The organism is Lentzea nigeriaca (genome assembly GCF_016907955.1).
In the GTDB taxonomy this organism is placed as follows: Bacteria; Actinomycetota; Actinomycetes; order Mycobacteriales; family Pseudonocardiaceae; genus Lentzea; species Lentzea nigeriaca.
In genome coordinates, this window is sequence record NZ_JAFBCX010000006.1 from 172100 (window position 1) to 400174 (window position 228075).

221 protein-coding genes, 2 tRNA genes and 2 pseudogenes (2 of these 225 only partly in view) are annotated in these 228075 nt (G+C 68.3%); 109 read left to right on the forward strand and 116 right to left on the reverse strand.

Features of this window, described 5'->3' with window-relative positions; genetic code table 11:
• Positions 1–1128, forward strand: the 3' portion of a protein-coding gene (locus JOD27_RS46695; protein WP_204764170.1) for a DUF4241 domain-containing protein. The gene continues 255 nt to the left of window position 1, outside the view; the window shows 1128 of its 1383 coding nt (coding positions 256–1383); its start codon lies off the left edge, out of view; the stop codon is at positions 1126–1128.
• Positions 1129–1151: 23 nt separating this feature from the next.
• On the opposite strand, the gene JOD27_RS22145 is transcribed toward JOD27_RS46695, so the two are convergent.
• Positions 1152–1493, reverse strand: coding sequence for an antibiotic biosynthesis monooxygenase family protein (locus JOD27_RS22145; protein ID WP_239568246.1), 342 nt, complete (start codon positions 1491–1493; stop codon positions 1152–1154).
• Positions 1494–1619: 126 nt separating this feature from the next.
• Here JOD27_RS22145 and JOD27_RS22150 point away from each other — a divergent pair, with 126 nt between their 5' ends.
• On the forward strand, positions 1620–2231 hold the full coding sequence (locus tag JOD27_RS22150) for a lysoplasmalogenase (protein WP_204764171.1): 612 nt from the start codon (positions 1620–1622) through the stop codon (positions 2229–2231).
• Between the two features lie 68 nt (positions 2232–2299).
• Positions 2300–2373 (forward strand) — tRNA-Lys (locus tag JOD27_RS22155).
• A 435-nt stretch (positions 2374–2808) separates the two neighbouring features.
• Here the strand turns inward: JOD27_RS22155 and JOD27_RS46700 are convergent.
• The 4 genes and pseudogenes from JOD27_RS46700 to JOD27_RS22170 form a co-directional block, all read right to left on the reverse strand.
• A complete protein-coding gene (locus tag JOD27_RS46700; protein WP_307830305.1) occupies positions 2809–3189 on the reverse strand; it encodes a hypothetical protein in 381 nt (126 codons plus the stop codon).
• A gap of 20 nt (positions 3190–3209) precedes the next feature.
• Positions 3210–3383, reverse strand: a pseudogene (locus tag JOD27_RS46705) (IS110 family transposase); the annotation flags it as partial.
• Positions 3384–3643: 260 nt separating this feature from the next.
• Positions 3644–4015, reverse strand: a complete 372-nt coding sequence (locus tag JOD27_RS22165; RefSeq protein WP_204764172.1) for a tyrosine-type recombinase/integrase — start codon at positions 4013–4015, stop codon at positions 3644–3646.
• A gap of 7 nt (positions 4016–4022) precedes the next feature.
• The gene (locus JOD27_RS22170) at positions 4023–5447 is read right to left on the reverse strand and encodes an MFS transporter (RefSeq protein WP_204764173.1); all 1425 of its coding nucleotides are present in this window, start codon (positions 5445–5447) and stop codon (positions 4023–4025) included.
• A gap of 105 nt (positions 5448–5552) precedes the next feature.
• Between JOD27_RS22170 and JOD27_RS22175 the strand changes: the two genes are divergently transcribed.
• Positions 5553–6143 carry a TetR/AcrR family transcriptional regulator gene (locus JOD27_RS22175; protein ID WP_204764174.1) on the forward strand — a complete coding sequence of 197 codons (591 nt, stop codon included), beginning with the start codon at positions 5553–5555 and terminating at the stop codon, positions 6141–6143.
• The gene (locus tag JOD27_RS22180; RefSeq protein ID WP_372441718.1) at positions 6140–7096 is read left to right on the forward strand and encodes an SDR family NAD(P)-dependent oxidoreductase; all 957 of its coding nucleotides are present in this window, start codon (positions 6140–6142) and stop codon (positions 7094–7096) included. Before JOD27_RS22175 ends, JOD27_RS22180 begins: the two co-directional genes overlap by 4 nt.
• A 286-nt stretch (positions 7097–7382) precedes the next feature.
• On the opposite strand, the gene JOD27_RS22185 is transcribed toward JOD27_RS22180, so the two are convergent.
• The 5 genes from JOD27_RS22185 to JOD27_RS22205 form a co-directional block, all read right to left on the reverse strand.
• Positions 7383–9065, reverse strand: coding sequence for a putative PEP-binding protein (locus JOD27_RS22185; protein WP_204764175.1), 1683 nt, complete (start codon positions 9063–9065; stop codon positions 7383–7385).
• Positions 9062–9688 carry a dihydroxyacetone kinase subunit DhaL gene (dhaL, locus tag JOD27_RS22190; RefSeq protein WP_307830265.1) on the reverse strand — a complete coding sequence of 209 codons (627 nt, stop codon included), beginning with the start codon at positions 9686–9688 and terminating at the stop codon, positions 9062–9064. The genes JOD27_RS22185 and dhaL overlap by 4 nt, the downstream gene beginning before the upstream one ends.
• 62 nt (positions 9689–9750) lie before the next feature.
• Positions 9751–10749 (reverse strand): dihydroxyacetone kinase subunit DhaK, encoded by a 999-nt coding sequence (gene dhaK / locus JOD27_RS22195; RefSeq protein ID WP_204764177.1) that lies wholly within the window; start codon positions 10747–10749, stop codon positions 9751–9753.
• Positions 10746–11501 (reverse strand): MIP/aquaporin family protein, encoded by a 756-nt coding sequence (locus tag JOD27_RS22200; protein WP_204764178.1) that lies wholly within the window; start codon positions 11499–11501, stop codon positions 10746–10748. Before JOD27_RS22200 ends, dhaK begins: the two co-directional genes overlap by 4 nt.
• Positions 11502–11634: 133 nt before the next feature.
• A complete protein-coding gene (locus tag JOD27_RS22205; protein ID WP_204764179.1) occupies positions 11635–12408 on the reverse strand; it encodes an IclR family transcriptional regulator in 774 nt (257 codons plus the stop codon).
• Positions 12409–12463: 55 nt separating this feature from the next.
• On the opposite strand from JOD27_RS22205, the gene dhaM reads away from it, so the two are divergent.
• Both dhaM and JOD27_RS22215 read left to right on the forward strand, forming a co-directional pair.
• The gene (gene dhaM, locus JOD27_RS22210) at positions 12464–12853 is read left to right on the forward strand and encodes a dihydroxyacetone kinase phosphoryl donor subunit DhaM (protein WP_204764180.1); all 390 of its coding nucleotides are present in this window, start codon (positions 12464–12466) and stop codon (positions 12851–12853) included.
• Complete coding sequence (locus JOD27_RS22215; RefSeq protein WP_204764181.1) at positions 12837–13127, forward strand: HPr family phosphocarrier protein; 291 nt, start codon at positions 12837–12839, stop codon at positions 13125–13127. Before dhaM ends, JOD27_RS22215 begins: the two co-directional genes overlap by 17 nt.
• A gap of 212 nt (positions 13128–13339) precedes the next feature.
• Here JOD27_RS22215 and JOD27_RS45105 read toward each other — a convergent pair whose 3' ends face one another.
• From JOD27_RS45105 to JOD27_RS22285, 15 genes are all read right to left on the reverse strand, one after another.
• Complete coding sequence (locus JOD27_RS45105; RefSeq protein ID WP_239568248.1) at positions 13340–14227, reverse strand: amino acid transporter; 888 nt, start codon at positions 14225–14227, stop codon at positions 13340–13342.
• A 60-nt stretch (positions 14228–14287) separates the two neighbouring features.
• Positions 14288–15262 (reverse strand): hypothetical protein, encoded by a 975-nt coding sequence (locus JOD27_RS45110; RefSeq protein WP_239568251.1) that lies wholly within the window; start codon positions 15260–15262, stop codon positions 14288–14290.
• A 10-nt stretch (positions 15263–15272) separates the two neighbouring features.
• A complete protein-coding gene (locus JOD27_RS22225; RefSeq protein ID WP_204764182.1) occupies positions 15273–17300 on the reverse strand; it encodes an APC family permease in 2028 nt (675 codons plus the stop codon).
• Positions 17301–17347: 47 nt separating this feature from the next.
• Complete coding sequence (locus JOD27_RS22230; RefSeq protein ID WP_204764183.1) at positions 17348–17746, reverse strand: hypothetical protein; 399 nt, start codon at positions 17744–17746, stop codon at positions 17348–17350.
• A 118-nt stretch (positions 17747–17864) separates the two neighbouring features.
• Positions 17865–18542, reverse strand: a complete 678-nt coding sequence (locus JOD27_RS22235) for a response regulator (RefSeq protein WP_204764184.1) — start codon at positions 18540–18542, stop codon at positions 17865–17867.
• Positions 18539–21115: a DUF4118 domain-containing protein gene (locus JOD27_RS22240; protein WP_204764185.1), complete on the reverse strand. Its 2577-nt coding sequence runs from the start codon at positions 21113–21115 to the stop codon at positions 18539–18541. Before JOD27_RS22240 ends, JOD27_RS22235 begins: the two co-directional genes overlap by 4 nt.
• Positions 21093–21620: a potassium-transporting ATPase subunit C gene (locus JOD27_RS22245; protein WP_204764186.1), complete on the reverse strand. Its 528-nt coding sequence runs from the start codon at positions 21618–21620 to the stop codon at positions 21093–21095. The genes JOD27_RS22240 and JOD27_RS22245 overlap by 23 nt, the downstream gene beginning before the upstream one ends.
• 1 nt (position 21621) lies before the next feature.
• Positions 21622–23694 (reverse strand): potassium-transporting ATPase subunit KdpB, encoded by a 2073-nt coding sequence (gene kdpB / locus JOD27_RS22250; protein WP_204764187.1) that lies wholly within the window; start codon positions 23692–23694, stop codon positions 21622–21624.
• Entirely contained in the window at positions 23691–25313 is a 1623-nt protein-coding gene (kdpA, locus tag JOD27_RS22255) for a potassium-transporting ATPase subunit KdpA (RefSeq protein WP_204764188.1), read from the reverse strand. Before kdpA ends, kdpB begins: the two co-directional genes overlap by 4 nt.
• The gene (gene kdpF / locus JOD27_RS22260; protein ID WP_146353588.1) at positions 25313–25414 is read right to left on the reverse strand and encodes a K(+)-transporting ATPase subunit F; all 102 of its coding nucleotides are present in this window, start codon (positions 25412–25414) and stop codon (positions 25313–25315) included. Before kdpF ends, kdpA begins: the two co-directional genes overlap by 1 nt.
• 316 nt (positions 25415–25730) lie before the next feature.
• On the reverse strand, positions 25731–26309 hold the full coding sequence (locus JOD27_RS22265; RefSeq protein ID WP_204764189.1) for a TetR/AcrR family transcriptional regulator: 579 nt from the start codon (positions 26307–26309) through the stop codon (positions 25731–25733).
• Between the two features lie 36 nt (positions 26310–26345).
• Positions 26346–27746 carry a DHA2 family efflux MFS transporter permease subunit gene (locus JOD27_RS22270; protein WP_204764190.1) on the reverse strand — a complete coding sequence of 467 codons (1401 nt, stop codon included), beginning with the start codon at positions 27744–27746 and terminating at the stop codon, positions 26346–26348.
• A gap of 102 nt (positions 27747–27848) precedes the next feature.
• Positions 27849–28349, reverse strand: coding sequence for a DUF4396 domain-containing protein (locus JOD27_RS22275; protein WP_204764191.1), 501 nt, complete (start codon positions 28347–28349; stop codon positions 27849–27851).
• 33 nt (positions 28350–28382) lie between these two features.
• Positions 28383–29117, reverse strand: coding sequence for a M23 family metallopeptidase (locus tag JOD27_RS22280; RefSeq protein ID WP_307830266.1), 735 nt, complete (start codon positions 29115–29117; stop codon positions 28383–28385).
• A gap of 3 nt (positions 29118–29120) precedes the next feature.
• Positions 29121–30089 carry an NlpC/P60 family protein gene (locus JOD27_RS22285; protein WP_307830267.1) on the reverse strand — a complete coding sequence of 323 codons (969 nt, stop codon included), beginning with the start codon at positions 30087–30089 and terminating at the stop codon, positions 29121–29123.
• Between the two features lie 169 nt (positions 30090–30258).
• Here JOD27_RS22285 and JOD27_RS22290 point away from each other — a divergent pair, with 169 nt between their 5' ends.
• The 5 genes from JOD27_RS22290 (at position 30259) to JOD27_RS22310 (ending at position 33664) form a co-directional block, all read left to right on the forward strand.
• A complete protein-coding gene (locus JOD27_RS22290) occupies positions 30259–30633 on the forward strand; it encodes a DUF6153 family protein (protein WP_204764192.1) in 375 nt (124 codons plus the stop codon).
• 56 nt (positions 30634–30689) lie between these two features.
• Positions 30690–31301 (forward strand): DUF305 domain-containing protein, encoded by a 612-nt coding sequence (locus JOD27_RS22295; protein WP_204764193.1) that lies wholly within the window; start codon positions 30690–30692, stop codon positions 31299–31301.
• 130 nt (positions 31302–31431) lie between these two features.
• Positions 31432–31794: a BlaI/MecI/CopY family transcriptional regulator gene (locus JOD27_RS22300; RefSeq protein ID WP_204764194.1), complete on the forward strand. Its 363-nt coding sequence runs from the start codon at positions 31432–31434 to the stop codon at positions 31792–31794.
• Positions 31791–32717 carry a M56 family metallopeptidase gene (locus tag JOD27_RS22305; RefSeq protein WP_204764195.1) on the forward strand — a complete coding sequence of 309 codons (927 nt, stop codon included), beginning with the start codon at positions 31791–31793 and terminating at the stop codon, positions 32715–32717. Before JOD27_RS22300 ends, JOD27_RS22305 begins: the two co-directional genes overlap by 4 nt.
• Positions 32714–33664, forward strand: coding sequence for a DUF3152 domain-containing protein (locus tag JOD27_RS22310; RefSeq protein ID WP_204764196.1), 951 nt, complete (start codon positions 32714–32716; stop codon positions 33662–33664). The genes JOD27_RS22305 and JOD27_RS22310 overlap by 4 nt, the downstream gene beginning before the upstream one ends.
• On the opposite strand, the gene JOD27_RS22315 is transcribed toward JOD27_RS22310, so the two are convergent.
• Positions 33661–34635: a hypothetical protein gene (locus JOD27_RS22315; RefSeq protein WP_204764197.1), complete on the reverse strand. Its 975-nt coding sequence runs from the start codon at positions 34633–34635 to the stop codon at positions 33661–33663. The genes JOD27_RS22310 and JOD27_RS22315 overlap by 4 nt on opposite strands.
• Before the next feature lie 160 nt (positions 34636–34795).
• Between JOD27_RS22315 and JOD27_RS22320 the strand changes: the two genes are divergently transcribed.
• Positions 34796–35158 carry a BlaI/MecI/CopY family transcriptional regulator gene (locus JOD27_RS22320; RefSeq protein ID WP_204764198.1) on the forward strand — a complete coding sequence of 121 codons (363 nt, stop codon included), beginning with the start codon at positions 34796–34798 and terminating at the stop codon, positions 35156–35158.
• Complete coding sequence (locus JOD27_RS46710) at positions 35155–36102, forward strand: M56 family metallopeptidase (protein WP_204764199.1); 948 nt, start codon at positions 35155–35157, stop codon at positions 36100–36102. Before JOD27_RS22320 ends, JOD27_RS46710 begins: the two co-directional genes overlap by 4 nt.
• 1 nt (position 36103) lies before the next feature.
• Here the strand turns inward: JOD27_RS46710 and JOD27_RS22330 are convergent, their stop codons facing one another.
• Entirely contained in the window at positions 36104–37600 is a 1497-nt protein-coding gene (locus JOD27_RS22330) for a multicopper oxidase family protein (RefSeq protein ID WP_204764200.1), read from the reverse strand.
• Between the two features lie 181 nt (positions 37601–37781).
• Here JOD27_RS22330 and JOD27_RS22335 point away from each other — a divergent pair, with 181 nt between their 5' ends.
• The 6 genes from JOD27_RS22335 (at position 37782) to JOD27_RS22360 (ending at position 44503) form a co-directional block, all read left to right on the forward strand.
• Positions 37782–38063 carry a metal-sensitive transcriptional regulator gene (locus tag JOD27_RS22335; protein ID WP_204764201.1) on the forward strand — a complete coding sequence of 94 codons (282 nt, stop codon included), beginning with the start codon at positions 37782–37784 and terminating at the stop codon, positions 38061–38063.
• Positions 38064–38098: 35 nt separating this feature from the next.
• The gene (locus tag JOD27_RS22340) at positions 38099–38305 is read left to right on the forward strand and encodes a heavy-metal-associated domain-containing protein (protein WP_204764202.1); all 207 of its coding nucleotides are present in this window, start codon (positions 38099–38101) and stop codon (positions 38303–38305) included.
• Positions 38306–38327: 22 nt separating this feature from the next.
• Positions 38328–39206: a DUF8832 domain-containing protein gene (locus JOD27_RS22345; RefSeq protein ID WP_204764203.1), complete on the forward strand. Its 879-nt coding sequence runs from the start codon at positions 38328–38330 to the stop codon at positions 39204–39206.
• Entirely contained in the window at positions 39196–41403 is a 2208-nt protein-coding gene (locus JOD27_RS22350) for a heavy metal translocating P-type ATPase (protein ID WP_204764204.1), read from the forward strand. The genes JOD27_RS22345 and JOD27_RS22350 overlap by 11 nt, the downstream gene beginning before the upstream one ends.
• Positions 41404–41559: 156 nt before the next feature.
• Complete coding sequence (locus JOD27_RS22355; protein ID WP_204764205.1) at positions 41560–42054, forward strand: hypothetical protein; 495 nt, start codon at positions 41560–41562, stop codon at positions 42052–42054.
• Positions 42055–42241: 187 nt separating this feature from the next.
• Positions 42242–44503: an alpha-L-fucosidase gene (locus JOD27_RS22360; RefSeq protein ID WP_239568253.1), complete on the forward strand. Its 2262-nt coding sequence runs from the start codon at positions 42242–42244 to the stop codon at positions 44501–44503.
• 45 nt (positions 44504–44548) lie between these two features.
• On the opposite strand, the gene JOD27_RS22365 is transcribed toward JOD27_RS22360, so the two are convergent.
• The gene (locus JOD27_RS22365; RefSeq protein ID WP_204764206.1) at positions 44549–47983 is read right to left on the reverse strand and encodes a S8 family serine peptidase; all 3435 of its coding nucleotides are present in this window, start codon (positions 47981–47983) and stop codon (positions 44549–44551) included.
• Positions 47984–48394: 411 nt separating this feature from the next.
• Between JOD27_RS22365 and JOD27_RS22370 the strand changes: the two genes are divergently transcribed.
• On the forward strand, positions 48395–49096 hold the full coding sequence (locus tag JOD27_RS22370) for an SDR family NAD(P)-dependent oxidoreductase (protein ID WP_204764207.1): 702 nt from the start codon (positions 48395–48397) through the stop codon (positions 49094–49096).
• Positions 49097–49153: 57 nt separating this feature from the next.
• Here JOD27_RS22370 and JOD27_RS22375 read toward each other — a convergent pair whose 3' ends face one another.
• The 5 genes from JOD27_RS22375 to JOD27_RS22395 all read right to left on the reverse strand — a co-directional run bounded on the left by JOD27_RS22375 (position 49154) and on the right by JOD27_RS22395 (position 53507).
• On the reverse strand, positions 49154–50350 hold the full coding sequence (locus tag JOD27_RS22375) for a cytochrome P450 (protein WP_204764208.1): 1197 nt from the start codon (positions 50348–50350) through the stop codon (positions 49154–49156).
• 13 nt (positions 50351–50363) lie between these two features.
• Positions 50364–51146 carry an ABC transporter permease gene (locus JOD27_RS22380; protein ID WP_204764209.1) on the reverse strand — a complete coding sequence of 261 codons (783 nt, stop codon included), beginning with the start codon at positions 51144–51146 and terminating at the stop codon, positions 50364–50366.
• On the reverse strand, positions 51143–52078 hold the full coding sequence (locus tag JOD27_RS22385) for an ATP-binding cassette domain-containing protein (RefSeq protein WP_204764210.1): 936 nt from the start codon (positions 52076–52078) through the stop codon (positions 51143–51145). Before JOD27_RS22385 ends, JOD27_RS22380 begins: the two co-directional genes overlap by 4 nt.
• A 10-nt stretch (positions 52079–52088) precedes the next feature.
• Positions 52089–52931 (reverse strand): DUF4097 family beta strand repeat-containing protein, encoded by an 843-nt coding sequence (locus tag JOD27_RS22390; RefSeq protein ID WP_204764211.1) that lies wholly within the window; start codon positions 52929–52931, stop codon positions 52089–52091.
• Positions 52932–53000: 69 nt separating this feature from the next.
• Positions 53001–53507, reverse strand: a complete 507-nt coding sequence (locus tag JOD27_RS22395) for a ribbon-helix-helix domain-containing protein (protein ID WP_204764212.1) — start codon at positions 53505–53507, stop codon at positions 53001–53003.
• 86 nt (positions 53508–53593) lie between these two features.
• On the opposite strand from JOD27_RS22395, the gene JOD27_RS22400 reads away from it, so the two are divergent.
• Together JOD27_RS22400 and JOD27_RS22405 are read left to right on the forward strand one after the other, a co-directional pair.
• Complete coding sequence (locus JOD27_RS22400; protein WP_307830268.1) at positions 53594–54157, forward strand: SigE family RNA polymerase sigma factor; 564 nt, start codon at positions 53594–53596, stop codon at positions 54155–54157.
• Positions 54147–54929, forward strand: a complete 783-nt coding sequence (locus JOD27_RS22405) for a hypothetical protein (protein WP_204764213.1) — start codon at positions 54147–54149, stop codon at positions 54927–54929. Before JOD27_RS22400 ends, JOD27_RS22405 begins: the two co-directional genes overlap by 11 nt.
• A 35-nt stretch (positions 54930–54964) precedes the next feature.
• On the opposite strand, the gene JOD27_RS22410 is transcribed toward JOD27_RS22405, so the two are convergent.
• From JOD27_RS22410 to JOD27_RS22420, 3 genes are all read right to left on the reverse strand, one after another.
• Positions 54965–55951, reverse strand: coding sequence for a glycoside hydrolase family 113 protein (locus JOD27_RS22410; protein WP_204764214.1), 987 nt, complete (start codon positions 55949–55951; stop codon positions 54965–54967).
• A 78-nt stretch (positions 55952–56029) separates the two neighbouring features.
• Entirely contained in the window at positions 56030–56461 is a 432-nt protein-coding gene (locus tag JOD27_RS22415; protein WP_204764215.1) for a universal stress protein, read from the reverse strand.
• 2 nt (positions 56462–56463) lie between these two features.
• Positions 56464–57705 (reverse strand): SLC13 family permease, encoded by a 1242-nt coding sequence (locus JOD27_RS22420; RefSeq protein ID WP_204764216.1) that lies wholly within the window; start codon positions 57703–57705, stop codon positions 56464–56466.
• Positions 57706–57772: 67 nt separating this feature from the next.
• Between JOD27_RS22420 and JOD27_RS22425 the strand changes: the two genes are divergently transcribed.
• Entirely contained in the window at positions 57773–58603 is an 831-nt protein-coding gene (locus JOD27_RS22425) for a DUF4082 domain-containing protein (protein ID WP_204764217.1), read from the forward strand.
• Between the two features lie 455 nt (positions 58604–59058).
• Here JOD27_RS22425 and JOD27_RS22430 read toward each other — a convergent pair whose 3' ends face one another.
• Positions 59059–59514, reverse strand: coding sequence for a MarR family winged helix-turn-helix transcriptional regulator (locus tag JOD27_RS22430; RefSeq protein WP_204764218.1), 456 nt, complete (start codon positions 59512–59514; stop codon positions 59059–59061).
• Positions 59515–59556: 42 nt separating this feature from the next.
• Here JOD27_RS22430 and JOD27_RS22435 point away from each other — a divergent pair, with 42 nt between their 5' ends.
• The 3 genes from JOD27_RS22435 to JOD27_RS22445 all read left to right on the forward strand — a co-directional run bounded on the left by JOD27_RS22435 (position 59557) and on the right by JOD27_RS22445 (position 61629).
• The gene (locus JOD27_RS22435) at positions 59557–59943 is read left to right on the forward strand and encodes a nuclear transport factor 2 family protein (protein ID WP_204764219.1); all 387 of its coding nucleotides are present in this window, start codon (positions 59557–59559) and stop codon (positions 59941–59943) included.
• Between the two features lie 33 nt (positions 59944–59976).
• A complete protein-coding gene (locus JOD27_RS22440; protein ID WP_204764220.1) occupies positions 59977–60681 on the forward strand; it encodes a class I SAM-dependent methyltransferase in 705 nt (234 codons plus the stop codon).
• A 126-nt stretch (positions 60682–60807) separates the two neighbouring features.
• Entirely contained in the window at positions 60808–61629 is an 822-nt protein-coding gene (locus JOD27_RS22445) for a sensor histidine kinase (RefSeq protein WP_204764221.1), read from the forward strand.
• A gap of 32 nt (positions 61630–61661) precedes the next feature.
• On the opposite strand, the gene JOD27_RS22450 is transcribed toward JOD27_RS22445, so the two are convergent.
• From JOD27_RS22450 to JOD27_RS22470, 5 genes are all read right to left on the reverse strand, one after another.
• Positions 61662–63197 carry a helix-turn-helix domain-containing protein gene (locus tag JOD27_RS22450; RefSeq protein WP_204764222.1) on the reverse strand — a complete coding sequence of 512 codons (1536 nt, stop codon included), beginning with the start codon at positions 63195–63197 and terminating at the stop codon, positions 61662–61664.
• Positions 63194–64255, reverse strand: coding sequence for an S-methyl thiohydantoin desulfurase family protein (locus JOD27_RS22455; RefSeq protein WP_204764223.1), 1062 nt, complete (start codon positions 64253–64255; stop codon positions 63194–63196). The genes JOD27_RS22450 and JOD27_RS22455 overlap by 4 nt, the downstream gene beginning before the upstream one ends.
• Before the next feature lie 48 nt (positions 64256–64303).
• Positions 64304–65866 (reverse strand): hydantoinase/oxoprolinase N-terminal domain-containing protein, encoded by a 1563-nt coding sequence (locus tag JOD27_RS22460; protein ID WP_204764224.1) that lies wholly within the window; start codon positions 65864–65866, stop codon positions 64304–64306.
• 16 nt (positions 65867–65882) lie between these two features.
• The gene (locus JOD27_RS22465) at positions 65883–67202 is read right to left on the reverse strand and encodes a purine-cytosine permease family protein (RefSeq protein WP_204764225.1); all 1320 of its coding nucleotides are present in this window, start codon (positions 67200–67202) and stop codon (positions 65883–65885) included.
• Positions 67203–67316: 114 nt separating this feature from the next.
• Positions 67317–67928 (reverse strand): hypothetical protein, encoded by a 612-nt coding sequence (locus JOD27_RS22470; protein ID WP_204764226.1) that lies wholly within the window; start codon positions 67926–67928, stop codon positions 67317–67319.
• A gap of 196 nt (positions 67929–68124) precedes the next feature.
• Between JOD27_RS22470 and JOD27_RS22475 the strand changes: the two genes are divergently transcribed.
• Complete coding sequence (locus tag JOD27_RS22475) at positions 68125–68823, forward strand: helix-turn-helix domain-containing protein (protein ID WP_239568256.1); 699 nt, start codon at positions 68125–68127, stop codon at positions 68821–68823.
• An 11-nt stretch (positions 68824–68834) separates the two neighbouring features.
• On the opposite strand, the gene JOD27_RS46715 is transcribed toward JOD27_RS22475, so the two are convergent.
• Positions 68835–70166: a DUF2786 domain-containing protein gene (locus JOD27_RS46715; protein WP_307830269.1), complete on the reverse strand. Its 1332-nt coding sequence runs from the start codon at positions 70164–70166 to the stop codon at positions 68835–68837.
• 230 nt (positions 70167–70396) lie between these two features.
• Positions 70397–71254 (reverse strand): hypothetical protein, encoded by an 858-nt coding sequence (locus JOD27_RS22485; RefSeq protein ID WP_204764227.1) that lies wholly within the window; start codon positions 71252–71254, stop codon positions 70397–70399.
• A 442-nt stretch (positions 71255–71696) separates the two neighbouring features.
• Here JOD27_RS22485 and JOD27_RS22490 point away from each other — a divergent pair, with 442 nt between their 5' ends.
• The 4 genes from JOD27_RS22490 to JOD27_RS22505 are packed head-to-tail and all read left to right on the forward strand — an operon-like array spanning position 71697 to position 74658.
• Positions 71697–72068, forward strand: coding sequence for a PE domain-containing protein (locus tag JOD27_RS22490; protein ID WP_204764228.1), 372 nt, complete (start codon positions 71697–71699; stop codon positions 72066–72068).
• 44 nt (positions 72069–72112) lie between these two features.
• Entirely contained in the window at positions 72113–72649 is a 537-nt protein-coding gene (locus JOD27_RS22495) for a DUF3558 domain-containing protein (protein WP_275591756.1), read from the forward strand.
• Between the two features lie 21 nt (positions 72650–72670).
• Positions 72671–73879: a PPE domain-containing protein gene (locus JOD27_RS22500; RefSeq protein WP_204764230.1), complete on the forward strand. Its 1209-nt coding sequence runs from the start codon at positions 72671–72673 to the stop codon at positions 73877–73879.
• Positions 73876–74658, forward strand: coding sequence for an ESX secretion-associated protein EspG (locus JOD27_RS22505; protein ID WP_204764231.1), 783 nt, complete (start codon positions 73876–73878; stop codon positions 74656–74658). Before JOD27_RS22500 ends, JOD27_RS22505 begins: the two co-directional genes overlap by 4 nt.
• 322 nt (positions 74659–74980) lie before the next feature.
• Here the strand turns inward: JOD27_RS22505 and JOD27_RS22510 are convergent, their stop codons facing one another.
• From JOD27_RS22510 to JOD27_RS22520, 3 genes are all read right to left on the reverse strand, one after another.
• Positions 74981–75274 carry a hypothetical protein gene (locus JOD27_RS22510; RefSeq protein WP_204764232.1) on the reverse strand — a complete coding sequence of 98 codons (294 nt, stop codon included), beginning with the start codon at positions 75272–75274 and terminating at the stop codon, positions 74981–74983.
• A gap of 93 nt (positions 75275–75367) precedes the next feature.
• The gene (locus JOD27_RS22515; protein ID WP_204764233.1) at positions 75368–75577 is read right to left on the reverse strand and encodes a hypothetical protein; all 210 of its coding nucleotides are present in this window, start codon (positions 75575–75577) and stop codon (positions 75368–75370) included.
• Complete coding sequence (locus JOD27_RS22520) at positions 75567–75722, reverse strand: hypothetical protein (RefSeq protein ID WP_204764234.1); 156 nt, start codon at positions 75720–75722, stop codon at positions 75567–75569. The genes JOD27_RS22515 and JOD27_RS22520 overlap by 11 nt, the downstream gene beginning before the upstream one ends.
• Before the next feature lie 2 nt (positions 75723–75724).
• Here JOD27_RS22520 and JOD27_RS22525 point away from each other — a divergent pair, with 2 nt between their 5' ends.
• The gene (locus JOD27_RS22525) at positions 75725–76576 is read left to right on the forward strand and encodes a helix-turn-helix domain-containing protein (protein WP_204764235.1); all 852 of its coding nucleotides are present in this window, start codon (positions 75725–75727) and stop codon (positions 76574–76576) included.
• Positions 76577–76591: 15 nt separating this feature from the next.
• Positions 76592–76777: a DUF397 domain-containing protein gene (locus tag JOD27_RS22530; RefSeq protein WP_204764236.1), complete on the forward strand. Its 186-nt coding sequence runs from the start codon at positions 76592–76594 to the stop codon at positions 76775–76777.
• Here the strand turns inward: JOD27_RS22530 and JOD27_RS22535 are convergent.
• The 7 genes from JOD27_RS22535 to JOD27_RS22565 form a co-directional block, all read right to left on the reverse strand.
• Complete coding sequence (locus tag JOD27_RS22535) at positions 76767–78275, reverse strand: serine/threonine-protein kinase (RefSeq protein WP_204764237.1); 1509 nt, start codon at positions 78273–78275, stop codon at positions 76767–76769. The genes JOD27_RS22530 and JOD27_RS22535 overlap by 11 nt on opposite strands.
• Positions 78276–78283: 8 nt before the next feature.
• Positions 78284–80053 carry a hypothetical protein gene (locus tag JOD27_RS22540; protein WP_204764238.1) on the reverse strand — a complete coding sequence of 590 codons (1770 nt, stop codon included), beginning with the start codon at positions 80051–80053 and terminating at the stop codon, positions 78284–78286.
• Positions 80054–80093: 40 nt separating this feature from the next.
• Positions 80094–83126 carry a type I restriction endonuclease subunit R gene (locus tag JOD27_RS22545; protein WP_204764239.1) on the reverse strand — a complete coding sequence of 1011 codons (3033 nt, stop codon included), beginning with the start codon at positions 83124–83126 and terminating at the stop codon, positions 80094–80096.
• Positions 83127–83212: 86 nt separating this feature from the next.
• The gene (locus JOD27_RS22550) at positions 83213–84124 is read right to left on the reverse strand and encodes a restriction endonuclease (RefSeq protein WP_204764240.1); all 912 of its coding nucleotides are present in this window, start codon (positions 84122–84124) and stop codon (positions 83213–83215) included.
• On the reverse strand, positions 84125–85339 hold the full coding sequence (locus JOD27_RS22555; protein ID WP_204764241.1) for a restriction endonuclease subunit S: 1215 nt from the start codon (positions 85337–85339) through the stop codon (positions 84125–84127).
• Positions 85336–87318: a type I restriction-modification system subunit M gene (locus JOD27_RS22560; RefSeq protein WP_204764242.1), complete on the reverse strand. Its 1983-nt coding sequence runs from the start codon at positions 87316–87318 to the stop codon at positions 85336–85338. The genes JOD27_RS22555 and JOD27_RS22560 overlap by 4 nt, the downstream gene beginning before the upstream one ends.
• Before the next feature lie 72 nt (positions 87319–87390).
• Positions 87391–89364, reverse strand: a complete 1974-nt coding sequence (locus JOD27_RS22565; RefSeq protein WP_204764243.1) for an N-6 DNA methylase — start codon at positions 89362–89364, stop codon at positions 87391–87393.
• A gap of 124 nt (positions 89365–89488) precedes the next feature.
• On the opposite strand from JOD27_RS22565, the gene JOD27_RS22570 reads away from it, so the two are divergent.
• Entirely contained in the window at positions 89489–91105 is a 1617-nt protein-coding gene (locus JOD27_RS22570; protein ID WP_204764244.1) for a TIGR04141 family sporadically distributed protein, read from the forward strand.
• 170 nt (positions 91106–91275) lie between these two features.
• Here the strand turns inward: JOD27_RS22570 and JOD27_RS45120 are convergent, their stop codons facing one another.
• The 4 genes and pseudogenes from JOD27_RS45120 to JOD27_RS22585 all read right to left on the reverse strand — a co-directional run bounded on the left by JOD27_RS45120 (position 91276) and on the right by JOD27_RS22585 (position 94119).
• The gene (locus JOD27_RS45120) at positions 91276–92202 is read right to left on the reverse strand and encodes a DUF6346 domain-containing protein (RefSeq protein WP_239568259.1); all 927 of its coding nucleotides are present in this window, start codon (positions 92200–92202) and stop codon (positions 91276–91278) included.
• A 445-nt stretch (positions 92203–92647) separates the two neighbouring features.
• A pseudogene (locus tag JOD27_RS47385) lies at positions 92648–93121 on the reverse strand (WXG100-like domain-containing protein); the annotation flags it as partial.
• 156 nt (positions 93122–93277) lie between these two features.
• Positions 93278–93511, reverse strand: coding sequence for a hypothetical protein (locus tag JOD27_RS22580; RefSeq protein WP_204764246.1), 234 nt, complete (start codon positions 93509–93511; stop codon positions 93278–93280).
• Between the two features lie 65 nt (positions 93512–93576).
• On the reverse strand, positions 93577–94119 hold the full coding sequence (locus tag JOD27_RS22585) for a YbaB/EbfC family nucleoid-associated protein (RefSeq protein ID WP_204764247.1): 543 nt from the start codon (positions 94117–94119) through the stop codon (positions 93577–93579).
• A 418-nt stretch (positions 94120–94537) separates the two neighbouring features.
• On the opposite strand from JOD27_RS22585, the gene JOD27_RS22590 reads away from it, so the two are divergent.
• Positions 94538–97870, forward strand: coding sequence for a type ISP restriction/modification enzyme (locus JOD27_RS22590; protein ID WP_204764248.1), 3333 nt, complete (start codon positions 94538–94540; stop codon positions 97868–97870).
• Here the strand turns inward: JOD27_RS22590 and JOD27_RS22595 are convergent.
• A complete protein-coding gene (locus JOD27_RS22595; protein WP_204764249.1) occupies positions 97867–98436 on the reverse strand; it encodes a type VII secretion system-associated protein in 570 nt (189 codons plus the stop codon). The two genes, JOD27_RS22590 and JOD27_RS22595, sit on opposite strands and share 4 nt — an antisense overlap.
• A 56-nt stretch (positions 98437–98492) precedes the next feature.
• Here JOD27_RS22595 and JOD27_RS22600 point away from each other — a divergent pair, with 56 nt between their 5' ends.
• The 5 genes from JOD27_RS22600 to JOD27_RS22620 all read left to right on the forward strand — a co-directional run bounded on the left by JOD27_RS22600 (position 98493) and on the right by JOD27_RS22620 (position 101711).
• Complete coding sequence (locus JOD27_RS22600; RefSeq protein WP_204764250.1) at positions 98493–98945, forward strand: YbaB/EbfC family nucleoid-associated protein; 453 nt, start codon at positions 98493–98495, stop codon at positions 98943–98945.
• On the forward strand, positions 98942–99250 hold the full coding sequence (locus tag JOD27_RS22605) for a hypothetical protein (protein WP_204764251.1): 309 nt from the start codon (positions 98942–98944) through the stop codon (positions 99248–99250). The genes JOD27_RS22600 and JOD27_RS22605 overlap by 4 nt, the downstream gene beginning before the upstream one ends.
• The gene (locus tag JOD27_RS22610) at positions 99247–100545 is read left to right on the forward strand and encodes a WXG100 family type VII secretion target (RefSeq protein ID WP_204764252.1); all 1299 of its coding nucleotides are present in this window, start codon (positions 99247–99249) and stop codon (positions 100543–100545) included. Before JOD27_RS22605 ends, JOD27_RS22610 begins: the two co-directional genes overlap by 4 nt.
• Positions 100542–100988: a DUF6346 domain-containing protein gene (locus JOD27_RS22615; RefSeq protein ID WP_204764253.1), complete on the forward strand. Its 447-nt coding sequence runs from the start codon at positions 100542–100544 to the stop codon at positions 100986–100988. Before JOD27_RS22610 ends, JOD27_RS22615 begins: the two co-directional genes overlap by 4 nt.
• Positions 100989–101360: 372 nt before the next feature.
• The gene (locus JOD27_RS22620; RefSeq protein WP_204764254.1) at positions 101361–101711 is read left to right on the forward strand and encodes a hypothetical protein; all 351 of its coding nucleotides are present in this window, start codon (positions 101361–101363) and stop codon (positions 101709–101711) included.
• A 265-nt stretch (positions 101712–101976) separates the two neighbouring features.
• On the opposite strand, the gene JOD27_RS22625 is transcribed toward JOD27_RS22620, so the two are convergent.
• Together JOD27_RS22625 and JOD27_RS22630 are read right to left on the reverse strand one after the other, a co-directional pair.
• Positions 101977–102120, reverse strand: a complete 144-nt coding sequence (locus JOD27_RS22625) for a hypothetical protein (protein WP_204764255.1) — start codon at positions 102118–102120, stop codon at positions 101977–101979.
• Entirely contained in the window at positions 102120–102371 is a 252-nt protein-coding gene (locus tag JOD27_RS22630; RefSeq protein WP_204764256.1) for a hypothetical protein, read from the reverse strand. The genes JOD27_RS22625 and JOD27_RS22630 overlap by 1 nt, the downstream gene beginning before the upstream one ends.
• Before the next feature lie 92 nt (positions 102372–102463).
• Here JOD27_RS22630 and JOD27_RS22635 point away from each other — a divergent pair, with 92 nt between their 5' ends.
• From JOD27_RS22635 to JOD27_RS22665, 7 genes are read left to right on the forward strand one after another with little or no spacing between them, the layout of a single operon-like run.
• On the forward strand, positions 102464–103984 hold the full coding sequence (locus tag JOD27_RS22635) for a TIGR02677 family protein (protein WP_204764257.1): 1521 nt from the start codon (positions 102464–102466) through the stop codon (positions 103982–103984).
• Entirely contained in the window at positions 103981–105147 is a 1167-nt protein-coding gene (locus JOD27_RS22640; RefSeq protein WP_204764258.1) for a TIGR02678 family protein, read from the forward strand. The genes JOD27_RS22635 and JOD27_RS22640 overlap by 4 nt, the downstream gene beginning before the upstream one ends.
• Positions 105144–109088, forward strand: coding sequence for a TIGR02680 family protein (locus tag JOD27_RS22645; RefSeq protein WP_204764259.1), 3945 nt, complete (start codon positions 105144–105146; stop codon positions 109086–109088). The genes JOD27_RS22640 and JOD27_RS22645 overlap by 4 nt, the downstream gene beginning before the upstream one ends.
• A complete protein-coding gene (locus JOD27_RS22650; protein ID WP_204764260.1) occupies positions 109085–110251 on the forward strand; it encodes a TIGR02679 family protein in 1167 nt (388 codons plus the stop codon). The genes JOD27_RS22645 and JOD27_RS22650 overlap by 4 nt, the downstream gene beginning before the upstream one ends.
• Before the next feature lie 42 nt (positions 110252–110293).
• Positions 110294–111694 (forward strand): TIGR02677 family protein, encoded by a 1401-nt coding sequence (locus JOD27_RS22655; RefSeq protein WP_307830270.1) that lies wholly within the window; start codon positions 110294–110296, stop codon positions 111692–111694.
• Positions 111691–112776, forward strand: a complete 1086-nt coding sequence (locus JOD27_RS22660; protein WP_204764261.1) for a TIGR02678 family protein — start codon at positions 111691–111693, stop codon at positions 112774–112776. Before JOD27_RS22655 ends, JOD27_RS22660 begins: the two co-directional genes overlap by 4 nt.
• A complete protein-coding gene (locus JOD27_RS22665; protein ID WP_204764262.1) occupies positions 112769–116551 on the forward strand; it encodes a TIGR02680 family protein in 3783 nt (1260 codons plus the stop codon). Before JOD27_RS22660 ends, JOD27_RS22665 begins: the two co-directional genes overlap by 8 nt.
• Here JOD27_RS22665 and JOD27_RS22670 read toward each other — a convergent pair.
• Both JOD27_RS22670 and JOD27_RS22675 read right to left on the reverse strand, forming a co-directional pair.
• The gene (locus tag JOD27_RS22670) at positions 116535–117053 is read right to left on the reverse strand and encodes a hypothetical protein (protein WP_204764263.1); all 519 of its coding nucleotides are present in this window, start codon (positions 117051–117053) and stop codon (positions 116535–116537) included. The genes JOD27_RS22665 and JOD27_RS22670 overlap by 17 nt on opposite strands.
• Positions 117050–118198: an exonuclease domain-containing protein gene (locus JOD27_RS22675; protein WP_204764264.1), complete on the reverse strand. Its 1149-nt coding sequence runs from the start codon at positions 118196–118198 to the stop codon at positions 117050–117052. The genes JOD27_RS22670 and JOD27_RS22675 overlap by 4 nt, the downstream gene beginning before the upstream one ends.
• 165 nt (positions 118199–118363) lie before the next feature.
• On the opposite strand from JOD27_RS22675, the gene JOD27_RS22680 reads away from it, so the two are divergent.
• Entirely contained in the window at positions 118364–118507 is a 144-nt protein-coding gene (locus JOD27_RS22680; protein WP_372441725.1) for a cytochrome P450, read from the forward strand.
• A gap of 10 nt (positions 118508–118517) precedes the next feature.
• Here the strand turns inward: JOD27_RS22680 and JOD27_RS22685 are convergent, their stop codons facing one another.
• Genes JOD27_RS22685 through folP form a run of 3 tightly spaced genes read right to left on the reverse strand, consistent with a single transcriptional unit; the run spans position 118518 to position 120627 of the window.
• Positions 118518–118802: a hypothetical protein gene (locus tag JOD27_RS22685; protein WP_204764265.1), complete on the reverse strand. Its 285-nt coding sequence runs from the start codon at positions 118800–118802 to the stop codon at positions 118518–118520.
• A gap of 48 nt (positions 118803–118850) precedes the next feature.
• Positions 118851–119789 carry a hypothetical protein gene (locus tag JOD27_RS22690; RefSeq protein WP_204764266.1) on the reverse strand — a complete coding sequence of 313 codons (939 nt, stop codon included), beginning with the start codon at positions 119787–119789 and terminating at the stop codon, positions 118851–118853.
• A gap of 1 nt (position 119790) precedes the next feature.
• Positions 119791–120627: a dihydropteroate synthase gene (gene folP, locus JOD27_RS22695; RefSeq protein ID WP_204764267.1), complete on the reverse strand. Its 837-nt coding sequence runs from the start codon at positions 120625–120627 to the stop codon at positions 119791–119793.
• Positions 120628–120689: 62 nt separating this feature from the next.
• Here folP and JOD27_RS22700 point away from each other — a divergent pair, with 62 nt between their 5' ends.
• From JOD27_RS22700 to JOD27_RS22715, 4 genes are all read left to right on the forward strand, one after another.
• Positions 120690–121727, forward strand: a complete 1038-nt coding sequence (locus JOD27_RS22700) for a DUF2786 domain-containing protein (RefSeq protein ID WP_204764268.1) — start codon at positions 120690–120692, stop codon at positions 121725–121727.
• 40 nt (positions 121728–121767) lie between these two features.
• Entirely contained in the window at positions 121768–123003 is a 1236-nt protein-coding gene (locus tag JOD27_RS22705) for a TolB family protein (protein ID WP_204764269.1), read from the forward strand.
• Between the two features lie 50 nt (positions 123004–123053).
• Positions 123054–123536 (forward strand): hypothetical protein, encoded by a 483-nt coding sequence (locus JOD27_RS22710; RefSeq protein ID WP_204764270.1) that lies wholly within the window; start codon positions 123054–123056, stop codon positions 123534–123536.
• Positions 123537–123599: 63 nt separating this feature from the next.
• Positions 123600–123872, forward strand: coding sequence for a GlsB/YeaQ/YmgE family stress response membrane protein (locus JOD27_RS22715; protein ID WP_204764271.1), 273 nt, complete (start codon positions 123600–123602; stop codon positions 123870–123872).
• Between the two features lie 472 nt (positions 123873–124344).
• Here JOD27_RS22715 and JOD27_RS46720 read toward each other — a convergent pair whose 3' ends face one another.
• Positions 124345–125166 carry an SWIM zinc finger family protein gene (locus JOD27_RS46720; protein WP_204764272.1) on the reverse strand — a complete coding sequence of 274 codons (822 nt, stop codon included), beginning with the start codon at positions 125164–125166 and terminating at the stop codon, positions 124345–124347.
• On the reverse strand, positions 125159–128134 hold the full coding sequence (locus JOD27_RS22725) for a DEAD/DEAH box helicase (protein ID WP_204764273.1): 2976 nt from the start codon (positions 128132–128134) through the stop codon (positions 125159–125161). The genes JOD27_RS46720 and JOD27_RS22725 overlap by 8 nt, the downstream gene beginning before the upstream one ends.
• Positions 128135–128163: 29 nt before the next feature.
• Between JOD27_RS22725 and JOD27_RS22730 the strand changes: the two genes are divergently transcribed.
• From JOD27_RS22730 to JOD27_RS22740, 3 genes are all read left to right on the forward strand, one after another.
• On the forward strand, positions 128164–129630 hold the full coding sequence (locus JOD27_RS22730; RefSeq protein ID WP_204764274.1) for an aromatic amino acid ammonia-lyase: 1467 nt from the start codon (positions 128164–128166) through the stop codon (positions 129628–129630).
• A 78-nt stretch (positions 129631–129708) separates the two neighbouring features.
• The gene (locus JOD27_RS22735; protein WP_204764275.1) at positions 129709–130665 is read left to right on the forward strand and encodes a zinc-binding dehydrogenase; all 957 of its coding nucleotides are present in this window, start codon (positions 129709–129711) and stop codon (positions 130663–130665) included.
• A 53-nt stretch (positions 130666–130718) separates the two neighbouring features.
• A complete protein-coding gene (locus JOD27_RS22740) occupies positions 130719–131519 on the forward strand; it encodes an alpha/beta fold hydrolase (RefSeq protein WP_204764276.1) in 801 nt (266 codons plus the stop codon).
• Positions 131520–131851: 332 nt separating this feature from the next.
• On the opposite strand, the gene JOD27_RS22745 is transcribed toward JOD27_RS22740, so the two are convergent.
• Together JOD27_RS22745 and JOD27_RS22750 are read right to left on the reverse strand one after the other, a co-directional pair.
• Positions 131852–132136: a MoaD/ThiS family protein gene (locus JOD27_RS22745; RefSeq protein ID WP_204764277.1), complete on the reverse strand. Its 285-nt coding sequence runs from the start codon at positions 132134–132136 to the stop codon at positions 131852–131854.
• A complete protein-coding gene (locus tag JOD27_RS22750) occupies positions 132133–133212 on the reverse strand; it encodes a WD40/YVTN/BNR-like repeat-containing protein (RefSeq protein ID WP_204764278.1) in 1080 nt (359 codons plus the stop codon). Before JOD27_RS22750 ends, JOD27_RS22745 begins: the two co-directional genes overlap by 4 nt.
• Positions 133213–133356: 144 nt before the next feature.
• On the opposite strand from JOD27_RS22750, the gene JOD27_RS22755 reads away from it, so the two are divergent.
• Together JOD27_RS22755 and JOD27_RS45135 are read left to right on the forward strand one after the other, a co-directional pair.
• On the forward strand, positions 133357–135054 hold the full coding sequence (locus tag JOD27_RS22755) for an acyl-CoA dehydrogenase family protein (RefSeq protein ID WP_204764279.1): 1698 nt from the start codon (positions 133357–133359) through the stop codon (positions 135052–135054).
• Between the two features lie 42 nt (positions 135055–135096).
• Positions 135097–135585, forward strand: coding sequence for an NPCBM/NEW2 domain-containing protein (locus JOD27_RS45135; protein WP_204764280.1), 489 nt, complete (start codon positions 135097–135099; stop codon positions 135583–135585).
• Here the strand turns inward: JOD27_RS45135 and JOD27_RS22765 are convergent.
• A complete protein-coding gene (locus tag JOD27_RS22765) occupies positions 135579–136214 on the reverse strand; it encodes a TetR/AcrR family transcriptional regulator C-terminal domain-containing protein (protein WP_204764281.1) in 636 nt (211 codons plus the stop codon). The genes JOD27_RS45135 and JOD27_RS22765 overlap by 7 nt on opposite strands.
• 68 nt (positions 136215–136282) lie before the next feature.
• On the opposite strand from JOD27_RS22765, the gene JOD27_RS22770 reads away from it, so the two are divergent.
• Positions 136283–136723 (forward strand): ester cyclase, encoded by a 441-nt coding sequence (locus JOD27_RS22770; RefSeq protein WP_204764282.1) that lies wholly within the window; start codon positions 136283–136285, stop codon positions 136721–136723.
• Here the strand turns inward: JOD27_RS22770 and JOD27_RS22775 are convergent.
• The 5 genes from JOD27_RS22775 to JOD27_RS22790 form a co-directional block, all read right to left on the reverse strand.
• A complete protein-coding gene (locus JOD27_RS22775; protein WP_307830271.1) occupies positions 136720–137634 on the reverse strand; it encodes an asparaginase in 915 nt (304 codons plus the stop codon). The genes JOD27_RS22770 and JOD27_RS22775 overlap by 4 nt on opposite strands.
• Positions 137615–138382, reverse strand: coding sequence for an amino acid ABC transporter permease (locus tag JOD27_RS45140; protein WP_239568265.1), 768 nt, complete (start codon positions 138380–138382; stop codon positions 137615–137617). Before JOD27_RS45140 ends, JOD27_RS22775 begins: the two co-directional genes overlap by 20 nt.
• Entirely contained in the window at positions 138382–138996 is a 615-nt protein-coding gene (locus tag JOD27_RS22780) for an amino acid ABC transporter permease (protein WP_204764284.1), read from the reverse strand. Before JOD27_RS22780 ends, JOD27_RS45140 begins: the two co-directional genes overlap by 1 nt.
• The gene (locus tag JOD27_RS22785; RefSeq protein ID WP_307830272.1) at positions 138993–139835 is read right to left on the reverse strand and encodes a glutamate ABC transporter substrate-binding protein; all 843 of its coding nucleotides are present in this window, start codon (positions 139833–139835) and stop codon (positions 138993–138995) included. The genes JOD27_RS22780 and JOD27_RS22785 overlap by 4 nt, the downstream gene beginning before the upstream one ends.
• A 148-nt stretch (positions 139836–139983) precedes the next feature.
• The gene (locus tag JOD27_RS22790) at positions 139984–140190 is read right to left on the reverse strand and encodes a cold-shock protein (protein ID WP_030468404.1); all 207 of its coding nucleotides are present in this window, start codon (positions 140188–140190) and stop codon (positions 139984–139986) included.
• Between the two features lie 249 nt (positions 140191–140439).
• Here JOD27_RS22790 and JOD27_RS22795 point away from each other — a divergent pair, with 249 nt between their 5' ends.
• Both JOD27_RS22795 and JOD27_RS22800 read left to right on the forward strand, forming a co-directional pair.
• A complete protein-coding gene (locus tag JOD27_RS22795) occupies positions 140440–140646 on the forward strand; it encodes a hypothetical protein (protein ID WP_204764286.1) in 207 nt (68 codons plus the stop codon).
• Between the two features lie 31 nt (positions 140647–140677).
• Positions 140678–141424 carry a hypothetical protein gene (locus JOD27_RS22800; protein ID WP_204764287.1) on the forward strand — a complete coding sequence of 249 codons (747 nt, stop codon included), beginning with the start codon at positions 140678–140680 and terminating at the stop codon, positions 141422–141424.
• 20 nt (positions 141425–141444) lie between these two features.
• On the opposite strand, the gene JOD27_RS22805 is transcribed toward JOD27_RS22800, so the two are convergent.
• On the reverse strand, positions 141445–142548 hold the full coding sequence (locus tag JOD27_RS22805) for a sugar ABC transporter substrate-binding protein (protein WP_204764288.1): 1104 nt from the start codon (positions 142546–142548) through the stop codon (positions 141445–141447).
• A gap of 229 nt (positions 142549–142777) precedes the next feature.
• On the opposite strand from JOD27_RS22805, the gene JOD27_RS22810 reads away from it, so the two are divergent.
• The 3 genes from JOD27_RS22810 (at position 142778) to JOD27_RS22820 (ending at position 146311) form a co-directional block, all read left to right on the forward strand.
• Entirely contained in the window at positions 142778–144484 is a 1707-nt protein-coding gene (locus JOD27_RS22810; protein ID WP_204764581.1) for a S8 family peptidase, read from the forward strand.
• 130 nt (positions 144485–144614) lie between these two features.
• Positions 144615–145400 carry a chitosanase gene (locus JOD27_RS22815; RefSeq protein ID WP_204764289.1) on the forward strand — a complete coding sequence of 262 codons (786 nt, stop codon included), beginning with the start codon at positions 144615–144617 and terminating at the stop codon, positions 145398–145400.
• A gap of 122 nt (positions 145401–145522) precedes the next feature.
• Positions 145523–146311 carry a chitosanase gene (locus tag JOD27_RS22820; protein WP_307830274.1) on the forward strand — a complete coding sequence of 263 codons (789 nt, stop codon included), beginning with the start codon at positions 145523–145525 and terminating at the stop codon, positions 146309–146311.
• Between the two features lie 82 nt (positions 146312–146393).
• Here JOD27_RS22820 and JOD27_RS22825 read toward each other — a convergent pair whose 3' ends face one another.
• Both JOD27_RS22825 and JOD27_RS22830 read right to left on the reverse strand, forming a co-directional pair.
• Positions 146394–149324 carry a glycine--tRNA ligase gene (locus tag JOD27_RS22825; RefSeq protein WP_239568509.1) on the reverse strand — a complete coding sequence of 977 codons (2931 nt, stop codon included), beginning with the start codon at positions 149322–149324 and terminating at the stop codon, positions 146394–146396.
• A 232-nt stretch (positions 149325–149556) separates the two neighbouring features.
• Positions 149557–149976 (reverse strand): hypothetical protein, encoded by a 420-nt coding sequence (locus JOD27_RS22830; protein WP_204764291.1) that lies wholly within the window; start codon positions 149974–149976, stop codon positions 149557–149559.
• Here JOD27_RS22830 and JOD27_RS22835 point away from each other — a divergent pair.
• The 4 genes from JOD27_RS22835 to JOD27_RS22850 all read left to right on the forward strand — a co-directional run bounded on the left by JOD27_RS22835 (position 149948) and on the right by JOD27_RS22850 (position 153999).
• Complete coding sequence (locus tag JOD27_RS22835; protein ID WP_204764292.1) at positions 149948–151372, forward strand: LCP family protein; 1425 nt, start codon at positions 149948–149950, stop codon at positions 151370–151372. The genes JOD27_RS22830 and JOD27_RS22835 overlap by 29 nt on opposite strands.
• Positions 151373–151488: 116 nt before the next feature.
• Positions 151489–151974, forward strand: a complete 486-nt coding sequence (locus JOD27_RS22840) for a helix-turn-helix domain-containing protein (protein ID WP_307830275.1) — start codon at positions 151489–151491, stop codon at positions 151972–151974.
• A gap of 77 nt (positions 151975–152051) precedes the next feature.
• Entirely contained in the window at positions 152052–153299 is a 1248-nt protein-coding gene (locus tag JOD27_RS22845; protein ID WP_307830276.1) for a MurT ligase domain-containing protein, read from the forward strand.
• Positions 153292–153999: a type 1 glutamine amidotransferase gene (locus JOD27_RS22850; RefSeq protein ID WP_204764293.1), complete on the forward strand. Its 708-nt coding sequence runs from the start codon at positions 153292–153294 to the stop codon at positions 153997–153999. Before JOD27_RS22845 ends, JOD27_RS22850 begins: the two co-directional genes overlap by 8 nt.
• On the opposite strand, the gene JOD27_RS22855 is transcribed toward JOD27_RS22850, so the two are convergent.
• Entirely contained in the window at positions 153965–154549 is a 585-nt protein-coding gene (locus JOD27_RS22855; protein ID WP_204764585.1) for a TetR/AcrR family transcriptional regulator, read from the reverse strand. The two genes, JOD27_RS22850 and JOD27_RS22855, sit on opposite strands and share 35 nt — an antisense overlap.
• Before the next feature lie 121 nt (positions 154550–154670).
• On the opposite strand from JOD27_RS22855, the gene JOD27_RS22860 reads away from it, so the two are divergent.
• Positions 154671–156158, forward strand: a complete 1488-nt coding sequence (locus JOD27_RS22860; protein WP_204764294.1) for a flavin-containing monooxygenase — start codon at positions 154671–154673, stop codon at positions 156156–156158.
• Here the strand turns inward: JOD27_RS22860 and JOD27_RS22865 are convergent.
• Positions 156142–157176 (reverse strand): zinc-dependent alcohol dehydrogenase family protein, encoded by a 1035-nt coding sequence (locus tag JOD27_RS22865; protein ID WP_204764295.1) that lies wholly within the window; start codon positions 157174–157176, stop codon positions 156142–156144. The two genes, JOD27_RS22860 and JOD27_RS22865, sit on opposite strands and share 17 nt — an antisense overlap.
• 177 nt (positions 157177–157353) lie before the next feature.
• Here JOD27_RS22865 and JOD27_RS22870 point away from each other — a divergent pair, with 177 nt between their 5' ends.
• From JOD27_RS22870 to JOD27_RS22880, 3 genes are read left to right on the forward strand one after another with little or no spacing between them, the layout of a single operon-like run.
• Complete coding sequence (locus JOD27_RS22870) at positions 157354–158319, forward strand: hypothetical protein (protein ID WP_204764296.1); 966 nt, start codon at positions 157354–157356, stop codon at positions 158317–158319.
• 22 nt (positions 158320–158341) lie between these two features.
• Positions 158342–159514 carry a carboxylesterase family protein gene (locus tag JOD27_RS22875; protein ID WP_204764297.1) on the forward strand — a complete coding sequence of 391 codons (1173 nt, stop codon included), beginning with the start codon at positions 158342–158344 and terminating at the stop codon, positions 159512–159514.
• Complete coding sequence (locus JOD27_RS22880) at positions 159511–160272, forward strand: class I SAM-dependent methyltransferase (RefSeq protein WP_204764298.1); 762 nt, start codon at positions 159511–159513, stop codon at positions 160270–160272. Before JOD27_RS22875 ends, JOD27_RS22880 begins: the two co-directional genes overlap by 4 nt.
• Here the strand turns inward: JOD27_RS22880 and JOD27_RS22885 are convergent.
• From JOD27_RS22885 to JOD27_RS22895, 3 genes are all read right to left on the reverse strand, one after another.
• Entirely contained in the window at positions 160244–160900 is a 657-nt protein-coding gene (locus tag JOD27_RS22885) for a hypothetical protein (RefSeq protein WP_204764299.1), read from the reverse strand. The genes JOD27_RS22880 and JOD27_RS22885 overlap by 29 nt on opposite strands.
• Before the next feature lie 67 nt (positions 160901–160967).
• Positions 160968–162605 carry an NPCBM/NEW2 domain-containing protein gene (locus JOD27_RS22890; protein WP_204764300.1) on the reverse strand — a complete coding sequence of 546 codons (1638 nt, stop codon included), beginning with the start codon at positions 162603–162605 and terminating at the stop codon, positions 160968–160970.
• 20 nt (positions 162606–162625) lie between these two features.
• Entirely contained in the window at positions 162626–164914 is a 2289-nt protein-coding gene (locus JOD27_RS22895; RefSeq protein WP_204764301.1) for a glycosyl hydrolase family 95 catalytic domain-containing protein, read from the reverse strand.
• A 238-nt stretch (positions 164915–165152) separates the two neighbouring features.
• Here JOD27_RS22895 and JOD27_RS22900 point away from each other — a divergent pair, with 238 nt between their 5' ends.
• A complete protein-coding gene (locus tag JOD27_RS22900) occupies positions 165153–165764 on the forward strand; it encodes a TetR/AcrR family transcriptional regulator (protein ID WP_239568270.1) in 612 nt (203 codons plus the stop codon).
• Here the strand turns inward: JOD27_RS22900 and JOD27_RS22905 are convergent.
• Positions 165761–165982: a DUF3618 domain-containing protein gene (locus tag JOD27_RS22905; protein WP_030469566.1), complete on the reverse strand. Its 222-nt coding sequence runs from the start codon at positions 165980–165982 to the stop codon at positions 165761–165763. The two genes, JOD27_RS22900 and JOD27_RS22905, sit on opposite strands and share 4 nt — an antisense overlap.
• 109 nt (positions 165983–166091) lie before the next feature.
• Between JOD27_RS22905 and JOD27_RS22910 the strand changes: the two genes are divergently transcribed.
• Positions 166092–166165, forward strand: a tRNA-Leu gene (locus tag JOD27_RS22910).
• Between the two features lie 199 nt (positions 166166–166364).
• Here the strand turns inward: JOD27_RS22910 and JOD27_RS22915 are convergent.
• Entirely contained in the window at positions 166365–168623 is a 2259-nt protein-coding gene (locus JOD27_RS22915; RefSeq protein WP_204764302.1) for an ATP-binding protein, read from the reverse strand.
• A gap of 202 nt (positions 168624–168825) precedes the next feature.
• On the opposite strand from JOD27_RS22915, the gene JOD27_RS22920 reads away from it, so the two are divergent.
• On the forward strand, positions 168826–171363 hold the full coding sequence (locus tag JOD27_RS22920; protein WP_204764303.1) for an NPCBM/NEW2 domain-containing protein: 2538 nt from the start codon (positions 168826–168828) through the stop codon (positions 171361–171363).
• 95 nt (positions 171364–171458) lie between these two features.
• A complete protein-coding gene (locus tag JOD27_RS22925; RefSeq protein ID WP_204764304.1) occupies positions 171459–172073 on the forward strand; it encodes a DedA family protein in 615 nt (204 codons plus the stop codon).
• Here the strand turns inward: JOD27_RS22925 and JOD27_RS22930 are convergent.
• Positions 172057–173106 (reverse strand): NAD(P)-binding domain-containing protein, encoded by a 1050-nt coding sequence (locus JOD27_RS22930; protein ID WP_307830277.1) that lies wholly within the window; start codon positions 173104–173106, stop codon positions 172057–172059. The two genes, JOD27_RS22925 and JOD27_RS22930, sit on opposite strands and share 17 nt — an antisense overlap.
• Positions 173107–173182: 76 nt before the next feature.
• Here JOD27_RS22930 and JOD27_RS22935 point away from each other — a divergent pair, with 76 nt between their 5' ends.
• From JOD27_RS22935 to JOD27_RS22960, 6 genes are all read left to right on the forward strand, one after another.
• Positions 173183–173917, forward strand: coding sequence for a hypothetical protein (locus tag JOD27_RS22935; RefSeq protein WP_307830278.1), 735 nt, complete (start codon positions 173183–173185; stop codon positions 173915–173917).
• A 7-nt stretch (positions 173918–173924) separates the two neighbouring features.
• The gene (locus JOD27_RS22940; RefSeq protein WP_204764307.1) at positions 173925–174953 is read left to right on the forward strand and encodes an LLM class flavin-dependent oxidoreductase; all 1029 of its coding nucleotides are present in this window, start codon (positions 173925–173927) and stop codon (positions 174951–174953) included.
• A 324-nt stretch (positions 174954–175277) separates the two neighbouring features.
• Positions 175278–175805, forward strand: coding sequence for a hypothetical protein (locus tag JOD27_RS22945; protein ID WP_204764308.1), 528 nt, complete (start codon positions 175278–175280; stop codon positions 175803–175805).
• Between the two features lie 9 nt (positions 175806–175814).
• Positions 175815–176282, forward strand: coding sequence for a thioredoxin-dependent thiol peroxidase (bcp, locus tag JOD27_RS22950; RefSeq protein WP_204764309.1), 468 nt, complete (start codon positions 175815–175817; stop codon positions 176280–176282).
• 273 nt (positions 176283–176555) lie between these two features.
• Positions 176556–176897 (forward strand): DMT family transporter, encoded by a 342-nt coding sequence (locus JOD27_RS22955; RefSeq protein ID WP_204764310.1) that lies wholly within the window; start codon positions 176556–176558, stop codon positions 176895–176897.
• A 10-nt stretch (positions 176898–176907) separates the two neighbouring features.
• On the forward strand, positions 176908–179847 hold the full coding sequence (locus tag JOD27_RS22960) for an NACHT domain-containing protein (RefSeq protein ID WP_307830279.1): 2940 nt from the start codon (positions 176908–176910) through the stop codon (positions 179845–179847).
• Here JOD27_RS22960 and rdgB read toward each other — a convergent pair.
• Together rdgB and rph are read right to left on the reverse strand one after the other, a co-directional pair.
• The gene (rdgB, locus tag JOD27_RS22965) at positions 179844–180443 is read right to left on the reverse strand and encodes an RdgB/HAM1 family non-canonical purine NTP pyrophosphatase (RefSeq protein ID WP_204764312.1); all 600 of its coding nucleotides are present in this window, start codon (positions 180441–180443) and stop codon (positions 179844–179846) included. The genes JOD27_RS22960 and rdgB overlap by 4 nt on opposite strands.
• Complete coding sequence (gene rph, locus JOD27_RS22970; protein WP_204764313.1) at positions 180440–181204, reverse strand: ribonuclease PH; 765 nt, start codon at positions 181202–181204, stop codon at positions 180440–180442. Before rph ends, rdgB begins: the two co-directional genes overlap by 4 nt.
• Positions 181205–181253: 49 nt before the next feature.
• Here rph and JOD27_RS22975 point away from each other — a divergent pair, with 49 nt between their 5' ends.
• Positions 181254–181748, forward strand: coding sequence for a DUF2231 domain-containing protein (locus tag JOD27_RS22975; protein WP_239568279.1), 495 nt, complete (start codon positions 181254–181256; stop codon positions 181746–181748).
• Here JOD27_RS22975 and JOD27_RS22980 read toward each other — a convergent pair.
• From JOD27_RS22980 to JOD27_RS22995, 4 genes are read right to left on the reverse strand one after another with little or no spacing between them, the layout of a single operon-like run.
• On the reverse strand, positions 181706–182122 hold the full coding sequence (locus JOD27_RS22980) for an OsmC family protein (protein ID WP_204764315.1): 417 nt from the start codon (positions 182120–182122) through the stop codon (positions 181706–181708). The genes JOD27_RS22975 and JOD27_RS22980 overlap by 43 nt on opposite strands.
• Positions 182119–182889 carry an MBL fold metallo-hydrolase gene (locus tag JOD27_RS22985; RefSeq protein WP_204764316.1) on the reverse strand — a complete coding sequence of 257 codons (771 nt, stop codon included), beginning with the start codon at positions 182887–182889 and terminating at the stop codon, positions 182119–182121. Before JOD27_RS22985 ends, JOD27_RS22980 begins: the two co-directional genes overlap by 4 nt.
• A gap of 1 nt (position 182890) precedes the next feature.
• Complete coding sequence (murI, locus tag JOD27_RS22990; RefSeq protein ID WP_204764587.1) at positions 182891–183640, reverse strand: glutamate racemase; 750 nt, start codon at positions 183638–183640, stop codon at positions 182891–182893.
• A gap of 11 nt (positions 183641–183651) precedes the next feature.
• The gene (locus JOD27_RS22995; protein WP_307830280.1) at positions 183652–184263 is read right to left on the reverse strand and encodes a rhomboid family intramembrane serine protease; all 612 of its coding nucleotides are present in this window, start codon (positions 184261–184263) and stop codon (positions 183652–183654) included.
• Positions 184264–184295: 32 nt separating this feature from the next.
• Here JOD27_RS22995 and JOD27_RS23000 point away from each other — a divergent pair, with 32 nt between their 5' ends.
• Positions 184296–185156: an SMP-30/gluconolactonase/LRE family protein gene (locus JOD27_RS23000; RefSeq protein WP_204764318.1), complete on the forward strand. Its 861-nt coding sequence runs from the start codon at positions 184296–184298 to the stop codon at positions 185154–185156.
• A gap of 340 nt (positions 185157–185496) precedes the next feature.
• On the opposite strand, the gene JOD27_RS23005 is transcribed toward JOD27_RS23000, so the two are convergent.
• Genes JOD27_RS23005 through JOD27_RS23015 form a run of 3 tightly spaced genes read right to left on the reverse strand, consistent with a single transcriptional unit; the run spans position 185497 to position 187166 of the window.
• Positions 185497–186447 (reverse strand): PLP-dependent cysteine synthase family protein, encoded by a 951-nt coding sequence (locus JOD27_RS23005; protein WP_204764319.1) that lies wholly within the window; start codon positions 186445–186447, stop codon positions 185497–185499.
• A gap of 7 nt (positions 186448–186454) precedes the next feature.
• A complete protein-coding gene (locus JOD27_RS23010; RefSeq protein ID WP_189253099.1) occupies positions 186455–186727 on the reverse strand; it encodes a MoaD/ThiS family protein in 273 nt (90 codons plus the stop codon).
• A gap of 28 nt (positions 186728–186755) precedes the next feature.
• The gene (locus JOD27_RS23015; RefSeq protein WP_307830281.1) at positions 186756–187166 is read right to left on the reverse strand and encodes a M67 family metallopeptidase; all 411 of its coding nucleotides are present in this window, start codon (positions 187164–187166) and stop codon (positions 186756–186758) included.
• Positions 187167–187276: 110 nt separating this feature from the next.
• On the opposite strand from JOD27_RS23015, the gene JOD27_RS23020 reads away from it, so the two are divergent.
• Complete coding sequence (locus JOD27_RS23020) at positions 187277–187570, forward strand: ArsR/SmtB family transcription factor (RefSeq protein ID WP_204764320.1); 294 nt, start codon at positions 187277–187279, stop codon at positions 187568–187570.
• Here JOD27_RS23020 and JOD27_RS23025 read toward each other — a convergent pair.
• The 4 genes from JOD27_RS23025 to clpS are packed head-to-tail and all read right to left on the reverse strand — an operon-like array spanning position 187567 to position 189624.
• Complete coding sequence (locus tag JOD27_RS23025; protein WP_204764321.1) at positions 187567–187818, reverse strand: hypothetical protein; 252 nt, start codon at positions 187816–187818, stop codon at positions 187567–187569. The genes JOD27_RS23020 and JOD27_RS23025 overlap by 4 nt on opposite strands.
• A gap of 17 nt (positions 187819–187835) precedes the next feature.
• Complete coding sequence (locus JOD27_RS23030) at positions 187836–188774, reverse strand: P1 family peptidase (protein WP_307830282.1); 939 nt, start codon at positions 188772–188774, stop codon at positions 187836–187838.
• Positions 188771–189328: a DUF2017 domain-containing protein gene (locus JOD27_RS23035; protein WP_204764322.1), complete on the reverse strand. Its 558-nt coding sequence runs from the start codon at positions 189326–189328 to the stop codon at positions 188771–188773. Before JOD27_RS23035 ends, JOD27_RS23030 begins: the two co-directional genes overlap by 4 nt.
• Positions 189325–189624 (reverse strand): ATP-dependent Clp protease adapter ClpS, encoded by a 300-nt coding sequence (gene clpS, locus JOD27_RS23040; protein WP_109640034.1) that lies wholly within the window; start codon positions 189622–189624, stop codon positions 189325–189327. Before clpS ends, JOD27_RS23035 begins: the two co-directional genes overlap by 4 nt.
• Positions 189625–189703: 79 nt before the next feature.
• Here clpS and JOD27_RS23045 point away from each other — a divergent pair, with 79 nt between their 5' ends.
• Both JOD27_RS23045 and JOD27_RS23050 read left to right on the forward strand, forming a co-directional pair.
• Entirely contained in the window at positions 189704–190993 is a 1290-nt protein-coding gene (locus tag JOD27_RS23045; protein WP_204764323.1) for a nicotinate phosphoribosyltransferase, read from the forward strand.
• A complete protein-coding gene (locus JOD27_RS23050; RefSeq protein ID WP_204764324.1) occupies positions 190990–191529 on the forward strand; it encodes an isochorismatase family protein in 540 nt (179 codons plus the stop codon). The genes JOD27_RS23045 and JOD27_RS23050 overlap by 4 nt, the downstream gene beginning before the upstream one ends.
• Here the strand turns inward: JOD27_RS23050 and JOD27_RS45145 are convergent.
• The 4 genes from JOD27_RS45145 to JOD27_RS23070 all read right to left on the reverse strand — a co-directional run bounded on the left by JOD27_RS45145 (position 191526) and on the right by JOD27_RS23070 (position 194567).
• Positions 191526–192182 (reverse strand): hypothetical protein, encoded by a 657-nt coding sequence (locus tag JOD27_RS45145; RefSeq protein WP_239568282.1) that lies wholly within the window; start codon positions 192180–192182, stop codon positions 191526–191528. The two genes, JOD27_RS23050 and JOD27_RS45145, sit on opposite strands and share 4 nt — an antisense overlap.
• A gap of 147 nt (positions 192183–192329) precedes the next feature.
• Positions 192330–193502, reverse strand: coding sequence for a non-hydrolyzing UDP-N-acetylglucosamine 2-epimerase (gene wecB, locus JOD27_RS23060; protein WP_204764325.1), 1173 nt, complete (start codon positions 193500–193502; stop codon positions 192330–192332).
• A gap of 67 nt (positions 193503–193569) precedes the next feature.
• Positions 193570–193761, reverse strand: a complete 192-nt coding sequence (locus JOD27_RS23065; RefSeq protein WP_204764326.1) for an LAXTG motif-containing small protein — start codon at positions 193759–193761, stop codon at positions 193570–193572.
• A gap of 11 nt (positions 193762–193772) precedes the next feature.
• Entirely contained in the window at positions 193773–194567 is a 795-nt protein-coding gene (locus JOD27_RS23070) for a choice-of-anchor protein CoaP (protein ID WP_204764327.1), read from the reverse strand.
• Between the two features lie 293 nt (positions 194568–194860).
• Between JOD27_RS23070 and xrtP the strand changes: the two genes are divergently transcribed.
• From xrtP to JOD27_RS23095, 5 genes are all read left to right on the forward strand, one after another.
• Positions 194861–195379, forward strand: a complete 519-nt coding sequence (gene xrtP, locus JOD27_RS23075) for an exosortase P (protein WP_307830283.1) — start codon at positions 194861–194863, stop codon at positions 195377–195379.
• Positions 195376–196740: an XrtP-associated glycosyltransferase gene (locus JOD27_RS23080; protein WP_504739943.1), complete on the forward strand. Its 1365-nt coding sequence runs from the start codon at positions 195376–195378 to the stop codon at positions 196738–196740. The genes xrtP and JOD27_RS23080 overlap by 4 nt, the downstream gene beginning before the upstream one ends.
• 88 nt (positions 196741–196828) lie before the next feature.
• The gene (locus JOD27_RS23085) at positions 196829–197404 is read left to right on the forward strand and encodes a biotin transporter BioY (protein ID WP_204764329.1); all 576 of its coding nucleotides are present in this window, start codon (positions 196829–196831) and stop codon (positions 197402–197404) included.
• Between the two features lie 72 nt (positions 197405–197476).
• Positions 197477–198262 carry a TIGR04222 domain-containing membrane protein gene (locus JOD27_RS23090; RefSeq protein WP_204764330.1) on the forward strand — a complete coding sequence of 262 codons (786 nt, stop codon included), beginning with the start codon at positions 197477–197479 and terminating at the stop codon, positions 198260–198262.
• 52 nt (positions 198263–198314) lie between these two features.
• Positions 198315–200318, forward strand: coding sequence for an ATP-dependent DNA helicase (locus JOD27_RS23095; RefSeq protein ID WP_504739944.1), 2004 nt, complete (start codon positions 198315–198317; stop codon positions 200316–200318).
• On the opposite strand, the gene JOD27_RS23100 is transcribed toward JOD27_RS23095, so the two are convergent.
• The 8 genes from JOD27_RS23100 to ctaD form a co-directional block, all read right to left on the reverse strand.
• Positions 200287–200883 carry a DUF8817 family protein gene (locus JOD27_RS23100; RefSeq protein WP_204764331.1) on the reverse strand — a complete coding sequence of 199 codons (597 nt, stop codon included), beginning with the start codon at positions 200881–200883 and terminating at the stop codon, positions 200287–200289. The genes JOD27_RS23095 and JOD27_RS23100 overlap by 32 nt on opposite strands.
• 48 nt (positions 200884–200931) lie before the next feature.
• Complete coding sequence (locus JOD27_RS23105) at positions 200932–201231, reverse strand: hypothetical protein (RefSeq protein WP_204764332.1); 300 nt, start codon at positions 201229–201231, stop codon at positions 200932–200934.
• Positions 201228–201533, reverse strand: coding sequence for a helix-turn-helix transcriptional regulator (locus JOD27_RS23110; RefSeq protein ID WP_204764333.1), 306 nt, complete (start codon positions 201531–201533; stop codon positions 201228–201230). Before JOD27_RS23110 ends, JOD27_RS23105 begins: the two co-directional genes overlap by 4 nt.
• Before the next feature lie 9 nt (positions 201534–201542).
• The gene (locus JOD27_RS23115; RefSeq protein WP_204764334.1) at positions 201543–202115 is read right to left on the reverse strand and encodes a bleomycin resistance protein; all 573 of its coding nucleotides are present in this window, start codon (positions 202113–202115) and stop codon (positions 201543–201545) included.
• Between the two features lie 22 nt (positions 202116–202137).
• Entirely contained in the window at positions 202138–203517 is a 1380-nt protein-coding gene (locus JOD27_RS23120; RefSeq protein WP_204764335.1) for a phospholipase D-like domain-containing protein, read from the reverse strand.
• 30 nt (positions 203518–203547) lie between these two features.
• On the reverse strand, positions 203548–204225 hold the full coding sequence (locus tag JOD27_RS23125; protein ID WP_204764592.1) for a peptidyl-tRNA hydrolase: 678 nt from the start codon (positions 204223–204225) through the stop codon (positions 203548–203550).
• Positions 204225–205439, reverse strand: a complete 1215-nt coding sequence (gene serB, locus JOD27_RS23130; RefSeq protein WP_204764336.1) for a phosphoserine phosphatase SerB — start codon at positions 205437–205439, stop codon at positions 204225–204227. The genes JOD27_RS23125 and serB overlap by 1 nt, the downstream gene beginning before the upstream one ends.
• Before the next feature lie 82 nt (positions 205440–205521).
• The gene (gene ctaD / locus JOD27_RS23135) at positions 205522–207309 is read right to left on the reverse strand and encodes an aa3-type cytochrome oxidase subunit I (RefSeq protein ID WP_204764337.1); all 1788 of its coding nucleotides are present in this window, start codon (positions 207307–207309) and stop codon (positions 205522–205524) included.
• Positions 207310–207451: 142 nt separating this feature from the next.
• Between ctaD and JOD27_RS23140 the strand changes: the two genes are divergently transcribed.
• Together JOD27_RS23140 and JOD27_RS23145 are read left to right on the forward strand one after the other, a co-directional pair.
• A complete protein-coding gene (locus JOD27_RS23140) occupies positions 207452–207958 on the forward strand; it encodes a DUF305 domain-containing protein (protein ID WP_204764593.1) in 507 nt (168 codons plus the stop codon).
• Positions 207959–207973: 15 nt separating this feature from the next.
• Positions 207974–208777, forward strand: a complete 804-nt coding sequence (locus tag JOD27_RS23145; RefSeq protein WP_204764338.1) for a phosphotransferase family protein — start codon at positions 207974–207976, stop codon at positions 208775–208777.
• Here the strand turns inward: JOD27_RS23145 and JOD27_RS23150 are convergent.
• The 3 genes from JOD27_RS23150 to JOD27_RS23160 form a co-directional block, all read right to left on the reverse strand.
• Positions 208774–209466, reverse strand: coding sequence for an LPXTG cell wall anchor domain-containing protein (locus tag JOD27_RS23150; protein ID WP_204764339.1), 693 nt, complete (start codon positions 209464–209466; stop codon positions 208774–208776). The two genes, JOD27_RS23145 and JOD27_RS23150, sit on opposite strands and share 4 nt — an antisense overlap.
• A 382-nt stretch (positions 209467–209848) precedes the next feature.
• Entirely contained in the window at positions 209849–211126 is a 1278-nt protein-coding gene (locus JOD27_RS23155) for an aKG-HExxH-type peptide beta-hydroxylase (protein ID WP_204764340.1), read from the reverse strand.
• A 189-nt stretch (positions 211127–211315) separates the two neighbouring features.
• Positions 211316–211468, reverse strand: coding sequence for a hypothetical protein (locus JOD27_RS23160; RefSeq protein ID WP_170166570.1), 153 nt, complete (start codon positions 211466–211468; stop codon positions 211316–211318).
• Positions 211469–211625: 157 nt separating this feature from the next.
• Here JOD27_RS23160 and JOD27_RS23165 point away from each other — a divergent pair, with 157 nt between their 5' ends.
• The gene (locus JOD27_RS23165; protein ID WP_204764341.1) at positions 211626–212423 is read left to right on the forward strand and encodes a FadR/GntR family transcriptional regulator; all 798 of its coding nucleotides are present in this window, start codon (positions 211626–211628) and stop codon (positions 212421–212423) included.
• 92 nt (positions 212424–212515) lie between these two features.
• The gene (locus JOD27_RS23170) at positions 212516–213649 is read left to right on the forward strand and encodes a hypothetical protein (RefSeq protein WP_307830284.1); all 1134 of its coding nucleotides are present in this window, start codon (positions 212516–212518) and stop codon (positions 213647–213649) included.
• Positions 213650–213827: 178 nt separating this feature from the next.
• Here JOD27_RS23170 and JOD27_RS23175 read toward each other — a convergent pair whose 3' ends face one another.
• Entirely contained in the window at positions 213828–214763 is a 936-nt protein-coding gene (locus JOD27_RS23175; RefSeq protein ID WP_204764342.1) for a hypothetical protein, read from the reverse strand.
• Positions 214764–214889: 126 nt separating this feature from the next.
• Between JOD27_RS23175 and JOD27_RS23180 the strand changes: the two genes are divergently transcribed.
• The 13 genes from JOD27_RS23180 to JOD27_RS23240 all read left to right on the forward strand — a co-directional run.
• Positions 214890–215876: a LacI family DNA-binding transcriptional regulator gene (locus JOD27_RS23180; RefSeq protein WP_204764343.1), complete on the forward strand. Its 987-nt coding sequence runs from the start codon at positions 214890–214892 to the stop codon at positions 215874–215876.
• Between the two features lie 103 nt (positions 215877–215979).
• On the forward strand, positions 215980–217308 hold the full coding sequence (locus tag JOD27_RS23185) for an ABC transporter substrate-binding protein (RefSeq protein WP_204764344.1): 1329 nt from the start codon (positions 215980–215982) through the stop codon (positions 217306–217308).
• Positions 217309–218166 (forward strand): carbohydrate ABC transporter permease, encoded by an 858-nt coding sequence (locus JOD27_RS23190; protein WP_204764345.1) that lies wholly within the window; start codon positions 217309–217311, stop codon positions 218164–218166.
• Positions 218163–218996: a carbohydrate ABC transporter permease gene (locus JOD27_RS23195; protein ID WP_204764346.1), complete on the forward strand. Its 834-nt coding sequence runs from the start codon at positions 218163–218165 to the stop codon at positions 218994–218996. The genes JOD27_RS23190 and JOD27_RS23195 overlap by 4 nt, the downstream gene beginning before the upstream one ends.
• A gap of 11 nt (positions 218997–219007) precedes the next feature.
• On the forward strand, positions 219008–220489 hold the full coding sequence (locus JOD27_RS23200; RefSeq protein WP_204764347.1) for a glycoside hydrolase family 13 protein: 1482 nt from the start codon (positions 219008–219010) through the stop codon (positions 220487–220489).
• Positions 220490–220682: 193 nt separating this feature from the next.
• A complete protein-coding gene (locus tag JOD27_RS23205; RefSeq protein ID WP_204764348.1) occupies positions 220683–221444 on the forward strand; it encodes a DeoR/GlpR family DNA-binding transcription regulator in 762 nt (253 codons plus the stop codon).
• Positions 221445–221566: 122 nt separating this feature from the next.
• Positions 221567–222916: an ABC transporter substrate-binding protein gene (locus JOD27_RS23210; protein ID WP_204764349.1), complete on the forward strand. Its 1350-nt coding sequence runs from the start codon at positions 221567–221569 to the stop codon at positions 222914–222916.
• A 1-nt stretch (position 222917) separates the two neighbouring features.
• Positions 222918–223847: a carbohydrate ABC transporter permease gene (locus JOD27_RS23215; protein ID WP_204764350.1), complete on the forward strand. Its 930-nt coding sequence runs from the start codon at positions 222918–222920 to the stop codon at positions 223845–223847.
• Positions 223844–224659, forward strand: a complete 816-nt coding sequence (locus tag JOD27_RS23220) for a carbohydrate ABC transporter permease (RefSeq protein ID WP_204764351.1) — start codon at positions 223844–223846, stop codon at positions 224657–224659. The genes JOD27_RS23215 and JOD27_RS23220 overlap by 4 nt, the downstream gene beginning before the upstream one ends.
• Positions 224656–225645 (forward strand): zinc-dependent alcohol dehydrogenase family protein, encoded by a 990-nt coding sequence (locus JOD27_RS46725; protein WP_204764352.1) that lies wholly within the window; start codon positions 224656–224658, stop codon positions 225643–225645. Before JOD27_RS23220 ends, JOD27_RS46725 begins: the two co-directional genes overlap by 4 nt.
• A 108-nt stretch (positions 225646–225753) precedes the next feature.
• Positions 225754–225978 carry a hypothetical protein gene (locus JOD27_RS23230; RefSeq protein WP_204764353.1) on the forward strand — a complete coding sequence of 75 codons (225 nt, stop codon included), beginning with the start codon at positions 225754–225756 and terminating at the stop codon, positions 225976–225978.
• 41 nt (positions 225979–226019) lie between these two features.
• Complete coding sequence (locus JOD27_RS46730) at positions 226020–227831, forward strand: sensor histidine kinase (protein ID WP_307830285.1); 1812 nt, start codon at positions 226020–226022, stop codon at positions 227829–227831.
• A gap of 12 nt (positions 227832–227843) precedes the next feature.
• Positions 227844–228075 carry the start of a response regulator transcription factor gene (locus JOD27_RS23240; RefSeq protein WP_204764354.1) on the forward strand. Its footprint extends 413 nt past the window's final position, so 232 of the gene's 645 nt are visible here — the first part of the coding sequence; the start codon lies at positions 227844–227846; its stop codon lies beyond the right edge, outside the window.

Sequence of the window (228075 nt, forward strand, 5' to 3'; positions counted from 1 at the left end):
TCGGAGTCGGTGGCGCGCGCCCAGGACGCCTCCGGTGGCCAGTACGCGATGGTCCTGCTGACCGGCGGAATCGCGCGGGCGGTCGTGGAGGTGTGCTGGTCCGCTCGCCACGCCGAGGTGTGGTTCGTCGACGACGCCGGTCGCCGGTACCGGGGTGTCGCCTACCGGCGCTGGCCGGACGGGCGGGTGCGGCTGTTCGAGGTCCGCGGCTGGCGCTACGCCGAGCACGACACACCGGAGTTCCACGGTGACAACCCGACGGTGCGGGCCCGCGTCCGCCGCGACGCCACCGCGGCGATCAAGACCGTCTCGCTCGACTACGAGCTGTCCAGCGGCGGCCATTTCGCGACCTCGCGCGACTGGAACAACTGGCCGGAGCCGGCGCGGCCGCCGGACGACCTCGCCCCACCTGCGGTGGACGGCTGGCCGGCGCTCGCCGGCATGACCGGGCCCGTGACCGTCCGTTCCGGACCTGACGAGGTCCCCGCAACCTTCCCGTGGCGGCCGCCGCATCCGTTGCGACCGCGCCACATCACCGAGATGACCACGGAAGGTGCGCGGTTCCGCACGCGGGATGGCCTCGTTCTCACCGTTTCCCGGACTCCCGCCGGCAGGATCCGGCTGCCCAGCGGCAAGCTGGTCGTCGCGGACCCCGGCTGGCTCGACGCGACGGCCGCACCACTGGCCGTGGCGGGCCCGCCCGGTGAGTACGCGGTGGACGTGTTCCAGGTGACGGAGGACAAGACGCCGCGAACGACCTGGACGGCGGCGTGCCGCGTGACCGTCACGGACGCGCCGGTCACGTCGTGGGAGCTGGCGTTGCGCGAAGGCGACGTCGAACTGGAACTGGGCGACGGCGAGTTCTTCGGCAACCCGGTCGACACCGCCACCGTCGCGCTGGTCGACCGGACCGGCGCGACGGCGTTCCCGCGTTCCGACATCGACGCCGCCATGACGGGACAACCCTTGTACCGCACCATTTCCTCCGGTGCGACCGATCTGGTCGTCGTTCCGGGCTGGAGCGACGGAGCGTGCCTCGTGTGGCTCGGCCGCAGCGAGGACGGCTCGCTCAGCCGCTTCGTGGTCGACTTCCAGGTGCCTGGCCTGGCCACCGCCGAACCCGGCTGAGCCGCACCTGCTCGGCGCGGTCGTCAGGCGCGAGTGAACCCGTGGCTCCGCTCCACCTTCGCCACGTGCAGCGTGTAGCTCTGGTACCACTCGGCCCGGCCGCGTTGTTGTGCGGCGCGGTGCTCGGCGTTGGACCGCCACTGGGTGAGTGCGTCGGCGTCGCGGAAGTACCCGACGGTGATGCCGAGCCCGCCGGGAGTCTGCGCGTGGTCCATCCCGAGGTAGCCCGGGATGTCCTTCACCAGTTCTTCCATCCGTGCGTTGGTTTCGCGGTAGCCGCCCTGCTCCTGGGTTCGCACCGTGGTGAAAACAGCCACGTAGTAGGGAGGTTCGAAGGCCTCTACAGGCGCCACAGAGTCGCTCACGGCGTCACCGTAAGACGCGATGTCCCCTGCGATCCAACGACTTTCTCCAGTCCGAGCCGGTCACGGCGCGCTCGCACCATGTGGACGGGGATTGTCTAGGCTGAGCCCCGAAACCGAGGAGTGCTCATGAAGCTGTACGCAGTCACCGCCGTCGTCGACTCGGCCATGGCAACCTTGCGCAGCACCAAAAACGTGCGCAAAGTCACCAAGACCGCCTTGATGCCGGCTCTGGCGGTGACCAGCCCGCCACGCGACCCCGGCATGGCCGTCGGCCTGGCCGGCTCCTGGGCGGGCGACGTGGCACTGCTCGGCGACTCGGACCGTGCCTTCCGCACCGGCCTCTTCAGCTTCCTGGTGGCCCATCTCGGCTACACGGCGGCGCTGGCCAGGCGATCGCGGCCGGGCACGCGCAAGGCTGTCCTGCCGATCGTCGCGGCGTCGGCGGCAGGAGCGGCGGTGTTCGCCCGCGCGGCCGGCCCGATGGGACGACCGGTAGGCCTGTACGCGCTGACGCTCGGCACGATGGTCGCCGCCGCGTCCACTGTGCGCGGACCGGGCGCGCGCCGGGTTTTCGGTGGTGCGGCGCTGTTCGCGGTGTCGGACGCACTGCTCGGCGCGAGCCGGTTCGTCCTCGCGGGACGGGCGGCACGGGTGGCCTCGGCCGGCGTGATGCCCACCTACGCTGCCGCCCAGTGGCTGATCCACACCGGGTTCGCGCGAGAGGGTGACCCCGCCTGAAAACGCGGTGGAGCGCCTGTGCTAACGTTCTTCGTGTCGGAAACAGCAAGGCTCCGGCACACAAACAAGCGCCGCTAGCTCAGTTGGTTAGAGCAGCTGACTCTTAATCAGCGGGTCCGGGGTTCGAGTCCCTGGCGGCGTACTCCAAAAAAGCAGGTAGAGATTCGTCTCTACCTGCTTTTTTGCATTCTGCGTGCGCATCCTGATTCTCAGTCTCCACCTTGTGGATCATGGTTTGTGAGCCCGAGACGAGCCCGAGACGCGGATGATCTTCGACCGCCGGACGGTCCGGCATCACGCGCACCGAGGCGACCTTGCGCGGCACTAGTAGGCCGTCGCGGCTTAGTTGTGTGGTCCGCGATCTTGAGTTGGTTGTAGTTGCGAGCCGAGGCAAACGTTTGCTGATCACGCCACCTACCGCCAACTCACGATCACATCGCCGACACGCCGCGCGACACGCGGACGACCCGCCCATACCAAAGGTTAGAGGCGACGGTCTACTAGTCCGAAAATCATGGTGACCGGGGCAGGTGGCAGCGCCCCGGTCCTGCCGGGGTGAGCTGGTGGGATGTGCTGGTCAGGCGGCTGGGGTGAGTGTGACGGTGTAGCCGAGGGCCTCGAGTTGGCGGATGTGGTTGCGTTTCTTGCGGTCGTCGGTGACGCGTCTGTCGTAGAAGTCGGGACCGAGGTCGTGGAAGCGGGTGTCCGGGTCGAACAGCAGGTGCCAGATGATGACCAGGATGGAGCGGCCGACGGCCACGATGGCTTTCTTTGCGCCGCGGCGTCGGGCGATGCGGCGGTAGCGTTCGCCGAGGAAGGTGTGGGTGCGGGCGGCGCCGGTGGCGGCCTCGCCGAGGATGCGGGCGAGGTAGCGGTTGCCGTGCCCGGTGGCGGCGTTGCCCTTCCGGTCTTCGGACGGCCGGGCAGGTGCTTGACATCCTTGGCGTTGACCAGCCACGTTTCGAAGCCCTGCGCTTCCAGCACGTAGAAGATCGGCTTCCAGTAGTCCGACGTCGCTTCCATCACCACCCGCGTCACCCCGAGAACGCGGAGGTGATCGGCCATCGCCAGCAGCGACCTCGTCATCGTCGGGTACGGCCGCACCTCCTGTAGCCGCTTGCCACGCTCACCAGGGACCCGGACACAACACATCAGCTCGGCCTTGCCGACATCCACCGCCGCGATCCGCTGGATGATCTCCTCGGAATCCTGCGCTTCCGCCAGCACCACGCACCTCCTTTCACCACAGGGCAAAGGCGGTCGCCCGCAGGAGCTGCACGGGAAGAGCGGAATCTAGTCCGCGTGCTCGCAGCAACAGTGAAGGGCCCACGACGCAGCTCCCAGCGCCCGGCTAGACGACGGCCTCAGATGACCATAGAGCGACAGCGTCAGCGGGCGACCACTCCCGATTTTCACCCCGGAATGGGCCTCCCACCAGGGAGAAACGTGGCTAGACGGGCGATTCCCTCAGCAGTCGCGCGGGCGACCTGGGGCAGCAATCCGGTGTAGGTGTCCGCGGCGATGGTGATCGAGGAGTGCCGCAGCATGCTGGACACGATCCTTATGTCCGCCCCGGATGCAAGCGCCAGAGTCGCCGCACTGTGCCCCAGGTCGCGCAGTCGGATCGGCGGCAGACCAGCCTCGGTGACGAACTGGCTGAACAGCTTGGAGACGTCGGCCGGGGGCAGCGGTCGGCCGTCCAGCTCGGTGAACTTGAGGCCGAGGTCGACCCAGGCGTCACCGACGGCCTCACGTTGCCGCTGTTGCCGTCGCTCTGGTGGCACTCGAGACTCAGTCTTCAGCGTTCGAGATCGATGCGGATTCGGGAAGCAGGCGCAACAGCGGCAGGCAGAGGGTTGTGACGGCCATGACCGTGATGATGGCCAGGGTCATGGCGTGGTCGGGTGCGCCGCCGTGGAGGTACACGGTGGTGATAGTGGCGGAGCCCAGTGCGGTGGCGAGCTGCTGGATGGCGGTGAGGGTGCCGCTGGCGCTGCCGGCTTCCGCGGGGTCTACGTCGCCGATCGTGATGTCGAAGAGTGTCCCGAAGCACGCGCCCATGCCGATGCCCGCGAGCACGCCGGCGGGCGCCAGCGCCAGCAGGGTGACGCTGGTGCCGCTGGTCATCACCAGAGTCAGGAGCCAGCCGCCTCCGGCCAGGGTGACGAGCATGCCGGCCAGGACGAGGTTCCGTCCCATCTGCGGGGCCAGGGCCATGCCCGCCCCGGCTCCGGCGATGATGCCCAGAGTGAGGGGGAGCATGCCCACGGCGGCGCTGCCGGGGCTCGCGCCGAGGGCCTGCTGGATGAACAGGGAGATGACGAAGGCCAGGCCGTTGGTGACGGCGAAGAACATCAGCCCGACGGTCAACCCAGAGACGAAGCCCCTGTTGCGGAACAGCGACGGCTTGATCAGCGGTTCGGCGGCGGTGCGCTGACGACGTGCGAACAGCAACAGGAACAGCGCGCCGACGGCCAGGGAGACGACGGCGGGCAGGCTCCAGTCGGTCTCGGACCCCTCGATGAGGCCGAACATCGTGCCGAACACGGCCACGGCCAGCAGGCCCGCGCCGGTGCCGTCCACCGTGACGGAGCGGTCGCCGTTGCCGTGAGGGAGCAGCCGGGCGGCCAGCGCGATGCCGGCAGTGCCCAGAACGAGGTTGACGAGGAAGATCGGGCGCCAGGACAGCCCGGCGATGTCGGCCTCGATGACGAACCCGGCGAGCACGGGACCCGCGATCGTGGCGATGCCCAGCAGAGGGCCGAACAGATTGAACGCCGTGCGCCGCATGTCGGGGGTGAAATGGCGGGCGATGACCGCCATGCCTTGGGGGATCATCAGCGCGCCGAACGCGCCCTGCAGAACCCTCGCGATGATCAGGACGACTGGCGTGGGGGCCAGACCGCAGAGCGCGGACGCGAGGGTGAAGCCGGTCATCCCGATCAGGAAGAGGCGGCGCTGGCCGTACCTGTCGCCGAGCCGACCGCCGACCACCAGCAGGATGCTCATGGCCAGGGCGTAGGCGGCACCGAGCCATTTGATCAGAGCCGGCCCGCCGCCGATCTCTCCGACGATGCTGGGCGCGGCGATCGTGGTGACCGTGGCGTCGATCATGTCGAGCGCGTCGGCGAGCAGGACCAGGCCGAGAAGCGCCCACATGACGGTTCGGCCCAGTGCGGTGCCGCGATCAGATGGGGTGGTGATGGACGCCTGCATGGCGTGCTCCCAGGGTCGAAGGAGGTGTCTTTGCAGACAAAATCAGAACGAGTCTAGTTTTGCAATCAGTATGAGTTTGTATGTGTTCTAGGTTATGCTGGGTGCATGGTGACGACCCGTGGACCTGCGCCCGGCCGACGTGATCGGAAGAAGGCCGCGACCCGGCAGGCTCTGGCCGACGCGGCGCTGAAGCTCTTCCTCGAACGCGGCTACGACAACGTGACGGTGAAGGAGATTGCCGAGGCTGCGGACACCGCGATCGCGACGCTGTTCGCGCATTTCCCCGCAGGCAAGGAAGCCTTGATCCTCGCGGACAGCGGTGAGCGCCTCGAGTCACTGACAGCCGCGGTCCGCGAACGTCCGGAAGGAACTTCCGTCCTGGACGCCCTGCACGCGTTCTTCGCCGCAAGGGGGCCGTTCAACGACAACCTTCCGGACGAGTACCGCGTCCGTGTGGATCTCGTGCTGCGCACGCCCGCGTTGTGGGCCTATGCCCGCAAGGTGTGGGTCGACTGCCAGCCTTCACTCGCCGAACTGCTCGCTGAGGCCGCGGGCGTCGACGAACCGGACGACTCACTGCACGTGCTTGCCCGCTATGTGCTCGAGACGCCTGATCTCGCCTCGTACCGACCTGATCGCCGGGCCGCTCTGGCCGAGGCGTTCGCCCACCTCAAGCAAGGATGGCCACATCTGTGAAGCCGCTGCGCGCCGCAGGAATGAACGCTCTGGTCACCGGCGGCAACGCCGGCATCGGTTACTTCGTGGCCGAACAGCTGGCGTCAGCAGGTGCCAACGTCGTGCTCGGCTGCCGCGACGCCGGCAAAGCGGCAGCCGCTGCCACCGCGATTCGCGAGCAGATACCCGGCGCCTCGGTCGACCACATGCCGCTGGACCTGGCTGACCTGCAGTCGCTGAAGTCCTCAGTGGACACGTTGGAACTCGATCGCCTCGACGTGGTGGTGCTCAACGCAGGTGTGGCGCTGGACTCGCCACCGCGACGTGAGAGCGTCGACGCGTACGAGCTGATGTTCGCCACCAATCACTTGGGGCATTTCGCACTCCTTCACTGGCTCGCTCCCCTGCTCACCGCGGCTCCCGCTGCCCGCATCGTCACGACGGGCAGCTTCGCGGCCCGCTCCGAACGGCTCGACCTGGACGATCTGCAGTCCACCGAGTCCTACGATCCGAAAAGGACGTATGGGCGCTCCAAACTGGCGCAGATGAGCTTTGGTTTCGAACTCGACCGCCGTCTGCGTACCGCGGGTAGCCCTCAGCTCAGCGTCGTGGTGCATCCCGGTGGTGCGCTCGACTCCCTGACGCCCGCGCGAGCCGGAGTCCACACCCGGTCCAGGACCCAGCAGTTGCTCGGGCTGCCTGCCGGACTTCTCCTGCACGGCAAGGATGCCGGCGCCCTGCCTGCCGTCCGGGCCGCTCTCGATCCCGATGTCAGCGGTGGACAGCTCTGGGGACCGCGTCAGTTCGGCCTGCGCGGCGCACCGCATGTCGAACAACCACATGGACACATGACCGACCCCGAAACCGCCGCCCTGCTGTGGACGAAGAGCGTCGAGCTGACCGGTGTCGACCCGATGGCCGCGTGGGACAACGTCCCCGACACACCCCCACCAGCCGGCGACCGGTGGTTCTGACCGATGCTCGTCGTCAACCTCTCAGGCCAGATGGCGAGCCCGAAACGGGCCCGAGAGTTCTGACCTACGGCGCCACAGACCGGCAGCGGACAGCAGACGGCGACTCCGGATTCTGCATCTGATGCGCGGAAACGGCACTCGCTGACATCAGCCGACACCACCGTTGAGGGCCACCCGAGGACTCTTAATCAGCGGGTCCGGGGTTCGAGTCCCTGGCGGCGTACTCCGGAGAAGCAGGTCGAGATTCGTCTCGACCTGCTTCTTTGCATTCTGCGTACACATCCGGTCAGGGAAGCCGCGGGCTGCAGTGTTCGCGGACGGCCTCCCACACCTGTTCCGCGGTGGTGAGGGTAAGGGCGTGGTGGGCGATGTCGGCACACACCGTGTGATCGAGGCGACGGATGGTGGCGCGCACCTGGTCGAGGTGGGCCGGCGCCGTCGACAGCACGTCGCAGTCGAGACCGACCAGCAGCGGCATGACGAGCGGGTGTGCGGCGGCGTCGCCACACACGGATACGCGTTGGCTTTGGCGGTGTGCTGCGGCGATGGTCTCGGCTATGGCCCGCAACACGGCGGGGTGTGCTGCCAGTTGCGGGGTCAGCGCTGGGTCTCGGCGGTCGAGGCCGAGGATCTGGCCGGTGAGGTCATTGCTGCCGATGGACAGGAAGTCCGCGCGGGCCGCGATGTCGTCGGCCGCGGCGACGGCTTCGGGGAGTTCGATCATCGCGCCCAGTGGTGGTGGCGCTACTCCGAGGTTGTGTGCGACGCGGTTGAGAATGTAGCGGCACGCGTCCAGTTCACCGGGGGTCGCGACCATCGGGATCATGATGCGGACGTCGCAGTCTCCCGCGGTGGCGAGGACGGCCCGGAACTGGCGGGCGAACGCGTCGGGCTCGGCGAGCATGAGCGGCAGGCCCCTGCCCAGTCGGCCTGTTCTGCCCCTGGACAGGAACGGCGGCAGTTTGTCGTCGGCGTAGTCGAGGGTGCGGACGGTGACCGGGTGTCCGGCCAGTGCGCGCAGCACGGGCCGCAGGACGCCGGTGTGCTGCGCCTCGCTGGGCCACTCGGTGGCGTCGAGGAACGGGAGTTCGGTGCGCAGCAGGCCCACGCCGTCGGCGTTGGCGGTGATCGCGGCGCGCGCCTCGACCGTGGTGGCTATGTTGGCGCGCAAGGTGACCGTGTGGCCGTCACGGGTCTGCGCGGGCAGATGCCGTTCCGTGGCAAGGGATTCCCGGCGTTGCCGGGCGGCGCGCATCGCCTCGCCCGCGGCGGCCTGCTCAGCCGGCGACGGGTTGATGACGATCTTGCCCTGCACACCGTCGACGGCGACCTGGGCGCCGTCGACGTGGTCGAGCACGGCGGGATGAACGCCGACGAGCAGCGGGATTCCCAGCGAGCGCGCCACGATCGCGGCGTGGGAGTTGAAGCCGCCGGTGACGGAGACCGCCCCGGCCACCGTGCCGGCCCGCTCGAGCAGGTCGGCCGCGCCGATCTCGCCGGCCATCAGCACCACCGGGCCCTCGGAGTCCAGGCCGTGGTCGTGGCCGTGCAGCCGGGCGATCACGCGTTTGCCGACTTGGCGGACATCGGCCGCGCGTTCGGCGAGCGTCGGATCGGGCAACGCCGCCAGCGCCGCAGCGTGATGATCCACCGCGCGCTGAACCGCCAGCGCGAGAGGCAGACTGTCCCTGGCGTGCTGGACGGCCAGTGCCCGGAGGTCGGTGTCCATCGCCAGGTAGCTGATGACTTCGAGGATGTCGGCGTCCTCGGCGCGGTCTTCCGCACGCAGTCGCTCCGATGTGGACAGCAGGTCGGCGGCAACGCCTTGGAAGGCCTCGGTGATCTGGGTGACGGGGTTGCCGATGCCGTTCCAGGGCAGTGCGGTGGGGAGTGGACGGTCGGTGCGGTGCAGCACGCCGACGGCGGTGCCGGGGCTGGCCGCGCGCCCGCTGAAGCGCGACTGGCTCACCGGGCAGCCACCACCGCGGCCAGCGTGGTGAAGATCAACGCGGTGGACGTCGCCCCCGGATCCTGGTGGCCGATGCTGCGCGGCCCGAGGTAGGAGGCGCGGCCCTTGCGGGCCTGCAACGGAGTGGTGGCATGCGCACCGTCCTCGGCCGCCTTCGCGGCGGCCGCGGTCGCCGCCGCCAGGTCGGCGCCGTGGAAGAGGGCTTCTTCCAGCGCGGTGACCGCGGGTGCCAGCGCGTCGAGCATCGTCTTGTCGCCGAGCGTGGCCGCACCGAGCTGCGTGACGGCGGCCGTTGCGGCGTGCAGGGCCTCGACGAGTTGCCGCGGGGAAGCCGACGGTTCGGTCAGGACCTTGCCCGCGGCACGGAAAGCCGCACCGTACAACGGACCGGAGGCACCGCCCACAGTGGACATGAGCGTGCTGCCGGTCTTGACAAGGACGTCGCCGACCGTGGCCGGTTCGAAGGTCTCGAGCGCGGCGGAGACAGCGGTGAAGCCGCGGGACATGTTGGCGCCGTGGTCGGCGTCGCCGATCGCCGCGTCGAGCTGCGTGAGCTGGTCGCGGTGCTCTTCCACGGCGGTGGCCACGGCTCGGATCCAGGTGCTGGCCAGGGCGATGTCCACGGGATCCTCCTCGATCGGAACAGCCGTGCCGCCATCGTGCCCCGTGAGGTGAAGGTGCGCCATCAGTGGCCCCACCGCAGCCCCGGCGTCGCCACCGGCGCCGCCCACAGGTCGAGCATCTCGTCGTCGGCGCGGCAGACGGTGATCGACACGCCCGCCATGTCCAGGCTCGTCACGTAGTTGCCGACCAGGCTCGCGCCGATGCGCACGCCCTGCGTCGCGAGCACCGCGGCGACCTCGGCCGCCACGACGTAGAGCTCGATGAGCGGTGTGCCGCCGAGACCGTTGATCATCACGATGGTCTGGTCGCCGGCGTTCAGCGGCTGGTCGGCCAGGATCGCGTTCATCGCGAGGCCGACGAGCTCCTTGGCGGGCCGGAGCTTTCCGCGGCTGCGACCGGGTTCGCCGTGGATGCCCACTCCGATCTCGATCTCGTCATCCGGGAGGTCGAAACCGGGGCGCCCGGCCGACGGCGTGGTGCAGGCGGTGAGCGCGATGGCGAACGAACGAGAGGCCGCGTTGACCTTCTCCGCCATCTCGGCGACCTTGTCCAGGTCCGCCCCGCGATCAGCGAGAGCGCCGGCGATCTTCTCGACGAACACGGTGGCACCTGTGCCGCGCCTGCCCGCCGTCCACGTGGAGTCCTGCACGGCCACGTCGTCGTCGATCAGCACGGTGCGTGCGGTGATGCCCTCGTCGGCGGCGAGTTCGGCGGCGAGCTGGAAGTTCATCACGTCACCGGTGTAGTTCTTGACCACGAACAGCACGCCGGCGCCACCGTCGACGGCCTTGGCCGCGGCCAGGATCTGGTCCGGCACCGGGGAGGTGAAGACCTCGCCGGGCACCGCGGCGTCGAGCATGCCCGGCCCGACGAACCCGCCGTGCAGCGGTTCGTGCCCGGAACCGCCGCCGGACAGCATCGCGACCTTTCCGGTTCTGGGTGCGTCGGCGCGGACGATGATCCGGTTGTCCCTGTCCACCTTGAGTTCGGGGTGGAGCGCCGCGATGCCTGCCAGCGCGTCGGTCAGCACCGACTCGGGGGTGTTGATGAACTTCTTCACGACAGGACTCCTTCGGCCTGAACCGGCACCGGATGCTCGGCGACGCGGCGGGTGGTGGCGACGAGGTGGTACACGGCGGCGGCGGCAAGCCCGCCCGCGACCTCAGCGGCCAGGTACACGGGCAACTGTTCCCAGTGGACGGTTGCGCCGAACAGCTGTCCGGTCAGCATCGGCCCGAACGTGCGGGCGGGGTTGATCGAGGCGCCGGTGGCCGGAGCGATCGGGATGATGATCGCGAAGACGGCGAGTCCGATGGCCACGCCCGCGAAGCCCTGTGGCGCCCGCTTGTCGATCGCGCCGAACACCACCAGCACGAGCAAGAACGTGCCGATCGCCTCGGCCGCGAACGCCTGGCCCGCACCGACTTCGGCGCTGTACGAGGCGATGCCGAGGCCGGTGTCGACGGCCTTGTGGCCGAGCACGGCAACGATGCCGAACGTGCCCAGCGTCGCGCCCGCGAGCTGTGCGGCGAGGTAGCCGGGGACCTGCCGCCACGGCATCCGCCCGCTCGCGGCCAGCGCGAGCGTGACGGCCGGGTTGATCTGGCAGCCCGAGACGTGCCCGATCGTGTGGACCATCGCGATGACGGCGGTCGCGAAGGCCAGGGAGATCATGCCCAGCTGGGCCATGGTGAACGGGGCGTCGCCGCCCACGATCAGCGTCGCGGGGACGGATCCGACGCCGATGAAGACCAGCGTCGCGGTGCCGAGCGCCTCGGCGATCAGTGCCTGGGGGAATGTGTTGTCAGCCATGCGGAACGCCCGCGACAGTGCGGGGCGCTCACCTCCTCGGCGGGAACCAGGGTTCAGTTGACTGAACGGCGGTCGGTATTACTGAACGAGAGGAAGGTAAGCGTGGCCCAGGTCACTGTCAAGGGGTCGTCGCTCAAGCGAGAGCGCGGGCGAGCGGAGACCGACCGGCCCCCAGCTCACGGGACAGTTGGCGAGCCACCTCCCGCACCTGAACAGCCAGATCCTGGCTGCGCCCGTCCGCGAGCAGCCGCTCGACCGGACCGACCACGCCGATCGCACCGACGAGTCCCGACCTGTCGAACACCGGCGCGGCGATCCCCGCGTCCCCCAGCGTGGACTCCTGGTCCTCCAGCGCGTAACCGGCGGAGCGCACCTGTGCAAGCTGCTCGTTCAGCGCAGCGGGATCAGTGAGGCTCTGGCCGGTCAGAGGAGGCAGCGGCAGGGCGAGCAACTCGGCCTGCCGTTCGTCCGGCGAGAACGCCACGATTGCCTTGCCCAGCGCGCAGGTGTGCCACGGGATGCTCGCCCCCACCTCGAGGATCTGGACCGCGCCCTCCGGCCGGAACGCGTGATGCACGACCAGCACGTGGTCACCGGTCAGGACCGCAACCCAGACAGCCTCGTTCGCGCGGGCCGCCAGCAGATCCGCCCAGGTCAGCGACCTCATCCGCAGCTCGTGGGTCTCCAGGAACGCGTTGCCCAGCATGAGCACCCCCGGCCCCAGCACGTACTTGCCGGTCTGACTGTCCTGCGCGACCAGCCCCTCGGCCTCCAGCGTGCGCAGCAACGCGTGCACCGTGGGCTTCGCGACCCCCACTCGCTCGGCCAGCTCTGCCAGACCCAGCCGCGGACCACCCGCGCTCAGCAGTCGCAGGATCTGCACCGCCCGCTGCACCGACTGGACCACAACCGACCTCGATTCAGTATTGCTGAACACCGTTCAGCATGACAACATCCCGTTCATGCAACCTGTTGGGATCGTACTCGTGTCGCACAGCGCGGAGCTGGCGTCCGGACTGCGCGCGTTGCTGGACCAGCTCGGCGTCGAGCCGGGCTCGGTGATCGCCGCCGGCGGCACCGCCGACGGCCGGATCGGCACCAGCTACGACGCAATCGCCGCGGCCGTGAAGGACGCCGACCAGGGCAACGGCGTCGTCGTCCTGCCCGACCTGGGCAGCTCGGTCCTCACCGCCCGCGCGGTGCTGGACGACCACCCCCAGCCCGACGTGGTGCTGGTGGACGCCCCGTTCGTCGAGGGTGCCGTCGCCGCCGCCGTCACGGCCGCCGCCGGCGCCGACCTCGCCGCCGTCACGACCGCAGCCCAGGAGGCTCGCAATGCCACCAAGTTCTGACACGACCACGCACACCGACGACACGGCCGAAGCCGACGTGGTGCTGCCCGCACACCTGCACGCACGCCCCGCGGGCAGGCTGGCCAAAGCCGCGGGACAACTGTCCTGCCGACTGGAGATCTCACACGAGGGCAAGACGGTCGATGCGGCAGGAATCCTCGCGGTGATGGGACTTGGCGCCACCGCCGGTACCACCATCACCGTCCGCGCTCACGGCGAGGGCGCCCACGCCGCGGTGACCGAGATCTGCGAGCTGTTGCGCACCATCGACTGATCAGGATGGCGTTTGCCGGACGGACGAGGCTGTTCTGGTAGGCGATCGCGACGAATTGGGCGCGATCGCGCCGGTGAGCCGGTGGACGGCGGCGGACAGCTCGGTAGCCGTCCGTCGGCCCCTCGACCACGACGTCCGGAAGTGCCTTGTGCAACCGGGAAACCCGGCGTTGCAGGGCGTTCACCACGCCGGCTGGCGGGTTCTCACCCGTGTCAGCCCACGTGGACGACCGGCCGGTTGCCCGGCTCCGGCTCCGCCTGACGCAGCACCTCGCGCGTCAACGGCGGCACGTCGCCCTCACCGGTGAGCGTGTACCCGAGCAGCTGGACGATCGGGTTGGTTTCCATCCAGGCGAAGTAGACGTGCGGCAGCTTCCCGGTGATGTCCTTGATGTGCAGGAGCACGCCGGCGATCGCGTTCGGGATCGCCGGAGCCTCCACCCGCAGGATGCGGTAGCCGAAGCGTTCCTCGCCCGCCACCCGCAGGACGTCCTCGAACTCCGACGAGTCCGGGACCGTCACCTCCAGGAACAGCACCGGGTCGCCGACCGGGATGTGGTGGTCGGTGCGTTCCTCGAGCTCCTTGTCGCGGTACTCGGCCTCGTCGCGGTCGTCGGGTTCGTTGGCGATGATCCGGATCTCGGCGCCCGGATACTCGTCGAGGAACCGTTTCGCCGCGTCGTCCATCTCGACGCCGGTGACCCGCAGCTCGGTCGAGCGCGTGGCGCGCGAGATCAGCGAGGTCACGATGATCGCGAGGATGAAGAACGACGCGATCTTCACGCCGTCCGGGCGCTCGATGATGTTCGCGAACGTCGTGTACACGAACACGAGGGTGATCAGTCCGTACACAATGGACGCTCGCCGTTCGCCACGACGACGGGCCGACAACGCGACCGCGAGCGACGCGGACGTGATCAGCACCAGGACACCGGTGGCGTACGCGCCGCCCTGCGCGTCCACGTTGGCGTTGAAGATGATCGTGATGGCGAAGGCGATCACGGTGAACACCAGCACCAGCGGGCGGGTGGCTCGGGTCCAGTCCGGTGCCATGCCGTACCGGGGCAGGTAGCGCGGCACGATGTTGAGCAGGCCCGCCATGGCGGAGGCGCCGGCGAACCACAGGATCGCGATGGTGCTCAGGTCGTAGACGGTGCCGAACTAGTCGCCGAGGTAGGAGTGCGCGAGGAAGGCGAGCGCGCGGCCGCTGGCCTCGCCGCCCGGCTGGAACTTCTCCTGCGGGATCAGCAACGTCGTGGCGAAGCTGGAGGCGATCAGGAAGACGCTCATGATCAACGCGGCGGCGGTGAGCAGCTTGCGGGTGTTGCGGATGCGGGCGGCGGGCTCGTCGGGGTCGTCATCGGGTGCGCCTTTCACCAGCGGCATCACCGACACACCGGTTTCGAAGCCCGACAGGCCAAGCGCCAGTTTCGGGAAGACGATCAGGGCGATGGCCACCGCCATCCACCAGTTGCCGCGTTCGGCCAGCAGGAGGTTCGACCAGTCGACGACCAGGTGCGGTGCCGAGAGGGCGTGCTCCACCGCGACCGCGACGACCACGACGTTGAGTCCCAGGTAGACGACCACGAGCCCGACCGCCAGGCCGATCGCCTCGGTGAAGCCCTTGAGGAACACCGCACCAAGCAGGGCGACCAGCAGGAGTGTGACGACAACCTGCTGGCCGTCCAGGAAGTCGCGGGCGAACGGGTTCTCCAGCACGTGCGCCGTGGCGTCGGCGGCGGACAGCGTGATGGTGATGATGAAGTCGGTGGCGACGAAGCCGAGCAGCACCAGGACGGCCAGCTTGCCCCGCCACTGGGAGAACAGCCGTTCCAGCATGGCGATCGAGCCCTGCCCGTGCGGGCTCTCCCCCGCCACCCGCCGGTACACCGGCAGCGCGCCGAGCAGGGTCAGCAGCACCAGCACCAGGGTGGCGAGCGGCGACACCAGGCCGGCGGCGAGCGCGGCGATGCCCGGCTGGTAGCCCAGGGTGGAGAAGTAGTCCACGCCGGTCAGGCACATGACCTTCCACCACGACTTGCCCTCGTGGTCGACCTTGTGCACGTGCGGTCCGGGGAACCTGCCCTGCCTGCGGGGCAGACCTGCGAGCAGCCAGCTCCGGAACCTGTTCGACATGGGAGGCACGCTAGTGCACCGTTTCCTTCTCGGCCGGGATCCTCGTGGTGGCACCGATTCCCCGCCGCACCTCGCCAGGGCTGTGCACCACCCGATCGGGGTCGCGCCGGGTGGTGGAGGCGAGCTGCCACGGCACGCTCGTCACCATCACGCCGGGCTCGAACAGCAGACGGCCCTTGAGCCGCAACGCGCTCTGGTTGTGCAGCAGGTTCTCCCACCACCGGCCGACGACGTACTCGGGGATGTAGATGCACACGACGTCACGCGGACTGCTGCGCTGGAGGTTCTTGACGTAGTCGATCACCGGCCTGGTGACCTCCCGATAGGGTGACTCGATCACCTTCAGCGGGATCTTCATGCCACGTGCTTCCCATTCCCGTTGCAGGGCGCGGGTTTCGGAGTCGTCGACGTTGACGGTGATCGCGGCCACCGTGTCGGGCCGGGTCGCGCGGGCGAACGAGATGGCGCGCAGCGTCGGTTTGTGCAAAGTGGACACGAGCACCAGTGCGTGCACCCGGCTGGGCAGGGTCTCGGCCTCGGTTCCGGCCCGCAGCTCCTCGCGCACCCGGTCGTAGTGGCGGTGGATCGCCCGCATCATCAGGTAGAGCAACGGGATCGCGATGACGACCAGGTACGCGCCGTGCGTGAACTTGGTGACCAGCACGACCACCAGCACCACACCGGTGAAACAGGCGCCGAGCGCGTTGATCCACCGCGCGCGATGGATCCGGTGCCGCTCCGCGCTGGTCGTGGCATGCGCCAGTTCGCGGTTCCAGTGCCGCACCATGCCCGCCTGGCAGAGGGTGAACGAGGTGAACACGCCGACGATGTAGAGCTGGATGAGCCGGGTGGCCGAGCCGTCGAACGCGTAGATCAGGCCTCCCGCGATCGCCGCGAGCACGACGATGCCGTTGGAGAACGCGAGCCGGTCGCCGCGGGTGTGCAGCTGGCGCGGCAGGTAGCGGTCCTGCGCGAGGATCGAGCCCAGCAGCGGGAACCCGTTGTAGGCCGTGTTGGCCGCGAGGACCAGGATCAGCGCGGTGGCGGCCTGGATGTAGTAGAAGAGGAACGTCTGGTCGCCGCCGAACACCGCCGCGGCGAGCTGCGCGATGACCGTTCGTTGTGGATCCGTCTCGCAGTTGCCCACGAACCCGATGAGGTCGCAGGTGTGTTCGGTGAACCGCACGTCGGCGATGAGCGCCAGCGCGGTGACGCCGACGAACATGACGATCGAGATGCCGCCCATCAGCAGCATCGTCACGGCGGCGTTGTGCGACTTGGGTTTGCGGAACGCGGGCACGCCGTTGGAGATCGCCTCCGCGCCGGTCAGCGCGGTGCAGCCGGAGGAGAACGCGCGCAGCACCAGGAAGGCGACCGCCAGCGTGCTCAGGCCGACCTGCTCGGGGCGGATGTCGTAGCCCGCGCTCTCCGCGACCGGGCGGTCACCGAACACGGTGCGGATCAGCCCGACGGTGATCATCAGCAGCACGCCGGCGATGAACGCGTAGGTGGGCACGGCGAACGTCCGTCCGGACTCGCGGACACCGCGCAAGTTCATGGCCGTCAGGAACGCGACGAAGCCGAGGTTGATCGCGACCCGGTACGGGTTGAGCTCCGGCAGCGCGGAGATGATGTTGTCCACGCCCGCGGCGACGGACACCGCCACGGTCATGATGTAGTCGACCATCAACGCGGCCGCGACCACCAGCCCCGCCGAGCGGCCGAGGTTGCGCGACGCCACCTCGTACGAGCCGCCACCACTGGGATAGGCGCGCACGACCTGCCGGTAGGAGATGACCACCACGGTCAGCAGCACCGCGACGGCGAGCCCCACCCACGGGGCGAGGTGCAGGAACGCCAGCCCGCCCAGGGTGAGGATCAGCAGGATCTCCTGCGTCGCGTAGGCGACCGACGACAGCGGGTCACTGGCGAAAATCGGCAGCGCGAGTCGTTTGGGCAGCAGGGTCTCGCCCAGCCGGTCGCTGCGGAACGGTCGTCCGAGCACCAACCGCTTGACCCACGAGGTGGAGGACGGCACGCCGCCAGCATGAATGCTCGAACCGGCTCACGCCTGCAAAGAACCCGTCAAGATCCAGTCATTCGGCGTTGGGATTGCGTAAAGACCGGCTGTCGCTGGACCGGGACGCGCGGCGCGGACGGGTCGCCCTCGCGCAGGTGCAGCATGGGGGCCAGCGCGGCGCGCAACGTCGACACGAGCACCACGACGCCGAGCGCGTCGAGCCCGATGACCAGGGCATCATGGCCCGCCTGACCGACCAGCGCGAGCTCTCCGTACCGGCCGAGCACGAAGCCGTCGTGCAGCAACCAGCAGACCACCGCGGTCGCGAGCGCGGCCCGCCAGGTGGAGATCAGCGCGATCACGTTGACGACGGCGACCATGGCGATCACGGACAGCACCGGATGGCCGGTCGCCCCGGTGGCCACGGCCAGCGCGGTGGCCGCGATCCCGAGCAACACACCCAAGGGAAAGCCGAACCCTCCCGATATCCGTCGCATCTCACCAGTTCACCGCCAGGTGAAGCGGAAGAGGAGGGTCCTTGGCGAACTCCCAACGCCCAGCTGAAGAATCCTGACGCGATCCTTACAGCTCGAGCCGGTAGCCCATCCCCGCTTCGGTGATCAGGTGCCGCGGCCGCGACGGATCGGCCTCCAGCTTGCGCCTCAGCTGCGCGAGGTACACCCGCAGGTACTGGGACTCCCCGACGTGCGTCGGCCCCCAGACGTCCTGCAGCAGCTGCTTCTGCGACACCAGCCGGCCGGGGTTGCGGGCGAGGATCTCCAGCAGTCCCCACTCCGTCGGAGTCAGGTGCACCTCCGCGCCGTCCCGGTGCACCTTCTTGACGGCGAGGTCGACGGTGAACGTCGCCGTGGTCACGATCGGGTCTTCGACGGTCTGCGTGGTGGCTCTGCGCACGGCGGCGCGCAGCCGGGCGAGCAGTTCGTCCATTCCGAACGGTTTGGTGACGTAGTCGTCCGCGCCCGCGTCGAGCGCCTCGACCTTGAGCACGGACTCGGTTCTCGCGGACAGCACGATGATCGGCATGGACGTCCAGCCGCGCAGGCCCGCGATGACCTCCACGCCGTCGATGTCGGGCAGGCCGAGGTCGAGCACCACGACGTCCGGTTTCTCGTCCACGGCTACCCGCAGCGCGGTCTTGCCGTCGTACGCGGTGAGCACGTCGTAGCCGCGTGCGGAGAGGTTGATGCGCAGCGCGCGGACGATCTGCGGTTCGTCGTCCACCACCAGCACAGTGGTCATTCCAGGTGCTCCTGTTTGTGGACTGGCAGAGAGATGACAACGGTGAGCCCGCCGCCGGGGGTGTCCTCGGCGTGGATCTCACCGCCCATGGCCTCGGTGAAGCCCCTGGCCACGCTGAGGCCGAGCCCGACACCCGGCGTGGCGTCGCGGTCTCCCAGGCGCTGGAACGGCGTGAACACGCGGTCCGCCGATTTCCTGGGCAGGCCGGGGCCGTGGTCCACGACCCGCAGCTCCACGTGGTCACCGTGCGCGCTGGCCCTGACCGCGATCTCGGGCTCGTCCTCGTCGACCCTGCCGTCACCGTCCACGTCGACCCGGCGGCGCGGCCGGAGCCTGCCGTGGCGCAGCGCGTTGTCGATGACGTTGGCCACCACGCGTTCCAGCAGTCCGGCGTCGGCGACGACCTGCGGCAGGCTCTCGTCGACGTCGACCGTCATCGTGTTCCGTTCGTCGATGCCGGTGAGCGACCTGGCGACGATCTCGTAGTAGCTCACCGGACGCAGCTGCGGCGACACCGATCCCGTGGCCAGCCGGGACGAGTCGAGCAGGTTGTCGACCAGGCCGTTGAGCCGGTCGGCCGACTCCTCCACGGTGGCCATGAGCTCGGAAGTGTCCTCTTCGGACAGTCGGAGCTCGCGGTCGCGGAGGCTGCCGATCGCGGCCTTGATGGACGTCAACGGCGTGCGCAGGTCGTGGCCCACCGCGGAGAGCAGCGCGGTGCGCAGCTCGGTCGTCTCGACCTTGCGTTGCGCGTCCAATGTTTCCGCGGCCATGCGCTGTTGCCGCAACGCCATCAACGCCTGCCCCGCAGCGGCCTCCAGCACCCGCTGGTCACTCGCCGGCAACGTCCTCCCCCGCAACGCCAGGTGGATGTCGGACGTCACCGCGATGTCGGCGTCGGCGTCGTCCGGCTCGTCGCACGGCCGCGGGCCCACGCACGCGACGCGTTCCCAGCCGCCGTTGCGCCGTTCCAGCAAGGCGACGGAGTCGAGGCCGAAGTTCTCCCGGATCTTCTCCAGCAGCCGCGACAACGGATACGGGCTCGTCAGCACCGTGCGGGAGTAGGAGGCGAGCAACGCGGCCTCCGTGCGGGCGCGGGCGCCCTGTTCGGCGAGCCGTGCGGCGCGGTCCACCACCAGCGCGACGATCGTCGCCACGATCACCATCGCGATCAGCGTGATCACGTTCTCCGGGCTGGCGACGCTGAGGCTGTAGTAGGGCGGAGTGAAGAAGAAGTTGAGCAGCCCCGCCCCGAGGAACGCGCTGACGAGCGCCGGTCCCAGGCCGCCGACCAGTGCCACCACGCAGGTGGCGAGCAGGAAGCCGACCAGGTCGGTGGAGTAGTCGATGTCGTCCTGCCAGAACAGGCCGAGCACGGTGACCAGTCCCGGCAGCAGCACGGACGCGAGCCAGCCCGCGAGCTGCCGTCCGTGGCTGAGCGCGTTGCGGCCGATCTTCCAGCGGAGGCCACGGCGTGCCGCGTCGTGCGTGACCATGTGCACGTCGATCGGGCCCGAGTCGTGGATCACGGCCGCGCCGATCCCCTCGTCGAGCGCCCGCGCGAGCCGTGACCTGCGCGAGGTGCCGAGCACGAGCTGGGTGGCGTTGACACCGCGGGCGAACTCCAGCAGCGCGGTCGGCACGTCGTCGCCCACGACCTGGTGGAACGTGGCGCCGAGGTCCTCGGCGATCTTGCGGCACTTCGCCACGACCTCGGGGGGCGCGCCGGTGAGCCCGTCGCCGCGCATCACGTGGACCACGAGGAGTTCCGCGCCCGCACGCAGAGCGATGCGCCGGGCGCGGCGGATGAGCGTCTCGCTCTCGGGTCCGCCGGTGATCGCGGCGACGACGCGTTCGCGGGTTTCCCAGGTGTCGGTGATCTGCCGGTCGCGGCGGTACCGCTGCAGGGCGACGTCGACCTGGTCGGCGACCCAGAGCAACGCCAGCTCGCGCAACGCCGTCAGGTTGCCGACGCGGAAGTAGTTGCCCAGCGCGGCATCGATCTTGTGGGCGGCGTAGACGTTGCCGTGCGCCAACCGCCGTCTGAGAGCCTCCGGCGTGATGTCGACCAGCTCGACCTGTTCGGCGCGGCGGACGACCTCGTCCGGCACGGTTTCCCGTTGCGTGACACCGGTGATCCGTTCGACGACGTCGTTGAGCGACTCCAGGTGCTGGACGTTCACCGTGGACAGCACGTCGATGCCGGCGTCGAGCAGCTCCTCGACGTCCTGCCACCGCTTCTCGTTGCGCGAGCCCGGCACGTTGGTGTGCGCGAGCTCGTCGACCACCGCGACCTCGGGCGCGCGGGCCAGCAGGGCGTCGACGTCCATCTCGGTGAAGTCGACGCCGCGGTGGTGGATCTCCTTGCGGGGCAGGATCTCGAGGCCGTCGAGCAGGCTCCGGGTCTTCTGCCGCCCGTGCGTCTCGACGAGGCCGACGACCACGTCGGTGCCGCGCTCCCGGCGCCGGTGAGCCTCGCCGAGCATGGCGAAGGTCTTGCCGACGCCGGGAGCGGCGCCGAGGTAGATCCTCAGCTCACCCCGGCGACCGTCAACGGGCAGTGTCGATGGCACGGTTCAACGCCGTCACGTTGACAGTGGTGGTGAAAGTGCCACCGGTGTTCGCGTGCACCAGCTCACGCACCTTCTCCAGGGACAGCCCGGACGCGCGCGCCACGCGGGGCACCTGCAACGCGGCGTACTCCGGGCTGATGTCCGGGTCGAGACCCGACGCCGAGGCGGTCACGGCGTCCTGCGGCACCTGGTCCTCGGCCACGCCTTCGCGTTGCGCGATCTCCGTGCGGCGCTGGGAGATCACCTTGTCGTAGTCGGAGTTCCGCTCGCCCTTGTTCGAAGCACCCGAGGCGGGCAGCGTCGCGGCCGACGGGCGCGGAACGAAGTACCCGTCGCCCTGGCGGACGACCGCGACCAGCGTGGTGTCCGTGGCTTCCGCATTGCCGTGCAGGCCGGGAATCCGGGAAACACCCCACACCGCCAACGGGTACAGCACCCCGCAGATGACCGTGAGTGCGAGCAGGATGCGCAGTCCTGCCCACGCCTGCTTGAAGAAGTTGTCCATGTCAGCCGATCCCGGGGATGAGTCGCACGAGCAGGTCGATCAGCCAGATCCCGGCGAACGGCGTCACGATGCCGCCGAGGCCGTAGATCAGCAGGTTGCGCCGAAGCAGCGCCGAAGCACTCGACGGCCGGTAGCGAACACCCTTGAGCGCCAACGGTATCAGCGCCACGATGATCAGCGCGTTGAAGATCACCGCGGACAGGATCGCGGACTGCGGCGTGGCCAGGCGCATGATGTTGAGCTTGTCCAGCGCCGGGTAGATCGCCGCGAACATCGCGGGCAGGATCGCGAAGTACTTCGCGAGGTCGTTCGCCACGGAGAACGTCGTCAGCGCACCACGGGTGATCAGCAGCTGCTTGCCGATCTCCACGATCTCGATGAGCTTGGTCGGGTCCGAGTCGAGGTCGACCATGTTCCCGGCCTCCTTCGCGGCCGACGTGCCGGTGTTCATCGCGACGCCGACGTCCGACTGCGCCAGCGCGGGCGCGTCGTTGGTGCCGTCACCGGTCATCGCGACGAGCCGGCCGCCCTCCTGCTCCTTGCGGATCAGGGCCATCTTGTCCTCGGGCTTGGCCTCGGCGAGGAAGTCGTCCACGCCCGCCTCGGCCGCGATCGCCTTGGCGGTCAACGGGTTGTCGCCGGTGACCATGACCGTGCGGATGCCCATCGCGCGCAGCTCGGCGAAGCGTTCCTTCATGCCGGGCTTCACGACGTCACTCAGCCGGATTACTCCGAGCACCTCGTCGTTCCCAGAATGATTCACTTCGGCGACGACGAGCGGCGTGCCACCGTCCTCGCTGATCCTGTCGACGATCGCCTGGACCTCGTCGGAGGTGGTGAACCCGCTGGCCGCGCCCTTGCGGATGCTGCGGCCGTTCAGGTCGATGCCGCTCATCCTGGTCTGCGCGGTGAACGGGACGAACTCGCCGGTCTTCTCCGCGTCCGTCGGTTCGGCGGACAGGCCGTGCTTCTCCACGCACAGCTCGACGATGCTGCGGCCTTCCGGCGTGCCGTCGGCGAGGCTGGACAGCCGGCACGCCTCGGCGAGCCGGCGCTCGTCCGTGCCGTTGGCGGCGATGAACTCCGTGGCGCGGCGGTTCCCCCACGTGATCGTGCCGGTCTTGTCCAGCAGCAACGTGTCGATGTCACCGGCGGCCTCGACGGCCTTGCCCGACGTGGCGAGCACGTTGCGCTGCACCAGCCGGTCCATGCCCGCGATGCCGATCGCGCTCAGCAACGCGCCGATGGTCGTGGGGATGAGGCAGACCAGCAGCGCGGTCAACACGATCACCGACTGCTCGCCACCGGAGTAGATCGCGAACGGCTGCAGCGCCACGACCGCGAGCAGGAAGATGATCGTCAGCGTGGACAGCAGGATCGTCAGCGCGATCTCGTTCGGCGTCTTCTGCCGTTCCGCGCCTTCGACGAGCGCGATCATCCGGTCGACGAACGTCTCGCCGGGCTTGGTCGTGATCTTGACGACGATCCGGTCGGACAGCACGGTCGTGCCGCCCGTGACTGCGCTGCGGTCACCGCCGGACTCGCGGATCACCGGCGCGGACTCACCGGTGATGGCGGACTCGTCCACGGTGGCGATGCCTTCGACGACGTCACCGTCGCCGGGGATGACCTCGCCCGCCTCGACGACGACCAGGTCGCCGATCCGCAGATCGGTGCCGGGCACGCGTTCCTCGACGCCGTCCTCGGTCAGCCTGCGCGCGACGGCGTCCTTCTTGGTCTTGCGCAACGAGTCGGCCTGGGCCTTGCCCCGGCCTTCCGCGACGGCCTCGGCGAGGTTCGCGAACAACACCGTGAACCACAACCAGACCGCCACCGCGATGGTGAACACGCTCGGGTCCGTCACGGCGAACACCGTGACCAGCAGCGAGCCGACCCAGACGACGAACATGACCGGGTTGCGCAGCTGGTAGCGCGGGTCGAACTTGCGCAGCGCGTCCGGGAACGACGTCAGCAGCTGCCGGGGGTTGAAGACGCCGGACGCGACCTGGTGGCCCAGGTTCTCCGCGTGCCGGGTGCGGATCTCCTCCGGAGTCCGCTGAAGTGTGCTGGTCACAGCAGTGCCTCCGCGATGGGACCGAGAGCAAGAGCGGGAACGAACGTCAGCGCGGCGACCAGGACGATCGCGCCGGTGAGCAGGCTCGCGAAGAGCGGCCCGGTGGTGGGCAGCGTGCCCGCCGTGACCGGCACCTTCTTCTGCGCCGCAAGGGATCCGGCCAGTGCCAGCACCGCGATGATCGGGACGAACCGGCCGAGCGCCATGCAGACGCCCAGTGAAGCCTGGAACCAGTCGTTGGTCACCGTGATGCCGGCGAACGCGGAGCCGTTGTTGTTCGAGGCCGACGCGTAGGCGTACAGGATCTCCGACAGACCGTGCGATCCCGGGTTGTTCAACGCGCCTTGAGTGCTCGGCAGAATCGCCGCGATCCCCGCGCCGATCAGCAGAACCGTTGGCATAGCCAGAATCGACACGGCCGCGGCCGTGACCTCCTTGCGGCCCAGCTTCTTGCCGAGGTACTCCGGCGTGCGGCCGACCATCAGGCCCGCCAGGAACATCGCGATGATCGCCATCACCAGGATGCTGTACAGACCGGTGCCGACACCGCCCGGCGTCATCTCGCCGAACAACATGTTCAGCATCGCACCGCCACCACCGAGACCGGTGAAGCTGTCGTGCATCGAGTTCACCGCACCGGTCGACGTGCCGGTGGTCGAGTTCGCGAACAGCGCGCTGGCAGGGATGCCGAACCGGAGTTCCTTGCCTTCCAGCGGACGCAGGCCGCTCGCCTCCGCCGCCCAGATGATGCCGAGCATCGCGGTCCAGATCACGCCCATCACACTGAGCAGGACGTAACCCTGCTTCTTGTTGCCCACCAGCTGACCGAACGTACGGGTCAGCGACACCGGGATCACCAGCAGCAGGAAGATCTCGATCAGGTTGGTCCACTCGCTCGGGTTCTCGAACGGGTGAGCCGAGTTGGCGTTGAGGACACCGCCACCGTTGGTGCCGAGCTCCTTGATGGCTTCCTGCGACGCGACCGGCGCGTTGGCGATCGTCTGGCCGTCAACGTCCACACCGGACTTGAGGCTCATCGTGACACCGAGCGCGATCAGCACGATCGCGAACACGAACGCGATCGGCAGCAGGATCCGGATCGTGCCGCGGGTGAGGTCGACCCAGAAGTTGCCCAGGCGATCCGTCTGGTGCCGGACGAACCCGCGCACCAACGCGACCGCGACGGCCAGTCCGACCGCGGCGGACACGAAGTTCTGCACGGTCAGGCCGACCATCTGGACCGTGTGGCCCATGACGGTTTCCGGCACGTACGACTGCCAGTTCGTGTTCGTCACGAAGCTGACCGCGGTGTTGAACGCCATACCCGGCGGGATGGTGCCGCGGTCGAAGCTGAACGGCAGCCAGGACTGGATGCGTTGCAGCACATACAGGAGCACGACGCTGACGAACGAGAAGCCGAGCACACCGTAGGCGTAGGTGCTCCACTTCTGCTCGCTGTCGGGGTTGATCCGCCCGATGCGGTAGACCGCCAGCTCCAGCCTGGAGTGCTTGGCGTCGCTGAACACGCGCGCCATGTAGTCGCCGAGCGGCCGGTAGGCCGCCGCCAAGGCCACGACGAGGATGCCGACCTGGAGCAGGCCGGCCACAGTGGGTGACATCAGAACTTCTCCGGCCTGATGAGAGCGATGAACAGGTAGACGATCAACAGCAACGCGAGCACGCCGCCGACGGCGTTCGCGAGCAGACCTGTGCCGCTCACAACTTCTCCAGTCCACGCACGGTGAGACCAAGCACGACGAAACTCCCGATCAGCAGCAACGCGTAGGCCAGATCGGCCATGACGCGCTCCCTTCCCGACAACGATGTGGCTTGACGGGCGCAAGCGTGCATGGCGAAAACCCGCACGTCAGGGGTGTCTGATGGCCTTTTGACACCCTGGACGGCTTCCTTTACGCGTTCTTGATGCCGTGCGAGCTGGGTCTCACCCCAAGGTGGCATTCAACGGTCACCGGATGTGATCTGCGACGGCGTGCGCAGGCTCCTCGAACGGAACAAAGCCGACCCTGACTGCGAGATCAGCGCGACCCGAGGGCCGGGAGCAGGGTCGCCTCCAGCACACCGGCGGCTTCCTCGGCGGCGAGCCTGCCCGCGTTGACGTCCTCCGCCGCCGCGTGCAACAGGCTGTAGACGGTCGTGACCAGCCACGTCATCGGCAGGTCGCGCCGGAACACGCCCTCCTGCTGTCCACGGACCAGCAGCGCTTCCACGTGGTCGACGACCTCGCGGTGGCGTTGCCTCAGCGCAGCGGCTCCGAGCTCGCGCTGGGCCAGGTCGAAGAGCTTGCGGTGCTGGTCCAGCTCGTGCCACGACGACCGCAACAGCCGTCGCAACGCCTCGGTGGCAGGGCCTTCACCCGGTGTCGCCTTCTCGATCACCGCACCGGCCGCGGCGATCGTGCGGTCCAGCACGGCTTCCAGCAGCACCTCGCGGGACGGGAAGTGGGCGTAGAGGGTGACCCGGCCGACGCCGGCGGCACGCGCGATCGCCGCCATGCTCGCCTGCGGATCCTCGGTGAAGGACACGAGGGCGGCGTCGAGGATGGCGGCGATGTTGCGTTCGGCGTCGGCGCGGCGCCGGGTCTCCGTGGTGGCCACGACCGAAAGCCTACGGTCAGCCAAGGATGATGCGAATCAGTGCGCGAACACCGGTCCGTCCGTCGCGGGCGGGCGACCGGCGGGCACGAGCAGGGTCGCGCCGATCGCCACCACGGCCGCCACCACCGCGGTCGCCGTGAACGCGGCACCGAACCCGGTCACGCCGTCGCCCTGCAGGCTCTGCGCGGCGATCGTGGACACGAAGGCGATACCGAGCGTGGCACCGAGCTCGTGGCCGGTGTTGACCAGTCCGGACGTGGTGCCCGCGTCGTGCGGGCCGGCGTGTGCCATCGCGGTGGTCGTGGCCGTGACGAACGCGGCACCGAGCCCCAGGCCGGAGATCAGGAAGCCTGGAAGCACCGCCAGCGCGGCATTTCCGGACTCGGGCACCTGGGCCAGCAGCAACGCACCGACGACGGCGAGACCGAACCCGGCCGCGACGGCGGGACGTCCACCGAACCGGCCGACCACGCGCACGCCCAGGTGCGTGCCGAGCCCGATCACGAGCGCCACCGGCAGGAAGATCAGCCCGGTCTGCAGCGCGTCGAGCCCCAGCACGTGCTGGAGGTACTGGGAGTTGAGGAAGAAGTCGCCCAGCAGCAACGCCGACGCCGCCAGCATCACCAGATTGCCCGCGACCACAGGCCGCCTGCCCAGCAACGGCGGCGGCACCAGCGGCCGGGCCGCCCTGCGCTCGACCAGGACGAACACCGCCAGCACCACCGCCGCACCGGCGAGGAACCACGGCGTGCTGCCACCGGTCCAGCCCGTGTCGCCGGCGCGCACCAATGCGTAGATCAGCGCTCCCACACCGAGAACCACGGTCAGCGCGCCCGGAACGTCCACACCGGACACGGACTGTCCACTTCGACCGGACGGCACCAGGCGCGGGAGCAGGACGGCGACGAGCACGCCGACCGGGACGTTGATGAAGAACACCCACTCCCAGCCGGGTCCCGCGGTGAACACACCGCCCAGCAGCACACCCACGGCCGCGCCGGCCCCCGCGATCGCCGCCCACACGCCGAGCGCGCGGTTCCGCTCAGGCCCGTGGAAGGCGGTGGTGAGGATCGACATCGCCGCCGGCGACAGGAACGCGGCACCGGCACCCTGCGCGGCCCGTGAGATCACCAGCGCCGTTGCGCTGCCCGCCAGCCCGGACGCCAGCGAGGCGGCCGTGAACACCATCAGCCCCGCCAGGAAGACCCGGCGTCTGCCGACGGTGTCGGCGAGCCTGCCGCCGAGCAGCATCAGGCCGCCGAAGCACAGCGTGTAGGCGGTGATCACCCAGGTCAGCGCCGCGCGGTCAAGGCTCAGATCGATCGCCATCCGCGGGAGCGCGACGTTCACGACCGTCACGTCCAGGATCACCATGAACTGCGCCAGGCTCAGCAGCACCAGCACCCACCAGTTCGTCCGCACGGCCACGCCGGTCATGCCCACTCCTTAACTCGAACACCACTGTTCGACTTAAGGTACGCCAGTCTCGGCAATAAGTCGAACAGTGGTGTTCGAGTTAGCAGGGGTCAGGTGACGGCATCAGTGGTGGTCGTGGTGGCCTTCGTGCGGGTGAGCCTCGTGCCCGCCGTGGTACTGATGCACCACCGCGTGCCCCTTGCCCCGCGAGATCAGCCAACGGTTGACCGGCACGGTCGCGACGAACGCGACGACCAGGGAGAACGCGAGGCTCGCCCAGAAGAGCCAGTTGGTGAGCCCCGCCTCCATCGCACCGGGCACGACGAGCATGACGCCGTTGTCGACGATCTCCATCACGGTGATGGACAACGTGTCGGCCGCGAAGGCGACGCCGATCGCGGCCTTCAGCGCGACGCCCGACCTGAGGACCGGCCGGATGGTCAGCGAGTACCCGAAGAAGAACGCGAGCACGATGGAGAGCACGACCATGGCGAGGTTCGACCAGCCCAGCGCGGTACCGATGATCATTCCGAGGACCTCGCCGATCGCACAGCCCGTGAGGCAGTGCAGCGTGGCGGAGATGGCCAGTCGGGTCAGGCTCGCGGGTGCGGCGCCGTGGTTCATGATTCCTCCTCCAGTTCGCATCGAACCATACCCCTAGGGGGTACCCGTATCAAGCCGTTCGACACTTCGTTCCATCCGCACCCCTTTACTCCGCAGCCACGCCAGCGGGTCGAGTTTGCGTCCTGCCTGGTCCCACAGCTCGAAGTGCAGGTGCGAGCCGGTCGAGATGCCGCGGTTGCCCATCTGCGCGATGACCTGGCCGGCCGTCACCTGCTGACCTTCCCGCACGGCGTAGCTGTTGATGTGACCGTAGATCGCGGTGGTCCCGTCGGTGTGCCGCACTCGAACCCAGAGCCCGAAACCGCCGGCAGGCCCGGCTTCGAGCACCACACCGTCCATCGTGGACACGACTGGCGTGCCGATCCGGTTGGCGATGTCGAGGCCGTAGTGCGTCGTTCCCCAGCGTGGACCGTAGTTGGACGTGATCGTGCCCACGGTGGGAGCGACCACCTTGGTCTTCCGCACCTGCTCGGCTTCGTACTCCGCCTTGCGCCGGGCCTGCGCTTCGACTTCTTTCCGGTCGGCCAGGAGCATGCTCTTCCTGAGCTGTTCCACCTCGTCGTGCGCCGGTGCACCGGTCAGCAACAGGGTCGGGGCGGTGTTGTCCCCACCCAGGCCGGACCGGGTGGCCGCCGGCTGCACACCGGCGTGCACGTCCGGGACCTGCGTGCCGAACTGGAAAGCCGAGATCGTCGCCCCTGCGGCGACACCGGCGATGACGAGGTGGGCGGACAGCCGCGGGCGGGCGGCCGCGGCGTGCTTCGGCACTGGTCAGCCGACGATCCGGCGTGCGCCGATGTAGTGCCCGTCGCCGCGGATCGGGCGGACGTCGACGAGCTGGCCCTCGGTCGGCGCGTCCACCATCTTGCCTTCGCCCACGTACATGGCCACGTGGTGGATCGCCGCGGGATTGCCGGTGCCGTCGTCGTAGAACACCAGGTCACCGGGCAGGAGTTCGTTCTGCCCCACCGGCCTGCCGACGCGGTACTGGTCGACCGCCACGCGCGGGATCGTGACACCGGCCGTCGAGTACGCCCACTTCGTGAGGCCGGAGCAGTCGAAGGCGTTCGGCCCGTTCCCACCCCACTGGTACTGGGAACCCCGCTTCGACAGCGCCGCCTGCAACGCCGTGTTGGCCGCGCCGGGCGGGCCGAGGTAGGTGCCGGTGTCCTTGACCTGCCCCATTCCCAGCGACGACTTCTGCGCCGAGGTGAGCTTGTTCACCGCCTTGCGCAGCTCGCCGACGCGCCCGTCGAGGTCGGATTTGCGCTGCTTGAGCTCGTCCGTGTGCTTGGCGGCCTCGTTCGTCGCCTGCTGTGCGCGCTGCCGTGCGTCGTCGGCCTTCGCCACCGCCGCGGCCAGCGTGCCGAGCGCCTCGGCGTTGTCCGCGGCCAGGAGCCGGAGTGCGGACATCCGGTTGAGGAAGTCCTGCTGGGAGTCGCTGACGAGCATCGCGGACAGCTGACTGAACCGCGCACCCTGGAAGGTCGACTCGGTCAGCACGTCGACCCGGCCGCGCAGCTGCTCCTCGGCCTGCCGGGCCTGGTTCAGGTCACCGGACGCCCGGTCGAGCTCGCCCTGTTTCGCGGCCAGGTTCTCCTGTGCCTGCAGAACCTCGTCGTTGAGCTTCTCCGCCTGCCCGCTCAGCTCCTCGTACTGCTTGACGGGATCGGCCGCCGGCTGCGCCGCGGCGGGACCCAGGGTCGCGCCTGCCAGCGTCAGAGCCGTGGCAGCCGCCACCGCACCTCGAAAACCGTGCCTGCTTCGCTGGGACATCACGTCAGCGCAAGTTACGGGAACATAACCATGATTGTCTACTATCGGGATTAGTAGAGCGCGCAGAATTGAACCGATCCGGGCCACCCACCCGTAGACCGCAGTGATGGGATCTACTAGGTACGGTAGTGGAATGACCGGGACGAGCCGCACAGTCGCGCAGTGGCTGCTGCTGTGCGTGCTGTTCCTGGGCGTCGTCGGCATGCATCACGTCGCCACCAGCGGCGACATGGCCTCGGGCCACGACATGGCGCCTGTGACCGCACAACACGAGCAAACACCGGAGGAGCCCACTCCCTCCTCGCCCGCGCACGACATGCTGCATCTGTGCGTCGCGGTGCTCTGCGCGATCGTGTCGCTGCTCCTGCTGGCCTGGTTGCTGGTGCGCTCGACGCCCGAGAACGCCGGTCACACCAGGGGATCGTCGGCGTGGCCACGCGCACCCGGCCACCCGCCGCCCCTCGGCGGCCGCGCGTTGCTCAGCTCCATCAACGTGCTGAGGTTGTGATCCACCGCGTTCCCCCTCGATCACAGTCCACAAAGCACAGAGAAGGAACACGGAGCATGAAGAAGTCCTTGATCGGGATCGCCGCCGCCGGAGCCGCCGTCGTGGCGCTCGTCGCCGGATGCGGCAGCGGGAACGACATGAAGGGCATGGACCACAGCTCGTCCTCCACCGCGCCCGCGGCGACGGGCAGCGGCAAGGCGGCGGGCAACAACGCCGACGACGTCACGTTCGCGCAGGGCATGGTGCCCCACCACCAGCAGGCACTGGACATGGCGAAGCTCGTGCCGTCGCGCAGCACCAACGCGAAGGTGCTCGACCTCGCGAAGCGGGTCGAGGGCGCGCAGGACCCCGAGATCCAGAAGATGAACGGGTGGCTGAAGGAGTGGGGCGCGTCCACCTCGATGCCCGGTATGGACCACGGCTCGATGCCCGGCATGTCCGGGATGATGAGCGCCGACGACATGAAGATGCTCGAGCAGTCCAAGGGCGCCGCGTTCGACAAGATGTGGCTCGAAATGATGATCAAGCACCACGAGGGTGCGGTCGCGATGGCGAAGACCGAGCTGCAGAAGGGCAGCAACGCCGACGCCAAGAAGATGGCCCAGGACATCATCGACGCCCAGCAGAAGGAGATCACCGAGATGCAGGGCCTGCTGAAGGCGGCCTGACCCGGTGAGCGGCGGGTGGGGGACTCTGCGGGACCCGAGTCCCCCACCCGCCTCAGCGTTCTACTATGGATCTTGGTAAGAGGTTCCGGAACGGTCATCGCGTACCCTGGGCCTGCGGAAAGGGTGGGCGATGCGCGGACTGGGTGAACTGGAAGCAGCGGTGATGGACGTGCTGTGGCACGCCGGTGAGCCGCTGCGGGTGCGTCAGGTGCTCGAACGCCTGGACACCGGCAAGGACCTCGCCTACACCACCGTGATGACGGTGATGGACAACCTCCACCGCAAGAACTGGCTCACCCGCGAGCGCGACGGCAAGGCCTACCTGTACGCCGCGACGGTGACCCGCGCCGAGGCCGCTGCCAACGCGGTGCGCGAGGTGCTGAGCGCCTCCGGCGACCCGAGGGCCGCGCTCCTGCACTTCGCTCAGACGGCCTCCGAGGAGGAGTCCGACCTGCTGCGCAAAGCGTTGCGGAGGAAGGCCTCGAAGAAATGACCGTGGCCCTCGCGCTGCTCGCAGGAGCCGCCCTCGTCGGCTGGCTGGCACCACGCCGGCTGGTGCGGCTCGCGGACCCGGTGGTGGCGCTGGTCGCCTGGCTGGTGTCCGTCGTCGCCGTGGTCGCCACGGCGGCCGGCGCGATGTTCCTGCTGGTCGTCCCCGACCACGGGCTCGGCGTCGTGGCGGCGTTCCACCACTGCTGGAACGCGCTGCAGCACGGCACCACCCCGGCGATCGAGGCGGTCAGCGGCGCGACGGGCGTGGCCCTGCTGACGGCCCTGCTCGTCCGGGTCGCCGTGGTGGGCCGCCGCACCGCGCGGCAACGGGCCCAGGAGGGTCGGCGGCACATGGACGTCCTGCGCGTCGCGGCGCGTCGCGAGGCGGGCCCGCACCCGACGCTCTGGCTGGAACACGACCGGCCGCTGGCGTTCAGCCTCGCGGGCAAGCCGGGCGTCGTCGTCGCCACGGACGGCCTGCACCGCCACCTGACCCCGGCGCAGGTCGAGGCCGTGCTCACGCACGAGCGGGCCCACCTCGACGGACGCCACCACCTGCTGGTGACCATCGGCGACGTCGTCGCCGCCACCCTGCCGTTCCTGCCGCTGTTCAAACGGGCGGCGATCGCGGTGCGCGAGTTCGTCGAGATGGCGGCCGACACCGCCGCGGTGCGCGCGCACGGCGCCGAGACCGTGCGAGTGGCGTTGCTGAGGGTGGCCGGCCACGGTGCGCCCGGCCCGGCCCTGGCGATGAGCAGGGACGCGGTGGAGACGAGGCTGGCGCGCCTGCAGCAGCGGCAGAGCACCCCGAGCACGATGCGGCGACTGCTCTCGTGCGGCCTCGCGGGTGCCACGGCCATGGTCCTGCCCGCCGCCGCGGCCGCCGGCGCGTTGACGGCCCTGATGCTGGTGGTCTGCCCGTGAAGCCGTCTCTTCGAGGCCGTCCGACGTCCGCGGAACGGCTTGCCGCCGACGAGCCGCTCGTGGCGCGCCTCGATCCGGCAGGTCACCACCGGCGCAAGTCCCGCCCGCGCACCCGGCGGACGCTGGCGACCTCCGTTGTCGTGACACTGATGCTGCTCGGTCTGACCGGGTTCGCCGTGCGCGAGGCGGCCAGGTCACAGCAGACCGCTCAGCCCGACGCCCCGCCGGCGAGCACGAGCGCGGGCCCGCACGACGCAGCCGGTCATGCCAGCCCGAACCAGCTGCCCAACCCCGATCCGCAGCTCTACAACGCGGCGATGGCCTCGGCCGAGCTGCCGCCGGGTGGCGACTTCACCGTCGAGGGCGCGAAGAGGTGGGCGGTCGTGCCGGGAAGCGGTGCGCCGACGACCGGCACGAACGTCGTGAAGTACACGGTCGAGGTCGAGGAGGGCGTCCAGGTCGTCGGAGGGGTTGCCGGCTTCGCGTCCGATGTGGACACCATCCTGCGCGATCCGCGCGGCTGGATCGGAAACGGCAAGCACGGCTTCCAGCGCGTCGACTCCGGCAAGCCCGACCTGCGGATCAGCCTGACGTCGCAGATGACCACGCGCAAGCTGTGCGGCTGGCAGATCCAGTTCGAGGGGTCGTGCTTCAGCTCCACGGAGAACCGGGTGACGATCAACGTCGCCCGGTGGGTGCGCGGCGCGGTGTCGTACCAGGGCGCGCTCGTCGAGTACAAGCAGTACGTCATCAACCACGAGGTCGGTCACGGCATCGGGTACGAACACCGGCCGTGCCAGGAGTCCGGGGCCCTGGCGCCGGTGATGATGCAACAGAGCTGGGGTGTGTCGAACGACTACCTCGCCGCGCTGGGCACCGATCGGGTCAAGGCCGACGGCAAGGTGTGCCGTCCCAACGCCTGGCCCTTCCCGACCGGCGCACGCTAGGACCGTTTCGCGAGGAACCCCAGCGCCGCGGCGGTGAATCCGCCGAGCACGACGACCCCGGACCACAGCGAGACCGGCCACCGCACGGCGTCGCTGATCGCGAGCCCGGTGAGCTGGCCCGCCCACACGAGCACCGCCACACCACCAGCGGCGACCGGCAGGAACCCGTCAGGTATCCGCGCGAGCACGAGGTCCGCGACGACGGCGCCCGCCGCGGCGCCTGCCGCACCGACAAGAGACGTGGTGGGGAACCCGACGACGGCGACGGACAGCAGAGCCACGGGAGCGACGAGCACCGTCGCCACCCCTGGGAGCCGCCGGCCGCCGCGCAGGATCAGCAGCAGCGGAACGGTGAACAGCACCGTCGTGAGCAGGTACCCGCCGAGCCCGGCGACCACCGGCAGCTCGGCCTCCAGGTGACCGGGCGAACCCTCCGGCGTGGGAACGAACGCCTCGACGACGGCCGGCATCGGGAACGGCGAGGTGTAGAGCAGGAAGAACGCGACCAGCGCTGTGGACAGCACCAGTGACAGCACCGCGGTGGGTGTCCACGGCCGGTCCTCCCGCAGCACGCCCTGCGCCCTCAGCGGGGTGCCGAGGATCAGCAACCCGCCGGCCCCGAGCAGCAGGTGACTGGGGCTGACCAGCGCGTCCACCGCGACCTCGATGCCGAAGAACTCGTGCCACAGCAGGTCGGCGACGCCACCGACGCCGAACACGATCACACCGAGCACCCCGCCCGCATAGCCACGCGGCAGGCCGCCGAACACAGGCCGACCGGGTTGGCGGGTGCGCCAGACCAGCAGACCCATCCAGGCGGCGGTCGTCGCCAACGCCGCGTAGAGCACGCCGTGCCACGGCGTGAAGAAGCTCTCCAGTTCGGGCACGTTGAAGTGCGCCCAGCCGTCGCCGAGCACGGCGGCCACCAGCCAAATCCCGAGGATCCCTGTGACCAGGTCGCGATGGCGCATGACTTCCTCAGCTCCCACCGAGGTACGGATACGGTGTAGGGGTATGTAGATATACCCACCAGGGGTACACGCGTCAAGACTGACCCAAGCCGAACATCTACGTAGCCGAGTAGTAGATAATGGGCGGTGACGGCGGCGACCGTCGCAAGGGAGGCGTGCGATGCAGGGACTCGGAGAGCTGGAGACAGCCGTGATGGAAGTGCTGTGGCTCGACCCGAGTCCGCAGCGGGTGCGCGACGTGCTGGACGCTCTCAGCACCAGGCGCAAGCTCGCCTACACCACCGTGATGACGGTTCTGGACAACCTCCACCGCAAAGGCTGGGTCTCCCGTGAACTGGACGGCAGGGCCTACCGCTACCTCGCCACGAGGAGCAGGGAGGACTCGGTGGCCCACGCGTTGCGGGAACTGCTGGACTCGGCGGAGGATCCGGAGTCGGTGCTGCTGAGGTTCGCGCGGTCGGTCTCGCCCCGCGAGTCCGAGGTGCTGCGACGGGCCCTCGGCGACACTGCGGGCGACCAGTGATCCTCGCCTTCGCGCTCCTGGTGGGCGCCGTGGTCGTCGGGTTCGCGGCACCGCGTTTCCTGCACCGCCTGACCACCAGCCAGGTCGCTCCGGCCGTGTTGATCACGTGGTGGTTCGCCACCGGTGTGAGCGTGCTGCTGACGGCACTGGGCGGAGTCGTGCTCCTCCTCGTTCCCGGCCACGGACCGGCCAGGTGGGTGGTCGACCGGATTCACGAGTGCTGGTCGGCGGTGACGCACGGCAGCGTTCCCGCACTGGACGACGTGCTCGGCACCGTCGGCACCCTGCTGATCGCCGCCGCGCTCGCGAGGCTCGGACTGGCCGTCTTCCGGCGCCGGTCGGACGCGCTGAAGGTCCACAGGAGACAGTTGAGCCTGCTCCGGATCGCGGCCAGGCGTGCCACCGGTCAGGAGCCGCTCATGTGGCTCGACCACGACCAGCCGCTCGCGTACAGCGTCGCCGGGCGGCCGTCGTTCGTCGTGGCCACCACAGGACTCACGGAGCACCTGTCGGACCAGCAGGTGGCTGCCGTACTCGCCCATGAACGCGCCCACCTGCGTGGTCGTCACCACGTCCTGACCGGACTCGCCGACGCGGCGGCGTGGGCGATGCCGTTCGTTCCGCTGATGCGGCAGGCACCCGCGGCGGTCCGGGTGCTCGTCGAGATGGCGGCGGACTCGGCCGCCGCCGCTGCCCACGGCGCGGAAGCCGTGCACTCCGCCCTGCTGCGGGTGACGAGCGGTGCCGCGCCGGCCGGGGCGCTCGGCATGGCGGACAACGGGGTCGAGCAGCGGCTCGACCGGCTGGCACGCGCGTCACGCCCGAAGCCGTGGCTGCGCGTGGGCGCACTGGTCGCCACGGCGGTCACGGCACCAGCGCTGCCGGCCGCGGTGGGACTCGGTTTGTTCGCTGTGACATCGACGGTGTTCTGCTCGATCGCCTGAGTCACTCCACATAGGACACAACGCTCATCATGCCCGCTTCGCCGTGGTAGACGTTGTGGCAGTGCGCCAGCCACTGCCCGGGGTTGTCGGCGGCGAAGTCCACTTCGACCGAACGTCCCGGCAGCACCAGCACGGTGTCCTTGCGTGGTCCCGAGTTCCCGTCGGCCCGCACCTGGAACGTGTGTCCGTGCAGGTGCATCGGGTGGAACATCCGCGACTTGTTGTCGAACTTCAGGCGCACGTGCTGGCCCTGCTCGACCGGCAGCCCGTCGTTCGGGTCGTAGACCTTGCCGTTGATCGTCCACGTGTACTTGTCGCCAGGACCGTCGAGGACGAGGTCGTGCACGACGTCGGGTTGCTTGTCCGGCAGAGCGACCCGGTCCGCCGCGCGCAGTGACGTCGCCATGAGGACGGGCAGCCCCACGAGCTGCTTGACCTGTGCGTCCTCTGCAGGCTTCGCCGGAACGTCCGGGTTGCGCAGCACCACCTGGGCGTACTGGTCACGGCCCTCGGCGAGGGCGAGCACCGGCACCGAGCCGGCGGGCACGGTGACCACCGCGTCCAGCCGCTCCCCCATGCCGAGAAGCACGACGTCCGCTTCCTGCGGCCGCGACGGGAAGCCGTCGGTGTGGGTGACCCTGAGCCGCGCGCCGGGGACGCCGACCCGGAACGCCGTGTCCGCCGCCGCGTTGATCAGCCGCAGCCGCACCCGCTGCCCCTCCTTCGCCTCGACGGCCTGCGGGTCGCGGAAAGTCCGCCCGTTGGCGAGGACGTGCGGATACGTGACGTCCCCCGCGTCGCCGCCGAGCAGCTCCGACTTCGGCATCGACATCCCGGGCATGGAACCGTGGTCCATGCCCGGCATCCCGCCCATGCCGTTCTTCTTCAGCTCGTCGAGCACCGCGTCCGGCGTGCGGTCGACGCCGTCCAGCCAGTCGTCGAGGACGATCACCAGCTCGGTGTCGTAGTCCGCGCCGTCGTCGGGGTCCTCGACGATGAGCGGCGCGTACAACCCCCGGTCGAGCTGCACGCCCGAGTGCGGGTGGAAGAAGTACGTGCCCGCATCCGGCACGGCGAACTCGTAGGTGAACGTGGTTCCGGCGCCGATGTCGCTCTGCGTGAGCCCGGGAACACCGTCCATGTCGTTGCGCAGCGCGATCCCGTGCCAGTGGATGCTCGTCGGTTCCGGGAGCTGGTTGGTCAGCTCGACCTTCAGCACGTCGCCCCGCCGGACCCGGATCTCCCTGCCCGGCAGCTGACCGCCGTAGGCCCACGTGTGCACCTGAACACCGCCGAGGTCCACCTCGGCCGTGGCCGCGACGAGGGTGACGGACGTGCTGCGGGCGCCCGCGAGCCGCCTCACCCGCTCCGCCTCCGCCACCCGCTCCGACCCCGGCGGGACGCGCCCACCGGACGCGCACGCCGTCAACCCGGCTGTGGCCGCGAGCAGGAGAAAGCTCCGGCGGCAGATGCGCCCAGGGCTGTTCGAAGTGGCCATGTCCATCCCATCGAGTCCGTTACTACTATCGTCGATAGTAGCTCAGGCCGGACGTGCAACACGTCACAGCCAGACTCTGGTAAACCCCTACCCCCCTGGGGTATGTTGAACGCAAGCGTCCACCGTTCCCCCGGCCAGTTCCGGCCGGCCGCGCGGTGGAGGAGATCGACAGGAGCGAGACGTGCACGGCTACACCGACAACAAGGACGCCCACCTGCGCCGCCTGAAGAGGATCGAGGGCCAGGTCCGCGGACTACAGCGGATGATCGAGAACGACGACTACTGCATCGACGTCCTCACCCAGATCTCCGCCGCCACCCGTGCGTTGCAGGCGGTCTCACTGGGACTGCTCGACGAGCACCTCAAGCACTGCGTCAGCCAGGCCATCACCGACGGCGGCACCGCAGCCGACGAGAAGATCGCGGAAGCCAGCAACGCCATCGCCCGCCTGGTCCGCTCCTGAATCTCACGTCCCCACCACCTCGAGGAGAACGACCCATGGCCGAGTCCACCTTCACCGTCAAGGGCATGACCTGCGGGCACTGCGTCAGCTCGGTGACCGAGGAGGTCAGCCAGATCAGCGGCGTGCAGCAGGTCGACGTCGACCTGCCCACCGGCAAGGTCACGATCACGAGCGACGAGCCCGTCGCCGAGGACGCGGTGCGCGCCGCCGTCACCGAGGCCGGCTACGAGCTGGTCGGCTGAGACCGCACGAGGGGGAAAGATCATGAAGACCGGTCACAAGGTCGCCGCCTACGGCCTCGCGCTGGCGCTCGTCTTCGGCGGGGCCTGGGCGGCCGGTGCCGCGGTCGGCCCGTCCGGCGGCGCTTCCGCCCCGGACGCGGCCGGCGCGATGAACCACGGCGAGCACAAGGCCGAACCGGCGAAGGTCCCACCGGGACTGTCCGTTTCGGACAACGGCTACACGCTGCAGCTGCACGACAACGAGTCCCTGGGCTTCCACATCAGCGGACCGGACGGCAAGCCCGTCACGAAGTTCGCGGTGGAGCACGAGAAGCGGCTGCACCTGATCGTCGTCCGGCGGGACGGGTCGAACTTCCGCCACGTGCACCCGCAGATGACACCGGACGGCATGTGGTCGGTGCCGCTCACGCTCACCGAAGCGGGCAGCTACCGGGTGTTCGCCGACTTCAAGCCGGAGGACGGTCCGAAGACCACTCTCGGCGCCGAGGTCCAGGTCGCGGGCGACTACCGGCCGCGCACCCACGCCGACAGCCGCACGTTCACCGTCGACGGCTACGAGGTGACCCTGGGCGGTGAGCTCACCGCGGGCAGCGCGTCGACGGTCACCGTCGCCATCGGCAAGGACGGCAAGCCGGTGACGGACCTGCAGAACTACCTGGGCGCGAAGGGACACCTGGTCGCGTTGCGTGCGGCCGACCTGGCGTACCTGCACGTGCATCCCGAAGACAGCGCCGAGGTGAAGTTCGCCGTCGAGGTGCCGACCGCCGGGCGCTACCGGTTGTTCCTGGACTTCCAGCACGAGGGGAAGGTCCGCACCGCGGAGTTCACCCTCTCGACGGTGGGCTCCCCGACGCCGGCCGCGCCGCAGACCCACGAGGAAGGAGAAGGTCATGGCCACTGAAACCATCGAGATCTCGATCGGCGGCATGACCTGCGCCTCCTGCGCCGCGCGCATCGAGCGCAAGCTCAACAAGCTCGAAGGCGTCGAGGCATCGGTGAACTACGCGACGGAGAAGGCACGCGTCACGTTCCCCGGCGACCTGTCCCCCGCCGATCTCGTCAAGGTCGTCGAGGACACCGGTTACACCGCCGAACTCCCCCAGGCCGAGGAATCCCCGGCCGAAGAGGACGACCCGACGCGATCGTTGCGGCACAGGCTGATCACGTCCGTGGTGCTGTCGGTGCCGGTGATCGCGCTGGCGATGATCCCCGCGCTGCAGTTCACCTACTGGCAGTGGCTCTCGCTCGCACTCGCCGGGCCGGTCGTGGTGTGGGGCGCGTGGCCGTTCCACAAGGCGGCGTGGGCGAACCTGCGGCACGGCGCCGCCACCATGGACACGCTGATCTCCGTCGGTGTCGGCGCGGCGTTCCTGTGGTCGCTGTACGCGCTCTTCCTGGGCACCGCGGGCACACCGGGCATGACGCACGGCTTCTCGCTCACGATCGAGCGGATGTCGGGCAGCGGCAACATCTACTTCGAGGTCGCCGCGGGCGTCACGACGTTCATCCTGGCGGGCCGCTACTTCGAGGCGCGGTCCAAGCGACGCGCCGGAGCGGCTTTGAAGGCGCTGCTCGAACTCGGCGCGAAGGACGTCGCCGTGCTGCGGGACGGCCGTGAGGTCCGCATCCCGACGGGAGATCTGCGCGTCGGCGACCGGTTCGTGGTGCGGCCGGGCGAGAAGATCGCCACCGACGGCGTGATCGAGGAAGGCAGCTCGGCCGTCGACGCCGGCATGCTCACCGGCGAGTCCGTACCCGTCGAGGTCGGCGTGGGTGACGCGGTGGTCGGCGCCACGGTCAACGCGGGCGGGCGGCTGGTCGTGCGGGCCACGCGAGTCGGCTCCGACACGCAGCTCGCGCAGATGGCTCGGTTGGTCGAAGAGGCGCAGAGCGGCAAGGCCGAGGTGCAGCGCCTTGCCGACCGGGTGTCGGCGGTGTTCGTGCCGATCGTGATCGCGCTCGCCGTCGGCACGCTGGGCTTCTGGCTCGGCACGGGCAACGGCGTGGGCGCGGCGTTCACGGCTGCGGTCGCGGTGCTGATCATCGCCTGCCCGTGCGCGCTGGGCCTGGCCACGCCGACCGCGTTGCTCGTCGGCACAGGTCGTGGCGCCCAACTCGGCATCCTGATCAAGGGGCCGGAGGTCCTGGAGTCGACCCGCCGCGTCGACACGGTCGTGCTGGACAAGACGGGAACCGTGACCACGGGCCAGATGAGTCTCGTCCGCGTCCACACCGCTGAAGGTGAGGACGAGGAGGAGGTGCTGCGCCTGGCCGGTGCGCTGGAGCACGCTTCGGAACACCCGATCGCGAAGGCCATCGCCAAGGCCGCGGGTGACGTCCCGGCGGTCGAGGACTTCCAGAACGTCGAGGGACTCGGCGTTCAGGGCGTGGTGGACGGGCGCGCGGTGCTCGTCGGCCGGGAGAAGTTGCTGAACGAGTGGAGCGTCCGGCTCGACTCGGTGCTCACCGAGGCCAAGCAGGCAGCGGAGAACCAGGGCCGCACGGCGGTGCTGGTCGCGTGGGACGGCAAGGCGCGCGGCGTGCTCGTCGTCGCCGACACGGTGAAGCCCACGTCGAAGGAAGCGATCGAGGCTCTGCGCGGTCTGGGCCTGCGTCCGGTGCTGCTGACCGGCGACAACGAAGCCGCCGCTCGCACGGTGGCTCGCGAGGTGGGCATCGAGGAGGTCATCGCCGAGGTGCTGCCCGCGGACAAGGTCGACGTCGTGAAGCGCCTGCAGGACGACGGCCGCGTCGTGGCGATGGTCGGTGACGGCGTGAACGACGCCGCCGCGCTCGCCCAGGCCGACCTGGGCCTCGCGATGGGCACCGGCACGGACGTGGCGATCGAGGCCAGCGACCTGACGTTGGTGCGGGGCGACCTGCGGGCCGCCGTGGACGCCATCCGGTTGTCGCGCAGGACACTGGCGACGATCAAGGGCAACCTGTTCTGGGCGTTCGCCTACAACGTCGCCGCGCTGCCGCTGGCCGCGCTCGGCCTGCTCAACCCGATGATCGCGGGCGCCGCGATGGCGTTCTCGTCGGTGTTCGTGGTGAGCAACAGCCTGCGGCTGCGCGGTTTCCGCAGCGTCAGCGGCTGATCCACCTCACACGGAAGCAGCGTCCTCGGCCGGCCGGTCGAGGACGCTGCCCGTGAGGCCGTTCGGGACCGATGGCGGAACGCGGCCGACCGAGTGGAAACGAGCAACCCGATGGCCGTCCTGTCCCGTCTGTCAACCATGAGCCTTCTTCCACGCATGGCCGCAGTCATCGTGCTGACCGCGGCCGGCGTGCTGACCGGCTTCGCTCCCGCCGTCCAGGCGTCCTGCGCACAACCACCGCACGAGTCGCCCTACGTGTTCACCGGCACCGTCGAGTCGACCGAACGCAACGGCCTCGTCGCCCACGTCCGCACGGACGCCGGGCCGCAGGTCGAGGTGATCGGCACTCCCGCCGAGACCGGTGCGTCGACGGTTGACCGGACCTACACCACCGGCCTGCGGTACGAGTTCCACCCGCTCAACTCTTCGAGCCCGTACCAGGACAACAACTGCACCCGCACGCACGTGATCGATTCCCCGCCACCGGCCAGTTCCTCCGCACCCCCACCCACGTCGTCCGCTTCGGGTTCGAGCGGCACGCGCACCGCGGCCGGGATCGGTGCGGCAGGTGCCCTTCTCGGCGCGGTGACGCTCGGACTGTGGCTCTGGCGGCGCAATCGGAGGAACGGTCACCGCGCCGAGGCACGGTGACCGAACGTCAGTTGCCGGAGGTGAAAGCTCCGACCGGCAATGTTCACGTTCACATTGCTGTCTTGATACGCGTCGAATATGCATCGAAATACCCTGGCGGACAGCGGCTAAATGTCTAGCAAGATTTCGTTAGCGTTAACATCGGCATCGTTCTCATCGGACCCGCCCTGCCCGTCAGGAGACCACGATGACCCACCCTGCTGACAATCCCCTGTCCCGACGCCATTTCGGCCTCCTCGCGGCGGGAGGCCTGGCCGCCGCTGCGCTGCCGCGATCGGTCGCCGCCGCATCCGGCAGCGACAGCTACGAGCCCACGTGGCCGTCGATCGACCGCCACCTGGCCGCCCCGGAGTGGTTCCAGGACGCCAAGTTCGGGATCTACTGGCACTGGGGTGCCTTCACCACGCCGGAGTTCGGCAACGAGTGGTACGGCCGGAACATGTACCAGGCCGGCAGCAACGAGAACAAACACCACACGGCGACCTACGGCGACCCCTCGGTCTGGGGCTACGACAAGTTCATCGACGGCGGGACCGACACCGCGGGCAACCGCGTCCAGTTCGCGCCGAAACTCGTGTCGCAGGGCGGGAAGTTCGACCCGGACGAGTGGCTGCGGCTCGTCAAGGACTCCGGTGCGAAGTTCGCCGGTCCGGTGGCCGAGCACCACGACGGCTTCTCCATGTGGGACAGCAGGGTCAACGAGTGGAACTCGGTGGCGCGGGGGCCGAGGCTCGATCTGCTCGACCTGTTCGCCAAAGCGGTCCGCGCCCAGGGCCTCAAACTGCTCGTGTCCATGCACCACGCGTACAACTACAACGGCTTCTACGACTACGCCCCGCGCCAGACGGATCCGAGTCTGCGCAAGCTCTACGGGCAGCTGCCGCGCGCCGAGGAGGACGCGTTGTGGCTCGCCAAGCTGAAGGAGGTGGTCGACCGGGCCAAGCCCGACATCCTCTGGCAGGACTTCTCGTTGAACTCACCGGGTTCCTGCCTGAACGACGGTCCCTGCGCGGTCGGTGAACAGCAACGGCTGGAGTTCCTCGCCTACTACTACAACCGGGCTGAGACGTGGGGCAAGGACGTCGTCGCCACGTACAAGCACTTCGACACGGGCTTCACCAACAAGGGCCAGGTCGAGGACTACGAACGCGGCGGGCCAGCGGACATCGTCACGCCCTACTGGCTCACCGACGACGCGATCAGCAGCAGCAGTTGGAGCTACACCAAGGGAATCGGCTACTACTCCAGCACACAGATGATCCACGCGCTGATCGACCGGGTCAGCAAGGGCGGCAACATGCTGCTCAACATCTCCCCGACGCTCGAGGGAATCATCCCCGACGGCCAGCGTGCGGTGCTCGCCGACATCGGCACCTATCTGCGGCGGCACGGCGAGTCGATCTACGCCACCCGCTCGTGGTCGTTCTACGGCGAGGGCCCGACCAAGATGGGCGGCGGCTCGTTCGTCGCCCCGCTGGTGGGCACCGCCAAGGACATCCGGTTCACCCGTGACAAGGCGAGCCGCGTGCTCTACGCGACGGTGCTCGCCTGGCCCGGCACGACGCTGAACATCACCACGTTGTCCAGCAGGAGGACAGTCCTCAGTGGACTGCGCAGCGTCGAGCTGCTCGGCGCGCCGAACCCGTTGCCGTACAGCCAGGACCAGAACGGCCTCCGCGTCACGCTGCCGGCGACCGCGCCCTACAGCTCACCGGCGTACGTGGTGAAGCTGACCTTCGCCGACAAGATCCCGTTCGTCGGGCCGGAATCCGGTGCCGGGGTGTTCGCCGACCCCGACTACCGCGGAACGAACGCCGGCCTCACCGTGGGCAGCTACACCGCCACCCAGCTCCAGTCGAGGAGCCTCGCACCGAGGACCATCTCCTCGCTCTGGCCGGCGGAGGGCTACGAGGTCTTCGGCTATCCCGAGGACGGCTTCACCGGCACCCCGGTGCGGTTCGCCACTCCCAGCCCGGACCTGCGCACGAACGGGTTCGACGACCGGATCGTCTCGCTGCGGGTGCGGTTCGACCCCGCGAGGTGGTTCCGGATCATCAACGTCACCAACGGTCTCGCCATGGACGGCGGCGGAAACGTCGCAGCCGGCAGCAACCTGAAGATCTGGACCCCTGACGGCAGCACGAACCTGCAGTTCCGGGTGGAGGAGACCGGTGACGGCTTCGTCAAGCTGACCAACCGCACCAACGGTCTGGTCATCGACGGCGCGGGTGCCACCCAGCAGGGCGCGAAGCCCGTGCAGTCCACCTACACCGGAGCCACGAGCCAGCAGTGGGCCATCACGGACAAGGGACACAACTTCTTCGTGATCGCCAACCGCGCGACCGGCCTGGTGCTGGACGGCGGCGGCAAGGTCGACTCGGGTTCGCCGCTCAAGGTGTGGACCGACGACGGAAGTTCCAACCTGCGCTGGCAGTTCTTCGCGGTGTGACGAGGGAGGAGCAGGCCGAGTCCGGCCTGCTCCTCCTCTCCGCGACTAGGACTTCAGGCGATAAGCGCGAAGAACCGTTTGGTCGACGGTGTTCCCGTCACTGTCCCGAGCGGTCACGCGCAACGACACGAAGCCGCCCGCCTTCCCACCCGCGGGAACGACACCGGTGACCGGCACCCAGGTCACACCGTCGTCGAACGACGCGTAGGCGCGCAGATCACGCACGACTGCCTTCCCCGCTCCCGCCTGCCGTGCCGCGGTGAACTTCACCGGCATCGGCACGCCTGCCTTCCAGCTGTTGCGCAGGTCGAGCGGCAGCGCGTACCCGACCTCCAGCAACGGCAGCTTGCCGTCGGCCGCCGACGTGAACTCCCACGTGGTGCGGACCTCGTTCGACAGGGCGACGAAGTCCCGCGTCGCGTGCAGGTCCAGCGTGAACCGGCCGTCCCTCTGCGGTGCGTAGAACCTGCTGTCGTAGAGGAAATCCGTTCCGAGCGAGACGCCGTCGCGCTTGAGCTCCATGGTGAGGCTGCTGTTGCGCACCCTGCCCTCCACCGCCGTGGCGGTGCCGAACGGGGAGACGTTCGCCTGGACGTACGGGAACTGGCGGGACACGCCGCCGCCGTGCGGCCACGGTGCGTCCGCCCTGCCGAGCCTCGGTGCTGCGACACCAAGCAGCGGCGAGCGCTCGTACCGGCGGCCTGGCTCGAGCTTCTCGATGCGCAGGTTCGCCCACGAGTGCGTGAGCGGGTCGACCTCGAAGCCGCTGAACCGGCCGACCGCGCCCTCGTTGTACCAGCTGCCCGCCGAGAAGTGCTCGACACGGGTGACCGGCGATCCGAGCGGCTCCTCGATGAAGAGGTCGGGGTTCGGCACGCCGTCGACGACCGGGTAGTTCCGCGTGGTCACGACGTTGTCGGCACCGGCGGTGTGGTAGCGCGCCTTCACCTCGGCGAGCGCGGAACGCTTGACGGGATAGGTCTTTCCGGCCGGCACCGCGCCCTTCTCGCCCCGGTGCACGGTGTACGACACCGGTGACGTCGGCTGCGCGCGCAACGTCAGCTTCGCTGGCACCTGCGCCGCGAGGTGTTCGGGCACCATGATCACCGGCAGTTCGGTGGGTTCCCAGAACACCATCGGTTCCGGGCCCACCCACAGCACACCGGCCGCGCCTGCCGCCTTCAGCTGCCTGGCCACGATGAACGCCTGCTCGTCGGCGGGCCGTACCAGCACCATCTTGCCGCGCATGTCGGCACTGCCGCGTTCCACGACGTCATAGGTGTGGTCACCCTGCGGCAGCTCGGGGCTGTCGGCGAAGTAGTTCACCGGGATCCCGCCGACGACCGAGATCCTCGGCTGCGCGGCGACGGCGACGGTGTCGTAGGCGAGCTCCGGCAGCGGCTCGCCGAACGAGAGGCCGTAGACCGGCACGCGTCCGTCGATTTTGGACCAGACGGAGTCGCGGAAGGCCGGGTTCACCGGCACCCTGATGGTGGTCAGCCGGTACAGCGGAGTCACGCGGGCGTCGTCCACGTCGAACGCGATCTGCTTGCCCTGCCGCAGATCCAGGTGCACGGCGACGTCCGACTTGGCCGACACCTTGCCCGCCACGTCGGTCACCGACTTCGGCGCGTACCACGTGCGGCTCTGCGTTCCTTCCGCGAACCGCGCCAGCACGGCGTAGTCGCCGACCGGCAGCCGCGTGGTCAGGGAGCCGTCCTGGCCGAGCTCGAGCACCGACGAGTTCTTCGTGGCCAGGTCGACCAGCACGACCCAGCCGTTCGTCACGGGCTGGCCGTCACGTCCGGTGACCCGCACCGAGAACCCGTGCCGTTCCGGCTCCACCGCGCCGCCGGCCGACGTGGTCAGCTCGACACCGGCGGCGCTCGCCCGCAGGCGTCCGCTGAACGCGCCGAGGCCCTTGCCTGGATCCAGCACGACGTCGACCGGGGCCGACCCGTGCGCGGGCACGACGACCGACGGCGCCACGGTGAAGCGGTCGCCCAGATCATGGTGCAGCGCAAGAGAGACAGGCTGATCGCCGTCGTTGCGGTAGGTGATCGTCTTCGTGACAGGCCCGGTGTGCGGCCACATCACCAGTCCGAACGACAGGCTGCCCGTCTCCGCCCACACCTGCTGCGTCACCGCGCGGCCCACGTTCAGCAGGCCGGTGCCACCTTCGTCGGGCGAGTACGTGAACGCGAACGGCTTCGCCGTCGACATCAGCCGCGCCTTCAGCTCCGCCGCCGTGATGGAGGGGTTGCGCTGCACCAGGATCGCCGCCGCACCCGCCACATGCGGGGTCGCCATCGACGTGCCGGACAGCCGCGCGTGCAGGTCGTCGACGGCCGCGTCCGGGAGCGTGCCGGCCGCTCGTGCCGCCACGATCTCCTCACCCGGTGCCGCGATGTCCGGCTTCATCGCCAGGTCGCCGAAGCGCGGGCCGCGTGACGAGGACTCGTGGACCTCGCCCTGCTTGGTCGCGTTCGCCACCGCCAGCGCGGCGTCGGCCGCCGCGGGGGTGCTGACCTTCTGGATGCCGCCGTAGTTGCCCGCCGCGATCACGAACAGCGCGCCCGTCTCGGCGGTGAGCTGGTTCACCTTGAGCGACAACGGGTCCGTGCCGTCGCTCTGCAGGCCGCCGAGGCTCATGTTGACGACCTTGGCGCCGACCTCGCGCGTCGCCCACTCCATGCCCGCGATGATCGCGCTCTCGGTGCAGCCCTCGCTCTCGCACACCCGGCCGACCGCGAGCTTCGCGCCCTTGGCCACACCGCGGTACTTCTCACCGCGTCCGGCGATCGTGGACGCGACGTGCGTGCCGTGCCCGACGTTGTCCTGGACGCCCTGCCCGGAGAAGTCCTTCGCGACCGCGACGACGTCCTTCAGCTCGGGATGCTGCTGGTCGTAGCCGCTGTCGAGCACCGCGACCGTGACGCCGGTCCCGTCGAACCCCGCCTGCCACGCGGCCGGCGCGCCGACCATCGGCACGCTCTGGTCCAGCGAGACGCGCGCTTTGCCGTCGAGCCACAGCTTTCCGGCGCTGCGGGCAGTCACGCCGCGCTGGTTCCATTGCTGCGCGGCATCTTTCTTCTGCACTGCACCCGCCGCACGGAAACCGCTGTTCAGCAACGGAATCCGGTCGATCTTGTCGTCGGTGTAGCCGTACGAGTGCAGCGCGGTCACGTCGAAGAACCGCTTGTCGATGCGATCCTGCGTCACAGCGCCAACAGCGTCCGCGGGCACCACGTACTGGTGTCCGTTCTGGACGTACTGGGCGAACGTCATTCCCGGTCGGCCCTCGACCCGGAGCAGCTCGCCCTTCTCGTTCACCACGACCTCGTCACCGCTGATCAGCGTGATGGCCTTGCTCGGTTCCGCACCGGCCCCAGTGGTTCCCGGTTCCGCCTGTGCGGTCGCCGGAGGGCTGAGCAGCCCGGCGGCCAGCACGGCGACCGTCACACAGCGTGCTGTGCGCACGTGTCCTCCCAGTGTGAATGAGACGGTGTCAACCGCTCACTCCCCCAAAACCGGAACGACGCCGAACAGGTTGCATGTGATCAACAGTCAATGTCCGAAACTGGACAAAGCCCGCCCAAAATGCTCGTCCCCCGACACACGGCGCTGGTTTCCTCGAAGCAGACCGAACTGGGGGAACTTCAGTCGGCTGCGGAGCCCGTCTCGCAGCAGCGAGCCAACCCGATTCGATGCTGGCTTTCCTGCCCGCCGGCGCCACGACACGCCCGCGGAGGCCGACGTGCTCAACCCAACGAGGGCTTCACCGGGATCGAGGACTCCCTCAACCGCACCGCGTGGGCCTACACCCGAGGCGGCAACTGACGGTCCGATTCCCGCCAGAACCCGCGCGAGGATTCCGCCAGGCTTGTCCACATGGGATCACTTGACGGAAAAGCAGCCCTGATCACCGGCGGCACCAGGGGAATCGGGGCTGCTGTGGCGGCCAAACTCGCCGCACTCGGCGCGCGGGTGGCAGTGACGTACCAGAACACCAAGCCGGACAACGGGTTCGGGATCCAGGCGGACAGCGCCGACCCGGAAGCCGTTGTGGCGGCGGTGGACGAGGCCGCCGCGGAGTTCGGGCGGCTCGACATCCTCGTGAACAACGCGGGTGTGTTCCAGGTGGGACCGTTGGAAGAACTCGGACTGGAGGAGTTCGACCACACGATGGCGGTCAACGTGCGCGCGCCGTTCCTCGCGTCACGAGCGGCTGCGCGGCACATGCGCGAGGGCGGGCGCATCATCAGTATCGGCAGCAATGTCGCCGTGTACGCACCGTTTCCCGGCTTCGCGCTGTACTCCGCCAGCAAGACGGCGCTCATCGGCATGACGAAGGGCCTCGCCCGTGAACTGGGGCCGCGGGGCATCACGGCGAACGTCGTCAACCCCGGTCCCACCAACACGGACATGAACCCGGAGGACGGGCCGATGGCGGAGACGATCAGCGGGCTGACCGCGCTGGGACGCTACGGCCAGCCGGTGGAGATCGCCGAACTCGTCGCGGCACTGGCCGGTGCTGCCGGTGCGTACGTCACCGGTGCCAGCATCAACGCCGACGGTGGCTTCACCGTGTAGCTCAAAGCAGGTCCGAAGCCGCAGAGGCCGGGTGCCCGCGGTGCACCCGGCCTCGCGTCACGCCCAGCTGACCGGCAAAGCGTGCACGCCGTAGATGTTCATGTCGGTCCTGAGCTTCACCTCGCGGGCGGGTACCGCGAGGTGCAGGCTCGGGAACCGGCGCAGCAACCCCTCGAACCCTGCGCGCATCTCGATGCGGGCCAGCTGCTGCCCCAGGCACTGGTGGATGCCGTGCCCGAACGACAGGTGCCCGCGGGCCTTGCGGTGCACGTCCAGCTCGCCCGCGTTCTCGAACTTGGCGGAGTCGTGGTTGCCGGCCAGCAGCGAGACGACGACCGTCGACCCCTCTCGGATCGTCTCCCCGCCGAGCTCGATGTCCTCTGCGGCGTAACGGAAGAAGACGTCGGCGACGGCGAGGTAACGCAGCAGTTCCTCGACGGCGTCCGGGACCAGCTCCGGGTTGGCTCGCAGTTCCGCCATCTGCTCGGGGTGCTCCAGCAACGCGAAAGTGCCCAGTGCCAACATGTTCGCCGTCGTCTCGTGTCCGGCGAGCAGCAGCAGGAACGAGATGCCGGTGAGTTCCTCGATGCTGAGGTCCTCGTCGCGAGCGAGATCGGACAGCAGGTCGTCGGCGGGCTCGGCGCGCTTGCGGGTGACGAGCCCGGCCAGGAACGTGGTCAGCGCCATGTACGCGGCCATCTTGTCCTCCAGGTTCACCTCCCGCTCCATGAACTTGGCGAAGTTGCTCTCGAACGATTCCCGTTCCTCGTAGGGAACTCCGAGCATCTCGCAGATCACCTGCGACGGCACCGGCAGGGCGAACTCCTTGACCAGGTCGATCGGCGGAGTCAGCTTCGCCATCTCGTCCAGCTGCCGCTCGGTGATCTCGATGATGCCCTCTTCGAGCGACTTCATCCGCTTGACGGTGAACGCGCCGGTGAGCTTGCGCCGCAACCGGGTGTGGTCCGGCGGGTCCATGCTGATGAAGAGTCCCGGCACCTGCGGGGAGGGTTCGGTCTGCTCCGGCATGCCGGGCGTCGGGAACGGCACGTGCAGGATGCCGAGGTCCTGGCGGCTGCTGAACCTGGTGTCCGCCAGCACCTGCCGCACCTCGTCGTAGCCGGTGACGAGCCAGCCCTCGTGGCCGTCGGGGAAGAGCATCGGGCTGACGGGACGGGTTTCGCGTAACCGCGTGATCTGGCTGGGCGGGTCGAACGGGGTGACGTCGCGCTCCATGGGAAGGCCTTGCTGCATGACAGAGTCTCCTTCAGCGGGTGGATTCACGGTTGAAGAGCTTCTTGGACCACAGGTAGCCGCCGAACCCGATGACGACGCACCAGCCCAGCGCGATCCAGCCGCTGTTGCCGATCGGCTTGCCCATCAGCAGGCCGCGCAGCGCGTCGATGAACGGGGTGAACGGCTGGTACTCGGCGAACCAGCGCAGCACGGCAGGCATCGAGTCGGTCGGCACGAAACCGTTGCCGAAGAACGGGAGCAGGATGAGCGGCAGGCCGACGTTGCTCGACCCCTCGACGGTCTTGCTCGCGAGGCCCAGCGCGGCGGAGAGCCAGATCAGCGCGAACGACATGGCCACCAGCAGACCCGCCAGCGCGAGCCAGTCGAGCGCGCTCGCCTGGGGCCGGAAGCCGATCAGCACCGCGACGCCGAAGACGAAACCCATGGCGAGCACCGTCTGGACCAGGCTGCCGACGACGTGTCCGGTGAGGACGGACACGCGAGCGATCGCCATGGTGCGGAAGCGATCCACGATGCCCTCGGTCATGTCCAGCGCGATCGAGATGGTCGTACCTTGCACGGCGGCGGTGATCGCCATCAGGATGATCGTCGGCGTCACGTAGTTCAGGTACTCCGCGCGTCCGCCGGACGGCCCGCCGAGGCCGGCGCCGAGCGTGCCGCCGAAGACGTAGACGAACAGCAGCAGGAAGACGACCGGCATCAACAGGAGCTGGAAGGTCAGCGACGGATAGCGGATCATCCGCTTGAGGTTGCGGCGCACCATCGTCGCCGAGTCGGTCAGTGCGTAGGTCATGACTGGGCCACCTTCTCGGGGTTGCCCGTGAGGGCGAGGAAGACGTCGTCGAGGTCGGGCGTGTGGGTGCTGAGCGAGTCGACCAGCACCGAGTGCTCGTCGAGCCGGTCGAGCAGTGCCTTGAGCGAGCTGACGCTGCCGTCGTTCGGCACGCGCAGGGCGAGCGCCTCACCGTCACGCGTGGCGTCGCGCACGACCCGCGTGGCGGCCTCGAGGTGGCGGGGATCGTTGAACTGCAACAGGACGTGTCCGCCGGGAATGCGGCGCTTGAGCTCGTCCGCCGTGCCCTCGGCGACGATCCTCCCGTGGTCCAGCACCGCGATCCGGTCGGCGAGCTCGTCGGCCTCCTCCAGGTACTGGGTGGTGAGGAAGATCGTGACGCCTTCGGCCACCAACCGTCGCACGATGTCCCACATGGCGCGGCGGCTACGCGGGTCGAGGCCGGTGGTCGGCTCGTCGAGGAAGATCACCTGCGGCGACCCGACCAGCGTCATGGCGAGGTCGAGCCTGCGCCGCATGCCACCGGAGTAGGTCGCCGCGGACTTGTCGGCCGCGTCGGCGATGTCGAACTGCTCCAGCAACAGCTCGACCTTCCGCTTGCCCTCCGTGCGGCCGAGGTGGTGCAGGTCCGCCATCAGCTTCAGGTTCTCGCGGCCCGTCAACAGGTTGTCGACCGCGGAGAACTGGCCGGTGACTCCGATCGCCTTGCGCACGGCGTTGGGCTCGCGGGCAACGTCATGCCCGGCAACGGAAGCGCTGCCGCCGTCCGCGCGGATCAGCGTGGAGAGGATCTTGACGGTGGTGGTCTTGCCCGCGCCGTTCGCGCCGAGCAGCGAGAAGACGGTGCCGCGCCGGACGTCCAGGTCGACGCCCTTGAGCACCTCCTGGTCGCCGTAGGAGCGGCGCAGGCCGATGGCCTTGATCGCGTTCATGGAGTTCCCCTCAGGCACGGCGGATCGTGATGTCGCCGAAGGACGTGTGGGCGGTGATCTTGACGGTCTCGGTGGCGTCGCCGGGCCCTTCACTTGCGCCCAGCGAGTTGTGCACGCGACCGAAGCTGGTCTTGGTGTCGAGCCACGCGGCGGTGCCCTGGGCGATGCCGACCTCGATGCTGCCCATCGCGGTGTTCAGCGTGGCGGTGTCGCGCACGACCTCACTGACGGTGAGGGATCCCATGGCGCTCTTGGCTTCCAGCGAACCACCGACGTATTCGGCGGTGATGTCGCCGTTGGCCGCGCGGGCCTTCAGATCGCCACCGACCGTACCGATCTCGGTGTTGCCGTTGGAGTTCTTGACGGTCAGCGATCCGGTGACGTCGCCGATGCGCACATGACCGGTGCCGGTCTTGACCTCGGCGTTGCCCGTGACGGCACCGACGCGGATCTGCCCGGCGCCGGTGTCGACCTTCAACGGACCCGTGCGGTCGACGTGGACGTGCCCCGCCGACAGGTCGATCTCGGTCTCCCCCAGCACGCCGGTGGTGCGGGTGCTGCCCGCCGCCACGTCGACGTCCACTGTGGACCCGGTCGGCAGCTCGATCACGATGTCGACCGACCTGGTCTTCTTGGAGAAGTCGAACGTCCGCTTCGGCCCGCGGATCGTCAGCACGCCGTCGGCGTAGTCGACACGGGTCTTCTGCGCGGTCTCGACATCGGAGTCGTCGGACGGATCGGACGGCCGCACGTCCACCACCGTGTCGACGCGGTCGCTCGCCAGGATCTGCACGAAGCCCGCGTACACGTCGAGCAGTACGGAAATCGGTTCGTACGTGTCGTAAGAAGGCATGGCTGTCCCCTCAGAAGGTGTCAGAAGAACGTCTCCACAGGTCAGAGACGTGAAGAAGAACGGGTGTGGTTAGCGGACCCAGCCGACGAAACGCTGCGAGGCGGGCGCGGGCCCACCGGTCAGGGTCTCGGAGCTCGGCTTCAGCTGTGCCGACGCGGCGCGCACGAGCCACGCGTTGACCGAGCGGCCCTCCTTGGCCGCCGCCTCGTCGATCGCGGCCTTGAGCGGTTCGGGCAGTCGGACGTTGATGCGCACGGTGCTGCCGTCCTCGAAGCCGGCCGCCACGTCCTCGGCGGGTGCCGCGACGGGCTCCGGCGTGACGGGCTGCTCCGGCGTGCGGCGCGTCACGACGAACTTGGGGTCGCGCCCCCGCAGCAACACCTGCACCGAGTCCGGCGCCAGGTCCGCCGTGATCTCGTCGGCGGCGGCGGACAGCGCCTCGAGCAGCGCCAGCCGGATCGCCGACTCCATCGACACGGTCAACCGCTCGACCAGTGCGCTCGCGTCCTCGCCACCCGCCTCGACGGCGGTGAGGAGCTCGCGGCCGAGGGCGGCCACATACGGGGTCAGATCCATGGCATCACTATGGCACAGCGTGGCACCACCGGCAAGCAATTCTGGCTCAGCATGGCATCACTTTGGCTCACCCCAGGTCAGGACTGGTGCGACGTGATGTCAACCGCGCCCCGGAGTTGGTCGTCTACCTCATCGTGCAACGAGAAAAGAGCGCCGACTTCGACCGGTTCGTGCTCGAACGGTCGACCGCGCTGCTGCGCACAGCCGTGCTTCTGGTGGGGGACGTCGGTCACGCCGAGGACATCCTGCAGACGGCGCTGCTGCGGCTGGCGACGCGCTGGATGTCCGTCCACACCGCCCCCGAGGCGTTCGTCCGCACGGTGCTCGTCAACCTGGCGCGCGACCGGTGGCGGCGAGCACGCAGACGTGTGTCCGAGGAGGAGCTGACCAACGCCGGGCACGTGACGGCCGGTCGCGACCCAGCGGACACGGTGGTCGACCGCGACGCGCTGCGCCGCGCGTTGGCGAAGCTGCCCGCACGGCAGCGGGAGGTGGTGGTGCTGCGCTTCTTCGCCGACCTGTCGGTCGCGGAGACGGCACAGACGCTGCGCACTTCGGAGGGGACCGTCAAAGCGCACACGAGCCGGGCCGTCGCACGGCTGCGGCAGCTGCTCGGGGAACAGATCACGGAGAACGTTCATGGTGTCTGAAAACGAACTGCTCGACGACGTGCGCGTCGTGCTGCACGCCGAGGTCGCCGGCGTGACCGCGAACCCGGCGGCACTGCTCGCGTCGGTGAAGCGCAAGCGGGCCCGCCGCTTCCGGCCGTGGCTCGGGATCGGCCTGGTCGCCGCGGTGGCCGCGGCCGCCTTCGTCCTGGTGCCGGAGCGTCAGCCCGCGGCACCCGTCGAGGTCGCGCACGTGCTGGAACGGACCGATGCCGCGCTGGAAGGCCTGCGGGGCATGGTGATCCACGAACAGGGGCCGGCGGGTGAAGGCGAGAAGTACTTCCAGCCGGGCGAGAAGGGTCTGAGCGAACGGTGGCACGCGGCCGACGGCAGCGCGTTCCGCTACCGGGCCTCCGTCGACGGCAGGACGATCGTGGACCTGAGCCGCTCGGCCGCCGGTGACATCTTCGTCGACCACCGGGCCCGCACGTTCCGCAAGCAGCAGGGGGAAACCCCGGAGGACGACGTCTGGACCCCCGACAAGATCAAGGACGCGATCAGGGACGGCCGGATCACCGTCGCCGGGCCCGGTGATCCGATCAACGGCAAGCAGACCGTCCGGCTGAACATCACCGCGGGCAAAGCAGACGTGCCGGCCGAGATGTGGGTCGACGCCACCTCGTCCCTCCCGCTGCGCTGGCGCTGGGTGCAGGACGGCGCGACGGCGTTCGACGTGACGTGGCTGCCGGCCACCCCGGAGAACCTCGCCCAGCTGAAGACGGCGATCCCGGACGGGTTCATCGAGATCAGGTGAGGAAGGGTGGAGCGCCGGAAAGGCGCTCCACCAACTCACATCCGCGCGTAGGACTCCGCGACCGCCCCGAACGCCGCCTTGGGTTCCCAGTGCAGGTCGTCGTAGACCTTCACGATCCCGGGGCTGGCCATGTCGAGATCACGACCCGGCTCGTCCGGCCTGTGTGGATAGTTGTTGAGCGCGAACATGTACACGAACGCGCCGTCCACTCCCTCGGCCTCGAAGATGTCCAGCAACTCCCGCAGGTACGCGGCCTGCTCCTGCTCGTCCCGGACGTAACCGTCCTTCACCCGCACCGGCAGCCCGGCGTCGTCGTGCTCGACGATCTCCATGCTGCGCGGCGCGATGGCACTCGACCCGCGCCAGGCCGCCGTGCCGAACCCGGTGATCGCCACCGGCTTTCCTTGCGCCACAACGTTTCGAATGCTCGCCGCGTACTGCTCGGCGACCTCGGCCGACCTGATCAGCTCGAACGAGCTGATGTCGAACAGACTCCAGTCGACCCGCTCGAACGGGATGCAGGCGTAGGTGATCTTCCCGCGGAACTCCGCGCGGATCGCACTCACCGCCTCGGCCAGGAACGCGTTGAGCCGCGCACTGACCTCGTCCAGCTGACCGCCCTGCCCGAACAGCCGGTTCACCCGGTCCATCACGTCGTCGCCGGGCAGGAACTCCTTGTTCATGATGCTCAGCTCGACCCCCGCGACGAACACGACTTCGGCGCCGTCGGCCCGGATCCGCTCGGCCCTGCGCGCGCAGTCGGTGAACAGCTGGAGGATCTCGGCCGCGGTCAGCTCCAGCGGGTACGGCGAGAACCAGACCTCCAACCCGAGCGAGGCCGCGACGCGCGCGGCCTCCTCCAGCCGTTCCGGTGAGCCTCCGACGAGATGAACGGCGTTGCAGTGCAGCTCGTCGCGGATGACCCGCAGGTCCCGCGCGACCACGTCGAGATCGAACTCCGGCACGGAGGTCTCGCCGTGCCGGACGAAGCCGGTGTCGTACGCGATGCCCTTGGCACGCATGGGGTGCCCCCTTCCACTCTCGGTGGTTCGAGACTAGAAGAGAAAAGTGCGTGTGCGCAAGTTTTCGTGCACGCAGATTTAGGTCGGCCAGACCAGCAGCACCGGACAGGTCGCGTGGTCGACGACGAACCGCGTCGCCGGGCCGAGACTGCGAGGACCCGCGTGACTCACGTCGCCGTCCCGGCACAGCACGAGCAACGACGCATTGTCAGCAGCCGCAACGACTTCGTGTTCGACGCGGCCGACTCGCGCGGACGTGGTGCACGGCTTGCCCAGCCGTTCGGCGGCCGCCTGCAGCAGCCGGGCGGCGTGGCCGGCGGCGAGATCGTCGACCTGCCTGCCGGGATCGCGTGACGGGTGACGGCCGAAGAGCCCGGCGAACGCCCCGTGCGCGGCACCCGGCACGTCGTGGTCGCTGACGTGCAGCAACAGGAACTCGGACCCGTGCGCACGCGCCGCGTCGACGCAGGACTGCCAGGTGTCGTCGGCGATCCACACGACCACCGTCATGGTCAACCTCCGATCACGTGCAGGGACGCCCACAGTGCCACGACCGCGCCGATCAGGGTGGCAGGCACGGCGAGCACACCCAGCTTGGTGAACTCCGCCAGGTTCACCTCGGTGTCGTGGTCGTGCACGATCCGCCGCCACAGCAACGTCGCGAGCGACCCGGCGTAGGTGAGGTTCGGCCCCAGGTTCACGCCCAGCAGCACCGCCAGCACCGCACCGGACCCGAGCGGCACGACCAGCGGCAGCAGCACGAGCACGGCGGGCAGGTTGTTGATCACGTTGGCCAGCACGGCCGCCACCGCCGCGACCCCGAGCAACGCCGGCAAACCGTTGCCGCTCGGCAGGACGTGCCGCAGCGCGTCGTCGAGACCGTTGTCGACCACCGCCCGCACCACGACACCGAGGCCGAGCACGAACGCGAGGAACGGCAGCGAGGCAGCCTGCACGACCTTGGTCAGCGACGTGCGGCGCCGGGCCAGCGCCCGCACCGCCATCGCCACAGCACCCGCGCAGGCGGCCCACGCCGGGTCGATCCCGGTGGCGGAGGCCACCACGAACCCCGCCAGCGTCAACCCGACCGTGACCAGAGCGAACACCGGCAGCTCACGCGCGGGAGCGGTGTCCGACGGATGCACCGGCGCGTCGAGATCAGTCCGGAAGAACCGCCGGAACACCACGTACTCCAGGCCGATCGCAACGACCCACGGCAACGCCATCAACGCCGCGAACCGCGTGAAGCTCAGCCCACTCGACGCGAACGCCAGCAGGTTCGTCAGGTTCGACACCGGCAGCAGCAACGACGCGCTGTTCGACAGGTGCGTGCACGCGTAGACGTGCGGCTTCGGCCGCACCCCGAGCTGGGCGGCGGTCGCGAACACCACGGGCGTCAGCAGCACGACCGTCGCGTCCAGGCTGAGCACCGCCGTGATCACCGACGCCGTGACGAACACACCGCCCAGCAACGTCCGCGGCCGCCCGCCGGACGCCCGCGCCATCCAGGTGCCGCAGGCGTGGAAGAGCCCCTCGTCGTCGCACAGCTGCGCGAGCACGAGGATCGCTGCCAGGAACCCGATCACGGGCCCCAGCCGCACCGCCTCGTCCACGACGTGGTCGAGCGGCAGGGCGCCGACCAGCACGACGAGGACGGCCGCGGGCACCGCCACGGCCGCCTCGGGCAGGCCCCACGGCCGTACGACCGCGCAGACCAGCACGGCCACCAGGAGCAGGACTGAAAGCGCCAGCACGGCGCAAACGCTAGGTCATCCAGCGGATCACCGTAACCGCGGTCGCAACGACGACGATTTGCCGAACATGAGGCGATTAGCAGCATTGCTGCTGGCACTTGTCCTGCTCTCTCCCACTCCGGCGTTCGCGGCCGACAGCCCGCAGGCCACCCTCTTCTCCCCGACCGCCGAGGTCTCCGTTCCGCTCGACGAACCGCTGCTCGTCATCGGCGGCGCCTACAACGGCGAGGCGGGCGGCATCACCGAGGTCGAGATCTCCACGGACGACGGCGCCACCTGGACGTCCACCGACGCCCGCAGCGAGAACTGGACGTTCGTGTTCACCCCGGACACCCCGGGCCCGGTGACGATCAAGGCCCGCGCCCACACCGCGTCGACCGTCGGCCCCATCACCGTCTCGCGCACGATCCACGTCGGCGGCACGACCCTGCCACCTGTGCCGAGCGAGACCTTCCTCTTCCTGCAGCACATACCTCAGCCCGACGTGAAGGACAGCGACGACCAGGCAGTCGAGCTCGGCGTCCGCACCAGCGTCGACCGCCCGGGATCACTGGTGGGCATGCATATCCGGCGCGGCAACTACACCGGCCCCGTCACCGCGAAGGTGTGGTCCTCGACCGGCGTTCTGCTGGCCGCGCGGGAAGCGCCCGGCGCCCAGTACGGGCAGCGGATCGACTTCGGCACGCCGGTTCCCGTCGCGCCGGGCAACGAGTACGTCGTCTCGTACTACACACCGTCAGGTGGTTACCTCTCAACGGAGAACTACTTCGTGGGCCGCCTCGCGCAGACGCCGTTCCACACGCCCGTGAACGCCGGCGTGTACCGCTACGGCGGCGGATTCCCCACCGACACGTGGAACGCCGGCAACTACTGGGTGGAGCCGATCTTCCAGTCCTAGTGTCCCGCGCCGGAATTCCGCAGCAGAAGTCCAGTCTTGTTTCTTTTGGCACGCGGGGGCCTTTCGTCCGCTCCGAGAGTACGAAAGCTCCCCGCGTACTCTTCAGCACCGGCGTGTCGTGGCTGGACACGCCGGGTAGTGAGGAACGACTTCGTTGCCGGATTTCCGGCGCAGGACTAGCTGGTAGAGCGTCGCGGCTTGGTTGTGCTCCGTTGAGTCGGGCGGGGGGCCGGGCGGTCTGGTGCTCGTCACCGAAAGCCCGGATGGTCGCGTTCTCATGCACGTTGCTGCCGAGATGGCGGTAGAGAAATGCTGACGCAAACGTTTGCTGATCACCCCGACTGCGGCCAACGTGCAGTTGGCCGCCATGAGAGCGCGATCTTCGTGATCTAAGCGCGGCTGCCTGCCGAAATCACCCTCACTGTCACATCCCAAGAGATAGCTGCAACGAGCTACTAGTCTCCCGGAACCACTTGGCGCTTCAGCACTTTCTCCATGCCCCCGGTCGCCTCGAGCAACCGGATCAGCGCCCGCTTCGCCGCGTTCTCACCGGGCACGTCCAGCTCACGCCGAAGCCGGCGGCTGTCCTCGACCAGCCGCCGGCCGCGCGCGGTGAGCCGCGCCCGGCGCACCCTGCTGTCGACCGGGTCCGGCACGCGGTCGACGTAGCCGAGCCGTTCCAGTTCGAGCAGCTGCTTCGACGCCGCCTGCTGGGTGACCCCGAGCAGCTCTCCGAGTTCCGACACCGTCGGCGCGCCCTCGATCAGGTGCTGGATCACGTAGCCGTGGGAGACGCGGACACCGGTGTGCCCGATCTCGTGCAGCCGCGCCAGGATCGCGTCGTTCGCGGAGCTGCCCGCCAGGAAGGCGAGGGTCGCGAGGTCGAGCCGCATCAGGTCCACAGCCAGCATCCTGACATTGACAACCACAGTTGTACAACTATGGTTGTAGACATGGACGCCCTCCAGTCACTGCACCGAGCCCTCGAAGCCGGGCGGTCCGGCGCCGAGTTGCGCCAGTACTTCACCGCCGACGCCATGACCGTCGAGCACCCGAACCTGATCAAGCCGATGGGCGAGCGCATGCCGTTGACCGAGATGCTCACGGCCTCGGCGAAGGGCGTGGAGTTGTTGTCCAGGCAGAAGTACGACGTGCACTCGACCCTGCGGTCCGGTGACACCACGATCGTCCGCCTGACCTGGACCGGCGTGCTGCGGACAGGTGAGCAGCTCGTCGCGCGCATCGCACAGTTCGTCGAGATGCGCGACGGGCTGATCAACTCCATCGAGACGTACGACTGCTACGAACCGTTCCAAGGCCCGACCGAAGGAGGCCTCTGAGGTAGACTGAAAGCCTTCTACCTGGGGGTTTTCGTGCAACGGCACATCCGTTCGGTCGACGACGTCCTCGTTCTGCTCGACGGTCTCTTCGCACCGGAAGCCGACCGCTGGACCGAGCAGGCGGGCGACTGGTGGGACCGCTTCTACGCGGACCGCGACCGCGAGGTCCCGTTCTTCGTGGCCAAGCCGGACGAGAACCTGGTGGGCTACGTCGACCGCGGCCTGCTCGGCGGAGGCCGGGCGCTCGACGTGGGCTGCGGACCGGGCCGCAATGCGATCTACCTGGCGCGCAACGGGTTCCAGGTCGACGCCGTCGACATCTCTGCCAAGGCCATCGCGTGGGCGTCGGAACGCGGCGAGGGCCTCGGCATCCGGTTCCGTCACGGCGACGCGTTCGCCACCGAGGGCACGTACGACCTGATCTACGACTCGGGCTGCTTCCACCACCTGCCACCGCACCGCCGGATCAGCTACCTCGCCCTGCTGGACCGCGCGCTGAAACCCGGCGGCTACTTCGCCCTCACCTGCTTCACCGCTGAAGAGGGCACCGCGACGCCCGACGCGGAGCTGTACCGGCAGTCCGGCCTGAACGGCGGCGTCGGCTACGACCCCGACGACCTGCGGTGGATCTTCCAGGATTTCGTCGAGGTCGAGCTGCGCCGGATGACGGAGAAACCCGCCTCGTCCGGTGCGTTCGGGAAATCCTTTCTCTGGACGGCGTTGTTCCGAAAGGACTGACACATCTCCGGCGGACGCGCGTGTCCGGCAGGCGGAAAAGCGTTGGGTCGCCACCTGCGAAAGTAGGGTCCATCCCCTGCTCCAGTAGGTGATCTGGAGCGCCGACCCGGCAGTATCGTCACCCGCGTGAAGCGGGCAGAAGACCTCGCACTGGTGCTGTCCGCGGCAGCACCAGAGGTCTGGCACGGCTTCACCCCGCACACCGCGGCAACCGCTTTCCTCGGGCTGACGATCGCCGGACTGGCGGGCCTCCACCTGGCGACCCGGCGCAAGCTCGCCCAGGCCCTCACCGACCGCGCCCAGCGCGAGTGCGACCTCGTGGCCGAACAGGCCCGCGCCGACGAGCGCACGAGGCTGGCCGCGGAGATGCACGACGTCGTGACGCACCGCCTGAACCTCATGGTGCTGCACGCCGGTGCGTTGCGCGTAGCTGCCAAGGACGACGACATGCGCAACGCCGCGGAAGAACTCCGCACCGCGGGCCGCGAAGCGCTGGCCGAGCTCCGCGACCTGGTGGGTGTCCTGCGGTCCGGCCGCACCGCCCGCATCCCGGACGTCCTGCCCGACCGCCTCGCGAACCTGGTGGCCAACTCCGCCGCCACCGGCCTCGAGGTCACCCTCACCGAGCACGGCGACGCCGACATCGTCTCCCCCGCCGTCCGCCGCACGATGTACCGGGTCGTCCAGGAATCCCTGGCCAACGTGCACAAGCACGCCCCCGGCGCGCACACCGAGATCACCATCCACTGTGGACCGAGCATGGTTCATGCCGTCATCCGCAACACGGCCCCTTCGTCCACACCGGCCACCGCACCGACCCGCCTGGGCGCGGGTCTGCTGGGACTGCGCGGACGCGTGGAGATGGTCGGCGGCACGCTCACCGCGGGGCCGACGGACGACGGCGGCTTCGAGGTGGACGCGGTCCTGCCGGCGTTCGTGCCGACCTGATCAGGCCTCGCGGCGGCAGCGGCGTTCGACTGTCATTCGTCGGAAGCCCGCACGGCCCGGCACGCCAGATGAACCGCCAGTCGCTCGTCCGGGTTCAGCAGACTGACCCCGAGCAGCTGCTCGGCCCGGTTGATCCGCTGCGCCACGGTGTTGCGGTGCACCTTGAGCCGCACCGCCGCCGAGGACGTCACCGACTCCTCGTCCAGGTACACCGCGAGCGTGCGCAGGAGCTGCCCGTCCTCGACCCCGGTCAGCGGCTCCAGCAGCCGGGTCGCCTGCTCCACCAGCGCCGGGGTCTCGGCCGCCATCGACAGCAGCCGCCGCACGCCGAGCTCGTCGATGTGCACGACCTTCGTGGCCCCGGTCATCGCGGCGGCCTCCCGTGCCTCGGCCAGCGTGCGTCCCACACCGGACGACCCGGGATGCGGACGGCCGACACCGGCGACGAGGTTGCAGGACCCCAGCGCCTGGGCGAGCCTCGCCGTCAGCTCGCGGTGCTGCGACTGCGGCGGCTCCGCGTCGTTCGTGAGCCAGAACGACCAGCCCTCCGCGCCCTCGACGAGCTGCCCGTGCAGGCCGCGCCGGGAGAGCTCGATGCGCAGCCGTTCGGTGTGGGCGGTGTCGAAGCAGCCCGGTGACGGCGGGTTCGCCATCACGTAGACGCCCGTGTGCCAGCCGTCGAGGCGCCACCCCGCGAGCACGGCCTGCTGCACCAGATGTGGCGGCACGTCGTCGCCCGCCGCGAGCAGCTCGGACAGCAGCGAGCCGCGTGAACGGGCGCGGCGTTCGGTTTCGAGGCGCTCGGTCGCGACCCAGTTGCCGAGCGCCCAGGAGGCGACCTGGCTGATCTGCTGGACGGTCTCGGCCCAGCGCTTGTTGCGGCCGCGGGTGTGCGCGACGAGCCACAGGTGCACGTGCCCGGTCCTGTCCGTCTCCACCGGCACGGCCACCGCGACGCCCTCCGGCAGCTCGACGGTAGTGGCAACGGAGCCGACCAGCAGGTCCGGCGGCAGGCCGGGCGGTGACACTCCCTCGATCGCCGTGCCGTCGGCGCTCATCACCGCGCATGTCACGTGCAGCTCGCCGGACAGGATCGTGATCACCGAGCGCGGATCCGGCTTGCTGCGGCCGAGCCGCGCGGTGACGGCGTTGAGCAGCCGGGCCGCGGTGACCTCCGGCCGGCGCACGGCCGTGCGCAACGAGTCGGCGACCAGCAGCGGGTCGTCGGCCTTGGTCTGCAGCAGCGGAACACCCAGCCGGTTGGCGAAGGAGATCGTCGCGGTGGACGGGGGCTGGTAGCTCCCCGTCGACGGCCGCACCAGCACGACGGCCCGCACGTCGGCGCTGTAGGCGCGGCGCAACGCGACCTCGACGAGGTAGGGCTGGTAGCCGGTCAGGATCACCAGGTCGCCGGCCGAACACGCCTCCACGGCCGTCATGTCCGCCGCCAGGCGCACATCACCGACCTCGGTGTCGACGCCGCGCTCGCCCGCCAACAGGCACGCGTCGCCCAGCACGCCGATCTCCAGCAGATCGCGCACGGTCAGCGAGTCGGCGTCGTCGATCACGACGAGTCCCGGAACCGCACGTGGTCGAGGTCGTAGCCGAACGCGCGCGGGTCGACCCGTCCGAGCATCTCCGGGCGCAGCCACCGCGCCGGGGATGGGAGCGCTACCACATCCACCACCGCCCCGAACGTGAGCCGCTCGGTCGACACCGGCTTGCCGGACTCGGAGTCGAGGCAGCACAGCAGATCGGGCGTCGTCACGAGCGGCTCGCCGTCCGCGAGCGCGACGAGGTACTCCCCCTGCATCTCCAGGCGCACATACGCATCGTCGGTGTCCAGCCGCCGCAGCGCCACCGTTCCGCGGGGGAAGTCGCCGACGGATTCACGCCACACCTCGGCGACTTTCCCGCGCGTCACGACGAAACCGCCGGAGGCCTTGGCCCGTTCGTCGACCGGAAGCGTGTGCTGGGACCAGATCTCACCGAGTTCCAGCGCGCGTGACAGCGAGCCCGTGATGCCAGCTTGGATGGCGTCCGCGAGTTTCAACGGCTTGGCGACCATCATCGCCCAGCCGCCGAAGTCCACCATCACCGTGCGGGCGAGCTTCTCGATGCCCGTGGTGTCGAGAACCGCCCGGTTTCCGCCGGGTTCCGTGATGGCCAACGGAGTGGTGGGTAGCCCGGCTGCGTCGTAGGTCGTCTGGTCGATCCGTGGGAACGCTCTCCCCATCCCGTCCACGTCGACGTACGGCAGCCCGAGCCGCGCGGCGAGGATCAGCGGCAGCAGCCCGTTGCACCCGCCGACCTCCCACCCGATGACGGCGGTGGCGCGGGTGGAATCGTGCGCCTGCAACGCTTTCAGGGCTTCCTCTGCTTCCTGGCCGGACGGCAGCTTCTCGATCATCACGGTCGGTGCGCCGATCAGCCCGACCCGCGCGCCGTAGCCGTCCGGTTCGGCCTCTTCCGGCGAAAGGATCGTCACCGGACCGCTTTGTCGCATTTCGTGCCGCAGCATGGCTGCGAAGGCGTGGGTCTCGTGCTCGCCACCTCCACCACCGCTGCCGAGCATGACCACGCCCAGGGCGAGCCGGTCCACCTCGTCGGGCTGGAGCAGGTGCATGCGCGAGACAGTAGTGCCGCCGGTGCTCGCGCGAGAAGGACCAGCGCCCTATACGCCGAGTGGCCTCTCCAGCAGCAGATCGCCGACGGCTCGCGCGCGCACCCGGCTCGCGTTGCCCGGCAAGTACGCCAGCGGGATCTCCTCGACCTCGACGATCCGCACGCTGTCCGCCTTCGCGCCCGCCGCCACCGCCCTGTCGACGGCCTCCTGCCGGGCCGAGTCGAGTACGTCGTCGCGCCGGTTCGGGTCGAACGTGAAGACCCGGTCGACCTCGCCGCCGACCTGCGCGATCGCGGCACCGATGGCGTTGGCGAACGCGTGGTGTTCCGGCCTGATCATCTTGCTGACGCCCTCGATCTCGTCCGGCACCAGCACGCTGCCACCGCCGACCAGCACGACGGGCAACGGCGCCGGGCACGTACGCAGGCGGTCGACCTGCGCGGCGATCCGGTCGCAGACATGGTCGAGCACCGCGCGGACCAGCGCGCGGTCGAGGTTCTTGACGAACTTCCGGTCGCCGATGTCGGCGAGGCCTGCCGCGACCGCGACGTCGGTGGCGGTGAGCGTGTCGCCGCCGAACACGAGAGCTTTCTCGCACAAGCGGAATCCCACGCTGTCCGGCCCGATCTCGACACCGCTCGCCGTCTCGCGCACGACGCTGCCGCCACCCAGCCCGACCGACAGCACGTCGGGCATCCGGAAGTTAGTGCGCACCCCGCTGATCAACACCTCGGACGACGCCTCGCGAGGAAAACCGTTGTGCAGCATGCCGACGTCGGTCGTCGTGCCGCCGACGTCGATCACCGCGCATCGGTCCAAACCGGACAGGAATGCCCCGCCGCGCATGGAGTTCGTCGGCCCGGAGGCGAACGTGGCGACCGGGTAGCACCGCGCGTACTCGAGGTCCATCAGCGTGCCGTCGTTCTGGCTCAGGTACAGCGGAGCGTTGATGCCCTGTGCCGCAAGGGATTCGGTGAGCCCGTCGGCGATCTGCCCGGCGAGCTCGCGCAACGCGGCGTTGATGATCGTCGCGTTCTCCCGCTCCAGCAGGCCGAGCCGCCCGATCTCGTGCGAGAAGCTGACGAGCAGGCCCGGCACCTCGGCCGTGAGGATCTCCGCCGCCTGACGCTCGAAATCCCCGTTGACCAACGAGAACACCGACGAGATGGCGACCGACCGCACACCCTTCGCCGCGATGTCCGCGGCCACCCGGCGCAACTCGTCCTCGTCGAGCGGCGAGAACACCCGCCCGTCGTACTCGTGGCCGCCGTGACAGAGGTAGGAATGCCCGCCGATGACCTGCCGCAGCGGCTGCGGCCAGTCGACGAACGGCGGAAGTGCTGTGGTGGCGGGAAGCCCGAGCCGCACGGCCGCGGTCTGGGCCAGTCCCCTGCCCTCGACGACGGCGTTGACGAAGTGCGTCGTGCCGATCATGACCGCGCAGATGGCGCCGGGTTCGAACGGGAACACGGCCCGCAGTCCGCTGACGGCCTTGATGATCCCGGTCGTCACGTCGGCCGTGGTCGTCGCCTTGCACTCCGCGAGGACACCGCGCCCCTCGACAAGCACGGCATCGGTGTTCGTGCCACCGACGTCGATACCGATGTGCATGTTGCCGAACCACCCCTCAGGCGGCGGACGCCTCCCCGGCCACCTTACGGTTGGTGGCCCTGCGAGTCCGCATGCGGAGCAGATCCAGCCGGCCGGCCGAGACGTAGAGGGCGAACGCGAGCACCAGCGAGTTCACACTGGACTGCCCGAACGGCAGCAGCTCACCGATGATGGCGGCCGCCGGCCAGACGACCACGGTGACGGGCACCCACGAGGGAGCCGACCGCGGCACGTACGGCCGCGTTGAGATGATCTCGTTGCGCCACCGCCGCACGACGTAGTACTCGGCGATCATGATCCCGGTGACCGGCGGGAACACCACGCCGAGCAACACCAGGAAATGGCTGAACTGGTGCACGATCCCCGCGGCCGCGAGGAAACTGCCCGCGAACCCGACCATGACCGTCACCTGGGCCCTGCTGATCCGCACCGCGAACACCGCGTCGAAGAAGTTCACGAGCCCGAGCGACGCCGAGTAGAGGTTCCAGTCGTTGATCTTCAACACGGCGGTGACCACGACCAGCGCCCCGATCCACCCGCTGGACGAGCCGATGACGCCCATCACGTCCGTGGTGCCCAGCCCGTGCGCGAGGACCACCCCGGCCAGGCTGATGACCCACTCGCCCAGCGTGATGCCCAGAACGGTCTGCTTGACCACGTCCCATTCGTTGCGGTTGAAGCGAGTCATGTCCGGCGCGATGGCGGCCCCGACGATAAAACTGCCGGTCACCAGCGTCACCGCGGTCATCATCCCGATGGCCGGCCCCGGCGCCGGACTGCTGAGCGTCGCCGCGATGTCAGGGACGTTCGTCAGCACAAGCCACAGAAGCAGCAGCAGAAACGCCGGCACCGCCAAGTAGGCCGTCCACGCCATCCACCGCACGCCATAGGCAGCGATAACGGTGACGACGATCCCGAAGATCAGCGACCACACCGGCGCCGGCAACACCCCGGCCACGTCCGCGAGCGTCACCCCGGCCAGCCCGGTCTGCACCCCGAACCACCCGGTGCACGACAGCGCGATGATCAGCCCGAGCATCGCACTCCCCGCGTGCCCGAACCCGGTCCACCGCGTCAGGATGGCCGTCGAGAGCCCTTCGCGCTGCCCGATGATCCCCACCGCGACAGCCACGGCGTTGAGCAGCAGCGCCCCGATCGTGAGCGCGAGGAACGCGTCCCAAAAGGTCATCCCGAAGCCGAGTGTCGCGCCCAGCAGCAACTGACTCAGCGCGGTCGTCTGCCCGAAGCGCTGGGTCGCGACCGACAACCACGGGTGCCGCGCCTGGTCAGGGACTCGGATGAGGGCCTGATCGTCATGCCCGAGAAGAGCGGCCACGTCGTCCCTCCGCCCTGTGATCGACAACTCGGACAGTAATAGCCGAGTCACGATCGAGCTACAGACAATGTGCACAGTCGGGCGAATCCCCACCTTGCGCTCCGCACAGCCCGTCTAATTCATCGCCAGCGCAATCCGCCTGCGAGCCACCAGCCGAGTGCGGTGCACCTCAAGACTGAACCCGAGCCCAGGCCGCCGCTCAAACCGGTCGTAGCTGCGACTGAGCAGCCAGTGAGCCGACTCCGCAGTGATCGACTCCAACCGCACCTGCCCCTTGAGCCGCTCCAGCGCCTCATCCACCCGCCGCGTCAAAAACGCGTGCCGCGTGAGCCCCCCTCTGATTTCATCGATCATGAACACCATCGCGTGCGGCTCATCCCCATACACATAACTGCACAGCAGCGCCAGATACCCCGCATCAATGGACCGATCCCCGACCCAACACTCCCCAAACCGCAGGGTCCCAAGGTCCCACGGCGGCTCCCGCTGCTCCCTCGCCGCTTCCTCCGCCCACCGCCCAGGCCGACCGGGAAGCAGATGCGCGAGGGCCGTGAGCAACGCAGCACTACGCCGACTGGGCACCTCCCGGAGGTGCTGAACGACAACCTCCCACAACACCTCGTTGTCGGCGAACGGCCCCACAAACGCACTGACCTGCAACTCGACCTCGAGGGGGTCGGTGAGCTGCGGCAACGGGCGCCCGACATCCACCACCGCCTGCTGCATGGGGGTCAGCCTCGTCCGCACGCGCGGCAGGTTAGCCCGATCGGCCCAACCCAACCCCGTCCTTGATCCACGCCACCGCACACATCACCCCATCGAGGCAACCGCCCGCAGCTGCGCGCCCGCCCATGCAACCGCGCACGTGCCGGTACACAGGCGCCGGGAAGCCGGACACCGTGCTGCCAATACGATCGGTCGCATGCAGTCCGATGAGCGTGTGGAACGCGTACGGGTGTTGCGGGAGCAAGGGCACACCCCCAAGGAGATCGCCCGTACGCTCGGGATCAAGCCCGCGGAAGCGTCTCGACTCGTTCGCGCGGCCGCGATCCTGACGCAGGCCCAGGCACCCGAGCCGCCGGTGGTCGGCTGCTGGATCAGCCCGAACTGGAGCACCGGCCTGTCCTTCGGTGATCATCCCGACTGGCCGGTGGACGAGGACCCGTCGGCCGGAACCGCCGGCCTGGTCGCGGTACTGGTCGCCCGCAGGCACCGGCACGACAAGGTCTCGGTCTGCGGCTATCTGGCCGATGTCTACTGCCTCGGGGTGAAGAACGCGCTGGGCCCGGAGATCATGGACGAGCCGGCCCTGCGCGGGTTTGCCCGGGAGTACTTCTCCGGCTTCGACGGCAATCCGATCGAGGCACCCATCGAACTGGCGCGTCAACTGGTGTTCGGCGCCCTTGAGTACGCGCGCGGCCTGGGCTTCGACCCTCACCCCGACTTCGCCGCCGCCGAGGGTCACCTGGGACCGTGGACCCCGCCCAGCACCATCACCTTCGGCAGGGATGGCAAACCTCTGTACTTCTCGGGGCCCTACGACGATCCGCAGCCGATCATCCGCACTCTCGAACGCACCGTCGGGGCAGGCAACTTCGACTACGTGGCTTCCTTCGGGTAGACAGCTCCACGTCAGGCGTCGACCGCCTGACGTCCGACGGTGATGTCCGCACGGTCGGCGGCCGCCCTGCCGGCATCCCATCCCGCGCCGTTGGTGACCGTCGCCGATTTGTGGGTGATGTTGCTGAACATCCGCTCGAACGTCTCCTCGACCACCCGTGACCGCTCGGCCAATACGGGAAGCAGTCGCTCGTCCTCGACCGGATCATGTGCCAGAGCACCGGCTTCTTCGAGTCGTTCTCCGATGCGCGTGGCATACGAGACCAAAAAGGACTGCCGGAACGACCGCGTGCGCGACGTTCCGCTTCGGGTGACCTGGCTTCCTTCGGCGACCATCGCGCGGGTTGCCTGGACCAGCAGTGAGGTGACCAGCAACTCGGTGATCTCCACGTCCATCGACTCACCGACCAGTGCGACGAACCCCATGTTGGAGTAGAACACCGACCGGCACCGGTTCGCTCTGGCGATCGCGGCGATCAGATGCGCCTTGGCATCGACATACGGCGCATCAAGCCACAGCCGTGTGGAGATCGCCGTCTGTTTCCGGTGTTCGTCTGCGTCTAGGACGGCACGTTCGAAGGCGTGCCGGTTCATCAGTTCCTGCGCCTTGGCCGAAAGCGCCTCGGCCTCCTCAGGGAACTGCGTGGACTCCGCCTTCGCCAGCAAGGCCCGCACCCGCGCCAGCACCTTCTGGTCCACACCGCCCACCGACGCGGACGAGCGCGCGGAAGCCGACCCCGGCACCGGAATGATGTGCGGCAGCTCAGGGAGCTTCATCAACTCGTCGACCAGCAAGATCGTGGTTCGCAGTGCAAGCTCAAGATCCGTCCCGCACCGGTCCACCCACTGCGACAGCTGTGGCACACCGGGCTCCCACCAGACCTCGGCGCCGAGCTCACGCACCTGAGCCGCCCACCGCTCATCCACAGTGGACGGAGAGTGCTCCGCCGTGTCCGCGGCGATCACATCGATCAGCAGGCTGCTCGCCGCCGCGTCGGCGTTCCGGCGGATGTGCTCGCGAACATCGACAGGCGTCCAGCCCTTCTGCCAGACGAGGTCTATCGCCGCGCCCAGGACAATCCCGGCACCGATGGCCACTGTCCGAGGGTTGGCGATCGGCCTGCGACCCACGAGATCCGCCATGTACCTGTCCACCAGGTCCGTGTCGAACGCGCGGGCGTAGGCCGCCCGCTTCAACCCTTCCGCCACCATTTCCGGCGTCACGACCGGCGGTGGCGCCCAGGTCTCCCCGTGGCCGTCGAAGCCGTGCCGTGGTGGGGTCGGGCCGCGATCCGCCCTGACCTTCTTCTTCGCAGCCCGCTTCTCGCGGTTGCGCTTGCCCACGCCCGGCCCTCCCTGCGGTAGTCGTCATGCCGCCGTTCTCGCAGACTAGCGATCCGGTCCGACAGTTCCGCGCCCGCCCGCTGAGGAAACCCCGGCGTCTCGGGGGCCGGAGCGGCAAGTCGCTCCTGCGCCGATACAAGCGCAAGCACTTCGAGCGGCCAACGCGCCCCGAGCGTCACGCCCGCGAGCGAGCGTCTCCTCGGCTACCTGCGCTGACAATGTCCAGCGGTCTACTCCTCGGCCAGGTTCCAGAACTCGTCGACCCCTTCGTCACCCAGCAGGTCGGCATAGGCAGCCGGCACGTCCAGGAACGACTCGTCGGCAAGGTCGGGGCGCAGCCTGGCGAGGCGGCCCGCGAGTTCCTCCGGTTCGAGCTCACTCGCCTCGTAGAGCCGGACGTGGACCTCCGCCAGCGCTGCGCTGATCGACTCTGGATCGGCGTCCCTGGCCTCGTACAAGGTGTCCAGGAACGACGTCCAGACACGGGCAGCCTCGTCGACGAGATCGAGCACGTCGTCGTTGACCGGCCGCAGCGCCAGCAACTCCAGCTCGGCGAGCATGTCCTGACCGGCGTCCAGCAGGTCACGCAACTCCCACCGTTCGTAGCCACCCGGAATCCGCCGAGCGTCGACGAGCATCCGGTGCACTGCGGTGGTTTCCTCCTCCGTGGGCGCACCGAGCTCACCCGCCGAGACCAGAAGTCCCGTGGCCAGCCGCCGATCGTGCACCGCGTGCCGTGCGACCAACCTCACCAACTCCCCCGCATCGAGCCGTGCCGCCGCATCCGCGAACCGCTGCTCCTCCGGATCCCGGCGCTCGTGAGAGGGCTGCGAGTCGAAGACCACGCCGGCTTCGATCGCGGCGAGCGCCACTGCGACGCCATGCACACACAACTCGTCGGCCGAGCAACCACACTCGCTGACGAGCTCGCCGTTGACGACGCCCACCCAAACGTCGCGATCATCGGCCACTCCCGCGGCGCCACCACCTTCGGCCACCACGTCACGCGGGGCAAGTTCCCGGCCCCGTGCGGCAAGATCCTTACCAACCGCGTTCAGCAACGACTCCACATCAAGCTTGACGGCCACCGACACATCCAACCGCACCGCTCCCGCGGCATCACTGCAGCCATGCGGGATCGAACCGCCGGGTGAAGCGAGGGCAACCGCCGATGGGCGACCCGACTCACCGATCCGTTGCGCGAAGCCCACGTAACCACCCCCGCCAGCGCGCCAACTCCCGCAGGTCGGTCCTTCCTCCCGCGTCGAGGATGCCCAGGTGCAGTCACCCGCGCGGTGACGCATCTCGTCGCATCCGGGTGAGATTACGCATCCCATAGTTATCGGCCGGACACGGAGCGTGTGCGTGCGCTACCGTGCTTGCGGACCGGAAAGACCAGGTCAGAGGGATCAGGTGGCCCACCGAACAGTTGGGGTTTCACTGTCGAGGTGAACGACCCTGATCACTTGGCCGGCTCGCTCATCGAGGTGGCTGGCAACGTCACAGCTCCAGGGTTCAGGGAGGAAGTCGATGCCGTTCTACTCAGCCATGCCGGACGGGGGAAGCGCCGGGCGATTCGCCGGTGGTCCGGTGACCATGCGTGTCGAACCGGGCAAGGTGCTCGGTCTCAAGACCCGCCTCGAAGCTGTCCGCGACAACGTTCAGGACTTCCTGAAACTCGAAGGTGACAACCTCCGCGCAAGGCCGCTAGCTCAGGACGAGGTGTCCGTCGATGCTGCCAGGATCTTCGCGGAGAACGCCGACACGGCTCTTGCCGTGACCAAGCAGTTCGTGGACCAGCTCAACCTCACCATCGAACAACTGAGCGAGATCGCCAAGACATACAACCTGGTCGAGGACGTCAACACAACCGCGATGCAGCAGCAGAACAGGGGTATCTAAGCCCGATGCGACGATCTGTACCCCCCCTGCTGGCAGGCATCACCATGCTCGCGTTCGTCACGGCTTGCAGTCACTCTGAGGGAGGGACTCCCATGCCGGGCACCGCGGCCCCGACCACGGAGTCAACCTCCACCAGGCCATCATCGGGTCGCCCTCGGGAGATCAAGCTCGACGGCAAGGACCCGTGTCAGTTGCTCACGGCGGAGCAGTTGCCATCGCTCAAGATCGATCGACCTGGGCGTCCGGGAAATGCTCCAGCTTTCAAGGCCAAGGATTGCTCGTGGACCGTCACAGGCGCTGATAGCCGACTTGCCCCGGTCACGAGTGAAGGGATCGAGGTATGGACAGGCGGCAAGCGCACCGGGCAAGCCGAGCAGACGGAGCCGATCGCCACATTCCCAGCGATCTCCGTCACCGTTCCATCCGACCAAGATCGTTGTGACGTGGCGGTCGATGTGGCTGACGGCCAGTACCTGCTGGCGACCTTCTCGGTCAGCCCGAGTTTCAGGGATCGGTTTCCGAAGCCGTGTGACGGGGCGCGGCAGTTGGCTGAAGCCGCCATGCAGAACTTGGTGAAGTAGAGCCGGGAGGGGGGAGTTACGGTGCTTGGCAACTACAACTTCGATGCGAAGTCGCATCAGGAGCTGTACGACAAGATTCACGCCAACGATGGCGCGTCCTTCGCTCAAGCCGTGGAGGATGCGTGGAACGGCTTCCGCGCGGTGATGGGTAACGCTAAAGCCGAGATCGAGGCGGCCTACCGGGAAGCGGGCGTGGACTGGGTGGGCACGGCCGGGGAGGCGTTCTCCGGAGCGATGGCGCCGCTGGCTCAGTTCGCCGAGGACGCTCGCGCAGCGGGGGTTGAGACGCACCACTCAGTGCAGGCTCAGCAGTCGTTCTACCACGGCGCGAAGAACGGGATGCCGCCGCCGGTGAAGGTGTCCTCGACCGCGAATGACGACTTCTTCGGCATCCCTGCTGGGATGACGCATCTGGTCGGCGGGCAGACCGACCAGGACATCGAGGAGCAGAAGGCGAACGAGGCCAAGCGCGAGGCCGTGCGGGTGATGAAGACCTACGAGACAGGCGCCGTCTCGTCGGTGACGAGTATCGGCACGTTCGTGCCGCCGCCCCAGGTGACCGCGCAGGTTGCCGAGACTCCGATTCAGCAGCCGTCGAACTCGCAGACGCAGTACTCGGAGCAGTGGAGTTCACAGCAACGCACCACGTCGACCAGCGACCAGGTCACGCCGCCCCAGCAACAGCAACAGAACGTCACGGCGCCGCCGGTGTTGCACGGCCACGACGACACGACGGGAACCTCCAACTACCAGCCGCCCGCCGACACAGTGCCACGTCCGACACCACAACCGGTGCCACCACCCGGCTTGCAGCCCACGCCGAACCCACAGCCACCGATCGGCGGCCCTCTCCCGCCCACGATGCGACCGCCGCAGGGCTCGACTCCGGTCGGAGGCACCAACTCGCGCGGCACCTCCGGCGTGGGCACGCCACGGCTCGGCAGCGGGGTCGTCGGACAACAACCCGGACAGCTGGGTCGCGGTCCAGCAGCCGGGGTCGGCGCTTTCGGCGAGGCAGCGCAGACCGGCCGCGGCGGGCAGGGCGCGGCGGGTGCGCGAGGTGCGGCAGGAACCCCAGGCATGGGCATGGCGGGTGCGCCGCAGCGTGGCCAGGGCGAGGAGGACAAGGAGCACAAGTCCGCGCCGTATCTGGAAGAACTCGACGACGTGTGGGGCGAGGGCACCATTCCGATGGTGGCGCCGCCGGTGATCGGAGAGACCGAACAGTGAGATACCGGTTGTCCCGGCTGGAGTTCGACCTGTGCTGGGAGCACCTCGGGCTCGGCGAGTTCCCCACGATCCTGTCGATCAACAGCCACGGCGACCTGCTCGACGAACGCAGGGCGCTGCACCGCGAGGCGTGGGACTCGCTGGAGGACAAGGGATACACCGACCGCGGCGAACTGGACGGCGCGCTGGCCGGGTGGCTGCGCCTGCTGGCCCAGCCCGAACGAGAGGTCGACGCCCGGCTGCGGCTCGATCCCAGCGGGCCGCGGGTGCGCGCACTCGCCGCGGGCATCGGACGGTACGCGGTGCTCGCGGTACTCACCGCCGAAGAGTTCACCCTGCGCGACATCGACGAGAGCGCACTGGCCCGGTCGGTGGTGTCACTGTTGCCCGACCACGCGACACCGCGAGCCCGGTCCGTCAGCCTTCCGGCCGAGATACTCGACCACGCCGCGGCACGGGCGGGCGAGTCCTCCAGCCGCATGGAGAACCTGCTCGTCGACGCCCGGATTCCACGGCCGGACGCGCACCTGGTCGCCTCGGTACTCGGCAACGTGGTGCGCATGGGCCAGTTCGGCGCGGCCTGCCGCGAGCGGCAGCACGGCGGACTCGGCCCGCGCCACCGCGGTTCGTACGCCGTGTCGTTCTACGACACCCCGGACGGCCGCTGGCAGTTCACCCGCCGCATCTCGGGCGACGGACGTGACTGGTCCACGCTCGCGCCAGCCGACCACGGACGGCTCACCCACGCCGTGACCGAACTGCTCAGCCGCACCAGCTGATCAGTCCTAGTCGTCTGTCTGCCCGGCACGCTGGGCCTGCTCGATCGGCTCCTGGTCGACCTGGTTGGCCAGGAGTTCGGCCATGGTCATGTCCTTGATCGGTTTGTCTTCGGGCACAGGCCTCGCCTCTCGGGACTTTGAGGGGAACTCAAGCGTCGAGTAGTGCACGCGCCTGCGATGTGGGCGTCGGGGTCCAAGCGGTACTGGTACTCGGCGCGGCCGGGTTTCCCGCCGTCCGACAGGCGGCGGAGCAGGTAGCCGGCGGCATGGAGCTCAACTGTCGGCCTGCGGGCGCACTTCCGCACACGGATGAGCTTGGACGTCAGCTCGTCACTGTGAACCACGAGTCGGGATGCTTGCACAGCACGGCAAGCACCTGTTGGTACTGCGACCTGGCAGGCAGCGGTGACAACGGCAGCCGTGGCTCCTGACGCAGCCGATCCGCCACGAAGTCGCCGACGACGGCCGCCGCGCCGTCCGCCAAGCGGTAGCGGGCGATGCGGCACCGCGCGGTCTTCGGCACAGAGACAACCACGCCGATGTGTTCCAGCGCTTTCATGGCGTACCAGCCAGACGCGTCGGTGCGATTCGGCCCGCCTTCCATGGCGTCGCTCACGCTCAGCGGCTCCGGAGCGGCGTCGAGCAGCCTGCGGAGCAGGTGGATCTTGAACTCCAGCCCCTCCGGCGGCAGAGCGTCCAGCGCGGCGCATCAGTTCCCTCCCACCCGACGCAGGGCATGCCGTCCCACGTCGGCGCAGCAGCAGTCGCACTCGCACCCGTGATCACGTAGTTCCTGGTAGAGCAGCCGGCAACGCGCGAGGTAGGTCCGCCCGAGCACGATCACGTACAGCGGCGGCACCGCGAGCCACACGACGAACAGCAAGACGCCGCCAACGTCCTTGGCGAGTTCAGCCCACACAGCGGTCCCCCGATCGCATCGGCACGAAGTGCCCGCCCCGGATGTGCTCGACCAGCCGCGCCAGCAGGTCCCACGGCATCGAGTCGATGTCGAACGCCGTCCAGCACTGACGGCAGACCGCGTCGACCGTCAAACGGAGGAGCACCGGTGCCGGAGCGGAGTGATCCGTCGGCTTTGCGCTGGCTGATCGGCAACGAGCTGCGCCACGCCCGCAGCCGTGCCGGACTGACTCAAGCGGATGCGGCCAAGGCACTCGGTTGCAGCCAGCCGAAGATCACCCACCTGGAGAGCGGGCGCAACCAGCAACAGCCGGAGGAAGTAGCCGCGCTGCTCCGGCACTTCGGCTGCGACGCCGCCCACGTGGACCGCATGGCCACCCTGGCCGGACGCGCCGACCACGGCACCTGGTGGGCTCCATTCACCGACGTCGTCCCGGACTGGCTCAAGACATTCATGGGCCTCGAAGGACTCGCCAAGCGCGAGTTCTCCTACGAACCGCTACTCCTGCATGGCCTGCTTCAGACAGCGGAGTACACCGCCGCGCTCCTGATCAACCATCTTCGCGTCCGACTCGTCGACATCGAGCGCATCGTCAAGCTCCGGAAAGAGCGACAGGCACGCCTCACCGACGACGACAACCCGTTGCACTTCGTCGCAGTGATCGAAGAGTCCGCGCTCGATCGCATGGTGGGCGGGCCCGAGGTGATGCGAGGCCAGCTGCAGCACCTGCTCGATCTGAGCAAACGAGACAACATCACCCTCCACCTGATGCCCAGCTCCGTAGCAGTGCACGACGGGCTGGACGGCGAGTTCGCACTGCTCGACTTCGACGAAGCACTGAGCATCGGTTACGTCGAGTTCCCGGACGGCGCCGTCTACATCCAGGATCAAGATCAGGTAACCGCGTACACTATGGCTGCGGAACGGATGTGTGCGGCAGCCTTGTCGCCCGCCGAAACCGTCAAGGCGATCAAGTCTCGGTTGGCGAGACTCACCTGATCTTGAGGAGCGGCCATGCCCACGACATGGCGGAAGTCGAGCCGAAGCGGCAACGGTTCCAACTGCGTCGAGGTGACGTTCGCGGGTGACGACGTCGCCACCCGCGACTCGAAGAACCCCACTGGTCCCGTCCTGCGCTTCACTCAGCAGTCGTGGTCGGTTTTCCTCGGCCAGGCCAAGGCGAGCCGGTTCAACTGCTGAGGCTCATCTTCCGCAGCCGCTCGACCAACTCGCGAAGGTCGACCACGTCGCTGTGGCTGACGCCAAGAACGCGTGCTGAGTCGGTCAGCAACTGAGTCAGCACCCGGTGCGCGCTGTGCAGGTCGCCGGTCGAGGCGAAAAGCAGGCCGATCTGACGGCGCAACCCCAGCACGACCTCGTCGTCGGCGCTGCGGACGTTCTTCTGCATGTCGAGCAGCACCTGGAACTCGTGCAGCGCATCGGTGATCTCCCCGAGTTCGGCCAGACAGGTCGCGACCTGTGACCGGCATTCCAACACCAGTTCGTCGTAGTCACCTCGTGTGGCGCCAAGGTCGCGGACCAGACGCCGGTACTCCGGCAGTGCGAGCCGGTACTCGTTGCCGAGCAACAACGTGTTCGCGTACTGCAGCCGGACACCTCGCAGCGCCGATTCGTCGGCCGGAGACTTGCCGATGAAATCCGCGAGCAGTGCGGCTGCCTGGGTGAACCGCCCGCTTTCCGCGAGGTCGGCGGCACGGTCTCGGAGCTCCTCGACAGCGGCCGGAGACGGCGGCTCGACGGCGGCGGCCTGTGCCGGGCGAGGTCGTGGCTTTGGAGCCAGTGGAAACCGATAGGGGCGTGTCGGGTCGATCGCCTCGAACGCCGCATCGGACTCGCCGCTCGGCCTCGGCAGATACGGTGTCAACCTCGTGTAGACCTCGCCCGCGTCGGCCGGGCGGGCCTCGGGTTCCTTCGCCAGCAGGTCGAGCACAAGCCGCTCGACCGGCTCCGGAACGTCCGGCCGCACCTCACGAACAGGACGGGGAGGCTCGTGGACCTGGGCATACATCATTGCCATGGTCTCCCGCTCACCGAACACCGGAGTTCCCACGAGCAGTTCGTGCAGCAGACAACCCAACGCGTACAGGTCGGTCAGTGGACTGACCTGGTTCGAAGTGAGCTGCTCGGGCGCCATGTAGGCGGGACTGCCCAGTGTCTCGCCCTTCCGCGTGACCCTGGTGACGTCCTGGCCCAGCAAGGTCGAGATGCCGAAGTCGAGGACGACGACCCTGCCACCGGTGGCAAGCATGACGTTACGAGGCTTCAGATCGCGGTGCACGAGCGACGCCGCGTGCGCGTCCGCGAGAACCGCGGCGATCTGGGCACCGATCGCCGCCACCCATTCGATCGGCAGCTTTCCCTTGCGCGCCAGCAGCTCCTCGATGTCCGTGCCGTCGACGAGCTGCATCACGAGATACAGCTCGTCCTCGTGCGCCCCGACGTCGAAGACGGCCGGCACACCTGGGTGTTCGAGCTTCGCGGTGAGGCGAGCCTCGCGCTTGAACCGTGCCACGACGGCCCGCCCGCTCTCACCGTGAAGCGAGATGTCCGAACGAATGGTCTTCAGCGCGACCCGCCGGTCGAGCAACGTGTCATAGGCGAGCCACACCTTGCCCATGCCGCCGGTGCCCAGTGACCCACTCACCTCGTACCGGCCGGCGATCGTCCGCAGCGCCACGCGGCCCCCTAGTTGGTCTTCTTCGTCGGTAGATGCCGACCGATGTAGCCGACGTAGACCTTGCCCGACTTCGCCGTGTCGTCGTAGTAGTGGAGACGAGGACTGATCAACCCGCTCTGGGCGATCTTGAAGTGCGCCCCCATGAACACCCTGGTCCCGTCACCGATGGGCAGTTTCCGCGCAGAGTGGAACTTCGGATTGTTCCGAACATCCTCACTCTCGTCCCGAGCATGCCGCTGCCTGGAGAAGTAGTTCTGGTAGCCAGCCGGAGTGTTCGCCAGGTACCCATCGACATCGCTGTTGCACTCACCAGCGACTTTCGCCTGGACGTAGTCGTCCAACGTGGCGAGGACATCCCAGATCTTGCCCGCCCAGGCACCCGCACGATCGTGCTGATCGAGCTCTCGGACGCGCGCTGGATCGCCGGTGAACACCACACCTGTGAACTGACCGATCCGGTCGAGCAGGCCCTCGTAGTCAGCAGGTCGTGCCTTGGTGAGATCGGTCTCGGGCTCGGACCACGCCTCAACCGCGCGGCCGCTTCGCTCCAAGACCCTGCGAAGATGGGCGACCCGCGCTTCCGCGCGGACCCGTTCCTCGTCCGCGATGAGCTGGTCCAGCTGCGAGTCATCGAGCTGCACTCGCAGTTCGTCGCGCTCGGCCGCCGCCTTGCTCAGACGCTCCTCGTAATCGCGCAGACGCGCCGTGATCGCGGCCTGGTTGTCGGCCCTCTGTCGTTCGGCGAGAGCGAACTTGGTCAGTTCGCGTACCTTGTCCGCCGTAATCTCGGTCCAGCCGACCGCGTCCTTCAGCACCGTGATCGCGGCACGAAGATCGTCATCTGGCTGCTGAACTGCAGTGTCGACGGCGGCCGGCTGACGAGGTTCCGGCAGCACCGGCTCGGTCAGGGGCGCCACCAGGTGTTCGTCGATCAGCCGCTCGAACGCGCGGTCAACCCTGGTCGCGCTGTTCGGCAGCGGAGCTTCCAGCACAGCCTCACGGGCCCGTCGCCCCAGCATCCTCGCGAGGTTCTGGACCGAGTCCCGGACGATCCGGTCGGTACCGAGAACGCGATGGCGCTCGGCATCCACCGGATCGTCCGCTTCCACACCTGGCCGGAAGGTCCGCAACGTCCACGGAGCGACCGCGTGCAGGTCACCGACCGCATTGTTGAACCTTCGAGTCGCCTCGCGGTCGAGCACATAGGCGGCGGCCATGCCGACCGTGTCCTTCAACAGCTTCTCGACATAGCCGTGCCAGTTCGACACGTCCAGCCGCTCATCCGAACCGGCGACGAACAGCAGCCCGCGGCGGTCCGGATCCCACACCAACTCGACGACCCCTCCGACATCGTCGGCTCCGATCTTGATCGGGCCGGAGGCCAGCCTCGTCTCCTCGTCGCGCCCCTCCAGTACCTCCAGCAGGCTGCGCGCGACGCGGGGTGCGGCGACGTACTGGCCCTCCGGCGACTCGATGTCGAGCCACAGCCAGGGGCTTCGCTTCTCCTGCTGGGGCACGTGCACGGTCAGCTGAGTGACCCACGCTCCCTGCGGCTTGTTCTCGACCAGCCGGGCACGGAACGATCTGGATCCGTCCGGAGGCGTCAGCTCCAGCAGTTGCCCCTGGCCTCCAGCTCCGAGGTCGACGAGCGGGCCGAACTCCAACGCGTCCGCGTTGTAGTTCTTCGACTTCAGCCAGGCGTGCCACTGCTCGCGGGCGAGCTTCTGGACGTGTCTGCGGTCTCCACCTAACTCCGTGAACAACCGGTATCCGAGCATCTGCTCTCCTTGGCGGCTTGGGAGAACGGAATTTGGCTGATCAGGCGACATCGCGCCGCAGCGCGGCGAATGCGTGCTTGCGAGCGATCCTGGTGAGCTCGGACTTGAACACGTCGTCGTCCGAGAACCGTTGCAGGACCTTGGTGTTGTTCTCGATCTTCTCGATGAGCTTGTCCTCGAACACCTCGTCGAAGGCGTGCCCGAAGTCGTCCTCGTTGTTGTTCGCGAACGCGGCGGCCTTGACCCTCGGCTCCTCCATCGCGGCGCGGACCGAGCTGCCGATGAGGTCGTCCGCCCCCAGGTTGATGCCGAACTTCTCGTTGAGCCCGGCGATCAGTTCGGTGAGGGAGATCTGCTCCGGGTCGTTGCGTGCTCCCGCGCCGTCACCGGTGAAGCCCGGCAGGACCTGTTCGCCTTCGGAGACCAGGCTGACGTCCTGTTCCCCTGTCTTGGCGATGCGAAGGTGGGTGAGGTCGACCTGTCCGAGGTCGACACCGGGGTCCTCACGACGGGGCAGCCGGTTCAGCAGATGCCGCCCGTATAGGTAGAGCCGCTCCAACTCCGGCTCCGGATAGGGGATGACCTGCGAGAGGAAGCCGTACTTGCGCACGAAGTCCAGGAGCGCGGCACGGAACTCCTCGGCTCGCTTGGGGTCGTCCGACATGAGCTGCGTGAACCGGTCCCTGGCGGGATCGGTGAAGCGGTAGAGCTCGCCATGCGCCCGTTGCCACTGGGCGTCCGTCCTGCTGAGTCGCTCGGCTTCCAGGTAGGCGCGCGCGAACGAGTCCATTTCGGACTCGACGAGCAGCACGAAGCCCATGACCTCGTTCTGCACCCGGTACAGGAGGTTCGGGTCGGTGGACTCGGTCGCCGTGCTGTCGTAGAACGGCTTGAACGCCTTCTGGATGTCCTCGGCCTCGTTGGCCAGGTCGAGGACGAGCAGGTCCTCCTGGCTCTTCAGCGGATGGGTGCGGTTGAGCCGCGACAGCGTCTGCACGGCCGCGACGCTGTGCAGTTTCTTGTCCACGTACATGGTCGTGAGCAGCGGCTGATCGAAGCCGGTCTGGTACTTGTCCGCGACGACGAGGATGCGGTACTCCGGTTTCGGGTTCGTCTGTGCGTGCGGGTCGTCGGCCCGCGTGTAGGCGAACTTCTCCGGCAGCGCCGCCTCGGAGATCTTGTTGATGCCGGGCTCGGTGACCTTGTCATCGGGATTGTTGTCGACGAGCAGTTCCCCCGAGAACGCGACGAGCAGCCCGCAGTTGTCGTATTCCATCGTGTTCACATAGGACATGAGCTTCCGGTAGAGCTTCACGGCGTGCTCACGGCTGCGGGTGACGACCATCGCCTTGGCCCGTCCACCGAGCCGGTTGGCGACGTGCTCACGGAAATGTTCGATGATGATCTCGGCGCGCTGTTCGAGGCTCGTTGGGCTGAGCACGGCGAACCTGGCGAGCTGTGCGCTCGCCTTGCGCTCGTCGACCTCACGGTCTTCGGGGTTGGCGTTGGCCAGCCGCCAGTAGGTCTTGTACGTGATGTAGTTGCGCAGCACGTCGAGGATGAAGCCCTCCTCGATCGCCTGGTGCATCGAGTAGACGTGGAATGGTCGCCGCTTGTCGCCCGGCGTGCCGAACAGCTCGAGCGTCTTGGGCTTGGGCGTGGCGGTGAAGGCGAAGTAGGACAACGTCTCGTGGCGACCGCGGGCCAGCGCCGAAGCGGTGAGAAGGTCACCGTCCTCGTCGACGTCGTCGCTGCCGAGCCGTAGCAGGACCTTCTTGAGCGCGGCCGACGACTCGCCGGACTGCGACGAGTGCGCCTCGTCCACGATGACCGCGAACTTCTTGCCACGCAGCCCGCTCACCTTGTCCAGCACGAAGGGGAACGTCTGCAACGTGACGATGAGGATCTTGGTCGTCTCGCCGGACAACGCCTCGGACACCTGGTCCGACTTCGAGCCCTCCCCCTTGGAGCCGATCTTGCGGACCACGCCGGCGCGGTGCTCGAACTGGTAGATCGTGTCCTGCAGCTGCCGGTCGAGCACCGACCGGTCGGTGATGACGATGACCTTGTCGAACACCGGCTCGTTGGCTTCGCTGTGCAGGTTGGACAGCCGGTGCGCCAGCCAGGCGATGGTGTTCGACTTACCGGACCCCGCGGAGTGCTGCACGAGATAGTTGTGACCGGAGCCGTGCTTCGCGGCGTGCTCGGTGAGCTTGCGCACCGCGTGCCACTGGTGGAAACGCGGGAAGATCATCGGCAGCTCGTGCGGACTCTTCCTGCTGCCCGTGTTCTCCACGTGCAGGAACCGCCGGATGAGGTCGAGCCAGGAGTCCCGTTGCCACACCTGCTCCCACAGGTACGAGGTGCGGTAACCCTTCTTCGCCTCCGGGTTGCCCGCGCCGCCGTCGACGCCCGGACCGTTGGAGCCGGTGTTGAACGGCAGGAACCGGGTCTTCTCCCCCGCGAGTCTGGTGGTGATGAACACCAGGTCCGGGTCGACCGCGAAATGGACCAGCGTCCTCTTCGCGAACAGCAGCTCCTTCGGATCGCGGTCCTGCCGGTACTGCGCCTTGGCATGCTCGACGTTCTGCCCGGTGAGCGGGTTCTTCAGCTCTGCCGTCGCCACCGGAATGCCGTTGACGAACAGCACCAGATCGAGCGACTTCTTCGGCGTCGTGGTCGAGTAGTGCAGCTGGCGGATGTAGGAGAGGACGTTGCGGTCGTACTGGACGAGCGCGTCGTCCGCGAGGGTGTGCGCGGGACGGAAGTAGGCGAGGCGGATGAGGACGCCCCGGTCCCGGACGCCGTGCCGAAGAACGTCCAACGCACCTCGCGTCTCGATCTCCTTCGCGAGATAGCGATAGAACCGCACCTGGGTCACGTCCTGGTCACCGCCCTCGAACGCGATCAGCTTCTCCCATTGATCCTGCTGGGTCGCGCCGATGAAGGCGAGCAGAGCCGAGGTGTCGAGGGCCAGCTCACGGTTGTAGTCGTGCCGGCTCTTCTCGACCCAGCCAGGCTCGAGGGCCTCCCCGATCGCATCCTCGAACGCGATCTCCTTGTGCACGCTCATCTCTCCCCCTTCGTCGAGCGCGACCTTGCCTGTGCTGCGGTATCGGGTGTTCGGACCTCGCTCGGCATGTTGCAAGACATCGCTCGTCATGACTGTTCGAAGAAGTCTTCGTCAACACGTTTGAGGACGAACGTGCTTTCGTCCTGGACACCGACGTTGTGCAGGATCATCAACTCGGCGAGCCTGCGCCCGTCGATCAGCACGATGCGGTTCGGGATGCGCTCCACATACGACCTGGCGTCAGCGCTGAAACGACTTGTCGTGATGAAGACACCACGATCCGCTTGCTGGCCATGCAACGCACCAACGAAAGCCTGGATGTCCGGCCGTCCCACTGGATGGTCTGCCGCGTATCGCTTCGCCTGCACGTACACGCGATCGAGGCCCAGCACGTCCTGCCGGACGACGCCATCGATACCGCCGTCGCCGGATTTTCCCCAGTGCTCGGCGGCACCCGCACGGCCGCCATATCCCATCGCGGTGAGGAGCCTCAACACGAGCCGTTCCAGGAAGACAGGCGGTTGATCGAGCACCCGTTGCAGCACTTCCGCAGCGAGCGCTTCGTTGCTCGCCCGCACCGCGTCCGCGATGGCCTCCAACGGAGTTTCGGCGGACTCGACCGGCCCGGAACCGTTCGAGCTGGTCGTCTTCTCCCTGGACCGACTGAGGAAGTCGCGGTACTCCTCGAACTGGCTGAGCACCTTTCCGTCGACCCGCTTCGGGTTCTCGGCAAGCAGTGTGTGGCCGCGGTCGTTGATCTGCACGTGGCCGCGCTGCGGGCGGGTCAGCACGCCGGCTTGGACGAGATGCGTGATCGCCCACTGCACGCGGTCGTTGATCCGCGTCTTGCCGCTCGGGAAGACGTCCGCGCGGTCTCCTTCGGTTAGCCCGAGTTCGGCGGCGGCTGGAGCTTCCACGTCCCGCCAGTGCCGCACCTGCCCATCGGACAGCGCACGCAGCACCGGAACCATGAACGTCTGGAACTCAGGGACAGCCATCTAAACCTCGAACCCCCGCGCCGTAGACACGTCAATCCGCCCCGTCACCGCTTCAGTGATCAATGTTTGCCACCGATCCAGCAGGAGACGATCAAGCCGAGCAATCACATCTTCAAGCGCACGCATTCTCCGCCACTCAACATCCAACTCTCGCGCGTGCGACTTCTGCTCTTCAATCCCCGGCATATACACCGGAAATGACTTTACAAAGTCATTATTAATAATCGGAAGTGTCGTATAGGGCGCCGTACGACGGAGTTCATCTCCAGCTGACCACATCTGCCAGAAAAAGAATCGCGAGCAAACGTCCGACCTCGGCACCAAGGCTGTTATTTGCTGATTTGCACTAGCCGGATGATCCAGGTAGGCGACCTTACCGGCAGTAGCGCCTATGCCAACAAGTAGGGTTGATCCCGCAGGAAATATTGGCACTACACCCGCAGAAATAGACTCTCGACGAACCAGTTTCGTCGGAGCACCAAGTTCAGGGTCGTCAAGAAAATTGGCAGGCCCATACCAGGGAATCCCGTCGTCAACAAAGTGCCCCTCTTCGAGCGAGGGCGGCGTTGCGCCGGTTTTAACACCAATAAGAAACCTGCGCAAGGGAATCGCCTCGGAGCTCAAGTCCCACACCATGCTGCGCCCAGTATACAAGGCGGCCGTTGCCAGAAATCGCTCCCGCAGCGCCCGACTTAGGTCCACACGGCGACGCCGAAGACTAACCATTCGCTTCAGGGCGCAGTCCAGGAAATCTGCAACGCGTCGCTGGTATTCAAGAGGCGGCACGTAAACAGGGAAATTTGCAAGTACGTCAGATGACAACTCCAAGAATGTTGATCCCTGACCAAGCATCTGAAGGCGGTCCGCCATGGCCAACAATTGATACACAAAGAACCGCACATCCAATGCGACTTTGGGAATCAACGCACGACATCCTTGATTGAATGCCATGTCAACGGTGGCACTAGCAACATACCCAATGGGGGCGCGCGTCGATATAAGAATCGAGCCAGCCGGAGCGATACTTGATCCGCTGGCCGCACCCAGCGTAGTCAAGGTACGTTGGGTAGTCTCAATAGAGCCAAATCGCACACGCCCCAAGTCAGCAGGTGTTGCCCAAGGAATACCCCCGCCCCAATTCTCGTCAGCGGGCGACGGTGTTCCACCATTGACGATTCGAAAAATTCGCCGAAGCGGCAGGGCAGGCCAATTCACTCCGTCACCTCCGACAGGAGGTGCTGGATCTCGGACTCGAGTTGCCTCAGCTCGGCATCGATCTCCGCCAGCGGACGTGGCGGCGTGTAGACGTAGAAGTGCCGCGTGAACGGGATCTCGTAGCCGATCTTGGTCTTGGAGTGGTCCACCCAGGCATCGGGCACGTGCGGCAGCACGTCCCGCTCCATGTACGAGTCGATGTCCTCCCGCAGCGGCACGTTCTCGTTGTCCCGCAGATCAGGATCGGGCAACGGATTGCTCTTGGCGTCCACCTGCAGCTCGCCCTCGGGGTCACTCACCGACACTGCGGCCCAGACAGCCTTGCTCACGCCGACGGGCAGCTTCCCGAGCCCTGCCAACGCATCCGACAGCTGCCCGGTGAACTCGGCCTTCCGGAACGACGGCGCCGCACCCACCAACCCCTGCAAGCCGGCCAGCAGCTTGTCCCGCGCCTCGTACTTCGCCAGCGCCTTGGCGTCCTCCAGCTCGGCCAGCGCGTCCGCAGTGACTTCGAACCGCAGCCGCAACGGCCGCTCAACCGTGATCCGCTGGTACCCGAAGTCCGAGTTCTCGAACACCTTCACCTTGGCGTGCAACGGATGTTCCGGGTCGGAAGCCGCGACGAGAGCCTCCCCGTACAGCTGGGACAGCTCAGCGATCTTGTCGTCTGGGATGTATTTCCGCTTGTCCCCCAACGACTTGCGCATCTTCGCCCAGTGCTCGCGCGCGTCCAGCAGGATGACCTTCCCCTTGTACGCAGGGGCCTTGCGGTTGGTCAGGATCCAGAAGTACGTCGAGATGCCCGTGTTGTAGAAGAGCTGGTCCGGCAGCGCGACGACGGCCTCCAGCCAGTCGTTCTCCAGGATCCACCGGCGGATCTCCGACTCACCTGAACCGGCCGCGCCCGTGAACAGGGGCGAGCCGTTGAAGACGATCGCGAGCCGGCTGCCGCCCTCCTCCGGGCGCTTCATGTGGTGGATCATGTGTTGCAGGAACAGCAGTGAGCCGTCGTTGATGCGCGGCAGTCCCGCGCCGAACCGTCCCGCGAACCCGAGACCCGCTTCCTTCTCGACGTCTTCCTTGACCTTCTTCCACTCCACCCCGAACGGCGGGTTGGCGAGCAGGTAGTGGAAGCGCGTGCCGAAGTGCCGGTCGTGGCTGAACGAGTTACCGAGCCTGATGTTGTCGGAGTCCTCGCCCTTGATCAGCATGTCGGACTTGCAGATGGCGTAGGACTCAGCGTTGAGTTCCTGGCCGAACACCTTCACCGTGGCGTCCGGGTTGTGGTCCAGGATGAACTCCTCGGCGGCGGTGAGCATGCCGCCCGTGCCGCAGGCCGGGTCCAGCACCGTCTTCACCACGCCGGGGGTCGTCAGGTCCGCGGTGTCCGGCGCCAGCAGCAGGTTCACCATCAGCTTGATGACCTCGCGCGGCGTGAAGTGCTCACCGGCCGTCTCGTTGGAGATTTCCGAGAACTTCCGGATCAGCTCCTCGAAGAGGTAGCCCATCTGATGGTTGTCGACGACCGACGGGCTGAGATCGATCTCGGCGAACTTGGCCGCGACCTTGTAGATGAGGCCCGCGTTGTCGAGCCGGGTGAGCTGCGTGCCGAACTCGTAGCAGTTGAAGATCTCCTGCGCGTTCGGGGAGAACTTGCTCAGGTAGAAGCTGAGGTTCTTGGCGACGTTGTCCTGGTCGCGCACACAAGCCTGGAAGTCCAGCCTGCTGGTGTTGTAGAAGCTGAGCTTGGTACCGGACGCACGCCGAAGCAGCGTGTCCGGGTTCTGGATGCCCTGCTGTTCCAGCTCGGCCGCGCGCTCCAGCACGGCGTCACGCGTCGGCGCCAGCACGCAGTCCAGGCGCCGCAGCACGGTGAACGGCAGGATGACCTTGCCGTACTCGGACTGCTTGTAGTCCCCGCGCAACAGGTCGGCCACCGACCAGATGAAGCCCGCGAGTTCCTGGTGCTTGCTGCTCACCGATGTCCCTTCGATTCGTCTTGCACCGAGTCTTCTTGTCGTGTCGTTCTTCGTCCGGCAGGCGTTGCATGCTCACCCGATCGGATCAACTGAGCCCACGACCAGGCCGTCCATCATGGCCTGCACAAGATCACCACTGAGCGTCGCGGTCCGCCTCACCGCGTGCTCGAACTGGTCGAGTCTGCGGAACGCGGCACCATAGCGCCGTTGCTCCGTGAGCGAGAGGCGCGGTACCTCGACCTTGCGCACGTCCAGCCGGGGAACAGGACCACCGGACACCCAGTGGCTCGCCGAGCCGCGCAGAAAGCCCGCCAGGAACCAAGGATCGATGCGTTCCAGGTCCGCCCTGAGCAGTTGGAGGTGTGGACCGAGCACCGCGCCGGCCTCGGTCATCACCCGCACGGCGACTCGACGTGGCACCACCGCCACCACAACGTCGCCAACTTGCAGTCGAACGTCCTGTCCCAGGTCGTCGGCGACAGTCGTCCCCGAGGGACCTGTTCCTCCGAGCACATCCTTGGCAAGCAGCATCGGTACTTCACGACCCTGGCGCGAGGGTGTGCGAACCGACGCCTGCCGAACCGTGACCGCACCCGATCTCACGAACTCAGCGACCGACGTCGTCGCCCCGTGAGCACCCGGCCCTTCCGCTACTTCGGGGATCAAATCGGTGAGTCCCGACAGCAACGTGGCGAGAGAGTCTCTCGTGCGTGCGAGATCCTTCGCGTCGGCCGGACGAACGGCCGATCTGACGCGTCTCGCCGGTGTCAGATCGACCTCGTCGTCCAGCAGGTCCGCTGTCGCGACCACGCGGCTGATCTCGGTCGGTGCCTCCTCCCCGTCACGCAGGAAACCGAGCACGACCGGAAGGACCCGTTCACGGACCGCGGCCAGTTCGGCGGGCATGTCCGCGACATCGACGAAGAGAACGCTGCGGTCTGGATCGACCGGCCGCCGTAACACCCATATGGACAACGAGATCCCGTGCGGTGGCGCGATCCCGGTCGGCAGCCCCACCACGGCGCGGATGGCCCCGCGCCGCACCAGTTCGGCCCGCACCTTCCGCCCCGCTCGGCGCGAGGTGACGGCAGGCGGCATGAGCGCGACCACCAAGCCGCCCGGACGCACATGCGCGAGACAGTGCTGAATCCAGGCGAGCTCCGGCTCCGATCGTGGTGGAAGCCCGTACTCCCACCGTGAGTCGTAGGCGAGTTCGTCGTGCCCCCAGTCGCGAACCCCGAAGGGCGGGTTACACACGACGGCGTCAGCGAGGAAGTCGGCGAACGCGTCCTGACGTAGTGAATCACCCGGCCGGATGTCGACCTCGTCACAGGTGAAGGAAGCGCGCACGGTGGCGAGCCCGACGAGCGACGAGTCGATCTCTTGTCCGAACACGCGGTCAGCTCGGGCCGCGGCCGCACTGAGCAGCGTGCCCGTGCCACACGCGGGGTCGAGGACAGACGAAACCCGACTCGGCAACAGATCGAGCATCAGCTTGGCGAGTTCCTCCGGTGTCGCCGAGACCTGCCTCCCGTGAGCCTCCGCGAACCGGTCGCTCAACTGCGCGAAAGCTGATACCGCACCATCTGCCTCCGCCAGTGCGATGAGCGTGCGCAGCAGGGGGATGTGCCGTTCGTCCAGTCGCGCGGGCAGGAACCGGGCAAGCTCCGGCCTGCTCTCGGCTACAGCGGTCAGCAGGGTCGAGGCAAGGCGACCGTCGGACGGCTCGGCGAACACGGCGTCGCCGTTTCTCCGAAGGTAGTGAAGGAAGACACCGACCGCCGCCACCAACTCGGACATCCGGTGGTCTCCGCGCCAGGCGTCCAGCTGGCGCCAGATGCGTTCGCGCGGTGGGATCTCCTGCAGCTTGCCCTGCTCACGAAGCCAGCGCTCCACATCCTTCAACCGGAACGACGGACTTGTGTCCGTCCCTCCGACCGGACTCGGGAAATCCTCGTGCCGCCGCCGCCAGTTGCTGACCGCGGCACGCCCCACACCGGCCAACCGGGCGATCTCCGCTGCCGTGACCTCGAGGTCTTCTGCCATGTCACCTCCTCCAACGCCGTGAACATACCCTAGCACCTAAGTACGGGTGTTGACAGTGTTTTCAGAGCTGTGGTTCTCTGGATTGCGTTCACACACTCGTGTACTCAGCCAGGAGGTTCGGCCCGTGCCCGACTCGCCCAGCCTGCCGACGACCGTCTTCCAGCTCGTCCCAGGGCACCCGATGACCGACTACGTCAGTCGCCCGCACCCTCCGTCGTCGTTCGAGGTCCGCACCGTCGATGCCGACGACGGAAGGTGGAGCCTCATGTGCGGCTGCCTGAAGTCGGACAACGTCACGTGGGCCCGACACATCTGGTCCCTGACCGGCGAGGAGATCGCCTTGGAGACGTCGACACCGTTCGGGGTCCTGTTCGTGCCGCGCCCGCGATGGAACTACGCCTTCGTCTGGGGCGCGGGCTGGCAGCTCGTGAACCCGGACCTGGTGGTCGCGGACTTCGGCAAGGAGTACGGACAGCGGCGCCTCGACACCGGCAGCCTCCGGTCAATCGGCTCGCGCAACCTCGACCTGCGGGGCCGGATCACCCAGACGACGATCCCGAGCGGCAGCGACCTGCGTGACTTCGCTATCGAGCCGGTGCTCAGCACGATCAACCACCTCGAGGGCACCGCGCATCTGAACGACCTGACCGCCGGCAAGCACTCGAAGCGGTCCCGCAAGATCCGCGTCGGTAGATCGCTGCGGCTCCCGCTCGGCCGCACCCCGGAGACTCTGGTCGACGACCTCGAGTCACTGGAACGCGCGCGGGAGAGCGAAGGTCGCTCAGCCGCGTGGAAGACACTCGCACAGCTGGAACCGGTGCACCCCAACGAGCCCGTGCACAGCGCACTCGAGGCCGCACTCGCCGAGGCGCTCGGCCAGGAGGACGGCATCAGCATCGGGTGGCCCGCTGGCCTCGGTTTCAATGCGTTGGACTGCGACTGGTATCGAATCACCGGCATCGTGCTGGGCGAGCCGGAGAAGACCGGCGAGATCGAACCCGGCTACTTCATTCGCCACCTGGTTCACCTTGCCCCGCCGGAACGTATCAACCGGATGCGGTCAGCGCGGATCTTCCTGCACGATGACGAGGACAGCTCCGCACGCAGCACGAGCGCGTACCGGTGGATCGTCCTCGAGACCACAGTGGAGGATCGCCGCTATCTGCTCCAGGACGGCGTCTGGTACCGCCTGGACGGTGAGGCGGTGCAACAGCTCAGGGGCGGGCTCGCGGAGCTCATCGACAATCTGCGCATCACCTACCCCGATCTTCCGACGTGGGATCGAGGCAGCGCCGACGGCAGCGAGAACACCTACTGCGAGCAGGTCTCGACTCTGCCGGGATTCACCTGCCTGGACACGAAGTTGATCAGCACGCCGATGCGGTCGAAAGTCGAGATCTGCGACCTGCTCGGCCCGAACGGCGAACTCATTCACGTCAAGTGGCTCGAGTCCGCCGCATCGGCGAGCCACCTGTTCGAGCAAGCACGCCTTGCGATGCGAGCGCTGAAGGAGGAGCCCGAACACGTTCTCGCCGCTGTTCGGCAACGAGTGGCCGCGGTGACCTGCGGACGCCGCACCATCGAACAGATTTCGCCGACGATAGTCCTGGCTGCGGGCAGGCGAACCTGGCACATCGACTCACTGTTCACCATGTCCCAGGTCGGCTTGCAGAACCTGGAGCGCGACATCCGCGCTCTGGGTGGCTCACTCAGGCTGCTCGACCTGCCCTTCGCACGGTGAGTTCCATCCATGCGGTGGCCGGGGCGGGCCCGCCACCGCATGGACACCATCGATGCGTCCGCGTCATCCCAATGCGATCCATTTGGGGCGATCCTAGTTACGAGGGCATCGCGACACCCTGACAGTTCAACGTCTGTAGTCGTCTCCAGTCCGGGATGTCGAACCGACGATCATGTCGACACTCGTCCGTCAGCACTCTCGCGGACGTAGGTGGCCTGGCTGAAGTGCCCCATGGCCACGTGGATGCGGGTTGCCTGCTCGGTGCCGAACCTGCCGACTCGTACGACGTCACCGTTGCGCGGTTGGATGATCAGGACATGGCGACGCGTCAGGCGCACCTCTTGGATCTCGGCCCAGCTGAGCTTCGCTCCGCGCCACTCCAGGCCTTCGGGTGAGATCGCGATCATCGGTCCCCGCACCAGCCGCCAGCCGACATTGGCGATCACGAGTGCGACCACTGTCCACGACACGACTGCGGCACCAGTGGCGACGGCCTCGTCCTGGAACGCCGACGAGGTGTACACGAAGGCGCCGATGCACCCGAGCAGAAAGATGAAGAACAACCACACTCGCTGGTGTCCACCAAACACACGAACCGTGCGATCAGGTTCCGTTGGGTTGTCAGGACGTTGATAGCGCACCGGCTTGCGGCGGGACTTCCGCCGCTCGGGCAACAGCCGCCAAGCGACCGCGATGTACACGTAGAACCAGAGAACACCGAACGGCAGCAGCAGGACCATGCCCCATCCCGCGTACGGGCGTACCGGAGAAAGGTCACCGCGGTTGAACCCGTCACCCGCCACCTGCTTGCCGATGAGTTCGGGCTGGAGGAAGCCTCGCGCGGTCGTGGTAACAACGTTGCCGTTGACCTTGTTCGTGACCGTGGCGCGGCACTCGTACACGTAGCCGAAGCCGCGCAGGGTCACCGGGCCGTGCCGGTCGCACGAGTTGGCAACGATGATGTGACTGGCTTCTCTCAGGTCTTCGGTCTCGACCTTGTTCCAGAAGTAGTTGAAGATCGTCGCGCCGAGCAGGTAGCCGAGGACGGGGATGATCAGGAACGCGAGGATCCGGTGCAGGATGCGGACCGCTTTCATCCGCCGTTCGCTTCCTTGCGCTTCTCCTCTTCCTCGGCCCTCGGTCCCGCCACGTGCGCCAGCCACCGCTGTCCTTGGCCTTGTCCTCCCAGTCGTGGAACTTGGTGGACTCCTTGGTCGCCTCGATCCCCAGCCTGGGCAGGACCTCCGCGGGTGCGCTCTTGAAGCCGTCGACCGCGACCTTCTTGGCCTCGCCCAGCGCGTCTTTGGCCATACCGGTGACGGAGAAGTCGGCCATGCTTCGCCGGATGTCCGCGTCGATGCCCTTCTTGAGGACACTGACGAAGTCGTCACCGCTCTTGGACAGTGCGGTCTTGGCGTTGACGAGGATGTCGTCGAGCTTCCTGAACAGCCCGCCTGCGTTGCTGAACGCCTTCGTGAGCTTGCGGCAGGCCTCCAGGGCCTTGTTCGCCCACTTGACCGCGACGGGGATGCACTCGGCGATCGCCCCCGCAAGGCCCGCGCCAGCCGCCGCGACAGCGGGTGCCCATCGAAGGCAGATCGAGATCAGTTTGCCGATCGCTTCGGAAATGATGTCGCGCACGATGTCACGGACGACCTTGAGCACGATCTTGCACGTTCGGACCAGGCTCGCGATACCGCCGGCGGCGGTGGCAACACCAGCATAGGTGTCGGCGCGATCGGCGCCGAACAGCCGGTATTGATCGCTGTCCTTGCCGGTCCACCCGCTGGTGTCGTTCTTGACCCAGTTCCTGAGGTCGTCGGAGGTGTCCTTCAGGTAGTCGGAGACGTTCTCCCAGGTTTTCGCCATGCCGTCCAGGGCTTCCTGGTCACCGATGAGCCAGTCCAGTGGCTCCTTCAGAAACCAGACGTGCTCGACCAGCCACCCGAACCCCGCGCTGAACAGTGCCGCCAACGGATCGGCGAGAACGCTTGCCACCCCCGGCGACCGTCGCACCCGCGTTGATCAGGCCCACAGCCCAGTTGCCGCTCGAGGAACCCTTCACCGTCTCGGTGGCATCGTGGAAGATTCCGGCGCCCTCCGTGATCGGAGTCTTCTCACCGGTGTTCACGAAGTAGTTCGCGGCTGGCGTGGGCGCCGGTCCCATCGTCGTCATCGGTCGTGCATCCCGTCGAAGATGTCGGACTGAGTCTGTTCGTGCTCCTCGATGTGTTTGCGCCAGCCATCGAACCGCTTGACGTGGTCGACCGAGGCGTCGACTGCCTGGCGCATGGTGTCCATCGCGGCGTTCTGCGCGGCGGTGCAGAGAGCCGCGAGCGGGAAGCCGAGCTTGCCGAAAGCCTCCATGTTGGACACGACCTGCGCTGCGCCCAGCGCGTAGTTCACCTGCTATCCGACGTTGTTGAGCTTCGTCGCGTGGGCCTGCATCTCAACCAGGTCGATTCGGTAGGTCATCGCAGGAAGCCCCTGTCGCTGAAGTCGTCGTCGCCATCCTGCGGCGGCCGAGGCCGCTGCGGGCGAGGTGGCACCGGCGGTGCTGGGAGCGGAGGAGGTGGCACCGGCGGTGCTGGGAGCGGAGGAGGTGGCGCGTCGTCCTCGATAGCGCCGAGCCGCGGTTGGCCGCCGCCGTACCCACCGCCTCCCGGTACGTACTGCGGCGGGGGTGGCGGCTGGACGCTGCGCAGTTTGTCCATCATGAAGTGCATCGCCTCGGAGTCGGCGCCCAGCATCGGCGACATGGCCTCCTGCACCGTCGCGGCGACTCGGCTCTGCGCTGCCTGCGCCACACTGTCGCCGTCCCTGCGCTGCAACGCATTGCCCAGCTTCAGATCCACGAGGTTGCCTGCATCGTTGACCGTTACGACGATCTGGCCGTCCGCGCTGCGTTCCATGACACGCAGGTTCACCAAGCTCTCGCGGAGCGCGTCACTTTTGCGTTGAGCCTCAGCCAGCTTGCCCTCGTACTGGTTGAGGATCTGATCCGGGTCGGTCATCGGCCTACTTGGTCCTTCCCTAACTCACCGTCGCCGTACGGTAACAAGTAGTCGCGATCCTGTCCGGTGAATGCGACACCTCCCCGCTTGCGCCGGCTCACAACCACAACGAACTGACGACTCAGCTCCGGCCAGCCTGACGGGCGACAACGGGTCGGGACACGCGCAGCTCCGCCACCGCCCGATACCCTCGACATTCGAATCAACGGCATCACGAATTCGAATGCCGCTGAACGAGTGAGCAGCACGAACCCGATCAGCCCATCGACCTCAATGATCCAAATTGCCAATTAGGCCACGTGAGTCAATTAATTTGCGACATTCGCGTGACAAGGCAATCTACATCATTTGTTGCTTGACTTGCGTGCGGCGTCAGAACGAATCTCGAAAGAACGTTCAGATCAGCCGGGGAGGCGCGATGGGGCGACCAGAACGACGCAGGTCTCCCCTCGGCACAGACGAGTTCGCGGCGGCCGTCTCGGAGTACGGCTCGGCGCTGCTTCCCCGAATGCGGGGCGATGGCCGCAACGAAGATCGTCTGCGACCACCCGTGCACCAGCTGCTCGTACGGGTCGGCGAGATCATCGGACTGCGAGTGCAGGTGCACGACGAGGTGACCATCACCGCGCTGCAGTCGCGGCCTGACATAGCCGTTGACGTACCCAGCGGCCGCGTCGGTTACGTCGAGCTCAAAGCGCCGGGCAAAGGAACACCGGAGACGAACACCTGGCGGCCAGACGGACACGATCGCAGGCAGTGGGAAAAGCTCAAGGCACTGCCGAACCTGATCTACACGGACGGCAGCTCTTTCGCCAGGTACGAGAAGGGCAAGCTCGTCGGCAGCGTCGCAAGGCTGGACGGCGACCTGTCGCGGGCTGGAAGCCGGCTTACTGCGCCTGAGGCCTTCGAGCGCCTCATGCGGGACTTCCTCTTCTGGCCGCCGCCGGAACCGCGGAGTCTTCGTGCGATCGTCACCGAGGTCGCACCGTTGTGCAGGCTGCTCCGTGATCAGGTGCTGGAAACGCTGCAGAAGGAGAGCAGCACACCTGGCCGCAAGCCGTTCACGGGGCTGGCAAGCGAGTGGAGGGACATCCTCTTCCCCAACCCAGACGGGCGCGACAACGACGCCAACTTCGCCGACTCCTACGCGCAGGCTGTGACGTTCGCACTGCTGCTCGCCCGAGTCGATGGGATCAACTTCGAGGGCCGGACGCCGTGGGCGATCGCCGAGCAGCTGGCGAAGAAGCACTCGTTGCTCGGTGCCGCACTCGCCATGCTCGCGAACCCGAAGTGGGTGGGCCACCTCAACATCGTGGACTCCCTGGTGCGGGTCATCGGCAACGTCGACTGGACGCACGTCCAGCTCGGTGACGCCGACACCTATGCGCGGCTCTACGAAACCTTCCTCGAGGACTACGATTCCGCGCTCCGGCGCCAAAGCGGCACGTACTACACCCCTGCGCCCGTCGCGAGGTCGATGGTCGCGTTCGTGGACCAGCTTCTGAAGAAGCGCCTCGGGAAGAAGCGCGGGTTCGCAGCCGATGACGTCACGGTCCTGGACCCGTCGATGGGTGCGGGCACCTTCCTGGCCGAGGTCCTCGAAAGTGCGGCCAACACCCTGCGCCGCATCCGCAACACGGACGCCGTTCCCGCCGCCCACCTCCGCGAACTCTTCGCCAACCGGCTCGTGGGCTTCGAACTACAGGCCGCGCCATTCGCCGTCGCAGAGCTCCGGCTGCATGCCGCGCTCAAGAGCCGGTACCAGGTCGAACTACCGAAGGACGAACCACGGTTCCTCACCAACGCGCTTGACGACCCGTACGCGCAGCCGTTCCCCCTCGGCCAGCTGTACGAGGTGCTGATGGAGTCGAGGGAGAAAGCCAACCACCACAAGCGGAACAAGCCGGTCATGGTGGTGATCGGCAACCCGCCGTGGCGCGAGAACGCTCGTGGCGCAGCGCCGTGGCTGGAGCGACGCCGCGATCCCAACAAGCCCGTCGACACCTCGAACCGACCTTCACTCGACGAGTTCCGCGTTCCCGGCGCCGGACGCCACGAGTTCAACCTCAGCAACATGTGGACGTACTTCTGGCGCTGGTCGGCGTGGAAAGCGTTCGAGGCCAACGACCCTGCCGGTGTCGTCGCGTTGATTACGCCCAGCGCCTACCTCACCTCGAAGTCATACGCGGGCATGCGCAAGTATTTACGGGAGACCGCGGATGAAGGGTGGATCATCGACCTGTCGCCTGAGGAACACCGAGCCGGGACCAACACCAGGATCTTCCCGATCACGCAGCACAAGATCTGCATAGGTGTCTTCGTGCGGGCAGGCGAGCCGCGACCGGAAGTGCCTGCAGCAGTGCACTACCGCGCGCTGTCGGGCACGCAGGCGGAAAAGTTCGCGGCGTTGACAGAACTGGACCTCGACACGGGTTGGTCGGACTGTTCCTCTGACTGGCAGGCGGCCTTCCGGCCAGGTGACGACACCTGGGCGACCTATCCGGCACTAGGTGATCTGCTGCCGTGGCAACAACCTGGCGTGAAACCCAACCGGAACTGGGTGTACGCACCCGACGCCGACACCCTGCTGCAGCGATGGGCACGCTTGATTCACGCCGACGATCAGGCGAAGGCGATACTGTTCAAGGAAACGGGGGACCGTACAACCGCCGAGCACGTCCGACCTCAGCTCGGCGTCCCGGCCGGCTTGGCATCGATCGCGACCGAAACGGAACTCACGCCGCAGCTGGCTCGCCTGGCCTTCCGCAGCTTCGATCGCCAATTGGTGATCCATGATCGCCGGGTGATCGACCGCCCCAGGCCTGAGCTGTGGCAGGTGAGCGGGCCGCAACAGGTCTACGTGACCGAACAGCACGCCGACGTGCTCAGTGAGGGAACCGCCCTGCATTTCACGGCCAACGTTCCTGACATGCACTGCTTCAACAGCCGAGGAGGACGGGTACTACCGCTGTACCGGGACGCACGAGGGACTGTCCCGAACACGGCTCCCTCGCTGCTGATGGCCTTGCGACACTTCATCGGAACACCGGTCAGCACCGAGGATCTGCTGGCATACATCGCCGCGGTCACCGCGCATCCCGGCTACACGAAACGGTTCCGCGAGCAGTTGAAGACGCCAGGCATCCGGGTGCCGATCACGATGGACGCCCGGCTATGGCGACGAGCCGTCGAGATCGGACGCAAGGTCGTCTGGCTGCACACGTTCGGCGAACGGATGGTGGATCCGGCCGCTGGACGGCCATCGGGGATACCGGACGACGCCAAACCCCAACCTGTCTCTCCGGTGCCGTCAGGAGAGGGGGAGATCCCCGGTTCAGCGCGTCTGGACGAGGCGACGGAGACACTCATCCTCGGCGAGGACACACTGTTTCATACGGCAGGCCGCTTCCGGCCGGTCAGTCGGGCTGTGTGGAACTACACGACGGGTGGCATGCCTGTCGTCCGCAAGTGGCTCAGCTACCGGCGGAGCGATCCCAAGCACCGCAAGCGCACTTCGGAGCTGGACGACATAAACCCTCAACGGTGGACCGCCCAGTTCGACGACGAACTGCTGGAACTACTGGCTGTGCTCGACATGTGCGTCCAGCTCGAACCCGAGCAGGACCAGCTGCTCAATGCCGTGGTCAGTGGACCGCTCGTCAGCGTCGAGGACCTCGAACGTGAGGGAGTCCTGCCGGTGCAAGCCGCCTACCGAAAGCCGCCCAGACTGGATGAGCCGCCCCTTCTTTAGCTGATCGAGTCAGTCGAGGTCACGGTGCGCAGCCCGTCGACGAGCAGGTCGCCGGGAATCTCGAACTGGACCCCGCCCTGCGCGGTGACCAGCAGCGTGACGGGCCGATCGAGCGCGTCGACGACAATCGCCAGCTCCACCCCGCGAAAGCGGTGCCAGTGCGGTGGCCAGTCCCGCGGCCTAGCCTGTTCCGAGGCGAAGACGTCCACGGTGTCGCCGCGCATCACCAGGTGCCCGCGCGGCTCACGAGCCGGATCGGCGGGTAGCACCAGTTCAGCCGCGAGGACCGCGTCCACGAGAGCCTGCTTGTCCTCGTACCCGTGCTGCACGAGGTACATCACCGATTCGAGGTCGTTCTCGAAGGTGATCTCGCTCGGCCGATACCGCGGATTCGGCACGTACTGGTCGGTGATCTCACCCTGAGCGTCGACGAGGTACCGCCCGATCACGGCCTCCGCGGGAACGCCGCCGGCCGTGTCGTGCGCGGGGTCGACAACGTGCAGCCAGTTGTTGGGAGCACGTCTGGCGCGCTCCCTCATCTCCCTCGTCACGAGCGGCTTGACCATGCACGCATTGTGCCGAACTGCGCGCGGAGAGTACGACTGAATGGGATCATTCGGTCGTGACCGATCCGCACCAGTACCTCGCCGACTTCGAACAGCGCCTCCAGCAAGCCCAGGAACAGGCGAACGCCATCGAGACCGCGTTCCGGGAGTCCCGCTCCCAGGCCCAGAGCCCGGACGGCTCGGTCATCGTCACGGTGGGCTCCGGCGGACGCATCGAATCGCTCCAGCTCACTCCGCGCGCCGACGACCTCGGCCACACCGCGCTGGGTCGCACGATCATGGACACCATCCGCCGTGCCCAGGTCGAAGCGGCCCGCAAGATCGAGGACACGATGCGCCCGTTGCTGGGCGAGGGCGAAGGTATGGCGTTCCTGCGCGAACAGGTCGAACAGGGCATCGCGGTGATCGATCCGGCCGGCACGGTCGAGGAGCCGAGGCCGGCGCCACGCCGCCCCGCGCCGCCGCAGGGTGACGACGACGACTTCGGCGGAAGCTCGGTGCTGCGATGAGCGGCGGCTTCCAGACTCAGGCCGAGACCGTCGCCGCCCACGGCAAGATGCTCGTCGGCCGGCTGTCCCCGTCCTTGCAGGAGGCCGTGTCCGCCTCGCAGGTAAGCCTGGGGCCGAACGTGATGGGCGAGCTTTGCCAGGCATGGTCGTGGATCTTCAACGACGAACTCGACAACGCCAAGAACCTGCTGGCGGCCCTGCCCAAGGCGTTCGAGGCCACCGGTGACGAACTGTGCTCGACCGCCGAGACCTACGGGCAGGTCGAGGAAGGCAACCGCGGCGCCATGCAGGGGATGGACCGATGAGTAACCCGCTGATCGCGCAGAAGGAAGACGACAAGAAGCGGCTCGCCGGCGCCGGCATGTTCGACACCGCCGAGGACCTGGTCAAGCCGTTCGCCGAGGGCAAGAACATCGACCCGGTCGCGCTCGGCATCGACGGCGCCGCGCTGGCACTGGACGTCGCAGGCTTCTTCACGGACCCGCTGGGGACGCTGGCTTCGTCGGTAGTCGGCTGGATCATCGAGAACGTCGGCTTCATCCGGGAACCGTTCGACAAGCTCATGGGTGATCCGCCGGCGATCGAGGCGATCGGGACCACTTGGGAGAACATCTCCAAGCGCCTGAGCGATGAGGCCACCGCGTACGAGTCTCACGCCAAGACGCTCGCTGACTGGACGGGTGACGCCGCCGACGGCTACCAGAGCCGTTGCACCACCCTTGCCGCGCAACTCCGCGGGTCATCCGCCGCGGCGTCGTCCGCCGCGAACAAGATCAAGGTGGCCGGCGCGGTGGTCGCCGCGACGAGGGCCCTGATTCGCGACCTGTTGGCCGACCTGGCGGGCACCCTGTTGATGTGGGGTATTCCGGCCGCAGCGTCGGCCATCCCGACCGCAGGTGCCTCGATCGCCGCCTTCATCACCCGAGCGGTCACCAAGGCCGTCGAGATCGGCACCAAGATCGCCCGGTTCGTCGCCAAGCTGTTCAAGGCGTTGGACAAGCTCGGCTCGCTGGCGAAGAGCGCTGGCGCCGCGATGCGCAAGCAGGCCGACGACCTGGCAGCACTGAGCAGGCAGATGCCGAACAGCCGCTACGGCAACCAGCGAGCTGCCGAACTCTCCGCCGACTCCGCGACGAAGGTGTCGAGGGCCGACTCGCTCGACAACGTCGGCGACGGACTAGGCAACGCGAGCAGGCGCATCCAGGACGGCGTCGACAACGCGATGAACAAGATCGACGACGTAGCTCAGCGCACGAGCCAGAAGGTCGACGACTGGGCAGCCCGTGTGAAGGAGAACGGCCCGGCGCGCAAACAGAAGGTCCGGGACTTCTACGAGTCGATGAACCAACCGCCGCTGTCCACGCGCAAGGAGAACATGGGTGATCCTCAGTCCGGGCTCGGCCGCGCCGCCGACCGGGTGGACGCGCCGATGAGCAAGGGACTGCTCGACGGGCAGAACTGGGTCCGCGCCGTGGCCAGCAGGGACATCAGCCACCTGATGCCGAACTGGGGCGACCTCGTGCATCCGGCGAAGGAGCTGTCGAAGGAGCTGAACAAAGCCGAAGGCGGCGGCCACAAGGACCCCACGGAAGGCCAATGATGAAGACGAAGCGCGTCGCCGTCGCCGCAGTGCTGTGGATCGTCGCCCTCTACACCGCCCACGCGGGCACGCTGTTCTTCGACGGCGAGGCGGGCTCAGGCGGAGAGCCGAAGGGCTACGCGGAAAGCGTCTCGTGCAAGCGCAACTGGTGGGCCTTCGGCGCCCTCTGGTACTGCGACGCCACCATCGTGGCCGATGACGGCAAGCGCTATCCCTACAGCAGCAAGAACTCCGGTCTCACGCCCGCGGACATCGGCAAGCAAGTCCCGATGACCAACAACCTCGTGCGATCTGGAAGATCGTCACAGGCAAGCCCGACATGGGCACTCGCCGAACGCAGGGAACCGAACAAGGTCGCGTACATGCTGTGCCTCATGGGCCTGCCCGGGATCGCGCTGTTCATCACGTTCCGCATGTTCCGCGACAAGAAACCGGTGCCGTGAAAGGACATCACCAGCACTGGCTGGCGCTGGCGTGGCTCGCCTTGTGCGCGTACGGCGCGGCGTTCCTCATGCCCTTCTGGGAAGACCACGGCCCCACGGGCAGCCCCGTGGCGCGTGCCGACGACATCCACTGCGAGCGCAACTGGCTCCTCCTCGGGACCCGTTGGAGTTGCAGCGCGATCGTCACGGACAACGACGTGCAATACCGCTACACCAGCGACTCCTCCCTGCTGACTCCCGCCGACACCTCCGTCCCCATGCAACGCCTCGCCCCGCAACACTTCGCCCCTGCCCGCGCATCCTTCAACCCCGTGCCGTGGCCGACCATGGGCGCCGTCGCCCTCATCGCCCTTGGTCTCGTCGGCGGAGTCCGTGGGCCTCGTCTACGACGAGGTCGAAGGCCTGCTCCTGCTCGAGGGGTTCGCCACGGTCAAGGCCGTCTTCGACGATCCGGCACTCATTCGCGATCGCACCCACCGCAACCGGGTGAGCCTCTATCTGAAGGACGACTCCATCCCGCCGGTGGTGTTCCGGCGCCTGGCAGACCGCGACCCCTCGAAGGCGGACCAGGTGCTCCGGCACCTGCTGAACAAACCCCGCTTCTCGTGGGGACGTGACGGGGAGTCGCTGGTGCGACGCAACAAGCGCGCCCACTTCGAGCGGCCTGCGTACCCCGGCATCACTCCGGCGAGCGAACGGCTCGTCAGCTACCTGCGCGGCTGAGTCCCGCACCCGTGTGAAGAGTGGCGCAAACGTGTGCCGATCACTCGTCGCGCCTGGTACGGCGTATGCAAGTACTACCAGGTCTTGATCGAATCGCCGTCAACCACACCCAACTCGTTCGATCTGTAGCGAACTTGCCAGGCGGCACCACCCGAGCCGGTGACCGCCGAGCCCGACCGGCTGCCGGCTGCGTGCCGCGGCCGTCTCTGACAGTACGCGGGGAGCTTCCGTACTCACCTGGAGTACGGAAGCTCCCCGCGTACCGTCAACGTCGGAGTGAGAGGACCTGGCCCAGCCGGCGGGCGAGACCGTTGTTGTCAGCCGGTGCCACGGTGATCCACTCCGGCGTGCGGCCCGGCGTGTTCAGGTAGCGGCCCACGATGCGCAGCTCGGGGCGAGCCGGCAGCATCAGGGCGTCTTCCAGCTCCGGCTCTGGCCCGGCCGCCACGCCTCGTGAGGTTCCGACTCCGCAGGCTGGAGCCGACCGCCGCCTTGATACGTGCCTGGCGCCTTCCGCATGGCCTCCGCCGTCAGCTCCAGACCGGTCAGCGCGCCGTTCAGCACGACTCGCACCATGATCGACCCGTCCTTCGACGACGCCGACCCGCCCGCCCGCGCCAGTCCTTCCTGGACCTCGGCAGCCGACCCAGAGGATTCCACAACCGACGCGAGCACGTTGGCCGAACAACCGGTACGGCGGCTGGTGCCGTTCGGTTCCGAAACTGTCGGACCCTCCTGGCACACTGTGCGCCATGCCGGACTTTCAGCCGTTCGCGCACCTGACTGCACCGAACGTCGACCTCTATCGCGCCGTGATGGGGGAGTTCGTCCGTGCCAAGCGGCGGTTCGTCGTGCACCTACGGCCCGAGGACCTGGAGCTGGACGCGGACCTCGCCGCGGTCACGGACGCGCTCGTCAAGCTGAAGGACTGGGGCAATCTCCGCGCCGACCCGGACACCAGCCGCGTCACGACGGTCGAGGATTTCCATCGCGCCCGCTTCCTCTACCAGCTGACACCTGCGGGTGAGGCGGCTGAGCAGGCGCTGCAGACGTTCGACGAGGCGCTCGGGCGGCGTGGGGCTCTGCAGGCGGTCGCGCTCACGGACATCGTCACCCAGCTGAGGGCCCTGCTGGAGCTGGCCCGGCAGGAAGAGCCCGATCCGGCCAAGGTGCACCTGCTCCTGCACGGTCTGGTCGGCAGGTTCTCCGACCTCGCGGACAACGCCCAGGCGTTCATGGGGTCGTTGCAGCGGTCGATCGACCTGCACGACGTGGACATCGATGCGTTCCGCGCCTACAAGGACCAGCTGATCGACTACCTCGAGCGGTTCATCAAGGACCTGGTGACCACAGGGGCGGAGATTGCCGGTCTCGTCGCGGAAATCGACGACAGCGACGCCGAACGGCTGCTCCGAACCGCGGCAGCACGCGAAGCCGAGGATGCGGCGCCCGGTGCGGATCAGGAGCGACAGGAAGAGTTCGAGCGCGGGCTGGCGCTGTGGCGGGAGCGATGGCTCGGGCTGCGGCAGTGGTTTGTCAGTGAGCCGCAGCATCCGAGTCAGGCGAAGTTGCTCCGGGCTCGGGCGCGGGCTGCGATTCCGGCGTTGTTGCAGGTGGTGTCGGCGCTCAACGAGCGGCGGGCCGGGCGGTCGGATCGGTCTGCGGACTTCCGCACGTTGGCGCGGTGGTTCGCGCAGGCGCCGGACGAGGACACGATGCATCGGTTGTGGCGCGCGGCTTTTGGACTGTCGTCGGCGCGTCATCTGACGGTCGACGCGGACACACTCGCCGAACGGGAGGAGCAACCGGTTGCGGCGAGCACGCCCTGGTACGACGCGCCCCCGTTGCTGATCAGTCCGCAGCTGCGCAAGACGGGCAGCTACGAGCGGCGGGGTAAGCCGAACAAGATCGTTGACCGGAGTGAACAGCGGAAGGCGCTGGCGGAGCGGGCGGCGCGGCAGGCCGAGGAGATCGAGCTGGCGCGCAGGCGGCTGGTGACGCACCGGCCGACGAAGCTGAGCGAGGTCGGGATGCTCGACCCGGCCGAGTTCGGGCTGTTCCTCCAGCTCCTCGGGGATGCGCTCGCGGCACGTGGGCCGCGGCAGAGGGAAGTCTCCACGACCACGTCCGACGGCACGTTGGAGATCAGGTTGACCGCGCTCGACGAGGGCATCGCGGAAATCCGCACGCCGGGCGGGACGTTCAGCGGGCCGGACCACGTCGTCGAGATCATCGACCTGACCGCGGACGAGGCCGAGGAGTGGTCGGCGTGACGCGGTCGCTCACGGACACACTCAGCGCTTCCCACGCCGACGACCGGCGGAAGGCGGCGCGGGCGTTGCTGCGGCGGCCGTTGCTCCGGGCGAGTGCGCAGGCTGAGGAGTACCGGCTGGTGCGCAAGCACGAGACGGAGCTGCGGGCGTGGTTCGACCTCAACACCGGCTGGCGGCTCGTCGTCGACAGCGAGGTGGCGCGGCTGGTGAAGGTCGCCGCGACCACGGACGACCCGAGCCATCCCGCGAGGGACACGCGGTCGAAGCTGCCGTTCACCCGCCGCCGCTATGTGTTGACGTGTCTGGCGTTGGCGTCGCTCGAACGAGCCGATGCGCAGATCACGCTGGGACGGCTCGCCGCGCAGGTCGTCATGGGGGCGGCCGATCCGGAGCTGGGTGTCGACTTCACGCTGACCGGTCGCGAGGAGCGCTCGGACCTGGTGGCCGTGGTTCGGTTGCTGCTCGATCTCGGTGTGTTGAGCAAGGTCGCGGGTGAAGAGGACGCCTTCGTGCGCGACACCGGAGATGTGCTGTACGACGTGGAACGGCGGGTGCTGGCCACGATGCTCGCTACCCGACGCGGTCCGTCCACAATGGATGAGCTGGATCTCGTGGAGCTCACCAGCGATGTCGTGCCGGACACCGACGAGCTGCGCAACCGGGCGATCCGTCATCGGCTGACACGGCAACTGCTGGACGAGCCGGTTCTCTACTACGACGAACTGAACTCAGACGAGCTCGCCTACCTGACCCGTCAGCGTGCCGCGCTCACCAGGCAGGTCAGCGACCTCACCGGCCTGGTCGCCGAGGTGCGCGCCGAGGGCATCGCGATGATCGACCCCGCGGACGACCTCACCGACGTGCGCATGCCCGAGAGCGGCACCGAAGGACATGTCACGCTGCTCGTCGCGGAATACCTTGCCGCACAAGTAGAAGTGCACATCAATGACCTGCACGAACGGGTACGCGTGCTGGCACAGGACCACCGGTCGTACTGGCGGCGCAACGCGACAGAACCGGGCGCCGAGAGCGAGTTGGTCGAGCAGGCCCTCACCCGCCTCACCGCGCTGCATCTGGTGAGCCGGGACCACGACCACATCCGTGCACGGCCGGCGCTGGCCCGCTACGCACTCGCCGAACCGACCATCACCACCGTGAGGTGACCGTGCTGCCCCTTCCCGCCCGCGATCGCTGGCAGCCGCTGCGTGCCGGTCTGGTCGACCTCTTCTACTACGACCAGGAGGAGTTCCGGTTCCGCGACGGGCGCTTGTTGCTGCGCGGCAACAACGGCACCGGCAAGTCCAAGGTTCTCGCGTTGATGTTGCCGTTCCTGCTGGACGGTGAGCTGTCGCCGCATCGGGTGGAACCGGACGCCGACCCGAAGAAGCGCATGGAGTGGAACCTGCTGCTCGGTGGCGCGCATCCGCATCCGGAGCGGCTGGGCTACACGTGGCTCGAGTTCGGCAAGATCAATAACGACGGGTCCGCGGACTACCTCACGATCGGGTGCGGACTGAAGGCGGTGTCCGGCCGTGGCATCGCGAGGCACTGGTTCTTCGTGACGTCACAACGGATCGGGCAGGACCTCTCGCTGATCGACGCCACGAGCACGGCGCTCGCACGTGATCGGCTCGCTGACGCCCTCGGTGAGCACGGCACGGTCTACGACAAGGCACGTGACTACCGGCGGGCGGTGGACGAGGCGCTGTTCGGACTCGGTGAGCAGCGCTACGCGGCGCTCGTCGACCTGCTGATCAATCTGCGTGCACCGCAGTTGTCGAAGCGCCCCAACGAGAAGGCGTTGTCCAACGCCCTGACGGAGGCCTTGCCGCCCCTGGACCAGGCTGTCATCGCCGATGTCGCGGAGGCCTTCCGCAGCTTGGAGGAGGACCGCGACGCCCTCGCCGCCATGACCGAGGCACGGGACGCGGCGGAGTCGTTCCTCAGCCACTACCGGCGATATGCCCGTGTGGCGTCACGTAGGCGCGCGGCGCAACCGCGCAACGCCCAGTCCGGGTACGAGCGCGTCAACCGCGAGCTCACGGCCGCACAGGAAGCGCACGCGCAGGCACAACAGGCACTCGACGCGGCAGAGGAACAGCTCACCGAGCTCGATCAACTCGCCGCACGCCTGAAGGCGCGCGACGAAGCGCTGCGCGCGAGTCCGGAGATGCGCAGCGCGCGGGAGCTGGAAAGGGTCGCCCAGGAAGCGCACCGGCTCGAGCGCGAGGCCGCTCGGTTGGCGGCCGAAGCCGCCAGGGCAGCGGAAACCGTCTCCTACCGCACCAGACTCACGAGCGATGCGGCCGCGATCCTCCAGGAAGCAGCGGAGGCGCTGGAAGGCTGCCGCACGGTGGCGACCGAGACCGCTCGTGCGGCGCTGCTGGACGAAGCGGTGCTCGCCGACCGCTCAGAGGCAGAGCGTGCGGCCGAACGCCAGCAGCGTGCGGTCCGGCACGTCGACGCTCTGATCACGTCCGTCGAGCAGGCCCGCGCGAAGCTCGATCACGCCAGGCAGCGCGTGGACGAGCTGGCCGCGGAGGCCGACGCGCTGGCCGAGCGCCGTGCCGAGGCCACCGAGGTCGTCGAGGAGCAGGGCCGGGCCTTGGTCGCCGCGGTGCGCCGGCACCTCGGGGCCACCGTCGAACTGCGCGCCGAGGTGCCCGCCGAACTGGATCTGTGGGTCGAGACGCTCGACGGCCCGAACCCGGTGAAGACCGCGGTCGACACCGCCGGGCACGCCGCGAGCGCGGCACTCGCGGACGCCAAGGCGGACACGAGGACGCGTGAGTCCGCGGCACGGCTACGCGGCACCGGCCTGAGCGAGGAGATCACCAAGCTGGAGGCGGGAGAGGACAGCCTGCCACCGGTCCCCCACACCCGCCGTTCACCCCGCGACGGCAGGCCGGGTGCTCCCCTGTGGCAGCTGATCGACTTCGCCGACGAGCTCTCCGGTGACCAGCGGGCAGGACTCGAAGCCGCTCTGGAAGGGGCCGGTCTGCTCGACGCGTGGGTGACCCCGGACGGAGAGCTGGTCTCTCCCGACACCGAGGACGTCTTCCTGCGTGCGGCCGAGGCCGAACCGGTGAACCTGACCTCGGTGCTGAGGGCTGACGAGCAGGTGTCCGCCATCCTCGCCACCGTCGGTGTCGGCAGCGGGACGAACTGGGTCGATCTCACCGGCCGGTTCCGCGTCGGTGTGCTGGAAGGCGCGTGGCACAAGCCCACGGCGGAGTTCATCGGCCGCAGCGCCCGCGAGGCCGCCCGCCTGGCCAGGCTCGCCGAGTTGCGCACCGAACTCCTCGCCGTGCAGGAGGAGCTGGCCGCGATCGCGGACGAGCAGCGTGACTTGCGGGAGCGACGCGCGACCCTGGCCGCCGAGATCGCGGCCTGTCCGGACGACACCGCGCTGCGCAAGGCCCACGCGGACGTGCACGCGATCGACGGAGAACAACGTCGCCTCGCCGAACGCCGGCGCGTCGCCGAGGACCGGCGGGCAGAGGCCGACGGCGTGTTCGGCGAAGCAGAGCGGAAACTCGCCGAGGAAGCGGCCGAAGTGGGCTTGCCCGCCACTCGCCGCGAGCTGGACGAGGTGTCGGAGGCACTGGCCCGGTATCGCGTGGCCATCACCGCTCTGTGGCCGGCTCAGCGCCGCCACAGCGACGCTATCCGTGACGACGAGCGTGCTCGCGCCGAACTCACCGGCGCGACCGAAGACCATGCCTCGCGCCAGGAACAGGCGACGGAAGCCGCGTTGGCGAGCGAAGCTGCCAACGCGCACCACGAGACCCTGGCCGCCACCGTCGGCTCCGCGGTGGCCGAGCTGCAACGACAGCTCGCCGAAGTGGCGGAGGCGGTGAGGCGGTGCGCTGAAGATCGCAAAACAGCGGACAACCGTCGCACGGAAGCACTCACGAACCGCGGCAAGGCGGAGGGCCAGCTCGACACGCTCAGAACACAGCTCGACGAGGCGACGGCGAGCCGTGCCGAGGCGGCGGAGGTGTTGCGGCGCTTCGCGACAACGGGATTGCTCGGCGTGGCACTGCCCGAGCTGGAGACGCCCGATCCGGCGGCGCCGTGGGCGCCTGACCCGACGGTACGGCTGGCGAGGCTGATCGACCGCGAGCTCGCCGACCAGACCGACGACGACCAGACGTGGGAACGCGTCCAGCGAAAGGTCAACGACGAGCTCAAGACGTTGATGGACACGTTGTCCCGGCACGGAAACTCGGCGACGGCACGGCTGCTCGACGACGGCATCGTGGTCGACGTCCTGTTCCAGGGACGCACGACGAGCACACCGGAGCTCACCGAGGCACTGCGCGTCGAGGTGGCGGACCGCGGCCGGATCCTCGACGAACGCGAGCGCGAGATCCTGGAGAACCACCTGGTCAACGAGGTCGCCAGCACCCTCCAGGAGCTGATCTTCGCTGCCGACGAGCAGGTGGCGCGGATGAACGCCGAACTGGACGACCGCCCGACCAGCACCGGCATGCGGCTGCGTCTGAGGTGGCTGCCGGCCGAGGACGGCCCGACCGGGCTGGCCACCGCCCGCGAACGCCTGCTGCGCCAGACATCCGACGCCTGGTCGGACGAGGACCGCTCGGCCGTCGGAGAGTTCCTGCAGGCCGAGATCGCGAACGTGCGGGCCCGCAACGCTTCGGGCACGTGGCTGGAGCACCTGACGGAGGCACTGGACTACCGCAAGTGGCACCGGTTCGTCATCCAGCGCCACCAGAACGGCCAGTGGCGCACCGCGATCGGCCCGGCTTCCGGTGGTGAACGCGTGCTGACGGCGAGCGTGCCGTTGTTCGCCGCGGCGTCCTCGCACTACGCCTCCGCGGGCAACCCGCACGCGCCCCGGCTGGTGACGCTGGACGAGGCGTTCGCGGGCGTCGACGACGACTCGCGAGCGAAGTGCATGGGCCTGCTGGCGGCGTTCGACCTGGACGTCGTGATGACCAGCGAACGCGAGTGGGGCTGCTATCCCGAGGTGCCGGGGCTCGCGATCGCCCAGCTGTCCCGGACCGACGACATCCCTGCCGTGCTGGTGACGCCGTGGGAGTGGACAGGTCACCGCCGCATCAGGGTGGCTGCCGGATGACGAGGTTGCACCGGCTGCTCGGCGGCGACGAGCTGGCCTGGCTCGTCGCTCGGGTGCGCAAACGCCTCGAACGCGACGAGCCGCTCGACATCACCGTGACGCTGTCGAACGCGTCGGAAGGCCAGCGCCAAGCCGTGCATCGCCTGCTCGGCCGCGCACCACGCCCAGGCCGTGCGTTGAGCGTGTCGCTGCCCGCGGTCGACGACCTGCTGCGCCGATCCGGCGCCCACCCGGACGGCCTCGCATCGGCGGTGCTCGAACTGACCGGCCCGCTTCCGGACGCCGTCGACCTGGAGGCTTTGTGGGACAAGGCGTTCGCGGAGCTGACCGATCCGCGCCTCGCCGAGTGGGCACTGTCCTTGCGCACCAGCGGCATCCTCAAACGCCTCGCACCGACTCCACAACGCGCGGCCGAACTCCTGGCCTCGTTGAACGTCGTCGTGCGAAACCTGCCGTCGCAGGGCGAGCCGATCGGCCGGTTCGCAGCGCGCACGACGGGTGACGCACACGCACTGGACGATGACCGGCCACTGGCGACACTGGCGCTGCGTGCGGTCCGTGTCCTCTCCGGTCTTCCCGACGGCAGCGGCGCGGAGTGGCGTCGCGAGGTCTGGGCTTCGGTCGGCCTCATGCGCGACGAACTGTCCACCACGGTCATCACCTTGGGACTGACCGGCCACAGCGGTCTGGACGCGTGGCTCGGCCAACCGGTGCACCTCACGCTGCGCCAGCTCGTGCGTGATCCCCCGCGCCTGGCCGCACTGGACGTCTTCGTCTGCGAGAACCCCGTCGTCCTGGCGGCCGCGGCCGATCATCTCGGTCCCTCGTGCCCGCCGTTGGTCTGCACCAGCGGCCAGCCCAGCGCCGCCGTGATGCACCTGCTCCGCCTGATCGTCTCCGCACGCGGCACCCTGCGCTACCACGGCGACTTCGACTGGGGCGGCGTCCGCATCGCCAACGTGCTGCACGATCGCGTGCCCTTCACGTCCTGGCGCTTCGACACCGCTTCGTACCTTGCCGCCGGTGACGTCGGCCGGCCGCTCACCGGAACTCCGGTCGAAGCCCGCTGGGATCCGGCACTGGCGCCGGCCATGAGCCACGCGGGCCGCCGCATCGAGGAGGAACTGCTGCTGGATGACCTTCTGGACGATCTCTCGGCCTGATGGCCGCTCATCGTGTCACCCGAAGGAAGTACGGTGGGCGACGTGACGAAGTCTCCCAGGGTGCCCGCGGATCTGTTCCGCTTCACCACGGCCGAACGCGCTGAGCTGCACACCGCTGTGCTGCGGGCGTTCGGCCTGGCGAGCGAGCGCCTGGAGACGTCGTTGACGCTCGACGACGTGCAGTTGCGGCTCAGGGACGTCGGCTGGTCCGAGCAGGTGACGGATGACGATCTGGCCCAATCCCTCGCTGCACTGCGACAGTGGGGGTTGATCGAGGCGACACAGCACCGGTACGGGCTGACGAAACACGGTGAGGCCGCGTACGCGGGCGTCCAGCACGCGCTCGAGACGCTGACGAGCAGCGGCGCGTTGCAGACCGCCGTGCTCGACGCGATCGCGGACCGGCTCGACGAGCTGAGCAAGCCGCAGGACGACCGCCGCACCTTCACGGCGCTGCAGGAGCTGGAAGCCCACGTCAAGGCGCTGCGGACGAACACCACGAGGTTCAACGGCGAGCTGCAAAGGCTTCTGCGGGAGGAGCACGACCTCGCCACGTTCCAGGACGTCAAGCGCACGACGATCACCTACCTGCGCGAGTTCATCGCGGAGCTGGACGCGCGCAAGCTGCAGATCCGCGAAAAGATCGACAAAATCGATCCCGTCAAACTGCACGAAGACGCACGAAACGGCGCGGACTTGTACAACGACGAGAACTGGCTCGGGAACCGGGCGGAAGCCTGGGAGAACCTCAAGGCCTGGTTCCACGACACGCCGTCGAAGGCAGACGAGCTGCAGGACGTCGCGCGGAAGGCGATCGTCCAGCTGCTGAGGGTGCTCGACCGGATCAGCGAGCAGCGGAAGCGGCCGACCAACACCGCCGCCGACTTCAAGGCGCTGGCCAGGTGGTTCGCCCGCACGAACACCGAGGACGAGGCGCACGAGCTGTTCAACGCCGCGTTCGGGCTCTTCTCCGCGCGGCACGCCCACCTCGCGCACGCGGACGGGGAGCTGATCCCGAGCGCCGAGGCGTGGCACAACACGCCTCCGGTGCGGCTGTCGCCGCAGCTGCGGGCCACCGGCAAGCAGGAGCACATCGGCAGCACCGGCCGGATTCGCAACGTCGACGAGGTGCGCCGGAACCGCCGACACCAAGCGGAAAAGGAACGCGAAGAGCTCGAGCACGCGTGGCGCCAGATCCAGACGGACGGGCCGGTGCGGATCTCCACCCTCAAGGAACTCGACCACGACACCTTCCACCGGCTCATCGATCTCGTCGGGCGGGCGCTCGGCAGCGATCCGGACAGCACCGGCACGCGCACCGCCGGGACGACCGACGGGCGGATGCAGATCAACCTGCGCAACGCTCGGGGCTGGGCGACCATCACCACCCAGAAGGGCACCTTGAGCGGGCCCGACTACGTGATCGACGTGCAGAGCCGATGAGCAGGACGGGGAATCAGCTCGCCCGGTTGGAGAGCGAGGAGGTGGCGCGCGGTGTGCGGTTGTTGCTCGCACGGCCGTTGCTGGCCGCCGTGCACGATCCGGACGGGTTCGATCTCATCAGAAGGCGCCGCGATCCGATCGTGAAGTGGTTCGACTACTACTGCGGCTGGCGTGTGCTCGTGGAGCCGCGTGCTGGTTATGCGCGCCTGTTCAAGACGACCCAGCGGCCCGATCGCACGCGGCCCGCGCAGGACTTCGATCGGCGGCGATACATCTTGCTGTGCCTCACGTGCGCGGAGCTCCTCGGCACGACGACGATCACCGCCGAGGCGTTGGCGGACAAGATCAAGCACGCCGTTGCGCTGGAAGACCTTCCGCCGTTCGACCCGGACAGGCGCGCTGACCGGTCCGCGTTCGCCGACGTGCTGGAGTTCCTCGAACAGCGTGGGGCCGTCGAGAACACCGGCACACACCTGCGCAGCGATCCGGTGGTCATCACGCGACTGCTGGCCGCGCCGGTTTCGCCGTCCACTGTGGACAGCATCGAGGACCTCACGCGCGAGACCCGTTACGAGAGCGCGCATCGGAGCCTGTGGCATCGGCACTCCACGATGCGCCGGCTCATGGACGACCCCGTCGTGTACAGGAGCGAGCTGACCGCCGGCCAGCTCGCTTTTCTGACGTCTCCCACCGGGCGCAAGGTCGTTCGGACGGGCGTTGGGCTCGCCGGGTGCACGTTGGAGGAACGCGCCGAGGGGTTTGTCGTGGTTGATGCCGACGCGATCGCCACGGACACGAGGTTTCCGGACGACGACAGCCACGCGAAGGTCGCCGCGTTGTTGTTGCTCGACCGGTTGGCGAAAGGTCCAGCGACGACGGAGGAGCTGGTCGAGGAGGCACGCGAGCTGCTGACCAAGTTCCGCAACTGGGCCAAGGCCTACCAGTCGGACGGCGGGGCGGGCAGGCTGGCGGCGGACGGGCTCGCGCTGCTGGAGGCGTTCGGGCTCGCGCGCGACGAGAACGGCACCGTTCGGCGGCTGCCCGCGGCGGCCAGGTACGCGGTGGAGGAGCTGCATGACTGACCGGTGGCAACCCAGCCGCGCCGGGATCATCAACGTCTGGCGCTACTACGACGAGATCTTCACCTTCCACCAGGGCAGACTGCTGCTCAGGGGACCCAACGGCACGGGCAAGTCGAAGGCGCTCGAGCTGCTGCTGCCGTACCTCTTCGACGCGAACCTGCGGCCCCACCGCCTGTCGACGTTCGGCAGCGCGGACCGCACCATGCACTGGAACCTCATGGGCGAGGGCAACCAGGGCAGCACGCGCGTCGGCTACGTGTGGCTGGAGTTCCAGTACGGCGACGAGTGGTTCACGTGCGGTGCGCGGCTGCAGGCGACGACGAACACGTCCAACGTCACCGCCACGTACTTCACCACCAGCCAACGCGTCGGGGATCTCGCGCTCGTCAACGAGGCCGGACGGCCGTTGACCAAGACGGATCTCATTGCGGCGATTGGTGAGCACGGCGTTGTGCACGCCTCACCGACTGACTACCGGCACACGGTGCGGACGACGTTGTTCCCCGGCGTGACCGAGCAACGGTACGACTCGTTGATCACCGCACTGCTGCAGCTGCGGACGCCGAAGCTGTCCGAACGGCTCGACCCGAGCGTGCTGTCCTCGTTGCTCTCCAAGGCACTTCCGCCGCTGGACCAGTCGGACCTCACCGAGATCGCCGAGGGTTTCGAACGGCTCGACCGGCAACGCGAGGAGCTCCGCAGGCTCGACGAGGAGATCGCCACGGCCGAGCGTCTGGCCGATGTCCAGCGCACCTATGCGCAACGCGTGCTGGGCGCCGCAGCACACGCGTTGTCGTCTTCTTCTGAGCAACTTGAAGACCGAACGCGCGCCGCACGGATGAGCGAACGGCGTTACCAACGCCAGGTCGCGCTGACCGACGAGGCGTTCGAGCAACTGGCGGCGCTCGGACGTGAGGCGAGCGCGGTCGACGCGGAGATCTCCGGGATCTCCGACCTGCCCGCCTACCAGGAGGGCAAGCAGCTCGACCTGTTGCGGCAGCAGCATTCCGCCGCCGTGCAACGCGCCGGTGAAGCCGCCGCGCATGCCTCGAAACTCCGTGCGTTGGCCGTGGCGGACGACGAACGCGCGGCGCAGGCCAAGGCCGACGCGGCCGCGCGCGCCGACGACGTGCGGCATTCGAGCCTGGCAGCCCGAGAAGCCGCGGAACGCGCCGGCATGCCGTCGGTGTTCGAGGAGATCGACGCCGGGACCGACGCGCGTGCGGGCCGTCAGCTGCTCAGCGACGCCGTGGAGTCTCGCGCCGCCGAGATCAACGCGGTCATGCGTGCCGTTGCCATCCACGAGAGGGCCGTCGACGCACGGGACGCCGCACACCAACGGCTCGATGAAACGCGTGAAGAGCTGGAACTGGCCACGGACGCGGAGACGGTGGCGCAGCAGGCGTTCGAGCAAGCGTTTGCGAAGTTCGGCGCCGACTTCGAGACGTGGGCGCACGGCTGCACTGAGCTGCGCGTTTCCGAACGCGGTGAGGTCATCGAGGCCGCTGCCCTGGCCCGCGAGGAATTCAGCGCGATCGAGTCGCGGCTGAGCGAGACGCGTGCGGCGTTGAACGGCCAACTCGCGCAGTACAACGCCATCCGCGAGAAACTCGCCAATCAGGTCGATGTGCCGCCACCCGCGCCGTACACGCGCAATGCCGAATACCGCTCTTCTGCCGTGGGCGCCCCTCTGTGGCGACTGGTGGACTTCCGTCCCGGCACGCCACGCGACGTGTGCGCCGCCGTCGAAGCCGCCCTGGAAGCCTCCGGGTTGCTGGACGCGTGGCTCACGCCCGGCAACTCGTTCGGCCTCTCCGACCAGGACCGGTTCGCCGAACCCCTGCTGGCCGCACCGGCGCCCGGCACCACGTTGCTCGAAGTACTTGTCACCGACGACGACCGCGCCCATCGGTTCTTGGAAGGCATCGCGTTCGGTGAAACCGCCACTGGCCACATAGCGGCCATCGGCGCTGACGGAACATGGCGCCTGGCCAACGTTCACGGCCGTTGGACCAAACCCTCCCCCACCTACATCGGCGCCGACTCCCGCCAACGCGCGCGGGCGGGCCGGATCGCCGAGCTCACCGGCCTGATCGAGCAACTCGCCACCGAACTCTCCGGTGTGGACGCGGCGCTGTCGCAGATCGCCGTCCGCCGCGCGACCCTGGCGGGCGAGCTCGCCAGGCAACCGTCGACCGACCCGGTGGAGATCGCGGAGGAACACCGGACCAAGGCCCAGTTGCGGTGCGCCGCGAGGAAAGACGCCGTCGCAGCGGCAACGCGCCGGATGTCCGAAGCCGACGCCGTCGTCGCCGAGACGCTGCGCCTGATCGACAGCGACGTCTCGGTCAACCTGGGCGCCGTCGCCGAGTTCCGCACCGCGGGTCACCGCTGGCTGGACGACCGCCACGACGCCCTCGCCGCGGAAACCCTCGCGTCCGAGGCGCTGAACCGCTCGTCGGCGAGCAGCGCGCTGGCCGACGAGGCCGAGGAAGCCGCCGCCGCCCGCCAGCAGGAGGCCGCCGACCTCGCGATCACCCTGGAGACCGTGGAACGCTCCGCGGGTTCCGAGTTCCACGCACTCGACCAGCAGCTCATCATGTTGCGCACCAAGGCACTCGAACTGGCTGAGCAGCGCGAAACGTTGCAGGACAAGCAAACCGGTCTGGCGCGCACCCTCGGCACGTTGGAGGAGAAGCGCAAGGTGGACGCCTCGCGCGCCGCGGAGGCCACCGCTGTCCGTGACGCGGCCGAAGCCCGCCACCGCCATCTCACCAGCGGCCACCTGCCGGCCGACGCGGGCGACGTGCCCGAGGGCCCCGTGGACACTCGGTTGATCCGCGACGCCGAGTCCCGTCTCAGCCTTGCTGTGCATGATGCCCAACAACAACTGGCGGGCCGCATCGACCTGTCGCTGGACCCCGACGACGACGTCACTGTCCTGAGCGCGACTCTGGACGGCGCGCGCATGGGAGCGCACGCGCTGCTTGAAGCGTTGCAAGCCGAACGCGACCGGATGCGCACACACATCACCGACGCCGAACGCGATCTCTTCGACCAAACCCTCACCGGCGACACCAGAAGGCACATCGCCCAACGCATCCAGGGCGCCGCCGAACTCGTCGACACGATGAACCAACGCCTGGAACGCGTCCAAACCGCGTCCGGCATCCGCGTGCAACTCGTCTGGCAGGTGGATCCGCAACTCCCACCCGGCACCCGAGAAGCCCGCGACCTGCTCCTCCGCTCCGACCTCGACGCCGCCGAACGCGCTGTGCTGCACCAGTTCTTCCGTGAGCGCGTGGAAGAAGCACGCGCTCACGACACCGCAACGGGCTGGGAACAACAACTCGCCCAGGTGCTCGACTACACGACGTGGCACCAGTTCGTCGTGAAGGTGGACCGCGGCGACGGCTGGGTGCCTGTCACCAAACGGGTCCACGGTGCGTTGTCCGGCGGTGAGAAGGCCATCGTGCTGCACCTGCCGTTGTTCGCCGCGGCGGCCGCGCACTACCACGCGACGCCCACCGCGCCCCGCCTGATCCTGCTGGACGAGGTGTTCGTCGGGGTCGACGCGACCAACCGCGGCAAGCTGCTGGAGCTGTTGGTGGCGTTCGATCTCGACCTCGTGCTCACGTCGGACCACGAGTGGTGCGACTACCGCGAGCTGACCGGTATCGCGATCCACCAGCTGACCACGGGCACCGACGGCGACGACGCCGTGACGACGGTCCGCTTCACCTGGGACGGCCACAGCCTCAAGGCTGATGACTGAACAACGCCAGGAGCTCCCGCTGCTGCAAGGTGAGGGCGAACTCGGGGTTGTGCCGCGGATAGACCTCCGCGGCCTCCCACAGGTGCGAGCGAACGCTGGACGCGACACCGATCTTGCAGCCACGCGCGCGGAGGTCAGCGACCACGGCCGCGGCATCGAACAGGTAAACGGCGTCGATGACCAACGGCCGCACCGCGCCGGCTGAGCCTTGCGGCGCCTTCGGCCCGGTCAGCACGAGGTAGCGGTCCGGGCCGTCCTCGCGCAGGTCCAGCAGGTTGTCCCGCTTCAGGTACCACCGGATGTTCACCGTCCGGCCGTCCGCGAACCTGCCGTCGACGCCTCTGGCCGTCGTCTGCTGCTCCAGCTCGATCCCGAAGACCTGGGCGGCGATCCAGTCGCCGAGGCGCCCTGGAAGCGCTGGCCGCCGGATGCACTCCGACAGTGCGGCGTCGATGCGGTTGCGCTCGCGGATCAACCCGGCCACCCGTGCCACGTCGTTCACGCGCGCCCTCCCGTGAGCTCGCCGAGCAGTCCGGCGAACAGGTCCTCCGACACGATCGGGATGCCGTAGCCGCGCGCCTTGTCCGCCTTGCCCGACAGGGAGTCCGGATCCGCCGCGATCACGAGCGCCGTCTTCTTGGTGACCCCGGCCTTCACCGCCAGCCCGGCGGACAGCGCCCTGTTCTCCCAGACCTCACGCGGCTCGCGCATCTCACCGGTGAAGACGACCAGGTCTCCCAGCGAAAGCCGGACCGTGCGCTGCGGCACCACCTCGCCGGGTTCCACCCCGAGCAACGAGGCCACCAGCCGCAGATCGGCCTCCTCGTCGGCCGTCACCACGCCGTCCTCCCGCGCGGCCTCGGCCAGCGCGGCGAGGTAGTCGCGGTGCAGCCCCATCACCTCCGGCAGCCCCAGGTCGAGAGCGCGGGCCACGTCGAGGAGCTCTTCCTGTTCCTCCGCCGAGAGATGCCGGTCGACCAACGCCCGGTCCAGCACGGCGAGGTACTCGTCGCCACGCGGTGTCTCGACGCGGGGCAGCAGCCGGACGAGCTTCGCCAGGAAGTGCTGCTCCGACGCGTGACCGCTGCTGCGCTGCACCGCGAACACGCTCGTCCGGGGCAGATCGAGCCGCACGGGCGGAACGTCACCGACGCGGTCAAGGCACCGCACGAGCAGACCGGCGGACGCGCGCGCGTCGTGCAGCGCGGAGTGCGCGGTGCCCATCGGCACACCGGCGGCCGCACAACACGCGGCCAACGAACGCGACGAAGCACCGAGGTACCGGCCGGACAGCTCCATCGTGCACAGCCCCGAGGCAACGAACTCGTGCCCCAGCCTGGCGAACTCGGCGCGCAGGAACCGCAGGTCGAACGACACGTTGTGCGCCACGAGCACCCGGCCGGACAGCCGCGCGGCGAGCTCACCGGCGATGCCCGCGAAGTCGGGGGCGCGACGGGCTTCCGCGGCGCTGATGCCGTGCACGTGCTGGGCGCCGAGGTCGCGGCGCGGGTTGACCAGCGTGCACCACTCGTCGGTGCGGCGGCCCGACGGGTCGACGTGCACCACGGCGACCTCGATCACCCGGTGGTGATGACCGGGTGAGAGCCCGGTGGTTTCGACGTCGACGACCGCGTACCCGTTGCCCATGCCGGGGCTGTCGTTCGGACCCGTGTATTCCGTTATCAGGTGTCATCCGATAGGACTAATGTGAGTTGCAGGACGCCTGCGTCCGGGAACCGGGACGGATCCCGGTTTGCCACCCGAGTGAGACGGTGACCTGCGAAGATCGCGGAATCTCGACCCCTCCGATCACTGGGCCGGGATCCGCACGTCGCTTTCGGGCACGGGATCCACTACTGCGTGGGGGCGCGGCTCGCTCGGATCGAAGGCGAGATCGCGTTCGGAACGCTGCTGCGGCGTTTCCCGGAACTCGCGCTCGCCGCTGAGCCCGAGTGACGGGAGTCATTCATCCGAGGCTTGGCGTCATTTCGCGTGCGGCCGAAGCCCTGACGGCTGCTCTGGCGGCCGACAGGTCGTCGACCGCGTAAATCTCCGGGCAGGAAGCGATGACGAGGTCCTTTTCTGACGCAACGGTCAGCAAAGAAACTTTCTCGCTCAACGACTTCGCTTGCCTGACAACCCCCTTGGCATCAACGCGGATCAGCGTGACCCACGTCTCCGACCAGGGAAAGTCCGTGACGGCACTGGATTTCCGCAGGCCTTCCACATCGAACTCGGCAAATCTGGGCATGCCACCAAGATAACGAGTGGAGGTTGCGAAAAGTCAAAGATCACCCTTTCACCGCAATGCCGCCAGCAGATGAGACAGGTTGACACCAACGGCGTCCGCCAACCGGCGCACGACTTCCGGAGCGGGTGCCAACGGGTGGGTGTCGCGGGTGGCCGGCAGTCCTTCCCCGCCGGAAAACTTCGATTGCGGAGTAACGGGCGCGAGGATCGGGTAGACGCGCCAGCGCGGCACCTTCGAGTCGGCCATCGCGAGCGTGTTCCCGTGCCACAGCATCACGGCGGATTGACGTTCGTTGCGCGCGAGGACGCAGCCGTAGCCGGTGAGGGTGATCGCGCGTGCGGCCGCACGGACGGGATTGCGGAAATCCCCGTCCACCACCCAAACGCCGTTCATCACCTCCGCGTTGAGCCCTTCGGCCTCCAGCGCGGCGAGCGTCTCGGCGTGCTGGTCGTCCGCGGCGGCCGTGGCCAGTTCCACGACCTCCTGCACCTCCGAGGCCGTCACCACGCGCCCACCTGCCTCCGTGGAGTGGTGCAGGAGGCGTTCGACGTGACGGTCCTCCGCATAGGCCGCCCACTCCTGCGCCTTCTCCCACGCCGCCCGTGCGATGACATCGGCCTCGGAACCACCGCGCAGCCGTGCGTCCTGCAGCAGCTGTGCGAGCACCACGGCGATGACGGAACTCAACAGGGCGTCGTCGCGCGACTCGTCGCCGTCGGGCACGAGAGTGGCCACCAGGTCGCGCAGATCCGCGCGCCAGCTCTCGTCGCCCGCCCACACGCCGATGGCGAGCAGGTTCAGGTAGTGGTCCGCGATGGCCATCCGCACGAGCAACGGCTGAGAGGCCGCCTCACGCGCGTCACGCCGTGCGGACACCTTCATCTGCTGCCGTTCCGCGGGGTCGGCCACGCTCACGCGGATCTTGTCGAGTTCGTCGAGGAAGTCGTCCCACCGGTTCTCCGAAAACCGGGCGAAGACGTCGTCCACCTCATACCTCCAGCTCAAGTCGAGCGACGGACTCGAGTACTCGTCTGGTGCGCGCCACCTCGTGCGCGCGGAACACCGCGGCGCCCGCCAACGCCGCGATCGCCGTCGCGACGAGGGTTCCCTCGACGCGCTCGTGCAGTTCTACGCCGAGGGTCTCCCCGACGAAGTCCTTGTTGGACAACGCCATCAGCACCGGCCACCCGGTCGCCACCAGCTCGTCCGTGTGCCGCACCAGCGCCAGGCTGTGCCATGTGTTCTTGCCGAAGTCGTGTGTGGGGTCGATCAGCACGCTCTTGCGCGGCACACCGAGCGCGACCACCCGCTCGGCGTGCGCGGTCGTCTCCGCGATGACGTCCGCCACGAGGTCCGGATAGCTCACCCTATGCGGGCGCGTCCTGGGTTTCACCCCACCCGTGTGCGAGCAGACGTAGCCGGCGCCGTACTCCGCGGCGACCTCGGCGAGCCGCGGGTCCGCGCCCGCCCACGTGTCGTTGAGCAGGTCCGCCCCGGCCTCGCAGGCGAGCCTGCCGACGTCCGCACGCCACGTGTCGCTGCTGATGACGAGGTCGGGGTAGGCATCGCGCACGCGAGCGATGAACGGCACGACGCGGCGCACTTCCTCGTCGGAGTCGACGAGGTCGCCGGGGCCCGCCTTCACGCCGCCGATGTCGACGATGTCCGCGCCTTCGTCCACCACGCGGTGCACGGCCTCCATGGCGACGTCCTCGGCGTAGGTGGCGCCCTTGTCGTAGAAGGAGTCCGGGGTGCGGTTGATGATCGCCATCACCAGCGCGCGGTCGCGGACGACGGCCCGGCCGCGGAACTGGAGCTCGATCACATCCCGTGTCTACCAGGTGGTCCCCGGCCTTGGCACATGGCGGACGTCTCATACTGCACGGCGTGGAACTGGTTCAGGCGATCGACGAGCTCTGGCAGCGCGGCTGGCTGCCGTACGACGTTCGCGAGGTGGTGTCGCGTTCGCTCTACGAGACGCACACCTCTCTCACGGTGGACGCGATCGCTTTGTCCTGTTCGCCGCATCCCCCGTCGAGAGTGCATCCGCGGTGGCAGCGGCAGCTGGACGAGATCGGTGCCTCCGTGTGGTGGGAGGGCCCGCTGCTGGAGGCGTGGGCCACGCGTCACATCGAGACCGAGGACTTCGCATCTCGGATAGCTGCGAGGCTGGTGTGGTTCTTCCGCCGGTTGCCTCAGTTGCCGCGCATCCTGCCGTTGCCCGGTGACGCGTTGATGTCGGCCGTGCGCGCGGGCGTCGACCCGAAGGTGCTCAACAGGGTGCGCGCGCTGCTCGCGAAGGCCGAGTCGACGTCGTTCCCCGAGGAAGCGGAGGCGCTCTCGGCGAAGGCCCAGCAGCTGATGAACCGGCACGCGCTCGAACGGGCGATGCTCGACGCGGACCTGCCGCCGCTGGCGACGTCGCGGCGGATGTGGCTGGACAAGAACTACTTCAAGGAGAAGTCACGGCTCGTGTACGTGGTGTCGCGGGCGTTCCGGTCGCGTTCCGTGGCTTCTGACGCCTTCGGGTTCGTCACGCTGGTGGGCGACGAGGTGGACCTGGAGAGCGTGGAGCTCCTGTCGACGTCGCTGCTCGTGCAGGCGACGCGGGCGATGGTGGCGATCGGCGGGCAGGCGAGGAAGGGCAGCGAGGCGCGCTCGCGGCCGTTCCGGAAGTCGTTCCTGACGGCCTACGCGACGCGGATCGGCGAGCGGCTGCGGGAGGCGCCTGCCGTTTCCGACGAGCGGCTGCTGCCGGTGCTGGCCAGCCGGCGGCAGGCCGTGGACACGTTGTTCAACGAGATGTTCACTCGGACGAGGACCTCGAGCGTGACGGTCGGGTCGGCAGCCGGGTGGCGTGCGGGGCGTGTCGCGGCGGACTTGGCCGACATCGGGACCGGACGGAACTCCGTGACTTCCGGCTAAGCTGGCGCCGCCGCCCCGCGACCTAGGGTGGTGCACGTCTTTGTTCGGGAAGTCTCTTGCCGTTGCCGCGGTGCTCGCGGTGGCCTGCGCGTCCTCTGCTTCCGCCTCGTTCTCGCTGCTCAGACCACTGACACGGGGCAACGGTGATTCCACGACGCCGGTCATCAGCGCCGATGGGCACTATGTCGCGTTCCCCTCTCTCGCGTCGAACCTCGTGCACGGGGATCGCAACGGCGTGTCCGACATCTTCGTGAAGGATCTGCGCACCGGTGTCGTGCGGTCGGCGTCGCGTGGTGGTGACGGGCCGTCGTTCGATCCGCCCGCGCTGAGTGCGGACGGGCGGTTCGTGGCGTTCGTGTCATCCGCGTCGAATCTGGTCGCCGGTGACACCAACGGCGTTGACGACGTGTTCGTGACCGACATGCGCACTGGGCGGGTGGAGCGCGTCAGTGGCGGTGATGGTCCCGCGTTCGGTAGCCCGGCCATCAGCGCTGATGGACGTTATGTGGCGTTCCGGTCCGAGGCGTCCACGTTGGTGGAGGGGGACACCAACGGCGTGGCGGACGTGTTTCTGGCCGACCGGACATCAGGTGTGGTGAGGCGGATCAGCACATCGGCTTCGGGCGCGCAGGGCGACAAGCTGGTGCACCACGGGCTCGCGATGAGCGCCGACGGGAGGCTCGTCGTTTTCCCTTCCGCCGCAACGAACCTGGTGCCGGACGACACGAACGGGAGCGCGGACATGTTCGTGAAGGACGTCGTTTCCGGTGCCGTGGAACGGGTCAACGTGTCTGCTGATGGTGCGCAGACGTCCTCTTACACGCTGATGCCCGCTATCACGCCGGATGGCTCGCGTGTGTTGTTCGTGGCTTGGGGCGACACGCTGGTGCCCGGTGACACCGAGGACACGCCGGACATCTTCCTGAAGGACTTGCGCACCAAGGCGATCACGCGCGTGAACACGCGTCCTGACGGGACGGTGTCGGACGCGCAGCCGTACCAGCCGTCGGTGAGCGCGGACGGCCGCTTCGTCGTGTTCTCGTCGCTGGCGTCGAATCTGGTTCCGCGCGACACCAACAACGTGGACGACGTGTTCCTGAAGGATATGCGCACGGGTTCGATGACGCGCCTGAGCGAGCGTTTCGGCAAACAGGGCAACGACTTCTCGCTGGCACCGACGATCAGCGCCGACGGCCGCTCGGTGGTGTTCTCGTCGAAGGCCACGAACCTGACCCCCACCCCTTCGAGTGAACTCCTCCTTCACAACCGCATCTGAAGGCACCTCCCCGCGAAAAACCGTCAGACCCCCTCCCTAACGTCCACCCCATGACATCCACCTACCGCAACGAGATCAAGCTCGGCGAGGTCAACTACCGGCTGAGCGCGACGACGGACTCCGCGGAGTCCCTGACGCTGGAACTGCTGGGAGTGCTCGACTCGGGAGAGGTGATCGCGGACGGCCGCCTTCGACTGCCGGTCGAGGGCGGCGCCACGGTCGGCAAGCTCCTGTCACGCGTCCTGGGCGCCCACACGCGCCTGCGTGGCCGCGCGTCCCGCTACGCCAACGCCAACCAGCCCTGGACCGACTCCCTCGACGCCGCCCTGCGCACCACCTGGCTCACCCCGACCGACATCCCGGCCCAAACGCTGATCAGGTCCATCGCCGACGACATGCAACGCTCCCCCACGGCCATCCGGGCCCGCCTGGCCCGCGTGGGCTGCGACCCGGACATCCCGGGCCGCGAACTCTCCGCCGCGGCCGCCACCCTGCTGGGGCCGATGTCAGGGACCACTCAGGGAAAGACCTGATTCGCCCCGCTCCGTCCGGGCGGACCCTGGAGCCGTAAGCACCATGAGTCTCAGGGGGTAACAGTGGAAATCAGCGGCTTGTTCACCGCACTGCTCTTCGGAGCCGTCATCGGCGGTCTGGGCCGCCTGGTGGTCCCCGGCAGGCAACACGTCTCGCTGCTGGCCACCATCGTGGTAGGCATCGTCGCCGCCCTGCTGGGCACCGCGGCGGCCACGGTCCTGGGCGTCGCCGACACCCCGGGAATCGACTGGATCGAGCTGGCCCTCCAGGTAGGCCTCGCCGGCGCCGGCGTGACCATCCTGGCCAACCGCTCGAAGCCCAAACTCCCCCACTGACCCCATCCGGACACGGGCGGCCACGCCGCCCGCCACCCATCACCCACCGGCCGACAGACCCGAGCCGCCGTGCCCTCCGCCGCCTCGACGCGCGGACCGCACCGCTCCCCAACGGGTCCTCGGCCCTCAACCCGGCCACCGGACCAAGTCGCGCTGCCTCCGCCACGACGCCGCGCCCGGATCGCACCGCGCCAACCGGTCCTCGGGCCGGGACGCGACCACCGGACCCGAGCTACCGTGCCGCCCGCCGCTCAACGCGCCCGGACCGCACCGCGAACAACGGGCCACCGGCCCTGCCACCAAGATCCGAGGCGCATTGTTCTCACAACACGCAGACTCGCCGCACTTCCCGCTCCACCAAGCCCACGACCGTGGCGCGCCGACGATCCCAGGAAGGCTCGGCGCCACCGGGTGACTGAACGCCGCCAGGCCGTCCTGGAGGCATCCGTCCCTCGGCGGGTCCCGCGAACTTCTAGTCGGTCGGCTTCAGCGCCTGGTACGCCGGCCGCAGCAGGTCGACGAGGTTCGAGCGGCCCACGGTGATCGGTACGCCGTCGAGCTGGTCGAGCACCGCGTCCACGCGCACCACCGCGGTGGGGTCGCCGAGGTTGAGGCTCGTCGCGGTCTGCTTCTGCCAGAACGTGTCGAGGCACTTGGTCAGCGGCGGAGCTTCGTCGCGCACGATCGCCGAACGGGTGGCGCCGCGCAGCGTGCGGAGGCGTTCGAGCAGGTCCTCGCGACTGCGGCCGCGCCAGGCGAAGATCTCGAACGGGTCGTTGTCGAACGACTCGGCGAGCAGGTAGCAGGTGGCGGCGAGGTGTTTGCACGGCACCTCCCAGTCCGGGCAGGTGCAGTCCATCGTCAGTTCACGGGAGGTGGCCGGGAAGAGTTGCAGGCCCAGGGAGGCGAACAGGGTCTCGATGTCGGGTGGCATCTCGCCCGCGAGCAGCTTGGCCGCGTACAGGGCCTGGCCTGCCAGGGCGTGTTCGATGCGCTGCCATTCCGGGGTGGTGAAGGCCTTGATGGCGATGCGCACCTTGTACGGCGTGGGGCGTGAGCCCTGCACCAGCGCGATGACCATGCTCGTGGACAACGACAACGAGAGCACCTGGCCCTGGCGCGCGTAGTTGCGGCCTCTGGTCAGGCGGCCGCCCATGCCGAACGACTCGAGCACGTCGATGAAACGGCGTGACCACCAGGTGGCGCCGATGTCGCCGCGTTTGCTGCGGGCCTTGAGGCCGTTGTCGACCTTGATGGTCTTGCCGTAGCGAGGGCCGGTCCAGTGTTCACTCACCGACGGCCTCCCCGGAGAGCGTCAGGAGGTCGCGCAGCTGGGCTGTCGACAGTTCGGTGAGCCAGTTCTCGCCGGCGCCGACCACGAGCTGGGCCAGTGCGCGCTTCTCTTCGATCATGGTGTCGATGCGTTCTTCGAGCGTGCCGATGCAGACGAACTTGCGCACCTGCACGTTGCGGCGCTGGCCGATGCGGAACGCGCGGTCGGTCGCCTGGTCCTCGACCGCCGGGTTCCACCAGCGGTCGAGGTGGATCACGTGGTTGGCGGCGGTCAGGTTGAGGCCTGTGCCGCCCGCCTTCAACGACAACAGGAACAGGGAGGGGCCACGCGAGTCCTGGAAGCGTTCGACCATGCGGTCGCGGGTCGCCTTGTTCGTGCCGCCGTGCAGGAACATCACCTCGGTGTCGAAGCGCGCCGCCAGATACGGCACGAGCATGCTGCCGAACTCGGTGAACTGCGTGAAGCACAAGGCCTTGTCGCCCTCGGCGAGCACTTCCTCGAGCACCTCCTCGAGGCGCGCGAGCTTGCCGGAGCGGCCGGCGACGCGCGAGCCGTCGCCGAGGAAGTGCGCGGGATGGTTGCAGACCTGCTTGAGCTTCGACATCGTCGCGAGCACGAGGCCCTTGCGCGCGATGCCCTCGGACTCCTCGATCTTCTCCAGCATGTCGTTGACGACGGCCTGGTAGAGCGAGGCCTGCTCGGTGGTGAGGTTGCACAGCTGGCGCATCTCGACCTTGTCCGGCAGGTCGCTGATGATGCGCGGGTCGGTCTTCACGCGGCGCAGCACGAACGGGTTCGTGATCTTGCGCAGGCGGGCGGCGGCGTCCTGGTCGTTGTGGCGTTCGACCGGGACGGCGAAGCGGGCGCGGAACGTGTTGATGGTGCCGAGCACGCCGGGGTTGGCGAAGTCCATGATCGACCACAGCTCGGCCAGCCGGTTCTCCACGGGCGTGCCGGTCAGCGCGACGCGGTGGCGTGCCTTGAGCCTGCGCACCGCCTGGGACTGGCGGGTGGCGCTGTTCTTGATGTTCTGCGCCTCGTCGAGCACCACGCGGTCCCAGGTGAGGTCGCCGAGCGCGTCGGCGTCGCGGGCGGCCAGCGCGTAGGTAGTCAGCACCAGGTCGTGGCTCTCCACCGCCTCTCGCAGCGCGTCGCCGTCCAGGCGGTCCGCGCCGTGGTGCACGTGCACCGAGAGTTCCGGGGTGAACCGGGCGGCTTCGCGCTGCCAGTTGCCGACTACCGACATCGGGCAGATCAGCAACGTCGGCGGCCGCTTGCCGTGAGCACGGTTCAGCGCTTCGAGCGCCAGCAGCTGAACGGTCTTGCCGAGGCCCATGTCGTCCGCGAGGCACGCGCCCAGGCCGATCTTGTCGAGGAACGCGAGCCACGCGAGACCTCGCTGCTGGTACGGGCGCAGCAGCGCACCGAAGCTCGACGGCGGCTCGACGGGTTGGATCTGCTCGTCCGCCTTGCCGGACAACAGGTCCCCGAGCCAGCCGTCGGCCTCGACGGAGGTCAGCGGCAGCGGCAGACTCTCGTCCTCCTCGGTCAGTCCACTGTGGAGCATCACCTCGGCGGCGGTCATCCGGCCGCCGCCGCGCTTGAGGAACGCGAGCCCCGCGGCGAGGCGCTTCTGGTCGACCTGCACCCACTGGCCGCGCACTTTCACCAGCGGCACCTTCGCCCTGGCGAGCTCGGCCAGCTCGGCGTCGGTGAGCGTGTCCTCACCGAGTGCGAGCTCCCACTTGTAGTCCACAATGGACTTCAGGCCGATCTCGCTCTCCTTGGCGACGGTTCCTGCCGTGCCGCGGCTCTTCGCCGTGAGCTTCAGGCCGAGCCGCACCCGCTGCTGCCACCACGACGGCAGCAGCACGCCGAACCCCGCCTGCGCCAGCACGGGCGCCGCCGTCAGGAACCGGTACGCACCCTCGGCGTCGACCTCCATCTCGGCCGGGTGCGAGCCGCGCAACGCCTCGTCGAGGTCGGGGTGCAGCCTGCTCGCACGCCCTAGGTCGGCCAGCAGGTGCTCCTGCGGTGCCGGGATCCAGCGCCGCAGCACGCTGTCGTCCGCGAACCACACCTGATGAGCCGGCACCAGCACGCTCGGCTCGTCGACGGCCTGGAGCAGGAACTCGACCGCCCACTCGTCCTCGTCGCGCTGCTCGGGCGAGCGCAACCGGAAGCACGTACGCACCGGGCTCTCGTTGCCCGCGCTGTCCCTCCACCGGTCTAGCTGTTCACGCAGCTCGTAGAGCTCGACCGGGTCCGCGTCGAACACGGGCTCCCCGGTGAGCGCGGCGAGCCAGGCCTCCGCGGTCGTCGCACGGCCGCGGCGTTTCGGCGCGAGATCCAGGCCGGCCAACCGGCTTCTGACCTGCTCGTCGACGGCGGTCGTGAGCGCCGCGCGCACCAGTTCGGCCGGGTCGCTGACGATCTCCTCGCACCGGCAGGCGGGCGGCATCGCGGCCTGCAGCGCCGCGAACCGCGCCGAGTCCGTGCCCGACAGCACCGGCACCCACCGCGCGACGGCCTGGTCCGGGGCCACCGACGGCAGCACACGGCCGCGGTCGACGAGATCGGCGGCGAACCCGGCCACGTCGAACACGAACCGCGCCGAGTCGCTCAGCCGCACCTCGCCGCCGGGCTCCGGCCTGGCCGTCAGCCGGATCGTGGGCACTCCCCACTGCCGCAGCCCGACCTTGCCGCGCTGCGCCCGCCCCGCCGCCAACGGGTCGCGCACCAGCTCAGGCGACGCCATCGGCCCGGAGGAGAACGACGGCAGCAGCAACGCCCGCGTGGTCGTCTTGAGCGCTTCCTGCCCGAGCGCGACGGCCAGGGACTCGGCCGTCGCCGCGAACGGGTGCGGCGCATCCCGCCGCGTGCTCTCACTGCGAGCGGGCAGCCCGGAGTCCTCCGCCCACAGCGCGAGGACGCCGTCGGTCGTGCACAGACCATGCAGTACGAGCACCCCAGAACCCTATGTGCTCACATTGCGCCATGGTCGATGACTCCCCTGTCGTGCTGGACGGTCAGTCCCTCGGCGCCGACGACGTGGTCCGCGTCGCGAGATACCACGCCCCTGTGGCCCTTCACACCGACGGGCTCGACCGTCTCGAAGCGTCGTGGCGCGCCAGCCAGCGCCTGGTGGTGCGACGGCAGGTCTACGGCCGCACCACCGGTGTCGGCGCGAACCGTGACCAGATCGTCAGCACCGAGGGCTGGGCCGAGCACGGCCTCCGCCTGCTGCGCAGCCACGCGGGCGGCCTCGGCGGCATGCTCCCCGAGGAACAGGTGCGGGCCATGATGGTCGTGCGCCTCAACCAGCTGCTCGCGGGCGGCGCGGGCGTGCGCAGATCCGTGGCCGACGCTCTGCAGACCGCTCTGAACAGCAGCTGCTACCCCGGCGTGCACGAGTACGGCGCCATCGGCACGGGCGACCTCACGGCACTGGCCGAGACCGGCCTGACCCTGCTCGGCGAACGCTACTGGCTCGGCTCGACGCAGACCCCCGACCCGATCGAGCTGGACTCGGGCGACGCGCTGGCGTTGATCAGCAGCAACGCCCTGACCATCGGCATGGCGGGCCTCGCCTGGCAGGACGCCCACCAGCTGCTCAAGGCCACCCACGTCGTGGCGGCGCTGTCGTTCCTCGCCGTGGACGGAGCCGTCGAGGCCTACGACGAACGCGTGCACCTCGGCCGCCCGCACCCCGGTCAGGTGGCGGTGGCCGCCGAGATGCGCCGGTTACTCGGCGAGCCGTCACGCCCACCCGCCCGCATCCAGGACCCGTTCGGCTACCGCTGCTTCCCACAGATCCACGGCCCGGCCGTCGACGCCGCCACCGACCTCGCCCGCGTCCTCGACGTCGAGTTCAACGCCGCCGCCGAGAACCCGTTGATCGTCGCCGACCAGTTCGGCCCGGACGACGACGCCGCGTACCACCACGGCGCCTTCCACAGCGCGTACCTCGGCCAGGCGCTGGACCGCCTGCGGTTGTCGATGCTGCACACCGGCCACCTCTCGACCGCCCGTCTCGCCACCCTGGTCGAACCGAACTTCACGGGCCTGCGCCCGTTTCTCGCCGAAGGCGTGCGGGGCAGCTCGGGCGTGATGATCCTCGAGTACAGCGCCAACTCCGCGCTGGCGGAGGTCCGCACGCTCGCCGAGCCCGCGAGCATCGGCAACGCCGTGGTGTCGCGCGGCCAGGAGGAGAACTCGAGCTTCGCCTTCCAGTCCGCGTCGCAGGCGCTGCGGTCGCTGGGAGCGTTCCGGCTGGTGCTGGCCTGCGAGATCGTGGCGGCCGTACGCGCTCTGCGGTTGCGCGGCATACGGCCGGACACCGCACCGTTGCGGGCCGCCTTCGAGATGGCCGAGGCGAAGCTCAACCCGGACATGGCCGACCGCCAGCTCAGCCCGGACGTCGAAGTGGCGTCGGCACTTCTGGACGACTTCGCCTCCTGCTGATCTCGCCCTTGATCTCCACCTTTGTCGAGCTTTTACGGTGGGCGTGACCGAGGAGATCGAGGTGGGGATGTGGTCGTGATGAGGGCTGTCCGCGTGCACGAGTTCGGTGGACCTGAGGTGCTGCGCGTCGACGAGATTCCCGAGCCGGTGGCCGGTCCGGGACAGGTGGTGGTCGGCATGACCATCGCCGACGTGCTCTTCCTGGACACGCTGTTGCGCAGCGGCTGGGGCGGCGAGTTCTTCCCGCGCAGGCCTCCGTACGTGCCTGGGGGAGGCGGCGCGGGGCACGTGCTGTCGGTCGGCGAGGGCGTGGACCCGGCCTGGCTCGGCCGGCACGTCATCGGCCGCGGGCCCGAGGGCTACGCGGAACAGGTCGTCTTCGCGGCCGACGAGATCGTCGCGGTCCCGGAGGGCCTGGGCTCGGCCGAGGCAACCGCGATGCTCCACGACGGAGCCACCGCGGTGAACATCTCCCGCCGGGTGAAGGTCGAGCGTGGCGACTGGGTCCTGATCGCGGCGGCCGCGGGCGGCGCGGGTTCGGTGCTGGTGCAACTGATGCGCGACGCCGGCGCACGGGTCATCGCCGCCGCTCGCGGCGAACGCAAACTCTCCCTGACCCGCGAACTCGGCGCGGAGGTGACCGTCGACTACTCACTCCCCGGCTGGCAGGACCAAGTCCGCGATGCGGCCGGCGACATCGGCGTGGCGTTCGACGGCGCGGGAGGAGCCCTCGGCAAGGCCACGTTCGAGACCGTGGCCCGCGGCGGCCACTTCGTGACGTACGGCAGCTCGGACGGGTTCGCCGACATCGACCCGGAGCTGGCGAGCCGCCGGCAGGTGCACGTCGACAACGTGCTCGCTACGGCTCCGGACACGGCGACCGTGCACGAACACCTCACGGAGGCGCTCGCACTCACCGCGCAGGGCCGGATCCGTCCGGTGATCGGCGCGACCTATCCGCTGGCGGAGGCCGAAAAGGCGCACAGGTCGTTGGAGGAACGCACGACGCTCGGCAAGTCGCTGCTGCTCATTTAGCGTTATCAGCAAAGTCGCCTCTGGCACCTCCAGCCGATGTGATGATCCTCTTCATGGATCTCGCACACGATGAACTCGGCTCCGGCGCACCACTGCTGGTCGTGCCCGGCGGCCCGCTGCTCGCCCCGTCCTACCTGGGCGACCTGGGCGGGATCCCCGCACGCCTGCATCTGCTGCACCTGCGCGGCACCGGGAGGTCCGGCCCCGCCGACCCGGCGGACCTGCGCTTCGACCTGCACGTCGACGACGTCGAGGCCTACCGCGCCCACGCCGGTCTCGACCCGGTGGACGTGCTGGCGCACTCGGCGGGCGCGGCCATCGCGATCCGGTACGCGCTGCGCTACCCGTCGCACGTGCGCCGGTTGGTGCTCGTGACACCCAGCCTGCGATCCCTCGGCACCGGTCCGGACCTGGCGCAGCTGCGGGCCGTCGCGGAGTCCAGGTCCGACGAGCCCTGGTACCCGGCGATCAAGGAGTCGCTCGAGGCAGTGCTCGCCGGCAGTGTCGCGGGAACTGATTGGGCCGCGATGACTCCTTTCTTCTACGCACGGTGGGACGACGCCGCACAGGAACACGCCCGCACGGCCGAGGCCACGCGGCTGCCCAACGCGGCGTCCGCCTACTACGCGGCCGGTGCGCCGGTCGCGACGCCGGAGGAGCTTGCCGGGCTGGACCTCCCGGTGTTGATGCTGGCCGGTGAGGTCGACGCGACTCCGTCGCCCGCCGCGGCGCGGCAGGCGGCTCAGTTGTTCCAGCGCTGCGATGTGGTGGTGCAGCCCGGTGCCGGGCACTACCCGTGGCAGGACGATCCCGCCTTCTTCCGGAACGCGATCGCCGACTTCCTGGCCGGGTGACCGCTGCCGGGTGGTGTGGAGCAGGCGGCGCGCCGAAGGCTGGCCTCGCCCGCAGGGATGGCGGGCACGGCTGGGGGCTGGCAGGACTGGGCGGACACGCAAGGCCGGGCGCGGAGGCGCGCACCGCTGGGGCTGGCAGGGCTGAGCTGGGCGGGCTGGGCATTCAGCTGTTGTCGCCGACCGGTGAAGCGAGCCACTCGGCTGCTCCCCGCACACCACTGCCGTGCCGCGCCCCCTGTGCCAGGCACGACCATCGCGACCGGCTCCTCGTTCGTGCGCGAGTGGCCGGGGTGCGCCGCCATCCCCGGTGCGGCGCATCCCGGCTCAGCCCGTCAGCCGCCCGCCACCGACGGCAGGATCTGGATCTCGGCGCCCGCCGGGAGCGGGGTGGCCGGGCCGGAGAGGCGGCGGCACTCCTCGCCGTTGACGTAGAAGTTCACGTAGCGGCGTAAGGCGGCGCGTTCGTCGCGCAGGCGGCGGTCGAGGGCCGGGTAGGTGTCGGCGAGGACGTCCAGAGCCGCGCCCAGGGTGGCTGGTTCGGGGACGTCGACGTCCAGGTGTGCGGCGCCGTCGGTCGCGGTGCGGAGGACGCCAGGGATCAGGACCGTCACCTTCACGTCGGGATCACCGCTGCCCGCACCGACATCACGTCCGGCAGGTGGGCCGCCACCTGGTGCCAGGTCTCGCCCTCGTCCGGGCTCGCGTAGACCTCGCCCGAGCGCGAGCCGAAGTAGACGCCGGGGACCTCGGCGTTGTCGGTGCACATCGCGTCGCGCATCACGGCGGTCCAGAAGTTGTCGGGCAGGCCGGTGCCCAGGGCCTCCCAGGACTTGCCCGCGTCGCGCGAGCGGTAGACGCGGCACTTGCCCTCCGGCGGGAAGCGGCGGCCGTCCGCCTCGATCGGGAACGTGAAGATCGTGTCCGGGTCGTTGGGGTGGACGACCATGGCGAAGCCGAAGTCGGTGGGCAAGCCGTCCGCGATGGACTGCCAGGTGTCGCCGCCGTCGTCGCTGCGGTAGACGCCGTGGTGGTTCTGGGCGTAGAAGCGCGACGGGTTCGCCGGGTGTTGCGCGACCTTGTGCACGCACTGGCCGAACTCCGGCCACGGGTCGGGGAAGAAGTACGCCTTGATGCCCTTGTTGCGGGCTTCCCAGGACTTGCCGCCGTCCGCCGTGCGGTAGACGCCGCCGGTCGACATCGCGACGAGCACGCGGTCCGGGTCGGACGGGTCGGGGACGATCGTGTGGACAGCCTGGCCGCCGAAACCCGCCTCCCACTCCGGGCGGTGCGGGTGGTTCCAGAGGCCTTCCACGAACTCGAACGAGCGGCCGCCGTCCGTCGACTTGAACAGGGCCGAGGGCTGGGTGCCCGCCCACACCACGCCCGGCTGGGAAGCCGGCGCCGGCTGGATTTGCCACACGCGTTCCAAAGCGGCGTCGTCCACCGGGAACGCGATCGGCGGCGACGAGGACTCCTCCCACGTGGCGCCAAGATCGTCCGAAATGGACACGCCCGGCCCGAAGTGCGGTGAGGACACCCCGGCGAGCAGGCGCAGACCGGAGCGGGTGTCGAAGGCGACCGCGTACACCTCCTGCATCGCGTGGTGCGGCCCGTCGACCTGCCACGTGACCCGATCCTCGCTGCGGGCGAGCCACAGCCCCTTGCGCGTCCCGATCGCCACGACCACCGTCATCTCAACCTGACCTCCCTGCGGAAGATGTGATGCGGAGCACGTTACGCCGGGGGTCCGACAATTTCCGGGCGTGCGGGAAACCCCACGTAGACCGACAAGTTACTCACTGGTAGCGTCCGAAAAAGGAGACGCAAGGAGGCGCCAGTGCTGCTCGACCCGAACCACTACGACCCCGCCCACCTCGACGACGAGACACGCCGCCTGCTCAGGGCGACGATCGACTGGTTCGAGGCCCGCGGCAAGCGGCAGCTGATCGCGGACGCGCAGGACAAGGTCTGGTACACGGAGTTCCTGGACTTCGTGAAGCGGGAGAAACTCTTCGCCACCTTCTGCACGCCGAGCAGCGTCGACCCCACCAAGCGCTGGGACGCCGCCCGCAACGCCGCGTTCAGCGAGGTGCTCGGCTTCTACGGCCTGCAGTACTGGTACGCCTGGCAGGTCACGGTGCTCGGCCTCGGCCCTATCTGGATGAGCGGCAACGAGGAGGCAAAGCAGAAGGCAGCGGCCCTCCTCGACAGCGGCGCGGTCTTCGCGTTCGGCCTCTCCGAGAAGGAGCACGGCGCCGACGTCTACAACACCGACATGATCGTCACGAAGACCGACGACGGCTCCGGAGACATTTCATTCAGGGCAAACGGCAGCAAGTACTACATCGGCAACGGCAACGTCGCCGGCATGGTCAGCGTCTTCGGCAAGCTCGACGACGAGTACCTCTTCTTCGCCGTCGACAGCCAGCACGAGAACTTCAAGCTCATCAAGAACGTCGTCGACAGCCAGATGTTCGTGAGCGAGTTCCGCCTCGACGACTACCCGCTGACGGACTCGGACATCCTCCACCGCGGCCCCGATGCGTTCTCCGCCGCGCTGAACACCGTCAACGTCGGCAAGTTCAACCTCTGCACGGCCAGCATCGGCATCTGCGAGCACTCCTTCTACGAGGCGATCACCCACGCCCACAACCGGATCCTCTACGGCAACCCGGTCACGAACTTCCCGCACGTGCGCCAGAACTTCGTCGACGCGTACGCGCGCCTCACCGCGATGAAGCTCTTCGCGGACCGCAGCGTCGACTACTTCCGCTCAGCCAACGAGAACGACCGCCGCTACCTCCTCTTCAACCCCATCACCAAGATGAAGGTCACGAGCGAGGGCGAGCACGTCATCGACCTGCTCTGGGACGTCATCGCCGCCAAGGGCTTCGAGAAGGACACCTACTTCACCCGTGCCACGGCCGACATCCGCGCACTGCCCAAGCTCGAGGGCACCGTGCACGTGAACCTGGCCCTGGTGCTGAAGTTCATGCCGAACTACCTCTTCAACCCGAAGGCCTACGACGAGGTCCCGACCCGCCACGACGCGAGCGACGACGACTTCTTCTGGCACCAGGGCCCCGCGCGCGGCCTCGGCAAGATCCAGTTCCACGACTGGGAGCCGATCTACACCGAGCACGCGCACCTGCCGAACGTCGCTCTCTTCCACGAGCAGGCCAAGGCGATCAAGACCCTGCTCACCACCGCCGCACCGGACGAGAAGCAGCGGCAGGACCTCGACTTCCTGCTGAACCTCGGCCACCTCTTCACCCTGGTCGTCTACGGCCAGCTGGTGCTGGAGCAGGCCAAGATCACCGGCACCGACTCCAACGTCCTCGACCAGATCTTCGACGTCCTGGTCCGCGACTTCGCCGGCTACGCGACCGCGCTGCACGGCAAGGCCAGCAGCACCGAGGCGCAGCAGCAGTGGGCCGTCGGCCAGGTCCGCAAGCCGCACGTCGACCAGGCCCGCTTCGACGCCGTCTGGCAGCAGGTCGTCGGGCTGTCCGGCCAGTACGAGATGCGTCCGTAGCAAGACGCGCGGAGGGCGAAGCGACAGCTTCGCCCTCCGCGCGTGTTCCACAAACGTTTTCATGAGCCCACCGCCGCCGCACCAGGCCGTTTCCCGATCGACGCCAGCTTCACCTTCCACAGCCCGCAGGACGACAACCCGGTGACGAGGCAGTACTCCACCGAGGCGCTGGTTCCCGGCGCGGCACCGCGGGGCGACCTCTTCGTCAGCGACCTGAACTGGTTGCGCAGCACCAACGGCCACGGCCCGGTCGAGATCGACACCACCAACGGCGAGGCCAAACAGGGTGACGGCGGCCCGATCACCATCCGCGGCAAGGTTTTCCCGAAGGGCCTCGGCACGCACGCTCCCGCGCAGATCGAGTACTACACGGTCTACGACAGCGGATCGGTGAACGGCACCGACGCCGCGAAGTCGTTGGAAGCCAAGGTGTCCGGCGCGACCGTCGTGCGGCTGATCGTGCGTGACGGCGGCAACGGCAAGTCGTACGACCACGCCGACTGGGGCGACGTGCGGATCACCTGTCAGTGACGCTCCTGGTAGCGCTCCAACGCCGCGATCATGAGTTCGAGGCCGAACTCGAACTCGTGGTCGTGGTCGTAGGTGCCCAGCTCGTCCAGCACCTCGGCGGACAGCGGAAACGCCGACGCGTCAACACCTTCGTACGGCGACAGCGCGATCCCGCCGAGCTCCGGCGACGTCGCGACCTCCCTCATCAACGTTCCCAGCAGGTAGGACACCATCGCCCGCATCATCCCGACGGCGATCTTGCCCCGGAAGCCCGCCCTGTCGAAGTTCATCAGCGCGGCCTCGATGGTCCTGAACCCGGCCTCGGTGCTCAGCCGCCGCGTCGCCAACATGACGAACGCGCGGGGATGCTGCTGCGCCAACGCCCGCACGGCCTTCGCGTGCGCCCTGATGTGGTCGCGCCAGTCGTCGCTGTCGACGTGGTACGGCCTGGCCTCCGCCATGATCCGCTCGGCGGCGAGGTCCACCAGCATCGCCTTGTTCGGCACGTGGTTGTACAGCGACATCGTGCCCGCGCCCAGTTCGGCGGCGAGTCGCCTCATCGAGACGGCCTCCACGCCCTCACGTTCGATCAACCGCACCGCCGCATCCACGATGCGGGCGCGGGTCAACGGTTCACGTGTGGAGGCCACTGGCGGAGACCATACGACGTGGAGTAGCTTCCGTGCGACGTACGGCGTACGTAGGAGGGTCGGCCGGCATGACCGAATCCAAGGCGCTCAGAGCGCTGCGCGAGGCGATCGTCCTGGAGCACATGGAAAGCAAGAACGACTTCGACTTCGACACCTCTCTGAACACGTTCCCCCACCCTCGGTACGAGATCATGGCGTCCGGCCAGGTGCTCGTCGGTGTGGACGAGGTTCGCGCGTACTGGCTGCGCACCCGCGAGGCATTTCCCGACCAGCGCAACAAGGTCATCGAGATCCACCACGCCGACGACGCGGTGGTCGTCGAGTTCGAGCTGCAGGGCACCCACCTCGGCAGCCTCACCGGCGAGGCGGTCACCGGCCGGTCCTTCAAGGTCAGGATGGCCGCTTTCTTCCTGTTCGACAAGGACGTGCTGGTCTGCGAGCGGGTGTACGGCGACAGCGCGACCGTGATGAGCCAGCTCGGCATGCTGGACCTCCCCGAGGCGTTCTAACAGTGTCTTTCTAAACGGCAGACTCGCACTTCACCGACGACCTGCCCGCCACCCAGCACCGGCACGGACAGGTGCTCCTTCGCAGGAGACACGTCGTACCCCAGCGCCGCCAGCGCCGTGAGCCCGATCGCCGTGGTGGCACGGGGATTCCCGTCGAGCACCTTCACCGCGACGGCGTGCCCCGCGTCCGTGGCCAGCACCAGAACGCCCTCGGCGCCGCCTTTCGCCACCACCCCGGGTAACAGCTGCATGATCACCGTGTTCACGTGACCGGTTCCGCCGACGTACTCGGGGTGCTCGCGCATCGCCTGAGCGACCGGTGTGCGCACCAGTCCCCGCATCGCGCGTGCCAAGCCGTGCAACGACAACCCGTACACCGGCGCACCACATCCGTCGACCGCCGTGTGCGCGACGGTCTCGCCGGAAAGTTGCTCCACCGTCCGCAACACCAGTTGCTGCAACGGATGCGTTGGCTCCAGATAGGTCTGCCTGGGCCACCGCGCCGCCACGCACGTCGCGAGCATCGCCGCGTGCTTGCCGGAGCAGTTCATCCGCACCCGAGACGGTTCGGTCAGCCGTTGCCTCGTCTGTTCGTCCTCCGGCCACGACTGCGGGCAGCGCAGCAACCCCACCGGCAGCCCGCCGAGCAGCTGCATCACCAGCTCGGCGTGCCGGTTCTCGCCCGTGTGCGACCCGGCGGCGATCGCCAGCGCGGGCCCCTCGAGCGGCGCTCCAGCAGACAGGCAGGCCAGCGCCTGGAACGGCTTCATGCACGACCGCGGCAGCACCGGATCCTCCACGGCACCAACGGAAACGCCGACCGCGCCGGACGGCAGCAGCCCGACGACGCTGCCGTGGTGCAGGCTCTCCACGAAGCCGGATCGCGTTACCTCAGCGAGCAATGCGGGCACGACGAGCCTCCAGGCGGTGGGCCAACCGCGACAGCGCCAGGTTGACCACCAGGTAGACGAATGCGACGACGATGAAGGTCTGGATGAGCAGACCGTTGTAGTTCGCGAGCACCCGGCCGTTGAACAGCAACTCCGTGTAGGACACGACATATCCCAGCGAGGTGTCCTTCAACAGGCTGACAGCTTGGGTGACCAGCAACGGCGTCATGTGCCGAACGGCCTGTGGCAGCACGACGAACCGCGTCACCGCGCCGTCCGGCATGCCCAGCGACAGTCCGGCCTCGCGCTGACCGGGTTCGACGGCGTCCACGCCCGCTCGGAAGATCACCGCGTAGGAAGCCGCGTGCGACAACGCCAGTGGCACCACGAGCTTCCAGAACAGCGGCAGGTTCACACCGAACGACGGCAGCACGAACAGCATCACGTACACCAGCAGCAGTACCGGAACCGTGCGCATGACCCCGGCGTACGCGCGGGTGAACCGGTTGGGCCGCAACGCGAGCAGCAAGCCACCCGCCATCGCCAGCACCCCCGTCGCGAACGCCGCCACCACCGTCGACCACAGGCCTCCCAGCAGATAACGCCACACGGGCCAGGTCAGATACGGCCGCCATCGAACCGGGTCCAGCTGCCCACCGGCCGCGAACTGCCGCAGCCCCAACGCGACCAGCCCCGTGAGCACGAGCGCCGACACCACCGAGACCCAGAAGACACGGCGGCGGAGCCGGGGTCCTGGAGCGTCGAACATCAGGCCGGCCGCCGTTCCAGCACGCGCGCCGCGAACCCGATTCCCGCGGCCATCACCAGATAACAGAGTCCGGCGCCGGTGAAGACCAGCAACGGCTGGGCCAGCTCCAGGTTGATCCGTTGCGCCGCACGGGTCATGTCCACGACACCGACGACACCGGCCAGTGCCGTCGCCATCGTCAACGCGATCGCGATGTTCGCCAACGGCTGTACGACCCGTCGCCCGGCCTGGGGCAGGATCACGTGCCGCAACGACTGCCGGAACGACAGCCCCAGCGCCCGCGCGGCCTCACCCTGCCCGGACGCCACAGCGTTCACGCCCGACCGCAGCGCCTCCGCCACGAAGGCGGCCTCGTACAGCGCGATCGCCGTGAACGCCGTCCAGAACAGCGGCATCCGCACGCCCACCTCTGGCAACCCGAACACGAACAGCACCAGCCAGGCGAGCAACGGGATGTTCCGCCACACCTCGACGTAGACCGCGCCGACGCCCCGCAGCAGCGGCACCGGCACGATCCTCAGCACCGCCACCGCGAGACCCACGACGAGGGCACCCGCGAACGACAGCAGGGTCAGCGCAACGGTGTTCAGAAAGCCTTCGAGGACCAGGCTCATGAGGCGATCGCGGGTGGCGACGGGGCGTCGCCGGTGACCACGGTGCCGATCGTCTGCTTCCAGACGTCCTGCCACAGCCCGGACTTGCCGATCTCGCGCAGCCAGTCTTCGACGAACTTCTGGAACTCCGCGTCGCCGTGCTTCAGGCCGATGCCGTACGGGTCCTCGGTGAACGGCTCGCCGACGAGCTGCAGCTCGCTGTCCTTCGACGCGTCGGCCACCAGGAGTGCCTGGTCCTGCACGTAGGCATCGCCGCGACCCTGTTTCAACGCGGTCAGGCACTCGGGATCGGAGCCGAACTCGACGATCTGGGCGGTGGGAGCGGCTTCCTTCACCGCTTTCACCCCAGGGGTGTTCGCGCCGACGATGACCGTCTTCCCGGCCAGATCAGCGGGTTTCGTGATGCCGGACGTGCCCTTGCGGACCGCGATCGACTGCCCCGACCGGTAGTACGGCCCGGCGAACGCCACGCGCTCCTGCCGGGCCGGCGTGATCGTGTAGGTCTGGATGATCACGTCGACCGTGCCGTTGGCCAGCAACGGTTCGCGGGTCTCCGACGTGGCGCTGAGCAGCTCGGTCTGCGGCCTGCCGACGATGTACCGCGCGAGGAGCTTGCCGAGGTAGGCGTCGAAGCCGGTGAGCTCGCCGCTGATCGGGTCGAGCTGCGACAGCAGCGGCGCGTCCTGGGAGCCGCCGATGATCAGCTTGCCGCGCTTCTTGATCCGGTCCACGGCCGAGCCGGGTTTCACCTGACCGGAGTAGACGGGTGCCTTGGCGAGCAGTGCGTCGATCTTGTTACCGCCCGGCGCCGCGTTCTCGCCGCCTGAGCATCCAGTCACCAAGAGCAACAGTGCAGCTACGAACAGTCTCCCCATGCCACGACGCTACTGATCGCGATCATCCGGGCACAAGACGCAACAAAGCCCCTTGTCCGATACCGGACAAGGGGCTCCGCCACAGCTTGCAGGCTGTTGGAGTCAGGCAGACTCAGACGGCGCGAACGCCCTGGGCCTGCGGGCCCTTCTGGCCCTGACCGATCTCGAACTCGACCCGCTGGTTCTCCTCGAGAGCCTTGTAGCCGTTCATCTGGATCTCGGAGTAGTGGACGAACACGTCGGCGCCACCGTTATCGGGGGAGATGAAGCCGAAGCCCTTCTCCGCGTTGAACCACTTGACGGTGCCCTGTACTGCCATCTTGCTACTTCTCCTCTAACAGGTGCCGGATCGCGCTCGCGACCACCGGGTCAAGCAGGAACGACGTCCTCTCCCGAAGCTGGAGAGACCGCACGAACACAACCCCGTTTTTCGTGACCGTGGGAACACGAACACGAAAACGTACGACCATGGACAGTCAACCACGGCGCCCCGCTCCCAGTCGAGCCATCGATCGCACCGCCGCCGCACTGCTATCGTGAGACCCCAAATGATCACGCGGAGGTACTCGTGCCCGAGCAGCCGACGATGTCGATCAAGGTCACGATCGCGCCGCAGGTCGCGGGTGGCCTCGAAGCGCTCGTCCGCGACGTCCTGAGCCGCGCCGCCAAGGAGAGGAAGAGCGCCCGGCCCGTCAGGAACAGGGCCCAGGGCACGGTGCACGGCACGGTGTTCCAGATCGGCAACGTGGAAGGCGACTTTCACCACCACGGGTAACCTATAGGGTCGTTGACCCAGGGGGCCGTGCTTGACCGGCAGCGAACGACTGCTCTTCTTCTTCATCGGACTGGTGACCACGTTCGTGTTCATCCGCATCAGCGTGCGGATGATCAGGGCGAAGGTCCGCTGGTGGCCGCGCAACATCGTGCACGGCGACACGCACGTGCATCACGTCGTGTTCGGCACCGTGCTGCTACTCCTGTCGAGCGTCACGGGCCTCGTCATCCCCGACGACCTGCACGGCGCCCGCCTGGCCGCCGCCGCAGGGCTCGGCGTGGGTGCTGCCCTGGTGCTGGACGAGTTCGCGCTGATCCTGCACCTGCGGGACGTGTACTGGACGAAGGCGGGCAGGCTGTCCGTGGACGCCGTGTTCCTCGCCATCGGCCTGACGGGCACGTTCCTGCTCGGCGCGCGCCCGCTCGGCTACGACGACGTGCTGCAGCTCAACCCGGACACGACACCGGCCGACACGTTCACGACCAGGCTGATCACCATCGGGGTCAACCTGTGCTTCGCGATCGTGGCGCTGCTGAAGGGCAAGATCTGGACCGGGTTGCTCGGCCTGCTCGTGCCGGTGGTGCCCGCCGTGGGTGCCGTGAGGCTCGCACGGCCCGGTTCACCGTGGGCGCGCTGGCGTTACCCGGAGGGCTCGCGCAAGCTCACGCGGGCGTATCGGCGCGAGGCGAGGATCCGGCAGCCGATCATCAAGGCGAAGATCGCCGTGCAGGAGTTCATCTCGGGACGTCACGACCTGCCTGATCAAGACAGGCCGTGACGGGGTCTGGCGCCGTGGCGCTACCCCCCGAGAATGTCCTGCTGCGCGCACACCTGAGCGAGGTCGCCGGCACACAGTTCCTGCGGCTTGACGACACCCTCTGTCACGAGCGTGCGCACGGTGCCCTTCTTGATCAGCGTCGCGCCGAGCAGCACTGACTTGATGTCGCGCCGCGCGACGGGATCCCGCAGGTTGCCGGTGGCGAGGTCATCGGCACCGTCCAGGTCTCCACGCGCGATCGCGATGGCCAGCCTGGCCGCGGCCTCCGCCTCGTCCCGCACCGGCTTGTAGACCGTGATGCACTGGTCACCGCGCAGCACGGCCCGCAGACCGTCCACAGTGGCGTCCTGCCCGGTGACCGGGACCTTGCCCGCCAGGTTCCTCTTCTTGAGCACACCGATGACCGCGCCGGCCAGGCCGTCGTTGGCCGCGACCACGCCGTCGACCTTGCCGCCGTTGTCGTTCAGGATCTGCTCGAACAGCTGGCCGCCGAGCTCGTTGTTCCAGTCGGCGACCGGCTGCGACTTCACGAGTCTCAGCGCGCCGCTGTCGTACTTCGACGACAGCCGCGACTTCTGACCCTGCGTGAAGAGCGTGGCGTTGTGGTCGGTCGGCGCGCCCTCGATCTCGATGATCTGGGCACCCGGCTTGTTGCCGAGGCACTCCACCAGGCCGTCGGCCTGGAGCTGGCCGACGTTCACGCTGTCGAAGCCGACGTGGTACTCGGCCTGACCACCGAGCGTCACGCGGTCGTAGTCGATGACCGGGATGCCCGCGGCTTTCGCCTTCTTCTGCACAGCGAGGCCACCCGCCGCCGACAACGGCGTGATCATCAAGACCTTCACCTTGCGACGGATCATCTCGTCGGCGATCTGCGCGAACTTCCCCTCGTCGCCCTCGGCGTTCTCCATGAACGGTTCGATGTCCGCGTAGTTGAACGCCTGGGTGAGCAATGGACGATCTTGTTCTTCCCAGCGCGTGGAAGTCGTTCGGTCGGGAAGGATTACCCCGACGATTGGTTTGGGTCCACGCGCGGGCAGCGTCGGAGCACCCTGACCTGCATCACCGCAGCCAGAGAGGAGAAAGAGCAGGCACGCCGACGATGCCATTACGCGTCTTCGCATAAACGCGGAGTTCATCGCTTGAAACTTGTTAAGTCAAGATTTCGCGGGCCCCCATCACCCTCCGCTTCCGATCGGCTACAGTTCGATTCCGTACGAAAGGCGCTGATGCGTGAGGAAATTTCGTGTCAGTGTGTCGGACTTGGGCGGCAATCGGGGGCCGCGCCGTGTTGTTGGATCCAGCCCTGACCGGGTGTGAGGAGACAGCTAGGTGAGAACGCGCAGAACCGTGATGGCGGTGGCGGCATCGGTGTCGCTGATCGCGGCGGGTACTTCGGCGGCGGGGGCAGCGCCGGCCTCGACCGCGGGCCAGCAGACCACCGAGTACACAGTCCTGCTGGAGGATCCCGGAAACCGCGACTTCGCGATCGACGCCGTGCACGCGGCGGGCGGCGAAGTGCTGCGGGACAACAGGGAGATCGGCCTGCTGACCGTGAAGGCGCCCGCGAACGGGTTCGTGGAGAAGGTGTCCGCGTCGAAGGAGATCGTCGGCGCCGCACGCACCAAGCCGATCGGTCACGCTCCCGCGGCGAAGGCCGAGAAGGTCAAGCGCGACAACGTAGAGAAGGAGAACAAGGCCGCACAGGCGAACAAGGCCCCCGCCGAGTCGAAGTCGACCGCAGGCATGGACCCGCTGGACGGCGACCTGTGGGGCCTTAACCTCGTCCGCTCCAACATCGCGCGCGCCAAGCAGGCGGGCGACAAGCGCGTGTACGTCGGCATTCTCGACACCGGTGTGGACGGTTCACACCCGGACATCGCGCCGAACTTCAACAACGAGCTGTCGCGCAACTTCACCGTCGACATCCCCAACGACGCCGACGGCGGCGAGTTCGACGGCCCCTGTGAGTTCCGCGGCTGCGTCGACCCGGCGAACTGGGACGACGGCGGCCACGGCACGCACGTCGCAGGCACCATCGGCGCCGCTGCCAACGGCTTCGGCATCTCCGGTGTCGCACCGAACGTGTCGCTCGTGAACATCCGCGGCGGCCAGGACTCCGGCTCGTTCTTCCTGCAGCCGGTCGTCGACGCCCTGACCTACGGCGCCGACATCGGCCTGGACGTCATCAACATGTCGTTCTACGTCGACCCCTGGTACATGAACTGCATCAACGACTCCACGGCCACGCCGGAGGAGCAGTTGGAGCAGCAGACGATCATCGCGTCCGTGCAGCGCGCCCTGAACTACGCGCACCGCAAGGGCGTCACGCTGATCGGCGCGGGCGGCAACAACCACGAGGACCTGGGCAAGCCGCGCACCGACACCATCAGCCCGAACTACCCGCCGGGCCACAACCGCCCGCGCCCGGTGGACAACGCCACCTGCCTCAACCTGCCGACCGAGGGCAACCACGTCATCTCGGTGTCCTCGCTGGGTCCGTTGACCGAGAAGGCCGACTACTCGAACTACGGCCTCGAGCAGACCGCGATCTCGGCTCCCGGTGGTTACTTCCGCAGCGGCCTCGGCACGCCGTGGTACCGCACCAACGAGAACATGATCCTGTCGACCTACCCGCGCAACGTCGCACTCGCCGAGGGCGCGATCGACGAGGCAGGCAACATCACCGAGAAGGGCCTCGCCGCGGGCGTGAAGAAGGCCGTGCAGGGCGACAAGGTCGGCTACTACCAGTTCCTGCAGGGCACCTCGATGGCCGCCCCGCACGCTTCCGGTGTCGCCGCGCTGATCGTCAGCCAGTACGGCAAGAAGGACAAGAACCGCCCCGGCCTCACCCTCGACCCCGACAAGGTCGAGAAGATCCTGTACAAGACGGCGATCCAGCGGGCCTGCCCGAACCCGCGCACCGTCTCGTACGTGAACGTGGGCCGGTCGCCGGAGTTCGACGCCACCTGCGAGGGTGACGCGAAGTTCAACGGCTTCTACGGACACGGCATCGTGGACGCCTACGGTGCTGTGACCCGCGGCGGCCAGTTCCTGTAATTCCGCTTGCACCGCAAAGGCTCCCGGCTCCGGCCGGGAGCCTTTGTCGTGCGGGGCTTGTCGCGCAACCGCTCTCACGCTACGGTGCCCCACACAAGTCGCCGCCGATCCCTCATCGGAACGGAGCGACATGAAGACGTTTACACGGCTGGCCGCAGCGGTTCTGTGCGCGGCGGCCCTCGTCACGCCGGGCACCGCACAGGCCTCGGACCTGACCGACCCGGAGCTCAAGGACATCGCCATGCAGCTGGTGTCCAGCGCGGAAAACTCCTCTTTGGACTGGCGCGCCCAGTTCGGCTACATCGAGGACATCAACGACGACCGCGGCTACACCGCGGGCATCATTGGCTTCTGCAGCGGCACCGGCGACATGCTCGACCTGGTCCGCCTCTACCGCGACTGGAAGCCGGGCAACGTCCTCGAGAAGTACCTGCCGGCCCTGGAAAGCGTGAACGGCACCCCGTCCCACGAAGGCCTGGACCCGACGTTCCCAGGCGACTGGCACACCGCTGCCACCGACAGCACCTTCCGGGACGCCCAGGAACACGAACGCGACCGCGTGTACTTCACCCCGGCGGTCAGCCGCGCCAGGCAGGACGGCGTCCAGGCCCTGGGCCAGTTCATCTACTACGACGCGATCGTCATGCACGGCGACAGCGGAGGTGACCTGGGCTTCTCCAGCATCCGCCAGCGCGCCCTCGACACCGGCGCCCGCCCGCCGGCGGAGGGCGGCGACGAAACCACGTGGCTGCACGCGTTCCTGGACGCACGTGTCTGGGCGATGAAGCAGGAGCCCGCCCACGAGGACACCAGCCGCGTCGACACGGCGCAGCGCCGCTTCCTCAACGAGGGCAAGCTCAACCTCGAACGCCCGCTGCAGTGGCACGTCTACGGCGAGCCGTACGAGATCCGATGACCCAAACGTGCCCATTGTCCGTTTCGCGAATTAGTAAAGACACTTGCCAATAAAGGTATGGACCCCTTACCGTTGCTCTCACGCCGCCCGGGACCCCACCATCCCTGCCCCGGAGGAACCTCGTGAAGATTTCAGGTCGCCTCGCGGCCGCGCTGCTGGCGTGCGCCGCGCTCATCACCACCACCGCACCGACCGCCTCTGCGGCCAACCTCGACGAACCGCGCCTCAAGGACATCGCGATGCAGATCGTGTCCAGCGCGGAGAACTCCTCTTTGGACTGGCGCGCCCAGTTCGGCTACATCGAGGACATCAAGGACGGCCGCGGGTACACCGCGGGCATCATCGGGTTCTGCAGTGGCACCGGTGACATGCTCGACCTGGTCGAGCTGTACAAGACCCGCAAGCCGGGCAACGTGCTGGAGAAGTACCTTCCCGCACTGCGCAAGGTGAACGGGACGGCCTCGCACTCCGGCCTGGATCCCAACTACACCAAGGACTGGAAGACCGCGGCCAAGGACTCCGTGTTCAAGGCGGCACAGGAGTCCGAGCGCGACCGGGTGTACTTCAACCCGGCCGTGAAGCAGGGCAAGGCCGACGGCGTGCGCGCCCTGGGCCAGTTCGCCTACTACGACGCGATCGTCGTGCACGGTGACGGTGGCGACAAGACCAGCTTCAGCAACATCCGCAAGCGCGCGCTCGGCAAGGCGAAGCCGCCGTCACAGGGCGGCGACGAGCGCACCTGGCTCAACGCCTTCATGGACGCCCGCGTGTGGGCCATGAAGCAGGAAGCGGCCCACGAGGACGTCTCCCGCATCGAGACCGCGCAGCGCGTGTTCCTCAAGGCAGGCAACTTCGACCTGAAGACGCCGCTGAAGTGGAAGGTCTACGGCGACAGCTATACGATCAACTAATCCTGTTTTGCGATGAAGGGAACCTTCCTCCACCCTCCACGTGAGGTGGGGGAAGGTTCCCTTCATCGTTCACCAGAACCGGTTACAGCTGCGTCCAGTCGAGCACGGGGGCCGCGAAGTCGCGGATCGACGCCAGCAGGCCCAGCCGCGCGGCCTTCACCTTCTCGTCCTCGGCCATCACCAGCACCTCGTCGAAGAACGTGTTGATCGGTGCGGTGAGGCCTTCGGCGGCAGCGACGAACGCCGCCAGGCCCGTGACCTCACGCGAGACGCCATCGAACGCCTTGTGCAGCGCCACTTCCGCGGGCTCCGACAGCACCGAGGCGTCGTAGGAGGCGGCGACGTCGGCAGGCACGATCCGGCGCACGCGCTGCAAAGCCGCAACGAGTGCGTCGAAGGACTCGTTGCCCGCCAAAGACTCCAGCTGCGTCAGCGTCTCGTCGGCCAGCACCGGCGAGTCGGCCAGCGGTAGCACCGCCTGCACGAACCGGTGCTCGTGGCCGGCGTCGAGCAGCGCCTGCTCGTAGCGCCGCACCGCGAACTCCCTGGCCGTCTCCAGCGCCTCCGCGGACACCGACAACCCTTCGGCGGCAAGCGAAAGCGCCTTCGACAGCGTGATCTCGCGCAGGCCGGGGAACGCCCGCAGCACCGACACCGCACCCAGGGCCGCGCGCCGCAGACCGAACGGGTCCGACGAACCGGTCGGCTGGGCACCGATGCCGAACAGACCCGCCAGGAGGTCGAAGCGGTCCGCCAGCGACAGCAGCGCACCCGGCACCGACGACGGCAGCGCGTCACCGGCCGAACGCGGGAGTTCCATCTCCCACAACGCCAGAGCGACCTCCGGGGTCTCCCCCGCCCGTGCCGCGTACTCGCGCGCCATCACACCGGCGAGCGACGACAGCTCGATCACCATCTGCGAGCCGAGGTCGAACTTGGCCAGCGCGCCCGCGCGGTCGAGCGTCTCGCGGTCGACGTCGACGACCGTGGCGAACCGGGAAGCCAGCGCGGCGATCCTGGACGCTCGGTCGGCCATCGAGCCCAGCTTGTCCGCGAACGTCAGCTTCGCGAGGCCCGACTTCATCTCCTCCAGCGGCGTCTTGAGGTCGGCCCGCCAGAAGAACGCCGCGTCCTCGTACCGCGCCCGCAGGACGGCCTCGTTGCCCGCCCGCACCAGGTCGGCGTCGACGGACCCGTTCGCCACCGCCACGAAGTGCGGCAGCAGGGAACCGTCGGCGGAGCGGACGGGCAGGTAGCGCTGGTGCTTGCGCATGACCGTCGTGAGGATCTGGGCGGGCAGCTCCAGGTACCGCTCCTCGAACGAGCCGAGGATCGGCGTCGGCCACTCGACCAGGTTCGTCACCTCGTCCAGCAGCCCCTCGACCTCGACGACACCGCCGACCGACGCCGCGAGCTCCTGCGCGGCCTCCACGATCGAGGCGGCACGGACCGAGGCGTCTGCCTGAATGCCGTGCGACTGCAGGAACTCCAGATAACCGTCCGCAGTGGACACTTCCACCACGGGCAGGTCGGCCGTCCGGTGCACCCGAGTCACGGTCCCGGAAGCCAGCGACGACACCGCGACCGGCACCGGCGTGTTCCCCAGCAGCGCGAGCAGCCAGCGGATCGGCCGGGTGAACGACAGCTTCGGGTCGTTCCACTTCATGTTCTTCTCGGCCCGCAGGTCCGACACGACCTCGGCCAGCAGGCCGCTCAGCACCTCGACGGCACCGCGACCGGCGTCGGTCCTGGTCAGCGCGACGAACTCGACGCCGTTCTCCTCGACCCGCCCCAACGCCGACACCTCGACGCCCTGGCCGCGTGCGAAGCCCTGCACGGCCTTCGTCGGGTTGCCGTCGGCGTCGAACGCGGCGGAGACCCGCGGGCCGCGCACAGTGCGCTCGGCGTCCGGCTCGCGCGGCGCCACCGCGGGCACCAGCACGACGATCCGGCGCGGAGTGCCGTGCACGGTCACCTCGCCGTGCGTCAGCCTGGTCGCGCCGAGCTTCGCGGTGACCGCCTCGCGCACGGCGTCGATGGTCCGCAGCACCTCGGCGGGCGGCAGCTCCTCGGTGCCGATCTCGAACAGCAGGGTCGCCGGCGCGGAAACGTCCTCAAAGGACGAAGGCAGCGCGGCGGGAGCGAGAACCTCCGCCACACCAAGCGGGTGCCCGAGCTCCTCGCGCCGCTCGGCCCACAGCTGCGCGACCCCGCGCGCCAGCCCGCGCATCCGGCCGAACGCACGGGCGCGCTCGGTCGTCGAGATCGCGCCACGCGCGTCGAGCACGTTGAACAGGTGCGAGCACTTCAGCACGAAGCTGTGCGCCGGCACCGGCAGGCGCGCGTCGATCATGCGCTGCGCCTCGCCCGCGAACTCCTGGTAGAGCTTCTTGTTCCGCTCCACGTCCGCGTCGTCGAGGTAGTACCGCGACATCTCGTACTCGGCCTGGCCGAACGCCTCGCCGTAGGAGATTCCGGGCGCGTACGCGATCTTCTTGAAGTGGTCGACGCCCTGCAGCGCCATCATGATCCGCTCGATGCCGTAGGTGATCTCCACCGACACCGGGTCGAGCGTCATGCCGCCGGCCTGCTGGAAGTAGGTGAACTGGGTGATCTCCAGGCCGTCGAGCCAGACCTCCCAGCCCAGCCCCCACGCGCCCAGCGCGGGTGAGGCCCAGTTGTCCTCGACGAACCGGACGTCGTGCGCGCGCACGTCGATGCCCAGCGCCTCCAGCGAACCGAGGTAGAGCTCCTGAGGGTCGCCCGGATCCGGCTTGAGGATCACCTGGAACTGCGTGTGCGTCTGCAGCCGGTTCGGGTTCTCGCCGTAACGGGCGTCGTCGGGCCGCACCGAGGGCTCGACGTACGCGACGCGCCACGGCTCGGGACCCAGCACGCGCAGCACGGTGGCGGGGTTCAGCGTTCCCGCTCCGACCTCGGTGTTGAAGGGCTGCACCACGATGCAGCCACGATCGGTCCAGTACTTGGTCAGCGCGAGCAGCGCGTCCTGCATCGTCAACACGGGGTCGAGTCTACGAAACGGACAAAACCGCTGGTCAAGGGGCCTGAAACGGGTGGCGTTCGCCACTGTGTCACGCTGTGACCAACCGAGTGGGGCTCCCACGCGTCTACTTGGGGTACCCGGATGTGCTGAGAGGAGTGGGTGTGGACAACCGGCCGCCGCGGCCAGGAGAACCGAACGGGACTCCCAGGCGACCCTCCGCCACCCCGCGTCCCCAGGCGGGTCAGCCCCGCCGTCCCCAGGTGCCTCCGCGCAGCTCAGAGCCCCCGCGCAGGCAGCAGCCGAACCGCGCGGAGCCGCCACGGCGCGAGCCCCCGAAGGGCTCCGAGCCGCCGCGCAAGGAGCCGTCGCGCAAGGAGCCGCCCCGAAGGGAGCCTCCGCGCCGCGAGACGGCGAACCGGAGCGAGCCGCCCCGCCGCGCCCCCCAGCGCGCCGGTGCCTCCTCGTCGGCCTCGCGCCCGCGTCCGCTGGCCGACCGCCCGACGGTCCGCACCACACCGGCGAAGGCGAAGACCCCGGCTTCCCCCGCACCCCGGCCGCGGCCCAGGCCCGCCACCCGCAGGCCGAGCGCGGCGAAGCGTGGCGCGTCCACCGGCGCCAAGATCTTCGTCAGCATGATCTCCGCGACGATCCTGCTGGTCACGGGCATCGCGTGGCAGAACCTGAACTCGCTGACCCAGAACCTGACCAAGCAGGACCTCAACGTCGCCGACGCCGGGGAGAAGCCCGCCGACGGCGCGATCGACATCCTGCTCGTCGGCATGGACAGCCGCACCGACTCCAAGGGCAACCCGCTGCCGCAGAACATCCTCAACGAACTGCAGGCTGGCGGCAGCGACGACGGCGGTTTCAACACCGACACGCTGATCCTGGTGCACATCCCGAACGACAGCGGCAAGGCCTACGCGGTGTCGTTCCCCCGCGACTCCTACGTGAAGATCGCGGGCGGCTTCGGGCGTCACAAGATCAACTCTGCCTACGGTTACGCCAAGGGTCAAGCTGCCGAGAAGCTGCAGCGCAGCGGCAAGAGCCCGCAGGAAATCGAGATGGAGACCCGCAAGGCGGGCGCGAACAACCTGATCGAGACCATCCAGAACCTGACCGGCGTCACGATCGACCACTACGCCGAGGTCAACCTCGTCGGCTTCTACGACATCACCAAGGCCATCGGCGGCATCGACGTCTGCCTCAACAACAACGTCCGCGACAGCTTCTCCGGCGCGAACTTCAAGGCAGGGCCACAGACCATCGAGGGCAAGAACGCGCTGGCGTTCGTCCGGCAGCGCCACGGCCTGCCGATGGGCGACCTCGACCGCGTCGTGCGCCAGCAGGTCTTCATGGCGGGTCTGGCCAAGAAGATGCTCTCGGCGGGCGTGCTCACCGACAGCAAGAAGCGCAACGACATGATCAAGGCCGTCGGTGGCGCGATCGTGCTCGACGACGGCTGGGACATCACGAAGTTCGCCCTGCAGATGAAGGACATGACGGGCGGCAACATGACGTTCCAGACCATCCCGACGGGCAACCCGGATCTGAAGACCCCCGAGGACGGCTCCGCGGTCGAGGTCGACGAGTCCGAGGTCAAGACGTTCGTGAAGAACCTCGGCAAGGCCCCCGCGTCCTCGTCGGCGCCGGACCCGAAGTTCAACAACGCCTCCGTCACCGTCGACGTCCGCAACGCCTCCGGCGTCCCGGGCCTCGCGGGCCAGGTGCTGCAGTCGCTCGTCGCGAAGGGCTTCGTGGCGGGCCAGCCGGGCAACGCCGAGGCGATGTCGAAGTCGGTCGTCCGCTACGGCAAGGGCGGCGAGGACGGCGCCAACGCGGTCCAGAAGGCCCTCGGCGGCCTGAAGATCGAGGAGGACGTGAACGTGCCCGCCGGCCGGGTCCGCGTCTTCCTCGGCTCCGACTACTCGGGTCCGGGCGCGCAGGGCTTCACGGGCTCCGCGCTGCTCGACCTGGACGGTGCGCGGCAGCAGCCGGCCCCCGACCCGAACGCCCCCAAACCCATCACGGCAGACGGCGTGCGCTGCGTAAACTGATACCCAGAGTAGAGACGCATACCCCGTTCGGGCGATTCTGCGAGTAAGTTGCGTAATCACCGAAGAACTGGCGCCTTCCATCACCGTGAGACCCGCTCACGGGGTGGAGGGACCAGGTGCAAACCGCGAACGGCAAAATCGACACAGCGGCGTACCAGCGCGTGCTCGGTGATGAGATCCGCAGCCTTCGCAAGCAGCGCGGCTGGACCCGCAAGGAGCTGAACAGGCGCCTGCAGACCGAGATCTCGCTGCAGACGCTGGCCACGTACGAACTGGGCACGCGCCAGTGCTCGGTCGTGCGTCTGGTGGAGATCTGCCAAGCCCTCGACGTTCCGGCACACGAAGTCCTCGCTCGTGTGCACGAGCGCTTCTTCGGCGACACCCCCGCCGGGCACCTGACCCTGAACCTCACCGCGGTCGCCACCACCGACGACCCGCGCCTGGTTCCGTTGCGCAGGTGGGCCGCAGGACGCCTGCACGTGCTGCCGCCGGGTGCGTCCACGGAAGTGCACCTCGACCTGCCGGCGTTGGAGAACATGGCTCAGCTGTGCCAACTCCCGACCGTGGAGCTCGTGCGGACTCTGCGCACACTGGGCCTCTAGTTGTACCGAACCCCGTTCACACCAACGCAACGACCGCCCGGAAAGGTTCAACCACCACCGCCGGTAGCATCGCGAGGGTGAACGATTCCCCCGCCCGCCTCCCTCTGCGCACCGCGGCCGCAGTGAAACTGGGCAACCTGAGCTCCACGCTGTCCCAGAAGATGGGTCTCGGCGCAGGCGGCATGATCGGCGGCCGGGTGGCGCTGAAGCTCGACCCGCAGGCGCTGAACCGCTTGACGCAGGGCCGCAAGGTCGCCGTGGTGACAGGCACGAACGGCAAGACCACCAGCACGATGATGCTGGCCAGGGCCGTCTCCGCGCTCGGCGAGGTCGCCACGAACCACAGCGGCGCGAACATGCCCGACGGTCACGTGACGGCGCTGTCGAAGCAGCCGGACGCCCCGTACGCCGTGCTGGAGTGCGACGAGGGCTACTTCCCCGCCGTCGCCGGTGCGAGCAACCCGGCCGTCGCGATGATCCTGAACCTGTCGCGCGACCAGCTGGACCGCGTCGGCGAGGTGCGCACGATCGAGCGCTCGCTGCGCGACACCATCACCGCGCTCAAGGACTGCACGATCGTCGCCAACTGCGACGACGTGATGGTGACGAGCGCGGCCTGGAACGCGCAGAAGGTCATCTGGGTCGCCACCGGCACCGGCTGGCACCACGACTCGGCGAGCTGCCCGCGCTGCGGCAACCCGATCCAGTGGCAGGGCGAGCACTGGCACTGCACGGGCTGCGACCTCGCGCGCCCGCACCCGAACTGGATCACCGCCGACGAGGCGATGATCACCCCGGACCACCAGAAGATCGAGCTGCGCCTCACGCTGCCGGGCAAGTTCAACCAGGCCAACGCCGTCATGGCGTCGGCAGCCGCGCACGCGCTGGGCGTGTCCACCGACGAGGCGGTCCGCCGTCTGCGCGGCGTGTCCAACGTGAGCGGCCGCTACCGCACGATCCACCGCAACGGCCGCAGCGCGCGCCTGCTGCTCTCCAAGAACCCCGCGGGCTGGAGCGAGACCCTCACGGTCGTCAAGGAGGCCAACCACCCAGCCGTCCTGGTGATCAACGCCCAGGAGGCCGACGGCCGCGACCTGAGCTGGCTGTGGGACGTGCCGTTCGAGCGGCTGCAGGGCCGCACCGTCATCGCGTCCGGCGAGCGCGCGACCGACCTCGCCGTCCGCCTCACCTACGCCGAGGTCGAGCACACGATCGTGCCCGACCCGCTGAAGGCCATCGACCAGATGCCGCAGGGGGCGGTCGAGGTCATCGCCAACTACACCGCGTTCCGCGACTTGAATGCCAGGGCTGCCGCTGATGAGTGAGTCGACAATCCAGATCGCGCTCGTGCTGCCGGATCTCCTCGGCACCTACGGGGACTTCGGCAACGCCGTCGTGCTCGAGAAGCGCATGACGTGGCGCGGCATCTCCGCCGAGATCGTGCCGATCAACTACGGCCAGCCGGTGCCGGACTCGTGCGACATCTACGTCGTCGGCGGCGGTGAGGACACGGCCCAGACGCTCGCCGTGAAGCACCTGCGCGAGCACCCCGGCCTGCAGCGCGCCGTCACGAAGAACGCCGTGGTGCTGGGCGTCTGCGCCGGCATCCAGATCTTCGGTGAGAGCTTCACCCGTGCCGACAACGTCACCCACCCCGGCATGGGCCTGATCGACTCGACGTCGCACGCGGGCGGCAGCCGGGCGATCGGCGAGGTGCTCGCCGAGCCCGCGAACGGCCTGTTCGAAGGCGTGCTGACGGGTTTCGAGAACCACCAGGGCCGCACCGTGCTGGGCCCGTCCGCCCGTCCCCTCGCGCACGTCAAGGTCGGCACCGGCAACGACGGCAGCGTCGAGGGCGCGGTGCAGGGCCGGATCGTGTGCACCTACCTGCACGGACCGGTGCTGCCGCGCAACCCGCAGCTCGCCGACCTGCTGATCGAGTGGGCGACGGGCACGAAGGTCGCGCCGCTCGACCTCCCGGCCGTCTCCGCTATGCGTGCGGAGCGAGTTCGGGCAGCTTCCTGAGTTTCTCCGCGACACCCGGCCAGATCACGGCCATCACGTAGTCGGTCGCGAGCGCGGGTCCCACCGAGGGCCTGCGCTCGCACCACACCGCGAGCCGTTCACACGCGCCGACGACGATCTCGGCGAACGCCTCCGCCTCCAGCTGGTCGATCTCCGGCGCGAACGACACCAGCACGGATCCGATCATGTCCGTCTGCTGCTGCCTGATCCCCTCGACCTCCTCCTGCGCCGACGGTACGGCGATCGCCGCCTCCTGCCGCAGCAACGCCCAGGACCTCTGGTGGTCGACGATGAACTCGAAGAACGCCCTGAGCCCCAGCCTGAGGAACTCCTCCGGGCTCCCGGCGCCCGCGATGGCCGCCGCCGTCTTCTCGCGCAGCTCGGTGCGCGCGCGGTGGATGCAGCCGATGAGCAGGCCTTCCTTCGAGCCGAAGTACTCGTAGAGCATCGGCTTGGAGACGCCGACGCGTTCGGCGATCTCGTCCATCGACGTGGCCAGATACCCCTGTTCGGCGAAGATCTCCTCGGCGACGGTGAGCATCTGCGCCATGCGCTGGGCCTTGGGCATGCGGCGCCGGGGCGCAGGTGCGGTCACGACCGGAGTCTACCGCTCGTAACTTACTTCGAGTAACCTACTGCGAAGTAGGCAACGGCCAGCGGAGGGACGTCCCATGCATCGAGAGACGAAAGTGCTCGTCATCGGCACCGGCTTCTCCGGCCTCGGCATGGCCATCGAGCTGAAGCGGCGCGGCGAGCACGACTTCGTGGTCCTCGAGAAGGCGAGCGACCTCGGTGGCACCTGGCGCGACAACTCCTACCCCGGCTGCGCGTGCGACGTGCCGTCGCACATGTACTCGTTCTCGTTCGAGCTGAACCCGAAGTGGTCGCGAATGTTCGCCGAGCAGGGCGAGATCTGGGACTACCTGCGCCGCGTCGCCGACAAGTACCGGCTGCGGCCGCACATCCGCTTCGACACCAAGGTCTCCGGCGCACAGTGGGACGACGAGGCCAAGCGCTGGGAGGTCACGACCGAGCAGGGCGACACGTACACGGCTACCGCGCTCGTGGCCGGCGTCGGCGCGTTGCACATCCCGAACATCCCGGAGCTGCCGGGAATCGAGAACTTCAACGGCACGACGTTCCACTCGGCGCAGTGGGACCACGACTACGACCTGACCGGCAAGCGCGTCGCCGTCGTCGGCACCGGTGCGTCCGCGATCCAGTTCGTGCCGAAGATCGCTCCGCACGTCGGCTCGATGAAGATCTTCCAGCGCACGCCGCCGTGGATCATGCCCAAGGCGGACCGCGAGATCAACGGCTGGGAGCAGAAGCTGTTCCGCGCCTTGCCCTTCACGCAACGGCTCTACCGCGACTTCGTCTACTGGGTCCGCGAGTCGAGCGCGTTCGGGTTCGCGATCAACCCGCGGATCATGCGGTTCGCCCAGCGAATCGCGTTGCGGCACATGAAGAAGCAGGTGCCGGACGCGTCGTTGCGCCGCAAGCTGAAGCCCGACTACACGATGGGCTGCAAGCGGGTGCTGATCTCCAACGACTACTACCCCGCCCTGGGGTACCCGACCGTGGACCTGGTGACGGACCAGATCACCGAAGTGCGCGAGAAGTCCATCGTGGACAGTGCGGGCGTCGAGCACGAGGTCGACGTCATCATCTACGGCACCGGTTTCCACGTCACCGACTCGTTCGACTACCTGGACATCCAGGGCAAGGGCGGCGTCGACCTCGCGAAGCAGTGGCGTGAGAAGGGGATCGAGACCTACTACGGCATCACGGTCTCGGGCTTCCCCAACCTGTTCTTCCTGCTGGGCCCCAACACCGGACTCGGCCACAACTCGGTCGTGTTCATGATCGAGTCGCAGATCCGGTACGTCTCGCAGTGCCTCCAGCTCCTCGACAAACACCGCGCAGCGGAGCTGGACGTGCGACCGGAGGCCCAGCAGGAGTTCAACCGCGAGATCCAGGGCAAGCTCACCAAGGGCGTGTGGACCCAGGGTGGTTGCCAGAGCTGGTACCTCGACGCGCAGGGCGTGAACCGCACCGTGTGGCCGGGATTCACCTGGCGGTACTGGATGCGGACCAAGCGCGTGCGCGCCGAGGACTACGTGCTCACCGCTGCCAGGAAATCTACGGCTTCACGATGACCTTCAGGGCGGTCCGCTCGTCCATCGCCTGGTAGCCCTGGGCGACGTCGTCGAGTGAGACCGTCTTGTCGAACACGGGACCGGGGTCGATCCGCCCGGCGAGCACGTCGGCCAGCAGCTCCGGCAGGTACGCGCGCACCGGCGCGACACCGCCGCCGATGCTGATGTTGCGGCCGAACAGCTTGCCGAGCGGCAGCCCCGGCATCTCGTGCGGCACACCGACGTACCCGATCCTGCCGCCGTCGCGCACGATGCCCATCGCGGTCTCCCACGACTGCTCGGTGCCGACGCATTCGAGGACACTTGATGCCCCGAGCCCGCCGGTCATCTCCTTGATCCGCTCGACCGCGGCCTCACCGCGCTCGGCGACCTGGTCCGTGGCACCGAAGAGCTTGGCGATCTTCGCGCGGTCCTCGTGCCGTCCCATCGCGATGATCCGCTCGGCACCGAGCCGCTTGGCCGCGAGTACGCCGCACAGGCCGACCGCGCCGTCACCGACGACCGCGACGGTGCTGCCGGGCCCGACCCCCGCGCCGATGGCAGCGTGGTGACCGGTACCCATGACGTCGGACAGGCTCAGGAACGCGGGCAGCAGCTCCGGTGACGCGTCTGCGGGGACGCGCACGAGGGTGCCGTCGGCGAGCGGCACGCGCACGGCCTCACCCTGCCCGCCGTCGCTGCCCTTGCTGCCCCAGAAGCCACCCGAGCGGCACGAGGTCTGCAGCCCGGCCTGGCAGTACGCGCAGGTGCCGTCGCTCCACACGAACGGCGCGATCACGCGGTCGCCGACGTTGACGGACTTGACCTCGCTGCCGACCTCTTCGACGATGCCGAGGAACTCGTGCCCGATCCGCTGCCCGCTCTCGCGCTTGGCCACGCCGCGGTACGCCCACAGATCGCTGCCGCAGATGCACGCGAGCTCGACCCGCACGACGACGTCGGTCGCGTCCTTGACGGCCGCGTCCGGCACGTCCTCAACGCGGATGTCACGGGTGCCGTAGATCGTCGTAGCCCGCACGTGGCGCCTCCTCTGCCTCGTTGCCCAACCGTGACATCGTGCTCCTGCCGGGCCGTTCCCGCCGAATCGAGACGTTGTGGAGTTGGTTACGAGGCCGGGTCACGCCCGCCTGCCCCGGTAACGCCGCGGTCCGGCGCCGCGACGGAGCGTGTACCAGCGAACCCCGTGGAGCGCCACATGATGCTTGCCGACCACGTCGTGAACCTCGTCTACGCGCAGGATCAGACCGTGCCACCGGGGTCGCTGACGGAGAAGATCGTCCTGCTGGTCGCCGGTGCGGTGGCGGGCGCCTTGCTGGGGTTCCTCTCGAACTTCGCGCTCGACCGGATCAAGGCGCGGCGCGAGCCCACCAAGCGGCTGTCCTGGGACGCGTCGGTGCGTCGCGCGCTCATCGACGTGAGCGACGAAATCAAGTCGAAGGTGCGCTTCTTTTACGAGGGCACACAGGTCACCGCACTCACCCATGTCAGGTGCACGGTCACCAACACCAGCAACCAGGTGGTGAGGGACCAGGAACTCAGGTTCCCGTTCCCCGACAAGGTGACGGTGCTGGAGCACTACCTCGACCCGGTGCCGGAGCAAGAGCTCGGCGTCGCGCCCATCGCGAAAAGCCCGGAGGGCCACGTCCGCTATCGGATCGGGCACCTCGAGCGCAACGAAGCCGTGGTCTTCAACCTCGTCACCGCGGGCGGCGAGCTCGGCGAGTGGAAGCCGTACTTCCACAACCCCGCGGGTGACGTCGACCACCAGCGCCGTGACGTCATCGGGCTCAAGCAGGACCAGGACCACCTGTTCCCGTTCTTCCTGATCCTGCTGCTCCTCCTGACGGTGCCGAGCGCCATCGACCTGATCCGCTTCGGCTACCTCAGCGATCTCGCCGCCTCCGCGGCGCGCGTCGGCCTGCTGCTCGCGATCGTGCCCCACGTGCGCCCGCTGGTGCGAATCGCCGAACGCCTGATCATTCGCACCAAGGAACCCACACAGGAGGGCACCAACGTGATGAGCGGTCATATCCACGGAAACGTTCTGATGGCGGGTCGCGTCGACGGCGGTGTCAACTTCGATCCCGAACGGCAGGAGCAGGCCGCGATCCTCGTCAACGGCGAGGTGGTCGCGGAGCACAAATCCTCAGGCGATCGCTGATCCTCCGGCCTACGATCGGGACGTGCTGATCAACACCGGCGCTGGCGCGCTGAAGCCAGAGGTCGCCGACGGTCTCGTGCGGGCGCACGGTGTCCGATATGCGACGGCTTCCCGGTTCGCCGAGCCGGAACCGTACACATGGGACGGTGTGCTCGACGCGACCCGGCGCGGCCCCGCCTGCCCGCAGCCGCCGTCGTCGCTCCTCCCCGTCGTCGGCAACTCGGTCGAGGGCCTGACGTTCGACGAGCACTGCCAGGTCCTCTCGGTCACCGCTCCCGTCGACGCCTCGGGCTTGCCGGTGATGGTCTGGTTCCACGGCGGCGCTTACGTGACGGGCAGCGGTGAGTCGGTGAAGTACGACGCTTCGTTGCTGGCGCTGGAAGGCGTCGTCGTGGTCAGCGTGAGCTACCGGCTCGGCGTCTTCGGTTACCTGGACGGAAATCTGGGCCTGCTGGACCAGCTCGTCGCGATGCGGTGGGTGCGCGACAACATCGCCGCGTTCGGCGGCGATCCCGCGAACGTGACGGCGTTCGGCCAGTCCGCGGGCGCGGACTCGGTCTACGCGCTGATGCTCACCTCCGACGAACCCCTGTTCCACCGTGCGATCCTGCAGAGCGCTCCGCTGGGCGCCCGCGGGCCCGAACGTGCCGAGATGACGGCTGCCCTGCGCGAGTTCATCTCCGTCGACGCCTCCACGCCGGTGGACGACGTGCTGGCCGTCCAGCAGGAGGTGCCGGCGGTGGTGGCGCGGTTCGCCCCGGCCGGCGGCATGCCGTTCGGCCCGGAGCTCGGCGACGTCAACCTCGCCCCGGCGGCGGCACGGGTCGAACTGCTCGTCGGGCACACCGCCGACGACGCCAGCCCGTACGTGGCGGCGAGTCCCGAGGCCTGGGACATCGCGACCGAGCTCGTGTTCGCCGGTCCTGCCCGGCAGCTGGCCCAGGACTGGATCACGGCAGGCGGACAGGCCGCGACCTTCAACTTCAAGTGGGCGCCAGCGGGTGCGCCTTGGGGCGCGTGCCACTGCATCGAGCTGCCGTTCCTGTTCGACCCGGCCGGGTGGGCGGGCGCGGGCATGCTGGCCGGGCAGCAGCCGGACCCGGCGCTGGCGCGGACCGTGCGGAGGCTGTGGGCCGGCTTCGCCGGAAACGGGTTGGACGCCCTGCCGTCGCGCTCGCTTGAATTGGGCGGGTGACCGACCGCGAGCGTTTGCGCACCACGTTCGGAGAGGACGCGGCTCGCTACCACCGAGCCCGCCCCGGCTATCCCCCGGAGCTGTTCGAGCAACTCAGAGGCCCGCGAATTCTGGAGATCGGTCCGGGAACAGGCCAGGCCACGCTGCCGCTGACCGCGCTGGGCGAAGTGACCGCGGTGGAGCTGAGCCCGGAGCTGGCCGCCATCGCCCGTCAGCACGCACCCCTCGCTCACGTCGAGGTCGCGGCGTTCGAGGAGTGGCCGCTGCCCGCGGAGCCGTTCGACCTCGTCGTGTCCGCGACGGCGTTCCACTGGCTCGATCCGCGGACCCGCATGGCGAAGTGCGCGGCCGCGTTGAAGCCGGGTGGTGCGCTGGCCGTGATCTCCACGCACCACATCGCCGGCGGCACCGAACAGTTCTTCGTGGACGTTCAGGAGTGCTACGAGCGCTGGGATCCCGCGACCCCGCCCAACCTCAGGCAGTCACCGGCCGACGACATCCCGCGTGAGTTCGACGCGAGCGACCTCTTCGACGAGCCCGAGTTCTTCAGATACGAGTGGGAGCAGGCCTACGACACCGAGGCGTACGTCGACCTGCTCCTCACGTATTCGAACCACATCGCGCTACCGGCCCGCGACCAGTTGATCGCGGACATCAGGCGCCTGATCGACACGCGCCACGGCGGCCGGGTCACGAAGCGGTACATGACCCAGCTCGCCGTCGCACGGGTCAGGAGCGCCTCGACCGGCGCACCATGACCACGGCGGCACCGCCCGCGCCCACGAGGGCGAGGCCGCCGAGGCCCAGAGGCAGCACGTCGAAGCCGGTGAACGCCAGTTCTTCTACTGCGGCGGCCGTCTGAGCCGGTGCCTGAGGCGCACCGCCGCCAGGTGGCGGAGGAGGCGTCTCCGTGCTGGTCGAAGGCGGCGGGGTCGACGAGGACGTCGACGGAGGCGTCTCACCGGGCTTGCAGCCCGTGTGCGCCGGGTTCGTGCGGCCCACACCGTGATTGGTGTCGCACTCGTAGCCGGCGTTGGCGTCCGAGCCGCCGGGCAGCTGGCCGGGCGGGTTCTTGTTGTCCGCCTTGCCCACACAGCCCGCGCACGGTTTGCCGACCGCTTCGCCGCCACCGTTGCCGTTGCCGGACGGTGAGCCGTCGCGCGTCGAGTCGTACGGGCCGTGGTCGTTCGCGCCGTTGCCGGTGAAGTCCGCGTTGGACGACGGCTGCGGCACCGAAGTGTCCTGGGTGGACTGTCCAGGTGGGACATGTGGGTTGTGGGTGATCCCGTTCCCCTTGCCGTCACCGGGATCGGCGAGCCCCAGTCCGGGGGCCAGTGCCAGCGCGGCGGCTGCGGCGAGTGCAGGAAGGAGCCGAGTTGCTTTCATGGCTTGAATATAAGCGGTCTGTGAGCCGCATCACATCGCTACCCACAGACCGCTTCAAGAAATACCGCTACGAACAGGTGATCCGCGGAGACGCCCAGTCACCGTGGTCGGAATTGATGCCGTCACCGGCGTCTGTGATGACCAACCGCAAGTTCTCGGCTTCGGTCAGTGACGCGGTGAGCTTCTTCGCCGGATCGGTTCCGGTCAGCCGCCCGGAATCCGCCACCTTCGTTGAATCTGCGAACAACTGGAAGACGACGGAACCCTTGCCCGCGGCCACTTCGTCGTCGACACCGACGTCCACAGTGACCGAAGAGCACTTGCGACCGAGGTAGAACTCAATGGTCGACGCCGCGTGCGCGCCGAAGCCCTTCGCGTGCGTGACACCGTTGATCGTCAGGGTCTTGCCGTCACCGGCGGCCTGGCTGCCGACGGACCTGTCGATCTCCACCGGGCCCCAGCCGTTCGTGGACGACGTGGCCTCGAACGCGGACAGGTCGGACACACCGGCGGGCGGGGTCGGCCGCGGACCGTCCCCCTTGGACACCCGGTAGATCACGGTGGCGAGAGACGGCACCGACGCCGAGATCGTGCCGGTCGTGGTGCGCGTGGACTTGGTCCACAGGTCCTTCAACGTCGCCGACCCGGACATGCCGATCTCGGACAGAGACGTCGAGATCGTCTGCGTGGAGCCGGACTTGTTGAACAGCGCCACCGCCTTGTCGCCGTTCGCCAGCGGCTTCACGATCACGTCGACGCCGGTCTTGCCGGTGGTGCGGATGCGCTTGCCCTGCACGCCGAGCTTGTCCTGGTCGACCGCGATGACGTCCTTGTTCTCCAGAATCGTGAACGTGTCGGACGAGACCTTGCGCAGATCCGAACCGATCAGCAACGGCGCTGCCATGATCGCCCACAACGAGAAGTGGCTGCGGTACTGCGTCGCACTCATCTTGCCGTTGCCGACCTCGAGCATGTCGGGGTCGTTCCAATGTCCAGGCCCCGCATAGGAATCAAGCACGACGTTCTTCTCGTAGATGTCCATCGTGCGCGGCCAGGTGTCGTTGATGTCACCGGTCGTGCGCCACAGATGCCCGGTGTCGGACGCCCACTCCCACGGCTTGTTCTGACCCCACTCGCACAACGAGAAAACGATCGGGCGACCGGTCTTCTTCAACGCGTCACGCATTTTGCGGTAGCGCTGCTTCGCGTCGACGCCCTGGTTGTTGCAGTTGTCGTACTTCAGGTAGTCGACGCCCCACGACGCGAACTGCTGGGCGTCGGAGTCCTCGTGGTCGAGGCCGCCGGGGAAGCCGTTGTCCTTGTTGCACGTCTTGGTTCCGGCGCTCGTGTAGATGCCGAACTTCAGGCCTTTGGAGTGCACGTAGTCCGCGACTGCCTTGATGCCGTTGGGAAAGCGCGTCTTGTTGGGGACGAGCTTGCCCTGGGCGTCACGGGTCTTCTCGGCCCAGCAGTCGTCGATGTTGACGTACTCGTAGCCCGCGTCCTTCAGGCCGCGGGAGACGAAGATGTCGGCGATTCCCTTGACCATCGCCTCGTTGAACTCCGCGCGGCAGGCGGTGGTGTTCCAGTTGTTGAAGCCCATCGGTGGGGTCAGGGCCAGGCCGTCCGGCAACGCCTGTGCGGCAGGGGCTACCAGGACAGCGCTGACCATCGCGGTCAGCACGGCCAGGGACAGGGTGCGCATGGGGCTTTCCTTTCCGAACATCACGCGGGTAGACCCCAGGCCTTGCCGGGGGTCGTGATGGCGACCGGCCGCACGGCCAGGTCGGGGCGGCGGCCCCTGGGGTGCACCAGGACTTCCTGCCCGCGGCCCAACGGGATCTCGAACGTCCCGTCGCCGCGGTCGTGGTACCGGACGGGACGGCCGGACGGCGTCACCACGGACACCGGGCCCGCGATGCCGTGCCGCAGCACCAACGGCTCGCCCGCGCGGCTGCGGACGAGCACGAACTGGGTCTTGCCACCGGAACGCTGTGCGGTGACGGAGAAACCGCCCTCGCAGGAGTGGTCGGCGATGACGACGTCCGGCCACGCGGACGGCACGGCGGGGAACACCCGGACGATGCCGCCCCAGCTCTGGCAGACGAAGTCGTGGATCGTCTGGGCGCCGGACAGCGGGGTCTCCACGACCGGGCCCGCCTCGGTGTACATGGTGTTCTCGAGCACCGGGTAGCGCTTGGTCGTGTCGAACATCTTCAGGAAGTACGCGTAGGCCTCGTCGCCGCGGAACATGCGCGCGGCGATCGAGCCGGAGCCGGAGTAGCTGTAGCCGCGATGCGCGGGTTCCAGCGACATCCAGTGGTGCAACGACTTCTCGATGAGCTCGCGGTTCTCCGGCTGCTCGTAGTTCACCGTCATCAACGGGAACGTGGCGAGCAGGTGCGAGAAGTGCCGGTGCGAGTTCACGAACGGCACCCCGGCACCGATCATGAAGCCGTTCTCGTTCACCGGGTAGGGGGTGAGGTCGCGCAGCACCTCCGCCCACTTCGGCGCCAGCGGATCGTCGATCTTCAGCAGCTTCGCGGAGTCGATCAACGTCTGGCAGCCCCATCGGATCAGCTGCAGGTCGTAGTTGCAGTCGGGGGCGTCGCCGTACTCGGGCGAGGTCGTGACGTCGAGGTGCAGCTTGCCGTCGTTGCCCTTCTTGAGGAAGTGCAGGTAGTAGTTGATCGACCGGCGCAGCAGCGGGAACACTACGTCGGCGAGGATCCGCGTGTCCATGCTGTGCCGGTACGACAGCCAGACGTTGTGCAGCGCCCAGGTGAGGTTGCCGAGCTCCTTCACCCCGGAGCCGCCCGTGCCCGGCTCGTACAGCGTTCCGAGGTTGGACGTCGTCCGGTCGGTGCTGCGGCCGACACCGGCGGAGTCGTGCCGGTACTGCTCCTTGACGTTGCGGACGAGCTGGTCCTGGTTGTCCTTGAGGGTGCTGGTGATCGAGTCGAGCTCCAGGTGGTTGGAGCCGTGGATCAGCCAGTACTCCAGCTGCACGTTGAGGTTCCACCACGCGGCGGCCCACGGCGTCTTCTCGAGCCACGGGCCGGTCGTCGCCATCACCGGGCCGCCGGCGCGCGAGCCGGACGCGACCTTGTAGAGCTGGATCCAGTAGAACGACTGCAGCCGCTGGTCGCCGAACGACAGGAAGCTCTTCCGGTAGAAGGCGTTCCACCACTTGCGGTGCGACTTGACGAGCGACCCGCCGAGCATCGCCGCCTCACGCACGGCCTTCAGCACGGTCTGGTCGGCGCCGGCGTCCGGGTAGGTGTGCGCGACCGAGAGCAGCAGCCGTTGCGTGCCTCCGGTCGTGGTGAGCCGGAAAGCGGTTGCCGTCTGGCCGCCCGCGTTCAGTGCCTGCGTCACGAGCGTCTCGCGGCCGTCGGCTTTCGTCACGGGATCGGGGTTGAGGACGTAGCCGTCCGGCAGCGGGTTGAAGTCCGCGCGCGGCGGGATCGCCTTCGACGGCACGAACTCCACCACGGGCTTCTCGGTGCCGGTCGCCGAGACGGTCAGCGCCAGTACCGATCGTTCGGTGTGGATGTAGACCGCGAACGAGATCACGCCGAGGGTCGTGGTCACGGTTCCACGCAGCTCCGCGTTCCACAGGTCCAGGCGCCAGTCGACGGCCGAAACGGTGCCCGCGGCGGTCATCTTCAGGCTTCCGACAGGAAGTCTGCACACCCCGTACTGGCTGCCGCCGGTGGTGCGGTGGTCCTGGACGTCGGCGTGCTGCACGGTGAACCGCACGGTGTTGCCCTCGGCGTAGACGACGCTGCCGAGCTTGCCGTCACCGAGGAACGGCGCCTGCCCGTACTGGGTCGGCGGCTTCCGCCAAACGAGATCCTGCTGCCCGATGAAGTCGCGCCAGTCGCCTTCCGACATGCCGGCGCACTCGAAGACATCCGAGGGCACGGCCTCTTTCCCTGCCGCGACCCCCGTCTGGGCGAGCAGCACCGCCGCTGTGGTTCCCCCGATGAAACCCCGCCTGCCAAAGACCATTACCCGCTCCTCGCCCGCGCATGACGACAACTACGTCTCGCTGCGCGGCGGTGCAGCTTGGTCCAGACAACTGGGAAAGGTAGGAGTTCTGGGTCACATCGCGCAAGAGCCAACTAACCGCAACACGAAGCAACAACCCGGTGCTGGTCACCCTGCGAGATGGGGAAGACGCCTAGGATGTCCCGCCAAAGGGGCGGGGAGACGACGCACGAGCCGTGCCCTTGTACGAGGAGGTGGCATGGCCGTGTCGACAGCGGCGTTCAACGAGGGCAGGGTCCCCCAGCGGGGCCGTCCCCGCGACGCCAGCAGGGACGACGCATTACGTCAGGCAGCGCTCGAGGTGATGGCAGAGGTCGGATACCGGGCCCTCACCATGGACGCCGTGGCAGCACGCGCACGGGCGGGCAAAGCCACGATCTACCGGCGATGGGAGTCGAAGCTCGATCTCGTGATCGACACGTGTACCCAGCTCGCCTCGCAGAACCTCGCGGCACCGGACACCGGATCCCTCGCAGGCGACCTGCGGGAGTTCCTCTCGTCGTTCGCCGCGTTCCTCTCGGGACCGATCGGCAAGGCCGCCCAGGCCCTCGTCGGCGAACTGCCGCACGAACCGGAGCTGGCAGCGGCGTTCCGGGAGACGTTCCTGATCTCGCAGCGCGACGTCCTGCGCGGAATTCTCGACCGCGCGGCCGAACGGGGCGAGCTCAAGGCGGACGCCCCGCGCGGCATGGCGGTCGAGATCGCGGGCGCGGCCCTGATCTACCGGCTGATGCTCACCGGTGACCCGCTCGACGAGCCGTTCGTGGAGAAGGTCGTCGAGCAGGTGCTTCTACCGTTGGTGCACGCCTAGCGGAACAGCTTGCGGACCAGCGCGAAGCCGACGACCGCACCGACCGCGATCAGCGTGTACTTGACCTTGGGCTGGCTCAGCACGTCGAGCACGGACGACTTGCCCTGCTCGACGAGCTTCTGCGGGTTCGCCCGCTCGCTGAGCTCGTCCAGGGTGGCGGCCAGCGCGGTGCGAGCCTGTTCGATCTCGCGCTGGATGGTGTCGGGATCGCGAGCCACATGTCCTCCTAGCAGCGGTTCTGGGCCCAACCGTAGTGGACGGCGCGTGGTGCGGGTTCGAGCGACCCGAGAGAGCGAGTACATGAAGGGGCTATAGGCTTCCACGTGAGGGGTCGTAGCCCAATTGGCAGAGGCACTGGGTTTAGGTCCCAGCCAGTGGGGGTTCGAGTCCCCCCGACCTCACTCGATGATGGGCGAGCTGTGCTCGCGGAGGGCGCTCGCCTGGTCATCTCGTCGTGTCTTGTGGGGGCCGAGCCCCCACACCCCCGCCGGCGGGCTCCGCCCCCGGACCCCCGCGATGGTCCGCGTTCAGCGGTTCGCGGCCCTTTGTGCCTGGTCCTCGCGTTCAGTGGCTCACAGCCCTCTGTGCCGGTCCGCGCGTTCAACGGCTTGCGGCGGGGCTGACCCGCGGCGACCTGCCCCAGTCCGCGATCTCGGCGCGTGTCGTGAGGCCGAGCTTCTGCCGGATCCGCTGCAGGTGCGTCTCGACCATCCGCCGCGAGATCCGCAGCTCGGCGCCGATGCTCACGTTCGACCGGCCTGCCGCGACCAGTGCCACGACCTGCTGCTCGCGGTCGCTTAGCTCCTCGGGCTCGGCCGGGTCCGCCAACGCGTAGGCCACGGCCTGCTCACGAGTCATCTCCCGCCCCTCGGCGAGGCAGGTGTCCACACCGCGCAACGCCACCCGTGACGCCCGCACGACCTCGATGACCTCCGCGTGCCACACCAGGTCGTCGGCGAACGCGCCCTCCCGCAGGCACGACGCCGCACCCACGAGCCGCAACGCCCGCCGGAGGTCGCCACGCCGGTATGCGATCAGGGCCAAGCCCTCCAGCACGTCCGCGACCCAGAACCCGGACCGGCACGACCGCAGCGACTCCAGGAACGACTCCGCGGCCGCGTCGACCTCGTCGCGTTGCAGCGCGCGCACGCCGACGGTGTGCAGGAAGACTGACAACCTGCGCGGTGAGGCTAGACGCCGGTACACGGGCAGAACGTCGGCGATCAGCGCGTCGGCGAACTCCACGTCGCCCGCGCGCAACGCCGACCACGCCAGGTTGTGCTCGATGATCGCCAGGTCCAGCGGGCTCGCGGTGGGTGCGAGCAGGGCGATGGCCTCTTCGTAGTACTTGCGAGCCTCGCCGTTGCGGTCGGCGCGGACGTGCTCGCCGCCCAGCGCGTTGAGCGCCTGCGCGAGCAGCACCGGCTCGCCCAGTTCCCTGCCGAGGCTCACCGCCTCCTCCGCCCAGCGCAGGCCGGTGTTGTCCTCGGTGCCCGCGAGGTACGCCAGGTGGCACAGGGCTAGGCACCGCACCGCGGGATCGGCCTCCGCCCCTCGCACCGCCGCGTCCAGCAGCCACCTGCCCTGCGACACCCGGCCCTGGTCGCGCCACGCGGCGGCGAGCATCGTCGCGAGCCGCAGGTGGTGCGGGTCTCGGGTGCGGGCGGCCCAGTCGACGACGCACTGCAGGTTGCCGCACTCGGCGCTCAACGAGCCGACGACCTCGGGGGTCGTGAAGACGGTCGAGGTGAAGTCCTGCCAGCGCGCGCCGAACCAGCGGGCGACCCTTGCCAGCACCGCGTCGGACTGCCCGCCGAGCTTTTCCCTGCCGTACAAGCGGACCGACTCGAGCTGCTCGAACCGCCCGGCACCGGAGAACGTGAGCAGCGACTTGGCCACGAGAGACGACAGCAGCGCCAGCACGCGGTCCGCGGGCATGTCGCACGCGGCCACCGCCAGGTCGATTCCGAAGCCGCCGGGCAACGGCGAGAGGCACCGGAACGCGTGCTGTTCCTCGGCGTTGAGGCGGGCGTAGCTCCACTCGATCGCGGCGCGCAGGCTCTGGTGGCGCTCGGCGGCCGTGCGGTTGCCGCGGTTGAGCAGCTCCAGCCGGTCGTCGAGGCGGGCCAGCAGTTCCCGCACCGGCAAGACGGTGACGAGCCGGGCGGCGAGCTCGATCGCGAGCGGCAGGCGGTCGAGGCGCGTGCACAACGTGGTCAGCGCGTCGGAGTCGTCGAGTTCCAGGCCGAGCTGGTTGGCCCGCGCGCGGTCGGCGAATAGCTCCACCGCGCACGTGATCGGCAACGGCCGCACCGCGAACAGCACCTCGCCCGGCACCCGCAGCGGTTCGCGGCACGTCGCGACCACCCGGATGCCGGGGCAGCCGAGCAGCAACGGCTCCAGCAGCGCCGCGCACTCCGCCGCGACGTGCTCGCAGTTGTCCAGCACCAGCACCATCGTCCGGCTCGCCAGCGCGTGCACCAGGGTGCTCAGCACCGGTTCGCGGGTGACCTCGCCGAGGCCGAGGGCCGTCGCGCACGCCAGCGCGACCTGGCTCGAGACCGAGGCGAGCTCGACCCATTCCACTCCGGCGCGGCCCCTGGTGAACTCCTTGGCCAGCCTGGTCTTCCCGACTCCTGCCGGGCCGACGAGCGTGAGCACGCGAGCGTCGGCGACCGCGGCGAGGCGGTCCAGTTCGTCGTCACGGCCGATGAAGCTGTCCAGCGCCGTCGACAGCTCGCTCGCGCGTTGCCGGTAGGCCCGCTGACGGCAGGCGTTCGAGCAGTACCGCGCGTGTCTGCGCCGGGAGGTGGCGGTCGCGGCGCCGCAGGTCGCACACGTCCCCGCCTGTTCGGCCATCAAACGCATCGTAGTCACCCGATTACCGGGCGGAAAGGCCTTTCCGGGACGTTGTGGACCAATGGCGCTTAACCGCGTATACATCGGATCTGTCGCCGCCGCGACCGACGTTCTGGGAGGACTGGACATGCGCTTGTCCAACGCGCGATGGCGCGCGGCGGTAACGCTCGTCATCGCACTGGCAGCAAGCGGCACAACCCCCGTGGCATCAGCGCAAATCGACGTGTGGCCGAAGGCTGTCGTGCAGCTGTCGAACGGCGTTCCCACCCTGTCGGTGACCCGTGGCGGCACCACCGTGCTCGAGCCGAGCCCACTGGGCGTGGTGACGGAAAGAGCGGATCTTTCCAGCGGACTGACGCTCACCGACCGTTCCGAACGCCGCGTGGTCGAGCACTACACCGCGTCATCGGGCAAGCAGCGGCAGCGCACGGTGACGCACAAAGAAGAGCGGTACTCGTTATCCGGAGCGGCCCGGCTGGATCTCGTCGTGCGCACGGCGCGGGACGGCGTGGCGTACCGGTACGAGCTGCCGGCCGGACTGGGGAACGTGCTGCGCGAGACGTCGGCGTTCGTGGTGCCTTCTTCTTCGACGGCGTGGATAGCCAAGTACCGGCGTGACTACGAAAACCCGTTCGTGGAAACCAATGCGGCCGCCGCCGAGACCGCGGAGTACCAGCACCCGGCCCTGTTCGAGACGAACGGCGTGTACGCGCTGCTCACCGAGTCCGCTGTGGACGGTCGCCACTCGGGTGCCCGCCTGGTGCACACCGCGGGTTCCGGCACCTATTCGATCAAGTACTGGGACGAGAAGGTGCTCGTCGACGGCCCGTGGCAGTCACCGTGGCGCACGGCCGTCGTCGGGTCTCTGGCGGACGTGTCGTCGTCGACGCTCGTGGACGACCTGGCACCCCGTTCCCAGGTGCGCGACACGTCGTGGATCAAGCCGGGCAAGGTGTTCTGGAGCTGGCTCGCCGGTGGCCGCGAGGCGGGTCAGAGCATCGCCCTGCAGAAGCAGTACGTGGACTACGCGGCGGCGCACGGCTGGCCGTACGCGCTGGTCGACGCCGGCTGGTACTTCGACCCGAACTGGGACTACGACCCGACGTGGGAGCAGACCTCGTGGATCCCGTCCCTTGTGTCGTACGCGCGCGCTCGTGGCGTGAAGATCCATCTGTGGATTCACTACGACGAGCTCGACACGCCCGCTGAGAGCGCTGCCCGCCTGGCGTTGTTCGAGAAGTGGGGCATCGCGGGCCTGAAGATCGACTTCATGGACTCCGACGGCCAGGACCGCTACCGCTGGTACGACCGGATTCTCGCGGAGACCGCCGCCCACAAGTTGTTGGTCAACTTCCACGGCTCGACGATCCCGCACGGCATTCACCGCACGTGGCCGCACGTCATGACGATGGAAGCCGTGCACGGCGGCGAGAAGTCCTCAGGTCTCACCGGAACCCACCTGACTTCTTTGCCGTTCACGCGCGGTGTCGTCGGTGGCATGGACTACACGCCGTTGGCCTGGCACCGGCCGTCACGCACCACGTCCGACGCGCACGAGCTGGCGCTGACCGTGATCTACGAGTCGGGTCTCGCCAATCTGGCCGGACGTCCAGAGGACTACGCGGCACGTCCCGCCGCCGAGCGGTTCATCGACCAGGTGCCGACGGCCTGGGACGAGACTCGACTGCTGTCCGGTCGTCCCGCCGATCACTCGGTGTTCGCACGGCGGTCCGGTGATCGGTGGTTCATCGGCGGTGGCTACTCCGGTGCCGCACGCACGGTTTCGGTGCCGTTCTCGCTGCCTTCCGGGCGTTGGCTCGTGGAGATCACGCGGGACGGTCCCTCCGGTCTCGTCCGCGAGTCACGGACCGTGCGTTCCGGAGATGTCCTGACATTGGACGTGGCAGCCAACGGCGGTTTCGCCGCCATCGCCTGCCGCGCGGGGGCGCGCACGTGCGAGCGGCCGGTGTCAGGGGTGCCTTCGACGTCGGTCTCGGCTTCTGCTCGCGGCTTCACCGTGACCGGGTTGTTCACCACCCGTGAGGACGTGCGTGATGTCGTGCTGGCTCCGCGCGTACCCGCCGGGTGGTCGGTCCAGGGTGGCGCGGTCTCGGCCCATGCCGTGCGTCCAGGCCAGGCGCTGTCGGGCACGTGGACGGTGGTGCCGCCCGCGCAGCCGTCGTCCTACGGCTACTTCGACATCCCGGTCGTGGCGTCGTTCAACCGTGGCGTGGAAGCCGAGAAGACCGCTCGTGTGCACCTGGTCCGTCCTCTTTCCGATGGTTGGTCATATGTGACGGACCGGCCGTGGGTGTCCGCGACAGGTGGTGACGGCCCGGTCGAGAAGGACATCAGCAACGGCAGCACCGCTGCCGGTGACGGCCGTGGCATCGCCCTCCGCCGCACGACCTATGGCAAGGGCCTCGGCACCCACGCGTCGTCCGAGATCACCTACGCCCTGGACGCCCGCTGCACCGGCTTCGCCGCGTCGGTCGGCGTGGACGACGAGGCCGGTCTGGACGTGGCCAGGCAACGTGCGGGCGGTACGGTGTCGTTCCAGGTGCTCGGCGACGGCGTGGTCCTGGCCGACACCGGGGTGCTCGGAGTGCGCACCCCGGCCCGCGACCTGGCCGTGGACGTGACCGGCGTGAGGACTCTCACGCTGCGAGTTCTCGACGGCGGCGACGGCACGCAGAACGACCACGCTTCCTGGGCGGACGCGAGGATTCGCTGTTCCTGACGGGTTCCCGCAGTAATCGGGGTGAGGTTTCCCCACCCCGATTTCTGCGGTTCACCCCACTGTCCTCTCCGCACGCTCTCCGTAACTTGGACCCCATGAACCTGGTCGACTGGGTCACCGACCTGATGCAGACAGCCGGCGCACCCGGAGCGGCCCTGGCCATCGCACTGGAGAACCTGTTCCCGCCGCTGCCCAGCGAGGTCTTCCTGCCCCTGGCCGGTTTCGCCGCCGCACAGGGCAAGATGTCGCTGCTCGACGCGATCCTCTGGACCACCTTCGGCTCCGTCGCGGGCGCTCTGCTGCTCTACCGGGTCGGCGCGCTGCTGGGCCGCGACCGCGTCCGGCGCATCGCGACGCGCGTGCCGCTGGTGCGGGTGTCCGATGTGGACAAGACCGAGGCCTGGTTCCTGCGCAACGGCAACCGCGCGGTGTTCTTCGGCCGGATGATCCCGTTCTTCCGCAGCCTGATCTCGATCCCGGCGGGCATCGAGCGGATGCGGATGGGCCCGTTCCTCGCCTACACCGCGGCGGGCAGCCTCCTGTGGAACACGGCCCTGATCCTCGCGGGCTACCTGCTGGGCGACAACTGGCACCTCGTGGAGGACTACGTGGGCCTCGCCTCGAAGGTCGTGCTGGGCCTGGCGGTCGTCGCCGTGGTGGTCTTCGTGGTGTCCCGGCTCGCGAAGAAGCGCGCTACTTCGCGGTCATGAGCACGCCGTCGAGGTAGCTCACCAGCTCACGCACGGCACTGCGCCCAGCCCGGTTGGCCCCGATCGTGCTGGCCGACGGCCCGTACCCCACGAGGTGAATGCGGGGATCGCTCACCACACGAGTCCCGTCGACCTGGATGCCGCCACCCGCCGACCGCAGGTGCAACGGAGCCAGATGGTCGAGGTCGTGCCGGAACCCGGTCGCCCACAGGATCACGTCGGCGTCGAACCGCTCCCCCGACGCCCACTCGACCCCGGAAGGAGTGATGCGCTCGAACATCGGCTTGCGGTCCAGCACCCCGGCCGCGATCGCGGCCCGCGTCTGGTCGTTCAACGCCAGGCCCGTCACGCTCACCACGCTGCGCGGCATGAGTCCCTTGCGGACGCGTTCGTCGACCATGCCGACGACCCGGCGGCCGTAGTCCTCGGTGAACGGACCTTCCCGCCACACCGGCTCGTGCCGCGTGACCCACCGCGTCTCCGAAGCGAAAGGAGCGAGCTCCATGAGCTGCTGCGTCGCGGACGCACCACCACCGACGACCACGACGCGCTTGCCCGCGAACTCCTCGGGCCCCTGGTAGTCGGCGGTGTGCAGCTGGCGGCCCCGGAACGTCTCCTGGCCGGGGTAGTACGGCCAGAACGGGCGCCGCCACGTGCCGGTCGCGTTGATCAGGCCGCGGGTCGTCCAGACGCCGTCGGAGGTCTCGACCTTCAGCAGCGAGCCGTCGTTCACCACCTGCGTGACGTTCACCGGGCGGATCACCGGCAGGTCGAAGAGCTGTTCGTAACGTTGGAAGTACGACGGGATCGCGAGGTTCGCGGGCTCGTCCGGCGCGGGCCGCTCGAACGGCATGCCGGGGAGTTCGTGGATGCCGTGCACGGTCCGCATCCGCAGCGAGGGCCAGCGGTGCAGCCAGGCGCCGCCGGCAGCGTCGTTCGCGTCGAGCACCACGTGGTCGACGTTGCGCCGACGCAGGAAGTACGAGGCGGACAGGCCCGCCTGCCCCGCGCCGATCACCACCACATCCGTCACATCATGGTCAACCGAAAGCGTGCGCTGGTTCTTCTCAGGTGTGACCCACGGATCATTCCCGCTAACGTCCAAGATCGTGCATCTGCTGCTGGCGATGGCCTTGCTCGCGACGCCCGTTCCGACCACAACAGTCTCGTACGCCGTGTACGACCGGATCACGCACACGCTCACCGGAAGGGACGTGCACAAGCCGATCAGATCAGCCTCGCTGGTGAAGATCCTCATCGCCATCGAGCAGCTGGAGACGCGCGGCGACGATCCACGCATCGAGCCGATGTTGCGCGCGAGCGACGACTACTCGGCGAGCGAGCTGTGGGTGGAGAACGGCTGGGAGCAGGTCGTCGTCCGCACTGCCGAACGCCTCGGCCTCAAGGACACGCGGCCGCCGGAGAGGCGCGGCATGTGGGGCTACACCGCGGTGAGCGCCTACGACGTCGTGAAGATCTACCGGTACGTGCTCGAGGACGCGAAGCCGAAGGTCCGCCGCACGATCATGGGGCACCTGCACCGGGCGGAGAAGTGCGCTTCCGACGGCTTCGACCAGTCGTTCGGGCTGCCGTCGGCCACCTGGCGGCCGGCGTTCAAGCAGGGCTGGTCGGGGTTCGGCGACCCCACGAAGCCGTGCGTCGACCAGCCGCGCCCGCGCGTGCAGTGGGACCTCGACCTCAAGTCGCCCGCCATGCACACGTCGGGGACGTGCCTGTTCAGCATCGTCGCGGTGCTGACCCTGCACCCCGAGGGCACCACGTACGAGCAGGCGGCGAAACGAGTTACCCGCGTCACGGAAGAAGTCACCAAGCATCGGTGTTGATCGATGCATGAGCCGACTGAGTGAGATCCCGCTGTCCGTTCTCGACCTCGCCCCGATCACGTCGGGATCGGACGCGACGACCGCGCTGCGGAACTCCCGCGAACTCGCTCGGCAGGCCGAACGGCTCGGCTACCACCGCTACTGGTTCGCAGAGCACCACAACATGCCCGGCATCGCGTCCTCCGCGCCCGCCGTGCTGATCGGGCACATCGCCGACGCCACGTCGACGATCCGCGTCGGCTCTGGTGGCGTGATGCTGCCCAACCACGCTCCGCTCGTGGTCGCGGAGCAGTTCGGCATGCTCGAAGCCCTGCACCCCGGCCGCATCGACCTCGGCATCGGCCGCGCGCCCGGCACCGACCAGAAGACCGCACGGGCGTTGCGGCGCACCGAGGCCGGGCTGTCCGCGGAGAACTTCCCGCAGGAGCTGACCGAGCTCATCAAGTACTTCGAGGGCACCGCCGAGCTCAACGCCGTGCCCGCCGCGGGCAACAAGCCGCCGATCTGGCTGCTCGGCTCGTCCGGCTACAGCGCGCAGGCCGCCGGTCTGCTGGGCCTGCCGTTCGCCTTCGCCCACCACTTCAGCGCGCAGAACACGTTGCCGGCGCTGGAGCTGTACCGGCGGCACTTCCGTCCGTCCGAGGTGCTGTCCGAGCCGTACGCGATGGTCTGCGCCTCGGTGGTCGTCGCCGACACCGACGAGCACGCCCGGTTCATCGCCGGTCCGGGTGCGCTGTCGTTCGTGCGGCTGCGTCAGGGCCGCCCCGCACCGCTCGCCACGCCGGAGGAGGCCGCGGCCTACCCGTACACCGAGATCGACCAGCTGGTGGTGGAAGACCGCATGTCCACCCAGATCATCGGCTCCCCCGAAACGGTCCGCGCCGGACTCGACGAGTTGATGGAGTCGACGGCCGCCGACGAGCTCATGGTGACGACCATCGTGCACGGGCACGAAGACCGCCTTCGTTCGTTCGAATTGCTCAGCGAGATGGCCGAACGGACGCCTTCGATGGGCCGTTCAGCCGCACATACGTGAGTCGGCCAGGCGTGAGCTTCACGTTTCGTACGACTGCCGCTGCTCTGAACGGGTGATAAACGGCTCCGCTTGTAGCGCCAGACACACCCTGCGCGATGATCGGTGTGAGCGCGCACGCCCCCCGACGCGCTCCCTAGCTTCACCAAGCGGTCGGCGTGGGGCAGGCGCACTCTGTGGCGCCGCCCACGCCGCCCATCACGAGACGGCCACGGCCCGGCACCAGGTCCGCTTCAAGGCCCTCTTTCGGTCCCCGCCACCCCTTCGGCACCGTCACAGTTGACGGGAGTCGTTCACACCCACCGCCGGGGTGGGAAAGGGGAGTTCGTGAAGTTCGCCAACTCGGCCGCGGGCCTGTGCCTGTTGCTGGCCGTGGCGGGATGTGCGGGCCCCAGCGTCGCCGTCACCCCGGACGAGAACCTGACAGTCGAACAGCGAGCCGAGACGCCCAGCGCGTCGGGTGCCGCCGCCTTCGGCACCCAGCGCGTGTGGACCTCCGGTCTCTCCGTCGTGGTGTCCGCACCCCGCTCGCTGACCCCGTCCGCGACGGCCATCCCACCGGCCAGGCGCACCGCGGTGTTCACGATCACCGTCTACAACGGCTCCAAGGCCTCCTACCGCCCCTCCCAGCTGTCCGTGCGCGCCACCGCCGACGGCAACCCGGCCGCCGAGCTCGTCGACTCCGTGCAGGGCCTCAACGGCCTCGCCGCGGCCGTCGCCGAACTGCCGCCGGGCCGTGACACCCAGATCCAGCTGGCGTTCGCCGTCTCCGACCTGCCGGTGCTGATGCAGCTGACGATCCAGCCGGGCGGCCACGGCCAGGACGCGGCCACGGTGTTCGAGGGCCAGGCCTAGGCTCGGGGCATGACCAGTCGTCTCGAACCTGGAGACACCGCGCCCGCGTTCACGCTGCCCGACAGCGAGGGCAAGCCGGTGTCCCTGTCCGACTACCTCGGCAAGTCCGTGGTCGTGTACTTCTACCCGGCCGCCGGCACACCGGGTTGCACCAAGCAGGCGTGCGACTTCCGCGACAGCCTCGCCCAGCTGAACGACCTCGGCTACGCCGTCGTCGGCATCTCCCCCGACAAGCAGGAGAAGCTCGCCAAGTTCCGCGACGCCGAGGGCCTGACCTTCCCGCTGCTCGGCGACCCGGACAAGAAGGTCCTGGTCGAATGGGGCGCGTTCGGCGAAAAGCAGAACTACGGCCGCACCGTCCAGGGCGTCATCCGCTCGACGTTCCTCGTCGGCCCCGACGGCAAGATCGTCAAGGCCATGTACAACGTCCGCGCCACCGGCCACGTCGCAAAGCTGCTGCGCGAACTCCCCGCCTGATCTCGCGGGTCGCCGTCGTTTTCGTTGCGACGGCGACCCCTTCCTGAGGTATGGTCGGGTGGAGGGCGTGCAACAAAGCCGCCCCTGTTCCGGTGAGGGTGATACACCGTGTGTCGCTTGACGGCACCTCGCGGCCCCGACATCCCGTCTGATTTCGTCCTGCGCGTCCACTTCCCCACGCGAGGCGGTTGACCTGGGCTTTAAGCCCCGTCGTCCGTTCGTCTACCAACACGTACGCCCTGCGCTGCGTGCATTTCGTGCTGGGAAAATTCAATGCTCAAGTGGATACTGCTGACCGTCGCCGTAGGCGCGGAAGTTTTCGCAACCCTTTGTCTCAAGTATTCCGACGGCTTCACAAAACCCTGGCCCGTCATGGGTTTGGGCGCAGGCTTCCTCACCGCCCTCTACCTCGAGTCGGTGGTGATCCGCATGGGCCTGCCGGTCGCCATCACCTACGCGATCTGGGCGGGCGCCGGCATCGCCCTGGTGGCCCTGTCGAGCCGCGTTCTCTTCGCCGACCCTCTCAATCTCGCGATGCTGGCGGGCATGGCTTTGATCGCGGCAGGCGTCTGCGTTGTGTCCGTTGCGTCCCATGCGCAGGCGTCCACCGTCTAACCTCGTTTGGGTGCACTTCGAGATCGCCGCCGTCTCCAAGCTGGGCCAGTCGGTGGCGATGCGCGCCGCCACCGAGTGGCTGGCAAGCCACACCGACGAACGAACGCTGTCGCTGGCCGACCTCGCAGCTCGGCAACTGTCGAAGCCCACCCAACGGGCCAAGCTCGACACGCTGATCCAGCACATCGGCCACCAGGTGACCGAACAGCTGGAGCCTGTCCTCGAGCGCTTCCCCGAAGACGAGATCGCCGCCTCCTTGGCCGCCGTCGAGGTGGCTTTGGAGTCCGTTGACCTGTCCGACTCGGCCCTGCTGGCGGACGACGCCGACCCCGAAGTCCTGGCCCAGCGCATCCGCCGCTCACTGCCACGCGCAGACCTCGGCCGGTGCTACGACATCGCGCTCGACCAGTCATGCCGCTTCCTGGTGCAGATCATCAGGCACCTGCCGTCGTTCCAGCCGCGAGCCCTGGCCGAGGTGCTGTCCCGCGCCACCGCCCAGACGGCGTTGCTCGAGGACGTCCTGGCGCGGCTCCCCCGCACTTCGTTATATGCACCGCAGGGCACCGACAACGACGACGAGTTCCGCGACGAGTACCTCCGCTACATCGCCAGGACCTACGACCGCCTGGAACTGCTCGGCCTCTCCATGAAGAACCGCCCACGACTGGCACTGAGCGTCGCTTACCTCAGCCTCACCGTGTCCGGGGAGAAACGAGAGCATCGTGAGTGGTTCGGCGGGCTCGAGCGGGCGGAGCACTCCGGAGTGCGCGTGGAGTCGGCGTTGGCCAGCCGTACTTTCGTGCGAGGCGAAGCGGGATCAGGCAAGACGACCTTGCTGGACTGGCTCGCGATCACGGCAGCGCGCGGCGGCTTCGTGGGCAACCTGCACACCTGGAACGGGCTGATCCCCTTCCCCTTGCGGCTTCGCGCCCACGCCGACTCACCACTACCGGCCAGGCCGGAGGAACTCGTCACCGGGCTACTCCGCGGGATCATGCCGGCCGGGTGGGTGCACCGCGTCATGAAGGCGGGCAAGGGGCTGCTCCTCGTGGACGGCGTTGACGAGGTGCCGCCCGCGAAACGCCACGGCGTGCGCGAGTGGCTGCGCGAGCTGATGAGCGCTTTCCCCGAAGCAAAGGTCGTGGTGACCGCGCGCCCGGCAGCCGCCGACGCGAAGTGGTTGGCAGAACTGGACTTCAGCTCGGTGGTGCTGGAGCAGATGAGTCCGACCGACGTGAAGGTGTTCCTCCAGCGTTGGCATGAAGCGGCTGGGGCGACCGAAGAAACGCAACGACGGCTGATGAGCCAGCTCGACAGCCGTGAACACCTCCGTTCCCTGGCCTCGTCGCCGCTGCTCTGCGCGATGTTGTGCGCGCTCAACCTCGGGCGAGTCTCGGAGCTGCCGCAGAACCGCATGGAGCTTTATGCCGCGGCGCTCACCATGTTGCTCGACCTGCGCGATGCCGAACGCGGCATCGCCCGCATTCTCACGACGTCGGACAAAACGGTGCTGCTGCGAGATCTGGCCTGGCGGCTCACCCTCGGCGGCCGCAGCCAGCTGCCGACCACGAAAGTCCGCGAACACATCGCGCGCAAGGTCCGCTGCATGCCGAACGTGGACCGGGTATCGGACGAGATCGTCACGCACCTGCTCGAACGCAGCGGTGTCGTCCGTGAGCCCGTCCCCGGCCAAGTCGACTTCGTGCACCGGACGTTCCAGGAGTACCTGGCGGGCGAAGAGGCGATGCAGGACGGCCAGATCGAGACGCTGATCTCTCACGCCCACCTGGACTCCTGGCTGCAAACCATCGTTCTCGCCTGCGGCCACGGACAGCGAACCCAGGTGAGCGAGCTGTTGACCGAAGTGCTCGACCGAGCCGAACGCGAACCACGGCACGCCAGACGGCTGCGGCTGCTGGCCGGGGCATGCATGGAAACCGTCCGAGATCTTGATACCGCAGTCCACGACAGGATTGATCAAGTCATCAAGACCCAACTGGTGCCACCTCGCAGCACCCGGGAGACCGCATCGCTCGCCACTATCGGCCACCGCATCCTGAAGTATCTCCCCCGAACCCTGGCGGCGCTGTCGGAACCCGTTGCACGTGCGACAGTGCGCAGCGCGGCGCTGGCGGGATCCTCCGAGGCAATGGAGTTGCTCGCCCGCTACGCCAAGGACGATCGCTGGTGGGTGCAAGAGGAGATTGCCAGAGCCTGGGCGCATTTCGACCCGCAGCGCTATGCGGAGGACGTACTGGCGGACGCGCCACTGTCCGGAGGCGAGATCTTCGTCAGCGCCACCCGCATGCTCCCGCACCTGGGTGCTCTACGGCACCGAACCTCGGTGGAGCTGTGGCTGCCAGATCACGAACCGAAGCGTGACCTGACCTTCGCCACCGAGATCGACGACCTTCGCTACCTGAGAACGTACGTGGTGGGGCACGCGGATCTCAGCCCGCTGAGCAGCTGCGACCACCTGGAGGTGCTCTTCCTCTACGGTGCCGAGCGATACCTGGGCACGGACCAGTTGCCCCACACCTTGACCTATCTCGGTCTCTACCAATCCGAGCTGTGGCACGACATCGGCTTCATGCGGGACCGCCCCTTCCTCGACGTGGAGCTCAGCCAGGTCGCGGACGACTGCGACCTCGGCACCCTGGCCGAGATGCCCGGACTTCACACGTTCAGCTGCCGCAACTGGAAGAGCTACGGCCCGCTCGCCGGACTCCCGAACGTGCAGAGGCTTCGAATCACTGATGGGCAGGCACCGATCGATCTCAGTGGCCTGCCGGCACTACCCGATGTCGGCATCGTCATCCTGCGCAGTGCCTACGTGATCGACCTGCGAGCGTTGGCCGGGAGGTCCGTGCGGCTCGACCTGTCCAGGAGACAGCGTCACCTCGGGCTCGACGAACTCGGGCCCGGCGTGACGATCAACTGGGCCAGTTAGACCAGTTTGCGCAGGTGCGGGACCAAGAGCTTCAGGGCGCGGCCGCGGTGCGACTCCGCGTCCTTCTGCTCGGCGGTCATCTCCGCCGACGTGATGTCGTAACCGTCCGGCAGGAAGATCGGGTCGTAGCCGAACCCGTTGGTACCGCGCCGCTCCCGCAGCAGCGTCCCCCGCCACTCGCCACGCACGACGACCTCTTCGCCACCGGGCACGACCATCGCCACGACCGACACGAACGCCGCACCACGACGCTCGTCCGGCACGTCACCGAGCTGTCCCAAGACAAGATCGAGGTTGGCCTCGTCGTCACCATGACGACCCGACCACCGGGCGGACAGCACACCCGGCATGCCGTTCAGCTCATCAACAGCAAGGCCCGAGTCGTCCGCAACGGACACCAGACCCGTGGCCGCAGCGGCGTCACGGGCCTTCGCCAGCGCGTTGCCCTCGAAATCGGGCGCGGTCTCGGGCGCCTCGGGAAACTCAGGCACATCCGACAGCGACAGCACCTCGATGCCGTCCAACCCCTCCGAGACCACAATCCGCTGCAACTCACGCAGCTTCTTGGCGTTGCGCGAAGCCAGCAACAGCTTCATCGCTTGCTCGCCTTGGGCTCAGGCAGCACACCGGGGTAGGGCTCGGCCAGAGCAGCCGCCTGGATGCGGTTCAGCTCAGCGCAGCCCAAAAGCGCCACGTCCAGCATTCGGTCCAAAGTGGACCGGGCGAACGTCGCACCCTCACCGGTGCCCTGCACCTCGATCAACGTCCCGGCATCGGTGGCGACGACGTTCATGTCGACCTCCGCGCGCGAGTCCTCCTCGTAAGGCAGGTCCAGCCGAACGCGACCGTCCACGACACCGACGGACACAGCGGACACCGCGCAGGACAGCGGCGAAGGATCAGCCAGGCGGCCCGCGGCACCCAGGTACGTCACGGCGTCGGCCAGGGCCACGTAGGCGCCGGTGATCGCCGCGGTGCGGGTGCCGCCGTCTGCCTGGATGACGTCGCAGTCGATGACGATGGTGTTCTCGCCGAGGGCTGCCAGGTCGATGCAGGCCCGGAGGGAGCGGCCGATCAGGCGTGAGATCTCGTGGGTGCGGCCGCCGATGCGGCCCTTCACGGACTCGCGGTCGCTGCGGCTGTGCGTGGCGGAGGGGAGCATCGCGTACTCGGCGGTCACCCAGCCGAGGCCCGAGCCCTGGCGCCAGCGGGGGACGCCTTCGGTGACACTCGCGGCGCACAGCACGCGGGTGTTCCCGAACTCGATCAGGACCGAGCCCGCGGGCCAGGTCTGATATCCACGCGTGATCCGGATGTCACGCAACACGTCGTCGTTTCGGCCATCGCTTCGCACCACGGCGCCTACCCTAATGAACCCTGCGGAGCGCCATGGCGTAGGGAGAGACATGCTGACGATCGACGGTATTCCGCTTCACCCGTTGCTCGTGCACGCGGTGGTCGTGCTGCTTCCCCTCGCGGCGCTGAGCTCGGTCGCGATTGCGCTGGTCCCGAGCTGGCGGCGCCGCTACGCGTGGCCGGTTCTCGGGGTCACCCTGGCCGGTGTCGCGGCTGTTCCCGCGGCCAAGCAGGCCGGGGAGGACTTCCAGGCCGCCCTCGAGAGCAGGATCGGGCCGAACCCCGCCATCCAGGCCCACGCCGCGTTGGGCACCACGCTGCTGCCCATCGCGCTCGGGTTCGGGGTCGCGGTGATCGCGCTGCTGGTCGCGGGGCGGCTCGCGGACCGGGAACGCCAGGCGGAGGCACCCACCACGAAGACGTGGCGGGTGATCTCAGTCGTGGTGTCCGTGCTGGTGGTTCTGCTCGCGGTCGGCACCGTCTACCAGACCGTGCGCGCCGGTCACAGCGGTTCGGAGGCGGTCTGGAGCGGCATCGGCAGCTGAAGGGGCGCCGTTGCCGACTGCTTGAGCGTCCGGGTGACCGTGCAGAACTGTTCCACGGCGCGGCGGACGACGGTTTCGAGCGCCTCCGGGTCGTCCACGGCGGACAGGTCGTACGAGAGCGTCACCGGGATGGAGATCACCTCGTTGCCGCTCTCGGACTGCACCGCGTCCGCCGTCGCCGTCAGCTGATCACCGCCGGTGCGGCGCAGGATCAGGGTTTCCGACGTCACCATCGCGCAGCCCGCCGCGGCCGCCACCAGCAGCTCGACCGGGCTGAACGAGCCCTCCTGGCCCTTGCGGCCGATCCGCACGGACGCGCCCCGCCCGTTGGACGCCACGAACTCGTGTTCGCCGACTCTCTCGATCTCGATCATCTGCTCGTCTCCCCCACCTCGTACCGGCCGCCCTGCACGACCAGCTCACACGGCCCGTCGAACGCGGACCGGGCCTCCTCCAGCACGTCCTCACGCGACGTCCACGGCGGCACGTGCGTGATCAGCAACCGCCCGGCCCCCGCCCGCGCGGCCAGATCCCCCGCCTCATGCCCGGACAGGTGCAGGTCTGGCTGCCGGTCCGGTGCGTGCGTCCAGCTCGCCTCGCTCAGCAGCACGTCGACGCCGGAGGCCAGCTTGTCCAGCGCCGCGCAGGACCCGCTGTCGCCGGTGTAGGCGAGCGAGACCCCACCGCACGAGATCCGGAACCCGTAGGCCTCACAAGGGTGTGCGACCACGGCGGAGTCCACAGTGAACGGTCCGATTTGGACCGTGGAGCCCAGGCCGTGGAAGCTGAACACGTCCGAGAAGTCCAGCGACGCGCGCTCGTCGGCATCAGGTGCGTAGGCCGCGACGAAGCGTGAGGGAGCCTCAGCAGGCGCGTAGACGGGCAACGGACCGGAAGGCGGCGTCGGGTGGTATTTCCGCGCCACGTACAGCGAAGACACGTCGACGCAGTGGTCGGGATGCAGGTGCGACAACACCAACGCGTCCATCGCGAACAGCGGGCGTTCTTCCTGGAACCGCGACAACACCCCGTTGCCGAACTCGAGCACCAGCGTGAACCCGTCGGCCTCGAGCAGGTACCCCGACGCCGCCGCGCCGGGTCCGGGAATGCTGCCGGAGCAGCCGAGCACGGTCAGCAGCACGTCAGTCCCATTGTTCGAAGGTGGGCAGGAACCGGGCCGCGAGCTTCGCGAACCGCTCCGGCGGGCCCGTGCACGTGACGCGGTGCACAGCAGGTTCGGAGGCGAACTCGTCGCGCTCGGTCAGCAGCCGCACGACGTCCTTCACGGTCTCCTCCGCGCTCGACACCAGCGTCACGGCGTCACCCATCACGATCTGGATCACGCCGGTCAGCAACGGGTAGTGCGTGCAGCCCAGCACCACGGTGTCGACCTCGGCGCGCTGCAACGGTTCCAGGTACGCCTGCGCCAGCCCGAGCACCTGCCGCCCGGACGTGATGCCGCGCTCGACGAAGTCGACGAACCGGGGACACGCCGCCGCCGTCACGGTGACGTCGCGCGCCGCCTGGAACGCGTCCTGGTAGGCGTGCGAGTTGATCGTGCCGACCGTGGCGATCACGCCGATCCGGTTGTTTCGCGTGGTCATCACCGCACGCCGCACCGCCGGCAGGATCACCTCGACCACCGGCACGTCGTAGCGTTCACGGGCGTCGCGGAAGCACGCGGCGGACGCGGTGTTGCAGGCGATCACGAGCATCTTCGCGCCCTCGTCGACCAGCCGGTCGCAGACTTCCAGCGCGTGCTTGCGCGCCTGCGCGATGGGAAGCGGCCCGTACGGGCCATGAGCCGTGTCGCCGATGTAGTGGATCGACTCGCCGGGCAGCTGGTCCATGATCGCTCGGGCGACCGTCAGGCCGCCGACGCCCGAGTCCATGATCCCGATCGTCACCCCGTGAATGTAGCTGGTGTTGTACTGCGACGGGTGTCACGAGCGACACCCCACGCCGCCAGAACACCACCGATTGCGCCGAACAGGTGGCCTTCCCACGACACACCGGGCTGGCCGGGCAGCACGCCCCACAACGCGGCGCCGTACAACGCGAACACGCCGACCGCGATGAGCAACTGCAGCCAGGAACGCGCGAAGAGCCCGCGCACCAGCAGGAACGCCAGGAACCCGAACACCAGTCCGGACGCGCCGATGTGGCTGCCGGGGCTGCCGAACACCCAGACGCCCAGCGCACTCGTCAGCCAGATGACCGCGGTGATCTGGAAGAACTGCTTCAATCCGCCCGAGGTGGCGAGGAATCCGAGCAGCAGCAACGGAACCGCGTTGCCGGTGAGGTGGCTCCAGTCGCCGTGGATCAGCGGCATCCACAGCAGGTTGTCCCACTGGCTGAAGTCGCGCGGACGCACACCGTCGCCCTCGAGCGAGCCGCCGGTCGCCACGTCGAACGCCTCGACGACGTAGAGCAGGCCGACGAACCCGCCCACCACGAGCAACGACAGCACGGGATGCGGCGGGATGACCCGTTTCGCGAGAGCGGTGCGGTCCACGCTTCCAGAGTACGTGGCCATAAGCTGATCTGGTGTCGATCGAAACAGCGGTGCGCGCATCGGCCCAGCTCGGCGAGGGGCCGACGTGGGACCACGGCAGTTCCACGTTGCTGTGGGTGGACATTCTCTCCTCCGAGGTGCACCGCTACGCACCCGCGCGCGACGACGACGCCGTGCTCGTGCTGCCCCAGCACGTGGGCGCCGCGAAACCGCGCGCCCAGGGCGGCATCGTCTGCAACCTGCGCGACGGCATCGCGGTGATCGACCGCGACGGCACCAAGTCCTGGCTCGTCTACTGGGCCCGCGAGGGCGTGCGCGGCAACGACGCGGGCGTCGACCCGTCGGGCCGCCTGTGGGCCGGCACGATGCGCTACGACCAGGCCGCCGACGAGGGCTGGCTCGCCAGGATCACCGGCGAGGGCGCCGCGAAGGTCATGGTGGACAAGGTGAACACCAGCAACGGCGTCGGCTGGAGCCCCGACGGCACGCTGATGTACTTCATCGACACCCCCACCCGCCGGATCGACGTGTTCGACTTCGACAACGCCGCCGGCACCGTCGGGAACCGTCGGCCGCTCACCCACGTCGGCCACACCGACGGCTGGCCGGACGGGCTGTGCGTCGACGCCGACGGGTGCGTGTGGGTCGCGTTGTGGGGCGGGCACGCCGTGCGCCGCTACACGCCTGCCGGTGAGCTGGACCGGGAGATCGAGCTGCCGGTGGACCAGCCGACGGCGTGCTGCTTCGGCGGTGCGGACTTCACGGATCTCTACGTCACGTCGGCGCGCGTCGGGTTGCCGGACCAGGCGTTGATGGATCGGCAGCTCAACGGGTCGGTGCTGGTGCTGCCCGGTGTCGGCGCTGGGCTGCCCGGAACGGCGTTCGCAGGCTGACGCAGGGGTACCCCCGAGCTGGGAACCCCTGCGTTTCAACGTACTCAGCGGGTTCCGAGCCTCACCACGCACGACTCGGCATCACGCGCCGCTGCCCCCTGTGGCGTCTGCAAGTACTACCAACCCAACATCAACAGGCCGGTAACCACACCCAACCTGTTCGGTGCTTGCCGAACAGGTTGGGTGTGGTTACCGGCGATTCGATCAGGAGTTGGTGGTACTTGCAGACGCCTCAAGGCCAACAGGGCGGACACGTGCGACGTGTCCGCCCTGGTCACGAGTAGGTCACTGAATCGGCAGAACCCAACGTGCTCAGCACCCCCCGACAAGATCGTCGAGGTCACGCCCAGAGGTGGCCGTCCAGGCGGGCCGCGGCCTCGTCCAGCGTCCCCGCGTAGGCCCCGGTGGACAGGTACTTCCACCCCGCGTCCGCGACGATGAACACGATGTCCGCGGTCTTGCCCGCGACCTCGGCCTTCTGCGCGACGGCGAGCGCGGCGTGCAGGATCGCGCCCGTCGAGATGCCCGCGAAGATGCCCTCGGTCTCGAGCAGCTGCCGGGTGCGGCGTAACGCGTCGTAGGAGCCGACCGAGTAGCGGCCGGTCAGCACCGACTCGTCGTACAGCTCCGGCACGAAGCCCTCGTCCAGATTCCTGAGCCCGTACACCAGCTCGCCGTACCGCGGTTCGGCGGCGATGATCTGCACGTCCGGCTTGGCCTCGCGCAGGAAACGCCCGACTCCGACCAGCGTGCCCGTCGTGCCGAGACCGGCGACGAAGTGCGTGATGGTAGGCAGGTCGGAAAGGATCTCCGGACCCGTGCCGCGGAAGTGCGCCTCCGCGTTCGCCGGGTTCCCGTACTGGTAGAGCATGACCCAGTCCGGGTTCTGCTTGGCGAGTTCCTTGGCCGTCGCGACGGCCTGGTTCGACCCGCCGGCGGCCGGGGAGAACACGATGCGGGCGCCGTAGGCCTGCAGCAGCTGGCGGCGCTCGGTCGAGGTGTTCTCCGGCATCACGCACACCAGGCCGTAGCCCTTGAGCTTCGCGGCCATCGCCAGCGAGATGCCGGTGTTGCCGGACGTCGGCTCCAGGATCGTGGCGCCGGGACGCAGCACGCCGTCCCGCTCCGCCGCCTCGATCATGGCCAGCGCGGGCCGGTCCTTGATCGAGCCGGTCGGGTTGCGGTCCTCGAGCTTCGCCCAGATGCGCACGTTCTCCGACGGCGACAGGCGCGGCAGGCCCACCAGCGGTGTCCCGCCGAGCGCGTCCAGGAGCGAGTCGTAGCGGGCCATGGGGAGATCAGCCGCCCGCGACGGCCGGGAGGATGGTGACGTTGTCGCCGTCCTTCACCGCGGCCTCGAGGCCACCGGCGAAGCGCACGTCCTCGTCGTTGACGTAGACGTTGACGAAGCGGTGCAGCGCACCTTCCTTGACCAGGCGGGCCTTGAGGCCGCCGTGGTTGTTCTCCAGGTCGTCGATGACCTCGGCGAGCGTGGCGCCGTTGGCGGACACCGACTTCTCGCCCCCGGTGTGGGTGCGCAGGATCGTCGGGATCGACACGGTGACGGCCATGATGGTTCTACCTCCGCAGAAATGTGGCTCAGGACTCGATGATCTTGACGGGTTCCTCGGTCACGACACCGTCGACGATGCGGTACGACCGCAGCTCGTGCTCGATCGGGTCACGCGTGGAGACCAGCACGTAGTGGGCGTCCGGCTCGCCCGCGAACGAGATGTCGGTGCGGGACGGGTAGGCCTCCGTGGCGGTGTGCGAGTGGTAGATGACCACCGGCACCTCGTCGTTGGCGTCCATCTCGCGCCACACCTTGAGCTGTTCCGCGGCGTCGAACCGGTAGAAAGTGGGCGACCTCTCTGCGTTCTCCATCTCGATGAAGCGTTCAGGGCGATCAGACCCGTACGGACCGGCGATCACCCCGCACGCCTCGTCGGGGTGGTCGCGGCGCGCGTGGGCCACCATCGCGTCCACCAGGTCACGGCGAATCACCAGCACGTCATCAATCCTACGGGCTGGCGGGAGTTGTCTCGGTATGCGAGATAACCGTGACAACCTGCGTGTTTTAGCTCCGGCTAATATTAGCGGTGGCTACTACAGTGGCTGTCGTGCACGCGTTCGACATCCTCGGCGACCCGGTGCGCAGGCGGATCCTGGAGCTCCTCGCCACTGGTGAGCGGGCTGCGGGGGACGTCGGCGCGGCGGTGCAGGCCGAGTTCGGGATCACCCAGTCCGCGGTCTCGCAGCACCTGAAAGTGCTGCGTTCGAACGGGTTCGTCCAGGTCAGGCCCGAGGGCAACCGCCGGGTCTACACCGTCGCGCCCGACCCGCTGCGAGAGATCGACGCGTGGCTCGACCACTTCCGGCGGTTCTGGGCACCGGACCCCGACGCGAGGACCTAGCGGCACCGCAGCGCTTTGACCAGGCACCACGCGGCGGCGGCGAGTGCGCCGAGCCGGAGCACGCCGCCACGCCGTTCCTGTTCGGAGAGCGACGCCCACTCGGCGACCTCCACCACCGCGGCCGCCGTGGTGGCGCCGAGGGCCACGCGCAGCAACGCGGTGTTGCGGCCGTGCAGCGGATGACGACGGACGGGCGGCGGCACGAGTTCGGCGACGACACCGGCGGCCTGATCAATCACATCGGTCATACCCGACGGCTACCCAGTCAGAGGTCGCGGAACGCCTTGACCTCGCCCAGCGTCGTCGCCTCTCGCACGCCGGACACCACGGCCTCCGCGAACATCTCGGCAGCGGCCGTACACAGCGCGTCCAACGCGAAGGCACGCGGCTCCGCCAGCGGCACGGCACCGGTGGCCAGCGCGAACACCGTGTCGCCGTCGAACATCGAGTGGGCCGGCCGCACCGCGCGCGCCAGGCCGTCCTGCGCGGCCATCGCGAGCCGCTGACACTCCGCTTTGGACAGTGCCGCGTCCACCGCCACGACACCGATCGTGGTGTTGAGGCCCTCGGGTTTGCGCTCGGGCAGCACGACGGACGACGTTCCGAGCGACGGCAGCCACGGCAGACCCGTCGCACGGTCCACGACCTCGCCGGCGGCGTTCACCACGGCCAGGGCACCGATCTGGTGCGCACCGACGGAAGTGGAGGCGGTACCGATACCGCCCTTCAACGAACCGACGCGCGCACCGGCGCCCGCGCCGACACAGCCGAGCTCAAAAGATTCGGAAGCCGCCTCGCAGGCCGCGTAGCCGAACGACGAATCCGGTCTGTTGCCCCACGACGACATCGGCAGGTCGAAGATCACCGCGCCCGGCACGATCGGCACGACGTGGTGCGGCTGCGGGCCGACGGGAAAGCCGATCGAGCGTTCCGACAGCCACCGCATGACGCCGTCCGCGGCCGCGAGCCCGTAGGCCGAACCGCCCGACAAACACACCGCATGCACCTGTTGCACCAGGTTCGCCGGGTCCAGCAGGTCGGTCTCGCGGGTTCCCGGCGCGCCACCGCGTCCGTCGACGGCGCCGACAGCACCGGAGGGAACCAGCACAACCGTGGTGCCGGTGGCCCAGCCCGGTTCGATCCGGTGGTGATGACCGACCAGAACGCCGGGGATCACTGCGGCCGCCGATGCGCGGGCGATCACGGCATCATCGCCTCGACCAGGGTGTCCTGCACCCAGGTCAGCCAGTGGTAGACGCCGAGATGCGGCGATCTGGGGTCCTCCGGCGGCAGCTCGTCCGGCATGTCCTCGGTGACGTCCAGCGCGGTGCCCAGGGCGAGACGCACGTCGTTCAGCGACGCGAGCCACGCCTCGGCCTCACCGATCGAGAGCCGGATCTCGCCGCCGTCGGGCGAGCAGGTCTGCAGCACGATCTCGGCCGCACCTGTCTTGTGGTCCAGAAGCTCGGGCTCGTGCAACGACCGCAGCGCCGCCGCCGAGTTGACCTCGTCCGGGTCCGGTGCGTCGTCGTCCAAACGATGAAAATCGGGCAGAAGCCTGCCCAGGATCGGATCGTCCGGCGCTTCCGACGGTCCCGTTCTGATGCCGGTGAGCTCCGCGAGCTCGTCCTGCGGCGCCTCCTCGGCGCGCGCCAGCAGCATGTCCTGGATCTGGCTCACCAGACCGCGCACGACCGCGGCCTCCTGGCGGTCGAGCCTGCCGATCACGACGTCACCGTCGCGGATCCACCGCTTCACGAGGCCCGCTGCATGGTCGCCCAGAGGCCTGCCGCGTGGAGCTTCGCCACGTCGGCCTCCACCTTGTCCTTGGTGCCCGATGTCACGATCGCCTTGCCCTTGTGGTGCACGTCGAGCATCAGCTTGGTCGCCTTGTCCCTGCTGAAACCGAACAGCTTCTGGAAGACGTACGTCACGTACGACATGAGGTTGACCGGGTCGTTCCAGACCACGGTCTGCCAAGGCCGGTCCTCCGCGGCGATCTCCTCGCCGATGGCCTCTGGCTGCGTCCGTTCCTGTTCGACGGGCGTGGTCATACCGCCAATGGTGTCATGTTCGCCGCAGTGACGGAGACCGCGTGCGGGTAAACCACCTGCGACCTTAGGGTTGGCGACCATGAACTCGACGGCGTTGCTGACCGACCACTACGAGCTGACCATGCTCGCGGCCGCGCTGCGTGACGGCACCGGTGACCGTCCGTGCGTGTTCGAGGTCTTCGCCCGCAGGCTCCCGGACGGCCGCCGCTACGGCGTCGTCGCCGGGGTGAACCGCCTGCTGGACGCGATCGAGAACTTCCGCTTCGGCGAGGAGGAGATCGACCAGCTGCGCCGCAACGCCGTGGTCGACGACTCGACTCTGGAATGGCTCGCGAACTACCGGTTCTCCGGTGAGATCGACGGCTACCCGGAGGGCGAGCTCTACTTCCCCGGTTCGCCGGTGCTGACGGTCAGGGGCTCGTTCGCCGAGGCGGTCGTGCTGGAGACGCTCGCGCTCTCGATCCTCAACCACGACAGCGCGATCGCGTCCGCCGCCGCCCGCATGGTCACCGCGGCGAACGGCCGCCGCATGATCGAGATGGGGTCGCGCCGCACGCACGAGGAAGCCGCCGTCGCATGTGCCCGTGCGTCTTATTTGGCCGGTTTCACCGCGACGTCGAACCTCGAAGCTGGCCGCCGCCACGGCATTCCGACGGCGGGCACGTGCGCGCACGCGTTCACGTTGCTGCACGACAGTGAGGAAGAGGCGTTCCGCAGCCAGATCGAGGCTTTGGGTGCCGGCACGACGTTGCTCGTCGACACCTACGACATCACCGAGGGAATCAAGTCGGCCGTCGCGGTCGCCGGCCCTGATCTCGGCGCGATCCGGATCGACTCTGGCGACCTCGGTGTGCTGGCCAGGCAGGCACGCGACCAGCTCGACTCGCTGGGCGCGCGCAACACCCGGATCGTCGTCTCCGGCGACCTGGACGAGTACTCGATCGCCGCACTGCGCGCCGAGCCCGTGGACGCCTACGGCGTGGGCACGTCGGTCGTGACCGGTTCCGGCGCTCCGACGGCGGGCATGGTCTACAAGCTCGTCGAGGTCGACGGCAGGCACGTCGAGAAGCGCAGCACGTCCAAGCAGTCGCGCGGTGGCTGGAAGAAGGCGTTGCGGCGCCACAAGGACACCGGTACCGCACTGGAAGAGGTCGTGTTCCAGGCCTCTGCCGAACCGGAGCTCGGCCCGTACGACCGGCTCGTGCAGATCCCGCTGATGCGCGCTGGACAGATCGTGCCCGACGTCCCCACCCTGGAGCAGAGCCGCGAACGTCTGCGCGCGGCGCTGGTGAGCGTGCCGTGGGAAGGCCTCAAGCTCTCCCGCGGCGAGCCCGCGATCCCGACGGTCTACCTGGAGGAGTCCCGATGACCAAGGCGTTGATCGTCGTCGACGTGCAGAACGACTTCTGCGAGGGCGGTTCGCTGGCCGTGGCCGGTGGCGCGGCCGTCGCGGCGGCCATCTCGCGGCACATCGCCTCGTCGTCGTACGACCATGTCGTGGCGACGCGCGACTACCACGTGGATCCGGGCTCGCACTTCGCCGCGGAACCGGACTTCGTGTCGACGTGGCCCGCGCACTGCGTCGCAGGGACGCCCGGTGCGTCGTTCCACCCGGAGCTCGACGTGTCGGCCGTCGAGCAGGTGTTCTCGAAGGGCCGGTTCGCCGCCGCCTACTCGGGTTTCGAGGCGGAGAACGACCTCGCGGGATGGCTCGCGGACAAGGGCGTGACCGAGGTGGACGTCGTCGGCATCGCGACCGACCACTGCGTCCGCGCGACGGCCCTGGACGCCCGGCGCAACGGCTTCCACACGACGGTCCTCGTCGACCTCACGGCGGCTGTCGCGGAGAACACCCGCGACGCCGCCCTGACCGAGCTGCGCGCCGCGGGTGTCGCTGTGGTCTAAGGCGTCGGTGTGCAGGCCGTCGTGCCGACGGTGATGCTTCCGGTGTGGCCGGACGGCGGCTCGAACGTGATCTTCAGCAACGTCATGCTGAGGCTGCCGTCGTTCGGCACGGGGAACACCGTGTCGGTGAACTTGGCCTTGGCGAGCACGGTTCCGTTGCTCGCCTTGATCTCGTGCACGTAGCCGGACGGGATCTGCTGCGGCAGCCCGGTCCAGCCGGACATGCCCTTGAGCTCCCAGCCCGCGGACGTGCCCTCCTGCGTGGCCTCGCAGGTGATCTTCCACTCGCCGATCTTGAGCCGCGGCCCCGTGGCTCCGACGAGCGTGGACAGCTCGAACCCCTTGCCGGTGGCCACGGAACGCGTCTTGGTGATGAACTCGTCCGGGTTCACGACCTCGGTCGTGCACGTCGACGACGTCTCACCGATCTTGAGCCCGTTCCTGCTCACGGCGGGGCTGGCCCCGGTGACGGTGCCCGCCTGGTCCGGGTTCACGTCGCACACGGCGAGCGGCTCGACCTTGAACGTCTGGTCCGCCTTGGCGAAGTCGGCGGAACCGGCGGACGCGGAGCCGGGCGGGTTGCTCGCGAGCGCGGGGGACGCGCTCGCCACGGCCACGGCGATCACGGCTCCCGCGATCAAACTCTTGTGCACTGTTCGCCTTCTCCCCTTGGCTCTGTTGTTTCCGCCCGATGATGGTTGTGTTTCACGATTCTGAAAGCAGCTCAACACCCCATGTCACCCGTTCGTGAATTCGCAATTACACGACCGAGTGATAGGCGAACTATCAGCGACGAGAATTCACCGCACGCCCACCAACGTGGCGAACGGCTCCCGGCGCGGCAAAGCAGTCGGCAGGCCCGCCAACCTCTCCAGCGCGGTACACACCCGCACGGCGGCACGCCCGTCGCCGAACGGGTTGCGCCCCAGGGGAAGCCGCAGCCGGGAGCCGAGCACCCATCCCGCTTCGGCGAGGATGCGGGTGGTATCCGTGCCGACGAGCCAGGCGCACCCGGCGTCGACGGCGAGCATGCGTTCGGTGGTCTCGCGCAGCACCAGCACCGGCACGCCGAAGGTGGGCGCTTCCTCCTGGATGCCACCGGAGTCGGTCAGCACGAGGGCCGCGCGGCGCAGCACCCGCACCAGGTCCGGGTAGTCCAGCGGGTCGGTGATGACGACGCGCTCGTGGCCGCCCAGCAGCGACACGACCTGTTCCCGCACACCGGGGTTCGGGTGCGCGGGGATCAGCACGTGCACGTCGGGGTGGCGGTCGGCGATGGAGCGCACGGCGTTGAGCACGCGCATCAGCGGGCGGCCCCACGACTCGCGGCGGTGCACCGTGACGAGCATGAGCCTGCCGCCGGTGGCGTCCAGGGTGCGTTCCAGGGCAACGAGATCAGGGCTCGACGGCGGGAGATCAGCCGCCGCGACGCGCTGCACGGCGTCCACGACGGTGTTGCCGGTGACGACGATGTGGCTGTCCGGCAGGGATTCCGTGTTCAGGGCGTTGGCGGCGTCGTCGGTCGGCGCGAGGTGGAGCGAGGTGATGCGGGAGATCATCTGCCGGTTCCCCTCCTCGGGAAACGGGCCGTAGAGGTCGCCGGTGCGCAGGCCTGCTTCGAGGTGTGCCACGGGGATTCCGCGCCAGAACGAGGCGAGCGCCGCGGCCAGCGTCGTGGTGGTGTCGCCCTGCACGAGCGCGACCGCGGGCTCGCGTTCGGCGAGCACGGCGTCGAACTCGGGTAACAACCGGGAGACCAGCTCGGCCTGGGTCCCGTCGACCCTGGGCACGTCCAGCCGAACGTCGGGCACCAGGTCGAACGCGCCCAGCGCCTGCTCGACCATGCCGGAGTGCTGTCCGCTGTGGACGATCGTGGGACGGAGGCCGGGGTGCCCCCTCAACGCGATCGCGACGGGGGCGATCTTCACGGCTTCTGGCCGCGTTCCCGCCACCAGCAGAACTTCTTTGCTCACCGTTGTCCTCTTTCTCCGGAGACGAGGTGGTCCGCCCAGGGGCGGGGGCAACCCAAGGCGGACCGTGTCAGCCGGCTCGGTTCGGTCTGGTTTCGACGGGGACCGCACGGCGCTTCTCACGAGTGCTGTGCAGGAGGAACGCACCGGCGAGCAAGAGCACGAAACCCGCGACGATCCACCACGTCACGTCCGCGCCGGTGACCGCGAGGGCTCCGACGCCCGTGCCGACACCGATGCCGGTACCGGGGACCTTGTACATCCGCCGCTCCTCTAGGCCTGCCCGAAAGATCGGACGCTGCACGACGCGCGGCGGCGCAGCGCCACGAAGGCGACCGGAGCAGCGACGACACCGAGCAGGCCGAGGCCGATCCACAGGCCCGCACCCGACGCCATCGGGATGGGCAGGCCCGCGGGACCGCACGTGGCGGACGAGATGATCACGTCGCCGGTGCCGATGCTGCCGAGCTTGCCCTGCAGCAGCTTGATGTGGATCGCGTTGACCGTCAGGCGGCCGTCGTCGTTCTTGATCTGCTCGTTGAAGATCACTTCGGCGATCTTGATCCCGGCCAGCTGCACGTCGAGCACGGTGTTGCTCGCGGGGTCGTGCCCAATTGATGCTGCACCGTCCTGGCCGAGCTTGCCGAGGTTGACGCCCGCGAGCTTGGACTTGCCGGCCAGACCTTTCTGGGTCGCCTGGCACTCCGCCTCGACCAGCTCGGCGGAGATCTCGCCGGTGACCTTGGAGAGCAGGTCGACCCGGACGTCCGCGGTGCTCGCCCGCGAGTACACGCCACCGGACTTGTCGTCCCGCGACGCGGAGGCGTTGACGACACCGGTCTTCAGGATCCCGGTGAGGTCGACGCCGACGAACGTGTTCTGCGTCGGCCCGTTCGCGTTGGCGGCGGCGAACGGTTCCGCGTCGACCGCGGGGTTGCCGAGCAGCGTCACGTTGAGCTTCGCACCGTAGGCCGAGGCGTCCCCCGGAGCGGCCGAAGCTGGTGCGGCACCGGTCAAGAGCGCCGCGATCGCAACGACTCCGGCCAGCGCCGTCATTCGGACACGCATGAAACTCCTTCCGTTATTCCTCCGGCCCCAGGGCGCGTTCGACCCAAGCTGGTTCACGCTTTCCGGGGGCAATTACCGGCATCGGCTTTCTTTCGGGGGAACTGAGGGTTACTCCCCGTATCGGGCGACACGACCACCCAACTCGCCCAACGAGCGCCACTCATCGTGGATTTTTTGATCAATTTCCGGTCACGGCGTCACTCGATCCGGGGATGAGGGCTGACGTTGCGTCGACCGATGGAACGTCAAGTAGCCCGTCTGGGCGCTCCCTCATCGGTGGAAAGGATCCTCGGGTGACGCTTGCCGTGCGCCGCACCGCATTCCCGAGCCGGGTGACGGTGGTCGTCCTGCTCGCTCTCGCCGCGGGACTCGTGTTCGCACACCGCCTGTACCGGACGGCGGAGATCTCGCTGTCCGGCGCGATCCTCAGCGTCATCAGCTCGTACGGTGTGGACGTGGTCCCCGACCGCCAGACCGTCTACTTCGGACTGGGCTCGGACACCCCGCTGGGCCTGCGGATGACACCGGAGTGCACCTCGGCGTTCCTGGTGCTGCCACTGATCGTGGTGGGCGCCGTGATGATCGCGCTGCGCCCGCGCATCCAGCACCGCGTGCTGGTCGCGCTGGGCGTCGCGGCGCTGGCGGTCGTGATCGTCAACCAGTTCCGCGTGCTCACGCTGATGGGCCTCGTGAGCTGGCTGGGCGTCGACACCGGCTACCACTGGGGCCACACGCTGCTCGGCTCGATGGTGAGCGTCTTCGGTGGCGCGGCGGCGCTGGTCGCGTTCGTCTGGCTGGCCACCCGCAAGTGAACCTCGACCTCGTCCTCGGGTTCACGCAGGCGCTCGCTCTGACGATGAGCGTCGCCTTCGTGACGTACGTGTTCGTGATCGTGGTGCCGTACCTGCGGCGCAAACCCGCGCCCGTCGGCGTGCCGGAGTCGTTGGAGTGGCACTTCTTCGTGCCGTGTCGCGACGAGGAGGCCGTCATCGGCGACACGATCAGGTATCTGCGCGAGACGTTCCCCATCGCGCACGTGTGGGTCATCGACGACGACTCCGACGACCGCACCGCCGACGTCGTGCGGACGTTGAAGCGCAACGGCGGCATTCGGGACCCGCACATCCACCTCGTGCAGCGCCAACGTCCGTATGCCCGCACCGGCAAGGGCAACGCGCTGAACGACGCCTACCGCACGCTGAAGCTGTGGATGGGCCGCCGCGCGGACACGGACCGCGCGATCGTCGTGGTGGTCGACGCGGACGGCCGCCCGGCACCGAACTGTCTGGAAGTCTGTGCGGCACAGCATCTTTTCGGCAATCCGCGCATCGGTGCCGTGCAGGTGGACGTGCGGATGATCAACGCGGGCCGGCGGCAGCCGGGGGTGTCGTGGTGGCGCAGGACGTTCGGTGCCGGGCTCGTGCGGATGCAGGACCTGGAGTTCCGCACCGCCATCGCGGCGATCCAGATGTCGCGCGGCGCCACCGGCACGATCTCCATGGGCGGCAACGGCCAGTTCACCCGTCTGTCGGCTTTGGACTCGATCGCCGGGCCGACCGGCAGCCCGTGGCGCGGGTCGTTGCTGGAGGACTTCGAGCTCGGCGTGCACCTGCTGACCGCGGGCTGGCACACCGGGTTCTCGCTGGACACGCACGTGAACCAGGAAGCGCTGTACTCGTTGCGGCGCTTCCTCGCGCAACGCACGCGCTGGGGCCAGGGAACCATGCAGTGCATGCGCTACCTGCGCCGGATCTGGGACTCCGAGCACCTGACGACGCTGGGAGCCGCCGAGATGATGTACTACCTCGCGCAACCGTGGATGCAGTTGCTCGGCACCCTGATCTACCCGATCCCGATGGCTCTCATGGCCTACCGGTTCGTGGTGTCGCCCAGCGAGGTCGTGGCATGGTTCTTCGACGGCGCGTGGGTCCTGTTCACCGTGTACGGCGCGTTCGGACTGTTGCCGTTCGTGTTGTGGGGCCCGGTGTACCGCGCGCGGTGCGAGCCCGTGAGCTTCTGGAAATCCATCGGGTACGGGCTCGGCTACGCGCTGTACATCTACACCTTCTACGTCACGTCGTGGCGCGCGCTGATCCGGTTGGTGCGCGGGCACAACGGCTGGACGAAGACCCGCCGTAACACCGAACGAGGTCTCGTCGCTGTTGATGTGTGACCTGTCACTTTGTGGACATCGGACAAAGACGTTCCCGAGCCGCCCTGGTTAACCTCAGTTCACTCGCCTATTCCGCCAGGGAGGGAAAATGACGCTCGCACTCGCGCCCCGTCGCACCGTGCTCGCCGACTTCGTGCCGGGCGCACTCGTCCGCGACCTGACCCTGGTGCTGGCCGGCGCCGCGTTCACCGGCCTCGCCGCCCAGGTGGCGCTGCCGATTCCCGGCAGCCCCGTGCCGCTGACCGGCCAGACCTTCGCCGCTCTCCTGGTCGGAGCCGCCCTCGGCTGGCAGCGCGGCGCGACGTCGATGCTCCTCTACCTGATCGCCGGAGTCGCGGGCGTGCCGTGGTTCCAGGGCGGTTCGTCGGGCGCCCCGGTGTCGCTCGGTTACGTCGTCGGCTTCGTGTTCGCCGGTGCGCTCGTCGGCGCGCTGGCCAAGCACGGTGGCGACCGCACGCCGTTGCGCACGGTCGGCACCATGGTGCTGGGCAACCTGGTGATCTACAGCGTCGGCGTGCCGTGGCTGATGGCCGCCACCGGCATGGGCCTCGGCAAGGCGGTCAGCGTCGGTGTGCTGCCGTTCCTGATCGGTGACGCCGTGAAGATCGCCCTGGCGGCGGGCGTGCTGCCCACCGCCTGGGCTCTCGTCAATCGCCTGAAGTGAGTCACGCCCCGGAAGTTGTTCCGCCCTCGTCGAGCGGCGTAACGACGTGAGGTCCGCGGCCGAGTAATCCGCGTGACGACGCACACCCCGGAAGAGCTGGGCTGCCTGGCGGGCGGCCCAGCCCGTGCCGCCGAGGTCGCGCTGGCCAGGCTGCTGCAGGCCGGTCTGGTCCGGATCTCCCGCGAGGGCCTGGTGACCGCCGTCCACCGCAACCCCGGCCGTGTTTCCCCTTTGGAGGCACGGATTCTGAACAGCACCCTCGTGGGCAGGTACCTGCACGACGTGCTGCGGGAGGCGGCGGCGTCGCCGGAGGCCGAGGGCCTGCGGTCCCACCTGGCCGACCGCGGGCTGCTGAGGCGCCGGCGTTCGTTCCGGCCCCGGCTGTATCCGTGGCTGTCGTTGCTGGGTGCGGGCATTTCGCTGCTGGGGTTCGCCGTCGTGGTGTTCCCGGAGGTCATGGAGCCCCTGCCGGCGGCCGTGCCGCGGTTCGACGGAGTCCCGCCCTGGGCGTTCTTCGTCGGCGGGCCGCTGCTGATCATCTGGGCCTCGGTGCTGCGGCTGCGTGATCCAGGGAGGTTGCGGACGAGGGCCGGCTACCTGGCGGTGAAGCGGGCCGGCCGGCACGTCTCCCCGCAGGACCCGTCGCACGCGGTCGCGGTCCTGGGGTTGCGCGGCAAGATCGGCGGGGTCGCGGTGGCCGGGCTGATCGGACTGACGCCCGCGATGGTGGAGATGCTGCCCACCCGTGACACGTCGTCGGGCAGCAGCTGCGGCGGCGGTTGTTCGTCGAGCTCCTGTGGTGGTGACGGCGGCTGTGGCGGAGGCTGCGGTGGCGGGTGCGGCGGTGGCGGCGACTGAAGTCCGCCACGCCTGACGGGGACTGTCGGACCTGCCGGGTACGGTCTGTCTCGTGCCTGAAGTTCCCCCCACCCTGAGCCTGCTGGAAACCGCCGTGAGCGCCGTCGGTGGCGCTGAGCGCCCCGGCCAGGTGGAGATGGCCGAGGCCGTCGACCGCTCGATCCGCACGGGCGAGCACCTCGCGGTGCAGGCGGGCACGGGCACGGGCAAGTCGCTCGCGTATCTGGTGCCGTCGATCAGGCACGCCGTGGCCGAGGAGGAGACGGTGGTGGTCTCCACGGCCACGATCGCCCTGCAGCGGCAGCTGGTCGACCGGGATCTGCCGCGTCTCGCGAAGGCGCTGAAGAAGGATCTCGGCCGCGAGCCGACGTTCGCGATCCTCAAGGGCCGCAGGAACTACCTGTGCATGCACCGCGTGCACAACGGCGCGCCGGACGAGCCGGAGGAAGCCGGGCTGTTCGACCCGTTCGCGGTGTCACGGCTCGGGCGTGAGGTGAAGCGGCTGCACGAGTGGTCGTCGGACACCGAGACCGGTGATCGCGACGAGCTGGTGCCCGGCGTCAGCGAGCAGGCGTGGCGGCAGGTGTCGGTCACCGCGCGCGAGTGCCTCGGCGTGTCGAAGTGCCCGATCGGCGCCGACTGCTTCGCCGAACGGGCGCGGGCGCAGGCGGGCAAGGCGGACATCGTGGTGACGAACCACGCGATGCTCGCCATCGACGCGTTGGAGGGCTATCAGGTCCTGCCGGACCACGACGTGGTGGTGATCGACGAGGCGCACGACCTGGTCGACCGCGTCACGTCGGTGGCGACGGAGGAGCTGAGCGGGGCGTCCGTCGCGATGGCCGCGCGCCGGTGCGGGCGGTTGATCGACCAGGACGTCGCGGACCGGCTGGCCGAGGCCAGCGACGGGCTGGCGATGATCCTCGAGGACATGCCGTCCGGCCGGCTCGACGCGCTGCCGCGCGCGCTGGCCGGTGCGCTGGCGGCCACGCGCGACGCGGCGCACAACTGCGTGTCGGCGATGGGGCCGGAGCGCAAGGAGGACGTGGAGGGGGCGACGGCGCGCAAGCTCGCGCTGTCGTTGCTCGAAGAGGTGCACGACTGCGCGGTGCGGATCCTCGAGGCGTTCGACGAGGAGCACGACGTCGTGTGGGTGTCGGGCGACTTCCAGCAGAAGGCGCCCGTGCTGCGGGTCGCACCGCTGGGCGTGGGCGGGCTGCTGCGGGAACGGCTCTTCGCCAAACGCACCACGGTGCTGACGTCCGCGACGCTCACGCTGGGCGGCGCGTTCGACACGATGGCACGCCAGTGGGGCCTGCCGCCGTCGGAGCAGGTGCGCAAGATCGAGGGCGCGGCGACGGACAAGGACATCGACGGTCCGAAGTGGACAGGCCTCGACGTGGGTTCGCCGTTCCAGCACTCGTCGAGCGGAATCCTCTACGTGGCAAGGCATCTGCCGCAGCCGGGCCGTGACGGGCTGCCGCCGGAGTACCTCGACGAGATCGAGGGCCTGGTCAACGCGGCCGGTGGCAGGGCGCTCGGCCTGTTCTCGTCGACGCGCGCGGCCAAGGCGGCCACGGACGCGTTGCGGGACAAGCTCGACTACCCGATCTTGTGTCAGGGCGACGACGCGACGGGCCTGCTGGTCAAGAAGTTCTCCGAGGACGAGCGCACGTGCCTGTTCGGCACGCTGTCGCTGTGGCAGGGCGTCGACGTGCCCGGCCCCTCGCTGCAGCTCGTGATCATGGACAGGATCCCGTTCCCCCGCCCGGACGACCCATTGGCCTCCGCCCGTCAGAAAGCCGTCAACTCCCGCGGGGGCAACGGCTTCCTGACGGTCGCGGCGACCCACGCGGCACTGTTGCTCGCCCAGGGCGCTGGCCGGTTGCTGCGGTCGATGTCGGACAAGGGCGTGGTGGCCATCCTGGATCCCAGGCTGGCCACGGCCCGCTACGGCGGCTTCCTGCGCGCCTCACTCCCCCCGTTCTGGACGACCTACGACCCCGAGGTGGTGCGCGCCGCGCTCAAGCGCCTGGACGCGGCCCAGACCCGCTGATCCGTTCGACCAGCTCGTCGCGGAACTCCTGAGCCGCCTGGAACTCCGGTTCGTCGCCGACCGCCTTCTTCAGCGCGCCTTCCAGGATCTTCAACGCCTGACGCTCGTCACCGCGCGCGTCAGCCTGCCGGGCGGCGTTCTCCATGGCCTTGGCGAGTTTGCTCTGCGCCTCGGGTTCCGTGGCGGCCTTGTTGATCCGGATCCAGTTGCCGCCCGGATCAACGACGGAGAAGCCGGTGTACCGGTCGTTGCGCACCCGCGGCCGAGTCATCCGCGGAATGCCGGAGACGAGCACTTTCCCGTGCACAGCACGCATTCCCGCCGCGAACGCCTCGTACAACGGACCGGTGTCCGCCACGATGACGAGGCACGTGCCGTATGACTGTTCGGGATCGAAGTCGTTCATCCCGAAGAAGTGCAGATTGATGTCTTCACGCCGGACCGCGACGTACGGGTTCGGCCGCGTCTGCCGATAGGTGACCGAGAAGCCGAGCATCTCGTAGAACGACGCGATCTCGTCGATGGAAGGACAGGGCAGGAGCGGAATGGTCAGTTCGTTCGCCACCGCCCGAAGCTAAGCCCGCCCCCGCCGAAACGACACCGAGCAATTTGCTCAAGCGAACAGCATCACGATCCCGCCCAGCAACAACAACGCCGACACCACAGCGATCGCGAGCACCCGCCCGCGCGATGTCCGCGCGTGCTTCAACGCGATGCCCAACGGACCGATCCCAGCCACGGCAACCCCTTTCGACGGCATGACCATCACAGCGCGCAAAGCCCCGAACGCCACACCCAACGGCGACATGCCGAGTTCGCGCGCCCCGACAACATCCGCTTCCCACTGCTCGCGATAACGCTCATCACCAACGACCGCCGCCGCGAACCGCACCAACAACAACGCCGCCTTCACTGCGCGGCCCTGGGCACGAACCGCGGCGCCGGAGCAGCCCGCGCGACGACTTTCCGAGCTTCAGCGGCCCCGTCGGCCGTCAGCCGGTACATCCGCCGCCGCGGCCCACGCCGTTCCGCGTCGTCGTCCCACGACGACGTGACCCAGCCGGCCCGCTCCAGCCTGTCCAGCAACGGATAAACGCTGCCCGACGGCCGCCCGGTCAGCTTGATGATCTCCAGCCCCCAGCGCGGCTCGTCGGTGCCGAGCAGCACCTCGAGCACGTCGACGGTGGCCTTGCCGATGCGTTGCAGTGGTTCCACACCGCAATACTACCTATGTAGATTAAGGCGTTCAAGCAGCTCGTCACGGAACTCCAGCGCCGACGCCCGCTCCTCCTCCGAAGCGTGCACCTCCCGCGCCAGCGCCCCTTCGAGGATCTTCAACGCCTGCCGCTCGGCCCCGTGCGACCCGGCCAACGTGACCGCGTTCCGCAACGCCCGCGTGAGCCCGTTCCGCGCGGGCTCCCGTTCCCGCACGGCAGGCACCACCCGGATCCAGTTGCCACCGGGATCGACCACGAGGAACCCGTCCCGCCGCGGCCGCGTCATCCGCGGAATGCCCGCCACCAGCACCTTCCCGTACACCACCCGCATGCCCGACGCGAAGGCCTCGTACAGCTCACGCGGGTCGTCGACCTGGATCAGGCAGGAGCTGTACGAGCGTTCGGGCTCGTAGCCGGGGATGCCGAAGAAGTGGAGGTTGACCTCCTCGCGCCGCACCGAGAGGTACGCGTTGGGCCGGTGCTGCCGATACGTGACGGTGAACCCGAGCATGACGTAGAACTCGGCGACCTCGTCGATGGAGGCGCACGGCAGCAGCGGGATCGTCACCTCGTTGGCCACGTCGCCAAACTAGCCCCAGAGATCAGCCGTCGACCAGCAATCCGCGTAACGGTCCTTGCAGTCTTCCCGCCCGCCGCGACACCCCCGGCAGCTCCATCACCCGCGAGGGCCCCTTCAGCGCGGGCCGCCAGATCTTGTCCACCACGTCGTCGATCGGGCCCGAGACGTCCGCGTCCAGGTGCTCGGCCCACAGCCGCAGGCGGGTCGACCGCGCCACCTCCGGGTCGTCGGTCACCACGTTGACCTCGGTGTCGTTGAACAACGAGTGCTCGTTGAGGTTCGCCGACCCGACCGAGAGCCACCGGTCGTCCACAATGGACAGCTTGGCGTGGATGTAGACCGGCGCGTCGCCGTGGGCGACCAGGGTCGCGGCGACCAGCCGCCCGTCGGGGTCGGCGTCGATCAACCGGCCGAGCTGCCCGCGCGTGGTGTCGGCGCCGTTGCTGGGCTTCTGCGGCAGCAGCAGCACCATCCGGAACTCACGCGTCGGCGGGTTCCGCAGCTTGTCGATCAGCACCTCGGTGATCTCGGGCGACCACAGGAACTGGTTCTCCAGGTAGATCAACGACGTGGCCGACCGCAGCGCCCGCAGGTACGAGTCGAGCAGGCTGAAGTCCCCGCGGGGCGCGAAGCTGTAGGTCCGTTCCGGGATGGTCCGCACCAGCTGCACGGACGACGACCCGGCCTCGGGCGGCACCTCGGGCGCGGGCAGGGTCTCCCCCGCGATCTCCAGCCACCGCGCGGCGAAGTGGGCGGCCACCTCGGCCACCGCCGGTCCCTCGATCCTGGCGATGTGGTCGTGCCAGCCGAGGTCACGCGGCGGATGTTCCGGCGAGTCGTGGCGGTCGCCCTCCACCGCCGTCATGTCGAGGCCGCCGACGAACGCCACGTCGTCGACGATCACGATCTTCTCGTGGTGGCAGTGCAGCGTGCGTTCGCGGGCGTCCAGCTCACACCGGACCGCACCGCACTCCAGGAAGGCCTTCTTGGCCGCCGCCGCCCGTTTGCGAGTCGGCTCGAAGAACGGGATGGGCGGGCCCGCCCACAGCAGCACACGCACCGGAACCCGTTCCGCGGCAGCCGAAAGCAGCTCGCGCAGCTGCGGCGCACCCGGCTCGCGGGTCAGCTGGAAGTCCGGCGAGGCGTGCCAGTTCGCGATGTGGATGTACTTCTGCGCGTTCTCGATCGCTTCCGCCACAACGGGAAACGCCGTGGCACCGTCGACGAGAACCTCGAACTTGTTGCCGTGCAGGACGGGTCGGCGCGGGGTGAACCACCCCGCGCCCTCGCCGTCCAGCACGTCTCCCCAGCCCAGCCGCCGGAGTCTCCTGGCGTGATGGGAGCACAGCACGTTCTCCAGCCCGTCACCGAGCCGCGCGTCGAGCACGTCGAGTAAGCCCACGAGAGGCGGATTTACCCGATTAGACCGATCTCAAACAGCCAGCACCGTGGTCGTGCCCGGCTCGACCTCCGTGAAGCCCGCGTCCCGCACCGCGACCACATCTCCGCTGTGCACCAACGAGTCCCACTCCGCCACGGACGGTGTCCGCACGGCACACCGGTAGTCGAGCGACGCCCACGCCTTCAGCTCGGCCTCGGACAGCCGCGGCGCCAGCAGCATCGACGCGTGTCCCACCTGAGCCGCGAGCTTGCCGGCGGACATCTCGACGCGCGGGTTCACGTACAGCAGCCGCGCACCCTCCGGCACCGGCCCCGGCTCGTCCACGGGCAGGTCGGAACCGGAGATCTGCAGCTTCGCGACCTCACGCGGCGTCTCGGACACCAACACCGGCAGCAGTGAGCGGACCGACGCGCCGTCCACGGTGATCGTCACGCCCGGCAGCTCCTGCACGGCGTCCCACTGCACGCCACGGGCCCGCCGCGACACCTTGCGGATCCGCCCGGCCACCCACGCGCGCACGGCCTCGTGCCACTCGCCGCCGACGTCGGCCCGCGGGTCGAGGCACACCGCGACCGCCGACGCGGCCGCGGCTTCGAGCAACGCCGTCCGGGAGGGCGGGTCGACCCGTTCGATGCGCAGCACCATCGGCATCGCGCGGACTTCCGACTCCTCGGCGTAGTTCCGGGAGGCGATCAGGTCGAGGATCATCACGGCCGGGTCAGCTCCAGGCCGTCCGCGGCGTCCGCGGCCTCCACCTCGGCCCTCGTCACGCCGAGGATGAACAGCACGGCGTCGAGGAACGGGTGCGACAGCGCGGTGTCGGCCACCTCACGCAGCGCCGGCTTGGCGTTGAACGCGATGCCGAGGCCCGCCGCGCTGAGCATGTCGATGTCGTTCGCGCCGTCACCGACCGCCACGCACTGCGCGAGCGACACGCCGACCTCCTCGGCGAAGCGGCGCAGCGCGATCGCCTTGCCCGGCCGGTCGATGATTTCGCCGACCACGCGCCCGGTCAGCTTGCCGTCCACGACCTCCAGCGTGTTCGCCGCGCAGAAGTCCAGCTGGAGCTCGTCGGCGAGGCCCGTGATCACCGACGTGAAGCCGCCGGACACGACACCGCAGTAGAAACCGAGGCGCTTGAGCGTCCGGATCGTCGTGCGGGCACCGGGCGTGAGCTCCAGCGACGCCGCGACCTCGTCCAGCACCTTCTCGTCGAGGCCCTCCAGCAACGCGACCCGGCGGCGCAGCGACTCGGCGAAGTCGAGCTCACCGCGCATCGCCGCGTCGGTGATCTCGCGCACCTGCTCCTCGCATCCGACGTGCGCGGCCAGCATCTCGATCACCTCGCCCTGGATGAGCGTGGAGTCGACGTCGAACACGACCAGGCGCTTCGCCCGCCGCGTGAGGCCCGCCCGTTCGACCGCGATGTCGAGACCCACCCGCACCGACACGTCCGCGAGCGCGGACCGCAGCTCCGCGTCGTTCTCCAACGTGTCGTCGGCGACGGAAACACGCAGTTCAAGACCCGTGACGGGGTAATCGGCGACGCCGCGGATCGCGTCGATGTTCACGCCGAGCGACGCCAGCCGGCGAGCGACCTCGGTGAACGCCTTCGCCGTCACCGGGCGGCCCAGCACGATCAGCACGTGCGACGACTCCAGGCGCGCGGTGCGCCTCGAGTCGGCGCCGATCTCGATCTCCACGTGCATCGAGACGGTGGCCATGGCCTGCTCGACGGACTCCTGCAGGCCCTCCGGGTCGTGGTCGGTCGAGACCAGCGCGCCGAGCACCAGCCTGCCCCGGATCACCACCTGCTCCACGTCGAGCACCTCGACTCCGTGCCTGGTCAGCACGGCGAACAGCACGGAGGAGACGCCGGGCTTGTCCGGGCCGGTCACGGTGATGAGCACGGGCGTTTTCACGTCGTCGTCTCCTCGTAAGACGCGAAGAGCCCCGACCGCGTGAAGGCAGCCGGGGCTCGTCGTTGAACCTGTTACTGGCAGGTTACTTGTGGTCCGACTCCGACTTCTCGGAGGCCGTACCGGACTGGATGGCCGCACCCGCGAGCTCCGACGGAGCGGGCTTCGCGTCCTTGTGGGCGACCGCCTTGCCGGTGAAGGTCACGTGACCCTCGTTGCGGATGCGCTCGACCATGTGCGGGTAGTGCAGCTCGAACGCCGGGCGCTCCGAACGGATCCGGGGCAGCTCGGTGAAGTTGTGCCGCGGCGGCGGGGAGGACGTGGCCCACTCGAGCGAGTTGCCGTAGCCCCACGGGTCGTCGGCCGTGACGAGCTCGCCGAAGCGGTAGCTGCGGAAGATGTTCCAGATGAACGGCAGCGTCGACGCGCCCAGGATGTAGGCACCGATCGTCGAGATCATGTTCAGCGTCGTGAAGCCGTCGGAGGCGAGGTAGTCGGCGTACCGGCGCGGCATGCCCTCGTTGCCCAGCCAGTGCTGGACGAGGAACGTGCCGTGGAAGCCGAGGAACGTCGTCCAGAAGTGCAGCTTGCCGAGCGGCTCGTCGAGGAACCGGCCGGTGATCTTCGGGAACCAGAAGTAGATACCGGCGAAGGTCGCGAACACGATCGTGCCGTAGAGCACGTAGTGGAAGTGCGCGACGACGAAGTACGTGTCGGACACGTGGAAGTCGATCGCGGGCGCGGCCAGCAGGATGCCGGAGAGGCCACCGAAGAGGAACGTGACGATGAAGCCGATCGAGAACAGCATCGGCGTCTCGAACGTCAGCTGGCCCTTCCACATCGTGCCGATCCAGTTGAAGAACTTCACACCGGTCGGGACAGCGATGAGGAACGTCATGAAGGCGAAGAACGGCAGCAGCACCGCGCCGGTCGCGTACATGTGGTGCGCCCACACGGCGACGGACAGGGCCGCGATGCCGAGCGTCGCGTAGACCAGGCCGTTGTAACCGAAGATCGGCTTGCGGCTGAACACCGGGAAGATCTCCGACACGATGCCGAAGAACGGCAGCGCGACGATGTAGACCTCGGGGTGCCCGAAGAACCAGAAGAGGTGCTGCCACAGGATCACGCCGCCGTTGGCGGGGTCGAACACGTGGGCACCGAGGTGGCGGTCGGCGAGCAGGCCGAGCAGCGCCGCGGTGAGGATCGGGAACGCGAGCAGCACCAGCACCGACGTCACCAGGATGTTCCAGGTGAAGATCGGCATCCGGAACATCGTCATGCCGGGAGCGCGCAGGCAGACCACGGTGGTGATCATGTTGACCGCGCCGAGGATGGTGCCGAGACCACCGACCACCAGGCCGGAGATCCACAGGTCGGCGCCGACGCCCGGCGAGTGGATGGCGTTGCTCAGCGGCGTGTAGGCGAACCAGCCGAAGTCAGCCGCACCACCGGGGGTGATGAAGCCCGCCATCACGATCAGGCCGCCGAAGAGGTACAGCCAGTACGAGAACGCGTTGAGCCGCGGGAACGCCACGTCGGGCGAGCCGATCTGCAGCGGGAGCACGAAGTTCGCGAAGCCGAAGACGATCGGCGTCGCGTACAGCAGCAGCATCACGGTGCCGTGCATCGTGAACAGCTGGTTGAACTGCTCCTGGCTCAGGAACTGCATGCCAGGCCGGGCCAGCTCGGTCCGCATCAGCATGGCCATCGCGCCGCCGACCATGAAGAAGGCGAACGAGGTGACCAGGTACATGATGCCGATTTGCTTGTGGTCCGTGGTGCGGAACATCCGCAGCAGGAAGGACCCCTTGACCGCAGTGCGCGTCGGATAAGGACGCGTTGCGATCGGCTGCGGGGCTACGGCCGTCACGGTGCCTCCAGGCCTTGGTGGGACCAGTCGTTCGGGAAACTCACCGGATATTAGACGGAGCCGATCAGCTCCATTCGGGTGGGCCATGGCCGGTGGCCAGCGGCGTAGCGCAGGTCACACGTATCCTGCCGCCGTGCTCCGAATGCTCGCTGTCGCTTGTGTCCTGTTGCTGTCCGCCTGCGGCAGTCCCGCCACGCACAACTCGGCGGACGTAGCGTTCGCCCAGGGCATGGTCCCGCACCACGAGCAGGCTCTGGAGATGAGCGGCCTGGTCGCCTCCCGCACCGAGAACCCGCACGTGATCGACCTGGCGTCGCGCATCTCGAAGGCACAGCGGCCCGAGATCGACCGCATGAACGGCTGGCTGAAGACCTGGGGCGCTCCCGTCAAGGCGGAGAGCCATTCGTCACACGGCCACTCCGACACGCACGGCATGGTCGACCTGGGCAACCTCACGGACCTCGACGGCGTCGAGTTCGACCGCCAGTGGCTCTCGCTGATGATCCAGCACCACCGCGGCGCCGTGGAGATGGCGCGCAAGCACCTCTCCGCGGGCACCGACCCGGAGACGCGCAAGCTGGCCCAGGACGTGATCAGCCTCCAGGAGAAGGAGATCGCGGAAATGGAGTCGCTCCTGCCGCAGGGCTGATGCCAGCCTTTCGCCGTGAGCACCTCGTCAGCCGTACAGGCCGCCGTGTCCGCCGTGTCCGTGGCGGCCGCTCACGGCGTGGTTTGCGCCGACCCTGTCGTCCTGAAAGACGGCAGCAACGTCCTCGTGCACCTGCACCCGGCTCCGGTCGTGGCCCGAATCGCCTCCCGCACCGCCCTGGTGCGCCCGGCCGTGGCCGGCCACATGGCGCGCGATCTCTCCGTGTCGGCGTTCCTGGCCTCGCGCGGCGTCCCCGTCGTGACGCCGTCCGATGAGCTTCCCGCCGGGCCTCATGTCGTGGACGGCTTCGTGCTCACGTTCAGCACCTACGTCCCGCACGACCCGTCGCTGGAGCTGACCCGGCCGGACGTGCTCAAGCTGCTGCCCGATCTCCATGCCGAGCTACGGCTGTACGAGGGCGACCTGCCCGTACGAGGCCCTCTGGACGACGTCGAGAACACGCTCGCGTACCTGGAGGGCCTCGGCGTGCCCGACCTGGAGCCGTTCCGCGAACGCCACGCCGAGCTGCTGACCCGGTGGGACGCGCACTACAACGACGTCCAGCCGCTGCACGGCGACTCGCACTACGGCAACGTGCTGATGACGCCGTCAGGCCCGGTGTGGAACGACTTCGAGGACACCTGGCGCGGCCCCGTGGCCTGGGACCTGGCCTGCCTGGCCGGCGCCAAAGGCGCGGAAGCCGCCCGGCGCGCCGTGGAGATCTACGGCGGCGGGGCGGCTCCTGAAGACGTGGAGTACCACGTCGAAACCCGCGTCAACTTCGGCACGCTCTGGGGCGTGCTGATGGAGCGGAGTTAGGCGCGGCGCCTGCGCAGCACCAGCAGCACCGCGGCACCGGCGGCGAGCAGCGCCGCACCGAGCCCGACCAGCCAGGCGGACCCGAACCCGGTCGAGGCCAGGTCGGCGTTCGCCGCCGCGACCGCGGCCGTGGTCGTCGTCGTGGTAGCCGCGACCTGCGAAGACGACGTGGTCGTCTCGGTGGGGCTGGTCGTCGTGGACGACGAGGTGGTGGTCTTGGTCGTCGTCGTGGTCGTCGTGGTGGTGGTCGTCGTCTCCTTGTCGATGCCGCAGCCGTACCAGTGGCTGATCTGCGGCAGCTGGTCACCACCGTTGAACGGCGAGCGCAGCTTGTCCCACGGCAGCGGACCGAGGTCCTTGACGAGGTAGACGTTGAAGTTGGGCCCACCCTTGACGACCACACCGGTGATCGTCTTGCCGGCGGGCACCCCGGTGATGTTCAGGTACTGCTGGTTGTCCCCGCCGCTGTACGTGAACTCGTTCGGGTGAATCGTCTTCCCGGTCAGCCCACCCACCGTGCACGCCTCGGGGTGGTTGATGTCGACGTTCTTGGTGAACGGAGTCGCGCGCTCGTCGTTCGTGGTCGGCCCGTCCTGGGCGGCAGCGGTGCTCACCAGGGCGAGCGAAGCCACAGCGGCCACGGCGGCGGAAGCGAGCAGGCCGGATCTTCTCAGAGGCGTGAGGCGCATCGTGATACTCCGTTAAGGGGTTCGGCGGGATGCCGAGATCTAAGACCATCGACGTCCCCCTAACGGGTGTATGAGGCACTCTCGGTACGCCCTGTGGCCTACTTGTTATACGGCTGTGAAGTCGCGTGCCCGAACGACCGAACGCCGAAGGGGCCGGCGAACCGGCCCCTTCAGTTACACAGCGTGAACGATGGTCAGTCGTTCTGCTCGACCTCGGCAGGTCGCAGGAACACGGTGCCACCACCGGTCGGCATGCGCCTGAACCAGTCGACCGAATTGACTGGTTGTCCGATCACCGGACCGGCCCCTGCCGGGAGATGGGGAAGCGTGACGCCCGCACTCTGAGGAGCCTGCGGCCGGCGAAGTGGTTGGTTCGGGGTGGTCATCGTTCCTTCTCGGAGTTGGTGCTCACGGGTGTCGACTCGATGAGCGCGGACGACACAAGAGAGCCAAGTGAGGATCTCAGGCGTCGCGCCGCGAGCTCCGAGGAAACGTGCCATTCCTCGGTTGCTCGCGACAGCAACAACTCGAACGATGTTGGGTTTTCGCCGTTGAGTTGTCCTACAAGCCAGCTCGCATCGCCATCGAGCCAATAGAGAGCGGGCGGCTCAGCCACCCTGCCCACCACCGCGCGTCCTGTGTTCGCACGCCGGATGCGCACGTCTGACAACACGCGGAAATGGCCGTCTTCACGAATCTCTGCGCAAAGGGTCGCACAGTCCACTTCGGAGCGCACAGCGACCCCATCACCGCCCTGACCAGTACGTTCACCGGTCAGGCCATGCAAAAGGCGGCGCGAGTCCGCGCGCAGGACACCCTCATGGGCGAGTAGCCAGTCACCGATCTCGTTCGCCCGTTCACGAGCCTTCGGAAGCAGGGAATCCGGGCCGAGTTGTTCGGCACCAATTGAAAAGTTGAACTGCGCAAGGCAGCTGTAGGCATGCCACGCCGCGAAGGTCTGTTCCAGTGGCCATCGAGCATGAGACCACGAGTTCTCGAAATAATCCGCGCCGTCGGCCCTTGCGTCAAGAAATTCTTTCGTGATGGCCAGGTCGAAGAACTTTTCATGCGCGCCTTCGTGGACGAGCGCCTCAGCCACTTCGATCGGCAGCGAGGGCTCGTCGATGAGGACGATGCCGGGGACATAGCGTGACGACGCCGATACGACACCTCCGGACGTCTCCCGCTTGAGCACCGCCAGAGCGGACACATGCGCCAGGAGGTCCTCTGCCATCTCGGGTGCGAGTTCCCGGAAGAGCCGGACGCCGTCGGCCACGATCGCCAGAACGGTGTCGAACCTGTCCCCGTCCGCCTCTGTCAGGGGCTGAGGACTCGCACCGGGCGGAGCCACGATGCGCAACGGCGCTTCCAGCAGCTCGGCCCCAGCCGGGTCCGAGACGACGGCGACACCCACGTCACGTACGCGCATCGCCGCGACTTCGGTCAACCGGGCCAGATCCAGACCACCGTGCCCTGCCAGAGCCCGGCCGATCTCATAGCGAACGATCGGGTGGTCGGCGAGGTTGTCGGACAACTCGGCACCGGGCGCGAACAGGTCGACCGCGAGCCGGTAGAGCGCACGGCGCTCATCGACCAACGCGGCCGCAGGAGCGATCGCCGCATGGAGTGCGTGCGTGCTCGCAACAGGCGAACCAACCACCGAAGACCCCGTACTCACGTCCCCCGACGCCAAGGAGTCACGGACTCCACCACATCGGCGGCGCCCCTGATGGCGCGCAAGCGTACGGCACATCGTGACATGCACAACAGCGGGATCCCCCTAGAAAGACCGGTGCCCCGGCCCGCGTCCTGCGACGCCGGCCGGGGCACCGGGATCAGCTGGTTCTCATCAGCCGAACATGATGCTGGTGACGTTCACGAAGCCGACGACGGCCAGCGCGACGACCGAGACGGCGATCATCGTGAGCACGGTGCGCCAGCCGATGGCGGTGACGGCGACTGCTACGGCGGCGGCTATTCCGAGTGCACTCCCTGCGGACATCTCGATTCCCTCCCGACGAGCGAGTACGTGCTCCCCGGTGTGGGCGGTCCGGGGCGTCTCGCCTGCTCAAAGGATCTCGCGTTGTAGGTTGTCTGTCAACGGTCGCCAGGTTGCCAGACAAGTTGCAACTGACAGGCAACAGGCCTAAACTGGACCAATGCCCGCCGACGACGCACATCTCGGCGAGAGCTGGTCGCTCTCGCCTGATTCGCGACGGCCTCTGCCGGAGCTGATCGAGCAGAAGCTCCGTGAGCAGATCATCGGCGGCACCCTCAAAGCAGGAGACCGCCTCCCCACGGAGCCGGAACTGGCCCGCAAACTGGATGTCGCGCGCAGCTCGCTGCGTACAGCGCTGCAGCGGCTTCAGCTCCAGGGCATCGTCGAGGTGCGCCGCGGACTCGGCTGGTACGTGCGGCGCACCGATCTGGCCGCCGTCGAGGAGCACCTCGAAGGCACGCTCGCCGCCCGCCAGTTCTCCCAGACCGACCTGCTGGAAGTCCGGATCGCGCTCGAGACCACGGCCGCGAGTCTCGCCGCCGTCCGAGCCGACGACGGTGAGCTCGACGAGCTGGCCAAGCTCAACCGCCGGTATCAGCGCGCCCCGGTCGAGGACATGCAGGAAGTGGTCGAGTCGGACGAGGAGTTCCACTCGGCGCTGATTCGCGCGTCCCACAACGAGCTGCTGGAGCAGATGTACCAGGCACTCGTACCGGGCCTGCAGGACTGCAAGCGGCACGCGCACCCGTCCCGTGAAGTGCACAACCGGTCGGCGAACGAGCACGAGCAGGTCGTCTGGTTCCTGCGCAGGCACGACGAGGTGGGCGCGAAGAGCGCGATGACCACCCATCTGCTCGGCCTCTACAACGACGTCGCCACCGACGAAACGGCCCCCAGAGCCACGCTCAACACCTACGTGGGGGTGACGGACAACCCGATCTGGGGCCGCCAGAGCTGATACGGCATCCGCCGAAAGGGTCTGGCGCTCATCCGGCATCACTCCCACCATGTATGGACAGAGCGGTGGAGTGAGGGGGCGGGCGAGGGGTGGTGGCGGCGCGCAGGCACAAGCAGGCGCTGGCCGTCGCGTTGGCGCTGCTCGCACTCGCGGCCGCGGATCTCGCGCTCGCCTTTCTCTGGCAACCCGGTGCGCGCAACCTCTGGCACGACGTGTTGGTGGTGATCTGGCCGCTGCCCGCTCTGGCCGGCTTCCTGCTGGGCGCGTACGAGCTCTTCCTGCACCGCCGTTTGATCAGCGAGCTGAGCCAGATCTCCGGCCCGAGCATCGTCGAGCACCTGCTGCCGAGCGACGTGCTGCGCACCTTCCTGTCGTCGATCTACGGGTCGAACGAGGCGAACCAGGACGTCGTCTCCGGGGTGCTCGGCGGCAACGGGCTGCGGCCGCACGGCAAGGACCTCACGATCAGCACGAACACGACGGTGAAGCTGGAGCTGCAGGGCATCAACGCCAAGACCTACCACCTGATCACGACGCAGAGCTACCAGTTCCGGCACAGCGTTCCGGTCGACAGGTTCGTCATCTTCGTCACCAGCAACGTGTTGTTGCGTGACACCATCAGCGCGGCATGCCGCTACCCGCTGTTCGAGCTCTACTACATCACCGATCCGTCGCTGTTCCTCGACTCGGTGGACGACGTCCTGCACTCGACGCAAATCGCGATCGACTACATCGACCACGACGGCACCAGCCGTTCCGCCGCACCGAGCCAGATCCCGCCGCTCGAGGTGAAGTTCGACCAGTGGCCGAACTACCTGACGTTCTTCCGCGAGCGGATGGGACCACTGCCGAAACTGAGCCCCCACAACCATCTCGGCGATCTGCGCATCTTCGAGTGCGATCTCAGCGGCATCGCGGAGGACCACCTCGTGAGCGCGATCCGGGGACTCACCGTCACGTCACGCATGTTGCAGCGCACCAACGAGGGCTTCTGCTACTGGCAGGCGCCATATCCGTCCTATGTGGAGCAGATTCACTTCGACGCGCGGGGACTCACGGTCGACCACTCCCCCAGGCACGAGTTCTCCATCATGCCGTTCCTGTTCCGCTCCAACACGGTGACCGGGCAGTGGCTGAAGGCGGACGACCTGGACGACCTCACCGTTCGGTCGTGGCTTCTTCCGGGGCACGGCGTGGCGCTGATGTGGCGGGAAGCGCGGCATTGACCGTGCCACCTTGTGGTGCGCGGCGAAACCAGTCGACCTCGCCCACCGGCTCGCGCTGAGGCCACGGGCGCTCGGGGGATGCGGGAACTCCAGGAACCTGCCATGTCCCTGTGATCGAGGCATCGGCTGACGACGAACTGTCGGAGGTCATCGCGTCCCCTCCCTTTGACAGGAAAGACTACCCGGACACGGGGTCTCCGGTCACCTGCCGCCGACCGACGAACCTGATCTCGTAGCGGTAGCCGAGCTTGGTGCTCTTCGAGCGCCAATGGATCCCATCTCGATGGCGGCACGTGCTCGACTGCTGGATCGACTCCTGCGCGTCGCCGTGCTCGCCCCGGTTCTGGCTCGCCTCCACCAGGTGAGTGGCTCGCGGCGACGGGAAGATCTCCAGTCCCTCATCGCCGGTCACGTAGACGTCGATCTCGTCGGTGATGTAGGAGATGTCGATCGAGTGCGACTCCTCGGTGAACAGGGCCGGCATGCTCCGGTTCAGGTCGATCTCCAGTTTGATCTGACGCTTGGACTTGCCCTTCTCCAGTGACACGGGGATCCGGATCACCCCCTCCTCCATCACCAGACCCTTGAACAACGCGCCTTCGACGAACGCCCGGCTCCGTCGGAGGTAGGACTGCTGGACGTCGAATTCCCTGCCATCGATCATCAGTCGGCGAACCCGGACGCTTTGCCAGGGCGGCGCGTCGACGCGCGCGGACGAGAAGATCGGGAACGCGAGCCACGCCACAGCGACATCCCGGTCGGCTTCCACCTCGAGTTCCACCACGTAGTCGCCGCTGCCGTCCGAGCTGACCTCCAGCCGGTCAGTTCGCCTGCGGACACGCAGTTGACGGGACACGTGTACATCGATGTCGCGCAGCGAGCGCAACAGCTCGAGCCGCTGTCGCAGTGTGGTGCTGATGATCCAGAGCAGCACCAGGAACGTCGCCGCACCCGTCGCGTACATGACCCAGCTCAGCATGCCGAACAGCTGTTCCCTGGTGGCTTCGTTGCGCAGGCTGACCAGCGTGCCGGCCACGGTCAGCAGAACCGAGATGGCACCCGACACGAATGCCGCGACACCGGGAGAGATGCCCGACCTGGCCGGATCTGCCATGACGTGTCTCCAGACTCGATCAACAGATCGTCCAGCGTAGGCAGCGCGGAACCTCGTCCGGCAACGTCGTCACCCGTTCGGCCCGCTGCACGCAAATTAACGCAAGTATTTGCGTACACTTGCGGCATGACGCAACGGAGGCTGGCCGAGGTCGCGGCCAAGGTCGGGGTCAGTGAGGCCACCGTCAGCCGGGTGCTGAACGGCAAGCCGGGCGTCTCGGACGCCACGCGGAGTGCCGTGCTCACCGCGCTTGACGTGCTGGGTTACGAGAGGCCGACGCAGCTGCGGGGTGAGCGGGCGCGGCTCGTGGGGCTGGTGTTGCCCGAGTTGCAGAACCCGATCTTTCCCGCGTTTGCGGACGTGGTGGGCAACGCGCTGGCGCAACGCGGGTTCACGCCGGTTCTGTGCACGCGGACCGCTGGTGGGGTGACGGAGGCCGAGTACCTCGAACTGCTGCTCGAGCAGCACGTGTCGGGGATCGTGTTCGCCGGTGGACTGTACGCGCAGAAGGACGCCAGTCATGGGCACTACCAGCAGATGATGGCGCGGAAGCTGCCTGCGGTGCTGGTCAACGCGGCGATCGACGACCTGGCGTTTCCGCGGGTCTCGTGTGATGACGCGGTGGCTGTGGAGCAGGCGTACGGGCACCTCACCTCGTTGGGGCACAGGCGGATCGGGGCTGTGCTCGGGCCGCCGGACCACGTGCCGAGCCACCGGAAGCTGCAGGCCATCGAGAAGTGCGGCGGGGCCGATGTCGAGCACGCCATGTTCAGCCTCGAAGGCGGGCAGGCGGCGGCCACCAAGCTCGTGCAGCGCGGCGTCACGGCGATCATCTGTGCGAGCGACCCGTTGGCGCTGGGGGCGATCAGGGCCGTCAGGAGGGCCGGGCTGGACGTGCCCAAGGACGTGTCGATCGTCGGGTACGACGATTCGGCCTTCATGACCTGCACCGATCCGCCGCTGACCACGGTGCGGCAGCCCATCGAGGCGATGGGGCGGGCTGCGGTGGAGTTGCTGGCCAACCAGATCTCCGGCAACGCCGTGGCGCCGGACGAACTGCTCTTCGAGCCCGAGTTGGTGGTGAGGGCCTCCAGCGCGCCCGTCGTCAGGTAGCAGTCGGCTTCTTGCGAGTTTTCGTCTAGATATTGCGTTCAGATGTAACGACGACTTATGGTCGCCGTCACATCGACGCGCTCGCGAGAAGGGCGGCCCCACCATGAAGAAGTCCGCTGCCGTGCTGCTGGGCTGTGTTCTGGTCGCAGGCTGTGGGAGCGGTTCCACGAACGAGGCGGGCGGCAAGGTCGTCATCGACGTCAACGGCCAGCCGCCGCAGACACAGGCGTTCGACCGCAAGGTCTTCGACGAGGACGTGGCGGAGTTCGAGAAGCAGAACCCGGACGTCGACCTCGTGCCGCACGAGGGGTTCATGGACCCGAAGACGTTCTCCGCCAAGCTCGCGGGCGGGCAGCTGGAGGACGTTTTCTACGTCTACTTCACGGATCCGGCCGCGCTCATCGCCAGAAAACAGGCCGCAGACCTCACGAACTACGTCAAGGATGTCCCCCACTACGGCGACCTCAAGCAGGAGCTCAAGGACGTCTTCACGGTCGACGGCAAGGTCTACGGGCTGCCGACCGCCAACTACACGATGGGCCTGCTCTACAGCCGCACCAACTTCACCAAGGCCGGCCTCGACCCCGACCAGCCGCCGAAGACGTGGGACGAGGTTCGCGCCGCCGCCAAGAAGCTCAAGGACTCAGGCGTCACCGGGTTCGCCGAGTACAGCAAGAGCAACCAGGGCGGCTGGCACTTCACCACGTGGATGAAGTCGGTCGGTGGTGACATCGCTCGCAAGGACGGCGACAGCTACAAGGCCGACTTCAACAACGACAAGGGCAAGGAAGTCCTGCGGCGCCTCAAGGAGATGCGCTGGGACGACGGCTCCATGGGCGAGAAGCAGCTGCTGGAGATCGGCGACGTGCAGAACATGATGGGCGCCGGACAGCTCGGCATGTACCTCGCCGCGCCCGACAACGTCGCCGCGATCGTCAACCAGTTCAAGGGCAAGTACGACGACTACGGCCTCGCCGCGATGCCGGAACAAAAAGGCACGTTGCTCGGCGGCGAGGGATACATGATCAACCCGAAGGCCACGCCGGAGAAGATCAAGGCGGGGCTGAAGTGGATCCAGTGGAAGTACCTGAACCCGGACCGGCTCGAGCAGAACCTGCAGAAGTACAAGGACCGCGGGCAGCCGGTCGGCCTGCCGATCCCGCCGATCGCCGACATCTGGACCGGTGAGCCGCGCCAGAAGCAGGAAGAGCTCAAGAGCAGGTACGCGACCATGCCGGTGCGGAACTTCCAGGCCTATGTGGACGGTTCCGAGAAGACCAGGGGCACGCTCGAACCGCCGCAGGCACAGCAGATCTACGCGATCCTCGACAACGTCGTGCAGGCGGCGCTGACCAACTCCGACGCCGATCACGCGGCCCTGCTCAAGGACGCGGAGACCAAGGTCAACGCGATCCTGGCGCAGGTGAAGTGAGTGCGGCGCCACGTCACCGCGTACGGCTTCCTGAGTGCCGCGCTGGTCGTCTTCGCGGTGTTCTCCTGGTGGCCCATCGTGCGCGGTGTGGTCCTGAGCTTCCAGCAGGTCAACTTCGTCACGAGCCCCGACTGGGTCGGCTGGGAGAACTTCGAGCGGCTCTTCGCGGACCCGCTGTTCTTGGTGGCGTGGCGCAACACGGCGTACTTCACGATCCTCGCACTGGTCATCGGCTTCGGCGTTCCGTTCATCACCGCCGTGGTGCTCAACGAACTCCGGCACGCCAAGGCCTACTTCCGGCTCCTCGTCTACCTGCCGGTGATGCTGCCGCCGGTCGTGACGGCGTTGCTGTGGAAGTGGTTCTACGATCCGGGGCCCGGCCTGTTCAACTCGGCCCTCAGAGGGCTGGACCTCCCCACATCACAGTGGCTCGACTCCAGCAGCACCAGCATGATCAGCCTCGTCCTGGTGATCACGTGGGCGAACATGGGCTCTGCCACGCTGATCTACCTGGCCGCGCTGCAGACCATCCCCGGTGAGCTGTACGAGGCCGCGGACCTCGACGGCGCGAGCATCCTCGAGAAGATCTGGCACGTCACGATCCCGCAGACCAAGTTCGTGATCCTGATGCTGTTGCTGCTGCAGGTCGTCGCGACCATGCAGATCTTCACCGAGCCGTTCGTCATGACCGGCGGCGGGCCGGAGGAGTCGACGGTCACCGTGCTGCTCCTCCTCTACCGGTATGCCTTCTACTACAACGACTTCGGCACCGCGAGCGCGATGAGCCTCATCCTCTTCGCGGTGCTGAGCGTCTTCTCCTTCCTCTACCTCGAGATCACCAGGAAGGCCGACGCATGAGAACGCTGACCAAGGGCAACGGCAAGACCTACTGGGTCGTCCTCACGCTCACGCTGGTCGTCTTCACTGCGGCGTTCCTGCTGCCGCTGGTCTGGGTGCTGCTCGGCGCGTTCAAACCACCGGCCGAGCTGGCGCGGCAGCCACCGACGATCCTGCCGGAGGTGTGGGAACCCGGCGCGTACGTCGACGCCTGGAACTTCATGGACCTCGGCCGGTTCTTCCTCAACACGTTCGTCGTCGCGATCGGGGCGTGGGCCGTGCAGATGGCCGTGATCGTCCCCGCCGCCTACGCGCTGAGCAAGCTGAAGCCCTGGGGCGGCAACGTGATCCTCGGCCTGATGCTCGCCACGCTGATGCTGCCCGCGACGGCGCTGCTGATCCCCGTCTACCTCACGCTCACCGACCTCGACCTGCTCAACAACCCGGCTGGCATCTGGCTGCCGTTCGCGGCGAACGCGCTGAACGTCTACCTGCTCAAGCGGTTCTTCGACCAGATCCCGGAGGAGTTGCTGGAAGCGGCCAGGATCGACGGCGCGGGCACGTGGACGACGCTCACGAGAATCGTCCTGCCCATCTCGCGCCCCATCCTCGCCGTCGTCTCGATCTTCGCGGTCGTCGCGGCGTGGAAGGACTTCATCTGGCCGTTGCTCGTCTTCCCCGAACCGGCGAAGCAGACGCTCAGCGTGGCGTTGCAGCGCTTCGCCCCCGACACCCCGATCAACCTCCTGCTCGCGGGCCTCGTGCTCGCGAGCCTGCCGATGGTCGCGCTGTTCCTCGCGTTCCAGCGGCACATCCTCGCGGGGCTCACCGCGGGCGGCGTAAAAGGCTGAAAGGACAACAGATGAGTTGGTGGCGCAACGCATCCATCTACCAGGTCTACCTGCGCAGCTTCGCGGACGGCAACGGCGACGGCATCGGCGACCTGGCCGGCCTGCGCGCCAGGCTCTCCCACATCGCGAACCTCGGCTTCGACGCGATCTGGCTGAACCCGTGGTACCCGAGCCCGCTCGCCGACGGCGGCTACGACGTGGCGGACTACCGCGACATCGAGCCGGTGTTCGGCTCGCTCGCCGACGCGGAGAAGCTCATCGCGGACGCGCACGGGCTGGGCCTGCGGGTGATCATCGACACCGTCCCCAACCACTGCAGCGATCAGCACCCGTGGTTCAAGGAGGGCCTGTGGGATCGCTTCCACATCCGTGACACCGAAGACCTCCCCAATGACTGGAAGTCGCGCTTCGGCGGCCCGGCATGGAGCAAACTGCCAGACGGGCGCTGGTACCTGCACCTCTACGCCGCCGAACAGCCCGACTTCAACTGGGAGAATCCCGCTGTCGGGGACGAGTTCTCCGACATCCTGCGGTTCTGGCTGGACCGCGGTGTCGACGGCTTCCGCATCGACGTGGCCGACGGCCTGGTCAAGGACTTCAGCAGGCCCGACGCCGACCAGCCGTACTCCGACCAGGACGGCGTGCACGAGATCTACCGCGAGTGGCGCAGGATCGTTGACGAGTACGACGGCGACCGCATCCTCGTCGGTGAGATGTGGCTGCCCGACCCCGTCCGGTTCGCCAGGTACCTGCGGCCGGACGAGATGCACAGCGCGTTCAACTTCGACTTCCTGTGCTGCCCCTGGAACGCCCAGGAGCTGCGCCGGGTCATCGACGACACGCTGGCCGCGCACGAACCCGTCGGCGCACCACCGACCTGGGTTCTGTCCAATCACGACGTCACCAGGCACGTGACCCGCTACGGCCGCGAGAAGACCGGATTCTCCTTCGCCGACCGGCAGCACGGCGCCCCGACCGACCTCGAGCTCGGCACCCGCAGGGCCCGCGCGGCGATCATGCTCACGGCGGCGCTACCCGGCGGCGTGTACGTCTACCAGGGCGAGGAGCTGGGCCTCTGGGAGGTCGAGGACCTGCCGGACGAGCTGCGCGAGGACCCGGTGTGGCACCGTTCCGGCTTCACCGACCGGGGCCGCGACGGCTGCCGCGTGCCACTCCCCTGGTCCGCCGACGACGGCCCGAGCTGGTTGCCCCAGCCCGAGAACTGGCAGCGGTTCTCGGTGGCGGCCCAGACGGACGACCCTGAATCGATGCTCAGCCTGTACCGCCGGGTCTTCGCGCAGCGCCGCGCGATCGACGGCGACCTGGAGTGGCTCGACCTGGGCGAGAACGTGCTGGCGTTCAGGAGGAACGACCACACGACGATCGTCAACCTGTCGGACCGGGCGATCGAGCTGCCCTCGCCGCCGACGCTGACGAGCATCCCGCTGGTCAACGGTCAATTGCCGCCCGATGCCGCAGCCTGGTTGGGCTAGAACCGGGCCATTCGGGCCGATGAACCGGGCATGCCCGAAAGCCGCGTCCCAGGTGGGCGCGGCTTTCGTTGTGCAAACCGGGCAAAAACCGGGCAAGATTTCCGTCTGTTGTGGTGGCGACCACAGAGTTACGAGGGTGTTTCATCTAGGCACAGCCCGAACGGGCATCCGATGAGCCGAATGGGCAGGTGAAATGCGAGCCGAGGAACGCAAGCGGCGCATCCTGGCCAGGGCCCGCGCCGACGGCCGCGTCGACGTGGTGGAGATGGCGCAGGAACTGGGCGTCGCGCCCGAAACGGTCAGGCGCGACCTCCGCGTGCTCGACGAGCACGGCCTGGTGCGCCGCACGCACGGTGGCGGAATTCCGGTCGAGAGCGCCGGGTTCGAGACCGGGCTGCGGTTCCGGGCCGGGTCGCACGTGCCGGAGAAACGGCGCATCGCGAAGGCCGCCGCCGAACGGCTGGACGACGCCGAGACCGTGTTCATCGACGAGGGTTACACGCCACAACTCGTCGCGGAGGCGTTGCCCACCACCAACCCGCTCACGATCATCACCGCGTCCCTGCCGACCGCCGCGGCGATGTCCGAACACCCGTCCTGCACGGTTCTGTTGCTGGGCGGCAGGGTTCGCGGCCACACACTGGCCACTGTGGACCACTGGACGACCAGGATGCTCGGCGAGATGGTGATCGACCTCGCCTACATCGGTGCGAACGGGATCTCCCGCGAGCACGGCCTGACCACGCCCGATCCGGCGGTCGGCGCGGTGAAGGCCAAAGCGCTCAGCTCGTCCCGGCGGAAGATCTTCGTCGGGGTGCACACCAAGTTCGGCGTCTCCAGTTTCCACCGGTTCGCCGAGGTCACCGACCTGGAAGCGATCGTCACCGACAGCGGCCTCTCCGCCCACGAGGCCCACCGGTACGCCCTGCTCGGCCCCAAGGTCATCAGAGCCTGATGGCGTCTGCAAGTACTACCAACTCGGAGTTGGTAGTACTTGCAGACGCCCCAAAACACCACCCGGTAGCACGCCGGCTGTGTTCGGCGCGCCCCGGAAACCCTTCCCCCGGAGGAAAGACGATGTTGTCGATCCGCACACCCCTTCGCACATTCGGGGCCGCGACCGCTGTGCTGCTTCTGGCTTCCGCCTGCGCGGGTGCCGGAGGCGGTGGGGGCAGCGGCTCCGACTCGGTGAACGTCCTGATGGTCAACAACCCGCAGATGCAGGACCTGCAGAAGCTGACCGCGGACAACTTCACCAAGGACACCGGCATCAAGGTGAACTTCACCGTGCTGCCGGAGAACGACGTCCGCGACAAGATCAGCCAGGACTTCTCCAGCCAGGCCGGGCAGTACGACGTGGCGACGATCTCCAACTACGAGACGCCGATGTACGCCAAGAACGGCTGGCTCGCGCCGATGGACGACTTCGTGGCCAAGGACAGCGGGTTCGACCAGGCCGACATCCTCCCGCCGATCAAGCAGTCGCTCACCGCGGCGGACGGCAAGGTGTACGCGCAGCCGTTCTACGGCGAGTCGTCGTTCCTCATGTACCGCAAGGACATCTTCGAGGCCAAGGGCGTCACGCTGCCCGACAAGCCGACCTGGCAGCAGGTCGCCGAGGCGGCCGCGAAGGTCGCCACTCCGGAGGTCCGCGGCATCTGCCTGCGCGGCCAGCCGGGCTGGGGCCAGGTGATGGCGCCGCTCACCACGGTCGTGAACACCTTCGGCGGCACGTGGTTCACCAAGGACTGGCAGGCGCAGGTCAACGCGCCGGAGTTCAAGGAGGCCACCAAGTTCTACGTCGACCTCGTGCGCAACCACGGGGAGGCGGGCGCTCCGCAGGCCGGGTTCGCCGAGTGCCTGAACAACATGACGCAGGGCAAGGTCGCGATGTGGTACGACGCCACGGTCGCCGCGGGTCTGCTGGAGGCCAACGACTCCCCGGTGAAGGGCAAGCTCGGCTTCACCCAGGCGCCGGTCGTGAAGACCGACAGCTCCGGCTGGCTCTACACCTGGGCGTTCGGCATCCAGAAGGCGTCGAAGAAGCAGGACGCGGCCTGGAAGTTCATCTCCTGGGCGTCCGGCAAGGGCTACGAGGAACTGGTCGGCAAGAACCTCGGCTGGTCGAAGGTGCCGGACGGCAAGCGTTCCTCGACCTACCAGCGCGCCGAGTACAAGCAGTCCTCCGGCACGTTCTCGGCGCAGGCGGAGGCTGCGATCAAGGGCGCGAAGCCGCTCGACCCCGGCGTGCAGCCGCGGCCGGCGCCGGGCATCCAGTTCGTCGGCATCCCCGAGTTCACCGACCTCGGCACCCAGGTGTCGCAGCAGATCAGCTCGGCGATCGCGGGCGCGGTGTCGGTGGACGACGCCCTGAACAGCTCGCAGCAACTGGCCGAGAAGGTCGCCGCGAAGTACAAGGGGCAGTGAGATGGCGGTGTTGACACGGGAGCGGTCGGTCGTGGACCGGCCGCCTCCCGTCCCCCGCAGGAGCTATCCGAAGTGGGCGCGTCGGGCGCCGCTGCTGCCAGCCCTGATCTTCCTGATCATCGTGACGCAGCTGCCGTTCGTGGCGACGCTCGTCATCTCCTTCATGAAGTGGAACTCGCTGGATCCCACCAACCGCGGGTTCGCCGGGTTCGACAACTACGTCAACGTGTTCACCGACCCGGATCTGCGGTCGTCCGTCGTGAACACGATCGTGCTGACGGCGTCCGTGGTGCTGATCAGCCTGGTCCTCGGGCTCGGGCTGGCGTTGTTGCTGGACAAGAAGTTCCGCGGCCGCGGGTTCGTGCGCACCATGCTCATCGCGCCGTTCCTCGTGGTTCCGGTCGCGGCGGCGTTGATCTGGAAGCACGTGCTCTACAACCCGGAGTACGGGTTGTTCAACGGGGTCCTGAACTGGCTGGGTTTCTCAGCGCAGCCGGACTGGATCAGCTCCATGCCGATGTCCGCCGTCGTCCTGTCGCTGGTGTGGCAGTGGACGCCGTTCATGATGCTGATCCTGCTGGCGGGCCTGCAGTCGAAACCCGTGGAACCCGTTGAGGCGGCGACGATCGACGGCGCGTCGCCGTTCCAGATCTTCCGGTACCTGACGTTCCCGCACCTGCGGCAGTACCTGGAGCTCGGCGCGCTGCTCGGCTCGATCTACATCGTGCAGAACTTCGACGCGGTTTTCACGATCACGTCCGGTGGGCTGGGCACGGCGAACCTGCCGTACATGATCTACCAGACCTTCTACCAGGCCCACGAGTACGGCGAGGCGTCCGCGGCCGGCGTGATCGTGGTCGCCGGGTCGATCGTCATCGCGACGTTCGCGCTGCGCGTGGTGTCCTCGCTGTTCAAGGAGGAGGCGCGATGAAGCACCAGTGGAGTGGACGTGGCTGGGGCGTCCTCGCGTGGTTCGCGGGCATCGTGTTCTTCGCGCCGGTGGCCTGGATGTTCCTGACCTCGCTGCACAGCGAGACGGACGCGGCCACGAACCCGCCGTCGATCGCGGCACCGCTGACGCTGGACGGCTATGCGGAGTTCTTCGACGGCGGCGCGTGGCCTCCGTTGCTCAACTCGTTCAGCGCCTCCATCGGGTCGACGATCATCGTGCTGCTGCTGGCGATTCCGGCCGCGTACGCGTTGTCGATCAAGCCGGTCGAGAAGTGGACCGACGTCCTGTTCTTCTTCCTGTCCACCAAGATGATGCCCGTCGTCGCCGCGCTGCTGCCGATCTACCTGATCGCGCAGTTCGCCGGGATGCTCGACAACATCTCGTTCCTGACGTTGCTGTACTGCTCGATGAACCTGCCGATCGCGGTGTGGCTGATGCGGTCGTTCCTGTCCGAGGTGCCGCGCGAGATCCTCGAAGCGGCGTCGATCGACGGGGCCGGGCTGATCACGATCCTGCGCAGGGTGGTGGCACCGATCGCGATGCCCGGCATCGCGGCGACGGCGTTGATCTGCTTCATCTTCAGCTGGAACGAGCTGTTGTTCGCGCGGGTGCTGACCGGTGTCGTCGCCGGTACCGCGCCGGTGTACCTGACCGGGTTCGTGACCTCGCAGGGTCTGTTCCTGGCCAAGGTGTGCGCCGCGGCCGTCGTGGTTTCCCTGCCGGTGCTCATTGCCGGGTTCGCCGCCCAGGACAAGCTGGTCCAGGGCCTGTCGTTGGGAGCAGTCAAGTGAAAGCAGCGGTCATCACCGGCGTCGGGTCCGTCGAAGTGACCACTGTGGACGATCCCACCTGCGGTCCGCGCGAAGTGATCGTCGACGTGGCGGCCTGCGGACTCTGCGGAACGGACCTCCACATCCTGCAGGGTGAGTTCGCGCCCACCCTGCCGGTCGTGCCGGGCCACGAGTTCGCGGGCACGGTCGTCGAGATCGGCTCGCAGGTGAACGAGGTGAAGGTCGGCGACCGCGTGGCCGTCGACCCGTCGCTCTACTGCTACGAGTGCCGGATGTGCCGTGCAGGCAAGAACAACCTGTGCGAGCGGTGGGCGGCGATCGGTGTCACGACGTCCGGTGGCGCCGCCGAGTTCGCGGTGGCGCCCGTGGCGAACTGCGTGAAGCTGCCCGACCACGTGCGGACCGAGGACGCGGCGTTGATCGAACCGCTGTCGTGCGCGGTGCGCGGGTACGACGTACTGCGCTCGCAGATGGCGTCCAGGGTCCTGATCTACGGCTCCGGCACGATGGGGCTGATGATGCTGCAGCTCGGGAAGCTGACCGGGGCGGCGTCGATCGAGGTCGTCGACCTGAACGCGGAACGCCTGGAGACGGCGGTGCGGCTCGGCGTCACGGGCGTGGCGGGGTCTGCGGACGAGCTGGACCGGCCGGAGGGCTGGGACGTCGTCATCGACGCGACCGGCAACGAGAAGGCGATCCAGGACGGGCTCGGCCGGGTCGCGAAGGGCGGCACGTTCCTCCAGTTCGGCGTCTCCGACTACTCCGCGCGGGTGACCATCGAGCCGTACCGGATCTACAACCAGGAGATCACCATCACCGGCTCGATGGCGGTACTGCACTCGTTCGAACGGGCGGCGGACCTCTTCGCGACCGGAGTACTGGACCCGGAGATCTTCATCAGTGACAGGGTGCCGCTGGACGACTACGCGGGGGCGTTGGACCAGTTCAAGGCCGGTAAGGGGCGCAAGATCCAGGTCCTGCCGTGAAGTGAGCGCAAATGTTTGTGGGCACTCGTGTATCCAGCCGAGTGCCCACGACTCCTTCCAGACATGTCGAAGTCCGGGCAGAAGGTAGTACCGCCGTACTTTTCGCACATGTCCGACGAAGAGCTCCTGTCCTGGTATGCGGAGCTTCAGGCGCGGGCGATGAACCCGCAGTCTGGGGACGTCGATTTCGACCACGTCCACAAGGCCGCCAAGCCGATGTCCGTCCAAGAGCTGCGTCACAAGATCATGACCTTCCAGGGCTGGCCTGGTGGCATCGGCACTCTCGATGACGGTTCGCCGTTCCACAACCTGTGGCACTGGCTCAACGACTGACCCGGGCCGAGGTAGTCCTCGCCCGGGTCATTGGCGCGTTGGTGGCCGCCTGTGTGCTCTTCGCCGTCGTGCACACGGCGGTCACCGGCGCGATTTCGCATCCGCGGAACTGGCTGATCGCGATCGCCTTCACCCTGCTCGGGGTGCGGGTGATCGGGCATGTCCGCAGGTCGTCCGTCGGATGGTTGCTGCTGGTCATGGGCCTGTTCGGGGGCATCGCCGTCGCCGTCGCCGGCCAGGGGCCCCATCATCCGGCCCGCTGGGTCGAGGCGTGGGTCTGGTGGCCGACCTACGCGCTGTTGCCCGCCGTCGCACTGGTTTTCCCGAGCGGGAAGCCGTTGACCAACCGGTGGTGGGTCGCCGTCGGGGCGTCGCTGCTGAGCGCGGTTCTCGGCGCGGCAGGTCTCGCGTGGGGATCGTGGGGCGATCCGGCCGGCTTCTGGCGGGGCGGTGGCCCGCACGCGGCCAAGACGATCACGTACATCGCCGTGATCGCCGCAGGGATCGCCGTCGTGGCAGCGGTCGTGTCGCTCGGGCTGAGGTGGCGCAAGGCAGAAGGCGACGAACGGCGGCTGCTCGTGTGGGCGGTCGCGTTGCTGGCGCTGGCCGTCGCGGCGACCGTGGTGGAGACGACGGACGGGCGCGTCGCCTGGATCGTCGGTGTGCTGGCGTTCCCTGCCGCCGCGGTGATCGCGATCGTGCGGTACGGCCTGTACGACATCAGTCTCCTGATCCACCGGTCGTTGCTCTACGGCTCGTTGACGGTGACGTTGGTGCTGGTCTACCTGGGCGTGATGCTCTTGGGCGGGCAGTTGTTCACCGGCGAGGCCGAGGTGATCGGTGTCGTGGCGACGGGTCTGGTGTTCGCGCCGATCCGGAGTTGGTTGCAGCGCAAGCTGGACCGGTGGCTGTTCGGGACGCGCACGGACCCCTATGTCGCTTTGTCGACTTTGAGCGAGAAGCTCGAACGGTCGCAGGACGTGCTGCCGACGGTGGCCGCCACGGTCGCCGAGTCGTTGAAGCTGCCGTACGTGGCGATCCGCGGTGGGTCGGTGCTGGCCGAGCACGGACGCAGCCGCGGTTGGCCCCAGTTGCGTTTTCCCATGACCTACCGCGGTTCTTCCGTCGGCGAGCTGGTCGTCGAGCCGCGTGCGCCCGACGAGCGGTTGAGCGACCGCGAACTGAACCTGCTCATGGACCTCGCCCGGTCCACCGCTCCGGCCGCGCAGTCGATCAAGCTGACCGCCGATCTGCAGCTCGCCCGTGAACGGCTCGTGCGTGCGCGCGAAGAAGAACGGCTGCGGCTCAGACGCGACCTGCACGACGGCGTCGGGCCCGCGCTGGTCGGGATCCGGTTGCAGCTCAAGGCATTGCGCCGGTCCGTGGGCGACGTACTGGACCCGGTGCTCGGTGACGTCGACACGACCGCGGGCGAGGTGCGCAGACTCGTCGACGGGCTGCGGCCGCCGATCCTCGACCAGGGGCTGGCGCTGGCCGTGCGCGACGAGGCCGCGCGGTTCAACGGCGAGCTGACCGTCCGGGTCGACGCCGAGGAGATCGACGGGCTGTCCGCTGCCGTCGAGGTCGCTGCGTACCGGATCGTGGCGGAGGCCCTGACCAACACCGCACGCCACTCCGGGGCGTCGACGTGCGTGATCACGGTGCGGCAGGATGGCGACCTGGTCGTGGAGATCGTCGACGACGGGCGGGGTGTCGCGGCCGACGCGCGGCCGGGAGTCGGGCTCGACTCGATGCGCGAACGCTGTGCGGAGCTGGGTGGATCGTGCACAGTGGGACCCGCGGAACCACACGGGACTCGGGTGGTGGCGCGGATCCCGTTGGAGGCCCAGTAGTTTGGAGTCGCAGTGACTCGGGTTGTGATCGCCGACGACCATCCGGTGTTCCGGCGTGGGCTCAAGGCGTTGCTGGACGGAGAGGAAGGGCTCTCCGTGGTCGGCGAGGCCGCGGACGGGCTTTCGGCCGTGTCCGTGGTGCTGGACCTGGAGCCGGACGTCGTCGTGATGGACCTGCACATGCCCGGCCTGGGTGGTGTGGAGGCGGCCAAGCGGATCCTGGAAGTGCTGCCGTCGCTTGGTG

Excerpts from the sequence above, each read along its gene's own strand:
- JOD27_RS22390 (WP_204764211.1), bottom strand. The coding sequence starts at position 52,931 with ATGCCTTCTTACGACACGTACGAACCGATTTCCGTACTGCTCGACGTG.
- JOD27_RS22380 (WP_204764209.1), bottom strand. The coding sequence starts at position 51,146 with ATGACCTACGCACTGACCGACTCGGCGACGATGGTGCGCCGCAACCTC.
- JOD27_RS23215 (WP_204764350.1), top strand. The coding sequence starts at position 222,918 with ATGGCGGTGTTGACACGGGAGCGGTCGGTCGTGGACCGGCCGCCTCCC.
- JOD27_RS22610 (WP_204764252.1), top strand. The coding sequence starts at position 99,247 with ATGAGTAACCCGCTGATCGCGCAGAAGGAAGACGACAAGAAGCGGCTC.
- JOD27_RS22895 (WP_204764301.1), bottom strand. The coding sequence starts at position 164,914 with ATGGTCTTTGGCAGGCGGGGTTTCATCGGGGGAACCACAGCGGCGGTG.
- JOD27_RS22940 (WP_204764307.1), top strand. The coding sequence starts at position 173,925 with ATGAGCCGACTGAGTGAGATCCCGCTGTCCGTTCTCGACCTCGCCCCG.
- JOD27_RS22815 (WP_204764289.1), top strand. The coding sequence starts at position 144,615 with ATGAAGACGTTTACACGGCTGGCCGCAGCGGTTCTGTGCGCGGCGGCC.
- JOD27_RS22885 (WP_204764299.1), bottom strand. The coding sequence starts at position 160,900 with ATGAAAGCAACTCGGCTCCTTCCTGCACTCGCCGCAGCCGCCGCGCTG.
- JOD27_RS22475 (WP_239568256.1), top strand. The coding sequence starts at position 68,125 with ATGCAGTCCGATGAGCGTGTGGAACGCGTACGGGTGTTGCGGGAGCAA.
- JOD27_RS22835 (WP_204764292.1), top strand. The coding sequence starts at position 149,948 with ATGATCTCCGCGACGATCCTGCTGGTCACGGGCATCGCGTGGCAGAAC.
- JOD27_RS22975 (WP_239568279.1), top strand. The coding sequence starts at position 181,254 with ATGCTGACGATCGACGGTATTCCGCTTCACCCGTTGCTCGTGCACGCG.
- JOD27_RS22635 (WP_204764257.1), top strand. The coding sequence starts at position 102,464 with ATGCCGGACTTTCAGCCGTTCGCGCACCTGACTGCACCGAACGTCGAC.
- JOD27_RS23010 (WP_189253099.1), bottom strand. The coding sequence starts at position 186,727 with ATGGCCGTCACCGTGTCGATCCCGACGATCCTGCGCACCCACACCGGG.
- JOD27_RS22350 (WP_204764204.1), top strand. The coding sequence starts at position 39,196 with ATGGCCACTGAAACCATCGAGATCTCGATCGGCGGCATGACCTGCGCC.
- JOD27_RS22770 (WP_204764282.1), top strand. The coding sequence starts at position 136,283 with ATGACCGAATCCAAGGCGCTCAGAGCGCTGCGCGAGGCGATCGTCCTG.
- JOD27_RS22595 (WP_204764249.1), bottom strand. The coding sequence starts at position 98,436 with ATGGTCAAGCCGCTCGTGACGAGGGAGATGAGGGAGCGCGCCAGACGT.
- JOD27_RS22410 (WP_204764214.1), bottom strand. The coding sequence starts at position 55,951 with ATGCGTGCCAAGGGCATCGCGTACGACACCGGCTTCGTCCGGCACGGC.
- JOD27_RS22550 (WP_204764240.1), bottom strand. The coding sequence starts at position 84,124 with ATGGCTGTCCCTGAGTTCCAGACGTTCATGGTTCCGGTGCTGCGTGCG.
- JOD27_RS23230 (WP_204764353.1), top strand. The coding sequence starts at position 225,754 with ATGTCCGACGAAGAGCTCCTGTCCTGGTATGCGGAGCTTCAGGCGCGG.
- JOD27_RS22235 (WP_204764184.1), bottom strand. The coding sequence starts at position 18,542 with ATGACCACTGTGCTGGTGGTGGACGACGAACCGCAGATCGTCCGCGCG.
- JOD27_RS22710 (WP_204764270.1), top strand. The coding sequence starts at position 123,054 with ATGACATCCACCTACCGCAACGAGATCAAGCTCGGCGAGGTCAACTAC.
- JOD27_RS23195 (WP_204764346.1), top strand. The coding sequence starts at position 218,163 with ATGAGAACGCTGACCAAGGGCAACGGCAAGACCTACTGGGTCGTCCTC.
- JOD27_RS22915 (WP_204764302.1), bottom strand. The coding sequence starts at position 168,623 with ATGGCCGAACAGGCGGGGACGTGTGCGACCTGCGGCGCCGCGACCGCC.
- JOD27_RS45105 (WP_239568248.1), bottom strand. The coding sequence starts at position 14,227 with ATGGCGGGCCTGCTCAACATCGTGCCGCGCTACCTGCCCCGGTACGGC.
- JOD27_RS22395 (WP_204764212.1), bottom strand. The coding sequence starts at position 53,507 with ATGGATCTGACCCCGTATGTGGCCGCCCTCGGCCGCGAGCTCCTCACC.
- JOD27_RS22980 (WP_204764315.1), bottom strand. The coding sequence starts at position 182,122 with ATGATCGAGATCGAGAGAGTCGGCGAACACGAGTTCGTGGCGTCCAAC.
- JOD27_RS22150 (WP_204764171.1), top strand. The coding sequence starts at position 1,620 with ATGAAGCTGTACGCAGTCACCGCCGTCGTCGACTCGGCCATGGCAACC.
- JOD27_RS22425 (WP_204764217.1), top strand. The coding sequence starts at position 57,773 with ATGAGGCGATTAGCAGCATTGCTGCTGGCACTTGTCCTGCTCTCTCCC.
- JOD27_RS22315 (WP_204764197.1), bottom strand. The coding sequence starts at position 34,635 with ATGCGCCATCGCGACCTGGTCACAGGGATCCTCGGGATTTGGCTGGTG.
- JOD27_RS22495 (WP_275591756.1), top strand. The coding sequence starts at position 72,113 with ATGCTCGCGTTCGTCACGGCTTGCAGTCACTCTGAGGGAGGGACTCCC.
- JOD27_RS22925 (WP_204764304.1), top strand. The coding sequence starts at position 171,459 with ATGAACCTGGTCGACTGGGTCACCGACCTGATGCAGACAGCCGGCGCA.
- JOD27_RS22855 (WP_204764585.1), bottom strand. The coding sequence starts at position 154,549 with ATGGCGCAGATGCTCACCGTCGCCGAGGAGATCTTCGCCGAACAGGGG.
- JOD27_RS22900 (WP_239568270.1), top strand. The coding sequence starts at position 165,153 with ATGGCCGTGTCGACAGCGGCGTTCAACGAGGGCAGGGTCCCCCAGCGG.
- JOD27_RS23065 (WP_204764326.1), bottom strand. The coding sequence starts at position 193,761 with ATGTACAAGGTCCCCGGTACCGGCATCGGTGTCGGCACGGGCGTCGGA.
- JOD27_RS23125 (WP_204764592.1), bottom strand. The coding sequence starts at position 204,225 with ATGATCCTCGACCTGATCGCCTCCCGGAACTACGCCGAGGAGTCGGAA.
- JOD27_RS45120 (WP_239568259.1), bottom strand. The coding sequence starts at position 92,202 with ATGAAAGCGGTCCGCATCCTGCACCGGATCCTCGCGTTCCTGATCATC.
- JOD27_RS22650 (WP_204764260.1), top strand. The coding sequence starts at position 109,085 with ATGACGAGGTTGCACCGGCTGCTCGGCGGCGACGAGCTGGCCTGGCTC.
- JOD27_RS23205 (WP_204764348.1), top strand. The coding sequence starts at position 220,683 with ATGCGAGCCGAGGAACGCAAGCGGCGCATCCTGGCCAGGGCCCGCGCC.
- JOD27_RS22810 (WP_204764581.1), top strand. The coding sequence starts at position 142,778 with ATGGCGGTGGCGGCATCGGTGTCGCTGATCGCGGCGGGTACTTCGGCG.
- JOD27_RS22435 (WP_204764219.1), top strand. The coding sequence starts at position 59,557 with ATGGACGCCCTCCAGTCACTGCACCGAGCCCTCGAAGCCGGGCGGTCC.
- JOD27_RS22780 (WP_204764284.1), bottom strand. The coding sequence starts at position 138,996 with ATGAGCCTGGTCCTCGAAGGCTTTCTGAACACCGTTGCGCTGACCCTG.
- JOD27_RS22590 (WP_204764248.1), top strand. The coding sequence starts at position 94,538 with ATGGGGCGACCAGAACGACGCAGGTCTCCCCTCGGCACAGACGAGTTC.
- JOD27_RS23045 (WP_204764323.1), top strand. The coding sequence starts at position 189,704 with ATGAACTCGACGGCGTTGCTGACCGACCACTACGAGCTGACCATGCTC.
- dhaM (WP_204764180.1), top strand. The coding sequence starts at position 12,464 with ATGCAACCTGTTGGGATCGTACTCGTGTCGCACAGCGCGGAGCTGGCG.
- JOD27_RS22540 (WP_204764238.1), bottom strand. The coding sequence starts at position 80,053 with ATGCTCGGATACCGGTTGTTCACGGAGTTAGGTGGAGACCGCAGACAC.
- JOD27_RS22850 (WP_204764293.1), top strand. The coding sequence starts at position 153,292 with ATGAGTGAGTCGACAATCCAGATCGCGCTCGTGCTGCCGGATCTCCTC.
- JOD27_RS22545 (WP_204764239.1), bottom strand. The coding sequence starts at position 83,126 with ATGAGCGTGCACAAGGAGATCGCGTTCGAGGATGCGATCGGGGAGGCC.
- JOD27_RS22170 (WP_204764173.1), bottom strand. The coding sequence starts at position 5,447 with ATGCAGGCGTCCATCACCACCCCATCTGATCGCGGCACCGCACTGGGC.
- rdgB (WP_204764312.1), bottom strand. The coding sequence starts at position 180,443 with ATGAAGCTGTTGCTGGCTTCGCGCAACGCCAAGAAGCTGCGTGAGTTG.
- JOD27_RS23150 (WP_204764339.1), bottom strand. The coding sequence starts at position 209,466 with ATGCGCCTCACGCCTCTGAGAAGATCCGGCCTGCTCGCTTCCGCCGCC.
- JOD27_RS22870 (WP_204764296.1), top strand. The coding sequence starts at position 157,354 with ATGATGCTTGCCGACCACGTCGTGAACCTCGTCTACGCGCAGGATCAG.
- JOD27_RS22790 (WP_030468404.1), bottom strand. The coding sequence starts at position 140,190 with ATGGCAGTACAGGGCACCGTCAAGTGGTTCAACGCGGAGAAGGGCTTC.
- JOD27_RS22890 (WP_204764300.1), bottom strand. The coding sequence starts at position 162,605 with ATGCGCACCCTGTCCCTGGCCGTGCTGACCGCGATGGTCAGCGCTGTC.
- JOD27_RS23005 (WP_204764319.1), bottom strand. The coding sequence starts at position 186,447 with ATGGCCCGCTACGACTCGCTCCTGGACGCGCTCGGCGGGACACCGCTG.
- JOD27_RS22305 (WP_204764195.1), top strand. The coding sequence starts at position 31,791 with ATGACCGTGGCCCTCGCGCTGCTCGCAGGAGCCGCCCTCGTCGGCTGG.
- JOD27_RS22805 (WP_204764288.1), bottom strand. The coding sequence starts at position 142,548 with ATGCGAAGACGCGTAATGGCATCGTCGGCGTGCCTGCTCTTTCTCCTC.
- JOD27_RS22375 (WP_204764208.1), bottom strand. The coding sequence starts at position 50,350 with ATGCAGCAAGGCCTTCCCATGGAGCGCGACGTCACCCCGTTCGACCCG.
- JOD27_RS22605 (WP_204764251.1), top strand. The coding sequence starts at position 98,942 with ATGAGCGGCGGCTTCCAGACTCAGGCCGAGACCGTCGCCGCCCACGGC.
- JOD27_RS22275 (WP_204764191.1), bottom strand. The coding sequence starts at position 28,349 with ATGAACCACGGCGCCGCACCCGCGAGCCTGACCCGACTGGCCATCTCC.
- JOD27_RS22735 (WP_204764275.1), top strand. The coding sequence starts at position 129,709 with ATGAGGGCTGTCCGCGTGCACGAGTTCGGTGGACCTGAGGTGCTGCGC.
- JOD27_RS23160 (WP_170166570.1), bottom strand. The coding sequence starts at position 211,468 with ATGTCCGCAGGGAGTGCACTCGGAATAGCCGCCGCCGTAGCAGTCGCC.
- JOD27_RS22200 (WP_204764178.1), bottom strand. The coding sequence starts at position 11,501 with ATGGCTGACAACACATTCCCCCAGGCACTGATCGCCGAGGCGCTCGGC.
- JOD27_RS22370 (WP_204764207.1), top strand. The coding sequence starts at position 48,395 with ATGGGATCACTTGACGGAAAAGCAGCCCTGATCACCGGCGGCACCAGG.
- JOD27_RS22290 (WP_204764192.1), top strand. The coding sequence starts at position 30,259 with ATGACCGGGACGAGCCGCACAGTCGCGCAGTGGCTGCTGCTGTGCGTG.
- JOD27_RS22270 (WP_204764190.1), bottom strand. The coding sequence starts at position 27,746 with ATGACCGGCGTGGCCGTGCGGACGAACTGGTGGGTGCTGGTGCTGCTG.
- JOD27_RS22660 (WP_204764261.1), top strand. The coding sequence starts at position 111,691 with ATGAGCAGGACGGGGAATCAGCTCGCCCGGTTGGAGAGCGAGGAGGTG.
- JOD27_RS22955 (WP_204764310.1), top strand. The coding sequence starts at position 176,556 with ATGCTCAAGTGGATACTGCTGACCGTCGCCGTAGGCGCGGAAGTTTTC.
- JOD27_RS22565 (WP_204764243.1), bottom strand. The coding sequence starts at position 89,364 with ATGGCAGAAGACCTCGAGGTCACGGCAGCGGAGATCGCCCGGTTGGCC.
- JOD27_RS23025 (WP_204764321.1), bottom strand. The coding sequence starts at position 187,818 with ATGACCGATGTGATTGATCAGGCCGCCGGTGTCGTCGCCGAACTCGTG.
- JOD27_RS22385 (WP_204764210.1), bottom strand. The coding sequence starts at position 52,078 with ATGAACGCGATCAAGGCCATCGGCCTGCGCCGCTCCTACGGCGACCAG.
- JOD27_RS23210 (WP_204764349.1), top strand. The coding sequence starts at position 221,567 with ATGTTGTCGATCCGCACACCCCTTCGCACATTCGGGGCCGCGACCGCT.
- JOD27_RS23200 (WP_204764347.1), top strand. The coding sequence starts at position 219,008 with ATGAGTTGGTGGCGCAACGCATCCATCTACCAGGTCTACCTGCGCAGC.
- JOD27_RS22330 (WP_204764200.1), bottom strand. The coding sequence starts at position 37,600 with ATGGCCACTTCGAACAGCCCTGGGCGCATCTGCCGCCGGAGCTTTCTC.
- JOD27_RS22430 (WP_204764218.1), bottom strand. The coding sequence starts at position 59,514 with ATGCTGGCTGTGGACCTGATGCGGCTCGACCTCGCGACCCTCGCCTTC.
- JOD27_RS22740 (WP_204764276.1), top strand. The coding sequence starts at position 130,719 with ATGGATCTCGCACACGATGAACTCGGCTCCGGCGCACCACTGCTGGTC.
- JOD27_RS23220 (WP_204764351.1), top strand. The coding sequence starts at position 223,844 with ATGAAGCACCAGTGGAGTGGACGTGGCTGGGGCGTCCTCGCGTGGTTC.
- JOD27_RS22685 (WP_204764265.1), bottom strand. The coding sequence starts at position 118,802 with ATGCCCAGATTTGCCGAGTTCGATGTGGAAGGCCTGCGGAAATCCAGT.
- JOD27_RS23070 (WP_204764327.1), bottom strand. The coding sequence starts at position 194,567 with ATGCGTGTCCGAATGACGGCGCTGGCCGGAGTCGTTGCGATCGCGGCG.
- JOD27_RS22490 (WP_204764228.1), top strand. The coding sequence starts at position 71,697 with ATGCCGTTCTACTCAGCCATGCCGGACGGGGGAAGCGCCGGGCGATTC.
- JOD27_RS22665 (WP_204764262.1), top strand. The coding sequence starts at position 112,769 with ATGACTGACCGGTGGCAACCCAGCCGCGCCGGGATCATCAACGTCTGG.
- JOD27_RS22320 (WP_204764198.1), top strand. The coding sequence starts at position 34,796 with ATGCAGGGACTCGGAGAGCTGGAGACAGCCGTGATGGAAGTGCTGTGG.
- JOD27_RS23165 (WP_204764341.1), top strand. The coding sequence starts at position 211,626 with ATGCCCGCCGACGACGCACATCTCGGCGAGAGCTGGTCGCTCTCGCCT.
- JOD27_RS22825 (WP_239568509.1), bottom strand. The coding sequence starts at position 149,324 with ATGCAGGACGCGCTGCTCGCGCTGACCAAGTACTGGACCGATCGTGGC.
- clpS (WP_109640034.1), bottom strand. The coding sequence starts at position 189,624 with ATGACCACGCCCGTCGAACAGGAACGGACGCAGCCAGAGGCCATCGGC.
- JOD27_RS22585 (WP_204764247.1), bottom strand. The coding sequence starts at position 94,119 with ATGACCGACCCGGATCAGATCCTCAACCAGTACGAGGGCAAGCTGGCT.
- JOD27_RS23140 (WP_204764593.1), top strand. The coding sequence starts at position 207,452 with ATGCTCGCTGTCGCTTGTGTCCTGTTGCTGTCCGCCTGCGGCAGTCCC.
- JOD27_RS22415 (WP_204764215.1), bottom strand. The coding sequence starts at position 56,461 with ATGACGGTGGTCGTGTGGATCGCCGACGACACCTGGCAGTCCTGCGTC.
- kdpA (WP_204764188.1), bottom strand. The coding sequence starts at position 25,313 with ATGTCACCCACTGTGGCCGGCCTGCTCCAGGTCGGCATCCTCGTCGTG.
- JOD27_RS45110 (WP_239568251.1), bottom strand. The coding sequence starts at position 15,262 with ATGTCGAACAGGTTCCGGAGCTGGCTGCTCGCAGGTCTGCCCCGCAGG.
- JOD27_RS22405 (WP_204764213.1), top strand. The coding sequence starts at position 54,147 with ATGGTGTCTGAAAACGAACTGCTCGACGACGTGCGCGTCGTGCTGCAC.
- JOD27_RS22730 (WP_204764274.1), top strand. The coding sequence starts at position 128,164 with ATGGTCGATGACTCCCCTGTCGTGCTGGACGGTCAGTCCCTCGGCGCC.
- JOD27_RS45140 (WP_239568265.1), bottom strand. The coding sequence starts at position 138,382 with ATGTTCGACGCTCCAGGACCCCGGCTCCGCCGCCGTGTCTTCTGGGTC.
- JOD27_RS23085 (WP_204764329.1), top strand. The coding sequence starts at position 196,829 with ATGACGCTCGCACTCGCGCCCCGTCGCACCGTGCTCGCCGACTTCGTG.
- JOD27_RS23175 (WP_204764342.1), bottom strand. The coding sequence starts at position 214,763 with ATGGCAGATCCGGCCAGGTCGGGCATCTCTCCCGGTGTCGCGGCATTC.
- JOD27_RS22175 (WP_204764174.1), top strand. The coding sequence starts at position 5,553 with ATGGTGACGACCCGTGGACCTGCGCCCGGCCGACGTGATCGGAAGAAG.
- JOD27_RS22340 (WP_204764202.1), top strand. The coding sequence starts at position 38,099 with ATGGCCGAGTCCACCTTCACCGTCAAGGGCATGACCTGCGGGCACTGC.
- JOD27_RS22345 (WP_204764203.1), top strand. The coding sequence starts at position 38,328 with ATGAAGACCGGTCACAAGGTCGCCGCCTACGGCCTCGCGCTGGCGCTC.
- JOD27_RS22355 (WP_204764205.1), top strand. The coding sequence starts at position 41,560 with ATGGCCGCAGTCATCGTGCTGACCGCGGCCGGCGTGCTGACCGGCTTC.
- JOD27_RS23050 (WP_204764324.1), top strand. The coding sequence starts at position 190,990 with ATGACCAAGGCGTTGATCGTCGTCGACGTGCAGAACGACTTCTGCGAG.
- JOD27_RS22675 (WP_204764264.1), bottom strand. The coding sequence starts at position 118,198 with ATGGGCAACGGGTACGCGGTCGTCGACGTCGAAACCACCGGGCTCTCA.
- JOD27_RS22215 (WP_204764181.1), top strand. The coding sequence starts at position 12,837 with ATGCCACCAAGTTCTGACACGACCACGCACACCGACGACACGGCCGAA.
- JOD27_RS22455 (WP_204764223.1), bottom strand. The coding sequence starts at position 64,255 with ATGCACCTGCTCCAGCCCGACGAGGTGGACCGGCTCGCCCTGGGCGTG.
- JOD27_RS22750 (WP_204764278.1), bottom strand. The coding sequence starts at position 133,212 with ATGACGGTGGTCGTGGCGATCGGGACGCGCAAGGGGCTGTGGCTCGCC.
- JOD27_RS22860 (WP_204764294.1), top strand. The coding sequence starts at position 154,671 with ATGCATCGAGAGACGAAAGTGCTCGTCATCGGCACCGGCTTCTCCGGC.
- JOD27_RS22360 (WP_239568253.1), top strand. The coding sequence starts at position 42,242 with ATGACCCACCCTGCTGACAATCCCCTGTCCCGACGCCATTTCGGCCTC.
- JOD27_RS23185 (WP_204764344.1), top strand. The coding sequence starts at position 215,980 with ATGAAGAAGTCCGCTGCCGTGCTGCTGGGCTGTGTTCTGGTCGCAGGC.
- bcp (WP_204764309.1), top strand. The coding sequence starts at position 175,815 with ATGACCAGTCGTCTCGAACCTGGAGACACCGCGCCCGCGTTCACGCTG.
- JOD27_RS22460 (WP_204764224.1), bottom strand. The coding sequence starts at position 65,866 with ATGCACATCGGTATCGACGTCGGTGGCACGAACACCGATGCCGTGCTT.
- JOD27_RS22625 (WP_204764255.1), bottom strand. The coding sequence starts at position 102,120 with ATGCTGCCGGCTCGCCCCGAGCTGCGCATCGTGGGCCGCTACCTGAAC.
- JOD27_RS22300 (WP_204764194.1), top strand. The coding sequence starts at position 31,432 with ATGCGCGGACTGGGTGAACTGGAAGCAGCGGTGATGGACGTGCTGTGG.
- murI (WP_204764587.1), bottom strand. The coding sequence starts at position 183,640 with ATGGACTCGGGCGTCGGCGGCCTGACGGTCGCCCGAGCGATCATGGAC.
- JOD27_RS22530 (WP_204764236.1), top strand. The coding sequence starts at position 76,592 with ATGCCCACGACATGGCGGAAGTCGAGCCGAAGCGGCAACGGTTCCAAC.
- JOD27_RS22615 (WP_204764253.1), top strand. The coding sequence starts at position 100,542 with ATGATGAAGACGAAGCGCGTCGCCGTCGCCGCAGTGCTGTGGATCGTC.
- JOD27_RS22245 (WP_204764186.1), bottom strand. The coding sequence starts at position 21,620 with ATGGACAACTTCTTCAAGCAGGCGTGGGCAGGACTGCGCATCCTGCTC.
- JOD27_RS22295 (WP_204764193.1), top strand. The coding sequence starts at position 30,690 with ATGAAGAAGTCCTTGATCGGGATCGCCGCCGCCGGAGCCGCCGTCGTG.
- JOD27_RS22470 (WP_204764226.1), bottom strand. The coding sequence starts at position 67,928 with ATGCAGCAGGCGGTGGTGGATGTCGGGCGCCCGTTGCCGCAGCTCACC.
- JOD27_RS23180 (WP_204764343.1), top strand. The coding sequence starts at position 214,890 with ATGACGCAACGGAGGCTGGCCGAGGTCGCGGCCAAGGTCGGGGTCAGT.